The organism is Pseudomonas sp. RC2C2, from assembly GCF_018390435.1.
GTDB lineage: Bacteria > Pseudomonadota > Gammaproteobacteria > Pseudomonadales > Pseudomonadaceae > Aquipseudomonas > Aquipseudomonas donghuensis.
This window is the reverse complement of sequence record NZ_JAHBAX010000002.1, coordinates 470,541-692,081: the sequence shown is the minus strand read 5'-3', so window position 1 is coordinate 692,081 and position 221,541 is coordinate 470,541. Positions and strand designations below refer to the sequence as shown.

The 221,541-nt window shown below is 64.5% G+C and carries 222 protein-coding genes, 2 pseudogenes and 1 riboswitch (2 of these 225 running past the window's edge); of the genes and pseudogenes, 120 read left to right on the top strand and 104 right to left on the bottom strand.

From position 1 onward, the window contains the following. Positions 1-1,614, top strand: partial view of an inorganic phosphate transporter gene (locus tag KHO53_RS21795; protein WP_036995976.1) — the 3' portion only. 3 nt of this gene lie to the left of the window's left edge; only the last 1,614 of its 1,617 coding nucleotides appear in the window; its start codon lies off the left edge, out of view; its stop codon occupies positions 1,612-1,614. Positions 1,615-1,685: 71 nt separating this feature from the next. On the opposite strand, the gene KHO53_RS21790 is transcribed toward KHO53_RS21795, so the two are convergent. The 6 genes from KHO53_RS21790 to KHO53_RS21765 all read right to left on the bottom strand — a co-directional run bounded on the left by KHO53_RS21790 (position 1,686) and on the right by KHO53_RS21765 (position 8,444). Then, positions 1,686-2,381: a glutathione S-transferase N-terminal domain-containing protein gene (locus KHO53_RS21790; protein ID WP_213570820.1), complete on the bottom strand. Its 696-nt coding sequence runs from the start codon at positions 2,379-2,381 to the stop codon at positions 1,686-1,688. A 48-nt stretch (positions 2,382-2,429) separates the two neighbouring features. Further along, positions 2,430-2,936 carry a GNAT family N-acetyltransferase gene (locus KHO53_RS21785; RefSeq protein ID WP_010221859.1) on the bottom strand — a complete coding sequence of 169 codons (507 nt, stop codon included), beginning with the start codon at positions 2,934-2,936 and terminating at the stop codon, positions 2,430-2,432. A gap of 48 nt (positions 2,937-2,984) precedes the next feature. Then, the gene (locus tag KHO53_RS21780) at positions 2,985-4,823 is read right to left on the bottom strand and encodes an amidohydrolase (protein ID WP_213571246.1); all 1,839 of its coding nucleotides are present in this window, start codon (positions 4,821-4,823) and stop codon (positions 2,985-2,987) included. Between the two features lie 198 nt (positions 4,824-5,021). Further along, positions 5,022-5,516 carry a DUF934 domain-containing protein gene (locus KHO53_RS21775; RefSeq protein WP_010221857.1) on the bottom strand — a complete coding sequence of 165 codons (495 nt, stop codon included), beginning with the start codon at positions 5,514-5,516 and terminating at the stop codon, positions 5,022-5,024. After that, a complete protein-coding gene (gene nirA, locus KHO53_RS21770) occupies positions 5,504-7,186 on the bottom strand; it encodes a nitrite reductase NirA (protein WP_100782659.1) in 1,683 nt (560 codons plus the stop codon). The genes KHO53_RS21775 and nirA overlap by 13 nt, the downstream gene beginning before the upstream one ends. 184 nt (positions 7,187-7,370) lie before the next feature. Next, positions 7,371-8,444, bottom strand: coding sequence for a sigma-54 interaction domain-containing protein (locus KHO53_RS21765; protein ID WP_010221855.1), 1,074 nt, complete (start codon positions 8,442-8,444; stop codon positions 7,371-7,373). A gap of 273 nt (positions 8,445-8,717) precedes the next feature. Here KHO53_RS21765 and KHO53_RS21760 point away from each other — a divergent pair, with 273 nt between their 5' ends. From KHO53_RS21760 to KHO53_RS21750, 3 genes are read left to right on the top strand one after another with little or no spacing between them, the layout of a single operon-like run. Further along, positions 8,718-9,941 (top strand): lipase family protein, encoded by a 1,224-nt coding sequence (locus KHO53_RS21760; RefSeq protein ID WP_159388487.1) that lies wholly within the window; start codon positions 8,718-8,720, stop codon positions 9,939-9,941. Between the two features lie 11 nt (positions 9,942-9,952). Continuing rightward, positions 9,953-11,149, top strand: a complete 1,197-nt coding sequence (locus tag KHO53_RS21755) for an LLM class flavin-dependent oxidoreductase (protein WP_010221853.1) — start codon at positions 9,953-9,955, stop codon at positions 11,147-11,149. 4 nt (positions 11,150-11,153) lie between these two features. Continuing rightward, positions 11,154-12,713: an ABC transporter substrate-binding protein gene (locus KHO53_RS21750; RefSeq protein ID WP_213570819.1), complete on the top strand. Its 1,560-nt coding sequence runs from the start codon at positions 11,154-11,156 to the stop codon at positions 12,711-12,713. Here KHO53_RS21750 and hpaA read toward each other — a convergent pair. Then, complete coding sequence (gene hpaA / locus KHO53_RS21745) at positions 12,710-13,612, bottom strand: 4-hydroxyphenylacetate catabolism regulatory protein HpaA (protein WP_010221851.1); 903 nt, start codon at positions 13,610-13,612, stop codon at positions 12,710-12,712. The two genes, KHO53_RS21750 and hpaA, sit on opposite strands and share 4 nt — an antisense overlap. Positions 13,613-13,755: 143 nt before the next feature. Between hpaA and KHO53_RS21740 the strand changes: the two genes are divergently transcribed. From KHO53_RS21740 to hpaI, 8 genes are all read left to right on the top strand, one after another. Continuing rightward, entirely contained in the window at positions 13,756-14,427 is a 672-nt protein-coding gene (locus tag KHO53_RS21740; RefSeq protein WP_213570818.1) for a fumarylacetoacetate hydrolase family protein, read from the top strand. Further along, the gene (locus KHO53_RS21735) at positions 14,427-15,200 is read left to right on the top strand and encodes a fumarylacetoacetate hydrolase family protein (protein ID WP_036995985.1); all 774 of its coding nucleotides are present in this window, start codon (positions 14,427-14,429) and stop codon (positions 15,198-15,200) included. The genes KHO53_RS21740 and KHO53_RS21735 overlap by 1 nt, the downstream gene beginning before the upstream one ends. Before the next feature lie 5 nt (positions 15,201-15,205). Continuing rightward, complete coding sequence (gene hpaE, locus KHO53_RS21730) at positions 15,206-16,666, top strand: 5-carboxymethyl-2-hydroxymuconate semialdehyde dehydrogenase (RefSeq protein ID WP_213570817.1); 1,461 nt, start codon at positions 15,206-15,208, stop codon at positions 16,664-16,666. 103 nt (positions 16,667-16,769) lie between these two features. Continuing rightward, positions 16,770-17,627, top strand: coding sequence for a 3,4-dihydroxyphenylacetate 2,3-dioxygenase (gene hpaD, locus KHO53_RS21725; RefSeq protein WP_036995986.1), 858 nt, complete (start codon positions 16,770-16,772; stop codon positions 17,625-17,627). Between the two features lie 105 nt (positions 17,628-17,732). Beyond that, positions 17,733-18,125: a tautomerase family protein gene (locus tag KHO53_RS21720; RefSeq protein WP_010221846.1), complete on the top strand. Its 393-nt coding sequence runs from the start codon at positions 17,733-17,735 to the stop codon at positions 18,123-18,125. Positions 18,126-18,176: 51 nt separating this feature from the next. Beyond that, on the top strand, positions 18,177-19,481 hold the full coding sequence (locus KHO53_RS21715) for an MFS transporter (RefSeq protein ID WP_010221845.1): 1,305 nt from the start codon (positions 18,177-18,179) through the stop codon (positions 19,479-19,481). A gap of 11 nt (positions 19,482-19,492) precedes the next feature. Then, entirely contained in the window at positions 19,493-20,296 is an 804-nt protein-coding gene (gene hpaH / locus KHO53_RS21710; RefSeq protein ID WP_213570816.1) for a 2-oxo-hept-4-ene-1,7-dioate hydratase, read from the top strand. Between the two features lie 10 nt (positions 20,297-20,306). Continuing rightward, a complete protein-coding gene (gene hpaI / locus KHO53_RS21705; protein WP_010221841.1) occupies positions 20,307-21,110 on the top strand; it encodes a 4-hydroxy-2-oxoheptanedioate aldolase in 804 nt (267 codons plus the stop codon). An 86-nt stretch (positions 21,111-21,196) separates the two neighbouring features. Here the strand turns inward: hpaI and hpaR are convergent, their stop codons facing one another. Continuing rightward, positions 21,197-21,619, bottom strand: a complete 423-nt coding sequence (gene hpaR, locus KHO53_RS21700; RefSeq protein WP_213570815.1) for a homoprotocatechuate degradation operon regulator HpaR — start codon at positions 21,617-21,619, stop codon at positions 21,197-21,199. 164 nt (positions 21,620-21,783) lie between these two features. Here hpaR and KHO53_RS21695 point away from each other — a divergent pair, with 164 nt between their 5' ends. Continuing rightward, positions 21,784-23,082: an NAD(P)/FAD-dependent oxidoreductase gene (locus KHO53_RS21695; RefSeq protein WP_010221838.1), complete on the top strand. Its 1,299-nt coding sequence runs from the start codon at positions 21,784-21,786 to the stop codon at positions 23,080-23,082. 34 nt (positions 23,083-23,116) lie between these two features. Next, positions 23,117-23,482: a cupin domain-containing protein gene (locus KHO53_RS21690; protein ID WP_010221837.1), complete on the top strand. Its 366-nt coding sequence runs from the start codon at positions 23,117-23,119 to the stop codon at positions 23,480-23,482. An 82-nt stretch (positions 23,483-23,564) separates the two neighbouring features. Here KHO53_RS21690 and KHO53_RS21685 read toward each other — a convergent pair whose 3' ends face one another. The 6 genes from KHO53_RS21685 to KHO53_RS21660 form a co-directional block, all read right to left on the bottom strand. Next, positions 23,565-24,149 carry a TetR/AcrR family transcriptional regulator gene (locus tag KHO53_RS21685; RefSeq protein ID WP_159388480.1) on the bottom strand — a complete coding sequence of 195 codons (585 nt, stop codon included), beginning with the start codon at positions 24,147-24,149 and terminating at the stop codon, positions 23,565-23,567. A gap of 27 nt (positions 24,150-24,176) precedes the next feature. Continuing rightward, on the bottom strand, positions 24,177-25,400 hold the full coding sequence (locus tag KHO53_RS21680; protein WP_010221835.1) for a multidrug effflux MFS transporter: 1,224 nt from the start codon (positions 25,398-25,400) through the stop codon (positions 24,177-24,179). Between the two features lie 131 nt (positions 25,401-25,531). After that, positions 25,532-26,476, bottom strand: a complete 945-nt coding sequence (gene feaR, locus KHO53_RS21675) for a transcriptional regulator FeaR (RefSeq protein WP_010221834.1) — start codon at positions 26,474-26,476, stop codon at positions 25,532-25,534. Positions 26,477-26,593: 117 nt separating this feature from the next. Next, complete coding sequence (locus KHO53_RS21670; RefSeq protein WP_010221833.1) at positions 26,594-27,178, bottom strand: DUF3156 family protein; 585 nt, start codon at positions 27,176-27,178, stop codon at positions 26,594-26,596. Further along, complete coding sequence (locus KHO53_RS21665) at positions 27,138-28,640, bottom strand: APC family permease (RefSeq protein ID WP_213570814.1); 1,503 nt, start codon at positions 28,638-28,640, stop codon at positions 27,138-27,140. The genes KHO53_RS21670 and KHO53_RS21665 overlap by 41 nt, the downstream gene beginning before the upstream one ends. Positions 28,641-28,745: 105 nt before the next feature. Further along, complete coding sequence (locus KHO53_RS21660) at positions 28,746-29,195, bottom strand: winged helix-turn-helix transcriptional regulator (RefSeq protein WP_010221831.1); 450 nt, start codon at positions 29,193-29,195, stop codon at positions 28,746-28,748. A gap of 92 nt (positions 29,196-29,287) precedes the next feature. Between KHO53_RS21660 and KHO53_RS21655 the strand changes: the two genes are divergently transcribed. After that, positions 29,288-30,496, top strand: a complete 1,209-nt coding sequence (locus KHO53_RS21655; RefSeq protein ID WP_213570813.1) for an MFS transporter — start codon at positions 29,288-29,290, stop codon at positions 30,494-30,496. On the opposite strand, the gene KHO53_RS21650 is transcribed toward KHO53_RS21655, so the two are convergent. The 7 genes from KHO53_RS21650 to KHO53_RS21620 form a co-directional block, all read right to left on the bottom strand. Further along, on the bottom strand, positions 30,460-31,425 hold the full coding sequence (locus KHO53_RS21650) for a Csu type fimbrial protein (RefSeq protein WP_213570812.1): 966 nt from the start codon (positions 31,423-31,425) through the stop codon (positions 30,460-30,462). The genes KHO53_RS21655 and KHO53_RS21650 overlap by 37 nt on opposite strands. Continuing rightward, positions 31,422-33,737, bottom strand: a complete 2,316-nt coding sequence (locus KHO53_RS21645) for a fimbria/pilus outer membrane usher protein (protein ID WP_244993547.1) — start codon at positions 33,735-33,737, stop codon at positions 31,422-31,424. The genes KHO53_RS21650 and KHO53_RS21645 overlap by 4 nt, the downstream gene beginning before the upstream one ends. Before the next feature lie 73 nt (positions 33,738-33,810). Further along, complete coding sequence (locus KHO53_RS21640) at positions 33,811-34,602, bottom strand: fimbrial biogenesis chaperone (protein WP_036995992.1); 792 nt, start codon at positions 34,600-34,602, stop codon at positions 33,811-33,813. A 40-nt stretch (positions 34,603-34,642) separates the two neighbouring features. Continuing rightward, positions 34,643-35,146 carry a Csu type fimbrial protein gene (locus KHO53_RS21635; protein WP_051636784.1) on the bottom strand — a complete coding sequence of 168 codons (504 nt, stop codon included), beginning with the start codon at positions 35,144-35,146 and terminating at the stop codon, positions 34,643-34,645. 3 nt (positions 35,147-35,149) lie between these two features. Then, positions 35,150-35,683, bottom strand: a complete 534-nt coding sequence (locus KHO53_RS21630) for a Csu type fimbrial protein (protein WP_036995993.1) — start codon at positions 35,681-35,683, stop codon at positions 35,150-35,152. Between the two features lie 17 nt (positions 35,684-35,700). Beyond that, complete coding sequence (locus tag KHO53_RS21625) at positions 35,701-36,228, bottom strand: Csu type fimbrial protein (protein WP_213570811.1); 528 nt, start codon at positions 36,226-36,228, stop codon at positions 35,701-35,703. A gap of 32 nt (positions 36,229-36,260) precedes the next feature. Then, on the bottom strand, positions 36,261-36,788 hold the full coding sequence (locus KHO53_RS21620; RefSeq protein ID WP_036995995.1) for a Csu type fimbrial protein: 528 nt from the start codon (positions 36,786-36,788) through the stop codon (positions 36,261-36,263). 242 nt (positions 36,789-37,030) lie between these two features. Between KHO53_RS21620 and zapE the strand changes: the two genes are divergently transcribed. Continuing rightward, positions 37,031-38,128, top strand: a complete 1,098-nt coding sequence (gene zapE, locus KHO53_RS21615; protein ID WP_213570810.1) for a cell division protein ZapE — start codon at positions 37,031-37,033, stop codon at positions 38,126-38,128. A 118-nt stretch (positions 38,129-38,246) separates the two neighbouring features. Here zapE and KHO53_RS21610 read toward each other — a convergent pair whose 3' ends face one another. Then, positions 38,247-40,136, bottom strand: a complete 1,890-nt coding sequence (locus KHO53_RS21610) for a propionyl-CoA synthetase (protein WP_010221819.1) — start codon at positions 40,134-40,136, stop codon at positions 38,247-38,249. A 141-nt stretch (positions 40,137-40,277) separates the two neighbouring features. Here KHO53_RS21610 and KHO53_RS21605 point away from each other — a divergent pair, with 141 nt between their 5' ends. Further along, positions 40,278-41,567, top strand: a complete 1,290-nt coding sequence (locus KHO53_RS21605) for a leucine-rich repeat-containing protein kinase family protein (protein ID WP_213570809.1) — start codon at positions 40,278-40,280, stop codon at positions 41,565-41,567. Between the two features lie 87 nt (positions 41,568-41,654). Here KHO53_RS21605 and KHO53_RS21600 read toward each other — a convergent pair whose 3' ends face one another. The 3 genes from KHO53_RS21600 to KHO53_RS21590 form a co-directional block, all read right to left on the bottom strand. Next, positions 41,655-42,362, bottom strand: coding sequence for a YebC/PmpR family DNA-binding transcriptional regulator (locus KHO53_RS21600; protein ID WP_010221816.1), 708 nt, complete (start codon positions 42,360-42,362; stop codon positions 41,655-41,657). Between the two features lie 228 nt (positions 42,363-42,590). Continuing rightward, a complete protein-coding gene (locus tag KHO53_RS21595; RefSeq protein WP_213570808.1) occupies positions 42,591-43,874 on the bottom strand; it encodes a Zn-dependent hydrolase in 1,284 nt (427 codons plus the stop codon). A gap of 45 nt (positions 43,875-43,919) precedes the next feature. Then, positions 43,920-45,407: an NCS1 family nucleobase:cation symporter-1 gene (locus KHO53_RS21590; protein WP_213570807.1), complete on the bottom strand. Its 1,488-nt coding sequence runs from the start codon at positions 45,405-45,407 to the stop codon at positions 43,920-43,922. Between the two features lie 331 nt (positions 45,408-45,738). On the opposite strand from KHO53_RS21590, the gene hydA reads away from it, so the two are divergent. The 3 genes from hydA (at position 45,739) to preA (ending at position 49,939) form a co-directional block, all read left to right on the top strand. Beyond that, on the top strand, positions 45,739-47,184 hold the full coding sequence (hydA, locus tag KHO53_RS21585; protein ID WP_010221813.1) for a dihydropyrimidinase: 1,446 nt from the start codon (positions 45,739-45,741) through the stop codon (positions 47,182-47,184). Positions 47,185-47,296: 112 nt separating this feature from the next. Then, the gene (locus KHO53_RS21580) at positions 47,297-48,664 is read left to right on the top strand and encodes an NAD(P)-dependent oxidoreductase (protein WP_213570806.1); all 1,368 of its coding nucleotides are present in this window, start codon (positions 47,297-47,299) and stop codon (positions 48,662-48,664) included. Continuing rightward, a complete protein-coding gene (gene preA / locus KHO53_RS21575) occupies positions 48,665-49,939 on the top strand; it encodes an NAD-dependent dihydropyrimidine dehydrogenase subunit PreA (RefSeq protein ID WP_100782203.1) in 1,275 nt (424 codons plus the stop codon). 55 nt (positions 49,940-49,994) lie between these two features. On the opposite strand, the gene KHO53_RS21570 is transcribed toward preA, so the two are convergent. Next, positions 49,995-50,624 carry a LysE family translocator gene (locus KHO53_RS21570; protein WP_010221809.1) on the bottom strand — a complete coding sequence of 210 codons (630 nt, stop codon included), beginning with the start codon at positions 50,622-50,624 and terminating at the stop codon, positions 49,995-49,997. Between the two features lie 124 nt (positions 50,625-50,748). Between KHO53_RS21570 and KHO53_RS21565 the strand changes: the two genes are divergently transcribed. Continuing rightward, positions 50,749-51,132 carry a DUF2784 domain-containing protein gene (locus KHO53_RS21565; protein ID WP_010221808.1) on the top strand — a complete coding sequence of 128 codons (384 nt, stop codon included), beginning with the start codon at positions 50,749-50,751 and terminating at the stop codon, positions 51,130-51,132. Here KHO53_RS21565 and tam read toward each other — a convergent pair. Continuing rightward, positions 51,129-51,893: a trans-aconitate 2-methyltransferase gene (gene tam / locus KHO53_RS21560; RefSeq protein WP_036996000.1), complete on the bottom strand. Its 765-nt coding sequence runs from the start codon at positions 51,891-51,893 to the stop codon at positions 51,129-51,131. The two genes, KHO53_RS21565 and tam, sit on opposite strands and share 4 nt — an antisense overlap. 63 nt (positions 51,894-51,956) lie before the next feature. Continuing rightward, the gene (gene pdxR / locus KHO53_RS21555) at positions 51,957-53,411 is read right to left on the bottom strand and encodes a MocR-like pyridoxine biosynthesis transcription factor PdxR (protein ID WP_213570805.1); all 1,455 of its coding nucleotides are present in this window, start codon (positions 53,409-53,411) and stop codon (positions 51,957-51,959) included. A 90-nt stretch (positions 53,412-53,501) separates the two neighbouring features. On the opposite strand from pdxR (KHO53_RS21555), the gene KHO53_RS21550 reads away from it, so the two are divergent. The 5 genes from KHO53_RS21550 to KHO53_RS21530 all read left to right on the top strand — a co-directional run bounded on the left by KHO53_RS21550 (position 53,502) and on the right by KHO53_RS21530 (position 59,187). Then, on the top strand, positions 53,502-54,713 hold the full coding sequence (locus KHO53_RS21550; protein ID WP_213570804.1) for a multidrug effflux MFS transporter: 1,212 nt from the start codon (positions 53,502-53,504) through the stop codon (positions 54,711-54,713). Between the two features lie 34 nt (positions 54,714-54,747). Continuing rightward, on the top strand, positions 54,748-55,227 hold the full coding sequence (locus KHO53_RS21545; RefSeq protein WP_010221804.1) for a GNAT family N-acetyltransferase: 480 nt from the start codon (positions 54,748-54,750) through the stop codon (positions 55,225-55,227). A 77-nt stretch (positions 55,228-55,304) separates the two neighbouring features. Continuing rightward, on the top strand, positions 55,305-56,126 hold the full coding sequence (locus KHO53_RS21540) for a WG repeat-containing protein (protein ID WP_189638141.1): 822 nt from the start codon (positions 55,305-55,307) through the stop codon (positions 56,124-56,126). A 44-nt stretch (positions 56,127-56,170) separates the two neighbouring features. Further along, complete coding sequence (locus KHO53_RS21535; protein WP_036996008.1) at positions 56,171-57,904, top strand: gluzincin family metallopeptidase; 1,734 nt, start codon at positions 56,171-56,173, stop codon at positions 57,902-57,904. After that, positions 57,901-59,187: a ComEC/Rec2 family competence protein gene (locus KHO53_RS21530; protein ID WP_010221801.1), complete on the top strand. Its 1,287-nt coding sequence runs from the start codon at positions 57,901-57,903 to the stop codon at positions 59,185-59,187. The genes KHO53_RS21535 and KHO53_RS21530 overlap by 4 nt, the downstream gene beginning before the upstream one ends. Positions 59,188-59,276: 89 nt before the next feature. Here KHO53_RS21530 and KHO53_RS21525 read toward each other — a convergent pair whose 3' ends face one another. Then, positions 59,277-59,897 (bottom strand): TetR/AcrR family transcriptional regulator, encoded by a 621-nt coding sequence (locus tag KHO53_RS21525; RefSeq protein ID WP_010221800.1) that lies wholly within the window; start codon positions 59,895-59,897, stop codon positions 59,277-59,279. A gap of 159 nt (positions 59,898-60,056) precedes the next feature. Between KHO53_RS21525 and dkgB the strand changes: the two genes are divergently transcribed. From dkgB to KHO53_RS21510, 3 genes are all read left to right on the top strand, one after another. Continuing rightward, positions 60,057-60,860, top strand: coding sequence for a 2,5-didehydrogluconate reductase DkgB (dkgB, locus tag KHO53_RS21520; protein WP_213570803.1), 804 nt, complete (start codon positions 60,057-60,059; stop codon positions 60,858-60,860). A 143-nt stretch (positions 60,861-61,003) separates the two neighbouring features. After that, positions 61,004-62,434, top strand: a complete 1,431-nt coding sequence (gene pdxR, locus KHO53_RS21515; protein WP_213570802.1) for a MocR-like pyridoxine biosynthesis transcription factor PdxR — start codon at positions 61,004-61,006, stop codon at positions 62,432-62,434. Positions 62,435-62,536: 102 nt separating this feature from the next. Next, a complete protein-coding gene (locus tag KHO53_RS21510) occupies positions 62,537-62,974 on the top strand; it encodes a carboxymuconolactone decarboxylase family protein (RefSeq protein ID WP_213570801.1) in 438 nt (145 codons plus the stop codon). 36 nt (positions 62,975-63,010) lie between these two features. On the opposite strand, the gene KHO53_RS21505 is transcribed toward KHO53_RS21510, so the two are convergent. From KHO53_RS21505 to KHO53_RS21495, 3 genes are all read right to left on the bottom strand, one after another. Next, entirely contained in the window at positions 63,011-64,441 is a 1,431-nt protein-coding gene (locus tag KHO53_RS21505) for a short-chain fatty acid transporter (protein WP_036996016.1), read from the bottom strand. A gap of 143 nt (positions 64,442-64,584) precedes the next feature. After that, positions 64,585-65,241 (bottom strand): CoA transferase subunit B, encoded by a 657-nt coding sequence (locus KHO53_RS21500; protein ID WP_010221795.1) that lies wholly within the window; start codon positions 65,239-65,241, stop codon positions 64,585-64,587. Between the two features lie 29 nt (positions 65,242-65,270). Next, positions 65,271-65,969 carry a CoA transferase subunit A gene (locus tag KHO53_RS21495; protein WP_010221794.1) on the bottom strand — a complete coding sequence of 233 codons (699 nt, stop codon included), beginning with the start codon at positions 65,967-65,969 and terminating at the stop codon, positions 65,271-65,273. Between the two features lie 137 nt (positions 65,970-66,106). Here KHO53_RS21495 and KHO53_RS21490 point away from each other — a divergent pair, with 137 nt between their 5' ends. Together KHO53_RS21490 and KHO53_RS21485 are read left to right on the top strand one after the other, a co-directional pair. After that, positions 66,107-67,012 carry a LysR family transcriptional regulator gene (locus KHO53_RS21490; protein ID WP_010221793.1) on the top strand — a complete coding sequence of 302 codons (906 nt, stop codon included), beginning with the start codon at positions 66,107-66,109 and terminating at the stop codon, positions 67,010-67,012. After that, positions 67,000-67,827 (top strand): aldo/keto reductase, encoded by an 828-nt coding sequence (locus KHO53_RS21485; protein WP_036996018.1) that lies wholly within the window; start codon positions 67,000-67,002, stop codon positions 67,825-67,827. Before KHO53_RS21490 ends, KHO53_RS21485 begins: the two co-directional genes overlap by 13 nt. 90 nt (positions 67,828-67,917) lie before the next feature. Here KHO53_RS21485 and KHO53_RS21480 read toward each other — a convergent pair whose 3' ends face one another. Genes KHO53_RS21480 through lexA form a run of 4 tightly spaced genes read right to left on the bottom strand, consistent with a single transcriptional unit; the run spans position 67,918 to position 73,654 of the window. Then, positions 67,918-71,022, bottom strand: a complete 3,105-nt coding sequence (locus KHO53_RS21480) for an error-prone DNA polymerase (RefSeq protein WP_213570800.1) — start codon at positions 71,020-71,022, stop codon at positions 67,918-67,920. Beyond that, on the bottom strand, positions 70,998-72,413 hold the full coding sequence (locus KHO53_RS21475) for a Y-family DNA polymerase (protein WP_213570799.1): 1,416 nt from the start codon (positions 72,411-72,413) through the stop codon (positions 70,998-71,000). Before KHO53_RS21475 ends, KHO53_RS21480 begins: the two co-directional genes overlap by 25 nt. A 6-nt stretch (positions 72,414-72,419) precedes the next feature. Continuing rightward, positions 72,420-73,037 (bottom strand): translesion DNA synthesis-associated protein ImuA, encoded by a 618-nt coding sequence (imuA, locus tag KHO53_RS21470; RefSeq protein WP_010221789.1) that lies wholly within the window; start codon positions 73,035-73,037, stop codon positions 72,420-72,422. Next, a complete protein-coding gene (gene lexA / locus KHO53_RS21465; protein ID WP_026001228.1) occupies positions 73,037-73,654 on the bottom strand; it encodes a transcriptional repressor LexA in 618 nt (205 codons plus the stop codon). The genes imuA and lexA overlap by 1 nt, the downstream gene beginning before the upstream one ends. A 77-nt stretch (positions 73,655-73,731) precedes the next feature. Between lexA and KHO53_RS21460 the strand changes: the two genes are divergently transcribed. The 4 genes from KHO53_RS21460 (at position 73,732) to KHO53_RS21445 (ending at position 77,424) form a co-directional block, all read left to right on the top strand. Further along, a complete protein-coding gene (locus tag KHO53_RS21460; RefSeq protein WP_213570798.1) occupies positions 73,732-74,388 on the top strand; it encodes an HAD family hydrolase in 657 nt (218 codons plus the stop codon). A gap of 278 nt (positions 74,389-74,666) precedes the next feature. Next, positions 74,667-75,386, top strand: a complete 720-nt coding sequence (locus tag KHO53_RS21455; RefSeq protein WP_213570797.1) for a DUF899 domain-containing protein — start codon at positions 74,667-74,669, stop codon at positions 75,384-75,386. 101 nt (positions 75,387-75,487) lie between these two features. After that, positions 75,488-76,393 (top strand): hypothetical protein, encoded by a 906-nt coding sequence (locus tag KHO53_RS21450; RefSeq protein WP_159388462.1) that lies wholly within the window; start codon positions 75,488-75,490, stop codon positions 76,391-76,393. Positions 76,394-76,506: 113 nt separating this feature from the next. After that, positions 76,507-77,424, top strand: coding sequence for a bestrophin family protein (locus KHO53_RS21445; RefSeq protein ID WP_010221784.1), 918 nt, complete (start codon positions 76,507-76,509; stop codon positions 77,422-77,424). Here KHO53_RS21445 and KHO53_RS21440 read toward each other — a convergent pair. Further along, positions 77,405-78,397 carry a bile acid:sodium symporter family protein gene (locus KHO53_RS21440; protein ID WP_213570796.1) on the bottom strand — a complete coding sequence of 331 codons (993 nt, stop codon included), beginning with the start codon at positions 78,395-78,397 and terminating at the stop codon, positions 77,405-77,407. The two genes, KHO53_RS21445 and KHO53_RS21440, sit on opposite strands and share 20 nt — an antisense overlap. Positions 78,398-78,476: 79 nt before the next feature. Between KHO53_RS21440 and KHO53_RS21435 the strand changes: the two genes are divergently transcribed. The 6 genes from KHO53_RS21435 (at position 78,477) to KHO53_RS21410 (ending at position 84,380) form a co-directional block, all read left to right on the top strand. Next, entirely contained in the window at positions 78,477-79,292 is an 816-nt protein-coding gene (locus KHO53_RS21435) for an AraC family transcriptional regulator (RefSeq protein WP_100782217.1), read from the top strand. A gap of 81 nt (positions 79,293-79,373) precedes the next feature. Then, positions 79,374-79,769: a hypothetical protein gene (locus tag KHO53_RS21430; RefSeq protein WP_010221781.1), complete on the top strand. Its 396-nt coding sequence runs from the start codon at positions 79,374-79,376 to the stop codon at positions 79,767-79,769. Between the two features lie 3 nt (positions 79,770-79,772). Beyond that, positions 79,773-82,433 carry a DUF4132 domain-containing protein gene (locus tag KHO53_RS21425; protein ID WP_213570795.1) on the top strand — a complete coding sequence of 887 codons (2,661 nt, stop codon included), beginning with the start codon at positions 79,773-79,775 and terminating at the stop codon, positions 82,431-82,433. A gap of 59 nt (positions 82,434-82,492) precedes the next feature. Then, a complete protein-coding gene (locus tag KHO53_RS21420) occupies positions 82,493-82,912 on the top strand; it encodes an LIC_13387 family protein (RefSeq protein ID WP_159388459.1) in 420 nt (139 codons plus the stop codon). Further along, positions 82,909-83,334 carry a hypothetical protein gene (locus tag KHO53_RS21415; RefSeq protein ID WP_010221776.1) on the top strand — a complete coding sequence of 142 codons (426 nt, stop codon included), beginning with the start codon at positions 82,909-82,911 and terminating at the stop codon, positions 83,332-83,334. The genes KHO53_RS21420 and KHO53_RS21415 overlap by 4 nt, the downstream gene beginning before the upstream one ends. Then, positions 83,331-84,380, top strand: a complete 1,050-nt coding sequence (locus KHO53_RS21410) for an NAD(P)/FAD-dependent oxidoreductase (RefSeq protein ID WP_213570794.1) — start codon at positions 83,331-83,333, stop codon at positions 84,378-84,380. Before KHO53_RS21415 ends, KHO53_RS21410 begins: the two co-directional genes overlap by 4 nt. Here KHO53_RS21410 and KHO53_RS21405 read toward each other — a convergent pair. Beyond that, entirely contained in the window at positions 84,370-85,245 is an 876-nt protein-coding gene (locus KHO53_RS21405; protein ID WP_213570793.1) for a LysR family transcriptional regulator, read from the bottom strand. The two genes, KHO53_RS21410 and KHO53_RS21405, sit on opposite strands and share 11 nt — an antisense overlap. 131 nt (positions 85,246-85,376) lie before the next feature. On the opposite strand from KHO53_RS21405, the gene ampC reads away from it, so the two are divergent. Next, positions 85,377-86,531 carry a class C beta-lactamase gene (ampC, locus tag KHO53_RS21400; RefSeq protein ID WP_213570792.1) on the top strand — a complete coding sequence of 385 codons (1,155 nt, stop codon included), beginning with the start codon at positions 85,377-85,379 and terminating at the stop codon, positions 86,529-86,531. A gap of 196 nt (positions 86,532-86,727) precedes the next feature. On the opposite strand, the gene KHO53_RS21395 is transcribed toward ampC, so the two are convergent. Both KHO53_RS21395 and KHO53_RS21390 read right to left on the bottom strand, forming a co-directional pair. Next, a complete protein-coding gene (locus tag KHO53_RS21395) occupies positions 86,728-87,351 on the bottom strand; it encodes a glutathione S-transferase family protein (RefSeq protein ID WP_010221772.1) in 624 nt (207 codons plus the stop codon). A gap of 3 nt (positions 87,352-87,354) precedes the next feature. Further along, a complete protein-coding gene (locus tag KHO53_RS21390; RefSeq protein ID WP_213570791.1) occupies positions 87,355-88,146 on the bottom strand; it encodes a helix-turn-helix transcriptional regulator in 792 nt (263 codons plus the stop codon). Between the two features lie 166 nt (positions 88,147-88,312). Between KHO53_RS21390 and KHO53_RS21385 the strand changes: the two genes are divergently transcribed. From KHO53_RS21385 to KHO53_RS21375, 3 genes are all read left to right on the top strand, one after another. Further along, positions 88,313-89,431, top strand: a complete 1,119-nt coding sequence (locus KHO53_RS21385) for a DmpA family aminopeptidase (RefSeq protein ID WP_213570790.1) — start codon at positions 88,313-88,315, stop codon at positions 89,429-89,431. A gap of 86 nt (positions 89,432-89,517) precedes the next feature. Next, positions 89,518-90,891: a nucleotide 5'-monophosphate nucleosidase PpnN gene (gene ppnN / locus KHO53_RS21380; RefSeq protein WP_010221769.1), complete on the top strand. Its 1,374-nt coding sequence runs from the start codon at positions 89,518-89,520 to the stop codon at positions 90,889-90,891. Between the two features lie 182 nt (positions 90,892-91,073). Next, positions 91,074-91,760 carry a TIGR04211 family SH3 domain-containing protein gene (locus KHO53_RS21375; protein ID WP_213570789.1) on the top strand — a complete coding sequence of 229 codons (687 nt, stop codon included), beginning with the start codon at positions 91,074-91,076 and terminating at the stop codon, positions 91,758-91,760. 18 nt (positions 91,761-91,778) lie between these two features. On the opposite strand, the gene KHO53_RS21370 is transcribed toward KHO53_RS21375, so the two are convergent. Next, positions 91,779-92,702 (bottom strand): DMT family transporter, encoded by a 924-nt coding sequence (locus KHO53_RS21370; RefSeq protein WP_213570788.1) that lies wholly within the window; start codon positions 92,700-92,702, stop codon positions 91,779-91,781. Between the two features lie 96 nt (positions 92,703-92,798). Between KHO53_RS21370 and KHO53_RS21365 the strand changes: the two genes are divergently transcribed. After that, positions 92,799-93,356 carry a helix-turn-helix domain-containing protein gene (locus KHO53_RS21365; protein ID WP_010221765.1) on the top strand — a complete coding sequence of 186 codons (558 nt, stop codon included), beginning with the start codon at positions 92,799-92,801 and terminating at the stop codon, positions 93,354-93,356. Positions 93,357-93,369: 13 nt separating this feature from the next. Further along, positions 93,370-93,891: a methylated-DNA--[protein]-cysteine S-methyltransferase gene (locus tag KHO53_RS25805; RefSeq protein ID WP_010221764.1), complete on the top strand. Its 522-nt coding sequence runs from the start codon at positions 93,370-93,372 to the stop codon at positions 93,889-93,891. Between the two features lie 94 nt (positions 93,892-93,985). Here KHO53_RS25805 and KHO53_RS21355 read toward each other — a convergent pair whose 3' ends face one another. The 3 genes from KHO53_RS21355 to KHO53_RS21345 all read right to left on the bottom strand — a co-directional run bounded on the left by KHO53_RS21355 (position 93,986) and on the right by KHO53_RS21345 (position 97,981). Further along, on the bottom strand, positions 93,986-96,385 hold the full coding sequence (locus KHO53_RS21355) for a TonB-dependent siderophore receptor (RefSeq protein WP_213570787.1): 2,400 nt from the start codon (positions 96,383-96,385) through the stop codon (positions 93,986-93,988). A 100-nt stretch (positions 96,386-96,485) separates the two neighbouring features. After that, positions 96,486-97,448, bottom strand: a complete 963-nt coding sequence (locus tag KHO53_RS21350) for a FecR domain-containing protein (RefSeq protein WP_213570786.1) — start codon at positions 97,446-97,448, stop codon at positions 96,486-96,488. Continuing rightward, a complete protein-coding gene (locus KHO53_RS21345) occupies positions 97,448-97,981 on the bottom strand; it encodes a sigma-70 family RNA polymerase sigma factor (RefSeq protein ID WP_036996038.1) in 534 nt (177 codons plus the stop codon). The genes KHO53_RS21350 and KHO53_RS21345 overlap by 1 nt, the downstream gene beginning before the upstream one ends. Before the next feature lie 259 nt (positions 97,982-98,240). Here KHO53_RS21345 and KHO53_RS21340 point away from each other — a divergent pair, with 259 nt between their 5' ends. From KHO53_RS21340 to KHO53_RS21325, 4 genes are all read left to right on the top strand, one after another. Further along, entirely contained in the window at positions 98,241-98,828 is a 588-nt protein-coding gene (locus KHO53_RS21340) for an SMI1/KNR4 family protein (RefSeq protein ID WP_213570785.1), read from the top strand. 94 nt (positions 98,829-98,922) lie between these two features. Then, the gene (locus KHO53_RS21335) at positions 98,923-99,738 is read left to right on the top strand and encodes a carbon-nitrogen hydrolase family protein (RefSeq protein ID WP_100782225.1); all 816 of its coding nucleotides are present in this window, start codon (positions 98,923-98,925) and stop codon (positions 99,736-99,738) included. Positions 99,739-99,773: 35 nt separating this feature from the next. Further along, positions 99,774-100,877, top strand: coding sequence for a polyamine ABC transporter substrate-binding protein (locus KHO53_RS21330; RefSeq protein WP_213570784.1), 1,104 nt, complete (start codon positions 99,774-99,776; stop codon positions 100,875-100,877). 42 nt (positions 100,878-100,919) lie between these two features. Then, a complete protein-coding gene (locus KHO53_RS21325) occupies positions 100,920-102,128 on the top strand; it encodes a GNAT family N-acetyltransferase (RefSeq protein ID WP_213570783.1) in 1,209 nt (402 codons plus the stop codon). Between the two features lie 3 nt (positions 102,129-102,131). Here KHO53_RS21325 and KHO53_RS21320 read toward each other — a convergent pair whose 3' ends face one another. Next, the gene (locus KHO53_RS21320; protein ID WP_213570782.1) at positions 102,132-102,713 is read right to left on the bottom strand and encodes a DUF4174 domain-containing protein; all 582 of its coding nucleotides are present in this window, start codon (positions 102,711-102,713) and stop codon (positions 102,132-102,134) included. 223 nt (positions 102,714-102,936) lie between these two features. On the opposite strand from KHO53_RS21320, the gene KHO53_RS21315 reads away from it, so the two are divergent. Continuing rightward, positions 102,937-103,440, top strand: coding sequence for an anthrone oxygenase family protein (locus KHO53_RS21315; protein ID WP_213570781.1), 504 nt, complete (start codon positions 102,937-102,939; stop codon positions 103,438-103,440). A gap of 594 nt (positions 103,441-104,034) precedes the next feature. Here KHO53_RS21315 and KHO53_RS21310 read toward each other — a convergent pair. Beyond that, positions 104,035-106,395 (bottom strand): DNA polymerase II, encoded by a 2,361-nt coding sequence (locus tag KHO53_RS21310; RefSeq protein ID WP_213570780.1) that lies wholly within the window; start codon positions 106,393-106,395, stop codon positions 104,035-104,037. A gap of 66 nt (positions 106,396-106,461) precedes the next feature. Further along, complete coding sequence (locus KHO53_RS21305; protein WP_213571244.1) at positions 106,462-107,661, bottom strand: MFS transporter; 1,200 nt, start codon at positions 107,659-107,661, stop codon at positions 106,462-106,464. Between the two features lie 122 nt (positions 107,662-107,783). Between KHO53_RS21305 and KHO53_RS21300 the strand changes: the two genes are divergently transcribed. Beyond that, the gene (locus tag KHO53_RS21300; RefSeq protein WP_036996047.1) at positions 107,784-108,689 is read left to right on the top strand and encodes a LysR family transcriptional regulator; all 906 of its coding nucleotides are present in this window, start codon (positions 107,784-107,786) and stop codon (positions 108,687-108,689) included. Here KHO53_RS21300 and KHO53_RS21295 read toward each other — a convergent pair. Continuing rightward, positions 108,686-109,585 carry a LysR substrate-binding domain-containing protein gene (locus KHO53_RS21295; protein WP_159388446.1) on the bottom strand — a complete coding sequence of 300 codons (900 nt, stop codon included), beginning with the start codon at positions 109,583-109,585 and terminating at the stop codon, positions 108,686-108,688. The two genes, KHO53_RS21300 and KHO53_RS21295, sit on opposite strands and share 4 nt — an antisense overlap. Before the next feature lie 108 nt (positions 109,586-109,693). Here KHO53_RS21295 and KHO53_RS21290 point away from each other — a divergent pair, with 108 nt between their 5' ends. The 6 genes from KHO53_RS21290 (at position 109,694) to KHO53_RS21265 (ending at position 113,517) form a co-directional block, all read left to right on the top strand. Then, positions 109,694-110,311 (top strand): LysE family translocator, encoded by a 618-nt coding sequence (locus KHO53_RS21290; RefSeq protein ID WP_010225677.1) that lies wholly within the window; start codon positions 109,694-109,696, stop codon positions 110,309-110,311. A 125-nt stretch (positions 110,312-110,436) separates the two neighbouring features. Beyond that, positions 110,437-111,165 (top strand): hypothetical protein, encoded by a 729-nt coding sequence (locus KHO53_RS21285; RefSeq protein ID WP_050990032.1) that lies wholly within the window; start codon positions 110,437-110,439, stop codon positions 111,163-111,165. 98 nt (positions 111,166-111,263) lie between these two features. After that, positions 111,264-111,962, top strand: coding sequence for an AzlC family ABC transporter permease (locus tag KHO53_RS21280; protein WP_026001462.1), 699 nt, complete (start codon positions 111,264-111,266; stop codon positions 111,960-111,962). Beyond that, positions 111,959-112,282, top strand: a complete 324-nt coding sequence (locus KHO53_RS21275; RefSeq protein ID WP_010225671.1) for an AzlD domain-containing protein — start codon at positions 111,959-111,961, stop codon at positions 112,280-112,282. Before KHO53_RS21280 ends, KHO53_RS21275 begins: the two co-directional genes overlap by 4 nt. Beyond that, positions 112,279-113,109 (top strand): AraC family transcriptional regulator, encoded by an 831-nt coding sequence (locus tag KHO53_RS21270; protein ID WP_010225669.1) that lies wholly within the window; start codon positions 112,279-112,281, stop codon positions 113,107-113,109. The genes KHO53_RS21275 and KHO53_RS21270 overlap by 4 nt, the downstream gene beginning before the upstream one ends. 12 nt (positions 113,110-113,121) lie before the next feature. Further along, positions 113,122-113,517, top strand: coding sequence for a hypothetical protein (locus tag KHO53_RS21265; protein ID WP_010225667.1), 396 nt, complete (start codon positions 113,122-113,124; stop codon positions 113,515-113,517). A 38-nt stretch (positions 113,518-113,555) separates the two neighbouring features. On the opposite strand, the gene KHO53_RS21260 is transcribed toward KHO53_RS21265, so the two are convergent. Continuing rightward, positions 113,556-114,185: a LysE family translocator gene (locus tag KHO53_RS21260; RefSeq protein WP_213570779.1), complete on the bottom strand. Its 630-nt coding sequence runs from the start codon at positions 114,183-114,185 to the stop codon at positions 113,556-113,558. A 97-nt stretch (positions 114,186-114,282) separates the two neighbouring features. After that, positions 114,283-115,053, bottom strand: a complete 771-nt coding sequence (locus tag KHO53_RS21255) for an AraC family transcriptional regulator (protein WP_010225664.1) — start codon at positions 115,051-115,053, stop codon at positions 114,283-114,285. Between the two features lie 98 nt (positions 115,054-115,151). Here KHO53_RS21255 and KHO53_RS21250 point away from each other — a divergent pair, with 98 nt between their 5' ends. Next, entirely contained in the window at positions 115,152-116,282 is a 1,131-nt protein-coding gene (locus KHO53_RS21250) for a Bcr/CflA family efflux MFS transporter (RefSeq protein ID WP_010225663.1), read from the top strand. Positions 116,283-116,336: 54 nt separating this feature from the next. On the opposite strand, the gene KHO53_RS21245 is transcribed toward KHO53_RS21250, so the two are convergent. The 5 genes from KHO53_RS21245 to KHO53_RS21225 are packed head-to-tail and all read right to left on the bottom strand — an operon-like array spanning position 116,337 to position 120,772. Further along, positions 116,337-117,092, bottom strand: a complete 756-nt coding sequence (locus tag KHO53_RS21245; protein WP_036996051.1) for an ABC transporter permease — start codon at positions 117,090-117,092, stop codon at positions 116,337-116,339. After that, positions 117,092-118,291 (bottom strand): ABC transporter substrate-binding protein, encoded by a 1,200-nt coding sequence (locus tag KHO53_RS21240; protein ID WP_010225661.1) that lies wholly within the window; start codon positions 118,289-118,291, stop codon positions 117,092-117,094. Before KHO53_RS21240 ends, KHO53_RS21245 begins: the two co-directional genes overlap by 1 nt. Next, positions 118,257-119,105 (bottom strand): ABC transporter ATP-binding protein, encoded by an 849-nt coding sequence (locus KHO53_RS21235; RefSeq protein ID WP_213570778.1) that lies wholly within the window; start codon positions 119,103-119,105, stop codon positions 118,257-118,259. The genes KHO53_RS21240 and KHO53_RS21235 overlap by 35 nt, the downstream gene beginning before the upstream one ends. Then, positions 119,102-120,163: an acyl-CoA dehydrogenase family protein gene (locus KHO53_RS21230; protein ID WP_213570777.1), complete on the bottom strand. Its 1,062-nt coding sequence runs from the start codon at positions 120,161-120,163 to the stop codon at positions 119,102-119,104. The genes KHO53_RS21235 and KHO53_RS21230 overlap by 4 nt, the downstream gene beginning before the upstream one ends. 51 nt (positions 120,164-120,214) lie before the next feature. After that, on the bottom strand, positions 120,215-120,772 hold the full coding sequence (locus KHO53_RS21225; RefSeq protein WP_010225657.1) for a carboxymuconolactone decarboxylase family protein: 558 nt from the start codon (positions 120,770-120,772) through the stop codon (positions 120,215-120,217). Between the two features lie 106 nt (positions 120,773-120,878). On the opposite strand from KHO53_RS21225, the gene KHO53_RS21220 reads away from it, so the two are divergent. Continuing rightward, positions 120,879-121,790 (top strand): AraC family transcriptional regulator, encoded by a 912-nt coding sequence (locus KHO53_RS21220; protein WP_159388439.1) that lies wholly within the window; start codon positions 120,879-120,881, stop codon positions 121,788-121,790. A 140-nt stretch (positions 121,791-121,930) separates the two neighbouring features. Beyond that, positions 121,931-123,556, top strand: coding sequence for a methyl-accepting chemotaxis protein (locus tag KHO53_RS21215; RefSeq protein WP_213570776.1), 1,626 nt, complete (start codon positions 121,931-121,933; stop codon positions 123,554-123,556). Between the two features lie 87 nt (positions 123,557-123,643). Here KHO53_RS21215 and KHO53_RS21210 read toward each other — a convergent pair whose 3' ends face one another. Continuing rightward, a complete protein-coding gene (locus KHO53_RS21210; RefSeq protein ID WP_010225651.1) occupies positions 123,644-123,997 on the bottom strand; it encodes a DUF1428 domain-containing protein in 354 nt (117 codons plus the stop codon). A gap of 172 nt (positions 123,998-124,169) precedes the next feature. Between KHO53_RS21210 and KHO53_RS21205 the strand changes: the two genes are divergently transcribed. Then, positions 124,170-125,033, top strand: coding sequence for a LysR family transcriptional regulator (locus KHO53_RS21205; protein ID WP_010225649.1), 864 nt, complete (start codon positions 124,170-124,172; stop codon positions 125,031-125,033). On the opposite strand, the gene KHO53_RS21200 is transcribed toward KHO53_RS21205, so the two are convergent. The 5 genes from KHO53_RS21200 to KHO53_RS21180 form a co-directional block, all read right to left on the bottom strand. After that, positions 125,007-126,167, bottom strand: a complete 1,161-nt coding sequence (locus KHO53_RS21200; protein WP_036996058.1) for an HPP family protein — start codon at positions 126,165-126,167, stop codon at positions 125,007-125,009. The two genes, KHO53_RS21205 and KHO53_RS21200, sit on opposite strands and share 27 nt — an antisense overlap. Positions 126,168-126,383: 216 nt before the next feature. Continuing rightward, positions 126,384-127,643, bottom strand: coding sequence for an MFS transporter (locus KHO53_RS21195; RefSeq protein WP_036996059.1), 1,260 nt, complete (start codon positions 127,641-127,643; stop codon positions 126,384-126,386). Between the two features lie 10 nt (positions 127,644-127,653). Further along, complete coding sequence (locus tag KHO53_RS21190; protein ID WP_010225646.1) at positions 127,654-128,340, bottom strand: hypothetical protein; 687 nt, start codon at positions 128,338-128,340, stop codon at positions 127,654-127,656. A 169-nt stretch (positions 128,341-128,509) separates the two neighbouring features. Next, the gene (locus tag KHO53_RS21185; protein ID WP_100782233.1) at positions 128,510-129,859 is read right to left on the bottom strand and encodes a sigma-54-dependent transcriptional regulator; all 1,350 of its coding nucleotides are present in this window, start codon (positions 129,857-129,859) and stop codon (positions 128,510-128,512) included. Continuing rightward, a complete protein-coding gene (locus tag KHO53_RS21180) occupies positions 129,844-131,247 on the bottom strand; it encodes an ATP-binding protein (protein WP_223253833.1) in 1,404 nt (467 codons plus the stop codon). The genes KHO53_RS21185 and KHO53_RS21180 overlap by 16 nt, the downstream gene beginning before the upstream one ends. 278 nt (positions 131,248-131,525) lie before the next feature. Between KHO53_RS21180 and glsB the strand changes: the two genes are divergently transcribed. Continuing rightward, on the top strand, positions 131,526-132,446 hold the full coding sequence (glsB, locus tag KHO53_RS21175) for a glutaminase B (RefSeq protein WP_010225642.1): 921 nt from the start codon (positions 131,526-131,528) through the stop codon (positions 132,444-132,446). Between the two features lie 104 nt (positions 132,447-132,550). Beyond that, positions 132,551-133,105 (top strand): AAA family ATPase, encoded by a 555-nt coding sequence (locus KHO53_RS21170; RefSeq protein WP_010225640.1) that lies wholly within the window; start codon positions 132,551-132,553, stop codon positions 133,103-133,105. Between the two features lie 304 nt (positions 133,106-133,409). On the opposite strand, the gene KHO53_RS21165 is transcribed toward KHO53_RS21170, so the two are convergent. Beyond that, positions 133,410-133,817 (bottom strand): MerR family transcriptional regulator, encoded by a 408-nt coding sequence (locus KHO53_RS21165; protein WP_010225638.1) that lies wholly within the window; start codon positions 133,815-133,817, stop codon positions 133,410-133,412. 82 nt (positions 133,818-133,899) lie between these two features. Between KHO53_RS21165 and KHO53_RS21160 the strand changes: the two genes are divergently transcribed. Together KHO53_RS21160 and KHO53_RS21155 are read left to right on the top strand one after the other, a co-directional pair. After that, the gene (locus tag KHO53_RS21160; protein WP_036996069.1) at positions 133,900-134,730 is read left to right on the top strand and encodes an alpha/beta fold hydrolase; all 831 of its coding nucleotides are present in this window, start codon (positions 133,900-133,902) and stop codon (positions 134,728-134,730) included. Between the two features lie 114 nt (positions 134,731-134,844). Next, on the top strand, positions 134,845-136,077 hold the full coding sequence (locus KHO53_RS21155) for an NADH:flavin oxidoreductase/NADH oxidase family protein (RefSeq protein WP_036996070.1): 1,233 nt from the start codon (positions 134,845-134,847) through the stop codon (positions 136,075-136,077). Positions 136,078-136,122: 45 nt separating this feature from the next. On the opposite strand, the gene KHO53_RS21150 is transcribed toward KHO53_RS21155, so the two are convergent. Continuing rightward, the gene (locus KHO53_RS21150) at positions 136,123-136,653 is read right to left on the bottom strand and encodes a glyoxalase superfamily protein (protein ID WP_036996071.1); all 531 of its coding nucleotides are present in this window, start codon (positions 136,651-136,653) and stop codon (positions 136,123-136,125) included. 439 nt (positions 136,654-137,092) lie between these two features. On the opposite strand from KHO53_RS21150, the gene KHO53_RS21145 reads away from it, so the two are divergent. Together KHO53_RS21145 and KHO53_RS21140 are read left to right on the top strand one after the other, a co-directional pair. Further along, positions 137,093-137,764: a class I SAM-dependent methyltransferase gene (locus KHO53_RS21145; protein WP_010225631.1), complete on the top strand. Its 672-nt coding sequence runs from the start codon at positions 137,093-137,095 to the stop codon at positions 137,762-137,764. 45 nt (positions 137,765-137,809) lie between these two features. Continuing rightward, the gene (locus tag KHO53_RS21140; RefSeq protein ID WP_010225630.1) at positions 137,810-138,028 is read left to right on the top strand and encodes a DUF4287 domain-containing protein; all 219 of its coding nucleotides are present in this window, start codon (positions 137,810-137,812) and stop codon (positions 138,026-138,028) included. A 145-nt stretch (positions 138,029-138,173) separates the two neighbouring features. Here the strand turns inward: KHO53_RS21140 and KHO53_RS21135 are convergent, their stop codons facing one another. Then, a complete protein-coding gene (locus tag KHO53_RS21135) occupies positions 138,174-138,578 on the bottom strand; it encodes a DUF6896 domain-containing protein (protein WP_036996072.1) in 405 nt (134 codons plus the stop codon). Continuing rightward, positions 138,575-138,844: a hypothetical protein gene (locus KHO53_RS21130; protein WP_213570775.1), complete on the bottom strand. Its 270-nt coding sequence runs from the start codon at positions 138,842-138,844 to the stop codon at positions 138,575-138,577. Before KHO53_RS21130 ends, KHO53_RS21135 begins: the two co-directional genes overlap by 4 nt. Before the next feature lie 200 nt (positions 138,845-139,044). Here KHO53_RS21130 and KHO53_RS21125 point away from each other — a divergent pair, with 200 nt between their 5' ends. From KHO53_RS21125 to KHO53_RS21105, 5 genes are all read left to right on the top strand, one after another. Next, positions 139,045-139,710, top strand: coding sequence for an ABC transporter ATP-binding protein (locus tag KHO53_RS21125; RefSeq protein ID WP_010225627.1), 666 nt, complete (start codon positions 139,045-139,047; stop codon positions 139,708-139,710). Further along, positions 139,710-142,163, top strand: coding sequence for an ABC transporter permease (locus tag KHO53_RS21120; RefSeq protein ID WP_213570774.1), 2,454 nt, complete (start codon positions 139,710-139,712; stop codon positions 142,161-142,163). Before KHO53_RS21125 ends, KHO53_RS21120 begins: the two co-directional genes overlap by 1 nt. Beyond that, positions 142,153-143,217: a lipocalin-like domain-containing protein gene (locus KHO53_RS21115; RefSeq protein WP_213570773.1), complete on the top strand. Its 1,065-nt coding sequence runs from the start codon at positions 142,153-142,155 to the stop codon at positions 143,215-143,217. Before KHO53_RS21120 ends, KHO53_RS21115 begins: the two co-directional genes overlap by 11 nt. Before the next feature lie 177 nt (positions 143,218-143,394). Then, entirely contained in the window at positions 143,395-143,832 is a 438-nt protein-coding gene (locus KHO53_RS21110) for a hypothetical protein (protein WP_249684635.1), read from the top strand. A gap of 236 nt (positions 143,833-144,068) precedes the next feature. Then, positions 144,069-144,461, top strand: a complete 393-nt coding sequence (locus tag KHO53_RS21105) for a GFA family protein (RefSeq protein ID WP_213570771.1) — start codon at positions 144,069-144,071, stop codon at positions 144,459-144,461. Here KHO53_RS21105 and KHO53_RS25675 read toward each other — a convergent pair. Continuing rightward, a pseudogene (locus KHO53_RS25675) lies at positions 144,458-144,676 on the bottom strand (GNAT family N-acetyltransferase); the annotation flags it as partial. The gene KHO53_RS21105 and the pseudogene KHO53_RS25675 sit on opposite strands and share 4 nt — an antisense overlap. 12 nt (positions 144,677-144,688) lie before the next feature. Next, entirely contained in the window at positions 144,689-144,961 is a 273-nt protein-coding gene (locus KHO53_RS25670) for a hypothetical protein (protein ID WP_249684633.1), read from the bottom strand. 95 nt (positions 144,962-145,056) lie between these two features. Here KHO53_RS25670 and KHO53_RS21095 point away from each other — a divergent pair, with 95 nt between their 5' ends. Then, on the top strand, positions 145,057-146,085 hold the full coding sequence (locus KHO53_RS21095) for a DUF1176 domain-containing protein (protein WP_213570770.1): 1,029 nt from the start codon (positions 145,057-145,059) through the stop codon (positions 146,083-146,085). Between the two features lies 1 nt (position 146,086). On the opposite strand, the gene KHO53_RS21090 is transcribed toward KHO53_RS21095, so the two are convergent. After that, the gene (locus tag KHO53_RS21090) at positions 146,087-147,016 is read right to left on the bottom strand and encodes a LysR family transcriptional regulator (protein WP_036996082.1); all 930 of its coding nucleotides are present in this window, start codon (positions 147,014-147,016) and stop codon (positions 146,087-146,089) included. Between the two features lie 140 nt (positions 147,017-147,156). Here KHO53_RS21090 and KHO53_RS21085 point away from each other — a divergent pair, with 140 nt between their 5' ends. Together KHO53_RS21085 and KHO53_RS21080 are read left to right on the top strand one after the other, a co-directional pair. After that, the gene (locus KHO53_RS21085; protein ID WP_159388427.1) at positions 147,157-148,284 is read left to right on the top strand and encodes an alkene reductase; all 1,128 of its coding nucleotides are present in this window, start codon (positions 147,157-147,159) and stop codon (positions 148,282-148,284) included. Positions 148,285-148,396: 112 nt separating this feature from the next. After that, positions 148,397-150,814 carry a TonB-dependent receptor gene (locus KHO53_RS21080; protein WP_213570769.1) on the top strand — a complete coding sequence of 806 codons (2,418 nt, stop codon included), beginning with the start codon at positions 148,397-148,399 and terminating at the stop codon, positions 150,812-150,814. A gap of 137 nt (positions 150,815-150,951) precedes the next feature. Here KHO53_RS21080 and KHO53_RS21075 read toward each other — a convergent pair whose 3' ends face one another. After that, positions 150,952-151,431 carry a VOC family protein gene (locus KHO53_RS21075; protein WP_213570768.1) on the bottom strand — a complete coding sequence of 160 codons (480 nt, stop codon included), beginning with the start codon at positions 151,429-151,431 and terminating at the stop codon, positions 150,952-150,954. A 78-nt stretch (positions 151,432-151,509) separates the two neighbouring features. On the opposite strand from KHO53_RS21075, the gene KHO53_RS21070 reads away from it, so the two are divergent. Then, positions 151,510-151,851 carry a hypothetical protein gene (locus KHO53_RS21070; protein WP_036996086.1) on the top strand — a complete coding sequence of 114 codons (342 nt, stop codon included), beginning with the start codon at positions 151,510-151,512 and terminating at the stop codon, positions 151,849-151,851. Positions 151,852-151,872: 21 nt separating this feature from the next. Here KHO53_RS21070 and KHO53_RS21065 read toward each other — a convergent pair whose 3' ends face one another. Genes KHO53_RS21065 through KHO53_RS21055 form a run of 3 tightly spaced genes read right to left on the bottom strand, consistent with a single transcriptional unit; the run spans position 151,873 to position 156,667 of the window. Continuing rightward, positions 151,873-153,237, bottom strand: coding sequence for a TolC family protein (locus KHO53_RS21065; protein ID WP_213570767.1), 1,365 nt, complete (start codon positions 153,235-153,237; stop codon positions 151,873-151,875). Continuing rightward, positions 153,234-155,369, bottom strand: a complete 2,136-nt coding sequence (locus KHO53_RS21060) for a peptidase domain-containing ABC transporter (RefSeq protein ID WP_502937793.1) — start codon at positions 155,367-155,369, stop codon at positions 153,234-153,236. Before KHO53_RS21060 ends, KHO53_RS21065 begins: the two co-directional genes overlap by 4 nt. A 44-nt stretch (positions 155,370-155,413) precedes the next feature. After that, the gene (locus tag KHO53_RS21055) at positions 155,414-156,667 is read right to left on the bottom strand and encodes an HlyD family secretion protein (protein ID WP_213570765.1); all 1,254 of its coding nucleotides are present in this window, start codon (positions 156,665-156,667) and stop codon (positions 155,414-155,416) included. 284 nt (positions 156,668-156,951) lie between these two features. Here KHO53_RS21055 and KHO53_RS21050 point away from each other — a divergent pair, with 284 nt between their 5' ends. Next, positions 156,952-157,170: a hypothetical protein gene (locus KHO53_RS21050; protein ID WP_010225604.1), complete on the top strand. Its 219-nt coding sequence runs from the start codon at positions 156,952-156,954 to the stop codon at positions 157,168-157,170. A gap of 115 nt (positions 157,171-157,285) precedes the next feature. Here the strand turns inward: KHO53_RS21050 and KHO53_RS21045 are convergent, their stop codons facing one another. Then, complete coding sequence (locus tag KHO53_RS21045; protein WP_162835463.1) at positions 157,286-157,459, bottom strand: hypothetical protein; 174 nt, start codon at positions 157,457-157,459, stop codon at positions 157,286-157,288. Positions 157,460-157,599: 140 nt separating this feature from the next. On the opposite strand from KHO53_RS21045, the gene KHO53_RS21040 reads away from it, so the two are divergent. Both KHO53_RS21040 and KHO53_RS21035 read left to right on the top strand, forming a co-directional pair. Next, positions 157,600-158,631, top strand: a complete 1,032-nt coding sequence (locus KHO53_RS21040; RefSeq protein ID WP_213570764.1) for a DUF1176 domain-containing protein — start codon at positions 157,600-157,602, stop codon at positions 158,629-158,631. Between the two features lie 66 nt (positions 158,632-158,697). Further along, the gene (locus KHO53_RS21035) at positions 158,698-159,855 is read left to right on the top strand and encodes a hypothetical protein (RefSeq protein ID WP_159388423.1); all 1,158 of its coding nucleotides are present in this window, start codon (positions 158,698-158,700) and stop codon (positions 159,853-159,855) included. A 1-nt stretch (position 159,856) separates the two neighbouring features. On the opposite strand, the gene KHO53_RS21030 is transcribed toward KHO53_RS21035, so the two are convergent. Next, positions 159,857-160,486, bottom strand: a complete 630-nt coding sequence (locus tag KHO53_RS21030) for a DUF3885 domain-containing protein (protein ID WP_010225599.1) — start codon at positions 160,484-160,486, stop codon at positions 159,857-159,859. Between the two features lie 107 nt (positions 160,487-160,593). Here KHO53_RS21030 and KHO53_RS21025 point away from each other — a divergent pair, with 107 nt between their 5' ends. Beyond that, on the top strand, positions 160,594-160,899 hold the full coding sequence (locus KHO53_RS21025; protein ID WP_036996093.1) for a chorismate mutase: 306 nt from the start codon (positions 160,594-160,596) through the stop codon (positions 160,897-160,899). A gap of 45 nt (positions 160,900-160,944) precedes the next feature. On the opposite strand, the gene KHO53_RS21020 is transcribed toward KHO53_RS21025, so the two are convergent. The 3 genes from KHO53_RS21020 to KHO53_RS21010 form a co-directional block, all read right to left on the bottom strand. After that, complete coding sequence (locus KHO53_RS21020) at positions 160,945-162,942, bottom strand: peptidase U32 family protein (RefSeq protein ID WP_213570763.1); 1,998 nt, start codon at positions 162,940-162,942, stop codon at positions 160,945-160,947. Positions 162,943-163,146: 204 nt separating this feature from the next. Continuing rightward, positions 163,147-163,527 (bottom strand): RidA family protein, encoded by a 381-nt coding sequence (locus tag KHO53_RS21015; RefSeq protein WP_010225593.1) that lies wholly within the window; start codon positions 163,525-163,527, stop codon positions 163,147-163,149. Between the two features lie 52 nt (positions 163,528-163,579). Then, a complete protein-coding gene (locus KHO53_RS21010) occupies positions 163,580-165,292 on the bottom strand; it encodes an amidase (protein WP_100782248.1) in 1,713 nt (570 codons plus the stop codon). A 336-nt stretch (positions 165,293-165,628) separates the two neighbouring features. Here KHO53_RS21010 and KHO53_RS21005 point away from each other — a divergent pair, with 336 nt between their 5' ends. The 4 genes from KHO53_RS21005 (at position 165,629) to KHO53_RS20990 (ending at position 169,933) form a co-directional block, all read left to right on the top strand. Next, positions 165,629-166,858 carry a DUF1444 domain-containing protein gene (locus KHO53_RS21005; protein ID WP_213570762.1) on the top strand — a complete coding sequence of 410 codons (1,230 nt, stop codon included), beginning with the start codon at positions 165,629-165,631 and terminating at the stop codon, positions 166,856-166,858. A gap of 114 nt (positions 166,859-166,972) precedes the next feature. Beyond that, entirely contained in the window at positions 166,973-167,965 is a 993-nt protein-coding gene (locus KHO53_RS21000) for a GlxA family transcriptional regulator (RefSeq protein WP_213570761.1), read from the top strand. A 126-nt stretch (positions 167,966-168,091) separates the two neighbouring features. Further along, complete coding sequence (locus KHO53_RS20995; RefSeq protein ID WP_100782250.1) at positions 168,092-169,294, top strand: NAD(P)/FAD-dependent oxidoreductase; 1,203 nt, start codon at positions 168,092-168,094, stop codon at positions 169,292-169,294. Between the two features lie 84 nt (positions 169,295-169,378). Beyond that, positions 169,379-169,933 carry a UPF0149 family protein gene (locus tag KHO53_RS20990; protein ID WP_010225586.1) on the top strand — a complete coding sequence of 185 codons (555 nt, stop codon included), beginning with the start codon at positions 169,379-169,381 and terminating at the stop codon, positions 169,931-169,933. A gap of 131 nt (positions 169,934-170,064) precedes the next feature. On the opposite strand, the gene katG is transcribed toward KHO53_RS20990, so the two are convergent. Next, positions 170,065-172,335, bottom strand: a complete 2,271-nt coding sequence (katG, locus tag KHO53_RS20985; protein ID WP_100782251.1) for a catalase/peroxidase HPI — start codon at positions 172,333-172,335, stop codon at positions 170,065-170,067. A gap of 204 nt (positions 172,336-172,539) precedes the next feature. On the opposite strand from katG, the gene KHO53_RS20980 reads away from it, so the two are divergent. Beyond that, positions 172,540-173,181 (top strand): hypothetical protein, encoded by a 642-nt coding sequence (locus KHO53_RS20980; protein WP_249684632.1) that lies wholly within the window; start codon positions 172,540-172,542, stop codon positions 173,179-173,181. A gap of 5 nt (positions 173,182-173,186) precedes the next feature. On the opposite strand, the gene gabP is transcribed toward KHO53_RS20980, so the two are convergent. The 3 genes from gabP to KHO53_RS20965 form a co-directional block, all read right to left on the bottom strand. Then, positions 173,187-174,587: a GABA permease gene (gabP, locus tag KHO53_RS20975; RefSeq protein WP_010225583.1), complete on the bottom strand. Its 1,401-nt coding sequence runs from the start codon at positions 174,585-174,587 to the stop codon at positions 173,187-173,189. Positions 174,588-174,720: 133 nt separating this feature from the next. Further along, entirely contained in the window at positions 174,721-175,224 is a 504-nt protein-coding gene (locus KHO53_RS20970) for a GNAT family N-acetyltransferase (RefSeq protein ID WP_010225582.1), read from the bottom strand. 120 nt (positions 175,225-175,344) lie between these two features. Continuing rightward, positions 175,345-175,758, bottom strand: coding sequence for a RidA family protein (locus KHO53_RS20965; RefSeq protein WP_010225581.1), 414 nt, complete (start codon positions 175,756-175,758; stop codon positions 175,345-175,347). 267 nt (positions 175,759-176,025) lie between these two features. On the opposite strand from KHO53_RS20965, the gene KHO53_RS20960 reads away from it, so the two are divergent. Next, positions 176,026-176,457: an SUKH-3 domain-containing protein gene (locus KHO53_RS20960; protein WP_010225580.1), complete on the top strand. Its 432-nt coding sequence runs from the start codon at positions 176,026-176,028 to the stop codon at positions 176,455-176,457. 90 nt (positions 176,458-176,547) lie between these two features. Then, positions 176,548-176,877, top strand: a complete 330-nt coding sequence (locus KHO53_RS20955) for a hypothetical protein (RefSeq protein ID WP_010225579.1) — start codon at positions 176,548-176,550, stop codon at positions 176,875-176,877. Here KHO53_RS20955 and KHO53_RS20950 read toward each other — a convergent pair. After that, entirely contained in the window at positions 176,852-177,322 is a 471-nt protein-coding gene (locus KHO53_RS20950; protein WP_213570759.1) for an NUDIX hydrolase, read from the bottom strand. The genes KHO53_RS20955 and KHO53_RS20950 overlap by 26 nt on opposite strands. A 57-nt stretch (positions 177,323-177,379) precedes the next feature. Here KHO53_RS20950 and KHO53_RS20945 point away from each other — a divergent pair, with 57 nt between their 5' ends. Together KHO53_RS20945 and KHO53_RS20940 are read left to right on the top strand one after the other, a co-directional pair. Further along, positions 177,380-177,805, top strand: coding sequence for a GFA family protein (locus tag KHO53_RS20945; RefSeq protein WP_010225575.1), 426 nt, complete (start codon positions 177,380-177,382; stop codon positions 177,803-177,805). A 29-nt stretch (positions 177,806-177,834) separates the two neighbouring features. After that, a complete protein-coding gene (locus tag KHO53_RS20940) occupies positions 177,835-178,227 on the top strand; it encodes a lysozyme inhibitor LprI family protein (protein ID WP_010225573.1) in 393 nt (130 codons plus the stop codon). A 4-nt stretch (positions 178,228-178,231) separates the two neighbouring features. Here the strand turns inward: KHO53_RS20940 and gstA are convergent, their stop codons facing one another. Both gstA and KHO53_RS20930 read right to left on the bottom strand, forming a co-directional pair. After that, positions 178,232-178,843 carry a glutathione transferase GstA gene (gstA, locus tag KHO53_RS20935; protein ID WP_213570758.1) on the bottom strand — a complete coding sequence of 204 codons (612 nt, stop codon included), beginning with the start codon at positions 178,841-178,843 and terminating at the stop codon, positions 178,232-178,234. A gap of 97 nt (positions 178,844-178,940) precedes the next feature. Continuing rightward, positions 178,941-179,852: a LysR family transcriptional regulator gene (locus KHO53_RS20930; RefSeq protein ID WP_213570757.1), complete on the bottom strand. Its 912-nt coding sequence runs from the start codon at positions 179,850-179,852 to the stop codon at positions 178,941-178,943. Between the two features lie 144 nt (positions 179,853-179,996). Between KHO53_RS20930 and KHO53_RS20925 the strand changes: the two genes are divergently transcribed. Continuing rightward, positions 179,997-180,329 (top strand): YegP family protein, encoded by a 333-nt coding sequence (locus KHO53_RS20925; protein ID WP_010225568.1) that lies wholly within the window; start codon positions 179,997-179,999, stop codon positions 180,327-180,329. A 19-nt stretch (positions 180,330-180,348) separates the two neighbouring features. Here the strand turns inward: KHO53_RS20925 and KHO53_RS20920 are convergent, their stop codons facing one another. The 7 genes from KHO53_RS20920 to KHO53_RS20890 all read right to left on the bottom strand — a co-directional run bounded on the left by KHO53_RS20920 (position 180,349) and on the right by KHO53_RS20890 (position 187,622). Beyond that, positions 180,349-181,224, bottom strand: coding sequence for a hypothetical protein (locus KHO53_RS20920; protein WP_010225566.1), 876 nt, complete (start codon positions 181,222-181,224; stop codon positions 180,349-180,351). 88 nt (positions 181,225-181,312) lie between these two features. Then, positions 181,313-182,449 carry an AAA family ATPase gene (locus tag KHO53_RS20915; protein ID WP_010225563.1) on the bottom strand — a complete coding sequence of 379 codons (1,137 nt, stop codon included), beginning with the start codon at positions 182,447-182,449 and terminating at the stop codon, positions 181,313-181,315. Between the two features lie 2 nt (positions 182,450-182,451). Next, a complete protein-coding gene (locus KHO53_RS20910; protein WP_036996112.1) occupies positions 182,452-183,321 on the bottom strand; it encodes an RNA ligase family protein in 870 nt (289 codons plus the stop codon). Between the two features lie 386 nt (positions 183,322-183,707). Continuing rightward, complete coding sequence (locus KHO53_RS20905) at positions 183,708-185,054, bottom strand: MFS transporter (RefSeq protein ID WP_010225558.1); 1,347 nt, start codon at positions 185,052-185,054, stop codon at positions 183,708-183,710. 71 nt (positions 185,055-185,125) lie between these two features. After that, positions 185,126-186,058 carry a 3,5-dioxohexanoate:acetyl-CoA acetone transferase gene (kce, locus tag KHO53_RS20900; protein WP_010225556.1) on the bottom strand — a complete coding sequence of 311 codons (933 nt, stop codon included), beginning with the start codon at positions 186,056-186,058 and terminating at the stop codon, positions 185,126-185,128. 59 nt (positions 186,059-186,117) lie between these two features. Beyond that, on the bottom strand, positions 186,118-186,906 hold the full coding sequence (locus tag KHO53_RS20895; protein ID WP_010225554.1) for an SDR family oxidoreductase: 789 nt from the start codon (positions 186,904-186,906) through the stop codon (positions 186,118-186,120). After that, on the bottom strand, positions 186,903-187,622 hold the full coding sequence (locus KHO53_RS20890) for a GntR family transcriptional regulator (protein WP_213570756.1): 720 nt from the start codon (positions 187,620-187,622) through the stop codon (positions 186,903-186,905). The genes KHO53_RS20895 and KHO53_RS20890 overlap by 4 nt, the downstream gene beginning before the upstream one ends. Positions 187,623-187,975: 353 nt before the next feature. Between KHO53_RS20890 and KHO53_RS20885 the strand changes: the two genes are divergently transcribed. After that, positions 187,976-189,241, top strand: a complete 1,266-nt coding sequence (locus KHO53_RS20885; RefSeq protein ID WP_010225550.1) for a DUF1835 domain-containing protein — start codon at positions 187,976-187,978, stop codon at positions 189,239-189,241. A 38-nt stretch (positions 189,242-189,279) separates the two neighbouring features. Here KHO53_RS20885 and KHO53_RS20880 read toward each other — a convergent pair whose 3' ends face one another. Further along, complete coding sequence (locus KHO53_RS20880) at positions 189,280-190,035, bottom strand: SDR family oxidoreductase (protein WP_100782256.1); 756 nt, start codon at positions 190,033-190,035, stop codon at positions 189,280-189,282. A 151-nt stretch (positions 190,036-190,186) separates the two neighbouring features. Between KHO53_RS20880 and KHO53_RS20875 the strand changes: the two genes are divergently transcribed. Beyond that, on the top strand, positions 190,187-190,522 hold the full coding sequence (locus KHO53_RS20875) for a hypothetical protein (RefSeq protein WP_010225545.1): 336 nt from the start codon (positions 190,187-190,189) through the stop codon (positions 190,520-190,522). 200 nt (positions 190,523-190,722) lie between these two features. Here KHO53_RS20875 and KHO53_RS20870 read toward each other — a convergent pair. Next, positions 190,723-190,806: pseudogene (locus KHO53_RS20870) on the bottom strand (CocE/NonD family hydrolase); the annotation flags it as partial. A 105-nt stretch (positions 190,807-190,911) separates the two neighbouring features. Between KHO53_RS20870 and KHO53_RS20865 the strand changes: the two are divergent. Both KHO53_RS20865 and KHO53_RS20860 read left to right on the top strand, forming a co-directional pair. Next, the gene (locus KHO53_RS20865; protein WP_051636786.1) at positions 190,912-191,223 is read left to right on the top strand and encodes a hypothetical protein; all 312 of its coding nucleotides are present in this window, start codon (positions 190,912-190,914) and stop codon (positions 191,221-191,223) included. Positions 191,224-191,226: 3 nt separating this feature from the next. Further along, a complete protein-coding gene (locus KHO53_RS20860) occupies positions 191,227-191,409 on the top strand; it encodes a DUF1289 domain-containing protein (RefSeq protein ID WP_010225542.1) in 183 nt (60 codons plus the stop codon). A 4-nt stretch (positions 191,410-191,413) separates the two neighbouring features. Here the strand turns inward: KHO53_RS20860 and KHO53_RS20855 are convergent, their stop codons facing one another. Further along, complete coding sequence (locus tag KHO53_RS20855; RefSeq protein ID WP_010225539.1) at positions 191,414-192,325, bottom strand: LysR family transcriptional regulator; 912 nt, start codon at positions 192,323-192,325, stop codon at positions 191,414-191,416. A 126-nt stretch (positions 192,326-192,451) separates the two neighbouring features. On the opposite strand from KHO53_RS20855, the gene KHO53_RS20850 reads away from it, so the two are divergent. The 3 genes from KHO53_RS20850 (at position 192,452) to KHO53_RS20840 (ending at position 194,253) form a co-directional block, all read left to right on the top strand. Continuing rightward, a complete protein-coding gene (locus KHO53_RS20850) occupies positions 192,452-193,192 on the top strand; it encodes an SDR family NAD(P)-dependent oxidoreductase (protein WP_036996115.1) in 741 nt (246 codons plus the stop codon). A 20-nt stretch (positions 193,193-193,212) separates the two neighbouring features. Beyond that, on the top strand, positions 193,213-193,419 hold the full coding sequence (locus KHO53_RS20845; RefSeq protein WP_010225536.1) for a tautomerase family protein: 207 nt from the start codon (positions 193,213-193,215) through the stop codon (positions 193,417-193,419). A 111-nt stretch (positions 193,420-193,530) separates the two neighbouring features. Continuing rightward, positions 193,531-194,253: a GNAT family N-acetyltransferase gene (locus KHO53_RS20840; protein WP_213570755.1), complete on the top strand. Its 723-nt coding sequence runs from the start codon at positions 193,531-193,533 to the stop codon at positions 194,251-194,253. Here the strand turns inward: KHO53_RS20840 and KHO53_RS20835 are convergent. Then, complete coding sequence (locus KHO53_RS20835; RefSeq protein ID WP_010225534.1) at positions 194,250-195,140, bottom strand: LysR family transcriptional regulator; 891 nt, start codon at positions 195,138-195,140, stop codon at positions 194,250-194,252. The two genes, KHO53_RS20840 and KHO53_RS20835, sit on opposite strands and share 4 nt — an antisense overlap. A 111-nt stretch (positions 195,141-195,251) precedes the next feature. Here KHO53_RS20835 and argC point away from each other — a divergent pair, with 111 nt between their 5' ends. Then, positions 195,252-196,184, top strand: coding sequence for an N-acetyl-gamma-glutamyl-phosphate reductase (argC, locus tag KHO53_RS20830; protein ID WP_213570754.1), 933 nt, complete (start codon positions 195,252-195,254; stop codon positions 196,182-196,184). Positions 196,185-196,300: 116 nt separating this feature from the next. On the opposite strand, the gene KHO53_RS25665 is transcribed toward argC, so the two are convergent. Continuing rightward, positions 196,301-196,486 carry an SH3 domain-containing protein gene (locus tag KHO53_RS25665; RefSeq protein ID WP_258702541.1) on the bottom strand — a complete coding sequence of 62 codons (186 nt, stop codon included), beginning with the start codon at positions 196,484-196,486 and terminating at the stop codon, positions 196,301-196,303. Between the two features lie 210 nt (positions 196,487-196,696). Here KHO53_RS25665 and KHO53_RS20820 point away from each other — a divergent pair, with 210 nt between their 5' ends. Next, positions 196,697-198,139 carry a SulP family inorganic anion transporter gene (locus KHO53_RS20820; RefSeq protein WP_213570753.1) on the top strand — a complete coding sequence of 481 codons (1,443 nt, stop codon included), beginning with the start codon at positions 196,697-196,699 and terminating at the stop codon, positions 198,137-198,139. Positions 198,140-198,145: 6 nt separating this feature from the next. On the opposite strand, the gene KHO53_RS20815 is transcribed toward KHO53_RS20820, so the two are convergent. Beyond that, on the bottom strand, positions 198,146-198,997 hold the full coding sequence (locus KHO53_RS20815; RefSeq protein ID WP_010225530.1) for a CAP domain-containing protein: 852 nt from the start codon (positions 198,995-198,997) through the stop codon (positions 198,146-198,148). Positions 198,998-199,206: 209 nt separating this feature from the next. Between KHO53_RS20815 and KHO53_RS20810 the strand changes: the two genes are divergently transcribed. Then, positions 199,207-199,821: a cell wall hydrolase gene (locus tag KHO53_RS20810; RefSeq protein WP_213570752.1), complete on the top strand. Its 615-nt coding sequence runs from the start codon at positions 199,207-199,209 to the stop codon at positions 199,819-199,821. Between the two features lies 1 nt (position 199,822). On the opposite strand, the gene KHO53_RS20805 is transcribed toward KHO53_RS20810, so the two are convergent. Then, a complete protein-coding gene (locus KHO53_RS20805) occupies positions 199,823-200,518 on the bottom strand; it encodes a DUF1963 domain-containing protein (protein ID WP_213570751.1) in 696 nt (231 codons plus the stop codon). 97 nt (positions 200,519-200,615) lie between these two features. Beyond that, the gene (locus tag KHO53_RS20800; RefSeq protein ID WP_010225524.1) at positions 200,616-201,206 is read right to left on the bottom strand and encodes a TetR/AcrR family transcriptional regulator; all 591 of its coding nucleotides are present in this window, start codon (positions 201,204-201,206) and stop codon (positions 200,616-200,618) included. An 89-nt stretch (positions 201,207-201,295) separates the two neighbouring features. Between KHO53_RS20800 and KHO53_RS20795 the strand changes: the two genes are divergently transcribed. After that, positions 201,296-201,943, top strand: a complete 648-nt coding sequence (locus KHO53_RS20795; protein WP_036996120.1) for an NAD(P)H-dependent oxidoreductase — start codon at positions 201,296-201,298, stop codon at positions 201,941-201,943. Between the two features lie 5 nt (positions 201,944-201,948). Here KHO53_RS20795 and KHO53_RS20790 read toward each other — a convergent pair whose 3' ends face one another. After that, positions 201,949-202,842 (bottom strand): GNAT family N-acetyltransferase, encoded by an 894-nt coding sequence (locus tag KHO53_RS20790; protein ID WP_213570750.1) that lies wholly within the window; start codon positions 202,840-202,842, stop codon positions 201,949-201,951. 161 nt (positions 202,843-203,003) lie between these two features. On the opposite strand from KHO53_RS20790, the gene KHO53_RS20785 reads away from it, so the two are divergent. The 3 genes from KHO53_RS20785 (at position 203,004) to KHO53_RS20775 (ending at position 207,027) form a co-directional block, all read left to right on the top strand. Further along, on the top strand, positions 203,004-203,510 hold the full coding sequence (locus KHO53_RS20785; protein WP_010225519.1) for a sigma-70 family RNA polymerase sigma factor: 507 nt from the start codon (positions 203,004-203,006) through the stop codon (positions 203,508-203,510). Then, the gene (locus KHO53_RS20780) at positions 203,507-204,490 is read left to right on the top strand and encodes a FecR domain-containing protein (protein ID WP_159388411.1); all 984 of its coding nucleotides are present in this window, start codon (positions 203,507-203,509) and stop codon (positions 204,488-204,490) included. The genes KHO53_RS20785 and KHO53_RS20780 overlap by 4 nt, the downstream gene beginning before the upstream one ends. Before the next feature lie 86 nt (positions 204,491-204,576). After that, the gene (locus KHO53_RS20775) at positions 204,577-207,027 is read left to right on the top strand and encodes a TonB-dependent siderophore receptor (protein ID WP_213570749.1); all 2,451 of its coding nucleotides are present in this window, start codon (positions 204,577-204,579) and stop codon (positions 207,025-207,027) included. A 533-nt stretch (positions 207,028-207,560) separates the two neighbouring features. Here the strand turns inward: KHO53_RS20775 and thpR are convergent. Continuing rightward, positions 207,561-208,100 (bottom strand): RNA 2',3'-cyclic phosphodiesterase, encoded by a 540-nt coding sequence (thpR, locus tag KHO53_RS20770; RefSeq protein WP_213570748.1) that lies wholly within the window; start codon positions 208,098-208,100, stop codon positions 207,561-207,563. 148 nt (positions 208,101-208,248) lie between these two features. Here thpR and aotJ point away from each other — a divergent pair, with 148 nt between their 5' ends. The 12 genes from aotJ to KHO53_RS20710 all read left to right on the top strand — a co-directional run bounded on the left by aotJ (position 208,249) and on the right by KHO53_RS20710 (position 219,539). Continuing rightward, entirely contained in the window at positions 208,249-209,025 is a 777-nt protein-coding gene (aotJ, locus tag KHO53_RS20765; protein WP_100782258.1) for an L-arginine-binding protein AotJ, read from the top strand. A 24-nt stretch (positions 209,026-209,049) separates the two neighbouring features. Continuing rightward, the gene (locus tag KHO53_RS20760) at positions 209,050-209,739 is read left to right on the top strand and encodes an ABC transporter permease (protein WP_010225298.1); all 690 of its coding nucleotides are present in this window, start codon (positions 209,050-209,052) and stop codon (positions 209,737-209,739) included. Between the two features lie 13 nt (positions 209,740-209,752). Beyond that, positions 209,753-210,448, top strand: a complete 696-nt coding sequence (locus KHO53_RS20755) for an ABC transporter permease (RefSeq protein ID WP_374045246.1) — start codon at positions 209,753-209,755, stop codon at positions 210,446-210,448. A 9-nt stretch (positions 210,449-210,457) separates the two neighbouring features. Continuing rightward, on the top strand, positions 210,458-211,570 hold the full coding sequence (locus KHO53_RS20750; RefSeq protein ID WP_010225302.1) for a succinylglutamate desuccinylase/aspartoacylase family protein: 1,113 nt from the start codon (positions 210,458-210,460) through the stop codon (positions 211,568-211,570). Between the two features lie 19 nt (positions 211,571-211,589). Then, on the top strand, positions 211,590-212,354 hold the full coding sequence (locus KHO53_RS20745) for an ABC transporter ATP-binding protein (RefSeq protein WP_010225304.1): 765 nt from the start codon (positions 211,590-211,592) through the stop codon (positions 212,352-212,354). 82 nt (positions 212,355-212,436) lie between these two features. Then, the gene (locus tag KHO53_RS20740; protein ID WP_010225307.1) at positions 212,437-213,342 is read left to right on the top strand and encodes a MurR/RpiR family transcriptional regulator; all 906 of its coding nucleotides are present in this window, start codon (positions 212,437-212,439) and stop codon (positions 213,340-213,342) included. A 76-nt stretch (positions 213,343-213,418) separates the two neighbouring features. Then, the gene (locus KHO53_RS20735; RefSeq protein WP_010225309.1) at positions 213,419-213,931 is read left to right on the top strand and encodes a bifunctional diaminohydroxyphosphoribosylaminopyrimidine deaminase/5-amino-6-(5-phosphoribosylamino)uracil reductase RibD; all 513 of its coding nucleotides are present in this window, start codon (positions 213,419-213,421) and stop codon (positions 213,929-213,931) included. Between the two features lie 76 nt (positions 213,932-214,007). Beyond that, entirely contained in the window at positions 214,008-214,907 is a 900-nt protein-coding gene (gene lpxO / locus KHO53_RS20730; RefSeq protein WP_010225312.1) for a lipid A hydroxylase LpxO, read from the top strand. 166 nt (positions 214,908-215,073) lie between these two features. Further along, entirely contained in the window at positions 215,074-215,418 is a 345-nt protein-coding gene (locus KHO53_RS20725; RefSeq protein ID WP_026001434.1) for a carboxymuconolactone decarboxylase family protein, read from the top strand. A 95-nt stretch (positions 215,419-215,513) separates the two neighbouring features. Beyond that, entirely contained in the window at positions 215,514-216,071 is a 558-nt protein-coding gene (locus KHO53_RS20720) for a GNAT family N-acetyltransferase (protein ID WP_010225316.1), read from the top strand. Positions 216,072-216,186: 115 nt separating this feature from the next. Next, positions 216,187-216,392: riboswitch (cobalamin riboswitch) on the top strand. A gap of 107 nt (positions 216,393-216,499) precedes the next feature. Further along, complete coding sequence (locus KHO53_RS20715) at positions 216,500-218,641, top strand: TonB-dependent receptor (protein ID WP_213570747.1); 2,142 nt, start codon at positions 216,500-216,502, stop codon at positions 218,639-218,641. Between the two features lie 208 nt (positions 218,642-218,849). Further along, a complete protein-coding gene (locus KHO53_RS20710) occupies positions 218,850-219,539 on the top strand; it encodes a YoaK family protein (RefSeq protein WP_026001435.1) in 690 nt (229 codons plus the stop codon). Between the two features lie 6 nt (positions 219,540-219,545). On the opposite strand, the gene KHO53_RS20705 is transcribed toward KHO53_RS20710, so the two are convergent. Beyond that, positions 219,546-219,896, bottom strand: coding sequence for a hypothetical protein (locus tag KHO53_RS20705; RefSeq protein WP_026001436.1), 351 nt, complete (start codon positions 219,894-219,896; stop codon positions 219,546-219,548). 127 nt (positions 219,897-220,023) lie between these two features. Between KHO53_RS20705 and KHO53_RS20700 the strand changes: the two genes are divergently transcribed. Next, positions 220,024-220,443: an RDD family protein gene (locus KHO53_RS20700; RefSeq protein WP_010225322.1), complete on the top strand. Its 420-nt coding sequence runs from the start codon at positions 220,024-220,026 to the stop codon at positions 220,441-220,443. A gap of 1 nt (position 220,444) precedes the next feature. Here KHO53_RS20700 and KHO53_RS20695 read toward each other — a convergent pair whose 3' ends face one another. Both KHO53_RS20695 and KHO53_RS20690 read right to left on the bottom strand, forming a co-directional pair. Beyond that, entirely contained in the window at positions 220,445-220,840 is a 396-nt protein-coding gene (locus tag KHO53_RS20695) for a hypothetical protein (protein ID WP_010225323.1), read from the bottom strand. Then, a complete protein-coding gene (locus KHO53_RS20690) occupies positions 220,837-220,980 on the bottom strand; it encodes a hypothetical protein (RefSeq protein WP_158467534.1) in 144 nt (47 codons plus the stop codon). The genes KHO53_RS20695 and KHO53_RS20690 overlap by 4 nt, the downstream gene beginning before the upstream one ends. Between KHO53_RS20690 and KHO53_RS20685 the strand changes: the two genes are divergently transcribed. Further along, on the top strand, positions 220,979-221,541 hold the 5' end (the start) of the coding sequence (locus tag KHO53_RS20685) for an SLC13 family permease (RefSeq protein ID WP_010225324.1). 1,267 nt of this gene lie beyond the right edge of the window; the window shows 563 of its 1,830 coding nt (coding positions 1-563); the start codon lies at positions 220,979-220,981; its stop codon lies off the right edge, out of view. The genes KHO53_RS20690 and KHO53_RS20685 overlap by 2 nt on opposite strands.

Below are 221,541 nucleotides of genomic sequence, written 5' to 3'. Positions count from 1 at the left end.
ACCACCCCGACCCTGGCTGGCAGCCCATCGCTGGCCAACCACGATCCACGCCCGCGTCTGAATCACAAACCCGGCCGCACCACCCTGACCCTGTTCTTCGGCCTACTGGCGGCCGGCCTGGTGTATACCGCCTGGAGCCTGTTCCGCGACATTGACGCCACCGGCACCGTGGTCACCACCTGGACACCCTTTGTGCTGCTCGGCCTGGCGTTGCTGATTGCCCTGGGGTTCGAGTTCGTCAACGGCTTTCACGACACCGCCAACGCCGTGGCCACGGTGATCTACACCCATTCGCTACCCCCGTCGGTGGCGGTAGTCTGGTCCGGCTGTTTCAATTTTCTCGGCGTGCTGCTGTCCAGCGGTGCGGTGGCCTTCGGCATCATCGCCTTGCTGCCGGTAGAGCTGATCTTGCAAGTCGGCTCCTCGGCCGGTTTCTCCATGGTCTTTGCCCTGTTGCTGTCGGCGATCATCTGGAACCTGGGCACCTGGTGGCTGGGCCTGCCAGCGTCCTCATCGCATACCTTGATCGGCTCGATCATCGGCGTCGGCATCGCCAACGCCCTGATGCACGGGCGTGACGGCACCAGCGGCGTGGACTGGAGCCAGGCCAGCAAGGTCGGTTACTCACTGTTGCTGTCGCCGCTGGTGGGCTTTACCTGCGCGGCGCTGTTGCTGCTGGCCCTGCGCATGCTGGTCAAGCGTCGCGAGCTGTACCAGGCACCGGTCGGCAATACGCCGCCGCCCTGGTGGATTCGCGGGCTGTTGATCCTTACCTGCACCGGCGTGTCCTTCGCCCATGGCTCCAACGACGGGCAGAAAGGCATGGGCCTGATCATGCTGATCCTGGTCGGCACCCTGCCCATGGCCTATGCCTTGAACCGGACCATGCCGGCTGACCAGTCGCTGCAGTTCGTCGCGGTGGCCGAGGTCACCCAGCAGGCCTTGCAGCGCAGCGCCCCGCAGGCCGCACCGGCAGACCCGCGACAAACCCTCAGCAGCTTCATTCGCGAGCCGCAGGCCAGCGACGAACTGGTGCCTGCCCTGGCGGCGCTGGCCGGGATGATCGGCACCGAGGTCAAAGGCTACGGTTCGCTCAACCGGGTGCCGGCAGAAGCGATGGCCAACGTGCGCAACGACATGTACCTGACCTCCGAGGCCATCCGCCTGATCGACAAGCACCAACTGGGGCGGTTCGATGCCGATACCCAGGCCAAGGTGCAGGTATTCAAGCAACAGATCGACAACGCCACCCGCTACATTCCGCTGTGGGTGAAGATCGCCGTGGCTATCGCCCTGGGGCTGGGGACCATGGTCGGCTGGCGGCGGATCGTGGTGACCGTTGGCGAGAAGATCGGCAAGACCCACCTGACCTACGCCCAGGGCGCGTCGGCGGAGCTGGTGGCGATGTGCACCATTGGTGCCGCGGACATGTACGGGCTGCCGGTGTCGACCACCCACGTGCTGTCGTCCGGGGTGGCCGGGAGCATGGTCGCCAATGGCTCGGGCTTGCAGATGCGCACCCTCTTCAACCTGATGATGGCCTGGGTGCTGACCTTGCCGGCGGCGATGATGCTGGCGGGGGGGTTGTACTGGCTGTTGCGGCAGGTGTTCTGAATCGCGGGTCAAGCCCGCTCCTACAGTGATTGCGCCGATCCTGTAGGAGCGGGCTTGACCCGCGATGAGGCCTATGCAGGTATCTTCAACCCGCGCTCCACCGCCGGCCGCTGTACGAACGCCGCCAGTACCCGCTTGACGTTGGCAAAGTCATCAAAGCCCACCAGCTCGCCCGCCTCATAAAAGCCGACCAGGTTGCGCACCCAGGGCAGAATGGCGATATCGGCAATGCTGTAGGCGTCCATCACCCACTCACGCCCTTGCAGGCGCTGGTCCAGCACCCCGAGCAAGCGCCGCGACTCGGCCACGTAACGGTCGCGCGGACGCTTGTCTTCGTACGCCTTGCCAGCGAATTTGTGGAAAAAACCCACCTGGCCGAACATCGGCCCGATCCCGCCCATCTGGAACATCAGCCACTGCAGGGTCTCGTAGCGCTGGGCCGGGTCCGCCGACAGCAGTTGCCCGCTCTTCTCTGCCAGGTAAACCAGGATCGCCCCGGACTCGAACAACGCCAGCGGCTCGCCACCCGGGCCATTGGGGTCGAGGATCGCCGGGATCTTGTTGTTGGCGCTCAGGGAAATGAATTCCGGGGTCAACTGGTCATTGGTCTCGAAGCTGACCTTGTGCACCTCGTAGGCCAGGCCGATCTCCTCGAGCATGATCGACACCTTCACGCCGTTGGGCGTGGCCAGCGAGTACAGCTGCAGCAGCTCGGGCTGTTTGGCCGGCCATTTGCGGGTGATCGGGAATGCACTGAGATCAGTCATGAACAGAACCTTGAGCAGAAATTGAGGAAGACACTGTAACCAGTTTTGTCACCGCCGCGCGACCATCACCCAGTCGCGGTGACGCTCCGGGCCACATTCGAACAGCGCCTCGCCGACCTTGCTAAAACCATTGCGCTGATAAAAACGGATGGCCCGGGTGTTCTGTTCATTGACGGTCAGGCGAATCGCCCCGCGCACCGGCGCCAGGGTGTCGTCGAGCAACAGCTGGGCGCCGCCGTGGCCATGGTGCTCGGGCAGCACATAGCAGCGGCTCAGCTCCGGCAGGCCATCAGCCTCGGCAATCCCCAGGGCTTCAGGTGCACTGTCGATCATGCTGTAGCCGACCACGCTACCCAGGTACTCCAGCACCCGCAGGCGCTTGCGCGGATTGAGCAGGTGGAGGACGAAATGCTCGGACTGCAACTGCCTGTCGATGTAGGCCTGCAACGCCTGGGGCGCAGCATCCGGCGGGCTGGCCAGGGCGAAGGTCAGGCCGGCGACATGGCTGAGCGCCTCGGCATCACTGGGCCGGGCAACACGGGTACTGAAAGGCATTATGCAACATCCTGTCGATCGGGCGAACCGGCATGGTAGCCCGAACCCTCAGAAGGCAAAACAGGAACAACCGAATGCGCCCCAAAAGCCCTGAAAATCGCTGACCGGCACCGACGCTTGCCGCGCGCGCTGATGCGCGTGGGCATGCACCGCGCAGGCACCGACGCACTGATGCACCTGGGCGGTCAGCGGCGCGCCCTGGCGCCAGTGCCCGGGGACCTTGGCCACCGGCGACCAGTCGGGCAGCACCGGCAAGGTCGGTGGGTCGAGCCGGGCGAACTCGGCGGCGCCATACACCACCTTGCCATCGACCAGGGTCAGCACCGACTCCAGGTGCTTGATCGCCTCGGCGTCGATGCTGAAATAGTCGGCGCTCAAGGCCGTCAGGTCTGCCAGTTGGCCAACCTTGATCTGGCCCTTCTTGCCCTGCTCGCTGGAAAACCAGGCGCTGCCGTGGGTGAACAGCGACAACGCCGTGTCGCGGTCCAGCCCCTGTGGGTACAGCTCCAGCCCACCAACGGTACGCCCGCTGACCAGCCAGTACAGCGAGGTCCAGGGGTTGTAGCTGGACACCCGCGTGGCGTCGGTGCCGGCGCCGACCGGGATGCCTTCGCCAAGCATGCGCTTGATCGGTGGCGTGTGCTGCGCCGCCTTGGCGCCGTAGCGCTCGACGAAGTACTCGCCCTGAAACGCCATGCGGTCCTGAATGGCGATGCCGCCGCCCAGCGCCCGCACCCGCTCGATGTTCTTCGGGCTGATGGTCTCGGCATGGTCGAAGAACCACGGCAGGCCGTTGAAAGGGATGTCGCGGTTGACCTTCTCGAACACGTCGAGCATGCGCGAGATCGATTCGTCGTAGGTGGCGTGCAGGCGAAACGGCCAGCGCTGCTCGACCAGATGGCGTACCACCGGTTCCAGATCGCCCTCCATGGCGCCGGGCAGGTCCGGACGCGGTTCGAGGAAGTCTTCGAAGTCGGCGGCGGAGAACACCAGCATCTCGCCGGCGCCGTTGTGGCGCAGAAAATCGTCGCCCTGACCGTACTTGACGCTGCCGGTCCAGTGCTTGAAATCGGCCAGTTCTTCCTTGGGCTTCTGGGTAAACAGGTTGTAGGCGATGCGCACGGTCAACTGCCGGGCCTTGGCCAGTTGCTCGATTACCGCGTAATCGTCAGGGTAGTTCTGGTAGCCGCCACCGGCATCGATGGCGCTGGTCAGGCCCAGGCGGTTGAGCTCGCGCATGAACTGGCGGGTCGAGTTGACCTGGTATTCCAGCGGCAGCTTCGGCCCCTTGGCCAGGGTCGAGTAAAGGATCATCGCATTGGGCCGGGCGATCAGCATGCCGGTCGGGTTGCCGTTGGCGTCGCGCTGGATCTCGCCACCCGGCGGGTTGGGCGTGTTGCGGTCATAGCCGACCACACGCAGGGCTGCGCGGTTGAGCAAGGCGCGGTCGTACAGGTGCAGGACAAACACCGGGGTGTCCGGCGCCGCCTGGTTGAGCTCGTCGAGGGTCGGCAAGCGGCGCTCGGCGAACTGGAATTCGTTCCAGCCGCCGACCACCCTCACCCACTGCGGCGCAGGCGTGCGCAGGGCCTGGTCCTTGAGCATGCGCAAGGCGTCGGCCAGGGACGGCACGCCCTCCCAGCGCAGCTCCAGGTTGTAGTTCAGGCCACCGCGGATCAGGTGCAGGTGCGAATCATTGAGCCCGGGGATCACCGTGCGTTGCTTGAGGTCGATGACCTGGGTCGCCGGCCCGCGCAAGGCCATGACCTGGGCATCATCGCCGACTGCCACGAAGCGCCCGTCGCGAATGGCCACTGCGGTTGCTTGCGGCCGCTCGGGGTCCACCGTGTGCACGCGGCCATTGTGCAGGATCAGCTCGGCCGGCATAGCCTTTTCGGTCCCGCGCAGAAGGGCCCCGGCGGCCAGTGGCACCGCCGAGTACATGGCCCCGGCGGCGCCGAGCAGCGAACTTGCAGCGATAAAACGGCGACGGCTTTCCCGATCCTGGTTCATGGCGGCTCCTGAGGCACGGCGTTGCCGGGCAAACAAAAGCTAAACGATAGACCAGTGCCGGCGCCGTACCAGTCAGCGACGACGAAACAACGGCCGTGGCTCGATCACCGAACGCCCATACAGCACGCTCATGCCCGCCAGGCCCAGCAAGGCATCCTGCGCGCATTTGTCTTCACGCACCGCGTAGCTGTCAAAACCGCACTGGCGCATATGGCTGAGCTGGTCGCGCAACACGTCGCCGACCGCACGCAGTTCGCCGTGCCAGCCCAGCCGGCTGCGCAGCAAGTAGGCCTGGCTGTAGCCACGGCCGTCGCGAAAGCTGGGGAAGTCCACCGCAATCAACGGCACCTGTGCCAGCCACGGGCGCAACGGTTCGACATCATCGTCCGGGCCCAGCCACAAGCCGTCACGCCCCAGGGGCCGCTGGGCGCGGCGGGCAATCCAGGTGGCCAGCGGCAGAATCAGCAGGCCGTCGGGCAGCACCTCGCCGGGTTCGCGCAACAGTTGCCAGGGATCGTGCTCGATCAACTGCGCCTCACCATTGCGCAGGCCAATCACATTACGCATATCAGCTCCTCCGGGCGCTTGGCATAGACCCGTTCCTTGAAGGGTTCCAGGCCGACCCGGCGCACGGTGTCGACAAAGGCTTCGTCCTGCTCGCGGTAGGCGCAATAGGTGGCGATGATCTGCTCGATCACCTGCGGGATCTCGGCGGCGCTGAACGACGGGCCGATGACCTTGCCCAAGGTACTGTGCTTGCCCTGGGCGCCGCCGAGGGTCACCTGGTACCACTCGCTGCCGTTCTTGTCGACGCCGAGGATGCCGATGTTACCGATGTGGTGGTGGCCGCAGGCGTTGATGCAGCCGGAGATGTTCAGGCTCAGCTCACCCAGGTCGTGCAGGTAGTCCAGGTCATCGAAGCGGCGCTGGATCGACTGGGCGATGGGGATCGACGTGGCGTTGGCCAGGGCGCAGAAATCGCCGCCCGGGCAGGCGATGATGTCCGTCAGCAGACCAATGTTGGCCGTGCCCAGGCCGCGTTCGCAGGCCAGGCGCCAGAGCGCGTGCAGGTCACGCTTGCGCACGTCCGGGAGAATCAGGTTCTGCTCGTGGGCAATGCGGATTTCGCCGAAGCCGAACTGCTCCGACCAATCGGCCACCGCGTCCATCTGCGCATCGGTCAGATCGCCCGGTGGCGAGGCATCGCCCGGTTTGGTCGAGAGCACCACGCTGGCATAACCCGGAACCTTGTGCGCCTTGACGCAGCAAGCCACCCAGCGGGCGAAGGCGTGGTCCTGGGCCAGGTGGGTGTCGTAGGCCAGGTCATCGTCAATGACACTGTCGTAGGCTGGAGGCTCGAAGGCCGCAGCCACGCGCTGGAACTCGTCCTCGGTGAGTTGCGCCGGGCCGTCCTTGATGTGTTGCCACTCCTCCTCCACCTCGCGGGAAAACGCCTCGATGCCCAGCGCCTTGACCAGGATCTTGATCCGCGCCTTGTACTTGTTGTCGCGCCGGCCATGGCGGTTGTACACGCGCAAAATGGCTTCGACATACGACAACAGGTGCTGCCACGGCAGGCCCTCGCGAATCTGCAAACCGAGGATCGGCGTGCGCCCCAGGCCGCCGCCGACCATGACCCGCAGGCACATCTGGCCGTGGCCGTCGCGGTACAGGTAGAGGCCGATGTCATGCATCATGATCGCCGCGCGGTCTTCAATCGCCGAACAGATGGCGATCTTGAACTTGCGTGGCAAAAACAGGAACTCCGGGTTGATCGTCGACCACTGCCGGAGGATCTCGGCCAGCGGCCGCGGGTCGAGCAACTCGTCGGCGGCAACGCCGGCAAAGGCTTCGGTGGTGATGTTGCGCACGCAGTTGCCGGAGGTCTGGATCGCATGCATCTCGACCTCGGCCAGGCGCTGGAGGATGTCCGGCACCTGGGCCAGTTCGATCCAGTTGAACTGGATGTTCTGGCGCGTGGTGAAGTGGCCATAGCCGCGGTCGTACTCGCGGGCGATCTGCGCCAGGGTGCGCATCTGCCGGGCGCCGAGGGTGCCGTAGGGAATGGCCACGCGCAGCATGTAGGCATGCTTTTGCAGGTACAGGCCGTTTTGCAGGCGCAGGGGCAGGAACTCTTCTTCACTCAGTTCGCCAGCCATGAACCGGCGCACCTGATCGCGAAACTGCGCCACGCGCTCGAACACCAGCGCACGGTCATACTCGTCATAGTGATACATGGTTCGGACCTCATCAGGGAGGCCGTTACTATGGCTTTTGGGTGTACTGGGTTACAGATTCAGGTTGGGGGTATTTATACGGATCAGATGCTTAAATCGTGCTGTGCCCATCGCTGGCAAGCCAGCTCCCACAGGCACTGCATGCACCGGCCCCTGTGGGAGCTGGCTTGCCAGCGATGAGGCGCTAATGCACAGCACCCTCCGTACGCTTCAACTCACCAATCTTCTCCAACCGCGCCCGCACGATGTTGCGGCTGATGTTCAGCAAGCGCCCGGTCTGCAACTGGTTGCCATGGCAGAAGCGGTACGCGGTGCGAAACACCGTTTCCTCGATATGCTCGTACAAGTCTGGAATGTTCTGCTCGAACAGCGCCGTCAGCGCCGCCTCAAGGTTCGGCGGCTCGCTGGCCAGGCGTAGCGGCTGGCTGTGTTCTTCCTGGCGGATGCCCACCGAGCGCATGTCCACCAGGTGCAGGTCGGCCGGCTGCACCACCTGTTGCCGGCACACCAGCAGCGCGTGGTGAATGGCGTTTTCCAGCTCGCGGATGTTGCCTGGCCAACTGTGCGACAGCAGCTTGCGTTCGCTTTCCAGGCTCAGGCTGGCGCGGCTGTAGCCCAGGCGCTGGCAGTGCTCCTCAAGGAAGAACTCGGCCAGCGGCAGGATGTCCCCCGGACGTTCGCGCAGCGGCGGCAGGCGGATGGTCGCCACGTGCAGACGGTAGAACAGGTCTTCGCGAAAATGCCCGGCCACCACCGCATCGGCGAGGTTGACGTTGGTCGCCGCCACCAGGCGCACGTTGATCGGAATCGGCGTGCGCGAGCCCAGGCGTACCACTTCGCGCTCCTGCAGCACCCGCAGCAGTTTCACCTGCATGTTCAGCGGCAGGTCGCCGATCTCATCGAGGAACAGCGTGCCGCCGTTGGCCGCTTCGAACCAGCCGGCCTTGCTGTTGGTGGCGCCGGTAAAGGCGCCCTTCTCGTGGCCAAACAGCTCGCTCTCGACCAGGGTTTCGGCAAAGGCGCCGCAGTTGACCGCCACGAACGGCTCGCGCCCGCGACGGCTGAGCTGATGGATATGGCGGGCCACCAGCTCCTTGCCGGTGCCGGTCTCGCCGATGATCAGGGTGTTGGCTTCACTCGGCGCCAGGCGTTCGATGCGGCTGAGCAGTTCCTGGGAGCGCGGGTCCTTGAACACCAGGACGGTGGCGCGAACGGATTTGGTCAGTTCCCGGGCGTGGGGATGGGTTATCAGCGACATGGTGCATTCCTGGCAGTGAAAGCGCTGGGCCATAGTGCCCGAAACAAATTAGAACAAATAATTATTAATTAGTATTTATATATACCTATTAGAGATATGTGCTCTGCGTTGCTGCTCCAGCAACAGTCGGCCAGCAACGCGTGGTGGCTGGCCAGCATCGATGCCCTCAGGCAACCCCCATGCTGGCAACGCAGCCCTTGAAAACCAAGGCCTGCAGCGCCCTGGCACGCATTTCGCTCAAGCCTGGCACACGCACCGTGCAAGGACCTCTCGATGAAACTGCAGAACACATTCGCCTTCGGCCTGAGCCTGCTGGCCCTGTCGCTCAGCGCCATGGCCGCTGACACCTTCGCGCCCAAACCCGACCCGCTGCAAGGCGATGGCCGGGTCTCGGCGTTCTACAGCTGGAGCCAGGCCATCCCCGCCAGCCCCGGCAAACTGTTGCGCAGCGAGCCGCTGGAACAGACCCTGAGCCTGCCCGGCGCGGCGTCGCAACTGCGCATCCTCTATAGCTCCACCGACGGCATCGACGGCAAGACCCCGGTGGCAGTGTCTGGTGCACTGTTCATTCCTAAGGGCAAGGCACCGGCAGGCGGCTGGCCGCTGGTGACCTGGGGCCATGGCACGGTGGGTGTGGCGGATGTCTGCGCGCCGTCCTGGGCCGGGCGCTCGTACCGCGACGTGCAGTACCTGGCGCGCTGGCTCAACGAGGGCTACGCCATCGTCGCCACCGACTACCAGGGCCTGGGCGTGCCCGGCGGCCACCCGCTGCTGAACAACCGCATGGCCGCCTACGGCATCCTCGACGCCGCCCGCGCGGTGATTGCCGGGGTGCCGGGGCTGGCCAATAAGGTGCTGGTGGTCGGCCAATCCCAGGGCGGCGCCGGCGCCTTTGCCTCGGCCGCCTATGCGCCGACCTACGCCCCGGACCTGGGCCTGAAGGGCAGCGTCGGCACCGGGGTGATCTACACCGTGGGAACGAAGAACGTCGGCGAGCAGGACCCGGACAAGGTCGACGCCTCCCTGGCCTACGGCTTCTACACCTTGCTGGCGGCCCAGCAGTACGACCCACGCATCGACCCGCGCGACTTCTACACCGACAAGGCCCTGCCGCTGTTCGAACAGGCGCGCAGCACCTGCCTGTCATCACTGGTGGCCGATGTGCTCGGCACCGGCCTGACCCCGGCCAACACCCGCAAGACCAACAGCGGCGAACAGCTCAAGCCGTGGCTGGCGCAGGTGTCCTACCCGACCCTGAAACTCAAGCAGCCGATCTTCATCGGCACCGGCGCCGAAGACAAGACCCCGGCCGCCGCCACCCAGGTGGCCTTGATGCAGGACGCCTGCAAGACCGGCTCGATTGTCGAAGGCCACCTGTACAAGGGCCTGGGCCACAGCGAGACGGTCAACGCCTCGCTCAAGGACTCGCTGCCCTTCGCCCGCAAGGTGTTCAGCGACCAGCCCATCAGCGCAATCTGCAACCCCACCGTGCAATAAGGACAATCACCGTGAGCATTGAATTTTTTACCCGCCTGCCGTTGCACGGCGAAACCCAGTTCCTCCCTGGCGATCCGCGCAACCGCGGCGACTGGCATGCCGGCAGCGACAGCACCGGCGCGGTGTCGAACTTTGCCGTGGGCGATCACTTCACCTACATCGACTACCTCGGGCAGATCGCCCGCGCCGCCGAGATCAACGGCTTTGGCGGCGCGCTGATGGTCAACGCGCCGTCTGGCGAAGAGCCGTGGACGGTGTGCTCGCTGCTGGCCCGCGAGACCCGCACCTTAAGCTACGTCACCGCCTTCCAGCCCTACCACTACACGCCCTGGGTCGCCGTGCAGCAGGCCGCCACCTACCAGCGCGCCACCGGCAACCGCCTGGTATGGAACATCATCAATGGCGGCTCGGACGTGATCCAGCGCCAGGTCGGTGACTTCAGCGACCACGATGAACGCTACGAACGCGCCATCGAGTTCATGGACGTGGTCAAGGGCTACTGGCACTCGGAGAACTTCCACTACCAGGGGCGCTTCTACCAGGCCGAAGGCGGCGGCCTGCGCGGGCCGCAGAAAAAGGCCGAACTGCCGTTGATCTGCACTGCCGGCTCGTCGATCGCGGCGCGGGAGTTCGCCGCCCGTCACGCCGACTTCTACCTGATGCGCGCCGAGCATCCGGACGAGATCCGCGCACTGATCGCCGATATCCGTGAACGGGCGCTCAAGCATGGCCGCAGCAACATCCGCTTCGGCCTGTCGATCGATGTGATCACCCGCGAGACCGAAGCCCAGGCCCTGGCCGAGGCCAAGCGCTTCTTCGACGAAGGCGTGGCCAAGGGCGCGGTCAAGGCCGTGGCCGCCCATGCCGGGCTGCGCACTGCGCGCAAGCTCAGTTACGAAAATGAGTACTCGGCCAAGGATCAAAGCCGGCCGTTCGACGACTTTTTCATCTACCCCAATGTCTGGGCCGGCTTCGGCTACATCGGCATCCCGCCGGGCCTGGCGTTGGTCGGCAGCTACGAGAACGTGGTGGCACGGATTCGCGAGTACAACCAGTTAGGCATCGACCTGTTCTTCCTCGCCGGCTACCCGCACCTGGAAGAAGCCTACCGCCTGGGCGAGCACATCCTCCCGCACTTTCGCGGCGAGCGAGCGCCATTACGGCGGATCGACACCCAGGCGCCGGCCCTGCGTGCGGCAGGAGGCTGAGGCCATGGACCCTTTTGATTACCAGCGCCGGCGTTTTCTCGGCTATAGCCTGGCGCTAGGCGGCGGCATGCTGCTCAGCGGCTGCGGCCCCGATACACCTGCTGCCAGCAACCTGGCCAGCGACCAGCCGCGCCATGGCGGGCGCCTGCGCCTGGGCGTGCTGTCCGGCGGCCAGGTCGGCAACCTCGACGCCCACAAACCGATCGGCAGCGGCATCGTCCGCGGCTTTGCCCTGTACAGCAAGCTGTGGGAATGGGACGAGCAGATGCAACCGCGCCTGGCCCTGGCCGAAGAAGCCGAGGCCAGCGCCGACGCCAGCACCTGGACCGTACGCCTGCGCCAGGGCCTTGAGTTTCACAACGGCAAGACTATCGATGCCGACGACCTGATCTTCTCCATTCGCCGCCTGACCGACCCGCAACTGGCCTCGCCCTATGCTGCGCTGCTGCACTGGGTCGACCGCGACAACCTGGAAAAGCTCGACGCGCGCACCGTGCGCATCCGTTTCAAGGACGGGCGCAGCTACCTGCCGCTGGCAGAAACCTGGGTCAACTTCGGCGGCATCGTCCCGGTCGATTACCACCCGCTGACCAACCCGGTCGGCGCCGGCCCTTACAAGCTGAAAAGCTTCACCCCCGGCCAGCGCTCGGTGTTCAGCCGCTTCGAAAACTACTACAAGGACGCCAGACCCTACGCCGACGAACTGGAGATCATCGACTTCAAGGACCAGGTCTCGCGTCTGGCCGCCTTGCGCGCCGGGCAGATCGACATGGCCAACGGCCTGCCCAGCGAGCAGTTGCAGATCATCGAACGCGACCCGCGCCTGCAACTGGTGACTTCGGTCAGCGGCAACTGGCTGTCGTTCGAGATGAACACCAGCAAGCCGCCGTTCGACAACCCGAAAGTCCGCGAGGCGTTGCGCCTGCTCGCCGACCGCCCGGAGCTGGTGCGCCGCGCCTTGAATGGCCAGGGCCGGGTAGCCAACGACCTGTACGCACCGAACGACCCGACCTTCAACCACCGCCTCGGCCCACGCCCGCATGACCCGCAACGGGCGGCGCAACTGCTGCGCGAAGCCGGCTATGACAAGCTCGAAGTCGAGCTGGTAACCACCAGCGGCCCGGCCCTGGCTTCGGCCCTGGTGTTCGCCGAGCAGGCCAAGGCCATCGGCGTGACCCTCAAGGTGCGTCAGGTCGACCAGGCCACCTTCGACGGCCCGCAGCACGATCAGTGGCAACTGAGCACCGGCGGTACCATCGGCGCGCCGTTTCTGGCCAGCGCCATGCACATCGATGCGCCCTTTGCCGTGGCCAACAAGACCCACTTCAACGACCCGCAGTTCAGCCAACTGTTCCTCCAGGCCATGGCCCAGCCGGATCTGGCCAAGCGCAGCGCCCTGGTGCACCAGGCCCAGCAGATCCAGTACGAGCGCGGCGGCTTGCTGATCTGGGGCTATGTGAATCTGCTTGATGCCTTCTCGCGCCAGGTCGGTGGCGCCGCAGCCGAGCAGACGCTGTTCAGCACCTGGCGTTTCGACAATCTCTGGCTACGCGGCCAGGCCTAGCGCAACCCCGCCTGACGCTGGCGGTATTCCCCCGGCGTCAGTTGCGCGTAACGCAAAAAGAACCGGCTGAAATACGCCGGGTCCTTGAAACCCAGGCGGTAGCAGATCTCGTTGGCCGAGCTGCCGGTGTACAGCAGCAGGCGCCGCGCCTCCTGCATCAGCCGTTCGAGGATCAGCCGCTTGGACGGCAAGTCGGCGATGCGCCGGCACACTTCGTTGAGCCGCGCCTCGGTGACGCCGATGCCCTGGGCATAGCGCGCCAGCGGCCAGTGTTCGAGGTAGTGGGCCTCGATCAGTTCGTTGAAACGATGGAACACCTGCAGGTCTTCATGCCGGGTTGGCCGGGCCGGCAGCGAGCGGGCGCACAGGCGCAGCAGGCTGGTCATGATCAGCCGCGTCAGGCTTTCCAGGGCCGCCGCGCGCCCGGCTGCGCTGGCGTTGATCTCGCTGTGCAGCTCATCGAACAGCAGCGCCAGGCGCCGCGCCTCGGCGGCGTAGCTCGGCTCCAGGCCGCTCAAGGCCACGCAGGCCGGCGCCACCTGCGGCCCCGGCGCCAACCCAGGATCGGCTTCGAGCAACTGCCAGACCAGTTGCTGACGCACGGTCAGCACATGGCCGTCGGCATCGGGCTCGGTGACGAAGGAATGCGGGATGGTCGGCGGGGTGAGGAAGAACATCGGCCCCGATTCGACGTACTGCTGGTCGTCCAGGTACACCCGCACCGTGCCGCTCTCGACGTAATGCACCTGGAAAAACCGGTCATGGCGGTGCACCGGCATGTTGCGGCCGAAGAACCCGGCCAGGTTGCCGAGCTTGTCGTAGTGCACCTCGGCATCGCTGTAGCGCTGATCGTAGACCTGACCGATGTTGATGTTGGGGATTGGCTGGCGCTCGCTCATGGCCCTGCTCACTCTTATTGTTGTGCCGCCAGCTTACTCCTGCAGCAAGCCGCTTGCATTTCGTTAACATCTTAATTATAACGTTAACACATTAACAATTATTCGAGCAGGGACCCTGCCCCTGCCCCAGCCAGGAGAAGCCCATGAGCCGTGCCTTGCACGATGCTGCCAGCGGTACCCTGTTCGGCGTTGCGCTGAACTATCAGGGTTTGCTGAACCAGCGTCTCGCCGAATTCGAACAGCCGCCGTATCAAAAGCCGCCGGTCAAGCCGGTGCTGTTCATCAAGACCCCCAACACCCGTAATGGTCACGGCCAGCCGGTGGTCTACCCGCAGGGCATCGAGCAGCTGCAACCGGGCCCGGCCCTGGGTGTGGTGATCGGCAAGCGTGCCACCCGGGTCAGCGTCGACAACGCCTTGGCGCATGTTGCCGGCTACACCATCGTCAACGAATTCAGCCTGCCGGAAGACAGCTACTACCGCCCGGCGGTCAAGGCCAAGTGCCGCGACGGCTTCTGCGCCCTGGGCCCTGAGCTGGTACCCACCGCGCAGGTTGCCGACCCGCAGCAACTGAGCATCAAGCTGTTCATTAATGGCCAACTGCGCCAGCAAAACAGCACCGCCAACATGGTCCGCAGCGTTGCCCAACTGATTGCCGAGATCAGCGAGTTCATGACCCTGCACGAAGGTGATGTGCTGATCACCGGCACCCCCGAAGGCCGCGTCGATGTACTGCCCGGGGACCAGGTAGAAGTCGAGATCAGCGGCCTCGGGCGCCTGACCAACAGCATCGTTGCCGCGCAGGAGAAGCGCTGATGAAACACGCACGTATCCGCTACCAGGGTGAAGTCCACGCCGTCACCGTCGAGGCCGACAACGCCGTGCGCCTGGCTGATGGCCGGTTGTTGCCGGAGCAGCAGGTCGAGTGGCTGCCACCGGCCACCGGCAACATGTTCGCCCTGGGCCTGAACTACGCCGACCACGCCGCGGAACTGGCCTTCACGCCGCCCACCGAACCGCTGGCGTTCGTCAAATCGGTGGGCACCTACACCGGCCACAACCAGGTCAGCTGGCGCCCGGACAACGTCGCCTACATGCACTACGAGTGCGAGCTGGTGGCGGTGATCGGCAAGCCTGCGCGCAACGTCAAGCGCGAGGATGCACTCAAGTACCTGGCCGGCTACACGGTGTGCAACGACTACGCCATCCGCGATTACCTGGAGAACTACTACCGGCCCAACCTGCGAGTGAAAAACCGCGACGCCACCACCCCGGTCGGGCCGTGGATCGTCGACGTCGCCGATGTGCCGGATGCCGGCAACCTGACCTTGCGCACCTGGATCAACGGTGAACTCAAGCAGCAAGGCAGTACCAAGGACATGATTTTCGACATCCCCTACCTGATCGAATACCTGTCCAGCTTCATGACCCTGCAGCCGGGCGACATGATCGCCACCGGCACCCCCGAGGGCCTGGCCGACGTGGTGCCGGGCGACGAAGTGGTGGTCGAAGTCGAAGGCGTCGGGCGCCTGGTCAACCGAATTGTCAGCGAAGCCGAGTTCTTCGCCCTCAACCGCCAAGAGGCATGAGCAACATGATCAAACACTGGATCAACGGCCGCGAGGTCGAAAGCAAAGACGTGTTCGTCAACTACAACCCGGCCACCGGCGAGGCCATTGGCGAAGTCGCCAGCGGCGGCGCCGACGAGGTTGCCCAGGCTGTTGCGGCGGCAAAGGAAGCCTTCCCGAAATGGGCCAACACCCCGGCCAAGGAGCGCGCCCGGCTGATGCGCAAGCTCGGCGAACTGATCGAGCAGAACGTGCCACACCTGGCCGAGCTGGAAACCCTCGACACCGGCTTGCCGATCCACCAGACCAAAAACGTGCTGATCCCCCGCGCATCGCACAACTTCGACTTCTTCGCCGAAGTCTGCACGCGCATGGACGGCCACACCTACCCGGTCGACGACCAGATGCTCAACTACACCCTGTACCAGCCGGTGGGCGTGTGCGGGCTGGTATCGCCGTGGAACGTGCCGTTCATGACCGCGACCTGGAAGACTGCGCCGTGCCTGGCCCTGGGCAACACCGCCGTGCTGAAGATGAGCGAACTGTCGCCGCTGACCGCCAACGAACTGGGGCGCCTGGCCGTCGAAGCCGGTATCCCCAAGGGTGTGCTCAACGTCATCCAGGGCTACGGCGCCACCGCCGGCGATGCCCTGGTGCGTCACCCGGACGTGCGTGCGATCTCCTTTACCGGCGGCACCGCCACCGGCAAGAAGATCATGCAGACCGCAGGCCTGAAGAAGTACTCCATGGAGCTGGGCGGCAAGTCGCCGGTGCTGATCTTCGAAGACGCCGACCTGGAGCGCGCCCTGGATGCGGCGCTGTTCACCATCTTCTCGCTCAATGGCGAGCGCTGCACCGCCGGCAGCCGCATTTTCATCCAGGAGAGTGTCTACCCGCAGTTCGTCGCCGAGTTCGCCGCACGGGCCAAACGGCTGATCGTTGGTGACCCGCAAGACCCGAAAACCCAGGTAGGCTCGATGATTACTCAAGCCCACTATGACAAGGTCGCCGGTTACATCAGGATCGGCATCGAGGAAGGCGCGACCCTGCTCGCTGGCGGCCTGGAGCGCCCGGCCAACCTGCCGGCGCACCTGGCCCGCGGGCAGTTCATCCAGCCGACGGTGTTCGCCGACGTCAACAACCAGATGCGCATCGCCCAGGAAGAAATCTTCGGCCCGGTGGTGTGTTTGATCCCCTTCAAGGATGAAGCCCAGGCGCTGCAACTGGCCAACGACACCGAGTATGGCCTGGCCTCGTACATCTGGACGCAGGACATCGGCAAGGCGCATCGTCTGGCCCGCGGTATCGAGGCCGGCATGGTGTTCATCAACAGCCAGAACGTGCGCGACCTGCGCCAGCCGTTCGGCGGGGTCAAGGGCTCGGGCACTGGCCGTGAAGGCGGGCAGTACAGCTTCGAGGTGTTTGCCGAGATCAAGAACGTGTGTATCTCGATGGGCAGCCATCACATTCCGCGCTGGGGCGTCTAAAAGCAGATCCCTGTAGGAGCGGGCTTGCCCCGCGATCTTGCTTCGGTCCTACACCACATCGCGGGGCAAGCCCGCTCCAACAACAATTACCAGGAGTTCCATCATGGGCGAAGTCGTCCTGGCAGCCAAAGTCTGCCACGTACCCTCGATGTACCTGTCCGAACTGCCCGGCAAGCATCATGGCTGCCGCGAGGCGGCGATCGCCGGGCACAAGGAAATCGGCCGCCGCGCCCGCGAGCTGGGCGCCGATACCGCCGTGGTGTTCGACGTCCACTGGCTGGTCAACAGCGGCTACCACATCAACTGCGGCGAGCACTTCAAGGGCACCTACACCAGCAACGAACTGCCGCACTTCATCAAGAACATGGACTTCGAGTACCCCGGCTGCCCGGAGCTGGGCGAGCTGATCGGCCTTGAAGCCAACGCCGCCGGCGTGCGCACCCTGGCTCACAACATCCCAAGCCTTGAGCTTGAGTACGGCACCCTGGTACCGATGCGCTACATGCACATGGATGTACCGCAAGCGCAAAAGCTCAAGGTCGTGTCGATTGCCGCCTGGTGCGCCTGGCACCGCCTGGAAGACAGCTTCGCCTTTGGCGCCGCCGTGCGCCGGGCCATTGAAAAGAGCGACCGCAAGGTCCTGGTACTGGCCTCGGGTTCGCTCTCGCACCGCTTCTCGGACGACCGCGAGGCCGAAGCCAACATCCACAACTGGACCCGCGAATTCGACAAGCAGATGGACCTGCGCGTGGTCGAGCTGTGGAAGCAGGGCCGCTTCAAGGAGTTCTGCGCGATGCTCCCGGACTACGCCAATCACTGCTACGGCGAAGGCGGCATGCACGACACGGCGATGCTCCTGGGCCTGCTCGGCGGCGCCGACTACAACAAGCCGGTCGAGGTGCTGACCGAGCCGTTCGGCAGCTCCGGCACCGGCCAGATCAACGCTGTCTTCCCGCTGTAGCGCGAAGGCAGCAGCCACAAGCTTCAAGCCACAAGCTGCAAGTGAAGAGCACGCGCTCTTGCCGCTTGTAGCTTGCCGCTTGCCGCCGTTCAAACGGAGATCTTCATGCCGCATTTCATCATTGAGTACACCGACAACATCGAGCAACAGGCCGACCTGCCCGGCCTGTTCGAGAAGGTCCACGCCAGCCTGGGCGCCAGTGGCGTGTTCCCCCTGGGCGGCATCCGCAGCCGCGGCGTGCGCCTGGACAGCTGGCGCATGGCCGATGGCAAGCATGACTACGCCTTCGTCCACATGACCCTGAAAGTCGGCCATGGCCGCGACCTGGACACCCGCACCCAGGTCGCCCAGACGCTGTTCGAGGTGATCACCGCGCATTTTGCCGAGCTGCAAAGCCAGCGCCTGCTGGCCCTGTCGTTCGAGATGATCGAGCTGCACCCGCAACTGAACTTCAAGCAGAACAATGTTCACGCCTTTCTGCGCAACCAGGCGGGCTGAGCCACAGCCACCCGCCCTCCCCAACGGCCCTCTGACAAAAAGTACAAGATCATGAGCACAGCCAATACTGCCGAACACGCTGCCCTTGCCCAACATGACTCGACCCACAGCAAGATCACCTGGCGGCTGATGCCGCTGCTACTGATCTGTTACCTGTTCGCTCACCTTGACCGCATCAACATTGGTTTTGCCAAGATGCAGATGAGCAGCGACCTGCACTTCAGCGACACGGTCTACGGCTTTGGTGCCGGGTTGTTCTTCATCGCCTACGCGCTGTTCGGCGTCCCCAGCAACATGGCCCTGGACCGCGTCGGCCCACGGCGCTGGATCGCTACCCTGATGGTGGTCTGGGGCACGTTGTCGACCAGCATGCTCTGGGTCGAATCGGCCTCGGGCTTCTACGTCCTGCGCTTTTTGCTGGGCGTCGCCGAAGCCGGCTTCTTCCCCGGCATCCTGGTTTACCTCAACCGCTGGTACCCGGCCCGCCGCCGTGGGCAGATCACCGCGCTGTTCGCCATTGCCGTGCCCATGGCCGGCGTGGTCGGCGGGCCGCTGTCGGGCGGCATCCTCGAGCTGTTCCACGACGCCGCCGGCTTGCGTGGCTGGCAGTGGATGTTCCTGATCGAAGGCGCACCGGTGGTGTTGCTCGGCCTGGTGGTGCTCAAGTGCCTGCCCGACAGCTTCGAAAGCGTCAGCTGGCTGAACGGCAACCAGAAACAGCAACTGCGCGAGCAACTGAGCCAGGAAGAACAGCGCAAATCCATCACCTCGTTCGCCGGCATCCTGCGCGACAGCCAGGTCTGGCTGCTGGTGGCGGTGTACTTTGCGGTGATGCTGGCGGTCAACACCCTGGCGTTCTGGATGCCGACCCTGATCCACGGCGCCGGCATCGGCAGCGATGGCCGGGTCGGGTTGCTCAGCGCCGTGCCGTACCTGGCCGGGTGCTTCTTCATGATCGCCTGCGGCCGCTCCTCGGACCGTCAGCGTGAACGCCGCTGGCACCTGTGCGTACCGCTGCTGATGTCGGCCATCGGCATTGCCGTGGCGGGCCTGGCGCCAGGCAATGCCGTCATGGTCCTGGGCGGGCTGATCATCGCCGGCATGGGCGCCAGCGCCGCCTTGCCGATGTTCTGGCAACTGCCACCGGCGTTCCTTTCGAACACCACCCAGGCTGCCGGTATCGCCCTGATCAGCTCGTTCGGCAGCATCGCCTCGTTCCTTGCCCCCTACCTGATCGGCTGGATGCGCGACACCACCCAGAGCGCCAGCCTGGCCCTGTACGTATTGGCGCTGTTCATCACCCTCGGCGGCTTGCTGGTGCTGCGCACCAAGGCTGCCATCGTCAACCCTCAGTAAGAGATTCAGCCATGCTTGACCACAGCCAGATCCTACAAGCCGCCGCCCAGCTCGACCGCGCCGAACGCAGCCGCGAACAGGTGCGGCAGTTCTCCCTGGAGCACCCGGGCATCAGCATCGAAGACGCCTATGCCATCCAGCGTGCCTGGGTCGCGCAAAAGATCCAGGACGGGCGCAAGCTGGTCGGCCACAAGATCGGCCTGACCTCGCGGGCCATGCAGGTGTCGTCGAACATCAGCGAGCCGGACTACGGCGCGCTGCTCGATGACATGTTCTTCGACGAAGGCAGCGACATCCCCTTCCAGCGCTTTATCGTGCCGCGGGTCGAGGTCGAGCTGGCCTTTGTCCTCGGCAAGCCGCTCAAGGGGCCGAACGTGACCCTGTTCGATGTGCTCGACGCCACCGAATGGGTGATCCCGGCGCTGGAGATCATCGATGCGCGCATCCAGCAGATCGACCCGCAGACCCAGGCCACGCGCAAGGTCTTCGACACCATCTCCGACAACGCCGCCAACGCCGGCGTGGTCATGGGCGGGCGCGCGGTGCGCCCGGGCGATATCGACCTGCGCAAGGTGCCGGCGGTGCTCTACCGCAATGGCGTGATCGAAGAGTCCGGGGTCTCGGCGGCGGTGCTCAATCACCCGGCCAAGGGTGTCGCCTGGCTGGCCAACAAACTGACGCCGTACGACGTCACCCTCGAAGCCGGGCAGATCATCCTCGCTGGCTCCTTCACCCGCCCGGTGGCGGCCAACCCGGGCGATACCTTCCATGTCGACTACGACATGCTCGGTTCGATTGCCTGCCGTTTCGTTTGAGGACTTGCCCATGGACATGCCCATCAACCGTTTTAAACAACGCCTGCAACGCGGCGAGGCGCAAATCGGCCTGTGGCTCGGCCTCGCCGAGCCGTACTGCGCAGAACTTGCCGCCAACGCAGGCTTCGACTGGCTGCTGATCGACGGCGAGCACGCCCCCAACGACTTGCGCGGCATGCTCGGCCAGTTGCAGGCCATCGCCCCCTACCCGGCCCAGGCAATTATCCGCCCGGTGATCGGCGACACCGCGCTGATCAAGCAGGTGCTGGATATCGGCGCGCAAACCCTGTTGGTGCCTATGGTCGAAAGCGCCGAACAGGCACGCCAACTGGTACGCGCCATGCACTACCCGCCCAACGGCGTGCGCGGCGTCGGCAGTGCCCTGGCGCGGGCATCGCGCTGGAACAGCATCCCCGGTTATCTCGACCAGGCCGATGAGCAGATGTGCTTGCTGGTGCAGATCGAGAGCCTTGAAGGGCTGCAGAACCTGGATGCGATTGCCGCCGTCGAGGGGGTTGACGGGGTGTTCATCGGCCCGGCGGACCTGAGTGCGTCCATGGGGTATCGCGGCAATCCCGGGCACCCTGAGGTGCAGGCGGCGATTGAACAGGCGATCGGGCAGATTCAAAAGGCCGGCAAGGCAGCAGGGATTCTCAGTGCCGATGAGGCCTTGGCACGGCGCTACCTGGAGCTGGGCGCCGGGTTTGTCGCGGTGGGGGTGGATACCACGGTGCTGATGCGCGGCTTGCAGGGGTTGGCGGGCAGGTTCAAGGGGGGGGTGGCGCCGGCTTCATCCGGCCCTTCTGTGTATTGACTGTACTGGCCTCATCGCTGGCAAGCCAGCTCCCACAGGTTAGGTTTACAGAAGACCTTGTGGGAGCTGGCTTGCCAGCGATGCGGTCACCGCCCCACCTGCTTCAACTCCTCCAGCAAGCCCAGCAACGCCTGCAGCTTCTGCTCCCCGAACTGCTCCTGAATACGCCGATAGTTGCTCTCCATGCACTGGCTCATCGAGGCAAAAATCTCCTCGCCCTTGGCCGCCAGGTTGATCAGCACCCGGCGCTGATCCTGCTCGGCCTTGCGCCGGCTGACCAGCCCGGCCGCCTCCATGCGCACCAGCACCCCGGTCATGCTCGGCTTGAGGATGCAGGCCAGGTCCGCCAGGCGGTAGATCTCCATTTCGCCCTGCTGGTGCAGGATACGGATCACCCGCCACTGCTGCTCGGTGAGCCCGTGCTGGTTGAGCGAGGGTCGAAAGAAACGCATGGCCGCTTCGCGGGCTTGCAACAAGGTCAGGGTCAGGGACGGGCGCGGTTGGGGCATGGCTTGGCTAATCATCAGGCTATTTTGTTAACACTTTAACAAAATCAACGCCTTGCCACAGCCCTGGCACCGCCAGTCAAGCCCGGCGGCAGGCAGGATCAAGACGCCAGCGCGGCGCAGGGCCTTAATAGAGCCCATCAGTACTTCACTTTTCAGGCAGCGCCATGATCAACATCGAAACGCCGACCTACTACACCGCCACCAAAAAATACAACCTCAGCTTCCCGACCCTGGAAGAAGACGTGGACGCCGACGTGGTCATCATCGGCGGCGGTTTTTCCGGGATCAACACGGCCCTGGAGCTGGCGGAAAAAGGCATCACCAACATCGTCGTGCTCGAAGCCCGGTACCTGGGCTTTGGCGGCACCGGGCGCAATGGCGGGCAGATCATGGCCGGCATCGGCCACGACCTGGAGAAGATCAAGCAGCACGTCGGCGACGATGGCTTGCGGCAGATCTTCGAGATCAGCGACCTGGGCGCCGACATCATCAAGCAGCGCATTGCCAAGTACGCCATCGATGCCGACTTCTGCCATGGCTACGGCTACATGGGCTTCAATGCCCGCCAGGAAAAGACCCTGCGCGCCTGGGAAAAGGACTTCAAGTCGGTCAACTCCCAGCACGAGATCCGCTTTCTCGGTGGCAGCGAGGTCAAGCAGATCATCGGCTCCGACGCCTACAGCAGTGCCCTGCTGCACATGGGCGGTGGCCATGTGCACTCGCTGAACCTGTTGCTCGGTGAAGCCAAGGCCCTCAGCGAACACGGCGTGCGCATCTTCGAGAACAGCCCGGCGCTGCAGGTGCAGTACGGCGAGCGCATTCGCGTACGCACCGGGCGCGGTTCGGTGACCGCCAGCAAGCTGCTGTGGGCCTGCGACAGTTTCCTCAACAAACTGGAGCCGGAGCTGCACCGCTCGACCATCAACACCTACGCCTTCCAGATGATGACCGAGCCGCTGCCGGACGAACTGATCCAGCGCATCAGCCCGATTCGCGGCGCCTACAGCGACATCCGCCCGGTGATCGACTACTACCGCGTGACCAACGAAAACCGCCTGTTGTTCGGTGCCGCCACACCGCTGGTCGAGCACATCCCGCGCGACCTCAAGGCCTGGAACCGCAACCTGATGCTGAAGATCTTCCCCTACCTCAAGGACGTGAAGATCGACCTGGCCTGGGGCGGGCCGATGGCGTGCAGCCCCAACCTGTTCCCGCAGATCGGCACCCTGCCCGGTCGGCGCAACGCGTTTTACGTGCAAGGTTATTCCGGTTTTGGCGTCACCCCAAGCCACATCATCTGCAAGGTACTGGCCGAAGGCATGAGCGAAGGCTCTGCGCGCTATGACCTGATCAGTTCGGTGCCACGCCCGACCATCCCGGCCAAGGACTCACTGCGCGCGGTGCTGCTGACCGCCGGCAAGTCCTGGCACCAGTTGTCCGGCTACTGGAATGGCCGGCGCTGAAACCCATTGTTTTCAACCCTCAAGGAACACTGCCATGACCCTGACTGCTGTTAAACAGAACCTCCAGCTCAGCGAACTCGACGCCTGGGGCACCGTTGCCGACCTGGGCTCTGAGATACTCGAAGGCGAAGTGCGCGCCTTCGGAAAAATGACCTTCGGTGCCCCCACCGACCCGGTCAGCAGCGCCTATTTTGGCACCACCACGGGCAAATTCCGCATGGTCTACCCGTTCAATGAACAGGCCGTGGTGGTCACCGGCCAAGTGCGCTTGACCGACGAAGCGAGCGGCGTCAGCCGCACCTACAACCAGGGTGACAGCTGGTTCGTGACCAAGGGCACGCCGGTGTTGTGGGAGATTCTCAGCGAGAGCTTTGTGAAGCATTACTTTGCAGTAGCCTGACAAAAAGCATCGCTGGCAAGCCAGCTCCCACAAGGACTGCATGCACCGAACCTGTGGGAGCTGGCTTGCCAGCGATGAGGCCCTAAAGCCTGGCCAACGATTCCCCAAACAAGCGCCACAATGCCGCCAAGCGCCGCTCGAACGCCCCCGCCCCCGCATAGATCAATTCGACATTCAAACTGTCGACAATCCCCAGGTAGGCATCGCCATACAAGCGTTGCTGCTGCTCATCCAGCGCTGACGCATAGCGGCGCAATGCCTGGGTGAACAACTCGCCCAAACGCGCCAGGTACGCCTCGAACCCGGCGCAGATCACCGGCCGCAATTCACTCGGTGGAAAGAACGCCGTGCGCAGCATGAAGCGCAAGTGCGCCGACGCCTGGTAACGTTGGTTCAAACGCTCGGCAAAGCGCTGCCCCGGCAATTCCCCGGCCGTCACCTTCTCGGCAAAGCAGGCCTCCAGGTACTCATGCTCCGCGTGCAGGGCCCGTGCATAGACCACCTGGAACAGGTCATCCTTGCCGGCGAAATGCGCATACAACGACGGCTTGCGCATGCCTGCAGCGGCGGCGATATCGTTCAGCGACGAGGCGTCATAACCCAGTTCGGCAAACTGCTCGACGGCAATCGCGCAGATTTTTTCCGCCGACGGCGTCAGGCTTCTCATAGCGGTGTCTCCCACAACAAATACGGATCAATGCCCAGCCAGGCTGTGCAGGTGCGGCTCGGCATGGCGGGTGCTGATGTGCACCAGCAGCGCGACGCACACCGCCGAGACGCCAAGCAACAGCGCCCAGTGCGCCGCACCCAAAGGCGCCATGATGCCCGACAATGGCGTGGCGAACGACGAAATGATCAACTGGAAGGCGCCGAGCAAGGCGGCGGTCGAGCCCAGGGCCTTGCTCTGCGACGCCATCACCAGCGACATCAGGGTCGCCTCGGCCATGCCCAGGCCGAACATGGCCACGGCCATGCCGGCAACGATACCCACCAGCCCCGCCGCACTCAGTGCGCCAGCCAGCACCAGCACGGCACCGACCAACATGCACGCCGCGCCCCAGCGGGCCAGACGCACCAGGCCCTTGCGCGCCACCAGGCGGCCGGCGCTGACGGCACCGAGCAAAATGGCCACGCCGGTGGCCCCGAACAGTGTGCCGAAGGCTTCCACCGACAGCCCGAAATGCTCCTGGTAAACCAAGGCCGCACCGCCGATGTAGGCAAACAGAAAGAAGAACACCGCCGACAAGGCCAGGGCCGGGCGCAGGAACTGGCGGTCGCAGGCGATACGCCCATAGGTACGCAGGAATTCCCGGGGCTGCCAGGCCATGCGCTGGTCCTCGGGCAAGGTCTCCTTGAGCATCACGGCCGAGTTGATCAGTACCAGCACCGCCAATGCCGCCAGCACCAGCATGATCGCCCGCCAGCCAAAGTGCGCACCGACAAAGCCGCCCAGCGCCGGGGCGATCACCGGTGCCAGGCCCTCGATGGTCATCAGCAAGGCGAAGATCTGCGCCGCCCTTGCGCCTTCGGCGACATCGCGAACCATGCTCATGATCACCACCAGGGTCAGGGCACTGCCCAGGCCCTGGATGAAGCGCGCCAGCAGCAGGCTGTTGAGGTCTGGCGCGGCGGCAGCGGCCAGGGAACTGCAGACGAACACCAGCAAACCGGCGAGCAATGGCCGGCGCCGGCCGAGGGTATCGACCAGCGGGCCGAACAACAGCTGCCCGGCACCCATGGCCAGGAGGAACACGGTCAGGGTCAGCTGCACCCCGGCATAGGAGGTGGCGAACTCGCTGGCAATGCTCGGCATGCTTGCCAGGTACATGTCGACTGCCGAGGGCCCGAGGGCGCCGATCAGGGCCAGGGAAATGGCGAAGCCGACCTGGGCGGTCGGCGTGGGGGCTGTACTGTGCATAGGCTCGATTCCAGATAAAAACGGCAACTGGCTGGTGTTTACCATTAAACCTACCTATCGGTAGGTAGCCAGCCTGAGCGAGCCTATACAGACCGCATCCTGCGGTCAAGTCAACACAGTTGAAACAACGATCAGGCTAGGCTGCTGGCGCGGTAGTCCTTGGGCGACTGCTCGAACTGCTTCTTGAACGAACGGCTGAAGTGCGCCGAGTCGGTGAAGCCCCATTTGTAGGCGATGGTGGTGATCGACTCGCGCTTGAGCACCGGGTTAGCCAGGTCGGCGGCGCTACGCTTGAGGCGCGCGCGCTGGATGTAACGGCAGACGCTGTCGCCCTGCTCTTCGAACAGGCGGTAAAGGTGGCGCACGGAAATGTTCAGGCGGTTGGCGAGGTTGACCGGGGTCAGGTTGGCCTGACCCAGGGAGTCATCGATGATTTTTTGCACATAGCTGCGCAAGTTGGCGCCCTGCAACGAGGCCGGCAGGGCCGCCGGATCGTCGCTGCCCTCAAGGGCCGAACCGAGCAACGACAGGAAGGCACTGTGCAGCGCCTGGCCCTCGCCCTGCTCGTCTTCGCCGGCGCTTTGCTCCTTGCACAGCTGGTCCATCAACAGGTGCAGCATGCGCCCGCAGGCACGGGTCTGGGAGATCTTGCCGAAGGTGCGGCTGTCGCTGCCCAGTTGCTTGCACACCTCGGCCCGCGACAGTGACAGCGAGGCGTGTTCGATCAGGCCGAAGGGCATGATTTCGCAAGCGCCGGCAGCGTCCATCAGAAGCATTTCGCCCGGTGCCAGCTGGATGCTGAGGCCGTTCTGGGTGATCTGCGAAAAGCCGGTGCGCTGGCTGACCAGAAAGCAGTGCTGGTCGTTGTCGCGGTCGCTGTTCAGGCCCTTGCGGCGGATCAGCCCGGCATTGGTGCGCAGGTTGGCCAGGGCCAGGCCGCCGCGCGACCAGGTGGAAATCTCACCGATGAACAGCGAGGGGTTGAACGCCAGTTCCGTCTCGTACACCCCGCAGATGTTCTGCATCGTTGCGTTCCAGCGTTCCAGCGCAGGGCTGCTGGCGTGATGGATACTCATGGGTACCTCCACAGTGGCATCTTGTTTTTGTTGGTCAATAGTTAACATGTTATCTATGTGCGCGCAACTTGCGTCAAGCAGCCAGGGTGAAAGCAGGTTTGATGCCAGGTGGCCGGGTCAGAGCCCGGCCACTAGCGCCGGCAAGCCTTGCAGCGCGGCCAGCAGGTGCTGGCGTTGCTCGGGGCTCAGGCGAATGTAGCGACGAAAGGCCGGCAGGCGGTTGACCACCTCGCTGGCACCGATGTGTTCGAGGCTCAGGGTCCACTGGCCGTCGCACCGTTGCAGCAACAGGCGCTTGAAGTCCAGCGGCATCAACGCTTGCAGCAATGCGCTATCTGCCTGCAGGCGGCGTTGCAGTTCAGCCTGCAATGCCAGCTCGCCCTTGCGCAGGCGAACCTGCAGCCCGGTGCGCCGCAGTGACCCGCGGTGGTGCAGCACCAGGCGGGCATTGCCCTGGCCGGTGGCAGGCAGGGTCAGGCTGAACTCGGTCAGCACCAGGTGCATGAGCAATTGCGCTTCACAGCGCTCGCGCACCTGCACCGCCTGCCCGGCCCAGTCGAAGCGGCCCAGGCCGGGGGCGACGACCTCAAAGCGCTCCAGGCCCAGGTTGCGCCGCACCCGCTCAAGGGTCAGCCCCGGCCGATAGCCGGCCGGCGCCCGTTCAGACAGCCTTTGCCACAGATGACGCAGGGTAATGGCCATGTGCAGTCCCCGGTTGATGAGCGAATTCCCGCGCCAGCACCTCTTCCACCGAGGCTGGCTTGAACGGATTGACCTTCTGTACCACCAGCGTCCAGAACAGCGCGTACACCGCCGTACCGGCCAGCATCAGGCCGAAGGGCACGTAGATGTCGGCCGGGTCCATGCCTGGCGGGGTGATGAACCACATGCCCAGGACAATCCCCACGCTCGACAGGATCTGCGGCAGCGGGAACAGCGGTGAGCGGTAGGCCCGTGGCAGGTCCGGGCGGCGGATGCGCAGGATCACCACCGACAGGGTCACCAGCAAATACGCGGTACTCCAGGCACACACCGCCGCCAGCACCAGGTGCATGATGCGGTCGGTGTTGCCACCCAGCCACAGGGCATGCAGGCATGGAATCAAGGCGGCGACGAGGATGCACAGCAGCGGCGTTTTAAAGCGCGGGTGCAGGTAGGTGAAGACCTTGGGCAAGGCGCCATCGACGGCCATGCCGTAGAGAATCCGCGGTACCCCGGCCATCAGCGTGTTGATGGTCGCAGCACCGGCGAACAGAAAGCCGATACCCAGCCACAGCGGGCCGATATCGCCCATCACCTGTTCGGCAAACCGCGGGATGGCCATGGGCGTATCCAGCAGGTGCACGCCGCTGGCGGCATCGAGCAACAGGTTCTCGACCTGGCGCTTCATCGCCGCGCCGTAGATGAACATGCACGTCGCCACCCCGAGCAGGCCCAGGGCCATGGCTCGCGGCATGCTCCGCGCCGACTGGCGCAGGTCCGGGGCCAGCGGCGTGACGAACTCGCAGCCGACGAACATGAACATCGCCATGCCCACCAGCGAGAGGATGGTCACCAGGTCGGTGCCCACCAGCGACACCCCGAACCAGCCCTCCAGCTCCACGGCTGGCGCGGCCACCAGGCCGAGCACGCCAAAGACCATCAAGGTGGTCCACATGCCGAAGGTGAGGATGATCTCGGCCTTGCCGAACGCACTGACGCCGAAGGCATTGAGGATGGCGAAGATGATCACGAACCCCACACCCAACAGCCACGAACCACCGGCCGATTCAGCCAGGGTGTTGAGGTGCTCGAAGTTCACCAGGGCCATGACCCCGGCCAGCATGGTCTCGGCGGTGCCGGCAAAGACGTGGACGATCAGGTAGGCCGACAGCGTGCCGGTGATGGCGAAAAAGCGCCCCATGCCGCAGTTGATGTAGTCGTAGACCGCACCGGTGGTCGGCAGGATCGACGCCGCCTCGGCAAAGGTGGTCGCCTGCGCCAGCATCATCACCACGGCAATCAGCATGGCCACGGCGAAGGCACTGCCGCCAATGCCGAAGCCCATGGTCGCAGTGAGGATCACCGGGCTTGCCATGATCAGGCCGATGGTACTGGCAAGGGCGGTGGGAAAGCCGACCGTGCCGCGATTCAGGTGCGCACTGAGCGTGTCGTTGAGCGACATGGCAAAAGACCTCGAGCAGAAGGATGACAGTGGTCCTACTCTGCGCGTTGAGGCAATGGCCGTCTTGCCCGTGGCTGCCGTGACGGTTGTAGCTGGCTGCCAGGTTCAGCCCCTGGCCGGCAGCCGTACACAGTCGTGCGGGCCGAGCAGGCGGCCGTCGGCCGCACGCAGTTCCAGGGCCTTGACCGGTTGGCCGTGTTGCCGGTCGACCAGTTGCGAATGGGCTTCACCCGCAGCGAAGTAGAACGCCTCGCCCCACTGGCGCAAGCCGACGATCAAGGGGAACAGGCCCAGGCCCTTTTCGGTGAGCACGTATTCCTGATAGGCACTGCCCTCGGACACCGGCACCAGTTCGAAGATCTGGTGCTCGACCAACTGGCGCAGACGGGTGCTGAGGATGTTCTTGGCCAGGCCGAGGTTGCGCTGGAACTCACTGAAGCGCTTCAAGCCATCGAAGGCATCACGCACGATCAGCAGCGACCACCAGTCACCAATGGCGTCGAGGGAACGGGCCACCGGGCATTCGGCGTCTTGCAGGCGGGTGCGTTGGACCATGGGAAATCTCGCCAATGAAAGTGGTTGCAATATAAAACCAGTTTATCTAGCGTACAACTGGTTTCATTATGCAACCAGAAGGATTGAACCCCATGCAGCCCGCACATCGATTGTCGTCCGCCGTCGTCTTGCTGTTTTCCGTGGCCTGCGCTTTGGCGGTGGGCAATGTCTATTACGCGCAACCCTTGCTGGAAGCCATGGCCCGGGAATTTGCCATCGACCCGGGCCTGGTCGGCCTGGTGGTGACCCTGACCCAGGTCGGCTATGGCCTGGGCCTGTTGCTGCTGGTGCCGCTGGGCGATCGTCTCAACCGGCGGCGGCTGATTGTCGGCCAGTCACTGCTGTCGGCCCTGGCCTTGCTGCTGATTGCCTGGGCACCGAGTACCCCCTGGCTGCTGCTCGGCATGGGCTTGAGCGGCTTGCTGGCAGTGGTCACGCAAGTGTTGGTGGCCTATGCCGCCACGCTGTCGGCGGCCAGCGAACGCGGCCAGGTGGTGGGGGTGATCACCAGCGGTATCGTGATCGGCATCCTCCTCGCCCGCACCTTGTCCGGGGCCATGGCCGACCTGGCCGGCTGGCGCTCGATCTACTGGCTGTCGGCGGCCCTGACGCTGGTGATCGCCGCGTTGCTCTGGCGCGTGCTGCCGCGCCAGGAACCGGCGCAGGCGCCCACCCGCTACAGCGAACTGATCCGCTCATTGGCGCTGCTGTTGCGCGATGAGCCGCTGCTGCGCCGACGCTCGCTGCTGGCCCTGCTCAGCTTCGCCTCGGCGATGGTCTTGTGGACGCCACTGGTGCTGCCCTTGAGCGCCCCGCCACTGTCGTTATCGACCAGTGAAGTCGGCCTGTTCGGCCTGGCTGGAGCAGCCGGCGCACTGGCCGCGGCACGGGCCGGAGCGTTGGTGGATCGCGGCCTGGGCCAATGGGTCAGTGGCGGCTCGTTGCTGTTGATGCTGGCGTCCTGGGCGGCCATCGCCCTGACCGGCTACTCATTGTGGGCGCTGCTGCTCGGCGTGGTGCTGTTCGACCTGGGCCTGCAGGCCGTGCACGTCGCCAGCCAGAGCCTGATCTACCGCTTGCCCGAAGCCACCCACAGCCGCCTGACTGCCGCCTACATGCTGTTCTATTCAGTGGGCAGTGCCTTCGGCGCGCTGACCTCGACCCTGGTCTACGCCTGGGGCGGCTGGCTGTGGGTGTGTGCCTACGGCGCCCTGCTCAACGCCCTGGCCCTGGGTTACTGGTGGCTGACTGAAGGGGCGCCGGCTCAAAACTGCACGTCGAGTATCACGTTGTCCAGGTAGGTACCGGCTGGGGGGGTGCTCTGGTCGGTGTAGACCTTGGCGTTGTAGTTGAACACCTGGCTGCCGGTACCGGTGCCCGCGCCGGGATTGATGTCGGCATCGGTGCTGGCCCGACGGGCAGTGGTAACGCTGCCCCAGCGCACGCTGCCGGCGCTCTTGAAGATGTCATAGGCGAGGTAATTGTTGGCCGCCGATTTCATCCGCCGCCGCCCGGCGGAAACGTTCTGGCCGTCGTCCAGGCCCACGCTGTAGTTGCTGCCCTTGGTGCAGGAGACGTTGACGTTGCTGTTGACCGTGCTGAAGCCGCCGACCACCGGCGCACTGCCGAAGCTGATATTGGGGCTGGTGATCTGGCAGTCATTGGTCACGGTCAGGCTCACGGTCAGGTTGGTGGTGCCGGTGAGGTTTTGCCGGCCCAGGCAGATACTGCCCACGCCCAGGCCCCAGCAGTAACTGATGTCCCAGTACACCGAGAAGGTTTCCTGATAGAAACCGGCGGCGACGTTGCTGCCGGTCAGGCTCTTGAGGTAGATCGGCACCGCCTTGGGTGTGGTGCCGTTGAGCAGGCCGAGGGCATCGATGATGCCGTTGCGGGCAAAATCGTAGGGCAGGCTGCGGGCGATCGGGAAGTTGCTGGTGTTGTTGGCGTACAGGGTATAGGTGATCACATCGCCGGAGGGCCCGAGCAAGCCGGTACTACCTGCGGGCGGGGTGAAGGTGGCATAGAAATGATCGTCGCTGGCCAGCAGGCTCGCCAGGGAACCTGTGCATTGCAGCCCGGCATTGAGGGTCGAAGCCGACTGTACGGTGGTGCGCACCAGGGTCGAGCTGACGCTGCCAAAGCTTGCCGGCGCGGTATCGACCACCGAGCACAGCGCCTGCGCCTGCTGGCTGAGCAATAACGCCAGCAGCGCGAGCAGGCGCTTCATTGGCACACCAGCGGGCCGATCAGCGGCACCTGGTCCTGCTCGGGCGCCAGCGTGAACTGCACCCGGCAACTGCCGCCATTGGCAATCTGTACCTGCAGGCTGTTGTCCGCAGCCAGCCCCTCCAGATACACCAGCCCGTCCCAACCGACCACCGCCAGCGCCCCGCTCTGCTCGTGGCGCACCTGGCTGCCCAAGGGCAGTTCCTGGTGGTGGCCATCGACCAGGACGATGCTCGCCGCCACCACCCGTTGCAGGGGGAACTCCAGCAGGTAGCCGCTGCCACGACGCACGGCCACGCGCTGCTCGACCTCAGGGGTCTGGACATTGGCCGGCAGCTCCATGGGGTCGATCTCGTACTTGGCCCGGTAGTAGGCGCTGCTCCAGGGCACCAGCAGGTGGCCGTTGCGGTCGGTGCGACCGACCAGCTGGTTCTCGTAACGCACCGGTACGTCGGCAAAGCCTTCGGTACTGACCACCACAAAGGCATCGTCGATGCGGTTGGCGGCGAACACCCCAGCGTCCATCCACACCAGCGACCCGCTGGCATCGGCCCAGCGGGTCATGCTGGCGCTGCTGCCATAGGCGCCGGCCTGCAGTTGCACGGACTGCAGACGCCAGGTGACGTCGGCCTGGCGATAGGCTTCGCGGTCGCCATCGGCGTAACCGAGGTTGAAACCGACCCCGCCTTCGCTGGGCACCGCGCGGCTGTAGTTGACCCGTTGCTGGCGCTCGCCGTCCTTGTTGCGCTCGACGCTGAAGCTCAGGGTGCCACGCAGGTCGAACGGGACCACCAGTTGCGCCTGCAGCGCCCACTGGCTGTCACCGATTTCACGGTTGGCCGACAGGTACAGGCTGCTATTGCCCCACAGTGGCTTGCTCCAGCTGAGGTTGAGCAAGCGGGTCCGCGAGTTGTCGCCGGCACGTACATCAAAGTAGCCGGCACCGAGGCTACCGTACCGCTCCAGGTTAAGGCTCAAGGTCACCTGCTCGCTGCGCTGGCTCAGGCGCGTGTAGGGGCTGTCGACCAGCGACAGGTCGGCGTAGTCGCCCCGCCGTTGCAGGCGCTGGTAGTTAAAGCCCAGGCGCTGGCTGTTGTACTGGTAGCCGAAGCTCAGCTGCTCGCCGCTGCGGCTGTCGAAACGGCTTTGGCTCAGGGCCGTGTTGACCACGCCCCAGTTGCCCACCTGCCAGTTGCCGCCCAGCCCGCCGAGGGCCAGGGACTCGGCCGCCTCGGCGTGGCTTTCGAGGGTGAAGCTGTCGCTCAGGCCATAGCGCAGGCTGGCGGCGGCAACCCCCGGGCCGTAGGCAAAGTCGCGAATCGCGTAATCCCGGCGCAGGCTACCGGCAGCGACCGAGAAATCCGCCAGGCCCTTCTGCAACAAGCTGCTGGTGACATAGAACGGCAAGGTGGTCGATACCTGGCGGCCCAGGGCATCGGTGGTCACCACCACGGCCTCACCGGCGCCATTGATGAACGGCACATTGGTCAGGGTGTAAGGGCCCGGTTGCAGCTCGGCGCTGGAGCTCTTGTAGCCGTTGATGAACAGGTCCACCGAGGACGGCACCGCCGCTTCACCGGCAAAGGCCGGCAACGGGTAGGTGACCAGGTCCGGGCGTACGGCAAAATCACGCGACAGTTGCAGGCCGCCCAGGCGCACCGAGCCGGTCCAGGGCAAGGCGCCACTGATCACGTCGCCGAGCTCCAGGGTCAGCAGGCGCGCTTCGTCGGTATAGCGCCAAGTGGTGTCGTAGCGGCGAAAACCTTCCTGGCTGGCGGCGTAATCGTTGCCACCCAGGGACTGGCGCCACTGGCCGGTGGTCGACAGCGTGCCCCAGCTGTCGAACAGGCGCAGCTCGTTCCAGGCCGCGAGATAGCGACCACCGTCGTCGGTGTCGTTGAGGTACAGGTCATAGTTGAGCAATGCACCGAAGCTGCTGCGCGCTTCGCTGGCCGGGTACAACTGGCGGCTGCCGATGCGCTGGGTCGGCAGCCAGTTGGCCGGCACCTGCAAGAGCAGGCGCTGGCCCTGGCTGTCGTAGTCGGTATGCAGCCCGGGGATGCTGTCCAGGGCCACTTCGGCGCCGTACTCGCCAGGCAGTTCGATACCGGCCGCGTGCAAATCGGCCGTGGCCATGTACAGGCGCCCGGCGCGCTGCTGCACCGCTACCAGCTCAGGGCTGCTCATCTGGTTGACCAGCAGTTCCAGGAACAACGGCGCATCGGCAACCGCTTCGAGGCTGGCCGGGGGCGGCGGCAGGTCGCCGGCCAGCAGCGAGCCACAAACCAGCACGGTCAGGCCACAGGCCTGCAGCGCCGAAAAGAGCCTCACACACCGTATCCGACCATTACCGGGTCCTCCCTGGCCCCTTGCTGCTAGCAGTGGCTCATTGGCCCTGACTCAAGGTTTGCGCCGGCTCCTGGCCATTGACCCGGCCCTTGAGCACCGAGGCGGCGCTCATCGTCTGCGGCGCCGGCCAGCGCATGACCGCGCCGGGCAGCACATAGCCGAGCAGGCCCTCGACCAGCGGCCGGCTCTGGCCGCCCTGCTGCAGCACCACATCGGTCAGGCGTGCGTGCACCGGCCCGCTGTTGCGGATTTCCACATAGGGCTTGCCCTGCACCGACACCTGGCGCCAGCTCAGCGCCGGCTTGCCCACCCCGCTGTCGCCGCGCGGGCCGCTGGCGTCCGGCTTGCCCCACAGTCCCTCGCCATAGACAAACAGCGGCACCGAGTAACGCATCTGAAAGCGGATCGCGGCCTGGGCCTTGTCGGCGCTGGCCACCGCCGGCAAGGCCGGGGGAATTTCATCGATGATGATGCGGTAGGCCTGCTCCTGGCCGACCGGCGAGTTGCCGGTGCGGGTCAGGCGGATCAACTGCTTTTGCCCGGGGGCGATATTGGCCACCGGCGGGCTGCCGATGATCTCGCGCTGGGCCTGGTACTGATCGTCGAACTCGCCCTGGCGCCAGGCGAACACCCGGACCTGCAGGTTGGCCGGTGCGTCGCCGCGGTTTTCCAACCACAGCGCCCCGGCTTTCTGATTGGCCTCCAGCACTGGATCGATCGGCCAGATCAGTACCGAAGTGGCGGCCTGCAACGGTGCACTGCCCAACAGGGCAACCGCGCAAGCCAAGAGGTTGTAACCCAAGCGCGAACTGCCAGCGCCTACTCCCATGCACACACTCCTTATTATCCAAGTCATTCAGCGGCGCGGCTCAAAAGGTCAGCACCACCTGCACCACATCGGTATAGCTGCCGGCCGGCAGAGTGCCGGTCAACTGGGCCCGGGCGTAAACCGGCAAGCTGATGGCCGCAGGGTCGCTGTAGCTCACCGCCACGCTCTGGTTGATGCCCAGGCTCTGGCTGAAGCCGGCATCGCGAAACAGTTGATAGGCCACCAGCGAGGTACCGCTGCTGCGTTTGAGGTTGCGCGTACCACTGGCGCTGTTTAATCCGGCATCGACGCTCATGCTCAGGCTTACCCCCGGCGTGCATTGCAGGGTCACCGTCGTTCCGCCCAGGGCGGTGCTCACGCTGCTGGTCGACAGCGCCGAATAACTGCCGAAATCCAGGCTGCCGTAGTTGCTCACCGCGCCCACCACCAGGCAACCGGAGGCCACCGTGGCACTGACCTGAAAGGTGCTGGTGGTGACCGCCGCCAACGGCAACGGCAGGCTGCCGGCGACCAGGGCCAGCAGCGCCGGCAAGACGCGGTGCACGGCTCAGAAACTCAACTCGACCGCCACCGTGTCGGTGTACACCCCGGCCGGCAGGCCCGCCTTGCCTTTGGCCAGGCCATAAAGGTTGACCGTCTGCGCCGCACCGGTACTGGTCGGCAGCGTGATGGTGTCGTCGATAGCCAGCAGTTGGCTATGCCCTGAATCGGTGTAGAAGTCATAGGGCACGTAGTTGCCGACGCCGTCGTAAAGCGCCCGGCTACCGCCGGCTGACTGGCTGTCATGAGCACCGGCGCGCACCTTGATCACCGGCACCGTACCGCTGGAGCAGAGAATGCTCATGGCGCCACCGCCACCGCCGAGCACTTGCCCGGGGGCATTCGTGAACAGCGCTTCCTGGGTGCCGAAGTTCAGCGTACCGAAGTTCAGGCCGCTGGCACCGCCGCCACCGTTGACCTGGCAACTGGCGATCAGCGTCAGGGTGGCGGTGATATTGCCGGTTACTGTCGCCGCCTGGGCCTGAGCAGCGAGCGCCAGGCCTATGCCTGCGAAAATCAAGCGAGAGAGGTTCAGATGCATGAGTCACTCCTTGCATGCTACCAATCCAGGGTCACCATCAGGGTGTCACGGTAAATGCCGGCCGGCAGCGCCTTGGGATGGGCGACTACTGCACCATAGATCGGAATCGGAATCTGTGCGGCGCTGCTGACCGAAAAATTGCGGGTCTGGCCGATGGCGTAATGGGCCCGGCCTGAAGGGTCGGCGGACAGCTCATAGGGAATCAGCTCGCGGCCGTTGCTCAGCCTTCGCGTGGCACCATCGCCGTTGGTACCGCCGTTGATGCTCACGGTGAAAGCCCGTACCTGCGGGTTACAGCGCACGTGCAGGCTGCCGTCACCGGTGCTGTTTTCGATGCCGGAGTGCAACGGGCTGGTCCAGCTCGGGGCCTGGCGGCCAAAGTCCAGCACACCGCCACCCGGGGTTTGCAGGGCGCCGGGGCCAGCGCTGATCTGGCAGGCGCTGCTGATCACCAGCTGGGCCTGGATATGCCCGCTCATGGCCGCAAAGGCATCGTGGCTGATCAACAGCAGTGGGCCAACACTCAACAGCAATACCCGTTTCATCCTGCCAGTTCCTTTAGCAAGCGCCGCCCCGGCTACCAGGTGACGGTGACTTTGAGCAGATCCGAATAACGCCCCACCACCGGTACGTAGGCCAAGCGGTCGATACGCGCATACAACGGCAGCGCCACCGAGCCCGAGTCGGGCACCCGGGCGTGCTGGACGACATTGACCGGCAGCGGCATGCGCCAGGCCGGGTCCTGATACAAACGGTAGGGGATGGGTCGGGCTGTCGGCTGGTTGCTGGCCAGGTAACGCACCTCGCCGACGCCACCGTGCTGACCACCATCGACCTGTACCTGATAGGCGGTGTCGGGGTTGCATTCCAGGCGTGGTGCACGCACGGCAACCAGTTGGCTGCTGAGCGGGCCGGCCGGGTCGTCCAGCCGCGCGGTGCGGCCGAAGTCGAGCACGCCCAGGGCCTGGGCGCCGGCATCACGGGGCTGGTGAATGAGTACACAGCCGCGCTGCACCTGCACTTTGACTTCAACCATGAAATCGACGGCGCCTGCCGTGCTGGCTAAGAGCAACGCGAGCAGCGTTGTCAAAGAGCGTCCCTTCACCGTGTCATCCTTCAATGCAGGATTTATCTGACCTTGAGGGTAGCAGTGAAGGAAAAACCTGCCAGTTCGCAAGGAAATGTATAAGTCGCGTACAAGATTTCTCTGTAGGAGCGGGCTTGCCCCGCGATAAACATCGCCACCTATCCTCCGTCGAGATCACTGGCCGCCTTCAGTCATATTGGTTAAATTGGCCGCCCTCGCTCAAGCTGGCCCTTGAGTCCCATCGCCCCGAGGAGCCCGGTTTGCCTGCCCTGCCCCCTTCCTGGATACGTTCGCCCTTGCGCGCCTTGCGCCGCTTGAGCACGCCCGCGGCTGATGACCGCGCCCTGGCGGAGACCGTTCGTCAGCATTTTCGCACCCAGGCCACAGCCTGCGGCTACACCCTGAGCGCCGGCCAACTGCGCGTCATCGAACATATGGCCGCCCAGGCGGCACAACTTGAAACTGGCCAGGCGCGCAGCCTGTACCTGTATGGCGCGGTCGGGCGCGGCAAGAGCTGGCTGCTCGACGGTTTCTTCCAGGCCCTGCCCCAGGCCCACAAGCGCCGCCTGCACTTTCATGACTTCTTCGCCCGCCTGCATCAGGGCATGTTTGACCATCGCCATCAGGACGATGCCCTGGCCTGCACCCTGGATGAACTGCTCGAAGACTGCCAGGTGCTGTGTTTCGACGAGTTCCATGTGCACGAAATTGGCGATGCCATGCTCATCACCCGGCTGTTTCAGGCCTTGTTCGCGCGGCGGATATTTTTGCTGGTGACCTCCAACCACGCACCGCAAGGCCTGCTGCCCAACCCGCTCTATCACCAACGTTTCGAGCCGGTGATCGGCCTGATCAACCGCCGTATGCACGTGCTTGAAGTGGGCGGCGAGCAGGACTTTCGTCGCCTGCCCAGCGCTGCTGGCCAGCAGCGTTTTACCCAGGGTCATTACCTGTGGCCGGGCAGCCGCGAACAGCGCCAGGCCTTGCAGTTGCCTGAGCCGGGTGACGCGCCGGTTTTGCTGGAGGTAGGCAAGCGCACGCTGCGCGCACACCTGAGCGAGCAGCGCACGGTGGGGTTTGATTTTGTCGAACTCTGCGAACAGCCCACGGCGGTGATCGACTACCTGGAACTGGCCCGGCATTTTGATCACTGGATCATCGAGCGCTTGCCAAACCTTGAAGACTGCTCGATCGCCGCCCAGCAGCGCTTCGTCAACCTGGTGGATGTGCTGTACGACCAGGACAAGCACCTGGTGCTGATCGGTAGCCGACCGCTGGCCGACAGCCTCGGCGGCAGCGCCAGCGACCTGGCCCGCACCCGTAGTCGGTTGGGGCAGTTGCGCCAGGCTGGCTGCTGAGACCTGAACTACGAGCGCTTCGCGCTCGATCGCCGGCAATGCCGGCTCCCACAGGATTGGCAGTGTTCTCAAGGTTGGTGCAAGACCTGTGGGAGCTGGCTTGCCAGCGATGAGGCCACTACCCCACCCGCGCCAAGCTCGCCAACACCGCTTCGATCTCCACCAGCACCGCCGGATCATCCAGGGTCGAGGGCGGTGTATACGGCTGCTGATCGGCGATCTTGCGCAGCACCGCGCGCAAGATCTTGCCCGAGCGGGTCTTGGGCAGGCGCTTGACCACCCGTACCTGGTTGAAGCACGCCAGGGCGCCAATCTGCTCGCGCACGCTGGCCACCAGTTCGCTCTGCATCTGCGCCTGCGGGATGTCCTGGCCGTCCTTGAGCACCACCAGCGCCAGCGGCACCTGGCCCTTGATCTCGTCGTGCACGCCGATCACCGCACACTCGGCCACGGCCGGGTGGCGGGCGACCAGGTCTTCCATCTCGCCGGTGGACAGGCGATGGCCGGAGACGTTGATGACGTCGTCGGTGCGCCCCATGATGTAGACGAAACCGTCTTCATCCAGGTAACCGCCGTCGCCGGTGTGGTAATAGCCAGGGTAGGTCTTCAGGTAGGCATCCAGGTAACGCTGGTGATCGCCCCACAAGGTCTGGCTGCAACCGGGCGGCAACGGCAAGGCAATGACGATCGAGCCTTGCTGGTTGGCGCCCAGCAGGTGGCCATCCTCGTCGAGCACCCGCACGTGATAACCCGGCACCGCACGGTTGCTCGAACCCGGCCGCGCCGCACTGCCTTCAAGGCCCACGCAGGGCGCGGTCACCGGCCAGCCGGTCTCGGTCTGCCACCAGTGATCGTGCACGGTCTTGCCGCTGGTTGCCTCCAGCCATTGATGGGTACTGGAATCGAGCTTCTCACCGGCCAGGAACAACTGCCGCAGGGAGCTCAGGTCATAGCGGCGCAGCAGTTCGCCGTCAGGGTCTTCCTTGCGGATCGCGCGCATGGCGGTGGGCGCGCAGAACAGGCCGTTGACCCGGTACTGCTCGACCACCCGCCAATAGGCACCGGCGTCCGGGGTGCGGATCGGCTTGCCTTCGTAGAACACCGTGGTACAGCCGTTCATCAACGGCCCGTAGACGATCAGCGAATGGCCGACTACCCAGCCAACATCGGAAATCCCCCACCACACGTCCCCCGCCTGCATGCCATAGATGTGGCGCATGGCAAAGCTCAGGGCCACGGCGTTGCCGCCGTTTTCCCGGACAATCCCCTTGGGTTTGCCGGTGGTGCCGGAGGTGTACATGATGTACAGCGGGTCGGCGGCGGCCAGCTCCACCGGCGCCACCGGGCTGGCCGTGGCCACAGCTTCGAGCCAGTCCAGGTCGCGGCCCTCGACCAGTGCTGCCGTGGCTTGCGGACGTTGCAGCACCAGCACCTGACGCGGCTGGTGCTTGGCCAGTTGCAAGGCACGATCCACCAGCGGCTTGTACTCGATGACCCGGTCGAACTCCAGCCCGCAGGAGGCGGTCAGCAGCAGCTTGGGGCGGGCATCGTCGATGCGCAGGGCCAGCTCGTTGGCGGCAAAGCCGCCGAATACCACCGAATGCACCGCGCCGATACGCGCGCAGGCGAGCATGGCCATGGCCGCCTGCGGCACCATGGGCATGTAGATGATCACCCCATCGCCCTTCTCTACCCCAAGCGCACGCAACAGCCCGGCCAGGCGCGCCACCTCGTCGCGCAGCTGGTTGTAGCTGAACTGCTGCTGGCTGCCGGTCACCGGCGAGTCGTAGATCAGCGCAGTCTGCTCGCCACGTCCTTGCTCGATCTGATGATCAAGGGCCAGGTAGCAGCTGTTGAGCCGGCCGTCGGCAAACCACTGGTGGGTGCCGTCGGCGTTTTCAACAAGGGTGTGCAGGGGCTTGCGGTACCAGGCCAGGTGGTCAGCCTGTTCGGCCCAGAAGCTGGCTGGATCGGCGATGGAGCGGGCGTAGCTGTGCTGATAAGTCATCGAATGAAAACCCTGAACTTGTTGTTATTAATAAAGGGCGAGCTTCGAGTATGGACCGCAGCGGCCAGTCTGCCATGGGACTAAAGTCGCATCTTGCCGGTATGATGGGCGCCGTTTATTTTTGAGCCTGCCACGCCCCCCATGCATACCCTTGAAGACCTCAAAGCCGGCCGTCTGGCGGGCATTACCCGCCTCGACCTGGCCTGCGGGCTGGAACAGTTCCCGCGGGAAATTTTCGACCTGGCCGACAGCCTGCAGGTGCTCAACCTGACCGGTAACCGCCTCAGCGACTTGCCCGAGGATCTGGGCCGCCTGGGCAAGCTCAAGGTGCTGTTCTGCTCGCAAAACCGCTTTCGCCACCTGCCCGAAAGCATCGGCCAGTGCCAGACGCTGGAGATGGTCGGGTTCAAGAGCAACCAGATCGAGCAGGTCAGCGGCGCCGCTCTGCCCCCGCGTTTGCGGGCGCTGGTGCTTACCGATAACCGTATCGAACGCTTGCCCGAGGCACTGGGCGATTGCCCGGACCTGCAAAAGCTGATGCTGGCCGGTAACCGCCTGCGAGCGCTGCCAGCCAGCCTGGCGCGCTGCACCCAGCTGGAACTGCTGCGCCTGTCCGCCAACCAGTTGCCAGCCCTGCCCGAATGGCTGCTGCAGATGCCGCGCCTGGCCTGGCTGGCCTATGCCGGCAACCCCATGGCGGCGGGTTACTGCACGCCGCAAGACCCTGGCCATTGCAACATCATTGACTGGCAGCAGATCACCCTTGAACAGGTCGTGGGCCAGGGCGCTTCCGGTGTCATCCATCAAGCCCGCTGGCAACACCAAGAAGCGCCGGTGGCGGTCAAGGTGTACAAGGGCGAGATAACCAGCGACGGCTTGCCGCTCAACGAGATGAGCGCCTGCATAGCTGCTGGCGACCACCCGCAACTGGTACGCCTGGCCGGACGCATCGACAACCACCCCCAGCACCTGCCGGCGCTGGTGATGCAGCTGATCGAGCCGAGCTGGTTCAACCTCGCCGGGCCGCCAAGCCTGGATTCCTGCACACGGGATACATACCCGCCACGGCGCTTGAGCCTGGCTTGCGTGCGGCGCCTGGCCGGCGCCATTGCTGGCGTGGGCGCGCACCTGCATGGGCACGGGATTACCCATGGCGATCTGTATGCGCACAATGTGCTGTGCGATGAGGAAGGCGATTGCTTGCTGGGGGATTTCGGCGCGGCGTCGTTTCATCCGCTTGATAGCAGTGTGGCAGCCGCCGCGTTGCAGCGGATCGAGGTGTTGGCGTTTGGGGTTTTGCTAGGGGAGTTGCTGGCGTGTTGCGAGGGGGATTGCGAGGCGTTGAAGGCACTGCAGCGGGATTGTGTGCAGCCTGAGGTGATGCGCCGGCCAAGCTTCGACGAGGCCTGTCAGCAGCTTCGCGGCGTCTGAATCGCTGGCAAGCCAGCTCCCACAGGTCCGGTGCATGCTGTACCTGTGGGAGCTGGCTTGCCAGCGATAGGGCCCTGAAGGCTTACATCAACCCGCCAGACCTACATAAACGTTCTGCACGTCATCGTTATCGTCAATCGCCTGCAGGAAGGCTTCAACCTCGGCCATCTGTTCGTCGTTCAAACTGCTGACCGGGTTTTTCGGGGTGTAGCCGATTTTCGCCGAAACCACAGTGAAACCCTGACCCGGCAGGGCTTTTTGCACGGCATCCAGATCGGTGGTGTCGGTGATGAACAGGGTCGCGCCCTCTTCTTCGCCTTCGGCAAAATCCTGGGCACCGGCTTCGATGGCGGCCATTTCCGGGTCAGCGTCAGGGCTGTTCGGCGTGGCCTCGATCAGGCCGACGTGGTTGAAGTCCCAGGCCACCGAGCCAGAGGCGCCCAACTGGCCCTTGCGGAACAGCACGCGGATCTGCGCCACGGTGCGGTTGACGTTGTCGGTCAGGCACTCGACGATCAGCGGCACCTGATGCGGGGCAAAGCCTTCATAGGTCACAGCGGTGTACTGCACCGCATCGCCATCCAGGCCGGCACCCTTGCGGATCGCGCGCTCCAGGGTCTCGCGGGTCATCGAGGCCTTTTTGGCTTGCTCGATGGCCAGGCGCAGGCGCGGGTTCATGTCCGGGTCGGCGCCGGACTTAGCGGCGATCTGGATCTCTTTGGACAGCTTGCCCATGATCTTGCCTTTGGCGTTGGCTGCTTCTTCTCTATGCTTGGCTTTCCACTGTGCGCCCATCTCGACTCTCTTGATTCAGGTGCCGGTTCAGGTAGCGACCGGCCAAAGTGGGGAGCAGTTTATACGCTCTGCAAGCCATCGACAAAAAAACCCGTCAGCCCTTGTCTGCCTTGCATGCGGCGGATGGCTGGCTCTGAACCGCGGCGCGGCCATCGCTGGCAAGCCAGCTCCCACAGTGGCTCCTGCTTTCCCTGTGGGAGCTGGCTTGCCAGCGATGGGGCCTTGAGCTCAAGCCGCTTCCCTGCCCCGCGCCAGCGCCTGGGCCGCCGCCAGCATCGAGCGCAACAGTACCGCGCAACCATCGGCCAGGTCTTCAGGCGCGGCATTCTCGATCTCGTTATGGCTGATCCCGCCCTCGCACGGTACAAAGATCATCCCCGCCGGCCCCAGTTCAGCGACAAAGATCGCATCATGCCCGGCGCCACTGACGATATCCATGTGCGACAGCCCCAGGCCCTTGGCCGCGCTGCGCACCGCCTCCACGCAACCCTCGTCGAAATACAGCGGCGGGAAATCCGCCGTCGGCGTCAGGCTGTGGGTCAGCCCATGCTGCTGACAGGTGCTACTGATCACATCCTTGACCTGGGCAATCATCGAATCCAGCCGCGCCGGCTCCAGGTGACGGAAATCCAGGGTCATGCGCACCTCACCAGGGATCACGTTGCGCGAGCCCGGATAGGCCTGCAGGCAACCGACCGTGCCGCAGGCGTGGGGCTGGTGCTCCAGGGCCACGCGGTTGACCGCCGCCACCACCGCGCTGGCGCCAACCAGGGCATCCTTGCGCAGGTGCATCGGCGTGGGCCCGGCGTGGGCCTCGACGCCGCGCAGGGTCAGGTCGAACCACTTCTGCCCGAGGGCCCCCAGCACCACGCCGATGGTCTTGTGCTGGTCTTCCAGGATCGGCCCCTGCTCGATATGCGCCTCGAAGTAAGCGCCCACCGGATGCCCGCTGACCGGCCGTGGCCCGGCATAGCCAATGGCGTTGAGCGCCTCGCCAACGCTGATGCCTTCTGCATCGGTCTTGGCCAGGGTTTCGGCCAGGGTGAATTTCTCGGCAAACACCCCCGAACCCATCATGCACGGAGCAAAGCGCGAGCCCTCCTCGTTGGTCCACACCACCACCTCCAGCGGCGCTTCGGTTTCAACCTTGAGGTCATTGAGAGTGCGCAGCACTTCAAGCCCGGCCAGCACGCCAAAGCAGCCGTCGAACTTGCCACCCGTCGGCTGAGTGTCGATATGACTACCGGTCATCACGGGCGGCAGTTGCGGGTTGCGTCCCGGGCGGCGGGCGAAGATGTTGCCAACGCCGTCAATGGTGACGGTACAACCGGCCTCCTCGGTCCATTTGACGAACAGGTCGCGGGCCTGGCGATCAAGGTCGGTCAGGGCCAGGCGGCAAACCCCGCCCTTGACCGTGGCGCCAAGCCGGGCCAGGTCCATCAGCGACTGCCACAAACGTTCGCCGTTGATATGCCGTTGGGTCGATTGCAGAACATCCTGAGCGGTTTGCATGTGCTTCTCCTGCATCACGTGCCTGGCCTCTGCGGGCCATAGGCGCTACACGGTGGGTTTGAGGTTGGCCGCGCGGGCCGCCTTGAGGCTGCCGAGGGCGTAGTAGATCAGCCCGCCCAATGCGGAGCCGGTGAACCAGCCAAAGTCGTAGAACCAGCTGAAAGCGGTGCTGTGCAGCGACAGCAGGGTCAGCACCACCGGCACGCCAAAGGCGATGAAACCGGCAGCGTTCCAGGCCGGATAGACGTCGTCGCGGTACAGGCCGGCGAGGTCCAGGGTCTGTTTGCGGATGATGAAGTAATCCACCACCATGATCCCGGCAATCGGCCCGAGCAGGCTGGAATAGCCCAGCAACCAGTTGGAATAGAGGCTTTCCAGGCTCACCTCGCTGACGATCCAGCCAAGCTTTTTCAACAGTTCATGGCCCATCAGCAACAGCCCCACCAGCCCGGTGAGCAGCACCGCGGTGGTACGCCCGATCCATTTGGGCGCCAGGTTCTGGAAATCGTTGGTTGGCGAGACGATGTTCGCCGCCGTGTTGGTCGACAGTGTGGCGATGATGATCAGGGCCATGGCCAGTGCGACCCACAGCGGGCTCTGGATATGCCCGATCAGGCTGACCGGGTCGGACACGGTTTCGCCGACCAGCGAGGTCGAGGCAGCCGTCAGTACCACCCCCAGGGCGGCGAACAGGAACATGGTCAGCGGCAGGCCGAAGATCTGCCCGAGAATCTGGTCTTTCTGGCTTTTGGCATAGCGGCTGAAGTCAGGAATGTTCAACGACAGCGTGGCCCAGAAACCGACCATGGCGGTCAGCCCGGCAAAAAAGTAGCCATACACGCTGGCGCCCTCGGGGCGCTTGGGCGGCTGGGCCATCAGCTCGCTGATCGACACATTGGGCAAGGCCCACACCAGCAGCCCGGCGCCCACCAGCACCAGCAACGGCGCCGACAGGGTCTCCAGCCATTTGATCGACTCGGCGCCACGCAGCACCACCCACAGGTTAAGGCACCAGAACAGCATGAAGCCGATCACCTCGCCGGTGCCGCCCAGCGCCTTCCAGTCCGCCGACAGCGAACCAAGAAACAGGTGGATGGCCAGGCCGCCGAACATCGTCTGGATACCGAACCAGCCACAAGCCACCAGGGCGCGAATCAGGCACGGCACGTTGGAACCGAGGATGCCGAAGGACGAGCGCAGCAACACCGGAAAGGGAATGCCGTACTTGGTGCCGGGAAAGGCATTCAAGGTCAGCGGAATCAATACCACGGTGTTGGCCAGCAGGATCGCCAGCAGTGCCTCGCCCACGGTCAGCCCGAAATAGGCGGTGAGCACGCCGCCGAGGGTATAGGTCGGCACGCAGATCGACATGCCGACCCACAGCGCGGTGATGTGCCATTTGTTCCAGGTGCGCTCGTGCACCTTGGTCGGGGCGATGTCGTGGTTGTACCGGGGGCTGTCGAGGACGTCGCTGCCGGCGTCGAGTTCATACAAGCCGTCGCGTTCGCTCACCTGCGATCTGGTCTGCTGCATGGCCGCTCCACTGTTGTTGTGTTTTTGGGAGTTGGTTGCATTGCACTGGCATGTGGGCAATCACGGCTGCCCATGAGAAATCTTGACCATTTCCACAACCTGTCAAGAACGACAGGACCACTGGTCGTTTTTCTTGAGCCCGAAATAGTTAATATAACCCTTGTAAATCAGCCATTTAACCTAGTTATAGGCCTATAAACTAATTATTTGCCCTATCCAAAATCGCCGACTAGATTCAATTCCTGACAGCGATGACAGGTTTTCGCCTACGCTGAAAAAAGTACAAAACCTAGAACCGGTAACAACCGGTCAAGCCTGCGAGGAGCATCTGATGACGCTTATGATTCGTGGCGCCACCCTGATTACCCATGAAGAAAGCTACCGTGCCGATGTGTTGTGTGCCGACGGCGTGATCAAGGCCATCGGCAGTGACCTTGAGGTCCCGGCCGGCTGTGAAGTGCTCGACGGCAGCGGCCAGTACCTGATGCCCGGCGGCATCGACCCGCACACCCACATGCAACTGCCCTTCATGGGCACCGTGGCCAGCGAGGACTTCTACAGCGGCACCGCTGCGGGCCTGGCCGGCGGCACCACCTCGATCATCGACTTTGTCATCCCCAACCCGCAGCAATCGCTGCTCGAAGCCTTTCACCAGTGGCGTGGCTGGGCCGAGAAATCGGCCAGCGACTACGGCTTTCACGTCGCCGTGACCTGGTGGAGCGAGCAGGTGCGCGAGGAGATGGGCGAGCTGGTGAGCCTGCACGGGGTCAACAGCTTCAAGCACTTCATGGCCTACAAGAACGCGATCATGGCCGCCGACGACACCCTGGTCGCCAGCTTCGAGCGCTGCCTGGAGCTGGGCGCGGTACCCACCGTGCACGCCGAGAACGGCGAACTGGTCTATCACCTGCAGCGCAAGCTGCTGGCCCAGGGCATAACGGGCCCGGAAGCGCACCCGCTGTCACGTCCCTCGCAGGTTGAAGGTGAAGCCGCCAGCCGCGCCATTCGCATCGCCGAGACCCTGGGTACGCCGCTGTACCTGGTGCATGTCTCGACCCGTGAAGCCCTGGATGAGATCACCTACGCGCGCAACAAGGGCCTGCAGGTCTACGGCGAAGTACTGGCCGGCCACCTGCTGCTGGACGACAGCGTCTACCGCCACCCCGACTGGCAAACCGCTGCCGGCTACGTCATGAGCCCGCCGTTTCGCCCGCGCCAGGACGGCCATCAAGAAGCACTGTGGCACGGCCTGCAATCGGGCAACCTGCACACCACCGCCACCGACCACTGCTGCTTCTGCGCCGAACAGAAAGCCGCCGGGCGCGACGACTTCAGCCGCATCCCCAACGGTACCGCCGGCATTGAGGACCGCATGGCAGTGCTCTGGGACGAAGGGGTCAACAGCGGCAAGTTGTCGATGCAGGACTTCGTCGCCCTGACCTCGACCAACACCGCGAAGATCTTCAACCTGTTCCCGCGCAAGGGCGCCCTGCGCGTCGGCGCCGATGCCGACCTGGTGCTGTGGGACCCGCAAGGCACGCGGACCATCTCAGCCGCCACGCACCATCAACAGGTGGACTTCAACATCTTCGAAGGCAAGACCGTGCGTGGCATCCCCAGCCACACCATCAGCCAGGGCAAGCTGGTCTGGGCCAACGGCGACCTGCGCGCCGAGCGTGGTGCCGGGCGCTACATCGAACGGCCGGCGTACCCGGCGGTGTTCGATCTGCTCAGCAAGCGGGCCGAGCATTCAAGGCCGGTTGCCGTGAAGCGCTGAAGAGCATCGCTGGCAAGCCAGCTCCCACAGACACCGCCGAACCTGTGGGAGCTGGCTTGCCAGCAATGGAAGGCAAAGCCTTCCCCAAAAAATAAAAAAAGAGGAACCCACCGTGATCGATTCCCTCAACCACCTGCCCCGACCGACCCAGAACAACGCCACCCTCGCCGAGTACTTCAGCGACCTGGCACCGCCCCTGACCGCCCGCCAGGCCGCCCTCGAAGCTTCCCGTTGCCTGTACTGCTACGACGCCCCCTGCGTCAATGCCTGCCCCAGCGAGATCGACATCCCCTCGTTCATCCGCAACATCCACCAGGAGAACGTCCAGGGCGCGGCGCAGAAAATCCTCTCGGCCAATATCCTCGGCGGCAGCTGCGCGCGTGTCTGCCCCACCGAGATCCTCTGCCAGCAGGCCTGCGTGCGCAACAACCACCAGGAATGCGCGCCGGTGCTGATCGGCTTGCTACAGCGCTATGCCGTGGACCATGCCGACTTTGCCCAGCACCCGTTCCAGCGCGCCGCCAGCACCGGCAAGCGCATTGCCGTGGTCGGCGCCGGCCCGGCGGGGCTGTCCTGCGCCCACCGGCTGGCCTGGCACGGCCACGACGTGGTGATTTTCGAAGCCCGGGAAAAAGCCGGCGGCCTCAATGAATACGGGATCGCCAAGTACAAGCTGGTGGACGACTTCGCCCAGCGCGAGGTGGATTTCGTCCTGCAGATCGGCGGCATCGAGATCCGCCACGGCCAGGTACTGGGTGACAACCTCAGCCTGGCCGAGCTGCAACAGCAGTTCGACGCGGTGTTCCTCGGCCTTGGGCTGAGTGCCGTGCGCCAGCTGGGCCTGGCCAACGAGGCTGCGCCGGGCATGCTCGCCGCTACCGCGTACATCCGTGAACTGCGCCAGGCCGATGACCTCACCACCCTGCCCGTCGCCGACCGCTGCATCGTCCTCGGCGCCGGCAACACCGCCATCGACATGGCCGTGCAGATGGCCCGCCTCGGTGCCCGCGACGTCAACCTGGTGTACCGCCGCGGTGTCGAGGACATGGGCGCGACCGCGCACGAGCAACACATCGCCAAGGAAAACCAGGTACGCCTGCTGACCTGGGCCCAGCCTGAGGAGGTATTGCTCGACGATCAGGGCCGGGTGCGCGGCATGCGTTTTGCCCGCACGCACATGAGCGATGGCCGCCTGCAGCCAACCGGGGAAACCTTCGAACTGGCCGCCGATGCGATCTTCAAAGCCATCGGCCAAACCTTCGATGACAGCGCCCTGGGTGACAGCAGCGGGCAACAGCTTGCTCGCGACGGCGAGCGTATTCGCGTCGACCAACAGCTGCGCACCAGCCTGCCCGGCGTGTATGCCGGCGGCGACTGCACCCAGCTCGGCCAGGACCTCACCGTCCAGGCCGTGCAGCACGGCAAGCTGGCCGCCGAGGCCATGCATGCGCACCTGATGCTCAATGTGGAGGCTGCATAAATGGCTGACCTGTCGATCGAATTCGCCGGCATCAAGGCGCCCAACCCGTTCTGGCTGGCCTCCGCACCGCCTACCGACAAGGCCTACAACGTGGTCCGCGCCTACCAGGCCGGCTGGGGTGGCGTGGTCTGGAAAACCCTCGGCGAAGACCCGGCCGCGGTCAACGTCTCGTCGCGCTACTCGGCGCACTACGGGGTCAACCGCGAGGTCATGGGCATCAACAACATCGAGCTGATCACCGACCGCTCGCTGGAAATCAATCTGCGGGAAATCACCCAGGTGAAGAAGGACTGGCCCGACCGCGCGCTGATCGTGTCGTTGATGGTGCCCTGCGTCGAAGCCTCCTGGAAAGCCATCCTGCCGCTGGTCGAGGCCACCGGCGCCGACGGCATCGAGCTGAACTTCGGCTGCCCCCACGGCATGCCCGAACGCGGCATGGGCGCGGCGGTCGGCCAGGTGCCGGAGTACGTCGAACAGGTCACCCGCTGGTGCAAGACGCACGGTTCGCTGCCGGTGATCGTCAAGCTGACACCGAACATCACCGACATCCGCCAATCGGCCCGCGCCGCCCATCGCGGCGGTGCCGACGCGGTGTCGCTGATCAACACCATCAACTCGATCACCAGCGTCGACCTCGAACGCATGGTCGCCCATCCCATCGTCGGCGACATGAGCACCCACGGCGGCTACTGCGGCTCGGCGGTCAAGCCGATCGCCCTGAACATGGTCGCCGAAATTGCCCGCGACCCGGCCACTCATGGCCTGCCGATCTGTGGCATTGGCGGTATCGGCAGCTGGCGCGATGCCGCCGAATTCGTCGCCCTCGGCTGCGGCGCGGTGCAGGTGTGCACGGCGGCGATGCTGCATGGTTTTCGCATCGTCGACGAGATGAAGGACGGCCTCTCGCGCTGGATGGACAGCCAGGGCTACCGCAGCCTCCAGGAGTTCCAGGGGCGCGCCGTGGGCCACACCACCGACTGGAAGTACCTGGACATCAACTACCAGGTAGTGGCCAAGATCAACCAGCAGGCGTGCATCAACTGCGGCCGCTGCCACATCGCCTGCGAAGATACCTCGCACCAGGCCATCGCCAACCTCAAGCAGGCCGACGGCAGCCACCGTTACGAGGTGATCGACGCCGAATGCGTGGGCTGCAACCTGTGCCAGATCACCTGCCCGGTGCAGGACTGCATCGAGATGGTCCCGCAGGACACCGGCAAGCCGTTCCTCGACTGGCAGCATGACCCGCGCAACCCCTATCGCGAAGCGTCCTGAGGCCGAGGTAAAAACAACGAGGGAGGATCATTGATCCTCCCTCGTTGGCTTTCGCTCAGCGCAAATCACTGCGCCGGTACAGGCTCAAGCCCACCGCCAGCGCCGCCAGCATGCCGGCGCAACTGCGGTTGATCCACTGCATGGTGCGCGCCGAAAAGCGCCGCATGGCGTGCCGCCCGCCATAGGCGTAAACGGCCATCATCAGCCCGTCGATCGCCGCGCTGGTGATCGCCAGCACCAGGTACTGCTCGGCCACCGGTTGCTCGGGGCGAATGAACTGCGGCAGGAACGCCGAGAAGAACAGCAAGCCCTTGGGGTTGGACAAGCCGACCAACAATGCCCGCAAGAAGGCCGAACGCCCCGTGGCGCCAGCGCTCACCGCGCTACGTTGCAAGGCGCTGCTCGGCGCCCGCCAGAGCACCCAGGCCAGGTACAGCAGGTACACCGCGCCCACCCACTTGACCACACTGAACAGCTGCTCCGAAGCCTGCAGCAACGCCCCCAGGCCGCAGCCCACCGCCGCAATCAACAGCAGGTCGGAGAGCATCGCCCCGGCCATGCCGAAACCGGCCACGCGCATGCCGTGGGACGCGCCATTGTTCAGGGCCAGGAGCATCGCCGGGCCGGGGGTGATCATCACCGCGCTGGCGGCGATAACGTAGAGCAGCAGGGTCGAGGCTTGCATGGCAGGCTCCGTGGACAGAAAGGCCCAAGCATGCCTTGGCCAAGCGGATCATGGCAATCGTAGCGGCCCGCGAATGCCTATATCATGGTGGCTAGAGGAACATATCCACGAGGAAGGAATCGTCATGCTGTACCGCCTGGGCGCCGATGGTCTGGTGCTGTTTCACCTGTTGTTCATCCTGTTCGTGCTGTTTGGCGGTTTGCTGGTACTCAAATGGCGGGGTGCGATGTGGTGGCACTTACCGGCGGTGTGCTGGGGGACCGCCGTGGAGTTCTTTCACCTCACCTGCCCGCTCACCGAATGGGAAAACCGCCTGCGCCAGGCCTCGGGCCTGGCCGGTTACGAAGGCGGTTTCATCGAGCATTACATCTGGCCGATCATCTACCCGGCCGGGCTGACGCCGGGCATCCAGCTGGTGCTCGGCTCGGTGGTGGTACTGGTCAACGGCCTGGTCTACCTGCGCGTCCTGCGCCAATGGCAAGCGCGGCGCCAGCAGCGCATCGCCTAGCGTGTGGCGACGATAAACAGGCGCGGGAACGGTAACAACACCGTGCCATCCGCTGCAGGCGGATAAGCCTGCTCCATGGCCTGCAGGTAGTACTGTAGAAAGTCTGCCTGCTCCTGCGCATCCAGCGCCGCCAGATACGGCCGCAGCGCCGAGCCCTTGAACCACTCCACCACCGCCGGCGCACCACCCGCCAGCGGGTGGTAGTAGGTGGTGCGCCACACGTCCACCCGCCGGCAATGGGGGCTGAGCACATCGTAGTAGTAGGCGGCGGTGTGCCGTGGCGGCAACTTCAGGTCAGCGACCTTGCTGGCCCACGCGCCACGCCTTGCGATCTCGCGAATCTGCCGATGGGCCGGCTCGTCGAGGTTGTCCGGGGTCTGGATGGCCAGGCTGCCACCGGCCACCAGTTGGCGCACCAGGTGCGGGTACAGCTGGGCATGGTCGGGCAACCACTGCAGCGAGGCGTTGGCGAGGATCACATCGACGCCCTGTTCGGCGCTCCAGCTGCCGATATCACCCACGTCGAACGCCAGCTGCGGCAAGCGCTGGCGGGCGGCGGCGATCATGTCTGCAGAGCTGTCCAGGCCGGTGACCTGCGCCTCGGGGTAGCGCCTGGCAAGCACTTGCGTGGAGTTGCCCGGGCCGCAGCCCAGGTCCACGGCGCTGGCCACCGCCTGGTTGGGCAGCGCCGCCACCAGGTCGCGCACCGGGCGCGTGCGTTCGTTCTCGAAAGTGCTGTACTGCGCGGCGGACCAGGTCATCGCAGGTTCCTTGAGTGGCCTTGGGAATTCGAGCGTGGCCCTAGCATGCCGGTTACCCGCCGATTAGGAAACCTCATGCAGCAGCGCCGCGAGCTTGCGCCCGGCAAAACGCAGCTGCGCCGCTGTCAGGGCGGTGAAGCCAATCATCACCGCCGGTCTCAGTTGCACCTGCTGGCAGAAGCTGCCGATCGGCTGTAGCTGCAAGCCTTGACTGGCCGCGCGCTGGCAAAAGTCCTGCTCATCCGTCCCCTCTGGCAACCACAGGACAAAGTGCAAACCGGCTTGCTGCCCGCTGACCTCATAACCGCTCGGCGCCTGCTCGGCCAGGCACTCGAGCAACAGATCACGGCGTTGCTGATAAGCCTGGCGCGCCTGCCTCAGGTAGCGCACGAAGCTGCCATTGGCCATGTACTCGGCCAGGCCCAGTTGCTCGGTGACCCCAACCGCGCCACCGGTACCCTGCAGGGTGGCCAGCAACGGCTCGCGCAGGCTGGCCGGCACCAGCATGAACCCTACGCGCAGGCCGGCGAACAGGGTCTTGTTGAAGCTGCCGCAGTAGATCACCCGGTCGCTGTGATCCAGGGCCTTGAGCGCCGGCAGCGGCGCATTGTTGTAGTTGAACTCGCTGTCGTAGTCGTCTTCGACGATCCAGGCGTCGGCACGCTTGGCCCAGTCCAGCAACATCAACCGTCGCGACACCGACAGGGTCACGCCCAGCGGCGACTGGTGCGCGGGGGTCACGCAGGCCAGGCGGGCATCAAGGTGGCGCTCGAGCAGCTGGTCATCCATACCCTCGGCCGTCACCGGCACTGCGACCACCTGCGCCCCGGCCCGCTCGAACAGCGACCTGGCGGTGCGGTAGCCGGGGTCTTCGACGCAAGCCTTGTCGCCTGGGCAGATCACGCTGCGCGCCACGAGGTCGATGCACTGGCGAATGCCGCTGGTGACGATCAGGTCCTGGGCATTACAGCGTATGCCGCGATAGCTGCGCAGGTAGTTGGCAATCCGTTCGCGCAGGGCCGGCAGGCCGGCCGGGTCTGGCGAACTGAGCAAGGCTGTCGGCGCGCAGGCCAAGGCCCTGCCCAGGGCCCGGGACCAGGCCTTGACCGGGAACAGTGCCGGGTCGGCCAGGCGCGCGACAAACGGCACCCCCACCTGCACACCGGTAAGGCGCGAGGCTGTCGGCTCGCTGACCGGCTGCTGCGCCAACGCCAGTGGCGGGCCGCTGCCGGCAGCGATGAACAGGTCAGGAACGACCGCGCAGACCCGCGTACCGGAGCCGGCCACCCGGCTGACATAGCCTTCATCGCGCAAGCGCTCGAACACCAGCTCCAGGGTGCCGCGCGACAACTGCCAGCGCTCGGCCAGGGTTCGCGTCGAGGGCAAGCGGGTGCCGGCCGGCAGGCGCTTGTCGAGTATTGCATCGCGCAAGGCGGCATAAGCGCCTTGCTGCTTACCCTGGGCCAATGCCGGTGGCAGCGGTAGATCGAGGGCGATGGCGGCTTTGCCGGTGCGCATAGTGGTCCAATCAAATTCACTCTTAATGGCGCTGCCGATTAAACCACATTGACCGTTAAGGTCGACGCATCGACAACAAGGAAATGTTCCATGCGCACCACCCCCTCGCCCGGCCCACGAACCTCGTTGCTGTTGCTGCTGATGATTGTCTGCCTGCCGCGGGTGGCCCTGGATATCTACCTGCCCGCCCTGCCCGACATCGCCACGGCCCTGCACGCCAGCGACGCCCAGTTGCAATTGACGCTGACCCTGTACATGGTCGGCTACGCCCTGAGCATGCTGATCAGCGGCCCACTGTGCGACCGTTTTGGCCGCCGCCCGTTGTTGCTGCTCGGCGGCACTATTTACCTGCTGGCGAGCCTGGCCTGCAGCCTGGCCAGCAGCGTCGAGGTGATGATTGCCGCGCGCCTGTTGCAGGCCCTGGGCGGTTGTTGCGGGGCCGTCATCGGCCGGGTGATGGTGCGTGACCACTTCGACCGCCAGCAACAGGGCCACCTGCTCGGTTACCTGTCCATGGGCATGGCGCTGTCGCCAATGATCGCGCCACTGCTGGGCAGCCTCATCGAAACCACCCTTGGCTGGCGCTGGATTTTCCTGCTGCTGAGCCTCAGCGCCGCCCTGAGCCTGCTGCTGATCGCCCTGCGCCTGCCGGAAACCCGCCCGCCGCACGCCGCCGGACAGCGCCACGAGCCGGTGCTGAAGGTTTACCTGCGGCTGCTCGGCGACGGCTACTTCATGCGCTATTCACTGGCGATTGCCTGCGTCTATTGCACCTATTTCCCGTTCATCGCCGAGTCCTCGACCCTGCTGCAACGCAGCCTGGGCCTGAGTTCGCTGCAGTACGCCGCGGTCTTCGCCGTCACCGTCGGCGGCTATCTGGCCGGCTCGCAGCTGTTTCGCCGGCGCAGTGGGCGCTACAGCGCCGATGCCTTGCTCGGCCAGGCCATGTTCCTCAACCTGGGTGGCGCGCTGCTGCTGATGCTCACCACCCGCCTGTGGCCCGAGGCATTGCTGGCGATCGTCCTGCCGATGCTGCTGATCATGCTTTCGGTGGGCCTGGCCATTCCGGCCTGCCAATGGGCGGTGCTGCACCCCTATGCGGCCATCGCCGGCAGCGCCTCGGGGTTGTTCTTCTTCATCCAGATGGCCTTCACCGCCCTGTGCAGCCTAGTCATCGGCCAGTTGTCCGATGGCAGTGCCGGGCCCTTGGCGGGCATGACCGCGCTGGCCAGCCTGGCCTTTGCCCTGGTGCTCAAGCGGTTGCGCAGCGAAGCGATTACCCTCAAGGCCAGTTCCGGCTAACATGGGCGATTACCTCACTTGCCGGAAGCCTGCCATGAGCCTGACCATCCGCCCTGCCCGGCGCGACGACGCCGCCCAGATCCTCGCCTTCATCACTGAACTGGCCGACTACGAACGTGCCCGCCACGAGGTGATCGCTTCCGTGGCCGACATCGAGCGCACCCTGTTCGATGACGGCGCCAAGGCCCTGAGCCTGATCTGCGAGCGCGACGGCCAGGCCATCGGCTATGCGGTGTACTTCTACAGCTATTCGACCTGGCTGGGGCGCAACGGCATCTACCTCGAAGACCTGTACATCACCCCCGAGCAACGCGGTGGCGGCGCCGGCAAACAGCTGCTGCGCCATATTGCCATCGAAGCCTGCGAGAACGGCTGCGGGCGCCTGGAATGGAGCGTGCTGGACTGGAACGAGCCGGCCATCCAGTTCTACAAGTCCCTGGGTGCCCTGCCCCAGGATGAATGGGTCCGCTACCGCCTCGAAGGCGCCGGCCTTGAGGCCTTCGCCCGCGGTTGAGTGGCTGGGCAAGGCCGGCGCGATCGGCTAAGGTGCATGCCTTGCCCTACCCTCGCCTTGCCAAGGAATGCACTGAATTGAAGGCTTTATTTCGCGCCCTCCCGTCATTGTGCCTGGGCGCTGCCCTGGCAGCGTGCAGCACCACCCCCGCCGACCCGGTCAGTTTTAAGGAAAATGGCCTGTATGGCCTCAAAGACGCCAGCGGCAAGGTCATCGTTGCGCCGTCCATCGAGCTGCAACCGGTCTACCACGAAGGCATGGCAGCGGTTCGCATCAACAACCAATGGGGCTACATGGACCGCAAGGGGCAATTGGTCATCCCAGCCCTCTACAAGCGCCCCGGGCCATTCAGCGATGGCCTGGCAGGCGTCTGCCTGACGTCTTCCGCATGCGGCTACATCGATACCCGGGGCCGCACCGTGGTGCCCTTCGACTATGACTGGGTCGAGAGTTTCGATGAAGCCAAGGACGACCTGGCGGTGGTCGCCAAAGGCAACCTGTACGGCATGATCAACCGCAAGGGCAAGCAGGTGATCCCCCTGCGCTTCAGCTCGCGGCCCATTACCGAGAAGGGCTATGTGCTGCTGAACGACAGCGCCAGCAAAAAAAGCGGCCTGATGAACACATCCGGCAAAGTGGTGCTGCCTTTCGAATACGACGGCTTCGCCTACAATACCTGGGGCGGACGGCTGATCAACGACAACCTGCTGAGCGTGGCCAAGGAAGGTAAATGGGGGTTTGTCGACCTTAGCGGCAAGGTGGTGCTGCCCTATCTCTACGACAGACCCGGTTTTTTCCGTGACGGCCAGGCCATCGTCCAACGCGACGGCAAGCATTACCGGATCGACCGCCAGGGCAATGAAACGCCGTTGGAATACGAGCCGTTGAAGCTGCCCTGATAGCAGTTCCGCTGATTTGAGCCTGGTGCACAGGAGCGTTGCCCATGGTCGTGAAAGCCAATAGCCAGACCTTCACCATCCTCGCCCAGGATCCTGCAGTGCGTAATGCCCGCGGCGAGCTGCTGTTCGCCCGGGTCAGCGTGCCGCGGGAAAGCCTCGGCCTGGGGCCCACCGGCTACCGCCTGAAGGTGGTCGACTTCGATGCCTCGCGCAACCAGCTGTATCACGCCCACGCCTACCAGCAGGACGCGGCCAGCGGCTGCATGATCGACCCCTTCGACCCGCCCGGCGAAGCGCTGCTGGGCAATCCGGCGTTCCATTGCCAGCACGTTTATGCGGTGGTCATGCGCACCCTGGCGCGTTTCGAGATGGCCCTCGGGCGCCGGGTTGGCTGGGGCTTCGATGGTCATCAGTTGCATGTGGTGCCGCATGCCTTCGTCGAAGCCAACGCCTTTTACTCACGGGCTGACCGGGCGCTGATGTTCGGTTACTTCAAAGGCCTGGACGGCCAGCATGTGTTCACCTGCCTGTCCCACGACATCGTCGCCCACGAAGCCACTCACGCGATTCTCGACGGCTTGCGCGGCGGCTTCATGAACGCCTCGGGGCCGGACCAGGCGGCCTTCCACGAAGGCTTTGCCGATGTCGTGGCCCTGCTGTCGGTGTTCTCCCTGCGTGAAATCATCGAGTTCGCCCTGACCAATGGCGGGCGCATCGAACTGACCGTGCAGGGCGACCGGCGCCTGCTCAATGGCGATCAGCTGAGCCCGCAGAACCTCGCCGAATCGCTGCTGTTCGGTATCGGCGAAGAGTTCGGCCAGCAGCTCGAAGGCCTGCGTGCCAATGCCCTGCGCCGCTCGGTGATGCTGCCGCCGTCGACCGATTACCTTAGCGGCGAGCAGTTTGCCGAAGCCCACAACCGCGGCGAAATCTTCGCCGCCGCCATGCTGCGCAGCATGCTCGCCCTGTGGGTGGCGCGCCTGGGCGAACTGGGCAATTTTGGCGACAACCTGTACAACCTGCGCGAAGTGGTCGCGGAAGGCGCCAAGGCCGCCGACCAGTTGCTGACCATCGCCATCCGCGCCCTGGACTATTGCCCGCCGCTGGACCTGGAGTTCGGCGACTACCTGGCCGCCCTGCTCACCGTCGATGCCCAGGTGGCGCCGGATGATTCGCGCTACGACTACCGGCTGATCATCCGCACCACCTTCGAAGCCTTCGGTATTGTCCCGCCAGCGGCGCGCACCGACAGCGACGGCTGCTGGCATGGCTTTGCCGACAACGGCCAGGTGCAGTACCGCAACAGCCACTTCGACTCGATGCTGCGCGACGACGAAGAGGTGTTCCGCTTTCTCTGGGAGAACCGTGCGGTACTGGGCATCGACGAGCGGGCCTACACCCAGGTGGTGTCGGTGCGCCCGAGCATCCGCCTGGGCACCGACGGCCTGCTGCTGCGCGAGAGCGTTTGCGAATACATCATGAAGGCCAACATCTTTGGCGCCGAGCTCAAGAGCGTGTGCAACATCAGTCCGCGCCCGGCCTGGATCAAGACCACCGACGCCCTTACCGTCTACGGCGCCGGCACGCTGATTTTCGATCAATACGGGCGCATCAAGTACCACGTCCAGCGCCCCCTCAATGACGGCCAGTGGCAGTTGCGCCGCTTGAGCTACCTGGCGGGCCTGGACAACGGCGAGCTGGACCTGCGCAACCCGCTGGCCCAACTGCACCGCCAGCGTGCCTGGCAGGTGGGACCGCTGCGCGAGGAGCAAGCATGAGCCCGACCAGCCTGACCCTCTATGCCTACCAGGTTGGTTTTGGCGACTGCTTCCTGCTGCGCTTCAACTACCCCGGCGCAGTGCGCCGCCATGTGCTGATCGACTTCGGTTCCATGGGCATGCCCAAGGGTGTCGCCCAGGGCCAGCGCCTGCTGGCCATTGCCGAGGACATCAAAGCCAAGTGCGCGGGCAAGCTCGATGCGGTGGTCGCGACTCACCGGCATGCCGACCATATCAGCGGCTTTGCCACCAACCGCGCCGGCACCGCCAGCGGTGATGTGATCCGCAGCCTGGCGCCGGAGCTGGTGCTGCAACCCTGGACCGAACAGCTTGAGCTGGCTGAAGACGCCAGCGCCCCCGAACAACCCGGCCTGCTCGGCGCACGCAGCATGGCCCAGACCCTCAAGAGCATGAATGCCCTGGCCAGCGCCGTGGTCAAGCTGCTCGATCAGGGCAAGCACGGGCTGTCCGAGGAGCTGACCCGGCGCCTGGGGTTTATCGGCGAAGACAACATCTCCAACGCCAGCGCGGTCAACAACCTGGCGAGCATGGGCACCCGCAACGCTTATGCGTTTTTCGGCAGTGAGGACGTCCTGGCCGAGCTGCTGCCCGGCGTGCGCACGCACATTCTCGGCCCGCCCACGGTCGAGCAGAGCGCCTCGATCCGCAAGCAGCGCAGCCGTGACCCGGCCGAGTTCTGGCACCTGCACCGGCAACTGCTCGATGCCCAGGTCAACCCGCCGGACGACGATCCGGGGCCCTTTGCCGACTACCCGGCGATGCGTGGCAGCAAACTGCCCATGAGCAGCCGCTGGATCGCCCGACGGGTGCGCGAAGCCCGTGGCGAGCAACTGCTGCAGATCGTCACTGCGCTGGACAAGCAAATGAACAACACCAGCCTGATCCTGCTGTTCGAAGTGGCGGGCAAGAAGCTGCTGTTCCCGGGCGATGCGCAGATCGAGAACTGGAGTTATGCCTTGAGCCACCCGGACATTCGCCAGCTGCTGGCGGATGTCGACCTGTACAAGGTCGGCCACCATGGCAGCCTCAATGCCACGCCAAAAAGCCTCTGGGGCGGTTTCAACAAACGGGGCAAGGCCGGGACGGCGCAGCGTTTGACCAGTGTGTTGTCGACCATGCCCGGCAAGCATGGCAACCCCGAGGCTGGCACCGAGGTGCCGCGGCGGCCGTTGCTGGAGGCGCTGGGCAAGGAGAGTGAGTTGCACAGTACCGATGGGTTGGAACCGGGAGCCTTGTATGAGGAGCTGGAGTTCAGCTTCTGACGGTCAGGGCCCTATCGCTGGCAAGCCAGCTCCCACAAGATCAGCATCCACAGTACCTGTGGGAGCTGGCTTGCCAGCGATGCTTTTGATCAGGGCTCCAACCCGATACCCCTGAGGATCACACTGGTCACCGTCTGCACCGCCCGCTCGAACTGCAGCTCCGACAAGGGCTGGTGGTCATTGAGCAGCCCCACCTGGTGGCTGAAATCCGCATAGTGCTGGGTCGAGGCCCAGATCATGTACAGCAAGCCCGATGGCTCCACCGGCAGGATTCGCCCATCCTCGATCCACTGGCGGATCTTCGCCTCCTTCATCTTCGCCCAGTCGTACAGCGGGTCATCCAGTGCTGCGCCAAGGTTCGGCGCGCCATGGATGATCTCGTTGGCCCAGACCTTGGAGCCATGGGGCCGGGTGCGCGAATGGTTCATCTTGGCGCGGATGTAACTGCTCAGCACAATGCGTGGATCGTCGTACAGCTCGAAGCACAGGGCATCCTGCTTCCACACATCGAGCAGGCCGAACAGCACCGCCTGGTACAGTTCGGCCTTGGTGCTGAAGTAATAGTGCACGTTGCTGCGCGGCAGGTCGGCGGCCTCGGCGATGTCGGCCATGGCCGTGCCGGCGAAGCCTTTTTCAGCAAAGACCTTTTCGGCGGCAAGAAGAATGTTGTCAACGTTGCGTTGACGAATGCTGAGCTTGTGCTGGGCCATGGGCGAATCCGCTGCGACTGACCCTGCAAGGCTACCACTGCCGGGGCATTCGTGCGCTGCAGGCAAAAAGGTTGTGCCGCGATGGGCATTTTTCTGCGTGTGCACAGTCGCAATACTGCACGCCTTGTTTATCAACGCCCGCACTGGAGGAACCCGCTAATGACTATTCCCGCCCTCGGCCTCGGCACCTTTCGTCTCAAGGATCAGGTGGTAATCGATTCGGTGGCCACCGCCCTGGAGCTCGGTTACCGCGCCGTCGATACCGCGCAGATCTACGGCAACGAAGCCGAAGTCGGCCAGGCCGTGGCCGCCAGCGGCATCGGCCGTGACCAGCTGTTCATCACCAGCAAGATCTGGACCGAGAACCTGGCCGCCGACAAGCTGATCCCCAGCCTCAAGGACAGCCTGGGCAAGCTGCGCAGCGACTACCTGGACCTGACCCTGATCCACTGGCCATCGCCCAAGGGCGCAGTGCCCGTCAGCGAATTCATGGGCGCCCTGGCCGAAGCTCAAAAACAGGGCCTGACCCGGCAGATCGGGGTGTCCAACTTCACCATCGACCTGCTGCGCCAGGCCATCGAGGTGGTTGGCAAAGACGCCATCGCCACCAACCAGATCGAGCTGCATCCATACCTGCAGAACCGCACGCTGGTGGACTTCATGCACAGTCAGGGCATTGCCGTGACCTCGTACATGACCCTGGGCTACGGCAAGGTCCTGCAAGACCCGGTGATCCAGCAGATCGCCGCGCAACACCGTGCCACCCCGGCGCAGGTGACCCTGGCCTGGGCCATGCAGCTGGGCTATGCGGTGATCCCGTCCTCGACCCGGCGCGAGAACCTGGCCAGCAACCTCAAGGCCCGCGAGCTCAAGCTGAGCGATGAGGACATGAACAAAATCGCCGCCCTCGACAGCGGCCTGCGTCTGACCAGCCCCGAGGGCCTGGCGCCGGCCTGGGATTAACCGCGGTCGGTGCAGACCCGGGCCAGTTTCAGGTACTGCAGGTTGTGTTGCTGGCCGCGGGCATTGGCGTTGCGCCGGGGGATCAACGGCGCCGAATCAGGTAACCTGAGCAGCAGACAAACGCCTGCGGACGCCCCCCCACCATGGAACTCCATATCAGCCTGCAAGGCCGCAAGGGCCTGGCCGAGCAGCTTTACCAGCAGTTGCGCGACGGCATCGACAGCGGCCGCCTGGCCGCCGGCACACAACTGCCGCCCAGCCGCCTGCTGGCCGAACAACTGGGGGTGTCACGCAAGACCGTGGCCGAAGCCTATTCGCGCCTGACCTATGACAACCTGCTCTGCGGCCAGGTGGGCAAAGGCACCTTCATCACCCCGGCCACGACCCGCAGCCCCTCGCCTATCGCCAGCATCCCCCTGGCCAGCGCCACGACCCTGGCCAAATGGCGAGCCCGCGCCAACCCGCTGGCGGACCTCAAACTGCCCACCCTGCGCTACGACTTCATCGGCGGCGCCTCAAGCAAGGTGCAGTTCCCCTTCGATGACTGGCGCCGCTGCAGCCAGTACGCCCTGCGCCAGATCCGCCACAGCAGCGCCCGCTACAGCGCCCATCAGGGCCTGCCAGAGTTGCGCGAGGCGATTGCCCGGCATATCGCCTTTGCTCGCGGCGTGCGCTGCAGCAGCCAGGATGTGCTGGTGTGCAACGGTGCCCAGCAAGCCCTGGACCTGATCGCCCGGGTGCTGATCGAGCCCGGTTGCCAGGTGGCCATGGAGGACCCCGGCTACACCCCGGCACGCCAGTTGTTTCTGGCCCAGGGTGCCGAACTGCAGTGCGTGCCGGTCGACGCCGAGGGCATGTGCGTCGAGCAGATCGCCCAAGGCACGCGGCTGATCTATGTCACCCCGTCACACCAGTTCCCGCTGGGCATGCCGATGAGCCCGGCGCGGCGCCAGGCCCTGCTGGAGCGCGCGGCACAGCTTGGCGCGATCATCATCGAGGACGACTACGACAGCGAGTTTCGCTATGAAGGGCGGCCCACCGACTCGTTGCAGAGCCTCGACCATCATGGCCTGGTGGCCTATGTCGGGACCTTCTCCAAGACCCTGCTGCCAGAACTGCGCCTGGGTTACTGCATCGCCCCTCAAGCGCTGCGCGAAGCACTTTGCATTGCCAAGCAACTGACCGACTGGCACACCCCGACCCTCAACCAATGGGCCCTGGCGCAGTTCATCAGCGAAGGCTCGTTGCAAAAGCACATCCGCCGTGTGCACGAGGTCTATGCCGCGCGCCGCGAACGCATCCTGGAACGTCTGTACGGCGACCTGGCGCCGTGGTTCGAGGTGGTGCCGGCCACTGCCGGTTATCACCTGAGCGCCCTGGCCAAGGGGGATCTGGATGTGGAATTTCTCATCAGCATGGCACGCAAGGTCGAGGTCGGCCTGTATTCACTGGCGCCCTTCCATGCCCGGGTACCGGTGCGCCAGGGCTTGTTGCTGGGCTTTGGCGCCATTGATCGGCTGGACATCGACCCGGCCCTGGACCGGTTGCGCGACGTCCTCGAGGCCCTGGGCTGATTGGCCTCCTGACAAAGGGCAAAATTGGCTATTCGAGCTGGCCCGGCCAGGCGCTAAGGTAACGCCATCACCGCCTGTCGCGGACCTTACCGGAGAGCAACAATGAGCAACCGTATCGAATGGGCCAAACACGCCCCTGAGGCTTACAAGGCGATGGTCGGCCTGGAAATGGCCTTGGGCAAGTCGGGTCTTGAGAACTCGCTACTGGAGCTGGTGCGCCTGCGCGCCTCGCAGATCAACGGCTGCGCCTACTGCGTCAACCTGCACGCCAACGATGCCCGCAACAGCGGCGAAAGCGAAGCGCGCCTGCAGACCCTGAGCGTCTGGGACGAGACCGAATTCTTCACCCCGCGCGAACGGACAGCGCTGGCCTGGGTCGAAAGCCTGACCCGCCTGCCCGACCAGCGCGCCCCGGAGCACCAGTACCGCGCCCTGCTCGAGCACTTCAGCGAAGCCGAAGTGGTCAACCTGACCCTGGCCATCGCCACCATCAACGCCTGGAACCGCTTTGGCGTCGGCTTTGCAATGATCCCAAGCTGATCTGTGTTTGGACACAGACTGTGGGAGCGGGCTCAATCAACCCGCCGGGGTCGGCATCACCGGCGGCGTGTACTGCAAGGTAGTGCCGAGGATCCACAGCAGGAACAGCACCAGCGGCACGTGCACCAGCAACTGCACGAACGAGAAGCCGATCAGGTCGCGGGCCTTGAGCCCCAGCACGCCCAACAGCGGCAGCATGTAGAACGGGTTGATCAGGTTCGGCAGCGCCTCGGCGGCGTTGTAGATCTGCACCGCCCAGCCCAGGTGGTACTGCAGGTCATTGGCCACCAGCATCACGTAGGGCGCTTCGATGATCCACTTGCCGCCACCCGACGGGATGAAGAACCCCAGCACCGCCGAGTACACGCCCATCAACAAGGCGTAGGTATCGTGGGTGGCGATCTGTACGAAGAAGGTCGAGATGTGGTGCGCCAGGCTTTGTGCATCGGCGCCCTGGACCTGGGTCAGGATCGCCGCGATCGAGCCGTACAGCGGGAACTGGATCAGCACACCGGTGGTGGTCGGCACCGCCCGGGCCACTGCGTCGAGAAAGCTGCGCGGACGCCAGTGCAGCAAGGCGCCGGTCATGATGAACAGCAGGTTGTAAGTGTTCAGCCCGGAAATCGCAGTGATCGCAGGTTTGCTCGAGAATTCGTTGTACAGCCAGCCGGCTGCCAGCGCCACCAGCAACAGGATCAGGATCGGGCTGTATTCCAGCCACTCGCCCGGGCGGGTGCGCTGGGGCGGCGGCGGCGCCGAGAAGCTCGGGTCGACGCCACAGGCCTCGGCGCTGCGGGCGCTGCCCGGGCCGGGTGCGGTGGCATAGGCCACGACCAGCGAGACCACCACCAGGGCGGCGAGCATCACCCCCGATTGCCAGAGAAAGATGGTTTCGGTGAACGGGATCACCCCGGTGATCGCCAGGATCGATGGCGGCAGGCTGGCCGGGTTGGCCTGCAATTGCGCGGCCGAAGACGACAAGCCCAGGGCCCAAACCGCGCCCAGGCCCAGATAGGCGGCTGCACCGGCAGCACGGTAGTCCATGTTCAAATCGCTGCGGCGCGCCAGGGCACGGACCAGCAGGCCGCCGAACACCAGCGACAGGCCCCAGTTGAGCAAGGACGCGACCATCGAGATCAGCGCCACCCAGCACACCGCCGAGCGACCGTTCTTGGGAATTCGCGCCAGGCGGTCGATGAGCCTGACCGCAGGCGGCGAACTGGCCACCACATAACCACCGATGACCACGAAGGCCATTTGCATGGTGAACGGGATCAAGCTCCAGAAGCCGTCACCGAAGGCCTTGGCAGTGTCGGTGGGCTTGGCGCCCATGACGATGGCGGCGACCGCTACCAGCACCACGGCCAGCGCAGCGAACACCCAGGAGTCGGGGAACCAGCGTTCGGCCCAGTTCGAACAACGCAGGGCAAAGCGGGCGGAGCGGCTGTCTTGAATATCAGCGGCCACGGAAATTTCCTTTTATTGGCTTTATCGAAACGGCACAAGGCCCCATCGCTGGCAAGCCAGCTCCCACACGGTCGTCTCTACACCGAACCTGTGGGAGCTGGCTTGCCAGCGATGAGGCCAGCAAGGTCTACACGAAACTCAAATCAGAAGGTCATCTCTTTGACATCGTCCGCCACAATCAACTTGCCAGCGGTCTTCTCGATGATCTCTTCAACCGACACCCCCGGCGCGGTTTCGCGCAGGATGAAGGCGCCGTTTTCGATCTCAAGGTAAGCCAGGTCGGTCAGCACCTTGCGGATGCAACCGGCACCGGTCAGCGGCAGGCTGCAGCGCGGCAGCAGCTTGGACTCACCGTCCTTGGAGGCGTGGGTCATGGTGACGATGATGTTGTCGGCACCGGCCACCAGGTCCATCGCCCCGCCCATGCCCTTGACCAGCTTGCCGGGGATCATCCACGAGGCGATGTTGCCTTCCACGTCCACTTCAAAGGCGCCGAGCACGGTGAGGTCGACGTGACCGCCGCGGATCATGGCGAAGGACTCGGCCGAGTTGAAGATCGAGGCGCCCGTGCGGGCGGTCACGGTCTGTTTGCCGGCGTTGATCATGTCGGCGTCCAGTTGCCCTTCGGTTGGGAATTCACCCATGCCGAGCAAGCCGTTTTCCGATTGCAGCATCACGTCCATATCGGTCGGGACGTAGTTGGCCACCAGGGTCGGGATGCCAATGCCGAGGTTGACGTAGTAGCCGTCCTTGAGTTCGCGGGCTACGCGTTGTGCCATTTGTTCGCGGGTAAGTGCCATGGTCAGGATCTCTTTATTGTTCTATCGGGTCAGGCTTTGACGGTGCGTTTTTCGATACGCTTCTCGAACGTGCCGACGATGACCCGGTCGACATAGATGCCCGGGGTATGGATTTCGCTCGGCAACAGCACGCCCGGCTCGACGATCTCTTCGACCTCGACCACGGTGATCTTGCCGGCGGTGGCGGCCAGCGGATTGAAGTTCTGCGCGGTGTTGCGGTACACCACGTTGCCGTAGTGGTCGGCCTTCCAGCCCTTGACGATGGCGAAGTCACCGGTGATGGCTTCTTCGAGGATGTACTTGCGGCCGTTGAACTCGCGCACTTCCTTGCCGTCGGCCACCGGGGTGCCGTAGCCGGTGGCGGTGAAGAAGGCCGGGATCCCGGCGCCGCCGGCGCGCATCTTCTCGGCCAGGGTGCCTTGCGGGGTGAGTTCCACTTCCAGCTCGCCGCTGAGCAACTGGCGCTCGAACTCGGCGTTCTCGCCCACGTAGGAGGCGACCATCTTGCGGATCTGGTGGTCTTCGAGCAGCACGCCCAGGCCAAAGCCATCGACACCGCAGTTGTTGGAGACCACGGTCAGACCCTTGACGCCACGGCGCTTGATTTCGCCGATGAGGTTTTCCGGGATGCCGCACAGGCCGAAACCCCCAGCCAGTACCGTCATGTTGTCGGTCAGGCCTTCAAGAGCCTGTTCATAGGTTGCTACGCGCTTGTCCAGTCCGGCCATGCTGATCCGCCTTTTGTAGTTGTTGATCCGACAGGGGTGTCGGCGAGCGTTTGCGCCATCTTCACCCCTGGGCACTTATTTGTTAATTTTGTTTTTATGATCGTTTAATAAATTTTCCAAAACAATAGTCCAGTCCGATGAACGTCAAACAGTTGCGCGCTTTCGTTACCGTCGCCAAGTACCAGAGCTTTGCCCAGGCGGGCGAACGCCTGCACCTGTCGCAGCCGGCCTTGAGCCTGACCATCAAGGCCCTGGAGGACAACCTCGGCGGCGCCCTGCTCAGCCGCACGACCCGCAGCGTCAGCCTGACCCCGGAGGGCGAAGTGTTGCTACCCCTGGCCCGGCAACTGCTGGCCGACTGGGACAACACCGAAGAACTGCTGCGCCAGCGCTTTACCCTGCAGCTTGGACGGGTGGCGATTGCGGCCATGCCGGCCTTTGCCGGTAACCTGCTGCCAGCGGCGCTGAAGGTGTTTCGCCAGCGCTACCCACGGGTCAACGTCACCGTGCACGATGTGATCAACGAACAGGTGCTGGAGCTGGTCCGCCACCGACGCGTCGAACTGGGCATCGGTTTCGAGCCTGAAGCCAGCGAGCCACTGCGCTTCAAGCCGCTGTACCTGGACCGCTTCGTCGCCGTGGTACCGGCCGACTCGCCGCTGGCGCAACAGGCCCAGGTGAGCTGGCGCGAACTGCTGGCCGAAGACTTCATCGCCCTGCAACGCCCCTCGGCAGTGCGCTTGCTGCTCGAACAGCACCTGGCCGCCGAACACGGCAAGCTGGCGGTGGCGTTCGAAAGCCACCAACTGTCGACCATTGGCCGTATGGTTGCCAACGGCTTGGGCGTGAGTGCCGTGCCGGCGCTGTGCATCGGCCAGATGCAGGAGCTGGGCGCGCGTTGCGTGCCGCTGGTGGAGCCGAGTATCGAACGGCGCATTGGCGTCACGATGTTGGCCGACCATAAACTCTCGGCAGCGGCCCAGGCGCTGCTGGACGTATTGCTTGAACATATCCGCCCACAGGAGGTGACATGCGTACCGTGAAACTTGCCGAACACAACGTCCCGGCCATCGGCCAGGGCACCTGGTACATGGGCGAGGACCCGGGCCGGCAGCCCGCCGAAGTCGCCGCCTTGCAGCACGGCATCGAGCTGGGCCTGAGCCTGATCGACACGGCCGAGATGTACGCCGAAGGGGGTGCGGAAAAGGTTGTCGGCAAGGCCATTGCCGGGCGCCGCGACAACGTGTTTCTGGTCAGCAAGGTGTACCCGCACAACGCCAGCCTCAAGGGTATTCCGGCAGCTTGCGAACGTAGCTTGCAACGCCTTGGCACCGATCATATCGACCTGTACCTGCTGCACTGGCGCGGCCAGTACCCGCTGGCGGAAACCGTCGAAGCCTTCGAGCGCTTGCGCGTCGAGGGCAAGATCGGCCGTTGGGGGGTGTCCAACTTCGATGTCGATGACCTGCGCGAGCTGTATCAGGTGAGCCGCGATTGCGCCGTCAACCAGGTGCTGTACAACCCGGCCCAGCGCGGCATCGAATACGACCTGCTGCCCTGGAGCCACAAGCGCCAGCTGCCGACCATGGCCTACTGCCCGCTGGCCCAGGCCGGTCGCTTGCTCAAGCACCCGACCCTGGCCGAGATTGCCGAGCGCCATGGCGCAACGCCGGCGCAGGTGAGCCTGGCCTGGGTGATTCGCCAGGACGGCGTGATCGCCATTCCCAAGGCGGTGAACCTTGAGCATGTGCGCCTGAACGCGGCGGCGGCTAACCTGGTACTCAGCCATGAAGACTTGCGGGCGATAGACCGGGCCTTTGCTCCGCCGACGCGCAAGCAGCATCTGTCGATGGTTTGAGGCGTTTCTGAGGGCCTCATCGCTGGCAAGCCAGCTCCCCACCGATCCCCTGTGGGGCGTTGCCGGCGATGGGCTGCGTAGCAGCCCCAATCAATGGAAATCCCGGCTCCGCACATCCAGCCCCTGCAACAGCGGACTCAGATCCTCCAGGCGCTGGGCAATCAGATGCCGCACCCCGCTCTCGCACTCCAGCCGCCCAGTCACCCGCATCAGTTGCGAGCCCACCAGCACCCGGCGCTGACGCTCGGCCAGGTCGCGCCAGACCACTACGTTGACGTTGCCGAACTCGTCTTCAAGGGTGACGAAAGTCACCCCGCTGGCCGTCCCCGGCCGCTGACGCCCGGTCACCAGCCCCGCCACGCTGACCCGGTCGCCGTGTTCGGCCTGCTCCAGCGCCTGCGCACTGCGACAGCCCAGGGCCGTGAGGCGGCGGCGCAACAAGGTCAGCGGGTGCGGGCCGAGGGTGGTGCCGACACTGGCGTAGTCGGCGAACATGTCCTCGCTCAGCGACGGCTGCGGTAAATCCACCGGGGCTTCCAGCGGTGCCTCGATGCCGGCGAACAACGGCAGTTGCGCCTGCACCGCCGCCACGCTCCAGCGCGCCCGGTAGCGGTCGCTGGCCAGGCCACGCAAGGCCCCGGCATCGGCCAGCAGCTCACGGGCGCGGGCATCCAGGCGTGCCCGTTGGCACAGGTCACTGACATCGCGCCAGCCGCGCTCGGCCCGGGCCTGCTCGATACGCTGGGCATCCTGCTGACGAAAGCCGCGCACCTGGCGCAGGCCCAGGCGAATGGCCAGGGCCTGCCCTGCCCCCGGCTCCAGGCTGCAGTCCCAGTCGCTGTGGCAGACATCCACCGGGCGGATCTCGATGCGGTGACGGCGGGCGTCCTGCAAGATCTGGTCGGGGCTGTAGAAGCCCATGGGCCAGCTGTTGATCAGCGCGCAGGCAAAGATCGCCGGCTCGTGGCACTTGAGCCAGCAGCTGGCGTAGGTCAGCAAGGCGAAGCTGGCGGCGTGGGATTCAGGAAAGCCATAACTGCCAAAGCCCTTGATCTGCTCGAAGATACGCTCGGCAAACTCTGCGCTGTAGCCGTTGTCGAGCATGCCCCGGGTCAACCGCTCGCGGTGCGGCTCAAGGCCACCGTGGCGCTTCCAGGCGGCCATGGCCCGGCGCAACTGGTCGGCCTCGCCCGCCGAGTAACCACCGGCGACCATCGCCAGCTCCATCACCTGCTCCTGGAACAACGGCACGCCGAGGGTGCGCTCGAAGACCTTCTGCAAGGCTTCGGACGGATAGTTCACCGGCTCAAGGCCCTGGCGCCTGCGCAGGTACGGGTGAACCATGTCGCCCTGGATCGGCCCGGGGCGAACGATCGCCACCTCGATCACCAGGTCGTAGAAGTTCTTCGGCTTGAGCCGCGGCAGCATGGCCATCTGCGCCCGCGACTCGATCTGGAACACGCCGACGGTGTCGGCGCGGCCGATCATTTCGTAGGTTGCCGTGCAGTCGGCCGGAATGCTGGCCAGGGTCAGCTGGCGGCCACGGTGGCGATACAGCAGGTCGAAACAGCGGCGCAAGGCGCTGAGCATGCCCAGGGCGAGGATATCGACCTTGAGCAGGCCGACCAGGTCGAGGTCGTCCTTGTCCCACTGGATCACCGTGCGATCTTCCATGGCGGCGTTTTCCACCGGCACCAGGCTGTCCAGTGGCTGCTCGGAAATCACGAAACCGCCCGGGTGCTGGGACAGGTGGCGGGGAAAGCCGATCAGCTCGCCGGTCAATGCCAATACCCGGCGCAGCAGCGGGCTGTCGGGGTCGAAACCGGCTTCGCGCAGTTGCTCGGGCGGCGGCAAGCGGTCGCTCCAGCGCCCGCAGCAATCGGCCAGGGCGTTGATCTGCTGCGCCGGCAAGCCCAGCACCCGGGCAATATCGCGCACCGCACCAGCGGCATGGTAGGTGCTGGCCACCGCGGTGAGCGCCGCGCGGTGGCGGCCATAACGGCGGAACACATACTGCAGCACCTCTTCGCGGCGCTCGTGCTCGAAGTCGACGTCGATGTCCGGCGGCTCGTCGCGCTCGCGGGACAAGAAGCGCTCGAACAGCAGGTGGCTTTTCAACGGGTCCAGTTCGGTAATGCCGAGCACGTAACACACCACCGAGTTGGCCGCCGAGCCGCGCCCCTGGCAGAGAATGCCCTGGCCCCGGGCGAAGTTGACGATGTCATGGACGGTGAGGAAGTAGCTTTCGTAGTTGAGCTCGGCAATCAGTTCCAGCTCATGTTCAAGGGACTGGCGAGCCTTGTCGCCGATACCTTCGGGCCAGCGCCAGCGCTGGCCCTGCTCGCACAGATGACGCAGCCAGGCGCTGGCCGTCTGGCCTTCGGGGACCAGCTCGCGGGGGTACTGGTAGCGCAACTGGCCAAGGTCGAAACGGCACCGCGCGGCAATGCGCAGGCTTTCTTCAAGCAGGGCTTGCGGATACAGCTCGGCCAGTTGCGCCAGCGGGCGCAGGTGCCGCTCGCCATTGGCGAACAGGCGCTGCCCGGCCTCGGCAACGCTGCAGTGGTGGCGGATGGCAGTCATGCTGTCCTGCAGGGCGCGGCGGCCACGGGCATGCATGTGCACATCGCCGCTGGCCACCGCGGCGATGCCGAGGCTGGCGGCCAGGCCCAGCAGCTGTTGCAGGCGCCGCGGATCATCCGGGCCACGGTGCAGCTCGACCGCCAGCCACAGCCGCTGGGCGAACACTTCGCGCAACCAGCGGCCGGTGGCCAGGTCATCCTCGGCGGCATCCGGCAGCCACAGCGCCAGCAGGCCCTCCAGGGGCTTGTCGAAATCTTCGCGCAGCAACTGGTACTCGCCCTTCTTCGCCCGTCGCCGGCCCAAGGTGATGAGCTTGCACAGGTGCTGGTAACCGCTGAGGTTCTCCGCCAGCAGCACCAGCTTGGGGCCGTTGTGCAGGCGCACTTCGCTGCCGACGATCAGCGCCAGGCCCGTCGCCCTGGCCGCCTGCCAGGCGCGGACGATACCGGCCAGGGTGCACTCGTCGGTGATCGCCAGCGCCTGGTAGCCATACTGGCGGGCGCGCTGGAACAGCTCCTGGGCACTGGAGGCGCCACGCTGGAAGCTGAAGTTGGACAGGCAGTGCAGCTCGGCATAACCCGGCGTGCTCATGCGAACCAGCCCTGCAGCCACAACGGGCCGTCTTCACCGAGGGTGCGGTAGGCCCAGCCCTGCAAGCCGCTGGCGGTACGCACCCGGTAGTAGTCGCGGCGCACATCGCCGCCGTCCCACCAGCCGGACTCGATGCGCTCGGCGCCGGTCAGCAACTGCACGCCGATGCCGGGCAAGGCCTGGGGCTCGACCAGCAGCCAGCCCGGGCGCGGCGCACTCGACACTGGCGGCGCCTGACGCGGCCCGTTGCCGCTGTGCCAGGCGCATTCCGGGCGGTGATCGGCCTGGGCCGTGAGGCCGCGCACCGCCTCGTCGCCAAGCCGTGCACGCAGGCGTTCGCGCAGTTGCTCCCAGGGCTGGTTCTGCTGCGGGCGCGGGTCGAACAATTCGCTACGTTGCGGCACGAAAGCCGGCAGGTCTTCGGCCAGCAGGCGCAGGTTGCGCACCGGCGCGGCAATTTGCAGTTGCTCAAGGCGGCCACGGGCCAGTTCGAACAGCAGCGAAGGGTCGCGCTCGGCCGCCAGCAGGCCGACCGGCACACACGTATCGGGCCCTTCGGCATGTTCCAGGTGCAGGGCAAAACGCTGCACGCCACTGTCACGCCCGGCGAGGAAGGCGGCAAGGTCGTTGATCAAGCGGCGCAGGGGGAACAGCAAGGCCTGATGGGATTCGACATCGAAGTTCAGCTCCAGGCGCGCATCGAAACGGTCCGGCGGCACATAGAATCCCAGGGCCATGGGCCGCCGCCCGAGCAGGCGGTCCAGGTGCAGTTGCACCGGCGCGGCAAAGCGCCGGGCCAGGGCATCACGGGGCAAGGCCAGGACCTGGCCGAGCTGGCGCAGGCCCATGCGGGCAAAGGCGCTGGCGGCCTCGGCGGGCAGGCCGACACGGTCGATGGGCATCTGCTCCAGCGCCGCGCGGGTTTGCTGCGGGCAGTCCAGGGCCAGGCCATCGTGAACATTGGCGAGCATGCGCGCCGCCACCGGGTTGCTGGCCAGGACAATACGGTGACGAAAGCCCAACGCCCGCAGCTCGGCGCGCAGCCGTGCCTCAAAGGCCGGCCAGGGCCCGAACAGGCCAAGGCTGGATTCGACTTCGAGCAACAGCACCCGCGGGTAATGCAGGCTGACCTGGGAGCTGAAGCGGTAGGCCCAGGCGGCCAGAAACTGCTGCCACTGCTCGATGGCCGCCGGGTCGTGCTCGACACAGGTAAAACTGCCGGCCAGGGCCTGGGCGGTGGTCAGCGACTGCCCGGCGCGCAGGCCCAAAGCGGCCGCCGGTGGATTGACCGCCTGCAAGACCCGGCGCTGGGCCGGGCCGCTGAGCAGCACCAGCGGCGTATCGGCGTCGTCGCGGGCGCGCAGTGCCGCGTCGAGTGCCAACTGCGGCAGCAGGATACAGGCCCAGAGCATGATCCATCAGCCTCGCCCGGGGCAGGCAATCGGCGTGGCCGGGGCCAGGCCGCCGCGGCACTTGAGCACTCGCCACTGGGCCGGCAGGGCATCGACGGCAATGCGCAGTGCCGCCGGTGACGGGTTGAGCGCAGCCTGTTGCGGGCGACAGGCAAAGGCCAGGGTCTGGCCGCTTTCGGCAGCGACCTGCAAGCGGCGCAAGGCGCGGTCATCCGCTTTATGCGGCCAGCACAGCACGGCGCCGCAACTGCCCGAGCGCAAACACTGCTCGGCGGCCCAGAGCACCTCGCTTGGCCCCGCCTGGACCACCGCCAACCACTGCAGATCGACCCCTGCCGCCTGCCAGGCCGGTGGGTAGGGAATGAACGGCGGGGTAATCAGTACCACCCGCTCGCCGGCCTGGGTCAGGCGCGCCAGGCTCGGCCACAGCAGTTGCAGCTCGCCACAGCCTTCTGCCGCCAGCAGCAGTTCGGTCAGTGCCCCGGCCGGCCAGCCGCCACCGGGCAGCGCCGCGTCCAGGGCGGCATGACCGGTGGGCTGCAGGCCCTGGGGCAAGGCCTGCGGCCGGCCCTTCCAGACCCGTTGCTGGTCGAGCAGGCCGTCGAGGCTGACCACCGCGCCCATCAGCCGCGCCTCACCAGGCCGCAGAACACCCCTTCGATGACGAAGTCGTGCTCCGGGCCAACCTCGATGGGGGCATACGCCGGGTTGCGCGGCAGCAGACGGTAATGCCCGCCGGCGCGTTCAAAGCGCTTGATGGTCACCTCGCCGTCCAGGCGCGCGACGATGATCTGCCCGTCACGGGCGTCGGCCTGCTGCTTGATGCCGACCAGGTCGCCATCGAGGATGCCGTCGTCGATCATCGAGTCGCCCCGCACCTTGAGCAGGTAGTCGGGGGAGCGGCTGAACAGGTGTGAATCGAGCATCAGTTGCTCGTGGATATCCACGTCCGGGCCGATCGGCCGGCCAGCGGCGACCTGACCGAGCACCGGGATCTCCAGCACCTCGGGGCGGCGCAAGACGCCGGCCAGGCGAATGCCACGGGCCTGGTTGGGCGTGACCGCGATGAAGCCGGCCTCGGTCAGCGCCTGAATATGCTTGCGCGCGACACTGCGCGAGGCAAAACCGAAGGCCGTGGCGATGTCGGCCAGGCTCGGCGGCTGAGCCTGATCGGCGATGCGCTGACGAATGAAGTCGAGGATAGCGCGGCGTTTGGGCGATAGTGTATTCATGGAGTACATTTGTACTCTTTTTCTACGTATCTGACCAGCCCCGCTGATCCGGTTATCATGGCCGGCCACCGCAGCGGAAGCCGACCATGCTTGATGCCCTGTTGTTCGACCTCGACGGTACCCTGACCGATACCGACAAACTCCACCTGCTGGCCATGCAACAGCTGTTGCTCGAAGAAGGCCGGGTGTTCACCGAAGCGGAGTTCGATGCCCACGTCAGCGGCCGGGCCAATGCCGACCTGTGCCGTTACCTGTTCCCGGACCGGCCGGTGAGCGAGCACCAGCTATTTGCCGAGCGCAAGGAGGCGCGTTTTCGCGCCCTGTCACCGACCTTGCAGCCCACCGCCGGCCTGCTGCGCCTGCTCGAACATGCCGAGCACCGGCGCATCGGCGTTGCCGTGGTCACCAACGCGCCGCGGGCCAACGCCGTGCACATGCTCGACGCCATGGGCCTGAATGAACGCTTTGCACATGTACTGGTGGCCGAAGAGCTGGCCCGGGCCAAGCCCGACCCGCTGCCCTACCTCACCGGCCTTGAGCGCCTGCAGGCACGGGCGGCGCATTCGCTGGCGTTCGAGGATTCGCTGCCGGGGGTGAAGGCGGCCAGTGGCGCGGGGATCTTCACCGTCGGATTGTCGACCAGCCAGCGGCCCGAGGTCTTGCTGGAGGCTGGTGCACAGTTGGTGGTGGAGGATTTCGACGATGAGCGCTTGTGGGCGTTGATCGGGCGGATGTCCGGCTGAAAGTGGGAGCGGGCCTTGCCCCGCGATCGAGCGCGAAGCGGTCGTAATCCGGGCACCACTTGATGAGTTGGCTGTACTGGCCTCATCGCGGGTCAAGCCCGCTCCCACAGTGGGTCTGTGGGGGCTTAAAGCCAGCCACAAAGGGTTGATGCAAAACCTGTGGGAGCGGGCTTGACCCGCGATGAATTCACCACCGTTCATCAGCCCTGCACTCACCCCTGTCGAATCCCCCACCCGACAATCGACCATGAGTACATTCCCCCAGCGGAGCCGTACCCATGGACAACCATCAAAACCCCCAGGTGGTCTCGCGCAGCGAATGGCTCAGCGCCCGCCGCCAGCTGTTGCTGCATGAAAAGGCCCTGACCCACCAACGCGATGAACTGAGCAAAGCCCGCCGCGCCCTGCCCTGGGTACGGGTCGAACAGGACTACCGCTTCGAAGGCCCCGAGGGCCGCCTGAACCTCGCCGAGCTGTTCGCCGGCCGCAGCCAGCTGCTGGTCTACCACTTCATGTTCGGCGAAGGCTGGGAGGAAGGCTGCCCCGGCTGTTCGTTCCTGGCCGACCACTTCGACGGCGCCAACCTGCACCTGGCCCATCACGATGTGTCGCTGGTGGCAGTATCCCGTGCACCGTACGCCCAGTTCCAGGCGTTCAGGCAACGCATGGGCTGGAAGTTTCCCTGGGTCTCGTCGCATGCCAGCAGCTTCAACCAGGACTTCGGCGTCGGCGGCAAGGGCAGCGATCAGTACAACTACGCGCCGTATTCGGGCGAGGAAACCGAGCTGCCGGGCCTCAGCGTGTTCTACCGCGATGCCGACGGCATGCTGTTTCATACCTACTCAAGCTTTGCCCGCGGCCTGGACATTCTGGTCGGCACCTATAACTTCCTCGACCTGATGCCCAAGGGCCGCAACGAGGAAGGCACCATGGACTGGGTGCGCCACCATGACCGTTACGAAGACGTCGCCCAACCACCCCACTGCTGCCATGAATAGCCGCGGCACCTAGCATTTTTGCCAGTAGCCAGCACGCCCTGGCGGTGCTCGAATGCACCGAGGCCTGTCGACCGACAGGCACCACCCCGGAGGCAGGGCGTATGGAACTGTTTATCGATCACACCGATTTCGAATCCAGCAATGACCCATGGAATGGCTGGCGGAAAGGCCCCAACGGCCAGACCCTGGCGGTGACCTCCGACGGCGCCAACCACTGGGCGCACTTCGAAGACTTTGCCGGTAACCTGTTAGGCAGGGTGATCAGTAAGGAACTGACAGGCCTTGTGCCCGACACTGACTATCATCTGTCGATGCGGGTAAAACGCAACGGCAACAGCTCCAAGACCCCTCACCTGTCATTTGAGCTGGATGGCATCCCCCTCGAGGGCGAGTTTGCTGTCACCGCACCTGAATGGCAGATCCTTCGCTGGCAGTTCCGCGCCCGCGAACATTCCCACGCTATCGAACTGATCGGTCGTGACGATACCGGCAACGGCAGTGACCATGGCGGGGATTTCAGCTTCGACGATATCCGGATATACCCAGTTACCATCACCGAAAACCTCGATGGCCAGCCTGCACAAACGATTTCCCAGGGTGAGGAAATTCAACTGCTACGCAAGACCATGACCATCAAGCTCCTCGAAGATCCTCTGGGCATCAAAGCCTTCATCGAACCGACAGCCGCAGAACCCGGAATGCGAGAAGGTCCAGCCATCACACTTCAACGCCAACAGCACCATCAGCCGAACAATCCGCAAAAACTGCAGATCACTCCTGTGCTCCCTTGCTCCGAGCTGAAGTTCTTCTGGACCTGGAAGCAATTTCCTGGTGAGGTCGAGTTCTATGGGCTGCATGGCAACCTGCTGGCCACTTTGTCATACACCGGAGAGCCCAGGGATCATGAGGTGAAATACAACGCTCCAGACGGCGAACAGATTGCCTGGATCGTGGTCATCTGCCGAGACTACGCCTACCTCGACAACTTCACCTTAACAACGGCCTAGCCTGCCCAGGTGAGTTGCTAGGCTCCTCACCTTCTGCAGCGCCTAGCTACCGCAGGCGCCTTTGCCTTACAGTGGCGCGGATATTTTCGCGCCACTGCCAAGGCTTGCCTCGCATGATCATCCAGCCGCAAAAACCCTCCATCCGCGTCCTGCTGTTCTCGCTCAAGGGCTCGATCATCCCGGCCATCTGGCGCAAGGTGCTGTACACCGTACTGATCAGCTCGGCGGTGGTGGCCACCCACGGTACCCTGTTCGAGTACAAGGTAATCCTCACTGCCACGCCCTTCACCCTCTGGGGCCTGACCCTGGCGATCTTCCTCGGTTTTCGCAACACCGTGGCCTACCAGCGCTTCTGGGAAGCGCGCACGCTGTGGGGCGAGCTGCTGATCGTCAGCCGCAACCTGACCCGCCAGACCCTCAGCCTGCTGCCCGACCTCGACGCCAGCCAACGCCGTGCCCTGCTCGACCCGCTGATCGCCTTCGCCTACGTGCTGCGCGACCAGTTGCGCGGCAGCCCGGCCAGTGCCGATCGCCAGCGCCTGCTCGACACGTCGACACGCACTGCCCTGGCCAGCAGCGATGCGCCCGCCAGCCGCCTGCTTGGCGTGCTCGGTCAGCGCTTCATGGCCCAGGCCCGCGACGCCGGTGCCGGCGAGGTGATCCAGGCCAACCTCGATCAGCAGCTCAACCGGCTGTCGTACGTGCTGGGCGGCTGCGAGCGGATCAAGAACACGCCCATCCCCTACCCCTACATCCTCATGTTGCACCGCATCGTCCACGTCTACTGCTTTTTGCTGCCGTTCTGCCTGGTCGACAGCATCGGCTGGTTCACGCCCTTTGCCGTGTGCGTGCTGGCCTACACCTTCTTCGGCCTGGATGCCCTGGGCGACCAGATTGCCGACCCGTTCGACACCCAGCCCAACGACCTGGCCCTGGATGCCATGTGCCGCAACCTGGAAATCGCCGTGCGCGAGCTCGAAGGCGCAGCGGCGCCGGCGCAATTGCAACCGGTCAAAGGGGTTCTGTTGTAAGCGCAGGCTCGTCGCTGCGCGCGGCATAGCGCTGGGCCAACACTGCACAGACCATCAACTGGAGCTGGTGAAACAGCATCAAGGGCAAGATCATCGCGCCAATGCCACCGCCCACGAACAGCACCTGGGCCATCGGCACGCCGGTGGCCATGCTCTTTTTCGAGCCGGCAAACAGGATGGTGATGCGGTCTTCGAGGTTGAAACCCAGCCAGCGCCCCAGCGCGCTGGTCAGCCACAGCACCACGGCCAGCAGCAGGCAGCAGACCAGCGCCAGGCCCAGCAACCGCGACGGCGGTACCGCATGCCACAGGCCGCTGACCAGCGCATCGCTGAAGGCGGTGTAGACCACCAGCAGAATCGAGCCCTGGTCGACGCGCTTCAACCAGCGTGCATTGCGCGCTACCCAGCTGCCGATCCAGCGCCGCGCCAGTTGCCCGGCCACGAACGGCACCAGCAGTTGCGCAACGATCTTCAGCACTCCATCCAGGCTCGAGCCGCTGTCACCTTCGACGTCCATCAGCAGCACCACCAGCAACGGCGTCAGTACGATGCCCAGCAGGCTCGAGGCGGCCGCGCTGCAGATCGCCGCCGGCACGTTGCCGCGGGCCAGCGAGGTAAAGGCGATGGCCGACTGCACCGTGGCCGGCAAGGCGCACAGGTACAGCACGCCCAGGTACAGCTCATCGCCCACCAGCGGCAGGAACAAGGGCTTGAACAGCATGCCCAGCAACGGGAACATCACGAAGGTGCAGGCAAATACCAGCAGGTGCAGGCGCCAATGCCCGGCACCGGCGGCGACCGCCTCGCGCGACAACTTGGCGCCATGCAAAAAGAACAGCAGGCCGATGGCGAGGTTGGTCAGCCAGCCGAACACCACGGCGCCACGGCCTTCGCAGGGCAACAGGGTGGCAATGAGGATGACCCCGAGCAACGCCAGGGTGAAATTGTCGAACAGCATCCGCAGGTACTTCATGGCCGCTCCCGGCTTGTTATTGTGGCGCTGCAGACGTTAAGGTCTTTGCCCGATTTTCACTAACGCCAGCGCCCCGCCAGTGTCGCCAAAAGGACAACCGCCCGCCTTCACCCCACAGTCGCTGGAACAGCTGACGGCACTGCCGCGCCCGGTGTATGGCCACGTGCAGGCGCTGCCCAACGTGGTGCTCGGCTACCGCCATGCCCATCCATGGGGGCAGTTGTCCTATGCCATTCGCGGGGTGCTGGAGGTGCACAGCGACCAGGGTTTCTACCTGGTGCCGCCACAGCGGGCGGTGTGGGTGCCGGCGCAGGTCCAGCACCGGGTCAGCTGCGCCGAGGACACCTGCCTGCGCAGCCTTTACCTGGAGCAGGCGCCGGCAGGCTGGAGCGATCCGCAGTGCCGGGTGATCGCGGTCAATCCGCTGTTGCGCGAGCTGATCCGGACCTTCAGCGAACTGCCGGTGGAATACGACACTGCGGGCCCGGACGGGCGCCTGGCGCAGGTGCTGCTCGATCAACTGGAGCACGCCGAACAACAACAATTGATGCTGCCGCTGCCGCTTGACCATGACCTGCGCGCACTGTGCCGCCACCTGCAGGCACATCCCGATTCGCCTACCGGGCTGACCGCCTGGGCGCAGCAGGCCGGCGTGTCGGAGAAAACCCTGAGCCGGCGCTTTCAACGTGAAACCGGCTTGAGCTTTCGCCTCTGGCGCCAGCGCATGCGCCTGCTCAGCGCCCTGCCCGCCCTTGAGCGCGGCGAGCGGGTCACCGACGTGGCCCTGGCCTGCGGCTATGAGTCGCTATCGGCGTTTATCGCCGCCTTCGGCAAGCAGTTCGGCCTGCCGCCGGGTGAGTTCTTTCGCGCGCGAATCAGCAGCAGCGAACACTAAGCGCCTGCGCATCGAAATCCCCGAGCCAGCCTGATACCCTTGCGCCCATCCGTTTTGCCTCTTGCCAGAAAAGGAGTTCCCATGGCAACGCTCACCGTCCGCGACGAGTCGGTTTCGGGCGAAGTCTTCGACGATTTCGCCCTGCACTTTGCCACCGACACCATCACCGTGCGCCAGTTGATCCGCGAGCGGGTTCACCAGGAAGTCCAGCTGCGCAACAACGACACCGGCCACAGCCGGCGCCAGCGCCTGGTCAGCCCTGAGCCGCTGGAAGCCGCGCTCAATGGTGAGCCTCCCATCGAGCGTGCGAACATCGACTGGCGCAAGCAGGTCGACATCGCCTGCGACGCCTTCGCGCGCAATGGCTTTTTCATCCTCCTCGACGAACGTCAGGCCGAAAGCCTCGACGAAGTCCTGACCATCCGTCACGACAGCGTGGTCAATTTCATCAAACTGACCCCACTGGTAGGAGGCTGAACCATGGCCCTGGAACAACTTCAGGCGTTTCGCCACGACCGCCCACAAACCGAGCTGGGCCCGGTCGAACACATCGGCCCGGACGGCTACCCGCTGCTGGCCGGCTCCGAACTGCGCCACGTGCATGAGCTGATCGGCGAGTTGCTGCCGCTGCTGCAGAAGATCCACGGTCGCCCCGATGCCATGGTCTTTGCCTTGAGCAAACTGCCGGCAGTCATGGCCCTGAGCCCCGACCCGGCGTTTCGCACGCGCCTGGTGCTGGCGCTGATCGAACGGGTGGTGGCCTACAACGGTGAACTGAGCACGGCCAGTGCAGGCCATGCCTTTTCCCATGTCTTCGACTACGGCGTACTGCCAGCGTTGATGACCTGGCTGATGGAGAACGGCGCCGATGTCGGGCAACTGGCCGAGCCGGTGCTGCAATGGTTTACCAGCTACCGCTTTGCCTATTACGGCACCCTGCCGACCCTGACGGTTACTGACTGGGTCATCGAGCAGCACTTCAAGCACATACCCGACAACCTGCGCGATATGCTGATCATGCTGCGCAGCCAGTGCGCTGACCTCGGTCACTACGGCAACTTTGGCGAACAGCTGATGGCCAAGCTCGACCCGCTGCTGGGCAACGGCGCCTGGCAGGTACTGGCGCCCTGCGAACACTGGACTCAATTGGCCCTGGAAGACCTCGAGCAATTCAGCCCCGAGGTGCGCGAAGACTGGTTGGCGCTGTTGCGTCAGGCCGCTGCGGCGACCTCGGCGCGACCGTCGGCGAAGTGGCTGAAGAACGCCCAGGCGCTGCTGCACAAGGTCGGTGAAGGCGCACTGCGCGAGGCCCTGCTGCGCTGGTTTGCGCGGGTCGATGCCGGGCGCTGCGGCGCACTGCTCAACGTTGGCTGGGAAAGCAGCGATGACCGCGCGCGCATGCACGATGGCAACGCCACGGTGCTGCGCGGTCTGCTGTGGATGAGCGCGCCGCTGGCCGACAGCGAACTGACCCGGGCCATCGCCCGCCTGGCCCTGAGCGCCTACCGCAAGGTGCGCGGCATCGGCCCGCGGGCACCGAAGGTCGGCAACGCGGCGGTGTTCGCCCTGTCCTCGATCCCCAGCAGCGAAGCGGTCGGGCAACTGGCCCTGCTCAAGGTACGGGTCAAGTTCGGCACGGCGCAAAAGGAAATCGAAAAAGCCTTCACCAGCGCCGCCCAGGCCCTGCAGTTGCCGCGTGACCAGATCGAAGAACTCGGCGTGCCGACCTACGGCCTGGAACAGGTCGGCCTGCGCCGCGAAAGTTTCGATGATGGCGCGCTTGTCGCCGAGCTTAAAGTCGATGGCAAGAGCGCCACCCTGAGCTGGTTGCGCGCCGACGGCACACCGCAGAAATCGGTGCCGGCCAAGGTCAAGGCTCAATACAAGGAAGAGCTTAAGGAGCTGCAAGGTGCGCTCAAGGACATCGGCGCCATGTTGCCGGCCCAGGCCGAACGCCTGGACAGCCTGTTCCTGCTGGAAAAGCACTGGCCGTTCGGCCAATGGCAGGAGCGCTACCTCGACCACCCGTTGATCGGCACCCTGGCGCGGCGGCTGATCTGGGTGATCAGCGAAGCCGGCCAGCAGCACGCCGTGGTGTTCACCGAGGGCGAACTGCAAAGCCTCGATGGCAACACCGTTACCCCGTCCAGCGAGGCCGAAGTACGCCTCTGGCATCCGATCGGCCGCCCGCTGGATGAGGTCCTCGCCTGGCGCGAGCGTATCGAAGCGCTGCAGATCACCCAGCCGTTCAAGCAGGCCCACCGCGAGGTCTACCTGCTGACCGAAGCCGAGCGCAACACCGCCACCTACTCCAACCGCTTCGCCGCGCACATTCTGCGTCAGCACCAGTTCCACGCCCTGGCCGCCGCCCGCGGCTGGCGCAACAAGCTGCGGCTGATGGTCGACGACAGCTATCCGCCGGCCACCCGCGAGCTGCCGGCCTGGGGCTTGCGTGCCGAGTTCTGGATCGAGGGCGTGGGTGACGACTATGGCGTCGACACCAACGAAGCCGGCGCCTTCCTGCGCCTGAGCACCGACCAGGTACGCTTCTACGCCATCGATGCCGCGCAACGCAGCGCCCATGCCGGTGGCGGCGGCTATGCCGTGAACCGCTGGGACAACGCCGACGATGCCGCGCCCTTGCCACTGGAGCAGGTCCCGGCGCTGGTGCTCAGCGAAGTGATGCGCGATGTCGACCTGTTCGTCGGCGTCGCCTCGCTGGCCAACGACCCGCTGTGGGCCGACGGCGGGCCGGACGGCCGCTACCGCGATTACTGGCACAACCATTCGTTCGGCGAACTGGGCGCCACCGCGCAAACGCGCAAGCAGCTGCTGGAAAAACTGCTGCCGCGCATGACCCGGCTCAAAGACAAATGGGCCCTGCACGGGCGCTTCCTCGAAGTCACCGGCAAGCTGCGCAGCTACAAGATCCACCTGGGCTCGGGCAACATCCTCATGCTGCCAAACGATCAGTACCTGTGCATCGTCCCCGACGCCAAGGCGCGTCAGCAGACCACGCCGCAGTACCTGCCGTTCGAGGGCGACGCCCTGCTGTCGATCATCCTCTCCAAGGCCCTGCTGTTGATTGACGACGACAAGATCAGCGACCCGACCATCACCCGCCAGCTGGCCTTGAAGTAGATTGTCTGTTCGCCGCTGGCCCACCGGCGGCGCCTTATTCACCTGCCAAAGGATTGCCCGTGATCGCTCAACTACTGATCTGTGCCAGCGCCGCCATCGCCCTGCTACTGGGCACTGTGCACCTGGTCTATACCTTCGCCAGCAACAAGTTCCAGCCGCGTGACCCGGCGCTGTGCGAACAGATGCAAAAAATCTCCCCGGTGATTTCCCGGCAGACGACGGTGTGGCGTGCCTGGGTGGGTTTCAATGCCAGCCATAGCCTGGGCGCCATGCTGTTCGGCCTGGTGTATGGCTACCTGGCCCTGGCAGCACCGCAGGCGCTGCTGCGTGACGGCTTTCTGCTGGGCCTGGGGGTTGTGTTCCTGGCGAGCATGGCGCTGCTGGCGCGGCGCTACTGGTTCAACATTCCCCTGATCGGCATCAGCCTTGCGCTGTTGCTGTTTGTTGGTGCCGTCATGCTTCAGGCCCTGCCGCTATGAGGCTGTTGCTGCTGGGTTTGATGCTGGTCGGCACGGCTTGCGTGGCCGATGATGAAGACTATCCGGACCCGCTCTACGGCTTTGTGGTCGGGCCTTATGCACTGGTCGGCAAACAACCGGACAACGGCGCCACGTATTCGGGCCGGGCCACCCTGCGCTATCTGGACGGTCAACTGGTGCTGGCGAAGACCATCGACGGCAAGACCCGGACGGCCATCGGCAAGGTCGAGGTCGCGGCCATCGCCCGCGCGAAAGTGCTGCGCTTCACCTGGCCCGGACACTACTCGACCTGCCTGGCCCACAGCGACCTGGATAACAACGCGCGCCTGACCTGTTACTGGCAGCGCAACGGCGTCGAGCACAAGGAGCCCGGTATGGAAAGCTACTTCCCGACCGCCACCTGGCCGGAGAATCGCCAATGACCACCGACCGGCAACGCCCGAACGTCGTAGTGATCGGCGCCGGTATCGTCGGCGCCTCGATTGCCTATCACCTGAGCAAGCATGCCCAGGTGACGGTGATCGACAAGGGCCAAGCAGGCCTGGGCGTCACCTCACAGGCCTTTGGCTGGCTCAACACAACGTCGCCACAGCCCGGCGAATTTGCCCAACTGCGCGGCCTGGCGATTGCCGAGTATCACCGGCTGCAAAACGAGTTGGGCACGGCGCCGATCAACTGGACCGGCGCGCTGTCGTTCAACCAGGCGCTGTCGCCTGCTGACGGCGTCGAGCCGATCGACCCCGCTCGTGTGCAACAGCTTGAGCCGCATTTCAAAGCGCCCCGGCAGCAGGCGCTGTTTGCGCCGCAGGAATGCTCCATCGACCCGCCAGCGATGACCCGTTTGCTGCTGGAGCGCGCCCAGGCCAACGGCGCCAACGTGCTGACCGACACCCAGGTGCTGGCCATCGAATGCCTTGACGGCGCCGTCGCGGCACTCGTTACGACTGGCGGGCTGATTGCCTGCGAGCGCCTGGTACTGGCGGCCGGCACCGAGTGCAAGGCCTTGCTGCAGCCCTTGGGCGTGACATTACCGCTGCACCCGTCGCCGTCGATCCTGATCCGCCTGCGGGCACACGAGCGACTGGTGCACACCCTGATCGCCAGCAACGATCTGGAAATCCGCCAACCGACGCCCGAGCAGGTCCTGGCCGCCGAAGACTACCTTGATGCCGACGGCGAAAACGGCCCCGAGGCTATTGCCCAGCGGGCGCTGAATACCATTCGGGACAGTTTGCATCGGGGCCAGGAGCTTGAACTGATCAGCACCGAGGTTGGCTGGCGGCCCATGCCGGATGATCGCATTCCGATCATCGGGGCCTTGCCCGCTGTCAGCGGGCTGTACCTGGCGGTGATGCATTCGGGCGTGACCCTGGCAGCGGTGGTCGGTCGCCTGGTTGCGCAAGAGCTGATCGATGGCCAGCTTGCGCCCGAGCTGCGAGGCTGCCGGCCTTCACGCTTCAGCCTGTAGCCGCCTTCGACAACCAGCTTTTGAACGCTGCCATCGCCGTGCTCTCGGCCTTCGACTGCAGGCGCGTCAGCCAGTAGCTACCGGTGCTGATACTCAAGGCAAACGGCTGGCGAATGGCATCGCTGGCCAGCAGCCGTTCGAACATCAGCGGCGGTGCCAGGGCCACGCCGGCGCCTTGCAGGGCCGCTTCCATCATCCCCAGCGACGAATCGAAGACCATGGTCCGCGAAGGCTGCACCACGCCCGACAGCCCGGCGGCCTGGAACCATTCGGTCCATTCATCGCTGCGGTAGGAGCGCAGCAGGGTTTGTTGCAACAGATCGGCAGGCGTGTGCAGCTGCAGCGCAATCGACGGCACACACAGCACCGACAGCGGCGCCTCCAGCAGCGGCTGCGCATCGATGCCATGCCAGGCGCCGGAGCCAAAGCGAATGGCATAGTCCAGGCCTTCGGCGGCGACATCGACGCGGTTGTTGTTGGTCGACAGGCGCAAATCGATAAACGGGTGCAGGGCCTGGAACTCGGGCAGGCGCGGCAGCAGCCAGCCGACGGCAAAGGTGCCCACCGCGCCCACGGTCAGCACCTCGCGATAATGGCCGCCGTCGAAGCAGTCGAGCGTCTGGGCGATGCGGTCGAAGCATTCACGCAGCACCGGCAGCAAGGTCTCGCCTTCGCTGGTGAGCATAAGCCCGCGCGGCAGGCGCTTGAACAGGGTGACCTTGAGCTGGGCTTCGAGGCTCTTGACCTGATGGCTGACCGCCGCCTGGGTCACGCACAGCTCGATAGCCGCGCGGGTGAAGCTCAAGTGCCGGGCCGAGGCCTCGAACGCACGCAGGGCGTTCAGGGGCAAGTGTGGTCGGATCATGCAGACTCCCAAATTTTTCTAATGGCTGCTGCGAAATATCATCGTTTGTGGAGCCTGCGCCGAACGCCTAGATTGGCGCTCCCTGCTGCAGCCAGGCTCACAACAGTCCACTTATGGAAAGGTTGCCGATCATGCACCAAAAAACCAACCTCAGGCCAGGGATTCTGGCCGCCCTGACCCTTAGCCTGGTCACCGGGCAAAGCCTTGCCGATACGTCGCTGGCATCCACGGTAAACGCCGCCGTGCGCCCGCTGATGCAGCAACAGGCCATCCCCGGCATGGCCGTGGCCATCAGCGTCGATGGCCAGCAGCACTACTTTAACTACGGAGTAGCGTCGACGCAGAGCGGCCAGGCGGTGAACGCCGACACCCTGTTCGAGATCGGTTCGGTGAGCAAGACCTTCACCGCCACCCTCGCAGGCTTTGCCGAGGCCAGCGCCAAGCTGAGCCTGGGTGACCCGGCCAGCAAGCACTGGCCTGCGCTCAAAGGCACGGCGTTCGATGGCATCACCCTGCTCAACCTCGGCACCTACAGTGCTGGCGGCCTGCCCTTGCAGTTCCCTGATGAAGTCAAGGGCGAGGCCGACCTGCCCGGCTACTATGGCCACTGGAAGGCCGACTACGCGCCTGGCACCCACCGGCTGTACTCCAACCCCAGCCTTGGCCTGTTTGGCTACCTGACGGCAAAAAGCCTGGGTACGCCGTTTGCCGAGCTGATGGAGAAACAGCTGCTGCCGCAACTGGGCCTGCAGCACAGCTACCTGCAGGTGCCTGCCGCACAGATGGGCAACTACGCCCAGGGGTACAACAAGCAGGACCAGCCGGTGCGTGTCGGCCCCGGGCCACTGGATGGCGAAGCCTACGGTTTGAAAGTGACGGCGGTGGACCTCTTGCACTACCTGGACCTGAACATGCAGCCGCACAGCCTGAGCAAGCCGTTGCAACGGGCCATCGCCACGACGCAGACCGGCTACTACCAGGTCGGTGAAATGACCCAGGGCCTGGGTTGGGAGCAGTATGCCTACCCGGTAAGCCTGGAACAGCTGCAAGCCGGCAATGCGCCGTCCATGGTGCTGCAAGCGCAGCCGGTGACCTGGCTTAAACCGGCGCGGCCACTGCCGGCCAACACCTTGTTGAACAAGACCGGCTCGACCGATGGTTTTGGTGCCTACGTAGCGTTCGTGCCGTCAAAACGCATCGCCATTGTGCTGCTGGCGAACAAGAACTACCCGATTGCCGAGCGGGTGAAGGTGGCGCATCGGATCCTCACGGCTCTGGCCAAGTAGAATCGCGGGGCAAGTCGAGGCGTCGCCCCGCCGCTCCCACAGTGGATTTGTGTACGCCGGACCTGTGGGAGCTGGCTTGCCAGCGATGAAGCCGGTGCAGCCAGCACACCCAGTGTTGCCTGAATTGCGACCGCTGCGCGCTCGATCACCGGCAAGTCCGGCTCCCACAGGTCCTACGCAGTGCTTAAAGTTGACCTCACGGCAACCCGTTGCGCCCGTGCAAGCGATAGCCTTCACGTTCGCTCAGGCGATCGTAGTAAGCCTCGACCGCCGGCAGCGCCGGGCGCTCCAGCGGCGTCTGCAGCCAGCGGTTGACCGACAGGCCGATGGGAATGTCAGCCAGGGAGAAATCCGCGCCACTGACATAGGCTCCGGTACGCTCCAGCTGACGCTCAAGGAGGGTCATGTTGCGCGCCCAGTTGCGGCAACCCGCCGCCAGCGCTTGCGGGTCCTGGTGGGTCGCGGCCTTGCGCACCAGCGAGACAAAGGCATAGCTCCATGAACCGTTGAGGTCGGTGGCCTGCCAGTCCATCCATTGATCGACCCGCGCCCGCGCCCTGGGCGCGGTCGGGTACAGCTGCTGACCGCCATACTGGCCGGCCAGGTAGCGGATGATGGTGTTGGACTCCCACAAAACGAAATCACCGTCGACGATCACCGGCACCATGGCGTTGGGGTTCAGCGCCAGGAACGCTTCATCCTCGGTCGAGCGAAAGCCCGAGCCCCAGTCTTCGCGCTCGAACGGCAGCTGCAATTCGGCGCAGGTCCACAGCACCTTGCGCACGTTGATCGATGAAGCCTTGCCGAGTATCCGTAGCATCACTCACTCCTGATGGTCGTGTTGTCCCAGGTGTTGCAAAAACAGGCTGAACAGCTCCGATTGGGACGATACCCCAAGCTTGCTGTACAGGTTGCGGCGGTGCACCTTGACCGTCTCCTGGGAGATGTCCAGGCGCTTGGCGATGGCCTTGCTGGAGTTGCCGCGCAGCACCAGGCGGGCCGTTTCCAGTTCGCGGGCCGACAGGGTGTCGCTGCCAAAATGCTCCAGGGCGCGCTCCACCGGCGTCGAATGCTCTGTGACCTGCTGAGGATGCTGCTGGTGCCAGTGCTGGCGCATCAGCGCCAGCAGCCACGGCGTCAGCAGGGTCAACTGGCCGATGGCGGCAGTGTCGTAGCGCTGATTGGCGCCCAACGAAATGGCCAGGACCTTGCCCGCGTCGAGGTTGAGGATCAGCTGCAGCTCGTCCTCGCCGACCAGGGCGCGAAAGTAGTTGTTGAAGTAGTCGCTCTTGCGAAACTCGTCCGGCGCCACCTCTTCCATGCGGTATATGCCATCGGCCAGGCCGTCGCGCATGGCCTGGATGAACGGGTCGAGCAGGTACAGGCCGCCCAGGTACAGCGGTGCCGCCGCAGGCGCATTGCGAAAACCACGGTCGAACTCCTCCAGCACCACAGGCGCCCCCTCACGCTCCACCAGCAGGGCCAGCGCTGTGTCGCAAGGCAGCAGTTGATCGAGCAGCACGATCAACTGGTGCCAGAACCCCGGCCTGCCCAGCTGGTCAATGACCCGGGCCAGGCCATGGTGATGGGCGGCGGCTTCGAATAGCAGGTTCACCGGTAACTCCTAGGGGGTAACGATTGGGGGGAATCGCCAGCGGCAGGTCGAGTTCCTAGACTCTGCACACCGGCACGCAGTATTGCCGTTGCTCGAGCACTTGTCATGCTGTGCGAGCAACGGCCATTGCGGGCCCTTCAAACCTTTCAACAGGAGCTGTGAATCAATGCGTGTACGTGATCTGGGCATTCGAATCGGCGTGGGCAACCCTGGCGCATTCAACGCCATCACCGATGTACCGGGCGTGCGTGTCGGCCATCACACCGTGCAGCGCGGCAGCGGCGACAACGCGGTCAACACCGGGGTCACGGTGATCGAGCCACGGGCCCGGGCCGCCAGCCTGCAGCCGTGCTTTGCCGGCGTGCACGTGCTCAATGGCAATGGTGATGCCACTGGCCTTGAGTGGATTCGCGAGGCTGGCCTGCTGACCACCCCGATTGCCTACACCAACACCCACAGCGTCGGCGTGGTCCGCGATGCGCTGGTGGCGGCCGAGCGCGAGATGGGCAAGGCCCGTACCTACTGGTGCATGCCCACGGTGCTGGAAACCTACGACGGCGTGCTCAACGACATCTGGGGTCAGCATGTGACTGCCGAGCATGTCCACGCAGCGCTTGGCGCGGCGCAGTCGGGGCCGGTGGCCGAAGGTTGCGTCGGTGGCGGCACCGGGATGATCTGCCACGAATTCAAGGGCGGTATCGGTACCTCTTCGCGGGTACTGGACAGCGCGGCCGGCGGCTGGACCGTCGGCGTGCTGGTGCAGGCCAACTACGGTGTGCGCGGCGCCTTGCGGGTAGCCGGCTACCCGGTCGGCCAGGTGCTGGGGGAGGTGCATTCACCCTTTAGCGCACCGCGCACTGTCGGCGAACCGGGCATGGGCTCTATCGTCATCACCCTGGCCACCGACGCGCCGCTGCTGCCGCACCAGTGCACGCGCCTGGCGCAACGGGCCAGTGTCGGCCTGGCGCGGGTCGGCGGCGGCACCGAAGACTCCAGCGGCGACATCTTCATCGCCTTCTCCACCAGCAACAGCCTGCCGGCGGCCAACTTCGGCCACCCGGGGGCGCCGACCAGCACGGTGCAGATGGTCAACAACGACCATATCTCGGCGTTGTTCAGCGCGGCGGCCGATGCCGTGGAGGAAGCCATCGTCAATGCCCTGCTGGCGGCCACCGACCTTGAGGCCCATGGCAGCAAGGTGCTGGCCCTCAAGCCCGAGCAATTGCTCAAGGCCCTGCACGCCGTGGGTTGGCGGGCCGCGCCAGATACTGCTGACAAGGCCTGACAGCGAAAGGCACTCGTTGCTGCGACAATTTGTCGGTATGGTGGTGTTCTGAAGATGGACGTTTACCCGCTCACAGGAAACCCAGAATGCCCCAACGCGAAGTCATCAATGCATCTGTCAGCCCAAAAGGCAGCCTGGAAACACTGTCTCAACGAGAAGTACAGCAACTGAGTGAAGCCGGTTCCGGCAGCCTGTACACCCTGTTCCGCCAGTGCGCGCTGGCAATCCTCAACACCGGCGCGCATGTCGACAACGCCAAGACCATCCTCGAGGCCTACAAGGACTTCGAGGTACGCATTCACCAGCAGGACCGCGGCGTGCGCCTGGAGCTGCTGAACGCGCCGGCTGATGCCTTCGTCGATGGCGAAATGATCGCCAGCACCCGCGAAATGCTCTTCAGCGCCCTGCGCGATATCGTCTACACCGAAAGCGAACTGGCCAGCCAGCGCATCGACCTGGAAAGCTCCCAAGGTATCACCGACTACGTTTTCCACCTGTTGCGCAACGCCCGTACCCTGCGCCCGGGCGTGGAGCCGAAAATGGTCGTGTGCTGGGGCGGTCACTCGATCAGCACCGAGGAATACCAGTACACCAAGAAGGTCGGCCACGAGCTGGGCCTGCGCAAGCTGGACGTCTGCACCGGCTGCGGCCCGGGCGTGATGAAAGGCCCGATGAAGGGCGCGACCATCGCCCACGCCAAGCAGCGCATGAGCGGCAGCCGCTACCTGGGCCTGACCGAGCCGGGCATCATCGCCGCCGAAGCGCCCAACCCGATCGTCAACGAGCTGGTAATCCTGCCGGATATCGAAAAACGCCTGGAAGCCTTCGTGCGTGTCGGCCACGGCATCATCATCTTCCCCGGTGGCGCCGGTACTGCCGAAGAGTTCCTCTACCTGCTCGGCATCCTCATGCACCCGGACAACCGTGGCCTGCCGTTCCCGGTGATCCTCACCGGGCCGAAAAGCGCGGCGCCGTACCTGCAGCAGCTGCATGCCTTCGTACGTGCCACCCTCGGCGAATCGGCGCAGGCGCATTACCAGATCATCATCGACGACCCGGCCGAAGTGGCCCGGCAGATGGTCGACGGGCTCAAGGAGGTCAAGCAGTTCCGCCGCGAGCGCAATGACGCCTTCCACTTCAACTGGCTGCTGAAGATCGAAGAGGGCTTCCAGCGTCCCTTCGACCCGACCCACGAAAACATGACCGGGCTCGCGCTCAGCCGCGAACTGCCGCCGCACGAACTGGCCGCCAACCTGCGCCGGGCGTTTTCCGGGATTGTCGCCGGCAACGTCAAGGACAAGGGCATCCGCCTCATCGAAGAAAAAGGCCCGTACGAAATCAAGGGTGACAGCGCTGTGCTCGAACCTCTTGGCCACCTGCTGCAAGCGTTCGTCGACCAGCACCGGATGAAGCTGCCGGGCGGTGCCGAATACGTGCCCTGCTACCGCGTCGTGAGCTGATTCAAGCCCCTCCCCCGTTTGCGGGCACAGCCTGTGCCCGCAACATTTGCTGCTATTTTCCTACCCCGCTCAGTGAACCTGCCTGCAGAAATATGGTCTTTCAGCTGGCGGCCTGCGCGCACGCCGCCTCTTCACCGGCCCAGTCATCGGGCTTTTATTGTTTATTTCACGCGAAGACCATCATGCCTATCTCTCGTCCTGTTGCTGCGGCGCCCACGCTGTTTTCCTCCTCCAACCCGGGCGCGCGCCGCCTGCTGACGGCCAGCCTGATAGGCGCCCTATTGGTCCTCGCCACCCCGCTACAGGCCGAAGAAGCTGCCAGCAGCAACGAGCGCTGGGTCAGCGACAGCCTGGCCACCTACGTGCGCAGCGGCCCCACCGATGGCCACCGCATCGTCGGCAACCTCAAGTCCGGGCAGAAGGTCACCCTGCTGGCCACCCAGGGCAACTACAGCCAGGTGCGCGGCGAGTCCGGCGACACCGTGTGGATCACCAGCAGCGACCTGCAGACCGTGCCCGGCCAGGCCGAGCGCCTGCCGCAACTGACCGGGCAGGTGACCCAGCTCAGCGAGCAGTTGAAAACCATCGACGACAGCTGGAAGACCCGGGTGCAAGGCATGCAGGAGACGCTTGATTCGCGCAAGACGCTGATCGACGAGCTGGAAGCGCGCAACAAGGCGCTGAATGCCGAGCTCGGCGATACCCAGTCGGAACTGCGCAGCACCCAGGCGCGCCTGGGTGACGAGAACAAGCAGGTGCTGATGCGCTATATGGTCTACGGCGGCGGCATCGCCGGTGCCGGCCTGCTCGCCGGCTTGATCCTGCCGGCCTTGAGCCGTGGGCGTAAGCGTAATGATCGGTGGTTCTGAGGAATAGTCCTGGGACGCTCAGCGCCCCCTGTGGGAGCTGGCCTTGCCAGCGATCGGCCGCGCAGCGGTCGTGATCCGCAGCGTCCAGCCAAACGTCATCCCCGCCGCTGCCAGCAGAATCAACCCTGAACCCGCCAGTTGCAGCACGCCCAACGGGTGCCCCAGGGCCAGCCAGTCGACCAGGATCGCCACCACCGGGTAGATGAACGACAAGGCGCCGACCAGGCTGGTGGGGATCTTCTGGATAGCGCTGTACAGCAGGGTCGACATCAGCCCGGTGTGGACGATGCCGATGGTGGCCAACCAGGCCCAGGTAGCGGGCGCACGCGTCAACCCCGGCACCTGCGCAAAGGGTGCCAGCAGCCCTACACCGACCAGCATCTGGATCAGCACGATCAATTGCGGCGCCACACCGTGCAATCGCTTGGTGATAACGGCGGCAATCGCATAGAAAAACGCCGCGCCCAGCGCCATTAACACGCCCAGACAGTAGTCACCGGCGACAGCATCAGCGCTCGATCCGGCCATGACGATCAGCAGCATCCCCGCGAACGCCGCCAGCAACCAGCTGGCTTTGTTAGCGGTCATCTTCTCGGCGAACAACAGCATCCCCAAGCCCACCAGCATAAACGGCTGGGTGTGGTAGACCACGGTGCTCACAGCGATCGAGGCATGCCCATAGGCGCTGAACAGCAACACCCAGTTCAACACCAGCGCCACCCCGCCGACTGCCGCCGCCAGTGCCTGGCGCCAGCTAATCCTCCCGCGCCGCAGCAAACCCAGCCCGGCACAGGCCAGCAGTAATGCCAACGCACCGAACAGGCAGCGCCAGAACACCACGGCGGCCGCAGGCTGGTCTGCGGCCAGGACGAACCAGCCAACCGTGCCGGAGATCAGCATGGCGGCGGTCATCTCCAGGGTGCCGCGTGTTTTCAGGTGCATGGCGAGCTGACTCCTGTCATATCGAACAAAGGTCCGTTATGCTGAACAGATGAAAACCGTTCGTCAAGACGAACAATTGACCGGTATAGCGAACACATGATCGAAGCACACTCCCCCATCCTCCTGCTGGCCAGCGCCATCCGCCGCGAGCGTGAGCGCCTGGGCCTGTCAGTGACCGAACTGGGCAAGCGCGCAGGCCTGGCCAAGTCCACCCTGTCGCAGCTGGAGTCCGGGGTCGGCAACCCCAGCCTGGAAACCCTCTGGGCCCTGGCCGGCGCGCTGCAGGTGCCGGTCAGCCGGCTGATGGGCCAGCCGCGCCAGCATGTGCAGGTGATTCGCGCCAATGAAGGCGCCGCCAGCCACGCCGAGCAGGCCAATTACGCCGCCACCTTGCTCGCCGCCTGCCCGGCGGGGGCTCAGCGCGATATTTACCGGGTGCGGGTGCAGCCCGGTGAGCCACGGCTGTCAAAACCGCATCCACCGGGTACCCTTGAGCATGTGATCCTGTGCCACGGCCGCGCCCGAGTGGGCCCGGTCGAGCAGGCGGTGACGCTGGCGGCCGGCGACTACATGAGCTATTCGGCCGATACCCCGCATCTGTTCGACGCGCTGGACGCCGACACCCTGGCCGTGATGCTGATCGAACACGCCTGAACGAGGACTGCCCATGAGCGAATTGCTGCTGCGCCGCCTGCACTTGCCGGCGCCGATGGGCCAGGTGCTGATCGTCAGTGACGGCCAGCAACTGTTGGCACTGGAATTCGATGCGCCCGAAAAACGCCTGCTGCGGCTGCTGCGTACCCGCTTCGGCACAGGCGTGCAGTTGCGTGAAACCGCGGGGCTGGCGGCGCTCGCCGATGCCGTGCAGGCCTACTGCACGGGCCAATTGCAGGCGTTTGATGCAGTGCCCATTGACGCTGGCGGCACCCCGTTCCAGCAGCGCGTCTGGGCGGCGTTACGAGCCATCCCGGTGGGCAGCACCCGCACCTACGGGCAGATCGCCGCACAGCTCGGCAACCCCGCAGCCGCGCGGGCGGTGGGCCTGGCCAATGCGCTGAATCCGGTGAGCCTGGCCATCCCCTGCCATCGGCTGGTCGGCAGCAACGGCGCGCTGACCGGCTATGGTGGCGGTATTGAACGCAAGCGCTGGTTGCTGGAGCACGAACGTCGCAATTCAGACGACGGCTGATGTTGGCTGAACCGGCCTCATCGCTGGCAAGCCAGCTCCCACAGGTACGGCGTACACAGATTTGCTGCGGGAGTGGCAGGCACCCTACTAACAGTCAAAAATCCCAGCGTGTGGTCAACATCAAGTTGCGCGGGTCACCATAAGACATCGAATTATAGAAACCGATATTGGTGTAATAACGTTTATCGAACAGGTTATTGGCATTGACTGTTGCCGACAGGCTGTCGGTGATCTGGTAGCGGGCCATCAGGTCCACCAGCCAGAACGGGTCCTGGGCGAACTCCTGGTCGATGTCCTTGGGCTGATTGTGCAGCACCTGCCAGCCCTTGCCCTGCCAACGCGCACCACCGCCGACGGTCAGCCGCTCCAGTGCGCCCTTGAGCTTGTAGCTGGTGTAGAAGCTGACCTGGTCTTGCGGCTCCCAGGTCGAAACCTTCTGGCCATCGTCATCGCGAATCACTTTATGGGTGTAACCCGCCTGCAATTGCCAGCCCGGCGCCAGCTCACCCGAGACTTCGGCCTCGAAGCCCTTGGTCTTGGCTTTCACGCCCATCCAGGCGAAGGCCACGTCGGGGTTGGTCGGGTTGCCGTTGTACGGGTTGTCCTCGACCGTACGATTGCTCTCATGGATCTCGAAATAGGCAAGGCTGGCGTTGACCCGGCCGTCAAGGAATTCCCCCTTCAGACCCAGTTCGTAGTTCTGCCCTTCGTCCGGGTCCAGCAGGCGGTTGGTACGGTCACGGAACCAGGCGTCCTGGGGCATGAAGATATCGGTGTAGCTGGCGTACAGCGAGTAGGTGTCGTTGAGGTCATAGACCGCGCCAAGGTACGGCACCAGGCGGTCGTTTTCCTTGTTGTTGTCCTCGATCCCGTCGTAGCTGTAGTTGACCAGGCGCCCGCCGAGCAGCAGGGTCAGGTCGTCGGTCGGGTGCAGGCGGGCTGTGAGGTAGGTGCCGTTCTGGCGCACCTTGTCGTCGGTGCGCGCCGCCACCGGGCCCCAGTCGGGTTCGGCAATGTCGCCGTCCCAGTTGGGGAAGTCCGCGATGTTGTTGTTGGCATGGGTGACATTGCGGTAGTCGTTGCCCTTCCAGCGCGAGGCGGTGAAGGAGTTGCCGATCACCAGCTCATGCTCGCGGCCGAACAACTGGAACGGCCCGCTCAGGTACAGGTCGAGGGAGTTGCTGACGGTTTCGCCGGTGTACTTCTGTGCATAGATACCGGCGGTGCCGTCCTTGCGCGGCTGGTAGCCCTGGATCGAGCCAAGCGGCGCGTGGTAGCCGTTGATCTTGTGATCGAGCTGGGCCTTGGCCACCCAACCGCTGTCCAGATGATGTTCGAGGCTGGCGAACACCGTGCGGGTGTACTGCTCCCAGCTGCTCCATTTCGCCGCGTTGTTGAAATGGTGCGAGACATTGTTGGTGTCACCATTGCCATCGAACAGCGGCACGGTGCCCGACCAGCTGGAGCCTTTGGGGTTATTGTCCTGGTAGTCGGCGCCGACGGTCAGCAAGGTGTCGGGGTCGAGGTCGAATTCGAGAATGCCGTAATAGACGCTGGTCTTACGCTGGTAGTGATCAAGGAACGAATGCTTGTCCTGATAGGCCGCCACCGCCCGGCCACGCACATTGGCGCTGTCGGTCAACGGGCCGCTGACGTCCAGCTCGCTGCGGTAGTTGTCCCAACTGCCGGCACCGAGGGTGAAGTGGCCCTTGAACTCGGCGGTGGGCTTTTTGCGCACCAGGTTGATGGTCGCGCCGAGCGAGCCTGCACCGGTCAGCAATCCGGTAGCGCCCTTGAGCACTTCGACGCGGTCGTAGATGGCCATGTCGCTGAGGCTGTTGCCGGCCGAGTAACCGACGTTGCGCGAGGTCGAGGGAATGCCGTCGTACTGGAAGTTGTTGATGGCAAAGCCGCGTGCGTAGTAGCTGTTGCGCTCGGTGTCATAGGCCGAGACGGTGATGCCCGGCGTATGGCGCATCACGTCGTCGATGTTGTTCAGGCCAAAATCATCCATGTGCTGGCGAGTCACCACGGTGATCGATTGCGGCGTTTCACGGGGCGTCAGTACCAAACGCGTGGCCGTGGCGATGGTGCCGGGGGTGTAGGAATGGCTCTCCTCGGTAATGGTACCCAACTGGTTGCTGGTAACCTCTGTGGCGCTGAGGTTGATCGCGCCCGCCTCGCTCACTTCCCGTACCAGGCTGTAGCGCCCGTCCGCTTCCTTGATCACCGCCAGGCCCTTGCTGGCGAGCAAGGCACGCAGGCCCTCCTCGACCCCGTACTGGCCATGCAGGCCTTCGCTGCGCTGGCCCTGGGTCAGCGCCGGGTCAAACGACAGCACCACTCCAGCCTCGGCGGCAAAGCGGGTCAGCACCTGACCCAGATCATCCTGCGCCAGGTCGTAGGTACGCGTGGCCGCTTCGGCCTGGGTCATGCTCAAAGGCAACAACAACGCGCAACAGCGCAGGGCGTGGTGAATCCGGCGGGTTCTCATTCGATGCGTTCTCTTCTGGTTGGCATTCAGGCAGTGGGCCTGCCTCCCATAAGTCGAACGACAAGACGAATTAATATCATTTGCATGAAAAATACTTTAGCTAACGGGCCTGCACCGTCACCCAGTACGGCGTGCGCAGGCTGACCCGCACCGGCAGCGTGCTTTCCAGGGCGCGGAAAATCTGCGCCTGGTCGTCGAGCCTGAAGGTGCCGCTGATGCGCAGCCCCACCACCTCCGGCGCACAGCGCAACCAGCCGCGGCGGTAGCGCGCCAGCTCGGCGACAAACGCCCCAAGGTACTGCTCGTTGGCGATCAGCAGGCCTTCGCTCCAGGCGTCCAGGTTGGTTTCCAGTGGCGAACTGAGCACCAACGCCGGGTTGGCGAAACGGCATTGCTCACCGGCCTCCAGCAGCGCTCCGCCACCCTGCTCGCCCGGCAGCACCCGCACGCGGCTTTCGAACACGGCCAGGCGCGTGGTGTTTTCGCTGGCCAGCACCGAGAAGCGCGTGCCCAGCGCCTGCAGCGTGCCGTGGCGGGTTCGTACCAGGAAGGGTCGATTGGCCGGGTCCTTGGCGGTAGTGATCAGCACCTCGCCGTCGCGCAGCACCAGCAAACGCTGCTGAGGGTCGAAACGTACATCCAGGGCGCTGGCGGTGTTGAGCTGGACCTGGCTGCCATCGTCCAGGGTCAGGCTTAGGCGTTCGCCGGTGCGGGTGTGGTAGTCGGCGAACCAGGGGCCTTGGCGCCCCTGCTGGTAACCGGCCCAGCCCAGCCCGCCGGCACCGGCGACCAGGACCAGCCCCTTGAGTACACCGCGCCGGCCCATCGCCGGCTGCTGGCCGGCCAGCTCCAGCGTGCGTCCGGCCAGGCGCGTGGGCATTTGCTGCAGGCGTTGCTGCACCCGTTCGACCTGCTGCCAGGCCCAGCGGTGCTGCTCGTCGGCCTGCATCCAGGCGTGCCAGGCGGCTTGCTCGGCATTGCCGGCGCTTTCGTCACCGAGGCGCGCACGCCAGGCGGCGGCCTGCTCGAGGGCGGCGAGTTGACGCGAGTCCAGGGCGGCCATCAGTCGGCCTCGTGCTGCAGGCTGTACAGCGTGCAATGGTGCAGGGCCTTGGCGATGTCGCGGTTGACCGTGACCACCGAGATGCCGAGGGTTTGGGCGATGGCCTTGTAGGTCATGCCATCGAGTTGCGACAGCAGAAAGGCCTTGCGCACCCGGGCGCCGAGGCCCGCGAGCATGGCGTCCAGCTCGCAGAGGGTTTCCAGCAAGATGGCCCGGCCTTCGGCAGAGATATCCAGGGCTTCGGGCTGCTCGGCCAGCGCTTGCAGCCAGGCGCGTTCCAGCCGCGCGCGGCGAAAGTGGTCGATCATCAGCCGCCGGGCGATGGTCGCCAAGTAGCCACGAGGTTCACGCACGGCGCGCAGGCGGTCACTGGCATCGTCGGCGCTGAGCACGCGGACGAACACGTCCTGCATCAGGTCGGCGGCCAGGTCCTGGCATTCCACCCGCGGCCGCAGCCAGCCGGTCAGCCAGCGGTGATGAGCCTGGTAGAGGTGGCTGACCTGCTGGCGCAGGGCGGGGTTGGAATCGGTCATGGCGACTCGAAGAGCAAATGAGAATTTATATCATTCTATGCGAATGATAGAAGGCGTTGGAAGAGCGCCGCACTCAAGCTGGCCCACCGGCCTCATCGCTGGCAAGCCAGCTCCCACAGTTTTTTCACAAACCCTGAGAGCGGCGCCGACCCTGTCGGAGCGGGCCTTGCCCGCGATCGAGCGCGCAGCGCTCGCAATCCCGGTGAATTTACGTCAGCCTGGCTATCATCTGTGCTCTTTCAGGAAGGAACCGCCCCTCATGTCCCTCGTCACCACCTACCTCACCGGCCTGCGTCAGGCGCTGCCAAGCGAGTCACTTGAGCAGTTGAACCTTGCCCATGGCGCTTCGGCCGAAGGCCTGCAGACGCTCACTGAGCGTTACCCGCTATGCCCCGCCAGCCTGCTGGAACTGCTCGACCATATCGACGGGACCCATTTCCGAGCCTACCCAGGCGGCACGGTCATCGTCCTGATCCTCGGCTCGGACGTGTTCGAGTACCCCTACTTCCTCAGCGCCGCCGCACAGATCCTCGAAGACGCCAGGGGTTACACCGACAGCATTCGCGGCATCTACGGCGATTACCTGGACGAATACCCGGAAACCGTCGGCCCGGGCATCGACATCGACCTGGGCATGAACCAGCGCCTGTGCTTCTCCCACTGCATGAACAATGGCGGCACCTCGAAGCTGTACATCGACTTCAACCCCGCCGCCGGCGGCACCGTCGGCCAGGTGCTGCGCTACCTGCACGACCCCGACAGCTATGAAGTGATTGCCGACAGCTTCGATCAGTATCTGCAGCAGTTGATCGACGACGACTTCGCCTTTGTTGAACGGGAGATCTGAGCGCCATTACCCATTCAGGGTTACTCCATCAACGTGATTACCGCCCACGCCGTCGCGCCGCATACTCGGTTCCAGCCCTACGCAAGGAACCCCGATGAAGATCGAACTGATACAACTCGCCGGCCGCGACGGCGATACCGCCTATAACCTGCAACGTACCCTTGAGGCCATCGCCGGTTGCGCGGCCGACAGCGACTTGCTGGTGTTCCCGGAAACCCAGCTGATGGGCTTTGCCAGCGCCGCGCAATTGCCCGAGGTCGCTGAAGCCGTGGATGGCCCCAGCGTCCGGGCCGTGCTGCAGGCAGTGCGTGAACGCGATGTCGCGGTGGTGATCGGTCTGGCCGAAAAGGCCGACGGCCGCTACTACAACACCTCGCTGCTGCTGACCCCCGAGGGCATTGCCCTGCGCTACCGCAAGACCCACCTGTGGCCCTCGGAGCGCGGCCTGTTCATGCCCGGCGATCGCTACGCCACAACCACCTGGAAAGGCCTGCGCATCGGCCTGCTGATCTGCTACGACATCGAGCTGCCGGAAAGCAGCCGCGCCCTGGCGCAACTGGGCGTCGACCTGATCGTGGTCAGCAACGGCAACATGGACCCCTACGGCCCTGTGCACCGCACTGCGATCATGGCCCGCGCCCAGGAAAACCAGGCCTTTGCGTTGATGGTCAACCGCGTCGGCCCAGGCGATGACGGCCTGGTATTCGCCGGCGCCAGCGCGGTGGTCGACCCGCACGGACGCCTGCTGTTCGAAGCCGGGCGCGAGGCCTGCCGGCAGGTCATCGAGCTGGACCTGCAACAACTCGAACACGCCCGCCGCGCCTACGACTACCTGGCCGACCGGCGCCTGCAACTGCCCGGCCAACGCATCGAACACCCTGACGGGCGCCGCGAACTGCTGATCCCCTGAGCGCTATCCCTTACAACAAGAGCCCGGAGAGCCCCATGAAGTCGACCCGCCCTATCCCCCTGGTACTCGCCGCGCTGCTCAACGTCGCCGTCGCCCAGGCCGCCGAAAGCAGCGCACCCAGCGTGCACATCTACAACTGGTACGACTACATCGCCCCCAACACCACCAAGGAATTTCAGCAGGCCTCGGGCATAGCCCCGGTGTATGACGTGTTCGACAACAGCGATGTGATGCAGAGCAAGCTGATGGCCGGGCGCAGTGGCTATGACGTGGTATTTGCCAGCGGCGACCTGCTGCCCAACCTGATCAAGGCCGGGGTGCTGGCCGAGCTCGACCGCAGCCAGTTGCCCAACTTGCCGCACCTGGACCCACAGATCCTCGCCAAACTGCAGAACAACGACCCCGGCAACCGCTTCGCTGCTCCGTATTTATGGGGCACCACAGGCCTGGGGTATGACGTCGACAAGGTCAAGGCGCGCCTGGGCGATGCCGCACCGCTCAACTCCTGGGACCTGATCTTCAAGGAAGAAAACATCGCCAAGCTGGCCGACTGCGGCGTGGCCATGCTCGATGCGCCCAACGAGATCATCCCCATCGCCCTGCATTACCTGGGCTTGCCCTACAACAGCAAGAACCCCGAGGACTACCGCAAGGCCGAAGCGCTGCTGCTCAAGGTGCGCCCGCATATCGCCTACTTCGACTCCTCGCGCTTTATCTCGGACTTGGCCAACGGCAATGTCTGCGTGGTGCTGGGCTGGTCCGGCGGGGTGTTTGACGCAAGACTTGCCGCCGACAACGCCAGGAATGGCCGCGACATCCGCTACAGCATTCCCCGCGAAGGTGCGCCGTTCTGGCTCGAAAGCATGGTGCTGCTCAAAGACGCGCCCAACCCGCAGCAAGGCCTGGCCTTTATCAACTACATGTTGCGCCCCGAGGTGATCGCTGCCTCGACCAACTACCTTGGCTACCCCAACGCCAACAAGGACGCCGCACCGCTGGTAGAAGCGAAGATCCGCGACAACCCGTCGGTGTACCCGCCCCAGGCGGTGCTCGATACCCTGTTCGCCCTGGAGCCGCTGCCACTCAAATACGAGCGCATCCGCACCCGGGTGTGGAGCAAGGTCAAGACCGGGAGTTAGTGTTAGCGTAGTGAACCGCACGCTCGCCCAAGGACTCGCTGCATGATCCGCCTGGCCTCCACTGAAGACCTGCCCGCCATCGATGCCCTGATCGAGGCGGCCTACAGCCCCTACATCGCCCGCATCGGCGCCAAGCCCGGCCCGATGCTGGAAGACTACGCGCAGTTGGTCACCCGCCGGCAGCTTCAGGTGCTGGAAGACCAGGGACAGGTAGTGGGTCTGCTGGTGTTGATCGTCGAAGCGCAGACAATGCTCCTCGACAATATCGCGGTGCATCCCGAAGCCCAGGGCCGCGGTCATGGCCGCCAGCTGATCGAGCATGCCGAAGCCCGCGCCCGCCAGCTGGGATTGCCGCGGATTCGCCTGTACACCAACCAGGCGATGGCGGAGAACCTGGGGCTGTATCAAGCGCTTGGGTATCGCGAAACCCATCGCGCCGTCGATCAGGGTTTCCAGCGGGTGTTCATGGAGAAGTACATCGGTGGGGTGGATGCCAACGGCGCTATCCTCACGCTTGCGCCGATAGCGCTACAACCCGCCTACCGGCCTGTGCTCGACGATCTCTGCCGCACCCTCGAAAACCGATGCCATACGCTGCTCGGTGGCATTTACCTCTACGGCAGCGTTGCCCGTGGCGATGCCCGCGAAGGTGAATCGGACCTGGACGTGACCCTGATACTCAACCATTGCCCCAACGCCAATGACCTGCAGCAGCTTGAACGGGTCAGAGGTGAGCTGCAGAACCGGCACCCACTGGTGAGCAAGATCGATTTCGACATCGGCACCCGTGACCAGGTACTGGCCGAGGAACACCGCAACAGTTGGGGTTACTGGCTAAAGCATCACTGCCGCTGTATCTGGGGCGAAGACCTCGCCCAGTGCTTCGCGCCATTCAAGCCTTCACCAGCCATCGCGCGGGCAGTCAATGCCGACCTGCAGGCTGCATTTAAGCGATATGCCGAGGGTATCGCCGATGCGGGCGACGCAGACACGCTGCGCCGGCTGCAACGGGAAGCCTCACGCAAGGCATTGCGGGCCGGCAACATGCTGCGAAGTGACAAGGACCCTTCGTGGCCGCTGACCCTGGAGGATCATGCTGACCAGTTACGTATTGCTTGTCCGCAACTGGCCGCTGAGGTCGAATTCTTTTTGCGTCACGCCTATCAACCCGAAGCCAGCGCCGAACAGTTCCTCGAACAGCTCGGCGCATTCAACACAGCATTCTTTGTACGTCTGAACGCTTCTGGTTGAACCTCAATCCTCCAGCGGCTTCGGCGGTTTGGGTGGTGGTGCCGGCTTGGCCGGCTTGGCGGGTTTGCCGTCCTTGCCGGGCTTGACCTCTTTGCCCTTGGTGGCGTCCTCCTTCAAATCGGCAACGGTCGGCGGCACGATGGCTTTTTCCGCTGCCGGCAACTGGTCGACCGCATCGTAAATCGCCTTGGGCTCGAGGATGCCGGTGTGTTCGATCCGGTGCAGCTCGCCGTCCTTGCCCACCAGTACTACCTGGGTGACCATCGTATCCCGGGCGCTGAACTTGAACTTGCGGATCAGGGCCATGGTCGCCTGTTGATCCAGAAACTTGTCATCACGCTTGCCGATCATGCCGGCGACGCTGTACAGCACCAGCTTGCGCTCCTCGAAGGCAGCCTTGGTGGCCGGGTCTTCAAGGGCTTTGTTCAACGCGCGAAGGGTCGGGTCAGCGGTACTGGGGGCAAGCACAACCAAGGCGCGGGTCTTGTACAGCTCCTGGCCCAAGGGGTCATCGCTATCGGCAGCGAGGGCGGGACCGGCGACAATGGCCAGCAAGGCGGCGAGGGTCAGTGACCGAACAAGCATGCGCATCTCCTTTCTATTTCCATGCAACAAAGACTACAAATCGCGACGAAAGATCCGGGTTGCGAGCCTAAACTACAGGGCCAGATGAGTGGGCAAGGCAAAGGTAACTTCCGATTACCAAGTGCGACCTTGGATGCACACCGAAAGGTCTGTCATCCGATTCTGAGGATAGCTGAAGGCCGCCTGCCATGCCCGACGACCACCCTGGAAAAAGGCCTGAACCATGAGTATTACCGACACCCTGCTGTTGTTGCTGATCCTTGTTACCGCCCTGGGCTGCGGGTTGATGGGCGGATTGTTCTTCGCCTTCTCCAACTTCGTCATGCAGGCCCTGGAGCGCATTCCGGCACAGAGTGCGGTGACGGCCATGCAATCGATCAACCAGGTGGTGCTCAACCGCCTGTTCCTCTCGCTGTTTCTCGGCACCGCCATTACCTGTGCGATTCTGCTGACCTGGGCCTGGTTGCGCTGGCCATTGCCGGGCAGCCTGTGCATCGGCATTGGCAGCGGCCTGTATCTGCTCGGTAACGTGCTGGTGACCATGCTCTTCAACGTGCCGCGAAACCAGAGCCTGGCGCGCCTGGACCCGGCCAGTAGCGAGGCGGCCAGTGCCTGGCCGACCTATGCGCGGATATGGAACCGCTGGAACCATGTGCGCACCATTACCGCCCTGGCGGCCACGGCCTGGTTGATGGTGGCGTTGCTGCGGGTAGTGTGGACTCAATAGCGGCTGTTCAGCTCCCACAGTAGATCTGTGCACGCCGGGCCTGGACTTGCTGCCTGCACCGGCCTCATCGCCGGCAAGCCAGCTCCCACAGTAGATCTGTGCACGCCGGACCTGTGGGAGCTGGCTTTGCCTGCGATCGAGCGCGCAGCGGTCGTAATCCAGTCAACCCCTGATGTGCTGGCTGCACCGGCCTCATCGCCGGCAAGCCAGCTCCCACAGTAGATCTGTGCACGCCGGACCTGTGGGAGCAGGCCTTGCCTGCGATCGAGCGCGCAGCGGTCGCAACCCAGTCAACCCCTGATGTGCTGGCTGCACCGGCCTCATCGCCGGCAAGCCAGCTCCCACAGTAGATCTGTGCACGCCGGACCTGTGGGAGCTGGCTTTGCCTGCGATCGAGCGCGCAGCGGTCGCAACCCAGTCAACCCCTGATGTGCTGGCTGCACCGGCCTCATCACCGGCAAGCGCCGGACCTGTGGGAGCAGGCCTTGCCGGCGATCAAGCGCGCAGCGGTCGCAATCCAGTCAACCCCTGATGTGCTGCCTGCACCGGCCTCATCGCCGGCAAGCCACACAGGGTCAGTGCATGCAGGTCCGGCTAGAACAAGCCCATCTGCCGATCGATCAACGCCGTGAAGTCGTCCTCCACGAACGGCAGGATCGCATCCGCCACCGGCTGCAACTGACGGGTCAGGTAGTGGTCGTAATCGATCGCCGAATGCCGCGTCTCCAAAGGTTCCGGCCCCGCCACGGTAATCACGTAGCTGATCCAGCCGCCATTCTGATACTGCCGCGGCCTGCCCTGACGGTCATTGAAGTCATCAGCCATGCGCGCTGCGCGCACATGCGGCGGCACATTGCGCTGGTAGTCGGCCAGCGGCCGGCGCAGGCGCTTGCGGTAGATCAACAGCTCATCCTGCTCACCCGCCAAGGTCTTGCGCACGTATTCACGCAAATACTGTTGATACGGCTGACGCTTGAAGATCCGCTCGTACAGTTCCTGCTGAAACTGCCGGGCCAGCGGCGACCAGTCGGTGCGCACGCTTTCCAGGCCCTTGAAAATCATCTCCTCGACGCCCTCGCCACGTTGCACCAAGCCGGCATAACGCTTCTTGCTGCCCTCCTCGGCGCCGCGAATGGTCGGCATCAGAAAGCGCTTGTAGTGGGTCTCGTACTGCAGCTCCAGGGCGCTGTCCAGGCCATAACTGTCGCGCAGGTGCTCGCGCCACCACTGGTTGACCTGCTGCACCAGCTCGCGGCCGATGCGCGCCGCATCCGCCTCGTCATGGGCACGCTTGAGCCAGACGAACGTGGAGTCCGTGTCGCCATAGATCACCGCATACCCCTGGGCCTCGATCAGCTCACGGGTACGGCGCATGATCTCGTGGCCGCGCATTGTGATCGATGAGGCCAGGCGCGGGTCGAAGAAGCGGCAGCCACTGGAACCGAGCACACCGTAAAAGGCGTTCATGATGATCTTCAGCGCCTGGGAAAGCGGCGCATTGTGCTCGCGCTTGGCCATCTCGCGGCCCTGCCAGACCCGCTCGACAATCGCCGGCAGGCAATGCCGGGTACGGGAAAAGCGCGCACCGCGAAAGCCCGGCACCGAGGTCGCGTCGCCCGGCTCGCGCAGGCCTTCGATCAGCCCTAGCGGGTCGATCAGGAAGGTGCGGATGATCGACGGATACAGGCTCTTGTAGTCGAGCACCAGCACCGACTCGTACAGCCCCGGCCGCGAGTCCATGACGAAGCCGCCGGGGCTGGCCTCCTCCGGGCGCTCGCCCTGGTTGGGCGCGACGAAGCCCTGGCGGTGCATCAGGGGCATGTACAAATGACAGAACGCCGCCACCGAGCCGCCGCTGCGGTCAGCCGGCAAGCCGGTAACCGTGGCCCGTTCGAGCAGGAAGGTCAGCAGTTCGGTCTTGGCGAAAATCCGTGTGACCAGTTCGCAGTCCTTGAGGTTGTAACGGGCCAGGGCCGGCTTGTCCTCGGCGAACATGCGGTTGATTTCGTCCATGCGCTGGTACGGGGTGTCGATGGCCTTGCCTTCGCCGAGCAGGGTCTGGGCGACGTTCTCCAGGCTGAACGAGGGGAAACTCCAGGTCGCCGAACGCAGCCCTTCGATACCGTCGATGATCAGGCGCCCGGCGGCCCCGGCAAAAAAATGCGCGCGGCTGCCGTGCTCGCGCCAGTCCATTGCTTCACCGCCACGGCCCAGGCGCAACGGCACCTTGAGCTCGGTGGCGTGGTGTTGCAGCACGCGCAGGTCGAACTGCACCAGGTTCCAGCCGATGATCGCGTCGGGGTCGTGCACAGCCAGCCAGTCGTTCAGGCGTTCGAGCAAGCAGGCGCGGCTGTCGCAGTATTCGAGGTCGAAATCCACGCCTTCGGCGTTGCCGTTGGCCGGGCCGAGCATGTACACCTGGCGCTGGCCGCAACCTTCCAGGGCGATGGAGTACAGCTCGCCGCGCTCGGTGGTCTCGATGTCCAGCGACACCAGCTTGAGCGTCGGCCGGTAGTCGGGGGCGGGTTTGAGCTGGGCGTCGAGCAGCACACCGCTGGCATCCGGCGTGCCGCTGAAACTGACCGGCGCGGTGATGAAGCGCTCCATCAGGTAACGCTCCGGCGGGCGCACATCGGCCTCGTAGATTTGCACGCCGGCGGCGCGCAGGCGTTTTTCCAGCTGGATCAACTGGCGGTGCTGGCGGCAGTACAAGCCCAGCACCGGCCGTTGTTCGAAATCGCGCAGGGCCAGCGCGCGCAACTCGACGTCGCGCTCGCCGCGCAGCAGCGCTTGGGCTTGCCCACGCTGCTCGGCGGGGACGAACGCCACCGAGGTCTGCACCGGCAGACGCAAGCGCCGGGGGCCCTGATCGGTGGCCAGCCAGAACTCGACAAGCGTACCCGCCGGGGTATCGCGCCAATGCCGGGTCAGGACAAAGCCCTGCTGTAACTCCACCGCTGCAACCTCGAAAACACCTGTGTATGCAGCGATTCTACCCGTCTGGGCCGGCGCCTGCCGAACTTAGCTCGGCACCCGTGCGCCCGGTGCGAAACCATGACCATGGGCGCGACCGGCAATCAGCAAGGCCACGGCGATCAGTGCCAGCAACACCCAGGGGAAACTGCCCACGCCCCACTGGCTGAGCAGCACGCCGCCGAGCAGGCCGCCTGCGGCAATCGCCGAGTTCCACACCGTGACTATCATCGACTGGGCGACATCGGCGCCCTCCCCGGCAGCGTCGGCGCTGGCGGTTTGCAGCAGGGTCGGCGCGCCGCCGTAGGTCAGGCCCCAGAGCGCAACACTGAGATACACCAGCGGGGCCGACTGGCTGACAAAACCGAGTACCAGGGCCACCACGGCAAAGCCGAACAAACTCAGCAGGACCATGTTGCGCAGGTGCTTGTCGATCAACGCACCCACCACGCCGATACCGGCCAATGCGGCAATACCGAAGGTCAGCAGGACCATGCCGGTACTCGCCGCCAACCCCACCGACGCCAGGTACGGCACGATATAGGTGTACAGCACGTTGTGCGCCAGCACCCACGTGAGGATCACCAGCAACACCGCCAGAACGCCGGGTGTGCGCAGTACCTGAGCGATGCCCGGGCGTTGGCCGGGAGCGTGGCCGTCAAAGTCCGGCACCTTGCACAGCACCCAGGCCACCAGCACCAGGGTCGCAGCCGAGACCAGGGCAAAGGTCATGCGCCAGCCCAGCAACTCGCCCAGCCAGGTACCGGCCGGCACGCCCAGCGACAAGGCCACCGGCGCGCCGATCATCGCCACCGCCATCGCCCGGCCCTGTTGCTCGGGGCTGACCATGCGCCGCGCATGCCCGGCGATCACGCCCCAGGCCAGGCCAGCGGCGACGCCGGTCATGAAGCGGGCGACCAGCGTCAGCCAGTAGGAACCGGACAAGGCCGTCACCGTGTTGAACAACAGGAAGCCGATAATCGCCAGCAGCAACACCGGCCGCCGGCGCCAGCCCTGGGTCAGGGTCACCAGCGGGATGGCGGTCAGCAGCGAGCCCAGGGCATAGACGCTGACCATCTGCCCGGCCATGGCCTCGCTGATGTGCATGCCGCTGGAGATCTGCCCGAGCAGGCCAGCCGGCAGGGTTTCGCTGAGGATGGCGATAAAACCGGTCATTGCCAATGCCAGCAGGCCGCTGACCGGCAAGGGCTGCTCCAGTGCGGCGGGCCCATCCGCCGTGCAACTCATCTGAGTCATGGTGACACTCCTGTAGGAAAGATGGGCGAACCTTAAGCCTGCGGTAACTGCGGAAAAAGACGGGTACAATTCCGCTCATAACGGACACTGATGTCCGCAATCAGGAAATGCAGATGGATAGCCTCAGCGGTTTCGTGGTGTTCGTGCGGGTGGCAGAAACCGGCAGCTTCGTCGGCGCCGCGCAGTCGTTGGGCGTCAGCGCTTCGGCCATTGGCAAGCGCGTGGCGCGCCTGGAGAGCCGCCTGGGGGTGCGCCTGTTTCACCGCAGCACGCGCAGCATCACCCTGACCGCCGAGGGCAGCCTGTTCCTGGAGCGCAGCCGGCGCATCCTCGCCGAGATCGAAGCCACCGAACTTGAACTGTCCCAGGCCAGCGAGGTGCCACGCGGACGCCTGCGTATCAGCCTGCCGCAGGTGACCGCGCTGGTGATGCCGGCCTTGAGCGAGTTCATGGCGCAGTACCCGGCCATCGAACTGGACCTGGATTTCGACGACCGCCTGGTGGATATCATCGGCGAAGGTTTCGATGTGGTCATGCGTGGCGGCACACCCAGCGACTCGCGTTTGAGCGCGCGCTTTCTTGGCCACTTTCATCACGTGCTGGTGGCCTCGCCGGCGTACCTGGCGCGCAATGGCACGCCCGTGCACCCCGATGAACTGGCCCGGCATACCTGCCTGCACTACCGCTTTCCCAGCACTGGCAAGCTCGAGCAATGGCCGTTGCGCCAGGAGCCCGCCGGGCACGAATACGACATCCCGGTGTCGATGGTGTGCAATCACGTCGACACGCGCATCTGCTTTGCCATCCGCGATCGCGGCATTACCTGCATTCCGGATTTCACCGTACGCCAGCAGCTGCAACGCGGTGACCTGGTGACCGTGCTGGATGACTACATGGAGCGGCGCGGCAGCTTCTACCTGCTGTGGCCCTCGGGGCGGCAAGTACCGCCACGGCTGCGGGTGTTCATCGACTTCATGAGCACGCGGCTGCTGCCGGGTGCTGGCGCGCCGCAGTATTAGTCATACAAATAGTCCAGCCCCTGGCCAGGCAGTTGCGGTGCCTGCTGCCGCAGGAATTGGCCGAGTTTCTGCACCTGGTACGCCTTGGGGCTGGCCTGCAGCCAGGTCAGGTAATAGCCCTCGCCGGTGGCCACCGCCTGGGGAAATGGCGTGACCAGGCGGCCGGCGTCAAGCTCGCCACTGGCCAGCAGCAGGTCGACCACGGCCACACCCAGGCCTTGCTGGGCAGCAGAGATGCCCTGATCCAGGGTGTCGAATACCTGGCCACGTTCCAGGCTGAGCGCGCTGCCCCCTGTCCGATTCAACCAGCGCCGCCAGTCACGCCGGTCCGGCGACGGGTGCAGCAGTTCGCAGCGGGCCAGGTCTGCCGGGTATCCGGGCTGGCACACCGGCACCAGCCACTCGTCAAACAACTTGAGGCTGGCGATGTCAGCGGCGAAGTGACCGTCGCCGAGCAGGATCGCGCAGTCGTAGGGCTCGCTGTAAAAGTCCACCGTGTCGATGTCCATCCAGACGCTGCTCAGTTGCACATTACTGTGCTCATCGCGTTGCTTGAACGCTGCCAGGTGCCTGAGCAACCAGCGCACGGTCAGGGTCGAGGGCGCCTTCAGGCGCAGATGCTGGCGGCCCTGCCTGAGCAGCCCGCAGGCGTTCTCGATGATTTTGAAACCGACCTTGAGCTCCTGGGCCAGCAACCGGCCCGGCTCGGTCAGTGCCACTTTCGGCCCGCGGCGCTCGAACAGCGCGCAGTCGAACAGGCCTTCGAGAGTCTTGATGTGATGGCTGATGGCGCCCTGGGTCAGGGCCAGTTCTTCAGCGGCGCGGGTGAACGAGCCGTAGCGTGCGGCCACCTCGAATGCCCTGAGCGCCTGCAATGCGGGAATACGTTCGTTCATGTCCAGCCAAAGCATGAGTAAAACTAATAGGAAGCCACAGTAACAGGCGTTTTACAACCTTCCCTGGCCTGCCGAGAATTCTGCTCCCCCTGACCGAGAGATCCGCCTGTGAACAGTGCCCTGCTTGCCACCTACGTTCTGACCGTCTTGCTGCTGATCGCCAGCCCCGGCCCGGTGGTGGCGCTGGTGGTCAACACCACCGCCCGCGCCGGGCGCAAGCAGGCGCTGCTGACCGCCCTGGGCACCAACGGCGCTTCGTTGGTGCTGATTGCCCTGGCGGCAGCCCTGATCTTCAGCAGCGCCGCACTCAACCCACTGGTGTTGAGCGCCCTGAGCCTGTTCGGCTGCCTGTTCATCGGTTATCTGGGCCTGAGCGCCCTGGCCGAACTGCGCCAGCCCGCCCTCGCCACGGAGCAGGCCCCGCCCCACCAGGGCGGGTTGTGGCAAGGCTTTGCCATTGGCCTGGCGAACCCCAAGGACATCCTGTTCTTTGTTGCCTTCTTCCCGCAGTTCATCCAGGTCACCGAGCGCTTCAGCCACAGCCTGATGCTGCTGGGGTTGGTCTGGCTGGTGCTCGACCTGGGTATTCTGGGCCTGTACATCCTGGCCATCGGCCGCCTGGCCGAGCGCCTCGACCGGCGCCTGATCAGCGCCATCAGCGCCGTGGTACTGCTGGTCATCGCCGTTGCCGGGCTGGCCTACAACATCCGGCAACTGTTGCCCTGACGGGCTACGCTTTCGGCTGTGGGCCCAGAGCGGTTAGAATGGCGCGCTATAACCCAGGCCAGCCTCAAGCCACACTATGGACAGTCGGATTGAATCCTGAACAGCGCAGTTGTCTCCAAGCCCACATGCATGCCCGTCCGACCCCGAACCTCAGAGGCTCTTCCTTGATCCGCTCGCCCCTTTTGCACGGCCTGCTCGCCGTCGTGCTGCCGACTTCGGCACTGGCCGCCGGCGTTCAGATCGACCCACATGCCGACCTGCTGTACCGCCAGGCCCTGACCTTCCTGGAACAGGCCGAGTCCCAGACCAGCAGCTACACCCTCAAGACCAGCACCACCGACCAGGACCTCGCCCAGCAAGGCCAGGCCCTGGGCCGCACCCTGGCACCGGCGGTGACCCTGCTGAAGAAGGCCGTGGCACTTAACCACCCGGCAGCACAATACCGCCTGGCGCTCTACTACATCACCTATTTGCCGGCAGCCCAGATCCCTGACGCCGCCTGCCCGCTGCTCGAAGGTAGCATGACCCAGGGGTTTGCCCCGGCAGCGCTGGGCATCGAGAACTGGTGCCCGACCTTCAGCCGCAGTGAATACCGCACGGCGCTGGAAAGCGTGCAGAGCACCGCGACCCTCTACGCACCTTACTACCCGCAACCGGCCGTACGCCTGCCGTGCCATCGCGAGCAACCGCAAGGCCTGGCCATGCAGTGGGGCCGCCAGCGCGATTACCAGGCCGAGGTCTACCGCCTGCTGGCCAGCACCGACCCGGCGCAAAGCAGGAGCTACTGGCAAAAAGCGGTGGACATCAACGGCTGCATCCCGGCGCAGCGCAGGCTGGCCAGCAACCTCTACTGAGGGCACTGGCGTCGCCGCCGACAGCAAGATCGTTCAAGTCAGCGGCGCATCGCTCTGGCATGCTGTGCAACCGTGTTCATTGGTTGTTGCTGCCGTCCATGTCCAGTCCGCCGTTCGCCCGCCAGGCCTTTATTCGAGGCGCCATCGCCATCCTGCCGTTGTCCCTTGCCGTGGCCCCCTGGGGGCTGCTGGCAGGCTCCATGGCCATCGAAGCCAACCTCAGCCCCTGGGAAGGCCAGGGCCTGTCGGCCATTGTCTTTGCCGGCGCGGCGCAACTGGTGGCGATCGGCATGCTCAAGGGCGGCGCCAACCTGTTCTCGATCCTGCTCACCACCCTGTTGCTGACCTCCCAGCACTTGCTCTACGGGCTGTCGATGCGCCCGGTGCTGTCGGGCCTGCCGACCCGCTGGCGGCTGGGCCTGGGCTTTCTGCTCACTGACGAGTTTTTCGCCCTCACCAGCCAGTACGACAAACAACAGTTCAACCGCTGGTACGCCCTGGGGGTGGGCCTGACCTTCTACATCGCCTGGAACCTGTTCACCCTGGCCGGGATCATCCTCGGCCAGAACATCCCGCACCTGGACCAACTGGGCCTGGACTTCTCCATCGTCGCCACCTTCGTCGCCCTGATCGCGCCGCTGGTGCGCAACCTGCCCACCGTGGTGTGCGTGGCGGTGTCGTTGTTCTGCTCGGTGTTGTTCAGCTTCTGGCACTGGGACATCGGCCTGGTGGCCGCCGGCCTGCTGGGCATGAGCGCAGGTTTTGTCTGCCAGAAATTCAGTGGAGCACGCGCATGATCTTCGCCCTGATTATCGGCATGGGCCTGTTGGTGTTTCTCAACCGCTATGCCTTTCTGGAACCGCGCCTGCCGTTGCGCCTGAGCTCCAACGCCCGGCAATTTCTCGGCTTTGCCGTGCCGGGCATGCTCACCGCGATCTGCGGGCCGATCGTCTTTCTGCCCGGGCACCAGCTTGACCTGAGCCTGAGCAACCCTTACCTGATCGGTTCGCTGGTGGCGATAGTGCTGGTGCTGTTGACCCGCAGCACCTTGATCAGCATGCTGCTGAGCATGGCCTTCTTTTTTGTCTTTCGCTGGTGGTTGAACGGCAGCCCATGAACCCTGCACCCAAGGAACAGACCCGCTTCTGGCAAGCCTCGGCGCTCGGTGACACCGAGATGCTGCATGCGCGTTATTTTCAGCAGCGCTTCGCCCCCCATGTGCATGAAGGCTACGTGATCACCATCATCGAGTCCGGCGCCCAGCGCTTCTGGCACCGCGGCAGCGAACACCTGGCACCGGTGGGCAGCATGGTGCTGATCAACCCCGACGAGCTGCACACCGGCGCCAAGGCCAGCGAAGAGGGCTGGCGCTATCGCGGTTTTTACCCCGACAGCGAACGCATCACCGGCGTGCTCGACGAGCTGGAACTCAAGCGCGACGGCCTGCCGCGCTTTGACGCCAGCGTGCTGCATGACCCGCAACTGGCCAAAGCCTTCAGCTGGCTGCACTGCTCGGCCGAACGGGGCGCCAGCGCCCTGGAACAACAAACCGCCTGGCGCGAAGCCGTGCTGTTGCTGGTGCAGCGTCATGCCCGCGCCGGTGCGGCGCGCACGCCCGGCAACGAGCCCTGCGCCGTGGCCCGGGCCAAGGAGTTGATGGACAGCCGCCTGGCCTACCCGCCCTCGCTGGAAGAGCTGGCCACGGCGGTGAATCTCTCGCCCTTTCACTTCGCCCGGGTGTTTCGCCAAGCCACGGGCCTGCCGCCCCATGCCTGGCTCAAGCAACGGCGCCTGAGCCGCGCCCGTGAACTGCTGAAAAGCGATTGCCTGCCGTTCAACGTCGCCTTTGCCCTGGGGTTTTCGGACCAGAGCCATCTGAACCGGCAGTTCAAGCAAGCCTATGGCGTAACCCCGGGCGAGTACCGGCGCGCCTGCACTCATTAACGGACTAAGCCAATGCCCTACCCGCTTGCCTACCGCTGGTTCATTCACAAAGGCCTGACCGACTGGGAACCGTGGTATTTCTGCGATACCCAGGCGTCGCTGCAACAAGCACCTGACCTGACCAGGAACGCCTTCGCCGCCAGGGCCTTTGCCAAGGAAACCGGGGCGGACTTCGAGGTTTACCTGTTCGCCCGCCGCCAGGATCGGGAAGACTTTGCCTTCTTCGTGGTGCGCGACGGGGTGATTGAAGACAAGGTCATCACCGTGCATTTGTCGTTTGCCGACACACTCGAGCTACGCTCGCGGTTGAGCTATGAACACGTGACCCGCAGCTTCAGTGAATGGGTCGCCGAGGTGGCGCTGGCGGACGCGCTTGAGTGGATGAGCGAGGACGACCTGCAGGATTGAATCTGGGGCTGCTCTGCAGCCCATCGCTGGCAAGGCACTCACGCCGGGCGCTGCATCAACACCAAACGCAGCGCCAGCAGTGCCAACACACTGGCCAACAACCGTGGCTGCAATTTGGCCAGGCGCCCCTTGCCACTGAACCAGCGGCTTATCACCCCGCCACACGCCCCCAACAGCACATGAAAGACCAGGGCAATCACGCTCAGCACCAGCCCCAGCAGCAGCAACTGCTGGGCCACCGCGCCTTTGGCCGGCACCACGAACTGCGGCAAGAACACGATAAAAAACAGCAGTGCCTTGGGGTTGAGCAGGCTGTTCAACGTGGCCGCAACCAACACCGCCGCCAGGGATGTCTCGCGCGGCCTATCGGCGTTGTCCGCCTTGCGCGGCTGCAACAGCTTGAAGGCCATCCACAACAGATAGACCGCGCCGCTGACGCGGATGATGTCGAAGGATGGCGGCCAGGCGGCGACCAGCGCGGTAACACCGGTGGCGGTCAGTACGGTGAGCACCAGGTCCGCCAGGCTGATGCCCAGCGCCGCCGCCAGCCCGCCGCGCCAGCCCATGGACAGCCCATGGCTGATGACAAAGGCCATGTTCGGCCCCGGCGACAGCAGCAACAGGGTCACCGCCCCGGAAAAAATCACCAGCGTTTGCATATCGAGCATCGCACACCCTCCTGGCTGAGCTACTGGAATTGACAGTAACGGATCTCGAGCCCGGGAAAGCGCTACAGCGTCGCGAATTTATTGCGTAACAGTTGCCTCAGCAGCAATACGCCCGCGGCGTGCTGCCGGTCATGCTTTTAAAGAAGGCAATGAACGCACTGTCGCTGGCAAAGCCCAGTTCCAGCGCCACCTGGCTCAGCGGCTGATGGATCGCCAACTGCTCCACCGCGCGCACCAGCCGCCACTGCTGGCGCCATTGCTGATAGGACATGCCGGTGTCACGGCGGATCAGGCGGCCGATGGTTTTCTCGCTGGCGCCCACCGTGCGGGCCAGTTCCTGCAGCAGCGGTGGCAACTGCTCAAGGTTCTCGACCAGGCTGGCCAGGCGTCGATCCCTGGGCAGCGGCAAGCGCATCGGCTGCTGATCGGCGGCCTGCAGTTCGGCGATGCACAGGCCGGCCAGGTGCGCGGCGGCGCCTTGGCTCCAGTCGGTCTCGAACGGCGCCTGGGCAATGCGTTCGAGCAATTCGCGCAGCAGCGGATTGACGTCGAGGATCACCACTTCAGCGGGCAAATGCGGCCAGTGCCGGGGGTCCAGGTACACCGAGCGATAATCGACGGTCGCCCGCATCCGCGCCCGATGGGCTATGCCGGCGGGAATCCATGCCGCGCGGGTCGGTGGCAGCAGACAGAGCAGATCCGGCGCCAGGGCGTCGATGCGCACGCAGCCCTGGCGGGTGAACAGCACCTGCCCCATGCGATGCTGATGGATGCCGGAGTCGTGATCGCCCAAGGCTGAGCAAATGCCGACGATGGGCGTGCCAAAGCTCTGCGGGTCGAATGTGGCGGTGGGTTCTAGCCAGGCCATGCAGGTTGTCCGATTTTCACTATTTTTAGACCAGACCGCGACAATACACCCCTCGCCCGCCACCTACCATGAGCGCCCTTACCGACGGGACGCTGCTGATGACCCAACCTACCTGGCTGACCCTGGCCACGGCCCTGCTGATGTTCCCGCAGATCGCCGAAACCCTTTACAGCCCCGCCCTGGTGGATATCGGCCAGGGCTTTGGGGTGACGCCTGCGCAGGCGGGGCAAACCCTGTCGCTGTATTTCGCCGCCTTTGCCGTCGGCGTGTTGGTGTGGGGCCGCCTGTGCGACCTCTGGGGCCGGCGCCCGGCATTGCTCGCCGGCTTGCTGCTGTACAGCCTGGCGTCGCTGGCGGCCTTGCTGGTCACAAACTTCACCGGCCTGCTTGGCGCGCGCGTCGTCGCCGCCTTCGCCGCAGCGGTCGGTTCGGTGGTGACGCAAACCGCGCTGCGGGACGTGCATGGCGGTGCGCAACTGGCCCGGGTGTTTTCCCTGATCGGCATCTTCCTGGCCATCAGCCCGGCGATTGGTGTGCTCAGTGGATCGCTGCTGACCGAGGCCTTTGGCTACCGTGGCGTGCTGACCGCGCAGTTGCTGATGGCCCTGGCGTTATTGCTGTGGAGTTGGCAACTGATGCCGGAAACCCGCCCGCAATCGCCCAACCACGCCAGCCTGATCAGCACCTTGCGGCGCATGCTCGGTGATCGGCGGGTGCTACTGGCGACGCTGCTGGTGGCATTGTTCAATATCGGCGTATTCAGTTGGTACAGCCTGGCGCCGTTCATTTTCCAGCGTTTGCAGTTGCAAAGCCTGTTTGGCTACAGCGGCGTGTTGCTGGCGCTGGGCTCGCTGCTCGGCGCGCGCCTCAATGCACGATTGCTGGCGCGGGGTGTCAGCCAGGCAACCCTGCTCAACCTGGCCTGCGCGGTGAACCTGCTGGCGGCTCTGGCGATACTGTTGCTCGGCGAGCACTGGCTGATCGCCGTGGCCATGGCCTTCATGCTCGGCGCCTTTGCCATGGCGATCCCATTGCTGCTGGGCTCGGCACTGGTCGAGTATGGCGATTGCCGGGGGACGGCGGGGGCGTTGTTCGGGTTGATGTATTACGGGTTGATTGGCGCGGGCTTGAATCTGGCGGGTGAGTGGCAGGCGTTGGGGGTTACCCTGGTGTGGTGTGCAGCGCTTATCAGTATTACGGCGTGGGGTTATGGGCGGCGGAGTCTATGAGAGCAGCGCGGGGCGAGCCCGCTCCTACAGGGTGGGAGCGAGCTTGCCCCGCGATCAGGCATGTACCCAGCGCCGATGCAGCCCGCGGGCCAGGGCATCGAGCATAAAGCCCAGCACGCCGATCAGCAGCACCATCGCCATCAGCTCCGAATAGGCCAGCCGATCGCGGGTATCGAGGATGAAGTAGCCAAGCCCGGCACTCACCCCAAGCATCTCGCACGGCACCAGCACGATCCACAAGATACCAATGGCCAGGCGCACGCCGGTGAGCACATGGCCAAGCACGCCGGGGATGATCACCTTGCACAGGGTCTCCCAGCGCGTCGCGCTCAGGCTGCGGCTCAACTGCAGCCAGCGCGGATCGAGTTGACGCACACCCGCAGCGGTGTTGAGCAGAATCGGCCACAGTGCGGCGAAGGCCAGCAGGAAGTAGATCGGCTGATCGCCCACCCCCATCAGCATCACCACCACCGGCATCCACGACAGCGGCGAGATCATCCGCAAGAACTGAAACGCCGGGGTGGTCGCCGCCTCCAGGTGACGATAGCTACCCACCAGCAAGCCCAGCGGCACGCCGATCAGCAAGGCCAGCAGCAAGCCGATAAGGATGCGCTTGAGGCTGACCCAGATATGCTCGTACACCTCGCCCTGGCCCAGCAGCTCGATCAGGCTGCCGAGGGTGGCCTGGGGCGAAAAACGCGCCGACAGGCCATCGGCCTCGCCAAACGCATGCACGCCCAGCCACCACAGCAACAACAAGCCGAGCAGGCCGGCAACGCCCAGGGCGCCATGGATTGCATGCCTGCCCATCAGATCGAAAACTCCTCGCTACGCTCGAAGCTCTCCGGCAAGCCGAAAGCCTTGAGCCCGCCGACCGCAGCGATGCTGTTGCGCACGAAGCGGTCGTCGACCAGGTCACGGGCGGTCTGTTGCGGGTCGAGTCCGGCAAGAAAACCCTTGTCGCCTTCGATCAAAGTGTTCTGCAGGCGGCGCACCAGCTCTTCGGTGTAGCTGGGGAACGGATAGGGCTGAAAATCGATGCGCTTCTCGTCCCACTGCGCATGCTGGATCGCACCGCTGGCGATGTAGGCGTCGCGGGCCGCGGCCGCCGGCGCCAGCACCTGGCTGAGCACCTGCGGGGTGTGCGGGGTGTATTTGTTCGGCCCGCTCTTGGACAGCAGCGCGGCGGCTTCGGCGCGGTGGTCGCGGGTCCACAGCTGGGCCTTGACGATGGCATTGACCACCTTCTGCGACCACTCTGGGCGGTTGTTCAGGTCATGCTCGTGCATGAACACCACGCAGCAGGCATGGTTGCGCCAGATGTCGCCGGTAAAGCGCTGCACGCGGCCAACCTTGAGGTCTTCGGCCAGGGCGTTGAACGGCTCGGCGACGATGTAGCCGGCAATGCGCTTGCTGGCCAGGGCCGGCGGCATGTCCGACGGTGGCAGCACCACCAGGTTGACCTCATTGGCCGCCAACTGGGCAGTCGCGGCCTTGGACACCGGGGTCAGGCCATGGTCGCGGAACAACTGCTGCACCACCACGTTGTGGATCGAGTACCAGAACGGAATCGCCACGGTTTGCCCGCCCAGTTGCTTGACCTCGGTAATCCCCGGGGCCACGGTCAGGCCCGAGCCGCCAACGTGGTTCCAGGCCACCACCTTGGCCGGCACCTTGCTGCCGTAGCGCGCCCATACCGTCATCGGCGAGAGCAGGTGAATGACGTTGACCTGCCCGGAAATGAACGCCTCGATCACCTGCGCCCAACTGCGCAGCAGCACCGGCCGCTCGGCCTTGATGCCCTCGGCTTCGAACAGGCCATTGTTGTGCGCCACCAGCAACGGCGTGGCGTCGGTGATCGGCAGGTAGCCGATGCGCACCGGTGCATCCGGGTCGCTGGCCGCACGCGCCTGCAGGCTATTGAGCAGTGGCATGGCGCCACCGGCGGTCAGCAGGGCGCTGAGTTTGATGAAGTCACGACGAGTGTGGGTGAAGTCGTCCAGGCACATGGGCAGTCTCCGACGGCAGCGGCATAGGTTGAGAATCAGGTTCGGGTGTGCGGCTGGCCCGCCGAAGGGTTTTGAGTATGTCGATGCGCAGCGCGCCCAGTTCCTCGACCCGCTGCTCGCGGGGCTGCGGCAGGTCGATGAGCCATTGGCCGAGGGTGCGCGCTGGGTGGTTGCCCAGTAGCAGCACGCGATCGGACAACAGCAGGGCTTCGTCGATATCGTGGGTAATGAGGATGGCCGCAGTGTTGTGCCGGGCAATCAGTTGCAGCAGCAGTTGCTGCATGTCGGCGCGGGTCACTTCATCCAGCGCGCCGAAGGGTTCGTCGAGCAACAGCACTTGCGGCTGGCGTGCCAGGCAGCGGGCCAGCGCGGTACGCTGGGCCATGCCGCCGGAGAGCTGCGCCGGGTACTGCTCGCGAGCGTGCTGCAGGCCGACCGCCTCGATGGCATGGTCGATACGCGCACGCCGTTCGCTGGCGGCAAGCTTGGGCTGGCGGACGAAATCCAGGCCGAAGGCGACGTTGCTTTCCAGGCTCAGCCAGGGCAGCAGGCTGGGGTCCTGGAAGGCCACCGCCAGGCGCGGGTGCGGGCCCTGCAACGGCTCGCCGAGCAGGCTGACGCTGCCGGCGCGGGCCTGCTGCAAACCGGCCAGCACCCGCAACAGGCTGGATTTTCCGACACCACTGGGGCCGAGGATGGTGATCACCTCGCCCGGCGCCAGTTGCAGGTCGAAATTTTCCAGCACGCTTTGCCAGCCGTGCTCACGCGGGTAGCCAAGGCTGATACCGCGGGCTTCGAGCAACACCTCGGTCATGCTGCCGACGCCTGGCGTTGCAGCTCGGCGCGCAGTTGCACCAGGCTTGGAGTAACGATTGGCACGAACGCCGACTCGCGCCAGCGGCGGGCGAACCCAGCGCCGTAAGCGGTGAGATAAGCCTTGCCGCCGCTGGCCTGCAACTCAAGCTGCACGGCATCGGCTGCGGTTTCGGCGAGGCTGATGCGCAGCTTGAACAAGGCCGCCGGCTGGGTCAGAAAACGCCCGTCGAGCAGGCCCTTTTTCAGTTCGGTCACGGTGTTTTCCAGACGCTCGCGCAGTACCTGCAGCGCCTCGCCAAGGAACGAGCGCATGCCTTGCAGATGCGCCTCCACCTCACTCAATGAACGGCGCGCCAGGCCGATGGCCATGCCGCATTGCAGGCCCAGGAACGACGGACGCACCGCAGGCAGAAACTGCTTGGCGTTTTCGTGCAGCAGCCAGTCGCGGCTGACCGGCACCTGCTCGAAACTCAAGGCGGCGGTGTTGCTCGACTGCAGGCCCAGCAGTTGCAGGTCGTCGGAGCGGGTCAGCCCGACAGCAGTGTCGGGAATGGCCAGGACGAATGGCGAGGCGCCCTCCTCTTCAATGGCCGCCGCCACCACGAAGCCCCCCTTGCGCAGGTTGGTCACCCAATGCAGGCGCCCGGCCAGGGTCCAGCCCTGGTCGTCACGCAGGCCCTTGACCTGCAGCGCTTCGATACCCGAGAGGTACTTCATGGCGTTGGAGAGCCCGGTGGCGCCGGCCAGTTTGCCACTGAGCAGGTCGGCCAACAGGCGCTCGCGCAGCCCGGCGTTGGGGCTGTGCAGCAGGTATTCGACAAAGGCGCGCTGGCCCCAGAAGACGAAGGCCGCCGCCAGGGAATGGCTGGCGACATTGGCAAGCGTCTCTACCGCGTCGGCGACCGTGCCGCCGCTACCGCCCAGAGCCTGGTCAATGCCGACGCGCAGCACCTGCGCCGCCGCCAGTTGCCCCAGTACCGCCTGCGGGTCGCCATGGCCCTGGTCGAGGGCTTCGGCCTGGGCATCCAGCCACGTGACCAATGCGGGATCGAGCATAGCGTTTACTCCTTTAAAAATGCGCCAGCCTGCGCCGGCGCCGAGGGTTCGTTATGCCGAAGGCTGCCAGCGGTACTTGCTCAGCTCGTCATTGAGCGGGGTTTGGGCGAACACATTAGCAAAGTTGCACAGGGTTGCCAGGCTTACACCGAGGATCACCTCCAGGGCATTGCCTTCGCTATAACCCGCTTCGCGCAACGCTCCGTAGCCGGCCTCGCTGACATTGCCGCGGGTGGCGATGACTTCGCGGGTGAACGCCGCCAGGGCTTCGAGCTTCTCTTGCGGCAGCTCGCTCTTGGCGCGCAGGGCATCGACCACCTCTTGAGGCAGCTTGGCCTTGTTCAGCGCCACGGCGGTGTGGCCGGCCACGCAGAAATCGCAGCCGTGGTGGGTGGCGGCCACCAGTTGCACCACTTCACGCTCGGCCAGGCTCAGCTCGGCCTTGCCGTTAAGTGCAGACACAGTGACGTAGGTTTCCAGCGCCGCCGGGGCATTGGCCAGCACGCCGAGCAGGTTGGGGATGAAGCCCGAGGCCTTCTGGGCGTTCTCCAGGTAAGGACGGGCAGCCTCTGGGGCGCTTTGCAGTGTATGGACAGTGACGCGCGACATGGAGTGGACTCCTGCATACTAGGGGTGTGCCACAAGTCTGTTGGTTATAAGAATTACCTGCCATATTCTGCAGTCGCTATTACTTGCTCCTGAGTCTTTTCATTAGATGATTTCGTCCAGCCCGGTAGTCGATTGGTTATTAGAAAGCCTTGAGCTAGACGCCAGCCTGTTCCATGTCGGGCGTTATTGCGGCGCTTGGCACGCCAGCACCCACGGCCTGGCGCGGGCCAGTTTCCACCTGGTCGTCCAGGGCCATTGCTGGCTGCATATCGACGGCCAGGCCGAGGCCATGCGCCTGCAAGCCGGCGATGCAGTGTTCCTGCTGCGCGACTTCAACTATCGGCTGTCCAATGCCCAGGACTGCGAGCTGGCCCAGCAGCAACCGCGCCAGGTCATGCAAGCGCTGGACAGCACAGCCACTGACGGCGTGGGCCTGGTGTGCGGGTTCTTTCATTTTCAGCCGGGCCTGTCGTCGCTGGTCATCGACAGCCTGGACGACTGGATCATCCTGCGTGCCGGCGACCCGGCATCCACGGCCGCACGTGCACTGTTCGAACTGATCCTGGCCGAGTGCCAACGGCTGCCCGCGCCCTCCTCGGCGCTGCTCGAACGCCTGAGCCATCTGCTGTTTTTGTATGTGCTGCGCCAACGCGTCAGCGACGACCAGGGCATCAGCGGCCTGGTGGCCCTGGCACGTCACGCCAACTTTGCCAGCCTGCTCGAGCAACTGATCGAACACCCCGACCAGCCCTGGTCGCTGGAAAGCATGGCAGCCTGCACGGGGCTGTCGCGCTCGGCGTTCTTCAAGCGCTTCAGCGAACTGGCCGGGCAATCGCCGGGGCAAGTGTTGCTGGCCCTGCGCATGCGCCATGCCTGCCAGTTGCTCAAGGCCAGCAACACCGTCGAGCAGGTGTGCGCGGCGGTGGGGTATCAGTCGATTGCCGCCTTTACCCGTGCCTTCAGCAAGGCCGTCGGCTTGCAGCCGGGGGCGTATCGGCGCCAGCATGAAGGCCGCTGAGGCAAACAGCGTGCGGTAATCGAACACAAGCAGGCCTTACCCCCTCAAGTCCACCAGCAACCACTCCGATAGCAGACCCACCCACCGCCGTTACAGCGGCAACGCGTGGGGCTGATAACAACTAAAGGAGTACTGCCCGCATGTTCGCCGACCTGAAAATCCGCACCGGTATGTTCTGGGTGCTGTCGCTGTTCAGCCTGACCTTGCTGTTTTCCACCGTCAGCGCCTGGCGCGCGGCGGTGGGTAGCGACCAGCAGATCAGCGAACTGGACCAGACCGCGCACCAGTCGGACCGCCTGAACAACGCCCTGCTGATGGCGATCCGCGCCAGCGCCAACGTGTCCTCGGGCTTTATCGAACAGACCGGCGGCCACAGCGAGAGTGCCAACAAACGCCTGAAGCTCTCGGAAGAACTGCTGGGCAACAGCGCGCAGTTGATCATTGAGTTGGTCAGCAACGCCCAAGAACCGACGCTCAAATCCCTGACCGTGGCGCTGCAAAGCACCTTTGGCGAATACGCCAAGGCGGTGGCCGGGCAGCGTGAAGCCACCCGCCAGAACGACCTGCAGCAGTACTTCAACGTCAACACCGACGCTGGCAACGCCATGGGCCGCCTGCAGGCGCTGCGCCAACAACTGGTGGCGGCGCTGAACGAGCGCAGCCAGCAGATCATGCTCGAATCCGACCGGCGCCTGAGCAGCGCCCAGGTGCTGAGCGTGGCGCTGGGGCTGCTGACCTTGCTGCTCGCCGCCCTGTGCTGGAGCTTTATCGCCCAGCGTGTACTGCGTCCGCTACGAGAGGCCGGCCAGCACTTCCAGCGTATTGCCAATGGCGATTTGAGCGTGCCGGTGACGGTGCACAGCAGCAACGAGATCGGCCAGCTGTTCAGCGAACTGCAGCGTATGCAGCACAGCCAGCGCGACACCCTGGGGCAGATCACCGGCTGTGCCAGGCAACTGGCCGAGGCTGCCGGTGCACTCAATGGCATTACCGAACAGAGCTCGCACAGCCTGCGCCAGCAAGACCAGGAGCTGGAACAGGCCGCCACCGCCGTCACCGAAATGACCACGGCCGTGGAGGAAGTCGCGCGCAACGCCGTGTCCACCTCGCAAGCGGCCAGCGCCTCCAACGAACTGGCCGAACAAAGCCGCCGCCAGGTCAGCGACAACCTCGACGGCACTCAGGCCATGGCCCGAGAGGTGCAGACCAGCAGCGCGCACCTGGAGCAACTGGCCGGGCAGATTCGCGACATCGGCCAGGTGCTGGAAGTGATTCGCTCGGTGTCCGAACAAACCAACCTGCTGGCGCTCAATGCCGCCATCGAAGCGGCCCGTGCCGGGGAAGCCGGGCGCGGCTTTGCCGTGGTCGCCGACGAAGTGCGCACCCTCGCCTACCGCACGCAGCAATCGACCCAGGAAATCGAGCAGATGATTGGCCGCGTGCAGCACGGTACCGAAGCGGCAGTGACGTCGATGCAGGCCAGCACCCAGCGGGCGCAGTCGACCTTGGGTATTACCCAGGCCTCAGGGCAGGTACTGGAAGGGATCTACAGCGCCATTGGCGAGATCAACGAGCGCAACCTGGTGATTGCCAGCGCCGCCGAGGAACAGGCGCAAGTGGCGCGCGAGGTGGATCGCAATTTGCTGAACATCCGCGAACTGTCGACCCGCTCGGCGACCGGGGCGCAACAGACCAGCGAAGCCAGCCAGGCGTTGGCGGGGCTGGCCGGGCAACTGACGGCACTGGTGGCACGCTTCAAGGTTTAAGCAATAAGCGCCCACAGGGTCGGCATACACAGATCCCTGTGGGAGCCGGCCTTACCGGCGATGGGCTGCAACGCAGCCCCAACGCTCTCAGACATCCACAAGAATCCTGAATCCACCAAAAATCACCCGCTTACCATCAAACGGCATCGGGTTCTGCTCAGGCTGCAAGCGCGGGTCCTGCATCATCTTCTGCATCCCCGCATCGCGCACTTCGCGTGACGGCCAGAGGACCCAGGAAAACACCACCGTCTCGTCGTCCTTGAGTTTCACGGCCATGGGGAACGAGGTGAGCTTGCCCTCGGGAACATCATCGCCCCAGCACTCGATCACCTTCAGCGCACCGCATTCCTTGAACACCACGGCGGCCTCTTCGGCGTGTTTTTTGAAGGCTTCGCGGTTGGCGGTGGGCACTGCGAGGACAAAACCGTCGACATAGGACATGGGCTGAACTCCTGCATGAGTGGGGTACAGGGTGGTCGATCAGGCAGGCGCGCAATCGACAGGCCTATCGCCTGAGGCGACCAAAGGTCATCGATCTGCACCACCTCTTCCCCTGCCCCATTGCGGTGCAAAGCCACTACAATAGCCCACCGCAAAAACAGGCTGCCCCCCAATGGATATCGAGCTGGCCCGCACCTTCCTTGAAATCGTTCGCAGCGGCAGCCTGGTGTCCGCCGCCGAACGCCTGCACGTCACCCAGACGGCTATCACCGCCCGGGTACAAAAGCTCGAACAGCAACTGGCCTGCCAGCTGTTCATCCGCAGCCGCAGCGGCGCCAGCCTCACCGCCGACGGCGAAGCCTTCGTGGTTTACGCCAATCAGCTGGTGCAAACCTGGGAGGCCGCACGCCGCGACCTGCCCTTGCCCGAGGGCTGCCACCAGGTGCTGCACATCGGCGGCGAAGTCAGCCTGGGCAACCCGCTGGTGCTCGGCTGGGTCAGCGCCCTGCACCGGGAAATGCCCGGCCACGCCATTCGCAGCGAAGTCAGCGACGGCGAGTCCTTGCTGCACAAAGTGGAAATGGGCGTGCTCGACGCCGTGCTGGTCTACCAGCCCACCTACGGTCCGGGCCTGCAGGTGGAACAACTGATGGAAGAAAAACTGATCCGCATCCGCCGCAAAGACCAGCCCGAACCTTACGTATACATCGACTGGGGCCAGGCCTTCCGCCGCCGCCACGACGCCGCCCTGCCCGAATGCGCGCGCCCGGCGCTGAGCTTCAACCTCGGGCCGCTGGCGCTGCAGTACATCCTCGAACACGGTGGCAGCGGCTACTTCCGTACCCGCGTGGTGCAGGCGTACCTGGACAGCGGCGTATTCGAACGTGTGCCGCAAGCGCCGGAGTTCACCTACCCCACCTACCTGGTGTATGCCCGCGAGCGCGACAGCGAGGCGTTGCAGCAGGCGTTCAGGGTGCTGCGCGAAGTGGTGGCCGGTGAGAGTGACTGGTCACAGCGCTGGGATCCTGTGATCTGAGCGCGTCGCTTCACTGAGCAACTGGCGCTTGAGCCCGGCAATCAAATCGGTCTGGGTGATCACCCCCACCAGCGCCTCCCCTTGCATCACCGGCAAGCAATGCAGCCCCTGCTCACTGAGCAACGGAATCAGCGCCACCGCGGGCTCGTCACTGCGCACGGTAATCACCGGCCGGCTCATGATCTGCTCCAGCAGCACCTGAGGCCTGTGCCCAAACAACCCGCGCCAGCTGAAACGCCCCTCGGCCATGGCCGGCCCGACTAGGTCGCTCAAGCTGACAATCCCCACCAAACGCCGCGCCTCATCCAGTACCGGCAAGGTGTGCAAGTGGTGGCTCGACAACAACTGCCAGGCCTGCTGCAGGGTGGTCTGCGGGGTCGCCAACTGCACATCCCGCGACATCACCGAGGCGGCGGTAATGCCACCGAGGCTGCGCTTGAGCGCGTGTTGCTCGGTGGCCATGATGATGCGTTCGAGCTCATCGCGGGTGACGTCGACAAACTCGCCGAGCTCTTCCAGCGCCTGGTCGAGGTCCTCGCCACTGACCCCGACCCGCTCACCCGGCAACACATCGGCGGTGTGGTGCAGGTCTTTGCGCGGCGTGGCGGTTTTCGGGTAGCGCACGCCGGTCAGGCGGTTGTAGATCACCGCCACGGCCACCAGTACCAGGGCATTGAGCATGATCGGCTCGAACACCTGGTCGCCCATTGCCGCCAGTGATGAGTCCGCCAGCACCACGCTCACCGCCACCCCGCCCCCCGGCGGGTGCAGGCAGCGCAGCAGGCACATCAGCAAAATCGCCACGCCAAGGGCCAGTGCCGCGACCCACAAGGCCGAGCCAAAACAGTGATGCAACACCAGCCCCACCGCCGTCGCGCTGGCATAACTGCCAACAAAGGGCCAGGGCTGCGCCAGCGCGCCGGAGTGCACAGCAAACAGCAGCACCGCCGAGGCCGCCAACGGCCCGAGCAAGTGCAGCGCCACCGTCGGGCCAAAGGCCAGGCTACAGACGAAACCAGCAAGAAACAGACCGAGCAGCGCGCCGACGCCTGCGCGTAGCCATTCTTTCGGGGGGATGTTCAGAGGGGCCGGCAGCAGCCGGCTGAACCAGTTGTTCAGACCGCGGGTAGACATGGGTAAATCGGGCACCTGGGCAGTAAAAAAAGCCCGGCCAACATGGCTGGGCTGAGTATTGCGAGGGGCAATACCAATGGGCTCCGTCCGTGGAGATGGAATTTTTTGAGTGTTGCGTCGGGGAGATTTTGCCGGGGTTGCGGTGGCGGGTGGTAATTCAAAAAAGTGAGGGGTGGGTGCAGTTTTTTTGAGGGATGGGCAGCGACAGGCCGGTGTCTACCGATCCGCGCCGGTACCTTGGCCAAGTCGGCGAGCAGGTTGGGTGACGATGCCAACGTGATAGGTGAGTAGTCCGCTTGCGGCCACGATGCCCAGCGCGACGAAGGCTGCGCTATAGCCGAAACCATGCGCGATCCAACCGGCGAGTGCGTGACTCATGGCCGCGCCTACCCCTTGGATTGCCATCACGGCACCAAGCCCTGCATTGACGTGTCCAGTGCCGCGCAGGATGCAAGCGACAAGCCCGGGCAAGGCGACACCCAGCAGGCCCGCCCCGATTCCGTCAAGGGCCTGTACCGGAAGCAGCGCCCATGGGGACGCCCAGAAACCGGCGATCAGCCCTCGCAAGGGTAAAGCCAACAGGGCGGTAATGATCAGTAGCCGATACCCGTGCCGAGAGGCATACCATCCAGCCCAAAGCGCCACAGGAACCATCACCAGCTGCGCGACGATGACGGTCGATGCCGTGAATACGCTGGGGTCCGCCAGCCCGCGCGTGACGTTCGACTGCGCAAACAAGGGCAGCATCGCGGCATTGCCCAGGTGGAACAGCAGCATCGTGATCGCGAGCAGGCCCAGCTCGCGCGAGTCCGTCAAAATCCGCAGCATGGAAGGCGCAGGACCGCCACCTTGCGCAGGCTGGTTGCAAGTGAGGTCTGCACCACGGGCCCGCTCATGATTGATGTCCTGCGGATGGATCTTGCACAAGCAAGCAAGCGCCGCGCACGCCATCAGGGCCATCAACACGAATACGGCTGACAGCCCCCAGCGGTAGCCTGCCAGCCCGGCCAATGCAGCCGCGACCACGTTGCCGGCATGGTTCCAGGCCTCGTTGATGCCAAGCTGCCGAGACAGGTCCCTCTGATCCACGATGCCCAAGGTAATACCCATGATGCCGGCGCCCATCAACGCCCCCACGGCACCGGTCACCAGCTGAGAGGCGACCACGACGCCGAACGACGCTGCCGTCCATAGCGCCGCCGTGGCGAGCATGAGCATGACGGTGGCACTTGCCAGTAGAAGTCGCTTGTAGCGCGAAGCGTCGATCCAGGCTCCCATCGGCGTGGTCGCCAGCATGCCTGCGACGCCGCCGATGGCCATTACGTAGCCGATGTCATCGGCTCGCCAGCCTTGACTGGCCAGAAGCACACCGAGGAAGGGCCCCAGGCCGTCACGGACGTCGGCCAGGAAGAAGTTCAGGCCGGACAGCCAGCTCCGCGAGCCGGCGTGCGTCGGGGTTATGGAAGGCGTTGCCATCGTCACATCCTTACTGCGCACGGTCGTAAAGCGGCTCCAGGGTGGACAGCGAGGTGCCCATGCTGACGGCTTCCAACGCGGTGCCAAACACATTGCGCGTGCCCAGCCCGGATGCCGCGAACGGCGCCCCCGTCTGCACCGACAGGCGCAGGCTTTCTGGCGGGAAACGAACGATGCTGCCATCGCTGAGGATGACGCCGTTGGCCTCGCCCCGCGGACCAGTGAGCACAGCCTCCACCTGGCCTTCCACCTGCTGGGGCTGCAGGCGCTGGGCGCGCAGGTGGGGTGGCAGGACTCGGCCTTCGCCGACCGGCGGCGGCTGGTCGTACACGGTGCGCCCGCTGGCGGTGTGGACGATGGCGTCGGCCTTGACCGTGCCCCGCGCTTGCGCCCGTCCGATGATGCGCACGGCGTCCCCCACCTGGACCGCCGCAGTGAGCGCATCGGCCATGTGCGGCGCGAACTTGACAATGGTTCCGTCGCTCAGGCGCAGGCCGTCGACCTCACCGTAGGGATTGATGAGCATCCGCTGGACCTGACCTTCCACCACGTACTGGCCCATCAGGCCAGGGGCGGCCATGCCTTGATGCGATGTCGCAGGCAGATGAGCGGCTGGGTCGGGCGCCATGGCCTGTGCGCTGAGGCTGCACAGGCCGAATACCAGCGCAGCAGACGTGGCGATGAAATACCTAGACATTGGAGAAGCTCCTTGGCTTGGGAAACAACACCCAACCTGTAGTGCAAGCACCATGCCTAACAATATTTACAACAAATTCAACTGCTTACATAAATAACGAGCCATGCGCCGTCCGATCCCGTGACGCCCGGGTGTCACAGAATCGGACACCGGCTGGCCTGCGCAGGGGTCAGTCCAGCCCAAACTCGGCCAGCTTGCGGTAGAGCTGTTGGCGAGACAGACCGAGACGCCGCGCCGCCTCCGCGCGGTTACCGGCCGTCGCAGCCAGGGCTCGCACAATCATCTCGCGCTCCAGGTGGGCAACGGCTTGTGCCATAGGTCCCTCCCAGTCGATGTCCAGGCCCGGGGTGGGCGCCGCCGCTGCCTGCAAGCCGATGTGTTCGACATCGATGACCGCGCCGTGGCTGAGGATGGCCGCGCGTTCCATGGCGTTGCGCAGTTCGCGCACGTTGCCGGGCCAGGGGTGGGCCAGCAGCAGCCGGGCGGCCGCTGCACTCAAGCGCTTGGGCGAGTCGCCGCCCAACAGGCGTAGAAAGTGCTCGGCCAGCAGCAGCACGTCGCCCAGCCGCTCGCGCAGCGGCGGCAGCCACAGCGGCACCACCTGCAGGCGGTACCACAGGTCTTCCCGGAAGCGCCCCTCCTTGACCGCGGCGGGCAGGTCCCGGTGCGTGGCCACGACGATGCGCACGTCCACCGGCTGGACGCGGTTGGCGCCCACGGGGGTGATCTCGCGCTCCTGCAGCACCCGCAGAATCTTCGCCTGTGTGGGCAGCGGCATGTCGCCGATCTCGTCAAGGAACAGGGTGCCGCCATCGGCCTCGCGAAAGCGTCCGGTGCGTTCGTGGACGGCACCGGTGAACGCGCCTTTGACATGACCGAACAGCTCGCTTTCCATCAGTTCAGCCGGGATCGCAGCGCAGTTCACTGCGACGAAGGGGCCGCTGGCTCTAGCGCTGTTGCGATGCAAAGCGCGCGCCACCAGTTCCTTGCCCGTGCCCGTCTCGCCGAGGATCAAGGCGGTGGCATCGGAGTTCGCAGCCAGCCCGATGTGCTTGAAGACCTGGCGCATGGCCTCGCTGGCGCTGACCAGTTCACGGCCATCCACAGGTTCTCTTGCGCCGGGCGATGCCCCGGCCGCCTGAGGCCGGTCTGGGCTGGGGGCTGCTTGACGCAAGGCCCGCTCGAGCGTTTCGACCAGGGCGACCCTGGTCACGGGCTTGGTCAGATGGTCGAACGCGCCCAGGCTCATCGCCTCGATGGTGTTGCCACCGCTCGCATAGGCGGTGAGCATGATGCAAGGGACCTGCGAGAGGCGCGCCGCACGGCGCAGGAACACCAGACCATCCTCTCCCGGCAGCCGCAGGTCGACGATGGCCGCATCCACGGCCTCGGTGCGCAGCCTGTGCAGGCCCGCATCGGTGCTTTGGGCCTGCAGCACCGTATGGCCCAGGTCCTGCAGCACTTCTGCAAGGCTGTCACGGAACGCGGCGTCATCGTCGACAATCAGGATTCGGGCCACGGTAGCTCCATCTCTATGCGCGTGCCCTTGGCCGACTCGGCGAGACCGACCCGCCCGCCGTGTCCCTGCACGATCTCGCGCACCAGCGCCAGCCCCAGGCCGGTACCGCCTGCGCGGGTAGTGGCGAAAGGCTCGAACAACGTATCGCGCATGTCGGCCGGAATACCGCAACCATCGTCCGCCACCCACAACAGCAATGCGCCACGGCGCGTGCGCTGCGCACCGAGTTCGATCTCACCGCATTCTCCCGTGTGCGCCATCGCGTTGAGCAGCAGGTTGTCAAAGACCCGTGCCATTTGTGTCGGGTCGAACAGCGCCAGCCCCTTCGCGCTTTCGGACAGCTGCGGTTCAACCGCCAGTGTGATTCGTACGCCATGCTTTTGCGCCGCCTCGGCATGGGCATTGCGCTGCGCCTCCAGCCATCCCCGCAGGTCAACCGCCTGGCGCTCGGCGCGCAACGGTTGCGTCAATGCCAGCAGGCTCGACACCAGTGCCTCCAGGCGTGCCGTTTGCGACAGCACCGCCTCCAGGGCACCAACCACACGGGCTTCGCGCCGGTCGGCCGGCGCAGCCATCGCGTTTTCCGCCTTCATGCGCATCGTGCCCAATGGGTTGCGAATCTCATGCGCGAGCCCGGCGCAAACGCGCCCCAAGGTCGCCAGACGTTCGGACTGGGCCAGTTGCTCTCGCAGGTGGGCCGACTGGCGCTGCCAACGCGCAAGCATCCAGCCCAGCCATGCGCCGGAGACCACCACCAGCGCCAGCAGCAGGCTCACCGCGAGGATCAGGGTGTTGACCGTGCCTGCGGCCAACAGCGGCACGCGCAGCAGGGTCCAGGCGATCAGGCGGCGGTCATCGGTGGGCACAGGGCAGGCAGCGAACGCCACGGCTTCGCGTAAACCCGGTCGCACGTCCGCCACAAGGCCTGCAGAATCCTGCGCACGCTGGGCCGTGGAGGCAATGCGCTCCAGCTCGGCACTTGGCGGATCACGCTTGATTCCCGTGCCATCGTAGGTCGGGAAAGCGTAGGCCACCACGCCCGCATCCGCTCGCCAGAAGCCGCCCTCCATGCCCGGCTGATCGCGCAGTGCCAAATCAAGCACCGCCTGTGCCGCAGCCGGGGTCATGGGATAGGGCTGATCGTCTGCAGGCGGGAGCTGCTGGCGAACGCGTGCCGCCCCCGCTTGCAGCGCCTGGCAACTGGTCGCGGTGAGTTGGCGCGCATGCGCAATCTGGGGACCGGCGCCTTGGCGGCTGAGTATCAACAGCAACCACCCCAGCACAAGCGCAACGGCGGCAATGGATAGCCACAGGATCAACAGATCACGTCGAACGGATGATTGCAGCGACAGGTCAAATTCCCTTTGATGTGAGGCACCGCGGGTCAATCGGTGGGCGTTTTGCCGGCAACCTTGCCAGATGGGCCATTGCCGCGCAAGAAAACGCTCGGTTGGCCGGCCGTTTCATAACCAGGCGTGACGTGGTTGAGCAAGGTTACGAGGTTGCAAGGGTGTGTGCAGGGGCAAGTTGTTTTCGAGCAAACGTGCCCCGCTGCCGGGGAAGATCGTCTGTCAGAACTTCCCCAAATATGGCATTCAGCCTGATGGGCAGTGACACCTCTCTAGCCAGGGGGGATCCGACACCAACGCACCATAGGCAACACCTGATGCAAGCATTACTGCTAGAGATCCTCGACCAAGTTCGTCCCCTGCTCAGCCAGGGCCAGGTGGCGCAATACATCCCCGCCCTGGCCCAGGTAGAGCCCAACCAACTGGGCATTGCCGTGCATGGTTTGGACGGTCAATTGCACTGCGCGGGGGATGCGCACACGCCATTCTCGATCCAGAGCATTTCCAAGGTGTTCAGCCTGGTGCAGGCGATCAACCACAGCGGCGAAGATATCTGGTCGCGGCTGGGTTACGAGCCTTCCGGGCAGGCGTTCAATTCGCTGGTGCAGCTTGAGGTGGAAAAAGGCAAGCCGCGTAACCCGTTTATCAATGCCGGCGCACTGGTGATCTGCGATATCAACCAGTCCCGTTACGCCACCCCAGCGCTCTCGATGCGTGATTTTGTCCGCCGCCTGGCAGGCAACCCGCGCGTTACCAGCGACCTTGTGGTCGCGGACTCCGAATACCAGCACCGCGCACGCAATGCCGCCATGGCCTACCTGATGCAGGCGTTCGGTAACTTCCACAACGATGTTGATGCGGTGCTACGCAGCTACTTCCACCATTGCGCCTTGTCCATGAACTGCATAGACGTTGCCCGGGGCTTCGCGTTCCTGGCCAACAGCGGTTACTGCCCACATAGCGGCGAACAAGTGCTCAACCCACGCCAAGCACAACAAGTGAATGCGATCATGGCCACCAGCGGGCTGTATGACGAGGCAGGCAACTTTGCCTACCGTGTGGGCCTGCCAGGCAAGAGCGGTGTCGGTGGCGGTATTGTCGCGATTGTGCCGGGACGCTACAGCATCTGTGTGTGGTCACCAGCACTGAACGCCTCGGGTAACTCACTGGCGGGGCTGCGCGCGCTGGAGCTGTTGAGCGAACGCATCACGGGTTCGGTGTTTTCGGCGGTACCTTGAACTGGCCGGGCCTCAACCGTTGTCCCGATTCCCCGCCAGTCCTTCTTTAACTGCCCCGGCAAAACCCGCACAATCGCCGGCTTTTTTCGACAAGGTAGTCCCTCATGCAACGGATCGTCATTTTGGGCAACGCCGGTAGCGGTAAGTCCACCCTCGCCCGCGTTCTCGGTAAACGCCTGGGCTTGCCGGTGGTGCACCTGGACAGGCTGTTCTGGGAGCCTGGCTGGGTCGAGCCCGACGCCGAGCAGTACCGCGCGCGGGTGCGCGAGGCGGTGGCACAGGACACCTGGGTGTGTGAAGGCAACTATGCACGGCGTACCTTTGACCTGCGCCTGCCGCGCGCTGACCTGGTCATCTGGCTGGATACACCGCGCTTGACCTGCTTTTGGCGGGTGATCAAGCGCAGCGTGTTGAACCGCCCTCGCCCCGACCTGCCCGAAGGTTGTAGCGAAAAGCTTGATCGGGCGTTTCTGACTTTTTTGAAATTCGTCTGGACCTTTGATCGCGGTTATCGCCCGGGAATCGAGGCAGTGCGCGAGGCCATCGGGCCGCAGGTGCCGGTGGTGCATTTGCGCGGCAGTCGGCAGATTGCGGCGTTTGTCGAAGGCTTGCCCGGCAATGCAGGCTTCAGCCCAAAGGCACAGCAATCAGTGCAATGATGCTGCCGTGTATGGACCGGAGACATCGCTGACGAGCCAGCGCCCTTGAGAACGGCGCAAGTCCTGTGGGAGCGGGCCTTGCCCGCGATCGAGCGCGCAGCGGTCGCAATCCAGGCAACACCTGATGTGCTGGCTGTACCGGCCTCATCGCTGGCAAGCCAGCTCCCACAGGGAATGCATCAACCCTGAGAACGCGAAGCGGTCGTCGGCCTAGCTCCTGCGTCAACGGCACCGGCAGTTGGTTGAGCGGGCCGCTGTGGCGGGTCCAAGGTTAACGTCAACGTCAAGATCAAGCCTGCTCCGCTCACCCCTGCTCCAACAGCCGTTCCATCAGCATCCGCGCGTTTTCGGTGCAGGTGCGGTCTTCGGGGCGGTTTTCGATGCTGTCGATGGCCACCAGCAATTGCGCGCGATTCTGCGCCAGTTGCTGTTGCAGCACTTCGATCTCGGCGACCTTGCGCTTGAGCCCGGCCAGCAGCGCATCATGCTGCCAGCCGTCGGCGTTGGCCGGCAGCAGTTGGCGGATCTCCTCGAGGCTGAACCCGGCACCCTGGGCGCTGGTGATGATTTGCAGGGTCCACAGCGCTTGCGGGGCGTAGTCGCGGTAGCCGTTGGCCTTGCGCGCCACCGATCTGATCAGGCCGCTGGCCTCGTAAAAGCGAATGCGCGAGGCACTCAGGCCGCTGCGTTTCGCCAGTTCTCCTATTCTCATAGCTCGCCTTCAACAGGGCATTGACCTTAAACCTCACTTTAACCCTAGGACGCAGCAAACACATCACAGAGGAGCAACGAACATGGCATTCGTCACAACCAAAGACGGCGTTGAAATCTTCTACAAGGACTGGGGCCCGCGCGATGCCCAGGTGATTTTCTTCCACCACGGCTGGCCCCTCAGCGGCGACGACTGGGATGCGCAGATGCTGTTCTTCCTGGCCCAGGGTTATCGGGTGATCGCCCACGACCGCCGCGGCCATGGGCGCTCCAGCCAGGTCTGGGATGGCCACGACATGGACCACTACGCCGACGACGTGGCGGCAGTGGTCGACCACCTGGGCGTACGCAGCGCGGTGCATGTCGGGCACTCCACCGGTGGCGGCGAGGTGGTCCATTACCTGGCCCGCCACGGCCAGGACCGCGCCAGCAAGGCGGCGATCCTCGCGGCGGTGCCGCCGCTGATGGTGCAAACCGCCAGTAACCCCGGCGGCCTGCCCAAGTCGGTGTTCGACGACCTGCAGGCGCAGCTGGCGGCCAACCGCGCGCAGTTCTACCACGACATTCCCGCCGGGCCGTTCTACGGCTACAACCGCCCCGGTGCGACACCGTCGCAAGGGGTGATCCTCAACTGGTGGCGCCAGGGCATGATGGGCAGCGCCAAGGCCCACTACGATGGCATCGTCGCCTTCTCGCAGACCGACTTCACCGAGGACTTGAAGCGCCTCACCCTGCCGGTGCTGGTAATGCACGGTGACGACGACCAGATCGTGCCCTACGAAAACTCAGGCCTGCTGTCGGCCAGGCTGCTGAGCAACAGCACCCTGAAAACCTACAAAGGCTACCCCCACGGCATGCCCACCACCCATGCCGACATCATCAACGCCGACCTGCTGGCCTTCATACGCAGCTGATGCGATGGTGCCAGGGCCCTCCCCTGGCACCTCGCCCGCCCCGCTGAAAAAGCCTGTTGACATTAAAGTTAACTTTAAAGTTATGGTTTGAGCACGATCAACCGAGGTGCTGCCATGAACGTGTTCGACAAGCTGACATTGCCCAACGCAAGCGAAATCCCCAACCGCCTGGCCAAGGCCGCGATGGAAGAGAACATGGCCGACGCCGACCAGGCGCCGTCCGTAGAATTGCTGCGCTTGTACCAGGCCTGGGCCGAAGGTGGCGCCGGCCTGTTGATCAGCGGCAACGTGATGGTCGACAGCCGCGCCATGACCGGCCCGGGCGGCGTGGTGCTGGAGGATGACCGGCAACTGGCCAAGTTCAAGCGCTGGGCCAGTGTCGGCCGTGCCCAGGGTGCGCAGTTCTGGCTGCAGATCAACCACCCCGGGCGGCAAATGCCGGCCAACCTCGGCCAGCCCACCTGGGCGCCGTCGGCGGTGGCGCTGGAGATGGGCAAACTGTCGAAGCACTTCAACCCACCCCAGGCGATGACCGAGGCGGTGATCGACGATGTCATCCAACGCTTTGCCCGTACCGCGCAACTGGCCGAACAGGCCGGTTTCACCGGGGTGGAGATTCATGCCGCGCATGGCTATCTGCTGAGCCAGTTCCTCTCGCCGCTGAGCAACAAGCGCAACGACGCCTGGGGCGGCTCGCTTGAGAACCGTGCGCGGCTGTTGCTGGAAATCGTCAAGGCAGTGCGCGCGGTGGTGGCGCCGCAGTTTGCCGTGGCAGTCAAGCTCAACTCCGCCGACTTTCAGCGCGGCGGCTTCAGTGCCGATGATGCCCGTCAGGTGGTGCAACTGCTCAACGGCCTGGGCGTCGACCTGGTGGAATTGTCCGGTGGCAGCTACGAAGCCCCGGCCATGCAGGGTGAAGCCCGTGACGGGCGGACCCTGGCCCGGGAAGCCTACTTCCTGGAGTTCGCCCGCGACGTGCAGAAGGTGGCGAGCATGCCGCTGATGGTCACTGGCGGCATCCGCCGCCTGCCGGTGGCCCAGCAGGTGGTCGACAGTGGCGTGGCCATGGTCGGCATCGGCACGGCGCTAGCCATCGACCCCAACCTGCCCCGCGCCTGGCAGCAAGGCAAAGGCACGGCGCCGGCGCTGGCGCCGATCACCTGGAAGAACAAGCCGCTGGCATCGCTGGCCAACATGGCCCTGGTCAAGTTCCAGCTGCGCAAGCTCAGCCAGGGCAAGGCGCCCCGCCCGCAGGTGTCGCCGCTGTGGGCGCTGATCGGCCAGCAACTGGGCAATGCGCTGCGCGCCCGCCAGTACCGGCAGTGGGTCGCCCAGCGCGTGCGTTGAGCCACTTCACCCGCGATGAGGCCAGCACAGCTCTAACAGGGTTCATCAGCTCTGGCAGAAGCGGATCCGGTTGCCAAACGGGTCATAGACTTCCAGCACCTTGCCCCAGCCCTGCTCGACAATATCCGGCCGGCCATAGCCGTAGCGCTTGGCCTGCAGCTCGTCGCGCAGTGGCTCGATATTGTGCATGGGCACGAAGATCGTTGCGCCTGGGCTGGCATCACCGTGATGCTCGGACAGGTGCAACTGCAGGCCATCGCGGCTGATGCCCAGGTACAGCGGCAGGTCAGCCTCGAAACGGTGCTCGAACTCGACGCTGAAACCCAGGAAACCCAAATAGAATTCGCGGGCCTTGGTTTCATCGAAACTGCGCAAAATGGGGATGGGCTTGTCGAAGCGGATCGCCGCTGCCGGGCTGTCCGGGGGCAACAACGCAGCGGCGGTGTTCCAGTCTTTATAACCCAGCTGCTGCGCCACCAGCTCCAGCGCGCCTGAATGTGAAAGCTGCGGGCTCTGCGCTTGCAGCGACACGCGCAGACGCTTGGCCATCTGTTTGGCCTGTTCGAGTGAAATCATCGTTCCTCCTGGAGTCGAGGCCACAAGGTGCTCGCGTTGCCAAACCTCGACTGCAAGAAAAGCGACAGGGTTCGGGAGTTGTTCACATGCTTTCACCATGCCCTGAGGGCGCGAGCGGCAGGCAGCATTGGCCTGGCGGCGATAGTACACAGATGATCAGCGCACTGTCGATTTCGCCGCGCCTGGTTCGACTATGGTCAGGCATGCCCTCAACCCACCCCATCAGGAGCAGACCATGCGCAAACTCGTTGATCCACCCGATCATCCTCGGGTGTGGCAAGCGCTGGTTCGATGACCAGGCACACGCGTCGGCATTTAACCTGGCGCAATCGAGCAGCACGCCAAGCGGAGTGCTGGTTGCACGTTATGTGCTTAACGGGGAGGTGCGCACCGGGTCGTTTGCCTAGACTGGGCAGGTACCGCCGCACTGGAGAGCGCAATGCCCGCCCCTGAAACCGAACTTTTGCAAAGCTGGCAACACAACGCCCGAGCCTGGATCAAAGCCATCCGCAGCGGCGCCATCGAAAGCCGCCTGAAGGTTACCGATCAGGCCATTCTGCTGGCCGTGCTCGGCCGCCAGCCCGAACGCGTGCTGGACCTCGGCTGTGGTGAAGGCTGGTTGTTGCGGGCGCTGGCCAAGCGTGGCATCGATGCCGTGGGCGTCGATGGCGACCCGACCCTGGTGGAAGCGGCGCGGGCGGCGGGCGCTGCACAGGTACACCTGGCAAGCTACCAGGCACTGGCACAAGCGCAGGTAGATATTGGCCGCGACTACAACCTGATCTGCGCCAACTTCGCCCTGCTGCACCAGGACATCATCCCCCTGCTCGGCGCCATGAACGCCCTGCTCGCCCCCGGCGGCGCCCTGGTGATCCAGACCCTGCACCCGTGGACGGCCGCTGCAGGCGACTATCAGGACGGTTGGCGGCAAGAGACCTTTGCCGGTTTTCAGGGCCAATGGCACCCCATGCCCTGGTACTTGCGCACCTTGTCCAGCTGGATCAATGCCCTGGACATGGCGGGGTTCAGGCTGATCGCCCTGCAGGAGCCGCAGCATCCGCAAAACCCGCTGCCGCAATCCTTGTTGCTGGTGGCCGAGTCGAGAGGATGAGCTCGGTCACATCCCATTCCATCCACGTAAAAGGAAGCACGCGTCATGAGCGAAGAAACAAAAGTAAAAGGGCCCGCTTCGTACTTCCCCTCCATCGAGAAAAAGTACGGCCAGCCCATCAGCCACTGGCTGAACCAACTTGGCACGGTCAACGACAAGAAGCACATGGAAATGGTCAACTGGCTCAAAGCCGAACATGGTATGGGCCATGGCCATGCCAATGCGCTGGTGGCGTACTTTTTAGCGAGCGCTAAAAACACCTGACGATACAGGCCCAATACCACAAGGCACAGGCATCACCGCCGAGCGGGGCGTGCTGTCGGTGCCGCACTTCATGTTCCTCGCCTCGGTGCTGGCTGCGCGAGCTGATCAGCCGTTGCCTGGCAACGTCCTGACCGGCGAACCTGGCTCAGCGGTCTTTCGCCAGGTAAAACAGGATATAGCCCGAACTCACTAGGCTACCGGCCGCTATTTCGGCGTTGAAGCAGGCCTTGAGTGCATCCTCATCGGCAAAGCCGTACGAAGGCAGTCTGCCCTCAGCAAAGCCGGCGAGCCGCCACAGGTCGAAGCCATCGAGCTCACCCTGCTCGCCAAAGTCGAAATCGACGGGGCCGGTGGGCAAGTGAACCGCACAGCCGTAACCGTGCTTGAAGTAACCAACGCCGCCATCAAGCTCGCCGCGATGGGGGATATCCATCGTCACCCACGCCATAGCGCTCGAGGGTCTCGGGATGCCTGAGCGTTGCATGAGTTCGACAGCGGCGCTGACACTTGCCTGGTAATCGCGGATCAGTCTGGCGAGGAGATTGTTCATGCCGGCTCGCGTTGACAGGGCTGGTCCTGGTCGCACCAGCCAAGCGCTTTGTAGGAGGTTTTATCCTGCTCGGGATAGTCGCTTCGGTACTCTCCCCAGTCCATGTAGGCATAGTATTGGCTCATTGCATCGAAATAACTGTCAGCTTCGACTTCCCACACAAGCCTTGAGCCGGCGCCCATCAGCGCCCGCGCGTTGTCACCGCGGGGCCCGGCCAGGCAGAAGGTTTGACAGTCATCCGGCTCCATCCAGAGTTCATGTTTCATGTACAACGCTCGCGATTGAGTCCGCGCTATCGTGCCCGAAAACATCGGTGCATGACCACTCCAAATCCTGTGGGAGCAGCTTGCCAGCGATCGAACGCGAAGCGGTCGCAACCCAACTGGTGCCTACCGTGATTCGTGCAAAGCCCGGCAACACTGCTATTCCTGTACCCAGGTCCGCGTTTGCAAGGAACAACCGTCCAATGCTGGTCATCGAACACCTGCACAAGTCCTTCAGCACCGCCCAAGGCCCGCTACCGGTGCTGCAAGGCGTCGACTTGCACCTGGCCCAAGGCAGCAGCCTGGCGTTGATGGGCGAGTCCGGCAGCGGCAAGAGCACCCTGCTGCACCTGGTCGCCGGCCTCGATCGTGCCGACAGCGGGCGCATCCTGATCGACGGCCAGCCCCTGGACGGACGTTCAGAAGCCGCCCTGGCACGCTGGCGGCGGGAAGGCATCGGCCTGGTGTTCCAACAGTACAACCTGATCAGCAGCCTCGATGTGGCGGCCAATCTTGCCTTTCAGGCCAGGCTGGCGGCGCGCTGTGAGCAGCACTGGCTGGACTACCTGACCACCCGCCTTGACCTCGCCAGCCTGCTGCAGCGCTACCCGGAGCAACTCTCCGGCGGCCAGCAGCAGCGGGTTGCCATTGGCCGCGCACTGGCTGCCCGCCCGCCACTGGTGCTGGCCGATGAACCCACCGGCAGCCTCGACGAAGCCAGCAGCGATGAGGTACTGACGCTGATGCTGCAACTGGTCGGCGAGGCCGGCAGCAGCCTGCTGATGGTCACCCACAGCCCGCGCCAGGCTGCGCGCCTGGAGCAGCGCTGCGTCCTGCATGCCGGGCGTATACAGCGCGAGGCGCTGTGATGAGCCCGCTGCTGATTACCCTACAGGCACTGCTGAGCCATTGGCGGCGCCATCGCTTGCAGTTTTTCAGCATCTTTACCGGCCTGTGGCTGGCCACCGCCCTGTGGACCGGGGTGCAGGCGCTCAACAGTCAGGCCCGGGCCGACTACGCCCGCGCCAGTGCGGTGCTGGCCGGCCCTGCGCAAGCGCAGATGGTGGCCCGTAGCGGTGAGCGCTTCGATCAATCGTTGTATCTGCAACTGCGCAAGCTCGGCTGGCAGCTGTCGCCGGTGCTGGAGGGTCGCCTGCGCTTTGCCGGCGAGCAGCCGCTGACGGTGCGCCTGATCGGCATCGAGCCGCTGAGCCTGCCAGCGGCAATGACCGTTGCCGGCACCTCGCTGCAAGGGTTCGACCTGCAGGCATTCATTGGCATGCCGGGGCAAGCCTGGGTAGGCCCCGATACGTTGCGACAACTGGGTGTGGATGCCACCGGGCGAGTTACCAGCAGTGACGGTCAGGTGTTGCCGCCCCTGGTGGTGCAGCCGCAGTTGGCACCGGGCGTGATCGTGGTGGATATCGGCCATGCACAAGCGTTGTTGCACGCGCCAGGGCAATTGTCGCGATTGCTGGTGGGCGATGAGGCCAGGCCCTTGCCGGCAGCATTCGCCGAGCGCCTGACCCTGCACGCGCCCAGCGACGACGGCGACCTGCAGCGTCTGACCGACAGCTTTCACCTCAACCTCACCGCCCTCGGCCTGCTGGCTTTCGTCGTCGGGCTGTTCATCGCCCACGCCGCCATCGGCCTGGCCCTCGAACAGCGTCGCGGCCTGATTCGCAACCTGCGCGCCTGCGGCATCAGCTTGAACACCCTGTTGATCGCCCTGGTACTGGAGCTGGGTGTTTTCGCCGTACTCGGCGGCCTGGCCGGGGTCGCCAGCGGTTATGGCCTGGCCGCCCTGTTGCTACCTGATGTCGCCGCCAGCTTGCGCGGCCTGTACGGCGCCCAGGTGGCCGGGCAACTGAACCTGCCGGCCTGGTGGTGGCTGGCGGGGGTCGTGGTGAGTGTCTTCGGTGCCTTGCTCGCGGGTGTGAGCAGCGTGCTGCGCGCCGCCCGTTTGCCGTTGCTGGCCCTGGCGCAGCCGCAAGCCTGGCGCCTGGCCCAAGGGCCCTGGTTGCGCCGCCAGGCGCTGGCGGCCGGGCTGTTGCTGGCGGTTGCGCTGGGCTGCTGGCAATGGGGCAACAGCTTGGCCAGTGCCTTGCTCCTGCTCGCCACATTGCTTCTGGCGGCAGCGTTGCTGTTGCCCGCCCTGCTCGATAGCGCGCTGGCCTGGCTGGCACGCCTGTGTCGCGGGCCGTTGGCGCAGTGGTTTGTCGCCGACAGCCGCCAGCAGCTCCCTGCCCTGAGCCTGGCGCTGATGGCGCTACTGTTGGCATTGGCCGCCAGCGTCGGCGTAGGCAGCATGACCGAGGGTTTTCGCAAGACCTTCAGCGCTTGGCTCGACCAGCGCCTCTCTGCCGATCTTTACCTCACTCCCCAGGACACGACACAGGCCCTGCAGATCGCTGAGTGGCTAAGCCGGCAACCGGCAGTCACCGTGCTGCTGCCCAGCTGGCGTGCAGAAATACGCTTGCAGCAGTGGCCGGTTCAAGTCCAGGGCATCATCGATCACCCCGCCTACCCTGCGCGTTGGCCATTGCTGGAACAACGCCCGCAGGCCTGGGCGCAATTGGCCAGCGGTCGGGCAGTGATGCTCAGTGAACAACTGGCCCGGCGCCTGGGCGTGCAGGTGGGCGCCCCCCTGCAGCTACCGAACCAGGCCATGACCGTGGTCGGCATCTATGCCGACTATGGCAACCCCAAGGGGCATCTGCTGGTCAATGCCGACTGGCTGCGCGGGCACCTGCCAGAGGCAAAGCTGAGCACTATCAGCCTGAACCTGGCGCCTGAAGGTATTGCGCCGCTCAAAGCCGACCTGCAACAACGCTTCGCCCTGGACGACAGCCGCGTGGTCGAGCAAGCCAGCTTGAAACGCTGGTCTACCGAGATCTTCAGCCGTACCTTCGCCGCCACCACGGCGCTCAACAGCCTGACCCTGGGGGTGGCGGGCATCGCTCTGTTCATCAGCCTGCTGACCCTGAGCCAGAGCCGCCTGGGCCAGTTGGCACCCCTCTGGGCCCTGGGCGTGCGGCGCACCCAGCTGGTGTGGTTGTCACTGGGCCAAACCCTGATGCTGAGCAGCCTGACCGTGCTCCTGGCCATCCCCTTGGGGCTGTTGCTGGCCTGGTGCCTGGTGGCGGTGGTCAATGTCCAGGCCTTCGGCTGGCGCCTGCCCCTGCATGTATTTGCCGCGCAACTGCTGCAACTGGCGCTGCTCGGCCTGTTGACCAGCCTGCTGGCCAGCGCCTGGCCGTTGTGGCAACTGGCGCGGCGCCAGCCGAGCGCGCTGCTGAGGCAATTCGCCGATGAAGCGTAACCGCTGCCTGTTGATCGGCCTGTTGCTGCTGGCCGGTTGCGACCAGCCTGCGCCAACGCCCAAAAGCTTTGCCGGATTGGGCCAGGACGCCACTGCCTTCAGCCAGGTGACGCGCGCCCATTCGCTGGTGTTCCCCCTCGACCACGCGGCCCACAATGGCTTTCGCATCGAGTGGTGGTACGTCACCGCCAACCTCAAGGACAACCAGGGACGTGACTGGGGCGCACAGTGGACGTTGTTCCGCTCGGCCCTGCGTCCCGGCCCGGAAACAACCGGCTGGAACAGCCCCAACCTGTGGATGGGCCATGCCGCACTCACCGGCCCTGGCGGCCATCAGTCCTGCGAAACCCTGGCACGCGGTGGCATTGGCCAGGCGGGCGTCGAAGCCACGCCGTTTCGGGCCTGGATCAACGATTGGTCATTGCAGGGCAGCAACGACCTCGCACGCCTGCAAATGACCGCCAACGGCAAGGGCTTCAACTACACCCTGAACCTGGTCAGCACCGGCCCGCTGGTGCTGCATGGCACCCAGGGCTACAGCGAAAAATCCGGCAAGGGCCAGGCGTCGTACTATTACAGCCAGCCGTTCTACCGGGTCAGCGGCGAGGTCGAACGCGACGGCCAACGCCTTGCGGTGACCGGCAGTGCCTGGCTCGACCGCGAATGGAGCAGCCAGCCCCTGGCGTCCGGGCAGTCGGGCTGGGACTGGTTTTCCCTGCACCTGGACAGCGGCGCCAAACTGATGCTGTTTCGCGTGCGCGAGACACAAGGCACACCCTACCGCGCAGGTACCTGGATCAGTGCCGAGGGTCGCGCCCAGGCACTGCAGGGTGAACAGATCCAGTTGCAGGAGCTGGCCTGGAGCAAGCAGGAAAACGGCCGCGAGGTGCCTACCCGCTGGCGCGTGCAGGTGCCGGCGCATGACGTGGATGTGCAGGTCGATGCGCTGGAGCCGAACGCTTGGATGTCTACGCGTTTTCCGTACTGGGAAGGGCCCGTGCACTTTAGTGGAAGTGTGAGCGGCAAGGGCTATCTGGAAATGACCGGGTACTGACCTGGGCCGGGCAGCTCGGTCAGGATGGGTAGGTGAACAGTTCCCAGGTGAGTGGTGGCATAGCCTTCCCTGCGTTCAATCCTGCCTTTTGGGCCGAACATGATCGGATGAAAAACGTCGGGTATGATTTGGCCTACGCAAGCGCAGGCTCCGTCGCTTGCGACCACGGAGTTGATAATGGAATTTCCCACCACCCTATGGCACTGGTACGGGCAGGCTGAGTACAAGCGCGTACTGGCGGTATGCGAGGCGATTGAATTGCTGACCTTTCTGGCCATGAGCGCCAGTGCGCAAGAAGATGCCATCCACCCCTGCCGGGCGTGTGAAACCTGGTCGGTAAAGATGCTGCCGTTGCATGACGCGCTGACTGTCTGCGGCAGCGCAATGCCTGCTCAGGTGCGCACCCCGTTGCAGCGGGTCTGGGAAATGTGCAACGAACTACCCGAGACAGCATTCGATTGCGGGGTCCGGCTGATGTTCGAGCACGAGGAGTGGCAGCCTCTGCGAGACGCCGCTGAGCTGACACTCGCCTTACTTGAGGTGGACCAGCTGGCGGCTTTTCTTGAGGAACTGGAGGTGGACTGTAGAAATGAAATATGGGGACTGAAGAGATAAAAAAGCGCCAGCGCTACCGTTTCGCAACGTATTCAGTCTGCTGGCAACAGCAACTCATGCCGCACTTGCAGGGCGATTGCGGCATGGCCGTTGAAAAGTGCTGATAGTTTGCGCCTGAACATTCAATTGCCGCTTTTTCAGTAAGCGTCCAATATCCATTACGATCCCTCGCAGGTTTCTTGATAACAGCATGGCGTTGCGCTAGCGCGCTCGCAATACGCGACAGGAGACGCACCATGGACCACTTCACCGGCGGTTGCCTGTGCGGCAACGTGCGCTTTGCAGCCTCGGGACGCCCCTACCGGGTCGGCCTTTGTCACTGCCTGGACTGCCGCAAGCACCACGGCGCGCTGTTTCACGCTTCGGCGATCTTCCCCGAGGATGCGCTCAGCATCGAAGGCGAAACCCGTGACTACGCCGGGCGCCATTTTTGCCCCCGTTGCGGCTCGTCGGTGTTCGCCCGCTCAGGCGATGAAGTCGAAGTGAACCTCGGCTCGCTGGATGCCCCGGACCTGCTCACGCCCACCTACGAAAGCTGGACCATCCGCCGCGAGTCCTGGCTGCCGGCGTTCCCGATCAGCCGGCACTACGAACGGGATCGCGACGCGTCGGGGCGCTTTGAGGACTAAGCGCCCAGCCGGCGCTCCATGGCCTGCGACATCAGGCTGGAACCCTCGCGCAGTGGCTCCGGCGCGCCAATCGGCTGAAAGCCATGGGCCTGGTACAAACACATCGCCGGGCTATCGGCGAGGGTCACGCCCAGGCCAACCCGGCGCACCGCAACGCTGGTAGCCCAGTCCAATGCCGCCTTGAGCAAGGCACCGCCGGCGCCCAGGCCGCGCGCCGCCGGGTCGACCTACATCTGATAGATGTTAGCCACACCCGGCTCGGCGGCGGACAATTTGCACCAGACCAGCCCGCATACCACGTCGCCATTAACCGCGAAAAACGCCCGGTCGTTGCCACTGGCATGGGCCGCCGCAATCCGCGCCGCCCAGTTTTCATCGGTTCGTTGCGACTCTGCTGCGAAGGTGCTGCCAAACGCATCCGGCGAATCCTGCAATGCCTGCAGGCGCAGGTCGCGGTAGGTTGGCCATTCATGGGGTAAAACGGGACGGATGGCGATCACAAGGCTTCCTGCTCTGGTTGACCCTAAACAGCTGCCAGACTACCACCAAGGTGCGATCATGCCGCTCTTCACCGACACCGCAGGATCAATGCACGATGCTTTCAGCAAGATGGAACTGGCTGGCCCTTACCCTGTTACCCGCTTTGACCCTGGCCGCAACGCCGGAACAGGTGCCCTTGACCCGGGTATTCCAGGACTGGCGGGTAGCCTGCGACAACACCCGCCGCTGCACCGCGGTGTCGGGCAGCACCGACAACCCGGGGATGGGCCTGTACATCGTTCGCGAAGCCGGCGCCAAGGGCAGCACCCGGGTCAGTGCGATCAGCTACGACGACGTCGCCCTGCGTTACGAATTTCACCTCGATGGCCACCCCACCGAACCCTGGAAATACGGCTCGAAGGGCCGTGAGTACTATTATCTGGAAAACGACGCCGCCGTCGAGAAGCTGCGCGAGCTGCGCAACAGCGACATCCTGAGTTCCAACAGCAACTTTGGCGAACGCCGGGTATCGCTGCAGGGCTTGAGCGCCGCCCTATTGCTCATGGATTCGGTGCAAGGGCGCATCGGCCACCCCAGCGCCTTCGTGCGCCCCGGCTACCAGCCGGACAGCCGCGTGCCGCCGGCCCCGGCCACTCCCAAACTGCCGCGTTTCACCCTGGCACCGGCCTTGAACGAGGCCGAGCAACAGGCCATCGGCGACTACATGATCGCCTTGAGCAAAGACGAACTGAGCGCTGCGCCCCATCAAAACTGGCAGGCCCAGGCCGAGGTCTACCCCCTGGACCCGGCTCACGCCCTGGTGCGCCTGCGCTACGGCTGTGCCGAGGACGGCTGCAACCACAGCCTCTACCGCGTCTCGCGCACGGCGCCTTACCAGGCGACGCCGCTTGAGCTCAAAGCGGCCCCCGAGGCTGATTTTGCCCCTGACCTGTACGGGTTGATCAGCTTCAACCCGGTCAGCGGCCAGTTGAAGATTTTCCGCGAGATGGGCAAGGACTGCGGCGATAGCTCGATCTGGCAATACGACGGTACGGCCATGCAGCTCAAGGACCGCCGGACCATGTGGCGCTGCGACAGCATCAACGAGGACTATTGGCCAGTGACCTGGCGCGCCAAGGGTTGACTCAAGCGCCCAGGTCATCCCAATACGGCGGCGTGCCGATGGCGTCGAGAAAGTAGTCCCACACTCGCCGCACCTTCTGCGAGCGCAGGCGGTTTTCCGGTGACAGCAGGTGGATCTGGCTCGGCGTCGCCTCCACGGCGCCTTCCCAGTCGGGCAGCAGTTGCACCAGAGCCTTGCTGGTAAAGCTGTGCTTGCTGAACAGCCAGGACGGAAAGAACACGATGCCCCGTCCGGCCAGGGCCGCCTCGACCAGCACCTGGGCATTGTTGCTGCGCAGCGGCCCGTGCACGTCGACCACTTCAACGGTATCGCTGCCCGGGCGGCGCAAGTGCCAGCGCTGCGCCCCGCCGGTGCCTTTGTAGACCAGGCAGCAATGCTGGCGAAGGTCCTGCGCGGACGTCGGCTGGCCATATCTGTGCAGGTAATCGGGGCTTGCGCACAGCACATACCGCTGGGTGCAGATCTGCCGCCCGATCAATCCAGAATCCTCCAGGTGGCCGACGCGGAAGGTGATGTCGGCGCCCTCCTGCACCGGGTCGATATAGGCATCGGTGGCCGTCAGTTCAACGGTCAGCTCCGGGTACTGCTCATGCAAGCCATTGAGCAGCCGGACGATGTGCAAATGGGCGAAGGCCACCGGCGCGTTGATCCGCACCAGGCCGCGAATGTCGCCGGCCTTGCCGCTGATCGATTCGTCGGCGGCATCCAGCAGCTCCAGCACTTCGCGAATCTGCAGGTAATAGCGCTCGCCGGCGTCAGTCAACTTGACCGCGCGGGTGTTGCGGTACAGCAACTGCTGCCCGACCTCGCGCTCGAGCGCGGCGATGAAGCGTGACACCGATGAGGCCGGCACCTGAAAGTGCCGGGCGGTGGCGGAGAAGCTGCCGGTTACCGCCACCATGGCGAAAAAGCGATGGGCCTTGAGGTGCATGGGCAGCTCCTGCAACGGGAAATCCGCCCAGTATAGGCGCACAGATTGCTGTTACAGCAATAGTGTTTTGCCATTTGCCTTGATTGTAGCTGTTTTCGCAAGACCCTAGGATGGCGCCATTCCACCGAGAGGCCCCACTCATGAATGACCTGTTTGCCCCTTATGACCTCGGCTCGCTGCAACTGAGCAACCGTTTCGTCATGGCGCCCATGACTCGCTCACGCGCCCCCGAAGACATCGCCACCGAACAGATCGCCCTGCATTACACCCAACGCGGCACCGCCGGTTTGATCGTCTCCGAAGGCACGCCAATTTCCCGCGAAGGCCAGGGTTACCTGTTCAACCCGGGCATTTTCACCGAGCAGCAAGTCCAGGGCTGGAAGCTGGTGACCGACTCGGTGCACAGCGTCGGCGGCAAGATCTTTGCCCAGCTGTGGCATGTCGGCCGGGTATCGCACACCTCGATCCAGCGCGATGGCCAGGCCCCGGTCAGCGCCACCAGCAAGGTCGCCCAGGGTGCGATTGCCTTCGGCTATACCGACAGCGGCGAGCCCGGTTTTGTCCCGACCTCGACACCGCGCCCGCTGAACACTGAAGAAGTCGGCCGGGTAGTCGAAGACTTCGCCCAGGCCGCCGCCAACGCCGTTGCCGCAGGCTTTGACGGCGTGGAAATCCACGGCGCCAACGGTTACTTGATCGAGCAGTTCCTCAACCCGCTGGTCAACGATCGCAGCGACCGTTACGCCGCAGACACCCTGGAAAACCGCCTGCGCTTCGTTTTTGAGGTGGTCGATGCCGTCGTCAGGCGCATCGGCGCCGACAAAGTCGGCATCCGCATCTCGCCATACGGCCAGCTGTTCGACATGCCGATCTACGCGCAAATCGACGAGACCTACTCGGCCCTCTGCGCCGGCATGGGTCAACGCGGCATCGCCTATGTGCATGTGATGGACCAGACCCACTTCTTCCTCGCCAGCGAAGGCGCGGTGGCCCAGGAGCAGGCACTGCGTGAGCTGCTGGCGCAGTGCAAGGCGCAACTGGGCCAGACCGCGCTGATCCTGGCCGGGGACATGACCCTAGAGCGTGCCCAGGACCTGGTGGACGCAGGCTTGATCGACCTGGCGGGCTTTGGCCAGCCGTTCATCGCCAACCCCGACCTGGTTGCCCGCCTGAAAAACGGCTGGCCGTTGACCGCGCCGGATCGCGACACCTACTACGGTGGCGGCGCCAAGGGTTACCTGGACTACGCCCCGTACGCCCCGGCCTGATCAGCGAGCAGACCCGCCGTCGTCATGCGTGGCATGATTTGCGAAAAGCCCTGTCCCCTTTTGTTCGCTCGCTTGTCATCAAGGGCATGTGAACCCAAAAGAGAGCGCAACAATGCCCGCACTGACACGCCACCGACCGCGCCTGGCGTCTTCGTTTTCGTCCCCGACCCTGTGCCTGATGCTGGGCCTGGCGTCGCTGGCCCCGCTGTGCGCGCTGGCCGACAGCGCCACCCGCAGCTACCAGGTGCCGGCTGGTGACCTGGGCGCGGCGCTGACCCGTTTTGCCGCCCAGGCCGGGGTCAGCCTGTCGGTGGACCCGGCCCTGGTCAATGGCCAGCGCAGTGCCGGCTTGAGCGGCAGTTTCAGCGTCGATGAAGGGTTTGCCCGGCTGCTGCAGGGCTCGGGCCTGCAATTGCAACCGGTGGCGGCAGGCGCCTATACCCTGGTGCCGGCACCGCAAAGCGGCGACGCCGTGGAAATCGCCCCGACCAGCATCCTCGGTGCCCACAGCGGCGCTGACGACGATGGCCAACGCTATGCCGGTGGCCAGGTCGCCCGCCGTGGCTCGCAAGGCTTGCTCGGCTCGCGCGACTTCATGGAAACCCCCTTCAGCATGACCACCTACACCCGCGAGGCGATCAAGGGCCAGCAGGCGCGGACCCTCGGCGACCTGATCGCCAGCGATCCGTCGGTGCGCGCCACCAACCCGGCTGGCGGGCGCTTCGAGCAGTTCACCATTCGCGGCTTCAGCCTGTTCAACAGCGATGTCGCCTACAACGGCCTGTATGGCATCCTGCCGACCTACTCCATCGACATGGAAATGGCCGACCGCGTCGACATCATCAAAGGCCCCAGCCAGCTGATCAACGGCATCTCGCCACGCGGCAGCGTCGGCGGCGGCATCAACGTGGTGCCCAAGCGCGCCAGCGACAAACCGATCACCGAGTTTACCGGCAGCTACGCTTCCGACAGCCAGGTCGGCGGCGCCGTGGACATCGGCCGGCGTTTTGGTGAGGACGGCAAGTTCGGCCTGCGCTTCAACGGCGTCAAGCAATCGGGCGACACCGAATGGGACCAGCAGAGCGTCGACCGCGAGATGGCCGTGCTCGGCCTGGACTTTCGCGGCGAGCGGCTGCGCCTGTCCACCGATATCGGCCATACCGAGCGCAACACCGATGCGCCCCAGGAGCGGGTGATCGTCGGCGCCAATGCCAAGGTTCCGGATGCCGAGGAGGTGCGACGCAACTACGCCCAGGCCTGGAGCAAGGCGCGCACCAACGATACCTTCGGCGCGGTGAACGCCGAATTCGATATCAACGACTCGCTGATGGCCTACGGCGCCGTCGGCGCGCGCAAGAGCAACCATGACTTCCTCCGCCACAACGTGCCGGTCTCCAACGATGCCGGTGACTTCAGCGTCCAGCCGCGCGACTTCACCCGCGACGAGAACGTGCGCACCGCCACCGCCGGCCTGCGCAACTGGTTCGAAACCGGCCCGGTGAGCCACGAGGTCAACCTCGCCGCCAACGACTTCTACATGGATTTCGAGAACGGCGGCGGGCGTTATGCGGCACGCCCGAGCAACCTCTACAACCCGCGCCCTACCCCTACTCCCGGCCCCCTGCTGCGCTCGGACCCCAAGGTCCATACCGAGAACCGCTTCAGCGGCGTGGCGCTGTCCGACACCCTGGGCTTTTTCGACCAGCGCCTGCTGCTGACCCTCGGCGCGCGCTGGCAGCGGGTCCAGGTCGATGACTGGAGCGATGGCATCAAGGGCGACACCGCCTATGACGAAGAGAAGGTCTCGCCCTCGGGCGGCATCCTGTTCAAGCTCACCGACCAACTCTCGCTGTATGCCAACTACATGGAAGGCCTGAGCCAGGGCAAGATCGCCCCGTCGACCTCGATCAACGAAGACCAGATCTTTGCACCGTTCATCAGCCGCCAGGTGGAGGTGGGTGCCAAGTATGACCTGGGCAGCTTCGCCCTGACCGCCAGCGCCTTTCGCATCAAGCAGCCGGCTTACGAGACCAATGCCAGCACCCGGGTGTTCGGGCCCAACGGCAAGCGCGAAAACAAAGGCGTCGAGCTCAATGTGTTTGGCGAACCGCTCAAGGGCTTTCGCCTGCTGGGTGGGGTGATGTACATCGACAGCGAACTGACCGACACCGTCGGCGGCAGCTTCGACGGCAACCGCGCCCCGGCAACGCCGGAGTACAACGTCAGCCTGGGCGCCGAGTATGACGTGCCTGCCCTCGCCGGCCTGACCCTGACGGCCCGCGGCCTGCATTCCAGCTCGCAATACCTGGACCAGGCCAACAGCAAGCAGATCGACGGCTGGGAGCGCTACGACCTCGGTGCACGCTATGCCTTCAAGGTCGATGACAAGGACATCACCCTGCGCGCCAGTGTCGAGAACGTGCTGGATGACCGCTACTGGGCCTCGGCGGGCGCCTCCGATGACAGCGAAGCGGGGTTGACCTTGTCGACGCCGCGGACCTACCTGGTGTCAGCGACCTTGGGTTTCTGAGGGCACAGCGGTTAGCTGCAATAGGATCCCTGTGGGAGCTGGCTTGCCAGCGATGAGGCCAGTCCAGTCAATACATCAAGTGCTGACCGGACTACGACCGCTGCGCGCTCGATCGCTGGCAAGCCAGCTCCCACAGTTCAACCCCTGACCGCCGCCTCAATCGCCGCAATATCAATCTTGCGCATCCCCATCATCGCCTCGAAGGCGCGCTTGGCCGCAGCACGGTCTGGGCTGGTCACCGCCTCGACCAGCACCCGTGGCGAGATCTGCCACGACAACCCCCACTTGTCCTTGCACCAGCCGCAGGCGCTTTCCTGGCCGCCATTGCCGACAATGGCATTCCACAAGCGATCGGTTTCGGCCTGGTCTTCTGTCGCGACCTGGAACGAGAACGCCTCGTTATGCTGGAACATCGGCCCGCCGTTCAACCCCACGCAGGGGATGCCCAACACGGTAAACTCCACGGTCAGCACATCCCCCTCCTTGCCTGAGGGAAAGTCGCCCGGCGCCCGATGCACTGCATCGACCTTGCTGTCGGGGAAGGTTTGCGCGTAAAAGGTCGCAGCCTCCAGCGCGGTGCCGTCGTACCAGAGGCAGATGGTTGTTTTATTGCTCATCCTGGTTCTCCACGGTTGGTGAATGGCAGGTTGATTCTAGTCATGAAGACAGCGCACATACGTGAGGATTTATACAGCATGACCAGAATCAGCATTGCCTGCGCCTCACCCACCCGTGACCTGGAAATCGCCGTGTTTTTGCATCAACGGCTGAACATGTCGATCAGCGGCGCCCGCAAGCTGTTGGCCCTCGGCGCGCAGGGCTTTTTCTATAGTGCTGACCTTTACGGCAATGACCATCTGCAGCGCGACAGCGACATTCGCGACATCCTGGCCTTCTTCCAGCAAAAACAGCTGGCGCTGCTGTTGGTGGAAACCGACGAAGGCCAGGCGCTGCCTGTAGAGGATCTTGAGCAATACTCAATACCCGAAGAGTACCTGCTGAACGCGCTGGATGCCTGCCGAGGGCGTTACCACTAGCGGCTTCATGCACCGGCAAACTCACAACGCGCCATTCAACTGCCCCAGATCCGCTGCCAGTTGCAACCGGGCGGTGTACCAGTTGACCAGCGACTCCACGCGCCGCTGCTCGGCGATGGCCAGATCGTTCTGTGCCCTGAGCAGCTCGATGATGCTGCCCACTCCGGCCTTGTAACGCCCCAATGCCACCTGATGGGATTGCCCGGCGCTGGCGACAAAACTACGGCTGATCGCCAGCGCCCGGGTGCGCGCATCCAGAGCCTGGCGGCTCTTCCAGACGTTGAGGGCGACCGTGCGCTCGGCCTGCTCCACCGCCTGCTCGCGGGCACCGGCTTCGTAGTCGGCGGCACGGGCACGACGACGGCTAAGAAAGCCATCGAAGAGCGGCACGGTGATCTGCACCCCGACACTCCAGGTCTCGATCTGCTGGCGCGTCGACACCTGGTCGATCGGTGTGTCCTCCTGCTGGTAGCTGCTGAACAGCGACACCTTCGGGCGCCCCTCGGCACGCGCTTGATCTGCCTTGGCGCGGGTGGCGGACCACTCGGCGCGAGCCTTTTCGATGGCCGGGTGCAGGGCCCTGGCTTGCGCCATCAAGGCATCGACGCTGGCCATGAACTCGCCCTCCTGCCCCGCTGGCTCGTTCAAGGCCGTAAGCTTCAGCGGCGCCGAGGGTGACAGCCCGAGCGCGCTGGCCAGGGCACCCTGGGCCGCCGCGTATTCACCCTCGGCCAGCACCCGTTCGAGTTGCGCCTGCTCATGGGTGGTCTGGGCCTGCAAGCGGTCGGTCTGCTCGCCGGCCCCGGCCTGGTATTTGGCCGTGGCCGCCTTGAGGCTGTTGGCCGCCAGCGATTCGGCGCTGCGCTTGGCCTCGAGCAACGCGGCGTTGGCCTGGACCTGGTAGAAGGCTTTGCTGGTGTCAAGCACCGTTGCCTGGATTTTTTCCACGCGACTGCTGGCGGCGGCATTCAACAACTGGCGGGCCCCCTCCACTTTCGCCGCCCGCAGGCCAAAGTCATACAGCACCCAGCTCAGGTTCACGCCATAGCTGTTGGTGCGGGTGTTCAAGGTTGAGTCCGCTTCGGGAAAGTTGTCATAGCGTGTCTTGCGGCTCGCCCGCCCGCTGCTGAGCTGGGCTTGTGCGGTCGGCCAGTACGCCGAGTGCTCGGCATCGAGGTTGGCCTGGCTGCTCAGCTGCGACAGCCAGGCTTCGCGCACCTCAGGATCGGCGCACAGGGCAATGGCGACTGCCGTGGACAACCCCAGCGGCTCGTCCAATTGCACGCGACCGGGGCAGGCATCAAGCGGTTCGGCGGCCCTGCCCGGCGCAGCCAGGCTGGCTGCCAGCAACCCTGCCAGACACAGGCTGAGCAGGTGCCGGTTCATGACGACGACGCCGCACCGCGGATAATCTCGCCCGACTCGGCTGGCGCGTGCTCATCCGTCTCGATCAGCGGTCCGTCATAGACCACCCGGCCGTTGTCGAGCGCCAGCACCCGGCGCGCCGAGCGGATGGTATCGGGGCGATGAGCGACGATGATGCGGGTGATGTTCAGCGCTTGCAGCGCCTGGTTGACCGCCGCCTCCCTGGCGATGTCGAGGTGGCTGGTGGCTTCATCGAGAAACAGCAGCTTGGGCCGCCGGTACAGGGCCCGCGCCAGCAAGATTCGTTGCTTCTGCCCACCCGACAGTACCGTGCCCATGTCGCCCACCAGGGTGTTGTAGGCCATGGGCATCTGCGCGATGTCATCATGCACCGCAGCCATGCGCGCACACTGCTCGACCCAGCGCGGGTTGGCTTCGGCACTGAAAAAACTGATGTTGTCGGCAATCGAGCCGGCGAACAGCACATCGTCCTGCAACACCGTGGCGCTGATCCGCCGCAGGCGGTCCAGGTTATGGCTATCGATGGCAACGCCGTCGAGCAACACGCTGCCGCTGCTGGGCGCGAGGATGCCGAGCATGACGTTGAGCAAGGTGGTCTTGCCGCCGCCCGAGGGGCCGACAATCGCCAGTGAATCCCCGGCCTCGATGCGCACCGACACCTCATCCAGCACATAGGGTTCATGCTCGCCGTAGCGGAACTTGAGCTGGCGTACTTCAAGGCTCGGTACACACTCATCGGCGTCGCTGTCGCCGGCGGCCGGGAACTGCCTGTGTTCGGGTACCTGCAGCAGGATATCGGCCAGGCGCTCGCCATGCAGGCGCAGCATCAGCACATCGACCAGCTTGTCGATCAGCCCGGCCACACGGCTGTTGAACTGCTCCTTGTAAGCGTTGAAAGCGATAAGCATCCCGGCACTGAACTGGCCCTCGAGCACCAGCCTTGCGCCGAGCCAGATCACCAGCAACGTCACCAGGCCAAACAACAGGCCGTTGAAGGCGCGATAGGCCAACTCCAGTTTCTGCGGGCGCAGGCCGGCGTTGATTTCCTCGACCAGCAAGCTGCCCCAGGTGCTGGCGCGCTGCTCCTGATGGCCGAACAACTTGATGGTGCGCACCCCGCGCATGCTTTCCAGAAAGTAGCTCTGCTGCCGGGCGGCGTGTACCAGTTGCTCTTCGCTGGCGCGGCGCAACGGGCCGAACCAGGCCCAGCGCGCCAGTGCATAGATGACCATGGCCAGCAGTGCGATCAGCGCCAGCAGCGGGCTGTAGGCGAACATCAGGCCCAGGGTCACCAGGGTCATCAGGCCATCGAGCAAGGCCTCGACAAACGAGGTGGTCAGGGTGTGCTGGATCGATTTCAGCGAGCCGAAGCGCGACACGATATCGCCCAGGTGGCGACGCTCGAAAAAAGCCACGGGCAAGCGCACCAGGTGACTGAATACATTGATCTGCCATTGGCTGCTGAGCAGGGTGCCCAGGTACATCAAGGCCCAGGAGCGGGCCAGTGCCAGGGTTTGCTGCATCAGCAGCAGCAAGCCAAAACCGATCGCCAGGACCGCCAGCAGGTCGAGGTCGGCGCTGACCAGCACCTTGTCGATCACCGTTTGCAAAAAAAACGGGCTGAGGACAATACACAGCTCCAGCGCCGCCGCCAGCAACAGCACATGGCTCAGCACCCCGGCAAAACCTTGCACCCGGCCCAGCAACTGGCGCAAACGCAGCGGTGGGTTGGCCGGCCCCGGCTGGAAGTCGCCCTGAGGCCACAGCTCCAGGGCCACGCCGGTGAACGCCGCCGAGACTTCATCGAACGACAGTTTGCACACCCCGCGTCCCGGGTCGTGCAGGATTACCCCGCGCGGCCCGACCTCCTTGAGCACCACGAAGTGGTTGAAGTTCCAGTACAGCACACAGGGCAATCGCAACTGCCCCAGCGCTTGCAGCTCCAGGCGCAACGGCCGGCTGGCCAGGCCCAACTGAGCGGCCATGGCCATCAGTTGCTTGAGGGTTGCGCCCTTCATTGACGGCGACAGCTTCTGGCGCAGCGAAAACAGGTCGTGGTGCTGGCCATGGTAACCGGCGATCATCGCCAGGCAGGCCTGGCCGCACTCGGCGGCTTCGGCCTGGAGCACCATGGGCAGCTTGCGACCGATGCCGAAGGCCAGCGATTGGCGAATGTTCAAAGGCGTTTCCCTATGCCGCGCAGGGGTTCAAGCAGCCACTCATAGAGAGGCATGTTCTCCTGCAGGATGTCTGCGTCCAGTTGCATGCCCGAGCGCAAGCGCTCGTTCAATCCGCGCCCGAGCATGCTTTGTTGTTCGAGGGTGACCCTGACCCGGTACAACGGGCCCTGCTCGCGCTGCTGCTCGGAGACGCCGCCCACGGACATGATTTCATCGGCCGGCAGCGCGCTGCGCGACACCGACGCCACGGTGCCGCGGGCCAGGCCAAAATGCTGATAGGGATAAGCCTGATAACGCAGCAGTACCGCATCCCCAGGGCGCACGAAGCCCACCGAGCGGCTGGGCACATAGAGTTCGGCATACAGCTGGGCATCCTTGGGCACGAGGCTCAGCAACGGCCTGTTACTGTCGGCGCGGGTGCCGTTGACCACGCCAATGGCCGTCACTTCGCCACTGGCCGGCGCGGTAATCACCACCTGGCGTTTGACTTCGCTTTCCAGCAGGCTGCCCTGGCTCTGCGACAAGCGCCGCTCAAGCTCAGCCAATTGCTTGCCCTGGTTGAACGGCAACTCGGCGAGCTCGGCGCGCAACGTCGCAATATCGTTGCGCAACGACAGCAATGAACGGCTCAGTTCCTCGCTGCGCAGGCGCACCTCCAGCACCGCATCCTGCTTTTCCTGAAGCTGGTCGCGGGACACGTAGTCCTGGCGCTGCAGGTCGGCGTAGCGTGCGGCGATGCCCTGAGCCAGGCCCAGGCGCTGGCGGCTGATGTCCATCTGGGTGACGACTTTGTGCTGCTCGCTTTCCAGCACGGCCAGGCGCCGTCGCTTGCCCTCCAGTTCTTGCAGGTGCAGCGCCCGGGTAGTGGCGATCTCCTCGGCAAGGCTATCGTTACGGCGCTTGATCAAACGGCTGATGGCGACCTGCGCGCCACCGGCCTCGGCATACAGGTCACTGCCTAGTGCCATCAATGTCGCGCCCGCCTCGACGGTCTGCCCCTCGACTGCGGCCAGGCCTTGCACCACCCCCGCCTGCGGCGCAAACACCTTGATCAGGCCCCCCTGGGGTACCAGCACACCGGTCACGGTGGCGCGGCGGGTGTAGCTGGCGCAGGTCAGAAACACGATCAACAGCACGCTGAACAGCAGCGCAGCAAGTGCCGCCCAGCGCAGGGGCACGGGCGCCACCAGCAGCACACTGCCCAACTCCTTGTCACGCCGTGCGTGCACGGCTTCGCTCCTGAATAACATGCCAATCCATGACCCGGCGGATAACGTTAATCACACTGAACAGACTGTTCACCTGAGTCCGTAGCAGCATAACGGCGGGTTAATCCGCAGGCACTAGCACACTTGTACTATTGCACGTGAGCCCGTGGCATTACTAACTTGGCCGGGGATCGAAACAGCGAACAACTGTAATTAAAACTGTGATCGGTCTCTCATTTTTAAAATGAGTAATACGCTGCGCCCAGGCCCTCTCCTGGGGGGATCAACCTAGGACGAACCCACCGTATCAACGAGGTAACTATCTCATGACCCATGCACAAAACATCGACATGACCACCGCCACGCCAGCCGCCCTGCGGGTGCTGGACGATCAGGAAGTAGACCAGGTAAGCGGCGGATTTTCCGTCAGCGCAGGCTCCTGGACACTGACCGGTGGTTCCTACAACTTCGGCGCTGGCGCCGGTTACCGCTTTGACTTGTACAGGGGCGGTGCGCACCAGGGCAGCTATACCCTGTGCAAATAAACGCGGCACTTAGATGAGTTGGTTGTAAGTAAAGGGCCATTGCGGCCCTTTACTTAATATAAAACTCAACCGTGGGAGCAGGCTTGCCCCGCGATCTTTTAAACCTGCCACAACATCAATTACCGTCCGCCACCTTGCGCTCGATTTCAGCGATCTTGCGGCTGAGCTCTTCGGCGGCGTCTGCCTGGGTACGATGGGTGGTCGGGGTGATCGGCCGGTTGGCAGGGTCGTTGTCTTCAGCAGGCTTGTCCGTCTCGTTGGCGGGCTTGTCGCGGTCATTGCTGTTCATTGCAGTTACCTCCCGTGTCATACCCGTTGGATAGCACAGCAGCCTCGGAGTTCTCATCGGCAACGGCTTGAAGTTGGCCTGGCTTCTGCGATGATGCCCGGCCAAAACCACGTTCGCTTACCCCGCAGGATTGAACCACAATGGTTGACGCAAGATGGAACTGGCTGCCCTTGATGCTCCTGCCGGCCCTGGCCCTGGCCGCGCCGGAACCGGAACAGGAGCCGGTGCTCAAGCAGTTCAAGGAATGGGTTGTGGGCTGCGACAACACCCGGCGCTGTACCGCCGTGTCGCGTAGCGTCGACCAGGGCGTGGGCCTTGAGCTTGTGCGCGAAGCCGGGGCCGAAGGTTCCACTGCCTTGACCCTGTTCACCGACGCCAGTGTCGACCTGGGCGCCAGGCTGCTGATCGACGGCGGCCCGGCGCCAGCGGGATTTCGGCCAGGCTCGCAGGGGCAGATGGGTTATCACGCAAAAGGTGACGTCGCCGTGAGGTTGCTGCGCCAACTGCGCAACGGCCAGACCCTGTCATTGGACACTACCAACGACCAGCACCCGGTATCGCTGCAGGGCCTGAGTGCCTCCTTGCTGTTTATCGACTCAGTGCAGGGACGCATCGGTCACCCCAGCGCTTTCGTAAACCCCGGCACGCGACCCGACAGCCAGTTGCCGCCAGCACCGCCGACACCCACCCTCGCCCCCTTCACACCGGCGCCAGGGGTGAGCGATGGTGAGCAGAAGGCCATCGCCGACGCAGTCATTGCCATCACCCGGCATGAATGGAGTGAACCCGAGTATGACAACTGGCAAGCCGAAGCCGAGGTCTCGGCCCTGGACGCGACCCATGTGCTGGTAGGCCTGCGCTACGGCTGTGCGGCCCAGGGCTGCATGTACAGCTACTACCGCGCCTTGCGAACAGCGCCCTATCAACCCACCTCGCTGCACATCTCGGTTCCCAAGCATGATGTGCTGGGCGGCGAGATGTATGGCTTTTTCAAGTTCGACCCGGCCCGCGGCGAGCTGACCCAGCTGCAGCCGGGAGGGCGCTACTGCGGCGCGAATGCAACCTGGCGCTATGACGGAGCCGTGATGCAGCTCAAGTCATTTAGCCGGATGAGCTGGTGCGACAGTGTGGATACCGCCCACTGGCCGCAGATCTGGCGTACCAAGGGATAGCGCCAGGCATACAGCTTGGCGCAGGCATTCGGTACACTCCGCGCTTTGACCCTAGAGCTCATGCGCATGGATGCCCTCGCCCGCTTCGCCCTCAAGCCGCTTGCTGCGGGTCTCGGTGTGTTCACCCTGGCCGCTTGCAGTCTCATCCCAGCAGGTGGCGAGACCGACCCGCCAGGCGACGGCCACCTGCCTATGCACCAGCGTCAGGCCCCCGACTGGCGAGCCCTGAACCTGGACGCGGATCAGGACTGGCTGCTGATCGACCTAAACAGCCTGCAGCATGAGGGCGGCATTACCTACGCCTGGACCGGCATCCAGCGCCACCGCTATCCAATGCAATACGGCCACGCGGTGATGGCCCTGCACAGCCGCGAGCACCTGGCGTTTTATTGCGAGCGCCAGCTCATCAGCCGGCAAAGCCAGTTCTTCCTCGACAACGACAACCGCGTAGACAGCACCCGACTCAAGTCGCAGCCCTTCAGCGCGTTCTACCGGCAGGCCCCGCTGTACTATCAGCAGTTGTTCAACGCCGCCTGCCAACCGCCGGCCGAGCTTGCCAAGCTTGCGCCGCTCAAAACCCGTACGCCGTTGCCGCCGCCGTTCCTGCCGCCCAGGGCCAGGCCTGAAGTGCTTGCGGCCATCGCCGCCCTGGAGCTGCCGGCGCCACGCCTGACCCTGCACAGGCTGGACTATCGCTACGAGGCGAAGCTGACCGACGGGAACGCTACCGTCGACAGGCCGCGTCAGGTGTTCCTCAGCAACGACAGCCGCTCCGGCCAGCTGTTACTACAGGCCGTGGACCCGACGATAGCGCAACAGCTGCAACTGAGTTTTCGCGGCCTGTTCGATCTGGCCGCACGCGGTATCGACATCATGACCGGGCAGGAACAGGACGCCAGCGACAGCTTGACCGCGCTGTCATTCACCGGCGCCTGGCAAACCCTGCCCGCCCATGCGCAACTGAGCTACACCATCAGCTATGCCGGGCAAACCGCGAGCATTACCCGCACCACCCACTGCCAGGTCGGCAAGGCGCGACCGGCCAGCACCTTGCACTCGGCCCTGCAGGGCAGCGCCAAGCCGTTGACCTGCACCTGGCAGAGCCCACGCGGCAACCGTTGGGTCGAAGGCTACAGCTACCTGAGCGACTATGGCGTGTTCGTCCGTACCCGAGAAGACAACCCGCTGGGCACCTGGCGCTGGAAAATCGAGTCGCTGCAGTGAGTCAATGCAGGACGGTGGCGAAAGTCGCGTCCATGCGCTCGCGGTCGTAGTCCAGCAGCCACGGCTGATGCTGACGGTACAGCAGCGAGAGCACGTCATGGTTGGGGCCCACCACATCCATGCCCCGATCGTCATAGGGCAAGGCCATCAACCGCTGGTTGAGGTTGAACAGGTAGACAGCGCAGCAAGGGTTCGGGCGAATGGTCCCCGGGTTATCGGCCAATGCGCACCAGAGCACCGGTTGCAGCAGCGACAGTGGCGCCTCGAAGGCGAGGTGCAGCCAGTACTCGGGCTGGTGCTCTTCGAACCAGTCGTCCGGGTCCAGCCGCTGGCTCCACAGTGAGCGCTGGGCGGGGATGCGAATACCGGCGGCACGCAGATCGCGCAGCACGTCGCGATGGGCAAAACCGTTACCGTTGGAGTGCACGCGCAGGCACACCACCATCGATTGCTCGCCGGCAAACAGGTCGCGGCACACCGTGGTTGCCTTGCTGACCGCCAGCAGAAAGCGCTCGAGGGTCCCGGCGCCTTCGGCCAGCTCGAAGCGCAGGCCTTGCGGGTAGCTATAGAACAACGGCCTGGCAAAGGCCAGGCCGCTGAAGATCTGTTGGATTTGCAGTTGTAGAGTCACATTACCTTCCTGGCTGTCGGCCCCACACTTCAGGGGCCAGAGTCCGTTCAGGCATACTACTGGAAATCAACTGGCTACCGCCACGCTGTCTACTGAAAGGAGTTCACATGGACGTACACTGCACCTCGATCGAAGAAGTTCGCCACCACATCGACGGCATCGACCGCGAACTGGTCGCCCTGCTCGCCCGGCGCGGCAACCTGGTCAACCAGGCGGCGGCGTTCAAGAAAACCCACGACGATGTCCGCGCCCCGGCACGGGTCGAGCAGGTGATCGCCAAAGTGCGCGCCCTGGCCGCGGAGTCCGGCGCATCTGAAGAGGTGGTCGAGCGGGTTTACCGGGCAATGATCGCAGCCTTCATCGATGCAGAACTCAAGGCGCATGCGGCGCTGTCAGTGCAGCCTGCACCTTAGTTACGATCGCGGGGCGACGCTTCGACTTGCCCCGCGATGCCTCACTCAGTGCGGTGCGCGGGGGATGGTCTTGAGCAGGTCTTCAGGGCTGATGTGGCCCACCACCTGCTGCACGCTACCCGGTTGCGGCAGGCCGAGGATGTGGCCTTTCATCTTGCCGATCACGTGCATTTCGCACGGTTTGCAGTCGAACTTCAGGGTCAGCACTTCATCGCCGTGAATCAACTGCATCGGCGCGACCTTGGTGCGCACGCCGGTAACGCCCTTGGCCTGCTTGGGGCACAGGTTGAAGGAGAAACGCAGGCAGTGCTTGGTGATCATCACCGGCACTTCGCCCGCCTCTTCGTGGGCCTCGTAGGCGGCGTCGATCAGCTTGACCCCGTGACGGTGATAGAAGTCGCGGGCCTTCTGGTTGTAGACATTGGCCAGAAACGACAGGTGCGACTCCGGATACACCGGCGGCGGGTTGGTCTCGGCCTTGCGGCCACCGCGCGGGTGCGCCTGGATGCGCGCGGCGGTCAGCGCTTCGATGACCTCGCGGCGCAGCGCCTTGAGCTGCGAGTTGGGGATGAAATACGCCTGCGGCGCATCAAGCTGAACGTCGGTGGCATGGTACTCGGTGGTACCCAGCTGGCCGAGCAGGTCGCGCAGTTGCTCCAGCGCCTGCTCCGGCTTGTTGGCCAAACCAAACGGACCGTCCAGGGCGACGCTGGCGCTGATGCCCTCCTCGCTGGTGGCGGTCAGCGCCAGGCGCTGCTCGCTCAACTGCGCAACCCAGGCCAGGCCGATACGGCGCTCGGCTGAGGTCTTCTGCAGGGCCTGCTGCCAGTTGTGGTCGAGGTTGCGGCTCAGCGGGTGGTTCGGCCGCAACTGGTGCAGGCCCTTGGGCATCTCGTTGGGCTCGACACGGTAGCGGTAGCGCTTCTCGCCTTCTTCATCGAACTCGCCCTTGGGCTCGGCGATGTTGGCGCGAAAACCCACCACTTCGCGCTTGACCAGCACATTGAGGCCGTCGCCGTTGGACAGTGGCTCATGGGTGACCACCTGCAGGTCACGCTTGCCGACTTTTTCAACCACGCCCACCGGCAGGCCGGTGAAGGTCGGCGAGTCGAAGGCGCCGATGTCGATCTTGCGCTCGCTGACAAAGTAATCGGTGCTGCCGCGGTGGAAGGTCTTGTCCGGGTCGGGCAGGAAGAAGTGCGCGGTACGCCCGCTGGAGGCGCGGGCGAGGTCCGGGCGGTCTTCGAGCACGGCGTCCAGACGCTGGCGGTAGTAGGCGGTGATGTTCTTCACATAGCCCATGTCCTTGTAGCGCCCTTCGATCTTGAACGAGCGCACACCGGCCTCGACCAGGGCACGGATGTTGGCGCTCTGGTTGTTGTCCTTCATCGACAGCAGGTGCTTCTCGTAGGCGATCACCCCGCCCTTCTCGTCTTTAAGGGTGTACGGCAGGCGGCAGGCCTGGGAGCAGTCGCCACGGTTGGCACTGCGGCCGGTCTGGGCGTGGGAGATGTTGCACTGGCCGGAGAAGGCCACGCACAACGCGCCGTGAATGAAGAACTCGATCGCCGCGTCGGTTTCGTCGGCGATGGCACGGATTTCCTGCAGGTTCAGCTCACGGGCCAACACCAGCTGGGAAAAGCCGGCCTGGTCGAGGAACTTGGCCCGGGCCAGGGTGCGGATGTCGGTCTGGGTGCTGGCGTGCAGCTCGATCGGCGGGATGTCCAGTTCCATCACCCCCAGGTCCTGGACGATCAGCGCGTCGACGCCGGCATCGTACAGTTCGTGAATCAGCTTGCGCGCCGGCTCCAGCTCGTTGTCGTGGAGGATGGTGTTGATGGTGGTGAACACCCGGGCGTGGTAGCGATGGGCGAACTCCACCAACTGGGCGATATCGCTGACGTCGTTGCAGGCGTTGTGGCGAGCGCCGAAGCTCGGGCCGCCGAGGTACACGGCGTCGGCGCCATGCAAAATGGCCTCGCGGGCGATGGCGACATCGCGGGCGGGGCTGAGCAATTCCAGGTGATGCTTGGGCAGGGACATGTTTTTTTAGTCAGGCTGTCACGGTCGAGGCGCGCATTGTAGCGGCGAAACGCCCGATCGGCACCCGTAGCCTGCCCGGTGGCCTGTGTAGGTCTATCGCTGGCAAGCCAGCTCCCACAGGTTCGGCGCTGTTCCCAGGATTAGCGCAAGACCTGTAGGAGCGGGCTTGACCCGCGATGAGGCCAGCCCAGCCACCGCAACAACTCAGGCCTTGGCCGCCATCGCCGTTACTTCCACACGCATGCCTTCCACTGCCAGCGAGGCCACGCCGACGGCGGCGCGTACCGGCCAGGGCTTGGCGAAGAAGCGCTGGTACACCTCGTTGAAAGCAGCACGCTCGGCCATGTCGGTAAGGTAGATAGTCAGGTGCAGGACCCGGTCCATGGAGCTGCCGGCACGCTCCAGGGCGACCTTGAGCGCTTGCAGGGTGCACTCGCTCTGGGCAGTGATATCGCCCAGTTCCAGGCTGCCGTCGGCACGGGTAGGGATCTGGGTCGAGACCAGGATGCCAGCGAAACCGGCAACGTCGGAAGAGATCGACTCGGCGTCCGGATCGGGGATGAAACTGATGTCTTGGTTAGCCATGGATATCTCGTGTCTGGGGAACTAAAAAAGGGCGGTCACCCGCCCCTTTTGCTTACTTGCCGCTGGCCAGCGCTGGCGTGCGCGGAGGCACCAGGCGCTTGGACCCGGTCGACTCAAACGCCGCCGCCAGGCGCAGCAACGACGAATCGTCGTAGGCGCGGCCGGCAAAGGTCAAGCCCACCGGCATGCCGATATCGGCCATCACGCCCATCGGCACGGTCACCGTCGGCACGCCCAGGTGACGGATCGCCAGGTTGCCGTTGGCCACCCACACGCCGTTGCTCCAGGCAATGTCGGCGGACGCCGGGTCGACATCGGCGTTGGCCGGGCCAACGTCGGCGACGGTCGGGAAGATCACCACGTCGAGCTTGAGTGCATCCATCCAGTCTTCAAGGTCAATGCGCCGGGTCTGTTCCAGGCCGCGCAAGCCATCCGGCACGGTGCTGATCTGGTCCCACGGGGTGATGCCGCGCTCGGCCATGCGCACATATTCGTCCATGCCGGCCGCCAGGTCGCCTTCGCGGTTGGGCAGCGTGCCCGGATCATGCGGGAAAATCTTCGGCCCGTCGACGTCGACCAGGCGGTTGAGTTTGGGGTCGCCGTTGGCCTGGAGGAAATCATCGAAGGCCCAGGCGGTCAGGTCCCATAATTCATGGTGGAGGAACTCCTTGGACACCAGACCGCGGTTGAACACGGTCGGCGCGCCCGGGCGGTCGCCCTCGCAGTTGGACACCAGCGGGAAGTCGACTTCGATCACTTCGGCACCGGCCGCTTCCAGCGCCTTGCGCGCCTGCTCCCACAGGGCGATCACCGACGGCCGGGTGTTGATCCGCTGCCCGGTCGGGCCACCGATGCCGGGGGCTTCGCTGGTGCCGGCTTCAGGGTCGGCGTTGATGTACATGCGCGGCACGCCGAAACGCTTGCCCTTGAGCGCGCTGGCATCGGCCGCAAGCTCGTGGTAGGACGCCGGGCGCACCGAGTCGACGCTCGGGATCGGTACCCAAGGCTGCAGGCGCCACAGGTCGCCGCGTTTGTCCGGGTCCTCGGCGACGACGATGTCGAGCACTTCCAGCAGGTCGGCCATGGTCCGGGCAAAGGGCACCACCACGTCCATGGTCGGCGTCAGCGGCCAGTTGCCGCGCACCGAGATCACCCCGCGCGACGGCGTGTAGGCACACAGGCCGTTGTTCGAGGCCGGGCCGCGGCCGCTCGACCAGGTTTCTTCCGCCAGGCCGAAAGCCGCGAAGCTTGCGGCGGTGGCGGTACCGGCACCGTTGGATGAGCCCGAGGCAAAGGGTGCCGTCAGGTAGTCGGCGTTGTACGGGCTTTCGGCGCGGCCGTAGACCCCGCGCTGCATGCCGCCGTTAGCCATCGGCGGCATGTTGGTCTTGCCCAGGCAGATGGCGCCGGCAGCGCGCAGGCGTTCAATGGTGAAGGCGTCGCGATAGGCCACCAGGTCAGCGAAGGCCGGGCTGCCGGAGGCGGCGGTCAGGCCCTTGACCAGGTAGCTGTCCTTGGCGGTGTAAGGGATGCCGTCGAGCGGGCCGAGGGCCTGGCCCTTGGCGCGGCGCGCGTCGGAAGCCTGCGCTTCGCTCAAGGCTTCGGGGTTACGCACCACCACGGCGTTGAGCTTGGTGGCAGTGTTCGGGCCGTCGTACGCGTCGATGCGCGCCTGGTAGGCTTTAACCAGTTCAACCGCGGTGGTCTGGCCGGACTCGAGCGCAGCGCGCAGCTGGGCAATGGAAACCTCTGTGACTTCGATCATGCTGCTACCGCCGACTGTTGATGGCTGACTGGGTGAAGGCTTCCATCACAAGGGGTCTGGAGCACAGGGACTTCACGGGTTTCAAGATGGGTTCTCATAGCTGTTCTCATTGCACGGCATGACGCTGCAGGGTCTGGACGAATTACCTGAGCGGCCTATTTAGCACCAAAAATGCCCACAGAGGAACGGGTGGCCAGCGGGCAGCGGTGCATTCAGCCGCGTGCGGGGTTGCAAAATCGGGCGGAGCCCCAGCTCCGGCGCCAGCCTCGATTCAGCTTTACCCTTCCCGACGCCACGAGCATCATGCGCAGTTCGCGTTCACGGAGGACTTCACACATGTTCAGGGCACTTTTCGACACGCTGTTCAGACGCACACCTACAGAGGAAGGGTTTGCCCGGACCTTCATCAAGGCCGCCCGTGCCGGCGGCTATGCCGAGCCCCTGGACTACCTGGCCGACGAATTTCGCCTGCGCTACGGCGACAGCGGCTATTTCAACCTGCACAACGCCTACCGCGACTACCTGAACGCCGACAAGTCGCGCAAAGCCGATGTGCTCGCCAGTTACCTGCGCGCCTTGATCGACACCCGCAACAGCACAGCGCCACAACCGCTGGCGCAGGTGCGCCCGCTACTGAGGCCGGTGATCCGCAACCTGGCGATGCTCGAAGAGATCCGCCTGCACCATGTGCGCAGCGAGGGCTGGGACTCGCCCTGCCCGCTGGCCTGGCAGCCGTTCTCGGAGGATTGCGTCACCTTGCTGGCGGTGGACTACCCCGACACCACCTCGACCCAGGCCATGGGCCCGCAACAGGACTGGGGCATCACCCTTGAGCAGGCACTGGCAATCGCCCTCGACAACCTGCGCGACGCCAGCCCCGATGCCTTCGAACAGATCCTCCCGGGGTTGTACCAGGGCGCCTGGCAGGACGGCTACGACACCAGCCGGGTGCTGCTGCCCGACGTGCTGCAGCGCGTGCCGGTATTGGGGCAGCCAGTGTTCATGATGCCCGGCCGCGATGTGCTGATGGTCACCGGTGACAAGGACGCCGAAGGCCTGCGGCAGATGGTCGAGCTGAGCTTCCATGCCCTGGAAAACGGCCGCGCGCAGTCCAGCCGGATCTACACCTACCAGGACCGCCGGATCGTTCCCTTCCAGGTGCAGGACGGGCACCTGCAAGCGCGCCTGGGCGACCTGCAGCGCTTGTTGCACCACGGCCTCTATAGCACGCAAAAAGAGTTTCTCGACAAGATCCACGAAGCCCACCCCGAGGACATCTTCGTCGCCACCCACAGGCTCTACAGCGATGCCGACAACCCCGGCAGCAGCTTCTCGATAGCGGCCTGGACCGAGGGCGTGTTCACTTCACTGCCGAAAACCGACCGGGTGATCCTGGTCCAGCCTCAGGCCGATGGTTCGGCACAGACCCGGATGGTTGCCTGGCACGAGGTCGAGTCGCTGCTGGGCGAGCTGCTGAGCAAAGACGGCGAGCTCTACCCGCCACGCTTTCGCACCCTCGGTTTTCCCAGCGCCGAGCGGTTGAGCCAGTTGACGCCCATGGACTGACCCCGCGGCCTGCTCGCGCCCTTGACGCTGCACATCAGCCGCTCAGGCTGACGTGCGCCGCCCGGCGTTCTGGTAAAATTTGTCAACCGCTATCCACCACCAAGAACCACAGCGATGAAGCCCCTGAACCCGCCCCGCCACATTGCGTTCGTCGCCTACCCACAGATGGGCCTGCTCGACCTGACCGGTGCGCAAACGGTGTTCTGGGCGGCGTCCAGGGTCATGCAGGCGCGCGGTCTGCCCGGTTACCAACTGCATACCGCAAGCCTGGAAGGCGGCCTGGTACCCAGTGCCGAGGGCCTGGCCGTGGATACCTCGCGCCTGGAGCAACTGGCCGCCGTGGCCATCGACACCTTTATCGTCCCCGGCGCCCCGGCAATCTGCCAGACCCTGGACGACTACAGCACCCTCACCGACTGGCTGCACGCCAATGCCGCGCGGGGCCGGCGTATCGCCTCGGTGTGCAGCGGGGCCTTTCTGCTGGCCAAGGCCGGCCTGCTCGACGGACGCCGCGCCGCCACCCACTGGGCCATGTGCGACACCCTCAAGCAGGCATTCCCGGCCATCGAGGTGGATGCCGATGCGATCTTCATCCAGCAGGGTACGGTATGGACGTCGGCCGGGGTCAGTGCCGGCATCGACCTGGCCCTGGCCCTGGTAGAGGCCGACTGCGGTCGCGAGGTCAGCATGGCCGTAGCCCGCGAACTGGTGGTGTACCTCAAGCGCCCGGGCGGCCAGGCCCAGTACAGCACTCTGCTGCAGTCACAAAGCCAGGACGCCGCAGCGTTTGAGCACCTGCACCTGTGGCTGAGCGAAAACCTCGGCGACCCGCGCCTGAACGTCGAGCGCCTGGCCCAACAGGCGTGCATGAGCCCGCGTAACTTCACCCGCATGTACAAGCTCAAGACCGGCCGTACGCCGTCCAAGGCCATCGAACTGTTCCGCCTGGAAGCTGCCCGGCGGCTGCTGGAAAGCTCGACCGGCAACATCGAGCAGGTCGCCCGCCAGTGTGGTTTTGCCGACGAGGAGCGGATGCGCAGCACCTTCCAGCGCCACCTGTCGATCTCGCCGCGCGACTACCGCAGCCGCTTCAGCGGCACCGCCTGACCCGCCTGGCCGAAACTCAGGGGTATTTGGCCTGGGGCCGCCGCCGCCCTGCCCTTACGATTGCGCCATCGGCAGTCAGCCGTAGCGGTTGATGCCCCGTGGTCATTCGTCGTCAGGAGCTCTCCCATGCAACAGCACATTCTGGTTATCGGCGCAGGTTTTGCCGGCGTCTGGAGCGCCTTGAGCGCGGCGCGGCAGTTGGACCTGCATGACCGTCAGGACGTCACCATCTCGGTACTCGCCCCGCAGGCCGAGTTGCGCATGCGTCCTCGCTTCTACGAGGCCGACGCGCATACGCTGTTTGCCCCCTTGGGCGCGTTGTTCGAGGCGGTGGGCGTGCGCTTTGTCAAAGGCTCGGCAATGGCTATCGATGCCCAGGCGAAAACCGTCGGCTACCGCAACGAAACCGGCACCTTGCAGCAACTGCGCTACGACCGCCTGGTCCTGGCGGCGGGCAGCCAACTGATGCGCCCGAACCTGGCCGGCATGCACCAGTACGCCTTCGATGTCGATGAACTCGAATCGGCAGTGCGCCTTGAGCAGCACCTCAATAGCCTCAAGTCCCGGCCCTCGAGCCTTGCGCGCAATACCGTGGTGGTCGCCGGCGGCGGCTTTACCGGCATCGAAACCGCCACCGAAATGCCTGCGCGTTTGCGAGCGGTCCTGGGGGATGACAGCGAAGTGCGGGTGATCATTGTCGACCGCGCCAGCAAGGTGGCCGCAGCCATGGGCGAGGCCATCGCCCCGGCGATTGTCGAGGCCAGCGAGCAGCTGGGCGTCGAGTGGCTGCTCGGTGCTACGGTGGAGTCGGTCGACGCCCAGGGCGTGACCCTCGCCGATGGCCGGCGGATCGACGCCAGCACGGTGATCTGGACCGTCGGTTTTCGCGCCAACCCGCTGACCGAACAGGTGCCCGGCGAGCGTAACGGCCAGGGGCGCCTGCAGGTCGATGCCAACCTCAAGGTCATCGGCCAGGAGCATATCTATGCCGCAGGCGATGTCGCCTACGCCGCCACCGATGAGCTGGGCAACTACTCGCTGATGTCCTGCCAGCACGCCATCGCCCTCGGCCGCCACGCCGGCAACAATGTCGCCGCCGACCTGCTCGGGGTTGCACCGCTGGCCTACCGCCAGCCCAAGTACGTGACTTGCCTGGACCTCGGGGCCTGGGGCGCGGTGTTCACCGAGGGTTGGGACCGTCAGCTAAAGTTGCTGAAGGCAGAAGCCAAGGCTCTCAAGGCCCAGATCAACACCGTGTGGATCTACCCACCGGCTGCGGATCGCAGCGCCGCCCTGGCCGCCGCCGACCCGCTGATTCCGGTGGCCTGACGTGCGGGGGGCTGGATAAAAACGGCACAAAGCGCCATCCTCCCCGCCTTTTGCCCGCGCGCCTGACCGGCCAAGGAGTTACCCATGCACGACCAGCCACTCGCTGCCGCCGATTTCGAGTTCCTCGAAGCCACCTTGCAGAGGTACGGCGATGACCATTCGGTGCTCAACGCCTCGGAGCTCGACGGTTATTTCACCGCGCTGGTTTCGAGCCCGGTGCAGGTGGACATCAGCGAGTGGTTCCCGGCCATCTGGGGTGGGCAGAACCCGGAATGGCAAAGCGCGCAGGAGTGCCAGCGCTTTGTCGAGCTGTGTGCCCGTCATTTGAACAGCCTGGCGACCCAGCTGGTTGAGGCGCCACAGGCGTTTGCGCCTCGTCTGGAGCAGACTGAACACCTGGGCCAGCCACTGCCGCTGGCGGAGGAATGGTGCTTTGGTTACCTGCGCGGCATGGCCATCGCCAACTGGCCTGCGCTACCGGCGCCACAAGCGCAGGCGTTGCAGGTGATTACCGGATGGGCCGAGCAGGATGAATTCGAGCTGCCGGCGGATCTGGACGTGACCTTGCACCGTCAGCGGGTAGTGGCGATTGCCCCGGCGGCGCGGGCGTTGCATGACTACTGGTTGGCGCAGCGCTAGAACGCTTGTGCCTGTGTCGCCTGGATTGCGACCTCTGTGGGAGCTGGCTTGCCGGCGATGAGGCCGGCGGGCAAGTCCCGCTCCTACAGGTTTGGCGCTATACCTGTGGGAGCGGTGCCCCCCGCCTCAACTCACTTGAGGTCAAACCGATCCAGGTTCATCACTTTCGTCCACGCAGCAACGAAATCCGTGACGAACTGCTCCTTGGCGTCGGCACTGGCATAGAACTCCGACAGCGCCCGCAGTTGCGAGTTGGAACCAAACACCAGGTCAACCCGGGTGCCGGTCCACTTCAACGCGCCGGTCTTGCGATCGCGCCCTTCGAACGCGTCGTTGGCCGCCGACACCGGCTTCCATTCCACGCCCATGTCCAGCAGGTTGACGAAGAAGTCATTGCTCAGCGTGCCCGGCTGCTGGGTGAAGACGCCGTGTTTGCTCTGCCCATCGTTGACCCCCAACACCCGCAGGCCGCCCACCAGCACCGTCATTTCCGGCGCGCTCAGGGTCAGCAGTTGCGCCTTGTCGATCAGCAAGGCCTCGGCCGGTACCCGGTAGCTGTTCTTCAGGTAGTTGCGAAAACCATCGGCATTGGGCTCAAGAAAGCCGAACGATTCGACGTCGGTCTGCTCCTGCGAGGCGTCCATGCGTCCCGGGGTAAACGGCACGCTGATGTTGACCCCGGCGTTTTTCGCCGCCTGCTCGACCGCCGCACTGCCCGCCAGCACGATCAGGTCGGCCAGGGAGACTTTTTTGCCGCCGCCCTGGGCACTGTTGAAGTCGCTCTGGATGGCTTCCAGGGTGCTCAGTACCTTGGCCAGTTGCTCGGGCTGGTTGGCCTGCCAGAACTTCTGCGGCGCCAGGCGCAGGCGCCCGCCGTTGGCACCACCACGCTTGTCGGAGCCACGGAAGGTCGACGCTGCCGCCCAGGCCGTGGACACCAACTCGGCCACCGAAAGCCCCGAGGCCAGCAGCTTGGCCTTCAGTGCGCTGACATCGCTGTCATCGACCAGGGCATGGTCGACCTCGGGGATCGGGTCTTGCCACAGCAGCTCCTCGTTAGGCATTTCCGGGCCCAGGTAACGCGACAGTGGGCCCATGTCGCGGTGGATCAACTTGTACCAGGCACGTGCGAAGGCATCGCTCAACTGCTCGGGGTTTGCCAGGAAGCGCCGGGCGATTTTCTCGTAGATCGGGTCGAAGCGCAGCGACAGGTCGGTGGTCAGCATGGTCGGGTTGCGCCGCTTGGACGGGTCATGGGCATCGGGAATGATCCCGGCCCCCGCGCCGTTCTTGGGCGTCCACTGGTTGGCCCCGGCCGGGCTCTTGGTCAGTTCCCATTCGAAGCCGAAGAGGTTCTCCAGGTAGTTGTTGCTCCAGCGCGTTGGCGTGGTGGTCCAGGTCACTTCCAGGCCGCTGGTGATGGTGTCGGCGCCCTTGCCGGAGCCAAAGCTGTTGCGCCAGCCCAGGCCCTGCTCTTCAAGGCCGGCGGCTTCCGGTTCCGGGCCGACGTTATCGGCAGGGCCGGCGCCGTGGGTTTTGCCGAAGGCATGGCCGCCGGCAATCAGGGCCACGGTTTCTTCATCGTTCATGGCCATGCGCGCGAAGGTTTCGCGGATGTCCTTGGCGGCGGCGACCGGGTCGGGGTTGCCTTCCGGACCTTCCGGGTTGACATAGATCAGGCCCATCTGCACCGCGGCCAGCGGGTTTTCCAGATTGCGGCCCTGGTCGGTGCGGCTTTCTTCGTTGCCGTGCTGCTCGGGCTCGGCTACCAGGGTGCCTTCGCCGGGCTCCTGCATTGGCTGCGGGCCCTTGCCGTAGCGGGTATCGCCGCCCAGCCACTTGTTTTCCGAGCCCCAGTAGACGTCTTCATCCGGCTCCCAGACATCCGGGCGGCCACCGGAAAAACCGAAGGTTTTGAAGCCCATGGACTCCAGCGCCACATTGCCGGTAAGTACGATCAGGTCGGCCCAGGAGATGCTCCGCCCATATTTCTGCTTGATCGGCCACAGCAGCCGCCGGGCCTTGTCCAGGCTGACGTTGTCAGGCCAGCTGTTGAGCGGGGCGAAGCGTTGCTGGCCGGAGCCCGCGCCGCCACGGCCGTCACCGGTGCGGTAGGTACCGGCGCTGTGCCAGGCCATGCGGATGAACAGCGGCCCGTAATGGCCAAAATCCGCTGGCCACCAGTCCTGGGAGTCGGTCATCAGCGCATGCAGGTCTTGTTTGAGGGCTTGAAAGTCCAGGCTTTTGAAGGCTTCGGCATAGTTGAAGGCATCGCCTTGGGGATCGGACTGCGGCGAGTGCTGGTGGAGGATCTTCAGGTTCAGTTGGTTCGGCCACCAGTCACGGTTCGTCGGACCACCGCCAGCGGCTTGACTGAACGGGCATTTCGATTCAGTAGACATGGGTGAGCTACCTTTGTATCCAGCGTTTTAGTTATCTCCACATCAGGTCCGGCCGGCACATGCCAGCACATCTTCAAGGCTAGTCCCGCCCCCGGTAGTCAGCAAATAGACGCAGTGTTACCCGTCGATAGCCATAATCTCTTATACCAACCCCAGGGACGGAGCAGATCGTAGGTGTAGCCGCCTCCCCCTGAGGTCATGATCATGAACAGCCGTGCGCGTCGCACCGCCTTCCACGAAGCAGGCCATGCCCTGGCCTTCTGGTGGAACGGCCTGGCGATCAAGCGGGTGACAGTGCGCACCCGCGCCGAAGCGCTGATCGGACCGATGGTTGATTTGCGTGGCAACCTGCAAGCGGTCAAGGGCCTGGTCGAGGCCGACTACCTGGTGCCATTGCCTGCCTTCGAGCCCCCGGGGATCGCCGAGTATCTGCCATCGATGATCGAGCTGATCGAACGCGATCTGCTCAACTGCTTTGCCGGGCCGGTGGCCGAAGCGGTCTATCGGCATTGCGCCGTTGATCGTTTCCTCACCACCAGCGGTGCCGGCGACCTGCGCCGGGCCCATGAACTGATCGCCCTGCTGCCCGCGCGCAAGTTGCTGGATGCCGAGCCGGTGGCGCTGGTGCGTTGTCACTGCCTGGTGCGACGTTACTGGCCGGCATTGCGCGCGCTGGCCGAGCAGCTGCGCGAGCGCGGAGCGCTGGATGGCGACACGCTGATCGCGCTGCTTTGCCAGTTGACCGGCGAGACGCCACAACGGCTCAGCAATCCGCTGACACCCCTGGATCAGCCATCACGCAGCGGTAGGAACAGCGGCGCGACGCCTCGACTTGCCCGGCAATAAGCGCTTCAGCCCACCGACGGCACCTTTACCGGCTGGCCATGCTGACGGGTGGTGATAATGCCGATGAAGGAAATCACCAGCGCAAGGCCGATGGTGGTGGTCACCTCGGCACGGTGCTCAGGGGTCACCAGCATGACCCCGAGCGCTGCGCTGATGAACACGATGACCAGGTAGGTGAGCCAGGGGAACAGCCACATGCGAAACGTCAGCTCGACCTTCTGCTTGAGTAGCATCCGGCGCATGCGCAACTGCGACACGGCAATCACCAGGTACACCAGCAAGGCAATGGCACCGGAGCTGGCCAGCAGGAACTGGAACAAGCCGGCCGGGGCAAAATGACTGACCACGGTGATCACTGCACCCAGCACGGTGCTGGCGATGACCGCAGCGCGTGGTACGCCAACGGCCGAGGTCAGCTTGACCTGCCGGGGCGCTTCACCGCGCTTGCCCAGGGAGAACAGCATGCGCGAGGCAATGTAGATCGAGGAGTTCATGCAACTGGCCACTGCCACCAGCACCACCACATCCATCATCAGCTTGGCGTGGGGGATGTTCATCAGTTCCAGGGCGCGCTGGTAAGAGCCCACCGACGCCAGTTGCGGGTCGTTCCAGGGCACGATGGAAATGATCACGGCAATCGACAGCAGATAGAACACACCGATGCGCCAGATCACCGAGCGGGTGGCCTTGGCGATGTTCCTCGCCGGGCTCTGGGATTCGGCGGCGGCAATGGTCACCGCCTCCGTGCCGATAAAGCTGAACATCACCGTGATGAACGCACCGACCACCGCCGACACGCCGTTGGGCGCAAACCCGCCCTGGGTTTCAAGCAAACGGCCCAGGCCGCTGACCTCGCGCTCCGGCACCCAGCCCATCAGCACGGCTGCGCCGAGGGAGATGAAGGCGATGATCGCCACGACCTTGAACAGCGCGAACCAGAACTCGAACTCACCGTACTTGGCCACGCTGAACAGGTTGGTCGCGGCCAGGACGATGATCGACAACAGGGCAAACAGCCAGGTATCGACCATGGGCAGCCAGTTGTTCAGCACATGCCCGGCGGCCAGGGCCTCGATGGGGATCACCAGCACCCAGAACCACCAGTACATCCAGCCGATGGTAAAGCCTGCCCAGGGCCCGATGGCCTGGTCGGCATAGGTCGAGAACGAGCCGGTATCGGGGTTGGCCACGGCCATCTCGCCGAGCATGCGCATCACCAGGATCACCAGCAGGCCGGACAGCACATAGGCCAGGATTGCCGCGGGCCCGGCGGCGGCAATCGCATGCCCGGAGCCGACGAACAAGCCGGCGCCGATGATGCCGGCGATGGAAAGCATGGTGACATGGCGCGGCTTGAACCCCTGCGCCAACTGACCGCTCGAATCCTTGGAGCCCAGGCTGATCATTATATTTATTCTCTTGTGATCGGAACGCATGGCATTGACTGCTGGCGTCACCTTACCTGTGCTGCTTGACGGCGGATTTGCCTGAGCGCGCCGTTCGCTGTGTCTGATCTCGCCATGAAACGTTCGTGCCAGCTCAGTGCAACGCCCGCGTCACCAGGAAGTTAACCAACTCTGGCTCGTCGTCCAGTTCGATCGAACGTACCGGGCGCGGCAGGTTGTCGAGCACTGTGCGCCAGAAGGCGTGGGCGGTTTCGTCCTGGTCGTAGTAACGCACCAGCCACTGGTTCTGCCCGCTCGCCAGCACCTGGCTGGCCAGGGCGCTGGCGATGCCTTTGCGCCGATAGCGCTTGAGGATGAACAGGTCGGCCAGTTCCAGGGCATCGAGGCCGGGCAGCTCGCTGCGTTCGATCAGCAAAAAGCCTGCGATGTAGCCGTCGACCAGGATCAGGTTGGCGCTCCACTGCGGCTCTTGCCAGTAGCGTTGCAAGTGTTCGTCGTGGACATAGAAACGGCCGTCGACCTCGACGTCTTCCTGCTCCCAGTCCGAAGACTCGTAGGCGTAGAACTGGTAAAGGTTGCGGATCAGCTCGGCCTGCTCGGGGCCGGTTTGCAACAGTTCGACAGTGAGGTCGCTCATGACTGGACCTCATACAGCGGAAGAATCGACGGCATTGGTATCTCGATAATTGAACGAACAGCGCGTATTGCGGGCGCTATTGTTTACAAAAGCCGGGGCCAATGCCATCGCTAAAACGTCTTACCTGCCGGGCAGCGCGGCGACCGCGTCGATTTCGATCTGCATGCCGTCCAGGGCCAGGCGCGGCACCGGGATCAGCGTGCAGGTCGGGGTCATGTTGGCGCCCCAGGCGCGCTGGGCTTCGGCGCCCCACAGGCGCAAGCGGGTTTCGTCGTGATCGACGATCAGCAGGGTCAGTTTGAACACATCGGCCAGGGTCGCGCCTTTGGATTGCAGGGCGATCTGCAGGTTGGCCAGGGCCTGGCGTGCCTGCTCGGCAAAATCGCTGGACAGCCGGCCCTCGAGGTCTTCCCCGCCCTGCCCGGCGATGTACAGCAACCGGGCATTGGCGGCGACTTCAGCCACATGGGAGTAGGCATTGCTAGAGGGGTCGTAGAGGCCTTCGGGGTTGGACAGGTGGAAAGCTGCGGTCATGGTGCTGCTCCGAGTGGTTGGAGCGGCGAGTATCAAACCTCGACCTAAGTAGAGGTCAAGCCTGATGTTGCCAGCGCTGCGCGCTGGATCGCTGGCAAGCCAGCTCCCACAGGGTCGATGTACACAGGTTCATTGTGGGAGCTGGCTTGCCAGCGATGAGGGCTGCAGCGGGTAAAGTCTCATTGCTCATGGCTCGCCCTCCTCAAGGATCAATGATGTCTGCCGTGTTAATGTAGCCTCTCGCACGGATTCGACCAGAGAGCAGACATGCCCATAGACCTACCTGAAACCATCCGCCCGCTGTTCGTGGCTGCCGGCTGGCCTGCCCAAGTGACTGCCCCAGAGGCGGACATCGGGCCCAACGGCCACCCCGCCAACGACTTGCTCAGGGCGTTCAATGGCCTGTGCGTCGGCCACTGCGGCGCCGGTGAAGAATGCGCCGCCGGCGACATCGAGTTCAGGGCCAAGCCCGGCCTGCACGACGAAAAAGTCATCGTGGCGATGCAACGCAAGCTGAACACAACCCTGGTGTGCATCGGCGATGTGCACCACGGCCATGGCGCGCTGTTTGTCGACAGCCGGGGCGCCTGCTACCTCATGAGCCAGGTGCACGACGCCTTCTGGCTGCAGGGAAACACCTTCGCCGTTGCCGCAGAAGGCCTGTTGCTGGGCCGCAAGTCACAAACACAACTGCTGTGAAATTCAGGCGCAAATAAGGCAAATTGCTGGCCCCCTGCTACCCGCTTCGTAGGCAAACTCGCTTTCTTTTCAGCAAGTTAGGTAGGTGCTATGCGGGCTTATGGATTGACCCTGGCAGCGTTTTTTCTGGTCGCACTCCCGCTCGGCGCCCAGGCCAAAACCCTGGGCAACAATGACCGCTACATGTGCAGTTGGGGCTCGGACATCGCCGCCGGTGCCCAGCAATCGAAGCTGTCCGGGGTGACCCTGTACGCTGCGCGCAAGCGCCTGCAAGTGCGTAAATTCACCAAGCCGTGGATGCGCATGACCGCCATGGGCATCACCGAACAGACCTACAACAGCCAGTCACGCCTCAAGCCTGCGGCCATCAAGCAGACCTACTATGAGCAATGCGTCAGCCATGCACTGGCGCGGCGCTGAACACGCCGGCTGATTCGAGCGTTTCAATCAGCCGCTCCGGCCACACCGTGTCGGTGGTTTGCCGCAGTTCCTCGGCCGACCACCAACGATGGTCGGCCATCACTTCGACTTCCGAAGGCGTCCATCCCTGGCGGCACAGCTGCTGGTTCTGCGCCTGAATCAGGTAATACTGCTCGACCGAGGTAACCCACTCGCCGCTGGGCAACTGCATGGCGAAACGACGCTCGTTCAAGGGTGCGCCCACGGCGTCGACCTGGATGCCGGTTTCTTCGCGTAGCTCACGAATCGCAGCTTGCTCGAAGGTCTCCCCCTCCTCCACGCCGCCCCCCGGTGTTGCCCAGTAATCGTCGCCGGCCAGCGCGCCGTTGCGATGGACGAAGCGAAACAGCAATACGCTTCGGGAGGGGCTGATGACCAAAAGCCGGGCTGATTTTCGCTCACGCATCGTGGTGTTCCTGTCCTTGGTTTATGATCGCGGGCGAGATTCTACCGGGCCCCAAGGATGAACAACGACAAATCTGCGCTGACGACCATTGATTATCACGGCAGCTGCCTGTGCGGCGCCGTCAGCTATCACATCGACACCCAGATCAAGGCCGTCACCCATTGCCATTGCAGCCAGTGCCGCAAGGCCCATGGCGCAGCCTTTGCCACCTATGGCAGCGTGCCTGCTTCGGCCTTGAGCTGCAGCGATCCGCAAAGTCTATTGCGGGTGTTCAAGTCATCGCCAATGGTCAGCCGCAGCTTTTGCTCAGCCTGCGGCGCGAGTTTGTTCTGGGCCAATGCCAGTGGCGATTATCCAGACTGGATCAGCGTTGCGCTGGGCACCCTGGACACACCTTTCGAACCTGCCCGACAAAAACATGTGCATGTGCAGTCCAAGGCCTGCTGGCTGGTGATTGGCGATTCATGGCCGCAACACCAGTGACCCGTAAAACATCAAAGCAAGGACGCCCCATGTATCGTTTGATCTACCCCTGCATCGGCGCATTCATGGCGCTGACTAGCACGGCTCAGGCAAGCAGCCTGTGCCCTGGCGCCAACACCGAAGCGCAGATGCTTGAATGCATGCAGCAGTCGTTGAAAAAATCCGATCGGCAATTGAATGAGCTCTACCAGGCCTTGGTCGCACGCTTCAAGGCGCAGGGTTCGGCGCCCGGACAACCCACCCAGGACCTGGCGCTGAAAAAAGCCCAGCGCGCCTGGATTGCCTTTCGTGATGCCAGTTGTGAGTTCGAAACGTACGAATCCGTTGGCGGCAGTGGCTTCGCTACAATCCATACCCATTGCCTGCTGAAGCAGACGCAAGCCAGAGTCCAGTACCTGAAGCGGGTTACCGGCATGCCCTGAAGGTTCAGACCGGCACGCTGGCAGCCTCGCTTTGCAGGGCTGCCTGCACCGCCGGCCTGGCCGCTACACGCTCGACATAGCCAGCCAGCTCTGGCCATTGCGCGATATCGATAGCGAACACCGGCAACCAGCCCAGCACGGTGAACAGGTAGGCGTCGGCGATGCTGAAGTCGCCCCGCAGGTAGTCATTGCAGCCCAGCACCTCGCTCAAGTAGTCCAGGCGCTTGAACAGCTTGTCGCGAAAGATCGCCTTGGCCGCCTCCGGCAGCTCGGCGTTGAACAACGGCGCGCTGCCGGCATGGATTTCCGAACTGATGAAGTTGAGCAGTTCCTGCAGCCGCGAGCGTTCCCAGCTGCCATTGGCCGGCGCCAACCTGGTCTCGGGCTTGAGGTCGGCCAGGTACTGGAGAATGGCCGGGCCCTCGGTCAATACCTCGCCATTGCCCAGCACCAGCGCGGCCACGTAACCCTTGGGGTTGATGGTGCGAAAGTCGCGGCCGTCGGCGCTGCGTTTGCTCTGGTTGTTGACCCGCACCAGCTCGAACGGCAGGCCGAGTTCGCGCAGGATGATATGCGGCGCCAGCGAGCAGGCATTGGGGGCGAAGTAGAGTTTCATCGGGCGTCTCCTGACAGTGTCGAGCGACACAGGATCAGCCAGCGCATGCCCAAGGTAAACTTAGGGTTTTACAAACTGATCATTAGCAACGCTTATGTCAGGTGACCCGTTCCCCTACCGGAACTTCAACGCCAAGCATGGCCTTGTGCACATGCTTGAGCAACGCCTGGGCGGCAGGCGATAGCGCCTGTGCTGACGAACCGAGCAGCCCGAAACGTCGGTAGATTGGCGGATCCAGGTCATACACCCGTAGCCAGCGCGGAACCTCGGGCAGCGTCGAGGCCGGCATGATCGACACGCCTAGGCCCTCGCCCACCAGCGCCAACGCCGTGTTCCAGTCGCGCACCGTCAGGCGCACATTGCTCAGGTTCAGCCCCGCCTGTTGCACCAGGCTCCGGCCATGCAAGTGACAGCCGCCCGTGGCGACAATGAACGGCTCATCGACCAGCTCGGCAAGCCCGAGCGGGCTCAGGCTCCCGCGCCGGGCCAAGGGGTGGCCAAGGGGAATGGTGGCCACCCAGCGATCATGCCCGAGCATCACCGGCGAACGTTCTGCCTGCGGGTTCATCACCACGCCCAGGTCGATATCACCCGAAGCCAGCCAGCTTTCGACCTCCTCGTCGGTGCCCTCCAGGCAGATCACCTCGATGCCCGGGTGCAGGCGCTTGAAAGCCTGCAACAGCGGCGGCAGCACCGAGGCGAACACGGACGGGAACGTCGCCAGGCGGATGCGCCCCAGGTGGCAACCACGGCTGGCATCGACCAGGTTCTGGATCGACTCAAGCTCGGCAATCATCCGCCGCGCGCGGACCAGCACCTGCTCGCCCAGCGCGGTAACGCTGGTGTGCTTGCGCTCGCGCACGAACACCTTCACCCCCAGTGCCTGTTCCATCTGGCTGATCGCCTGGCTGGCACCGGACTGGGTAATGCCGAAGGCCTCGGCGGCACGGGAGACATTGCCGGCATCGGCCACGGCCACCAGCAGCTTCCAGTGCATCAGGTTCATCATGATCGTGGTCTTCCTGGCAGCCAACACGCTGCCGCCGATCTTAGCGCCGTTGGACAAGCGCACAAAGCCCACCATACTAAGTCGTCACTGCGAGCACGTACGCCCGCAGTCTAACCAGACTTATCTGCGAAACAAGGAGTTCCCATGCCAGGTTGGTTCGAGTTGAACACCAGCAGTGACGGTCAGTACCGCTTTGTTCTCAAGGCGGGTAATGGCGAAATTATTCTTACCAGCGAGTTGTACAAGGCCAAGGGCTCTGCTGAAAGCGGCATTGCCTCGGTCCAGGCCAACAGTGGCGTGGACGATCGCTACGAGAAGAAGGAGGCCAGCAACGGCAAGTTCCACTTCAACCTCAAGGCCGCCAATCACCAGGTCATCGGCACCAGCCAGATGTATGCATCAACGCAGTCGCGCGATGCCGGCATCGCCTCGGTGAAGAGCAACGGCAGCAGTAAGACCATCAAGGACAATACCTGAGCCGATGCCCCCGCAAGTGCTACTCGTCTGCACTCGCGGGGGCTGCGGCTTGCCCCTCGGACGAGCCCCTGAGCTGCCCCTTGACGCGCATTGACACGTCGCCATCGACATAGATGAATACTCGCTCTCGACCGCTATCTTCGATAGCCAAGTAAGCACCTGCAGAATTGAAAATCACATGCACATCGCCGGTATAACCGTGCCCCGACAGGTGAATCTGGTCTTCACCCAGTACTTTTTGGAACCTGACCATGCCAGCGTAGAAGGATAGGCACAGAAGCATCCCGACAACCAGGTACAGGTACTCCTTCAACAACCGCCGCCGCAACGCCACCCGGCGCTTGTCACGAATTCGAGCGATCTGCGCCTTGCCGCGAATGAGAATGCCCGACTTGAGTATCGCCGCCGCGATGATCCCTAACGTCAGGCTGATAACCATGCCCCCGGCATCACTGAAGTCGAATTTCAAATAGGAAAAATTCAGCAGCAGCGGGAAAGCGATGACCATGACAAGGCCATAGGCAATTTTTTCCGCCAGCGGCGTTTCCTTGTGCAAGCGCACGGCTGCCTTGCGCAACCGCCCTGGCTTGATGCGCCCGGCGGCGTACACACAGGCTGCAAACGGCGCGATGAACGAATAGTAGAATTGCGAAATGGCGAAAGAAAAAACCTTCGCCACCAGATAACACAGCGTCACGTAGAAGGTGAAAACCCCGACAAAGCCAACCAGAAACGTGATGGAGATTATCGACAGCACTTCAAAAGGCACTGCCATGATAAAGCCCATGTAATGGGCGGTACCCAGCGAGGCCAAGGTTAACGCTACCTTGCCGGCCATGATCAGCCCTGGCTTGAGCTGCGACTGCCGAGATTGCGACAACAACTGCTTCCACATCTATCCAAGTCCCTTTGAGTTGTATTGTGAAGATTCAATTTCTAAAGCTGTAGCCTGCTGCGATCCGCCGCTTGGTCTCCAGCGTTAGTCAGAGCCGATACTCAACCCGGTCCGCCTCCACCGGGGTCGGCACTTCCCAGCGAAAGTACATGCGCTCGATGTCCTTGTTGCGCAGTGTGGTATCACGGCGGGCGTTACGGCGCATCAGCTCGCGCTCGCTCTGCTCCAGGTACACCAGTTGCACATCGGCGTCATAGCTGTAGAGCAGGTCGAGCGTCTTCTTGCGCATCTGCTGCGACAGGTGCGTGCTGTTCCACACGAAGGGTTCGCGGCGGCGCAGCAAGGTCTTGGCCTTGTCGATGGCGTACTGCGCCACCGGCCCCTTGTCGCCGTGGCTCAGGCCCAGTTCCTGGCGGGCATCGTCGAACGACACCACGGCCAGGTCCGCCGCATGCTGGCTGACCCAGGTGTCCTTGCCGCTGGCCGGCAGCCCCGCCAGCATGATCACCTGCGAGCCCTGCACCTCACGGTACAGGCTGTACTGCGGCAGCACCGAGGCACCGCGAAAATAGCTGCGCCGGGTGTAGGCATCGGCAAAGGCCTTGGGCTGGTGCAGGCAGCCTTCGTCTTCGGCCAGCAGGCGGAACACCTCGATATCGTCGAGCACCCCCTGCTTGCCGGCAAAGCCACGGCCCTGCATGTCGGCGCTGGCCACTGCGCAGAGCATCCACAGCGGCAACTCCCACGACAGGCGATGGAGGATCTGCTCGGCCGAACGCCCGCTTTTGTCCCCGGCCAGGGCAAAGAACGGCAACTGGTGCACGCTGATGATCCGGCAGATGGTTTCACGCAGCTCAAACGGCACGCCGGCCTGCCACAGCAGGATTCGCGCATCCACCGCGCCCCGGCGTGAGTGCCCGGGCTGGCCGATCTTGCCGGTGATTTCATCGATCACCGTGCACGACGGCTTGGCGATGTCATGCAGCAACGCGGCGTAGAACAGCACGAACTGCTGGTCCGGGCTGGCGCGTTGGTACGCAGGGTCGGCGAGCAAGGCATCGACCACCATCATGGTGTGGGTCCAGACGTCGCCCTCCTGGTGGTAGACCGGGTCCTGGGGGGTTGCCGCCAAGGCGCGCAGAGACGGGATCGCCTCCAGCAGCGCCAAGTAGTCGACCGCGCGGCCGGGGCCGGGCATCAGCCCTTGCAATGTGTTCATGTCCATAATCATTCAACTCCTTGTGCGGCCGCCGCAAGGCTGGCCCAGGTGACCTGGGGCTCGGGCGCATACAGGTCGACACCGGCTGCCAGCAGATTGGGGATGTACGGCTGGCGCAGGTGGTGTTCATCGGCTTCGAGGATGGCCTGGACGAAGTCGTGGCGCACCCATTTGATCCGCCCGGTGGTGTGTTCGGCGGTCTCGATTTTCAGGTACAGGCCTTCCATCAGGTCAGAGCGGTCGCCCTGGTTCCAGGCCTTGGCAAAGTCCAGTTGCTGGCGGGCGATGACCTCGGCGAAGGCGTCCTTCCAGCGCCGCGACTTGGCTTGGGAATGACCGACCAGGGCGAGCAAGTCTTTCAGCCGTGGCGGCGCAATGCCTTCGAACAGCACCGGCACCGACAGCACCGGGCCGCCCGCGAGCAACTGCTGGCGCCGCGCCGTGGAGAGGAACACCTGCTCCTCGCGGTCCCAGATATCGAACTCGAAGAACAGGTGCGGCAACTGGTCGTAGAACACGCTGTGGCGCTTGCTCATCACCTCGCCAAACAGCACGTAGCGGTCTTCCAGGTGCTCGAGCAGCCAATCTTCATGACAGGCCGCCCATTGCTTGAACTGGCTGAACTGGCGCTCGCGGCTGCCGCCAGCCAGGTAATGGCCACGGGACTGCAACAGCAGCTCGCCGGCGGCGGAAAAACTGATCGCGGCATTGGCGCCGTCGAGTTTTTCCTCGACCACCAGGTACTGGCCGTTCAAGCGGCTATAGGACAACTGGTCATGATCGCTATCGCCGGCTTGCAGGCGAGAACTTTGCAGGTGCGGAGTGCGCGGGTATTTGTACAGGTCGAGCTGCGCGAGCTCGCGGATATCGAGTGTCATAGGTCTTCTCCAAAAGGGGGAAAACCGACGACAGCGGGCAGGTGAAAGTGCGTGCGCAGGCAGGCACCAACAGGCTTAAACGTCCGTCGTCGGCATCAGGCGTGTTGGTTGGCGTGGGGCACTGGCTTCACCTAAATAATGAGGGGTGGTGGATCTGAGGGTGCGGATTGGAAACGAGATGGGGGTTGGCTGTCAAGCGGTGTGTTGTCTGGGATGGCCTCATCGCGGGTCAAGCCCGCGCCTACAGGTACTGCGCCCATCCTGTGGGAGCGGGTCTTGCCCGCGATCGAGCGCGCAGCGGTCGTAATCCAGTCAACACTTCATGTGCTGACTGCACTGGCCTCATCGCTGGCAAGCCAGCTCCCACAAATGTATCTGTGAAAACCTCAGGCAGATTGGCGCTGCGCGTCGTTGAGCGCTCCCCCCTTCGCGCTTTTACGCTCATGCCCCTGGCGCAAACGCAGCGCCGCCAACGCCGCCACCACCAGCACCACGGCGATGAACTTCAGGCCGTTCACGGCATTGCCGGTGCTCTGCTCGATCATGCCCATCAGCGACGGCCCGAAGAACCCGCCCAGCAGCCCGCAGGAGTTGACGAACCCCAAGCCGCCCGCCAGCGCCGCGCCTTTCAGGCGCGAGGCCGGGTACAGGAAGATGATCGACTGCACGACAAAGAACATCACTGCCGAGAGGCAAAAGCCCAGCAGGCTGATCACCGGCCCCGCCTGGGAGGCGATGGCCAGGCCCAGGGCCATGGTCAGCAAACCGCTGACCAGAATCCGCCGCGCCCGCTGCGCGCTGCTGGCAAAACGCGGCAAGACGATCGCCCCTGCCGCCGCCGCAAGCCAGGGCAAGGAGGTGAGAAAGCCGATCTGCACCACGCTCAGGTCACCGTACTTGCCGATGATGCCCGGCAGGAAAAAGATCACCGTGTAGATGGTGATCTGGTGGCAGAAGTAGACAAAGATCGCCAACAGGACCTGCGGCGTCAGGCATTGCTTGAATGAATGCCCACTGTGGCCCGCGCCCTCCTCGGCCTCGCTGGCCAACTGGCGCTCGATCTGCTCGGCTTCTGCCGGGCTCAGCCATGGCGCCTTGCTCGGTCGGTCGGGCAGTTTCTTCCATACCACGTAGGCGAAGAACACCGCCGGCAGGCCTTCGAGCATGAACATCCACTGCCAGCCGTGCCAGCCCATCAGGCCGTCCAACTGCATCAGCGCGGCGCCCAGCGGCCCGCCGATGATGTTGGCAAAACACACGCCGAGCAGGAAGTAACCGGTGGCGCGGGCGCGTTGCTCGCGGCCGAACCAGTAGGTCAGGTAGAGCATCACCCCGGGGAACAGGCCGGCCTCGGCGATACCCAGCAACAGGCGCAGCACGTAGAACGAGGTCTCGCCCTGGACGAAGGCCATGGCTGCGGAGATCAGGCCCCAGGTCACCATGATCCGGGCAATCCAGAAGCGCGCGCCGACCTTGTGCATGATCAGGTTGCTGGGCACCTCCGACAGCGCATAGGTGAGGAAAAACAACCCGGCGCCCAACCCGTAGGCAGCCGCGGAAATCCCCAGGTCGACATCCAGTTGATGCTTGGCCAGGGCGATGTTGGTGCGGTCGAGAAAGCTCAGTACGTAGGCGGCAATCAGCAGTGGCATGAGTTTGACGAACAGCAACCGGTTGAGGGTTGCAGGATCACGGGGCACAGTCAGTTCTTCGGGCGATCGGGTAATGGTCATGGCACCAATCTCTAGTGTGACGGCAGCGGTGGGAAGGCCCCGGCCAACGCCGGCCGGGGCAGGCAGGCAAGCTAGAAGTCGACTGCGTAGCGGCCCTTGAGGTTGAGCATTTCCCGCGCCTCGTCGGGGCTGGCGACCCGCCCGCCGAGCGCTTCGATCACTGTGCGGATGCGCTTGACCTGGTCGGCGTTGGACGCCGCCAGTTTGCCCGGGCCATCCCACAGCGAGTCCTCAAGGCCCACGCGCACGTTGCTGCCCATCGCCAGGCCCATGGTGCCCAGCGGGATCTGGTTGCGCCCGGCGCCGAGGACCGACCACTCGTAGTTGTCGCCAAACAGGCGGTCAGCGGTACGACGCATGTGCGCCAGGTCCTCGGGGTGGCCGCCGATGCCGCCACGCAAGCCGAATACCGACTGGATGAACAGCGGCGCCTTGAGCAAGCCGCGCTGGAGGAAATGCGCGGCGGTGTAGAGGTGGCCGATGTCGTAGCACTCGATCTCGAAGCGCGTGCGGTTCTCGGCGCAGGCATTGAGGATGTAGGTGATGTCGCGAAAGGTGTTGCGGAAGATGCGGTCGTCGCTCTCTTCCAGGTACGGCCGCTCCCAGTCGTGCTTGAACTCGGTGAAGCGTTCGAGCATTTCGTACAGGCCGAAGTTCATCGAGCCCATGTTCAGCGAAGCCAGCTCCGGCTTGAGCTGGGCCACCGGTTGCAGGCGCTCTTCAACGCCCATGGTGGGCGCACCGCCGGTGGTGATGTTGATCACCACATCGCTTTGCGCCTTGATCTGCGGCAGGAACTGGCGAAACAGCTCGACATCCTGACTGGGTTTGCCGTCGAACGGGTCACGGGCGTGCAGGTGGACGATCGAGGCGCCTGCCTCGGCGGCGCCAATGGCCGCGTCGGCGATTTCCTGCGGGGTGACCGGCAGGTGTGGCGACATCGACGGCGTGTGGATAGCACCGGTGACGGCGCAGGTGATGACGACCGGGCGTTTCTTGGACATGCGTATTCTCCGTTTTTATTCTTGGTGAGAAAGCAATGCGGTAAAAGCGCGGGTGTTGCTCAGAGGTATTCGACGTTGCCATCGACGCTGATGGCTTGCCCGGTGATGTTGCGGGCGGCCGGTGAACAGAGAAACAAGGCCATGGCGGCGACGTCTTGCGCGCTGACCATGCGCTTGAGGGAAATCTTGTTCAGGTACTCCTTGCGCATCACCGCTTCGGGCACGCCCACTTGCGCGGCACGATCACGAATCACCCCGTCCATGCGCGGGCCTTCGACGATGCCGGGCAGCAAGGCGTTGACGCGGATATCGCTCTCGCCCAGCTCCGCAGCCAGGGACTTCATCAGGCCGACGATGGCCCATTTGCTCGCCGCGTAAGGCGTGCGCCAGGCGTAGCCGAGGCGCCCGGCCACCGAGGCGATGTGCAGCAGGTGGGCGTTGGGCGAGTCCTTGAGCAGTGGCACCGCGTGGTGGGCAAAGCGGTATTGCCCAGTGAGGTTGATGTCGAGGGTGCGCTGCCAATCGTCGTCGCTGATGGCGTCGATACCGGCGGTGGGCCCGGCAATGCCGGCGTTGTTGACCAGCACATCGAGTCCGCCGAACTGCTCGCGCTGGACCTTGAACACTGCCGCAACCTGCGCCGCATCGCCGACATCGGCGCGGGTGGCGACGCTGCCCGGGTAGCGATCACGAAACGCCGCCAGGGCCGCTTCGCTGACATCGCAGACATGCACCCGGGCGCCAGCTTCGAGATAGGCCGCCGCCAGCACTTCACCGATACCGGCAGCGCCGCCGGAGATCAACACGCGCAGGCCCGGATACGGCAGCAGACGCTTGAGAACGCTCATGCTTTTTTCACTCCTGAAACAGACCGCGCACGGTCGTTGTTGAGCAGCAAACGCGCCAGGGAATCGGCGGCCTGCATGATGTCGTCGGTCACCGCTGCCCGCGCAGCCGCCGCATCGCGGCCGGCCAGGGCGGCGACAATGCGGTCGTGGGCTTGCATCGAGCGTTGCAGGTGGGCTTTGTCCGGGGCGACCAGGGCAAAGCACGGGCCCATGTGCAGCCAGAAATTCTCCACTGCGGCGACGGTCAGCTCGGCCTGGGCCACGGCATAGATGCGCCGGTGAAAGGCGAAGTTGCCCCACAGGTAAGCCGGCACATCGACCTTGTCGGCGGCGGCCTGCATCTGCCTGCACAGCTCGGTGATTTCGGCCAGATCAGCATCCGTGAGATGGGCCACGGCCTTCTCGGCCAACAAACCTTCGAGGGCGACCCGGGCGTCGCGGATTTCGCGCAGGCGTTCGGTGTTCATCACCCGCACCCGCAAGCGCGAGGTTTCGGTGACTTCAAAAGCGTTTTCGGCGCTCAGGCGCTGCAGGGCTTCGCGTACCGGCATGGGGCTGGAACCCAGCGCTTCGGCCAGGCCACGGATGGTCAGTTTCTGCCCGGGCTGAAAGCGCCCGCTCATCAGCGCTTCGCGGATTTGCCGGTAGACCTGGTCTTGCAAGGTATCGCGGGACACCTGACGCAGGGCCGGCAACAGGACGGGACGATCGGTCATGGGAAAAGCCTGTGTTGTCGTTCTTGTGATCCGAATATGTGATCACAAATCAAATATGTCAAATAATATTCGATGCGCACGACGTAGTGCCTCTGCCTGGTTACGGACAAGGCAATGTGCAGGGTAATCGGTTCGTTCCGTGCGGCGGCAGGGGTTGGTCATTGTGCAGCGAATCGCCGCCAGCACCCGGGACCCGGCTCACGTTGCCTTTTGCCTTGCAACGGGCCTATAGTCGCAGCCGGCGTCATCCACGCCACCCGTCCGCGGAAAGGGCTGCGCCCAGGTTGTACACCCCACATTCTTGTCTACGACTCCCGGCCTGACAGCGGACAAGGCTCGCACAAGGAGTTCGTATGTCCGCTCGACTGTCGTCGCCGTCCCACGACGGGCGCATCAACCTCGAACAACAACGCAAACGCGCCAAAGAGCTGCTCCAGCGCCTACGCTCGGGTGCCGCACCCGCACAGCTGGCACTGCTCAGCCCTGCTCCGGCCTCCCCCCGCCTGGCCGATGCCCAGTGGCTGATCGCCCGCGACCTGGGCTTTGCCAGTTGGCCCACGCTCAAGGCGCATATCGACGCCATCGATTTTGCCGCCCGCCACCGGCAATTCGCTGCCGATGACGAAGCCGCTACCCAGCATTGGCGCTGCGGCAACGACATCAGCCACAGCTTGCGCCTGGCCGGGTTCACCGGCGCCTTCCACATGCTCAGCGACCCTCTGGTCATGGGCCCGGTGCGTGATTTGCCGACAGCGCCGTACCGCACCCTGCGCTGCGACTACATCAGCCAGGCCTATGGCCTGGAGCAGGTGCAGGTGCAGCGCAAGATGGAGGATGAATACGCGGCCCTGGCCCGGCTCGACGGCTGCCCTGGCGCGGTGCTCTGGTGCGAGGCGGATGCCTATGACCAGTTGTTTTTGATCCGCGTGCTGGCCGGGCTGCACAACCCGCCGCAGCGCCTGGAGCTGATCGAGATCGACCGCATGCCCGGGGTCGAACGCTTTATCGGCATCGGCCAATTGGCCCCGGACGTGCTGGCCTGGTTGTGGCCGCAGCGCCGGGCAGTGGACGCGCCAATGCTGCAACTGGCGCGCGAGGCCTGGGCCGCGTATTGCGCACCGTCGCCGCAGGCCTGGGCACAGTTGGCCCATCGGCACGACCTGGCCCTGCCCTTGCTCGCCCCTGCGCTGTTGCGCCAGCTGCAGGAGCTGCCCGGGGTGGACGATGGCTTGTCGCTCAGCGAACGCCTGGCGCTGCAGATCATCAGCGAATTCGGCCAGGTGCCGTTCGGCCGGGTGTTTGCCGAATTGATGGGCAAGCGCGAGCCGCTGCCCTATCTGGGCGACATGATGTTCCACGCCTTGCTGCGCCCGCTGATCGATTCGCCCACGCCGCTGCTCAACGAAGCCCAGGCTGAGCTGGAATGGCCGCGTCGGCCTTTGAGCCTCACCCCTTTGGGCGAGCAGGTGCTGGCGGGCCAGGCCTACTGGCTTGACCAGCAGGCCTCCGAACGCTGGGTCGGTGGTGTGCGCGTGCTGGCCGGGCAAGGTCACTGGGCGCTGGGCCGTGACCTGTGGCCGGTGTGGCGCGCAAAGACGGATTTTGTCGGGCAGAGGTAGCGCCGTGCCCATAGAGGCAGGTCGATACAGCGCCTGGCTCAGCGTTGCACGGCGGTGGTTTTCAGCCAGGTCTGAAAGTGCAGCGAGCCAACGATGGCACCGGCATCCGGGGTCAACGAACAGTCGTTGATCGGTGCGCCAAAATAGGTGGCCGCAGGGTCGGTAATGACTTCCCGGGCATCTTGATTGTGCTGCAGGTAGCTGCGCACGAAATCGGCCAGTGGCAGGCGATCGGGGCCGGCGACTTCCAGGGTGCGGTTGGCCGGCGCTTGCTCGACGAGGTTGGCCAGGGTCAGGGCCACGTCCGATGAGGCCACCGGCTGCAAGGTGGCGTTGGCCAGGCGCACGCAGTTGCCTTCGGCGCCGGAATAGGCAATGGCGCCCATGAACTCGAAAAACTGCGTGGCACGCAGGATGGTGTAGGGCCTGTCCGAGGCCTTGATCAGTTGCTCCTGGGCCAGCTTGGCGCGAAAGTAACCGCTGTCCTGCATGCGTTCGGTGCCGACCACCGACAGGGCGATGTGGTGACCAACCGCGGCCTTCTGTTCCGCGGCCAGCAGGTTGCGCCCCGAGGTCTGGAAAAATGCCAGCACGGCGGCGTCTTCGAAAGACGGTGAATTGGCGACATCGACCACCACGTCGGTGCCCTGCAGCGCCTGTTCCAGGCCTTCGCCGGTGAGGGTGTCGACGCCGGTCCGGGGCGAGGCGGCGAGCACCTTGTGGCCGTTGGCGCGCAGGTTGTTGCACAACTGGGTGCCGATCAGGCCGGTACCACCGATCACGACGATTTTCATGGCTGCTTCTCCCGAGGAGTGTCGCAACCCGTTATTTTACGCCGCGCAGCGCTGGCCCGCGCGTCAGCAGACGAGCGTCATCCTGGCTGATCCGGTACAGTACGCGCCGCTCGAGAGATGGATCCCGGGCCAATTGTCATGGAGTTATGCAGTGAAAAACCTGAGCAAAGTTGTCGCCTGCGGCCTGTTCGTCCTGGCCCTGGCAGGTTGCACCGGCACCCCGATGAAAACCCAGCAGTACAACGCCGACCAGTACACCGTGATCGGCCACAGCGAAGCGAGCGCCACCGGCTTGCTGGTGCTGGGCATCATCCCGGTGCGCCAGAACAGCCGCTTTGTCCGTGCGCAAAATGCCGCGATCAAGGCCAAGGGCGGCGATGCGATGATCAACACCCAGGTCCAGGAAAACTGGTTCTGGGCCTGGGTTCTGACCGGTTACACCACCAAGGTATCGGGTGATGTGGTCAAGCTGAACAACGTTCAGTAACGCCCGAACTGCGAGCGCTTCGCGCTCGATCGCGGGCAAGCCCGCTCCCACAATGGAACTGTACACACCACCCCTGTGGGAGCTGGCTTGCCAGCGATGAGGCCGGTACAGCCAGCACACCAGGTTTGCCTGAATTACGAGCGCTTCGCGCTCGATCGCGGGCAAGCCCGCTCCCACAGGGTTGGTGCTGGACCCGCGATCAGACCATCACCATAGCAAAAGCCGGTGATGCCAACCTTGCCGGTGGTTGCCGGATGCTTCATCAGCCATTCGATCACGGCGAAAGGGCCAAGGCGGTGCTCACTGGCTGAGGGCGATGGCCCACAAGCATAGTAGGCGTGGGCAAATAGCGTATGATCTGCCCGCCCCTCCACGAGGCTCCTCATCCCATGCCAATGAGCAAACGCGAACAGGCGCAGCTTGACCGCCGTCTGGTCGCTACCCTGACCAATGCCTGCGAGACCGCCAAGGCCGAAATCGTCGGTTTTGCCTGGCTCACTCACCTGGTCGACTACACCCGCTTCCCTTCCAGTTTGCAGGTGATCTGGGTATTCGAAAGCCGGGCCGCCAAAGACCACGCCCTGGCCAGCGGGCAAGGTGAGCGGATGATCGAGCTGACTGCTTTAGCGTTGCAGGACGCCGACGTCGAATTGCGCCCGCTTGCACCCCACGTGCAGTTCGACGTCGAAAAACGAGGCTGACACATGGCCAAGGACATCGAGAACCCCTGCATCGCCGTGTGCCAACTAAGCGGCGACCTGTGCCTGAGTTGCGGCCGCAGCAAGGACGACATCCGCAAATGGAAGCGCATGAAGCGCCCGGAAAAAATGGCTGCTGTGCAACGCGCCACCCAACGGATGAAAAGCCTGAAAAAAGCCAAAGGCTAACGCTTCAGGCACCTGCACCCTGAGTCAAGAAATCGATGAAGGCCCGAACCCGTAGCGGCACATGGCGGGCATGAGGGTACAGCAGGATGAACGGCCGTGAAGTGCCGCCATAGGGCGTCAGCACTTCCAGCAGCTGGCCGCTGTCGAGCTCCTGCTGCACAGTAAAGCGATACGCCTGCATCAACCCCGCGCCGCTTTTGACCAGAGTGGCGGTGGCGAGAAAGTCTTCCAGGCAGGTGATGCCACCGGCCACCTCCAGCTCCACGCGCTTGCCGTCGACCATGAACGACCAGGGCACCTTGCGCCCACTGCTGGGCAGTTCGAACTGAATGCACTGGTGAGTGGCCAGGTCATGCGGCGTCTGCGGCGTGCCCGCTTCACGCAGGTACTGCGGCGTCGCCACGATCACCAGCTCGGCGTCTTCCAGGCGCCGGGCGATCAGACGCGAGTCGGCCGGCTCGCGGCCGCGAATGGCCAGGTCGTAGCCTTCATCGGCAAAGTCGATGTTGCGGTTGCTGACGTGAATGTCGATCTGCACCTGCGGATACAACTGGCGGAACCCGGCCAGCCTGGGCAGCAAGCGAAAGTGGGCATAGGGCGTCGGCACGCTGATGCGCAGCAGCCCGGACGGCACGGCCTGGCCACCGCTGAGCGCACGCTCGGCATCCACCAGCTGGCTCAGGGCCTGGCGGCACTGCTCGTAGTAGCGGCGCCCGCCGTCGGTCAGGCGCATCTGCCGGGTGGTGCGCACGAACAGGCGCACGCCGAGGCGTTCTTCCAGGCGCGCCACCGAACGGCTGACCGCCGCCGGCGTCACCCCGGCCAGGGTCGCCGCGCCGGTAAAGCTGCTGGTTTCGGCAGCCAGGCAGAACAGCTCGATACTGCCCAGTTGAAGGTCGTCGAAATGGCGGGTCATGACGGCTCAATTGATTACATGGAGTATCAATTCAAATTCCATGCACACCATTTTTCAATACCTGCTTGCAAATTAAAGTCTGCCTCACCTGCCCGGCAACCCTGCCTGGCCCACTGGAGACTGACCATGCACACCGCCAAGACTGTCATCGTAACCGGCGCCTCGAGCGGCCTGGGTTTTGCCATCGCCAAGGCTTACCTTGAGCGCGGCGACAATGTGGTCGGCAACGCCCGCACCCTCGCCCGCCTGCAAGAGGCTGCCGCCAAGCTCGGCAACCCGGCCAACCTGTTGCTGGTCGAAGGTGATATTGCCCTGCCGCAAACGGCGCGCAAGCTGTTCGAGCAAGCCATCGAAGCCTTCGGCAAGGTCGATATCCTGGTCAACAACGCCGGGATCTTCATTGCCAAACCGGTCGCCGACTACACCGAAGCCGAGGTTGAAGCCATCGTCGACACCAACCTCAAGGGTTTCTTCTACCCGGCCCAGGCCGCAGCCCGGCACATGGCCAACAACGGCGCCGGGCATATCGTCAACATCACCGCCTCCATCGCCCTGCAGCCGAACATCAAGGTGCCGGCGCTGCTGCCGGTGCTGATCAAGGGCGGCATCAACCAGGCGGTGCGTGCCCTGGCCCTGGAACTGGCGCCGTCGCAGGTGCAGGTCAATGCCGTGGCCCCGGGGATCATCGATACCCCACTGCATGGCGATGACCCGCAGACCCGCGAGGCCCTCAAAGCCCTGGCGCCCACCGGGCAGGTCGGCTCGCCAGAGGATGTGGTCGACGCAGTGCTCTACCTGACGGACTCGACTTTTGTCACCGGCACGGTGATTGCCGTGGACGGTGGTTCGGCGACGGGTACCTGGTAAATCACACAGAGGAAACAAGCATGCCGTATGTCCATATTCGCGTGACCGATGAAGGCGTCACCCGCGAGCAGAAGCAGCAGTTGATCGAACAGACCACCGAGATGCTCGAGCGGGTGTTGAACAAACCACCGGCGTCGACCTTCGTGGTGATCGAGGAAGTCAATACCGATAACTGGGGCGTGGGAGGCGAGACGGTGACGACGCTGCGCAAGCGAGAAAAAGGCTAACCCCATCGCCGGCCAGCCAGCTACCCCCCAATCGCACGGCGAAGGGACGGATGGCTGGCCCGCACGGTAGAATCGCGCCATTGCCGTTTCTGCCTGGAGTCCCCCCTACCGATGCCCGTCCTCCACCACTTCGTCGCCCCGCCCGCGGAGCCGATCAAAAGCCAGATCCTGCAGATGGTGGTCGACTACCTGACCGACATCAGCAGCATCGCCCTGCCACCGAGCAACCCGCTGTACAGCCTGTACCAATACGGCATCGGTTTCGAAGTGCATCTGTACCTGGAGGCCATGGACGGCTCGCGTGGCATTCCGGTCGAGCTGATCGTGGCCATGGACCTCGACGATCCCGAGCAGGTGGTGGGCTTCCTGTTGTACCTGCCACTCACGGATGATCCCCTGGCGTGCTCGGTCGCCTACCTTGCCGTGCAGGCCAGCCACCGGCACCAGGGCATCGCCCGCGCCATGCTGGCGCAGATGACCGCACGCTACCCGCATGCCGAGCTTGGCTGCGTGGCAAGCAAGGTGCCGGTCTTCGAGGCCCTGGGCTTTCAGGTGATTGGCGCACGTGGCCCGCAGGTGTTGATGAACACCCGCGCCCAGGCCAGCGCCGGCATGGCGGCGGTGCTGGACATCGCACCGATCTACCGCACCCTGGAAGTGCAGCAGATTCACAGCTACTTGCTCAAGCAACACGGCAAGCGGGCCATGGTCGATGCCGAGAAACAGCGCGACCGCCACCTCGACCAGCTCAGCCGCAAGGCGCGGGCCCTGGCCCTCGAGCGCCTGGGTGAAGGGCCATGGCTGGACGGTGGTCGCGGGCTGCGGCTGGTCTAGCCGGCCTTCGCCACCTGGCTCATCAGCACCTGCAGCACGTACTGGGTGCCCTGCTCCACCTCGCCCTGGCGGCAGGCGATGCCCAGGTGCCGCCACAGACCCGGGCGCAGCGGGCGCATGCTGATTCGCCCGTCCGGTTCCGGCGCTGCCGACTCATGGGGCAGCAAGGTCGCGCCGTAACCCGCCGCTACCAGGCTTTTCACCGCATCGTTGTAGTTGAGCTGGATGCGCGCTTGCGGTTGCAGGCCGGCGCTGGCGAACCAGTCGTTGGTGACCCGCGACAGTTGGGTAGTGCTGTCGTTGAGGATCAAGGCGCGGCTGGCCAGCCAGGCCGGGCTGATGCGCGCCGGCGGCGACCAGCTTGCGGGGACGAAGGCCATGATCGGGTCGCGCCGCCACGGGCGAATCGCCAGGCCCTTGATCGCCGCTTGCGGCAGTGCCACCAGGCCGATGTCGAGGCTGCCGTCCTGCAGGCGGGCCAGCGATTCACTGGAAGTCAGCACCTGTACCTGGACGTCGATGCCCGGGTGCTGCACGCCGAGGAGGTCCAGTGCCTGCGGCAGCAAATGGGCGATGGCGCCGGTCGAGGCGCCCAGGCGCACCCGCCCGGCCAGGCCCTGGACCTGACGCTGGACATCATCCAGCGCCTGTTCGGCATCGGCCAGCAGGCGCCGGGCGCGTTCGAGCAGGGTTTCACCGATGGCCGTGGGGCGGACCTGCCCGCGTTTGCGCGACAGCAACGGCGCGCCGATGCGCGCCTCGAGGTCGGCAATGTGCAGGCTGACCGTGGGCGGCGCCAAGTTGAGCGCCCGCGCCGCCTGGGCGAAGGAGCCAAGGTCGGCGATCACCACCAGGGTACGCAGCCGGTCGAGGCTGATTTCACGCATGGGCTTGGCATTCAGAAAAAGTGAAGCTGAGCATCATGATATTCAAATTTTCTTTCGTCCAGCCGCAGGTGAAGATGGCCGCTCATTTGTAGCCTTTGCACGAGAGCATCCATGCACCAGCCCCTAGTCTTTATCGACGGCGACCAAGGCACCACCGGCCTGCAAATCCACGCTCGCCTGAACGGCCGCAACGACCTGCGCCTGCTGACCCTGCCGGCGGCCGAGCGCAAGAACCCGCAGCGGCGCGCCGAAGCGATCAACAGCGCCGACGTGGCGATCCTCTGCCTGCCGGACGATGCCGCCCGTGAAGCCGTGGCGGCCATCGTCAACCCGCACGTGCGCGTGATCGACGCCAGCTCCGCGCACCGCACCAGCGCGGGTTGGGTCTATGGTTTGCCGGAGCTGGATGAACTACAGGCCGAGCGCATCGCCCGGGCCAAGCGGGTCAGCAACCCCGGTTGCTACCCCACTGGCGCCATCGCCTTGTTGCGGCCGTTGGTCAGCGCAGGGCTGGTGCCGGCGGACTATCCGCTGACCGTGAACGCGGTGTCGGGTTACTCCGGTGGTGGCCGTGCGGCGGTCGAGCAGCATGAAGGGCCGGATGCGCAGGCGGCCCAGGGTGTGCGGGTGTATGGCTTGCACCTGGATCACAAGCATGTGCCGGAGATTGCGCAGCATGCCGGGTTGTCGCAACGGCCGGTGTTCGTACCCAGCTATGGCAGCTACCGTCAGGGCATTGTGCTGACCATTGCCCTGCAGACCCGGCTGCTGCCGGCGGGCGTGACTGCCGCGCATGTGCAGGCGTGCCTGGCTGAACAGTACCACGGTGCCCGGTATGTGCAGGTGGCGCCGCTGCAGCTAGGTGCGTCGGCGGTGCAACTGGACCCGCAAGCGGTCAACGACAGCAACGACCTGCGCCTGGCCGTGTTTGCCAATGAGCAGCATGGCCAGGTGCTGCTGACGGCGGTGTTCGACAACCTCGGCAAAGGCGCTTCGGGCGCGGCGGTGCAGAACCTGGAGCTGATGCTGGCGGCGATGGGCTGAGTGTGCATCGGGGCTGCTGCGCAGCCCATCGCCGGCAAGCCAGCTCCCACTGGGATTGTGCATGCAGGTCCACTGTGGGAGCCGGTCTTGCTGGCGATGGGGCGCGAAGCGGCCCCTCATATCACCTGCAACACTTGCAACGGCACCCAGCCAGCCGATTGCCCGGCGGTGCTGCACCAGTACCAATTGTCCCACCCCTCCTCACCGTCATAGCGCTCGCCGATGCTCAGTGGCGCCCCCTTGGCAAAGGTAATGGGCTCGGGGTATTCACTTCGGCGCGCTTCGATCACCCGGAACTTCACTGGGTTTCACCTCCATTTGAAAATCGCCGGCACTGCCGCCATCCTCAGCGGCCTGCCTCTTATGCGGATAGCTCAGCAGGGAAGAATATTGTCATGTGTGCAAGCTGCAGGATATCGGCCAGGGCGCTGGCTTGCGATCAGGAAATTACGTAGCATCCCTCGCTTTTTTCCCGACGGCACCCCGCTGCCGGGCCGCTCTTCAGGTAGGTCATGAGAACAACCCCGCTACGCACCGATGTCCTGGCAGGACTCACCACAGCCTTCGCCCTGGTGCCCGAGTGCATCGCCTTCGCCCTGGTGGCCCACCTCAACCCGTTGATGGGCCTGTATGGCGCCTTCATTATCTGCACCCTGACCGCCCTGCTCGGTGGCCGCCCAGGGATGATTTCCGGCGCGGCCGGCTCCATGGCCGTGGTTATCGTCGCCCTGGTGGTCACCCACGGCGTGCAATACTTGCTGGCCACCGTGCTGCTCGGCGGGCTGATCATGATCGCCTTCGGCCTGCTGCGCCTGGGCAAGCTGGTGCGCATGGTGCCGTATTCGGTGATGCTCGGCTTCGTCAACGGCCTGGCGATCATCATTGCCCTGGCCCAGCTTGAGCACTTCAAGGCCGATGGCGCCTGGCTCAGCGGTGCGCCGCTGTACCTGATGCTGGGGCTGGTGGCACTGACCATGGCCATCGTCTACCTGTTGCCACGCCTGACCCGCAGCGTGCCGCCGGCGTTGATCGCGATCCTTGCCATGGGCGTCGGGGTCTACCTGCTCGACCTGCCGACCCGCACCCTCGGCGACCTGGCGCACATCGCCGGGGGCCTGCCGGCCTTGAACTGGCCGCAGGTGCCGTGGAACCTCGAGACCCTGCAGGTCATCGCCCCCTACGCGCTGCTCATGGCCCTGGTCGGCCTGCTGGAAACCCTGCTGACCCTCAACCTCACCGACGAGATCAGCGAAACCCGCGGCCACCCCAACCGCGAGTGCGTAGCGCTGGGCGTAGCCAACATGACCTCCGGGCTGTTCGGCGGCATGGGCGGTTGCGCGATGATCGGCCAGACCGCGATCAATTTGAGCTCCGGCGGCCGCGGGCGGCTGTCGGGCGTGGTCGCCGGGGTGATGATCCTGATGTTCGTGCTGTTTCTGTCGCCGCTGATCGAGCGTATTCCGCTGGCGGCGCTGGTGGGAGTGATGTTCGTGGTCGCCCAGCAAACCTTCTCGTGGGCGTCATTGCGGGTGCTGCACAAGGTGCCGGTCAACGATGTCCTGGCGATCATCGCCGTGACCCTGGTGACGGTGTTCACCGACCTTGCTGCGGCGGTGCTGTGCGGCATCGTCATCGCTGCGCTCAATTTTGCCTGGCAACAGGCCCGCGAACTGTATGCCGACAGCCATGACGAAAGCGACGGCAGCAAGCTCTACAAGGTCCATGGCACGCTGTTCTTCGCCTCGACCGCGCCGTTCCTCAACCAGTTCGACCCGGCCAACGACCCGGCCCAGGTGACCCTCGACTGCCGCCACCTGAACGTCGTTGACTACTCGGCGATTACCGCGCTCAAGACCCTGCGCGAGCGCTACAGCAACAACGGCAAGCACCTGCGCGTGGTGCACCTGTCCGAGCGCTGCAAGCAGCTGCTCAAGCGTGCCGGGCTTGAGCACTAAGGCGCCTTACGGCGCGCCGAACATCGCCGTCCAGTAGATCCCGGCATCGCTTTTGGGGTCGACCGCGTAGGCCGCGCCCAGCTCGCTGAACAGCGGGTTCATCAGGTTGGCGCAGTGGCCGGGGCTGGCCAGCCAGCCATCGACCACCTTGCGCGGGGTGTCTTGCCCGGCGGCGATGTTCTCGCCGACCTGCTGGCCGGCATACCCGGCAAGCTCGGCACGATCGCCCGGGGTACGGCCGTCGCGGTCCTTGTGGTCAAAGACATTGTTGTTGGCCATTCCCCGCGTGTGGCTCTCGGCAGCGCCGGCCAGGGTGGCGTTCCAGGCCAACGGCGTGGTGGCGTTGAATGGCTGGCCGCCGCACTGGCGCGCCTGGCCGCGTGCGCTGTTGATCATCTCCAGGACCTTCTGCCCTTCGGCCTGCCAGTCGCCCAGACGCCCGGCCAGCAACGGCCGCGCCAGGACGATGCGCCAATCGCGGCCCTCGCGGCTGACCCCGACATCGACGAATTGCGGGTCGAGCACTACCTGGCAGAAACTCTCCTGCACCGCCTTCATGGCCGACTGCGCATCCCGCGGCCCAGACAGGCTGATGGCCTGGACGTTGACCATCGGGTAGCTCTTTTGCGCCAGGACCGCGCGCAGGTCGCCCATGCTGTTGGCCGGCAACACCAGGCGCGGATCGCTGGCCAGCGGCGGCAATTCCATCGAAGCCTGGCCGGCGCAGCGCTGGGCCTGGCTGCGGTAGGCGTTGATCGACTCGACCAGCTGCGACTCGTCACTGGCCTGGGCCGTCACGGTAAACGCCAGCCCCAGCGACACAGCCGCCAGGTGCACAACGGATGAGATGACGCGCATGTAAATCTCCCTTGAACGGACTGTGCCCATGATGCGCGATTTGTCCGTCAGCGGGCAGTGCCTGGGCAGCAAAACCTGCTGGTGGTCGGTTGGAATGATTGGTCGGCCGTGTTGTCGATTCAATAGAGGGCGCTCAACTGCAGGGCGCCGCTGGCGATAGCTACAGGCCGGCATTCAATTCGACGGGTTAGCAGTGAAAGGGGCTGACCATGCGCCTTGCCATTCTCATCACTTGCCTTGCTCTCGCCCTGCTCCTGGCGGATAGTGCCGCTGCGCAAAACCAGGCCCGGGAGGCCGAAGAAAAAGCCCAGGTGCTGGAGCAAAAAGCCGCCAGCAACCCCGATGCGCCACCCGCGCCCAGGTCCCAAGCCATCACCAGGACCGAAGTCCAGGCCGTCGACCCGGCCGGTGCAGCAGCGCTGGATGACGCCATCACCTGCCTTGCGCGCAGCATCTACTGGGAATCCAAGGGCGGTAAAGCCGAGGATATGGAAGCGGTGGCCAATGTGGTGATGAACCGGGTCGGCCACGCGGGCTTTCCCGATTCGGTCTGTGGTGTGGTCAAGCAAGGCTCGGAGCAAGGCGCCTGCCAGTTTTCCTGGTGGTGCGATGGCCGCTCGGACGATGTCCAGGAAGAGGTGCGCTACACCCTGGCCAAGGAGATCGCCCGCAAGGCCCTGAACAGGCAATTGCCTGATCGCACCGGCGGCGCCCTGTACTTCCACGACCGGCACGTGCGGCCGGACTGGTCGAAAAACTATGCCCGAACGGCCGAGACCCGTGAGTTTCTGTTCTACAAGCCGCGTAAGGGCAAGTCACACTAGCTCAATAGAAGTCGTAATAGAGCGCCCACTCGCCGCTGTCGCGATGCTTCCAGAACATCAGGCTACCGCTGTCGACCACGTTGAGGTTGATCTTGGCCTCGGATGAAATCTGGAAGACGAACTCGAAACCTTCGCCAGGGTCGACGCCCGATTGGCAGAACGACGGATAGCCGCCGATCTTGTGCTCGTAGGCGTGCGTGGTCACTTCGTAGTAGCTCTCGATGTCCCCTGCCCGTTCCAACCTGAGGATTTCCTCAACCAGGTCGTCCGGCACGCCCGCGCCATCCCACAGCGGATAGTCCTCGTCGAGTTTTTCAGCCCGCAAGGGGAAGGCCTTGAGGAAGGAATTGGCGACCGGCAGGTCCTTGCGCACCAGCTCATCGTCAGCGCGGTATTCACGGATCAGCCAGTTGTCGCCCATGGCCTCGAACTCATCCGGGAACGGGTAGCCGACGAACAGGGTGAGGACGCGGATGTCCTTGAGCGCCGGGCTGCTGAACGGCAGGCTGGGCAGGTGGAACTGGGCCACCGGCAACAGTTGTTCGCCGGCAGCGTTGGTCGGTACGCCTTCGTCGGGGCGGTAGAGGAACACCCGGCCGAGCCAGCTTTCTTCATCGCTGTTACTGGGGCGAAAACCACCGGCGAAAAAGCGCGTGGCGGGTTTGGCCAGGCGTTGTTTGATTGCTTGAATGTCCATATTACTCATCTATTTGACAGGCCCTATCGCGGGGCAAGCCCGCTCCTACAGGTGTGCTCTGCAGCCTGTGGGAGCGGCGCTTGCCCCGCGATGCATTTTAACTGCGCACCACCATCGCCTTGATGGTCTCGAACAACTCCTGCTGCGCCTGCTCCGCCGTAATCTCACCGTTCGCCGCAGAATGAGACAACGCCTCGGCCGCGCCGATCATCGCCCGCAATCCCGCGACGCCAATCTCGCCACGGCCACTGAACGGCTCCAGCAGCGCCCGGCATTTGCCCATGAACACCGCCTCGTACTCGCGCTTGAGCTGCTCAAGCTCCGGCGAGCTGGCCAGCGCGGCGATCACCCCGGGAATCTCCCGGCCCTGGGTCAAGACGCAGTCGACGTAGGAGCTGGCAATCACCGCAGCGGTACTTTCAAGCGTCGGCTCACTGGCGGCCAGGGCGGCATCCATCACCGCCGTCTGGCGCACATCAAAGGACTGATACAGCGCCGCAAGCAGCCCCGAACGGGTACCAAAATGGTCATAGACCACCGGTTTGGTAACCCCGGCCAACTCAGCCAGGCGCCCCAGGGTCAGGGCTTCGGTACCCTCCTCACGGATCAGGTGCCAGGCCACGTCCAGGAGCTGCTGCTGACGGTCTTCCCGGGACAGGCGCCGACGCGGTTGCGGATCGCTTGACATGCTTGCCTACCAAAAGTAACTTACCAAAAGTAACTTATGCCCAGCATACAACTTACGCCCCTTCCCCGCAATTCGCAGGAGTCCTTGCCATGCACGCACTTGTGGTTGTCGCTCATCATGATCCGCGCTCGCTGACCCACAGCCTGGCGGCCACGTTCGCTGAAGGCCTGGCGCACAACGGCGATCGCGCCGAAGTCGTCGACCTGTACGGCGAAGGCTTCAACCCGCTGTTCGGCCCTGCCGACCACGCGGTCCACCATCGCGCAACAGCGCCCGCCGATGTGCTCGCCGAGCAGGCGCGCATCGACCGCAGCGATGCCCTGGTGCTGATCTATCCGGTGTACTGGTGGTCGATGCCGGCGCTGCTCAAGGGCTGGATCGATCGGGTCTTCGTCAATGGCTGGGCCTTCGACTTCAGCCCCCAGGCCCCCCTGGTGAAAAGGCTGCGGCACCTCAATGTGCACCTGGTCGGCGTCGGCGGCGCCGATGCCGCAACCTATGCCAGGCATGGCTATGAGCAGGCAATGAAGACCCAGATCGATCACGGCATCTTCGATTACTGCGGCGCCCGGGTGCTGAGCTCGACCTTGCTGCTGGACTCGGAAAGCGCAGACCCCGGCGCCCACCTTCAAAGCATGTTCGAGCGCGGCCGCACCTTGTTCGCCGAAGTGCCCGAGCCCCCTGAAGCGGCGGCCTGCTCGAGACCAAGCGATCCATTGATGCCGCTGGTGAGCTGAGCGGCTCAGGCATGTGACAGCAACGCAAACATCAGCCTGGCATCCTCGATGAACCGGCCGGCCTGGCCCAGCACGAACAGGCTGTCATCGGACTCCAGCGGCTGCGCCTCGAAGCCGCTGACATCCAGCGGCGCAAACCCCAGCACCACCCGCGTGGTCTGGGGCGTGCAGAGCTGTGCAATCAGCGTCTGCAGGTCGAGCGCTTGCCTGGCGAATACGTCATAGAGCGTCATCACGCCGTCGGCAACTTCCATCACCACATAGGCCTGCAACGCTGCCGAGTAATGAACGCACTCTTTGAAAAACGACGTGCAATAGAACATCGTCTGGTCATGATTGCTGCACATCGCCAAGCGCGCAGCGGGCACGGCGCAGTCGACCGCGTGGATGAAGCGCTGGCGTTCGAGCAGGTCGTCCATGTCCACCTTGTGGAAGCTGCAAGGCTGCGCTGATGGCGTTAGCGCTACGCTGTACTGATGCTCCAGCACCCGCTCAAAACCGAACTTGGGGTAGTAATCCAGCACCGTGTCGTTGGCAAACAGGTAGAGCAGGTCGCACTGGCCCCGCCACCTGTCCAGCACTCGCTCCAGCAGCACGCGGCTCAAGCCCTTGCCTTGGTACTCCGGGGCAACCATGACAGTCCCCAGCTGGATGCAGCGCTTGCGCTCGCCACGCACGTCGAAGTGCATCAGGTTGACCGAGATATTGGCAACGATGCGCCCATCATGGGCCAATGCACAGGGCTGGTAGCCCTCGCCCCAATAGCCATCCTGGTACCACTGCTCGAAATCGAACTCGAACGTCTGGTGGGTCAAGGCGTTGAAGCTGGCGCGCAGCCGCGTATCGTCCTTGAAGTGTTCCAGCAGACTGAACTGCTGGCCCGCGAGTGACAGGTCCATTCTCTTTCCCTTGATTCGTCTGGGCGCCACCCTATAACTGCCCCCACGGACAGTCTGTAGGTAAATTGTAAAGCGGCGCCCCTGCAGGTGATTGCACCTTGCCTTACTGCACAGGTAATATTGAGAACGATTCACACTAACACCTTCGGAAACGCCAACCGGTGCCAACCTCCTCCACCCGCAAGCTGGGCTTTTTTTTCAGCGACCACCACCGTTGGCTCCTGCAGCATATCCACAAGCGCCTGCGCAACCGCGCCGATGCCGAAGACACCGCCGCCGAGACCTTCTGCCAGATGCTCGCGGCCCAGGTCGACCCTGCGAGTATCCAGCAGCCGCGCGCCTACCTGTCGACCATCGCCCGCCGGTTGATTTTCGACCGCCATCGCCGTCGCCAGCTGGAGCTGGCCTACCTGGAACGTTTGTCGGCCCTGCCCGAGCCGCTGGCGCCCTCCCCCGAGGAGCAACTGCTGCTGATCGAGGCACTGGTGAGCATCGACCGGGTGCTCGACGGCCTGCCGATGATCGTCAAGGCCACCTTCCTCTACAGCCAGCTCGATGGCATGAGCTACGTCGATATCGCGCGCAAGCTCGACCTCTCCGAGCGCACCGTCAGCCGCTACATGAAGCAAGCCCTGAGCCAGTGCTACCTCAGTGAGCTGGCGCCATGAACCCGCGCCGCCTCGACCCAAGCGCAGAAGCCGCCATCGACTGGATGGTGCGCTTGAGTTCGGGCAACACCGACGCCCAGTTGCACAGCGACTTCAGCCAGTGGCTGGGCAGCGACCCGGCTCACGCCCAGGCCTGGGCACACTTGCAAGAGCGCCTTGGCGGTGCCTGCCAGACCGTGCGCAACTTCGAGCGCCGCGCCCCCGGCCAGGCCGGTGAGGCTCGCCAGCTGTTGCTGCAAGCCAATGGCTCTCGGCGCGAACTGCTGCGTGCCTTTGTCGGTATCGGCGTGCTCGGCGGTGGCCTGTGGCTGGGTGCGCGCAGTGAGATGGGCGAAGCGCTGCTGGCCGATTTGCGCACAGCCAGGGGCGAGCGCCGGGACTTCACCCTGGCCGACGGCAGCCGGCTCAGCCTGAATGCCGGCAGCGCTGCCGACCTGCAGTTCGATGCCGGTCAACGGCTGGTTATCCTGCGCCGTGGCGAACTGATCATCCAGGTCGCCGCCGACCCGCAGCGGCCGTTGCGGGTGCGTAGCGCCCAAGGTGAAATGCGCGCCCTCGGCACGCGCTTTCTGGTCAGCCAGGAGGCCGAGGCCACGCGCCTGGTAGTGCTTGAGCATTCGGTACGGGCGCGGCTGTTCAACGGCAGCGAGCTGGAGGTGCAGGAAGGCCAGGCCGCGTTGCTGCGCGGCGAACGCATCGAGGCCCTGGGCAATGGCGAGCGCCAGCGTGCCGACTGGCTCAGCGGGCGCCTGAATGTGCTGGATGATTCCCTCGCCTCCGTGGTCGAGGCGCTACGCCCCTACTACCGAGGGTTTGTCCGGGTCGAACCCGAGGTTCGCGGGCTGCGCGTGCAAGGTGTATTCCCGTTGGACGAACCGCAGCGGGCCTTCGCCGCACTGGCCGAAACCCTGCCGGTCAAGGTCGATCAATACAGCCCCTGGCTGACGCTGATTCGGGCCAAGAATCAGCGTCAAGAATAATTTATGAAAATCACTCGTATTTGTGTCCGGTTTTCATTTCTCATCACACCTATCTCCTGACACGCCAACATAATCAGGAGAATTCCGTGCTCAACCCTTGGTCCCACGCCCTTCCTGTCGCCGTGGCCCTGGCTACGCTGGCCAGCACCGCCCAGGCCCAGGAACAGGCCCTGAGCTTCAACCTGCCCGCCACCTCACTGGCCAGCACCCTCAATGCCATCGCCAGCCAGAGCGGCCGTATCGTTTCCCTCGATCCGGCGTTGGTCCAGGGCAAGCAGGCACCGGCAATCGTCGGCAGGATGAGCGCCGTGCAGGCCATGCAAAAAGCCCTGGCCGGCAGCGGCCTGCAGTTGCTGGTCACCGAACAGGGCAACTTCAGCGTGCTGCCGAGCATCGACACCGGCAACGCCCTGGAGCTGGGCGCCACCAGCATCAGCGGCATCAGCAGCGGTGTCGATGCGGCCACTACCGAGGGCACGGGCTCCTATGCGGCGCGGGCGACCACCATTGGCAAGGGCAGCCATACGCTCAAGGAAATCCCCCAGTCGGTCACGGTGATGACCCGCCAGCAGATGGACGATCAGAACATTGTCGACCTCAAGGACGCGGTCAACCAGACCACCGGCCTGGTCGGCTTGCAAGGCGTAGGCCCGGGCCTGATCATTTCATCGCGCGGCTTTCAGATCGACGACTGGCAGTACGACGGCGTGGCGATCCCGCGCAACACCTACTCGCTGGGCAACTGGGCGACCCAGGACCTGATCTTCTTCGACCGCATGGAAGTGCTGCGCGGTGCCTTGGGCCTGTTGCAAGGCACCGGCAGCCCGGGCGGCACCGTCAACCTGGTGCGCAAGCGCGGCCAGAACACACCCACCGTGACCGTCACCGGCAAGGCCGGCAGCTGGGACCACTACGGCCTGCAACTGGACGCCGGCGGCCCGTTGAACGATGCCGGCACCGTGCGCGGGCGCTTCGTCGCCGACGAGGACCAGAGCGATTCGTTCGTCGACTACGAATGGAGCAAGACCCATTCGCTGTACGGCGCGCTGGACTTCGACTTGAACGAGGCCACCACCCTGGGCTTCGCGGTCAGCCAGTCCAACGCCGAGTCGCGGCCGATGCTGCGCGGGTTGCCGCGCTATGCCGACGGCAGCGGCCTGGATGTGCCGCGTTCGACCTTTACCGGCTCGCGCTGGAACCATTCGGAAATCGACGTCACCACCCTGTACGCCGACCTTGAGCACCGCTTCAACGACGACTGGAAATTCCACGTTGGTGCGATCCGCATGAGTGAAACCAACGAGTCGACCCACCAGCGCGTACAGACCGTTGATGATGCCATCAACTTCGATGGCAGCGGTGTCAGCTATGCCGACTGGGTAACCGATTTCGACTCTACCAAGATCGGTGCCGACATGTACGTGGAGGGCAAATTCAACGCCTTCAACCTCGAGCAGGAAATCACCCTGGGTGGCAACTACTCGAAGCTGACCACCGATGACCTGTTCGCGCGCACCTTCAACGACAGCACTGACAACATCTTCGCTATCGACCATCACCGCCCGGACATCAGCTACGACAGCTTGCTCGCCAAGCCCAACGGCCGTGGTTTCAGCAGTGGCTATGACGTGCGCCAGAAAGGCCTGTACGGCGTCTGGCGGGTCAAGCTGGCCGAGCCGTTGACCCTGGTGCTGGGTTCGCGGGTCAGCTGGTTCGACTACCGCTATGACTCCACCACGTATGCCGCCATCACCCGCGCCCCTTCGGTCAGCCCGACCAGCACCATGACCGAAAGCGGCGAAGTTACCCCGTACGTCGGCATCATCTACGACCTGAGCCATGAATGGTCGCTGTACGCCAGTTACGCCGACGTCTTCGTGCCGCAGACCGAACGCGCCGTCGGCGGCGCGGCGCTCAAGCCGATCATTGGCAGCAACTACGAAATGGGCATCAAGGGCGAACTGCTCGATGGCCGCGTCAATACCTCCCTGGCGGTGTTCCGCTACGACCAGGAAAACCGCGCGATCACCGACAAGGCCTCAGGCTTTGCCTGCGATGACTGGTACTGCTCCACCGCCGCCGGCAAGGTACGCAGCCAGGGTATCGAAGCCGAAGTCAGCGGCGAAGTGCTCAGCGGCCTGCAGCTGTTCGCCGGCTACACCTACAACACCACGACCTTCCTCGAAGACCCGGACAACAAGGGCAAGGTGTTCAGCACCTGGACGCCCAAGCACATGCTGCGCATGTGGGGTAACTACCAACTGCCGGGTGACTGGAGCAAGGTCAGCACCGGCCTGGGCTTCACCGCGCAGTCCCATACCCTGGGTTACGAGCATACCTACGACGTACCCGGCTACGCCGTGTGGAACGCGCGCCTGGCGTACCAGCTGACCCCGGAAGTGGGCCTGGCGCTCAATGCCAACAACCTGTTCGACAAGCACTACTACATCGCTGCCTACAACCAGCTCAACGGCAACAACAACTTTGGTGACCCACGCAACTTCACCTTTACCGTGAAGTACACGCCGCAGTTCTAGGTTGCTAGTGCCGGCCTCATCGCTGGCAAGCCAGCTCCCACAGTGGATCTGTGTACGCCGGACTTGTGGGAGCTGGCCTTGCCAGCGATCGGGCGCGAAGCGGTCGTAATCCAGACGCCACCTGATGTGCTGGCTGTACCGGCCTCATCGCTGGTAAGCCAGCTCCGTATGCCGGACTTGTGGGAGCTGGCCTTGCCAGCGATCGAGCGCGTAGCGGTCGTAATCCAGACACCACCTGATGAGCTGGCTGTACTGGCCTCATCGCTGGCAAGCCAGCTCCCACAGTGGATCTGTGTACGCCGAACCTGTGGGAGCTGGCCTTGCCAGCGATCGGGCGCGAAGCGGTCGTAATCCAGGCACCACCTGATGTGCTGGCTGTACCGGCCTCATCGCTGGCAAGCCAGCTCCGTACGCCGGACTTGTGGGAGCTGGCCTTGCCCGCGATCGAGCGCGCAGCGGTCGTAATCCAGGCACCACCTGATGTGCTGGCTGTACTGGCCTCATCACGGGCCAAGCGCGAAGCGCGTCGTAGACTATAACGGCCACTGCGCCAACGGCCAGTACTGGCCCTTGCGCGACTCGAACAAGGTGAAGTGCCGCGCGCGCAGCACAAAGGCTGCCGGCTCCAGGGCTTCAGGCTCACTGCCACGGTAGTCGCGGGCCAGGGTCAGGTGCGGACGGTAGTCCCGCGGGTCCTGGACAATGCCCAACGGCAGCATCGCCTGCTGCAACGCGTACGCCAACTGGCGCAAGGCCGCAGGCGTCTGGCTGGGCACCAGCACCAACGCCTTGGCCGGGCGCCACACCTCAAGCCGGTCGAGCACCAGCGTCAGCAACTCGCCGGGCACCTTGACACCCGCGGCAGCGGCCAGGATCGCCGGCAACTGAGCAGTGCCGGCGGCACCGACGAACATCAGGGTCAGGTGAAAGTTCGCCGACGGCACCGGCCGGGCGGCGCCGATATCCAGTTCGCCGCGCCATCGGGCAATGGCCCGGCGCTGTTCTGGCCCGCAATCAAGGGCAAAGAACAGCCGCTTGAACGGCTCACCGGTTTCGCCAATGCCTGGGGCCATGCCGTGCTCTCCTTGGGTCGAATGCTGAGTCTAACCCCTGCGCGGATGTGCCGTCAGTCGCCGAACTGATATTTTTATTTTCATAAAATTGATTTATGAAATTATTCATGTCATTTCTATGCGCACCCCACCCACCGGAGTCAAGAATATGAACAAGACCGGACTTCTAGGCGCACTGGCCCTCTGTGCCTGCAGCGCATTCGCCCAGGCCGACCAAGGCAGCCTGCGTATCGGCATCGAGGCCGCCTACCCGCCCTTCTCCTACCGCACGCCACAAGGCGAACTGGCAGGCTTTGACTACGACATCGGCAACGCCCTGTGCGCGCAGATGCAGGTCAAGTGTCAGTGGGTGATCCAGGAATTCGACGGCATGATTCCGTCATTGAAAGTACGCAAGATCGACGCGGTGCTGTCGTCGATGTCGATTACCGAGGACCGGCTGAAATCGGTCGATTTCACCGACAAGTACTACCACACGCCCGGCAAGTTCGCGATGAAGGCCGGCAGCCAGATCAACGATCCGACCACCGATCTCAAGGGCAAGCGGGTCGGCGTGCAGCGTGCCTCGACCTACGACCGCTTCGCCACCGAGCAGCTGGAAAGCGCCGGCGTCGAAGTGGTGCGCTACGCCTCGCAGAACGAAGCCTTTCTCGACCTTGCCGCCGGACGCCTGGACGCCACCCTCGCCGATATCGTCAACACCACAGAGAGCTTCATCAAGACCCCGGCCGGGCAAGGCTTTGCCCTGGTCGGCCCGGATATCAGCGATCCGCAGTACTTCGGCCGCGGCGCCGGGATTGCCGTGCGCAAGGGCGACAGCGCCAATCTGGCCAGGCTCAACGCCGCCATCGCGGCGATCCGCGCCAACGGCACCTACCAGCAGGTGCAAAGCAAGTACTTCCCGTTCGATATCTACGGCCACTAAGCCCGGCTGGCGAGGACTTTCATCATGCTTCATGGCTACGGATCGAGCATTCTCGATGGCGCCTGGCTGACCATCAACCTGGCCTTGCTGGCCATGGCCATGGCCATCTGCCTCGGCCTGTTCGGCGCGGCCTGCCGCTTGTCGCCACTCAAATGGCTGGCCCGCCTGGGTGAGCTGTACACCACGGTAGTGCGCGGCATCCCCGACCTGGTGCTGATCCTGCTGGTGTTTTATGGCGGCCAGGACCTGGTCAACCGCCTGGCATTGGCCCTGGGTTACCAGCAGTACATCGACATCAACCCGTTCATTGCCGGGGTCTGCACCATGGGCTTCATCTTCGGCGCCTACCTCTCGGAAACCTTCCGTGGCGCCTTCCTGGCCATCCCCAAAGGCCAGGCCGAAGCCGGTGCAGCCTACGGCATGAGCGCCCTGCAGGTGTTCTGGCGGATCAGCGTGCCGCAGATGGTGCGCCTGGCGCTGCCAGGCTTTACCAACAACTGGCTGGTGCTGACCAAGTCCACCGCGCTGATTTCGGTGATCGGCCTGCAGGACATGATGTTCAAGGCCAAGAACGCGGCCGATGCCACCCATCAGCCGTTCACCTTCTTTGTTGCCGTGGCCGGCCTGTACCTGCTGCTGACCAGCCTGTCGCTGCTGCTGTTGCGCGGCGTCGAGAAACGCTACTCGGTCGGCTGCAAAGCCGCCGAACTGTGAGGGGAGTTGTTTGATGCTCGACTATCAGCTGATCTGGCAAAACCTGCCGCTGTACTGCAACGGCATCCTGCTGACTTTGAAGGTACTGCTGATCTCCCTGGCCTGCGGCCTGGCGCTGGCGATCCCGCTGGCCCTGATGCGGGTCTCGCGCAACTGCCTGCTGCGCTATCCGGCCTGGCTCTACACCTATGTGATCCGCGGCACGCCGATGCTGGTACAGCTGTTTCTGATCTATTACGGCCTGGCCCAGTTCGAAGCCGTACGCCACAGCGCGCTGTGGCCGTACCTGTCCAGCGCGACCTTCTGCACCTGCCTGGCGTTTGCCATCAACACCAGCGCCTACAGCGCCGAGTTGCTGGCCGGCAGCCTGCGGTCCACGGCCCGTGGCGAGGTCGAGGCGGCCCGGGCCATGGGCATGTCGCGCCTGACGATGTACCGGCGCATCCTGCTGCCTTCGGCCCTGCGCCGGGCCCTGCCGCAATACAGCAATGAAGTGCTGATGATGCTGCAGACCACCAGCCTGGCCTCGATCGTCACCCTGGTCGATATCACCGGCGCGGCTAAAACCTTCAATGCCCGTTACTACCTGCCCTTCGAGGCGTTCATTACCGCCGGGCTGATCTACCTGGCCCTGACATTCATGCTGGTGCGCCTGTTCAAGCTGGCCGAGCGCCGCTGGCTGGCCTACCTCGCCCCGCGCAAGCACTAAGGAGCTTTCATGCAGCAAATTGACCATGTTCTGCCCTGGAGCGCCTGCGGCACCCAGCGCACCCTACGCCTGTTTCGCTTCGGCAGCGGCCCGCGCAAGGCCTATATCCAGGCGTCGCTGCACGCCGATGAACTGCCCGGCATGCGGGTGGCGGTCGAACTCAAACGGCGCTTGGGCGAACTTGAGGCCCAGGGCCGGCTCAGTGGCGTGATCGAGCTGGTGCCACTGGCCAACCCGATCGGCATTGGCCAGATGTTCCAGGCCACGCACCAGGGCCGTTTCGAGTTCAACAGCGGCAAGAACTTCAACCGCGATTTCCCGCCCTTGACCGAAGCCCTGGTGGCGCGCCTTGAGGGCCAACTGGGCAGTGACGGCGCGGCCAACGTGGCAACGATTCGCCGGGCCATGGCCGCAGCCCTCGCCGAGTTGCCCGCGGCGCGCAGCGAGCTCGATGGCCTGCGCCGCGTGTTGCTGCAAAGCGCCTGCGATGCTGACCTGGTACTGGACCTGCACTGCGACTTCGAATCGGTGATGCTGCTCTACGCCCTGCCGCAGAACTGGCCAAGCCTGCGCTCGCTGGCGGCCCGCCTGGGTGCCGAAGCGGTGCTGTTGGCCGAGGACGCCGGTGGCGACGCCTTCGATGAAGCCTGTGCGGTGCCCTGGCTGCGCCTGCGCGAGTACTTCCCCGAGGCCGAGATTCCCCTGGCCTGCGTGGCCACCACCGTCGAACTGCGCGGCATGGCTGATACCGGGCGTGAACAATGCCAGGCCAGCGCCGAGCAGATTCTCGGCTACCTCGCCGACCAGGGGCTGATCAGCGGAGACTGGCCCGAGGCGCCCAGCCAGTGCTGCGTCGCCACGCCCTTTGCCGGGGCCCAGTACGCCTATGCCGAACACCCTGGGGTAGTTAGCTATCTGCAACCCTTGGGGGCATGGGTGTCGGCGGGTGACCCGCTGTTCGAGGTGATCGATCCGCTCAGCGATCGCCACAGCGTGGTCAGGGCCAGCATCGACGGCATCCTCTATGCCCGTGAACGCCTGCGTTTCGCCCAACCCGGCCTGTGGCTGGCCAAGGTCGCCGGCACTACGCCGATACGCCACGGCCGCCTGCTCACCGACTGACACCAGCGAGTACTGACTGATGAACAAACTGCAAATCAACGACCTGCATAAAAGCTACGGCACCCACCAGGTGCTCAAGGGCGTCTCGCTGCAGGCCAGCGCCGGTGACGTGATCAGCATCATCGGCTCCAGCGGCTCGGGCAAAAGCACCTTCCTGCGCTGCATCAACCTGCTTGAGCAACCCAACGCCGGCGAGATCCTGGTCAACGGCGAGCAGCTGAAGCTGCGCAGCTGCCCCCGCGGCGGGCTCCGGGCCGCCGACCCGCGTCAGCTGCAACGCCTGCGTGCGCGGCTGAGCATGGTCTTTCAGCACTTCAACCTGTGGTCGCACATGAGCGCGCTGGACAACGTCATGGAAGCCCCGGTGCAGGTGCTGGGCATCAACCGCAAGGAAGCCCGCGACAAGGCCGAACACTACCTGCACAAGGTCGGCGTCAGCCATCGCCGCGACGCCTACCCTGCGCACATGTCCGGCGGCGAACAGCAACGGGTGGCAATTGCCCGCGCGCTGGCCATGGAGCCGGAAGTGATGCTGTTCGACGAGCCGACGTCGGCGCTCGACCCGGAACTGGTCGGCGAAGTGCTCAAAGTCATGCAGGACCTGGCCAGCGAAGGCCGGACCATGGTGGTGGTCACCCATGAAATGGGCTTTGCCCGCGAGGTGTCCAACCAGTTGCTGTTCCTCCACCAGGGCATTGCCGAAGAACGTGGCCACCCTCGTGAAGTGCTGGCCAGGCCGCAGTCCGAGCGGCTGCGCCAGTTTCTCGCCGGCAGCCTCAAGTAAGCCCCCAGGCCTCGCCCCGACTGCACGCCGGGGCGAGGCTTGGGATACACTGCGGCGCATCTTTCAGGGAGCCTTGCAACGGATGTCGAGCACGCCGAAGAACACCACCGTCTACGCCTCGCCGGTCATGCGCAAGCTGTCGGAAAGCCTCGCCGAGTTGCAACCGTCGTTGCGCAAGGTGGCCGACTACATCCTGCGTCACCCGCTCAAGGCGGCCACCCTGACCATCGAAGAGATGGCCCAGGCCACCGCCACCTCGCCCGCCGCCGTCAACCGCCTGGCCAAGGCCCTGGACCTGGGTGGCTACAGCGGCATGAAGGCCGAGCTGGTGAGCACCCTGCAACAAATGGTCTCGCCCGTGGACAAGCTGCGCAATGAACTGGCCCAGCGCCCCGGTGGCGAGTTCGGCCTGCACGAGCAGATCCACAGCGCCAGCAGCAACCTGGCGACCACCCGCAGCATCAACCCGGCGGACACCTTCGAGGCCTTCATCACCTGCCTGACCCAGGCCCGCAAGGTCTATGTGCTGGGTTTTGGCAACAGCGTCTACCTGGCGGGCCTGGCGGCCTCGACCCTGGTACCGTTCTGCGCCGATGCCTGCGCCATCAGCATGGAGGGCGGCAACGAAAACGCCGCCTACCGTCTGGCGGCGATCACTGACCAGGACGTGCTGTTGGCGATTTCCCTGCCGCGTTACTCCCAGGACACCCTGCAGCTCTCACGCTTTGCCCATGAGCGCGGCGCCACGGTGCTGGCGATTACCGACTCGCCGGCCTCGCCGCTGGCGCCCATCGCCCGTCATACGCTGTTCGCCGCCGCCGATCACCCGGTGCTGACCAGCTCCAGCATTGCCGTGCTGGCACTGATCGAAGGCCTGGTGGCCGGGGTCATGGCGCGTAACAAGGAAGCGGTGCAACTGGCCACCGAACTGACCGAGAGCGTGATGTCCTACCTGCATGTACCCGGCAACAAAATCACCCGCAAGTGAGGCGGCAAAGACGCGCAAGCTGAATTACGCTGTGTACGTGCCTCTGCGCACTCACTACCCCAGGAGCTGAACGACAATGGATTGTTTTTCACCCAGCGATAAGCTGTTCATGCATCAGGCCCTGAGCGAAGGCCGCCGCGCCTTGCCCGCCTGCCTGCCCAACCCGCCAGTGGGCTGCGTGCTGGTGCGCAACGGCCAGATCATCGCCCGCGGCTTCACTCAAGCGCCCGGCCAGCACCATGCCGAAGCCATGGCCATGGCCCAGCTGGACGGCGATGCCGACGACGTCACCGCCTACGTGACCCTTGAGCCCTGCTCGTTTCATGGCCGCACACCTTCCTGCGCCACCGCCTTGGTCAAGCGCGGCATCCAGCGTGTGTGCGTGGCCATGCTCGACCCCGATCCACGCAATGCCGGGGCCGGTATCGCACTGCTCGAGGCCGCGGGCATCGAGGTGCTGGTGGGCGTGCTGCAAGCCCAGGCCGCTGGGGACCTCGGTCGCTACCTCAAGCATCCGCCTGGCGCTGAACCGTTAACGCAAACGCTTGCGCCTAGCACTATGGTCGGGCACACAACCGGTAACATTTAGTACAAACCAGGGAGATGATTGTTTATGCTGGCGGGCTTATGCCATGGCGCATCGCCACATCGACAAGTATCCGCCCATGAAAATCTTCCTCGTTTTACTGTTCGTGTTCTCCATTGCCTACGTCCATTTCCGTGGCCGGGTGCGGCACAAAGTCACCCGCCAGCTGGGTGATCACTCAAGCTTCCTGGCCCCGGTCAACGTGTTCCTGTACCTGTTCTCCAAGCTGCCGGCCAAGCCTTACCTGCCGGTTGAATCCTTCCCCGAGCTCAAGCCGTTGCAGGACAACTGGCAGGAAATCCGCGCCGAGGCCCAGCAACTGCTGCATGTCGGCGAGATCAAGAGCTCGCAGAATTACGACGACGTCGGCTTCAACTCGTTCTTCAAGAGCGGCTGGAAGCGCTTCTACCTGAAGTGGTACGGCGAAAGCCACCCTTCGGCAATGAAGCTGTGCCCGCGCACCACCGAGCTGCTGCAAGGCATCGGCACGGTCAAGGCGGCGATGTTCGCCACCCTGCCTCCGGGCTCCAAGCTGGTGCGCCACCGCGACCCTTACGCAGGCTCGTACCGTTACCACCTGGGCCTGGACACGCCCAACGATGACGGCTGCTACATCTGCGTTGACGGCGAGAACTACGCCTGGCGCGACGGCGAGGCGGTGGTGTTCGATGAAACCTACATCCACTACGCCTCGAACCAGACCGAACACAACCGCATCATTCTGTTCTGCGACGTCGAGCGTCCGCTCAAGTACCGCTGGGCCACGGCGTTCAACCGCTGGTTCAGCCGCAGCGTGATGGCCGCGGCGGCCGCGCCCAACGATGCCGGCGACAAGACCGGTGGCATCAACCGGCTGTTCACCCGCATCTACAAGATCCGCGAGCGCGGCAAGGCGCTGAAGAAGCGCAACCGCACCCGTTACTACCTGGAGAAATGGGCGGTGGTGGCGGCGTTGGTGCTGGTGTTCATCTATATCTGATTCAGACCGCTATCGCAGGCAAGCCAGCTCCTTGTAGGAGCGGGCTTGCCCCGCGATGGGTCCCCTCCTAAAGTCCTGCTTTTCCCCGACCATCGACCAACGGCGCCCTGCCGCAAAAAAAACTAGCTTCACTGTTCTAGTTGCCAACCACACCAAGGTGAAGACAATGAGCATGATGGACTGGGATGCCTACCGTAATCAGTTGATGGCCGGCATTGGCGATCTCAAGCAACTCTCTCCCGACACGGTCAACGGTTACATGACCGCCAGCGGCGCCGGAGCCAAGACCAACCACCTGGACGCCAAGACCCGCGAGCTGATCTCCCTGGCCGTGGCGGTGACTACCCGCTGCGACGGCTGCATCGCCGTGCATTCGGCCCAGGCGGTCAAGCAAGGCGCCAGCCGCGAGGAAATCGCCGAAGCCCTGGGCGTGGCCGTGGCGATGAATGCCGGGGCGGCGCTGGTGTACTCGGCGCGGGCCCTGGATGCGGTGGGCAAGGCAGAGCAGTAAATTCCCCACAAGTGAGTGCGCGGCCAACGCCGCGCCTCACCCACTTCCTGGCATTTTCGCATAAGCTAGCAGGCGAACCGTTTTCAGGAACCCCCATGATCCACATCCGCCCCATGACCGCCGCTGACTTCGAGCGCTTCTGGCCGACCTTCCAGGCCATTGTCAGCGCCTGCGAAACCTATGCCTTCGACCCGGCCATGAACCAGGAGCAAGCCCGCCAGCTGTGGCTGGACGCGCCGCTGCAGACCCTGGTGGCCGAAGAAGATGGCGTGCTGCTCGGCTCCTACTTCCTCAAGGCCAATGCCGCCGGCCCCAGCAACCATGTCAGCAATTGCGGCTACATGGTTTGCGATGCCGCCCGCGGGCGCGGTGTGGCCCGGTTGATGTGCGAGCATTCGCAGCAGTTGGCGCGGGAGCTGGGTTTTCTGGCCATGCAGTTCAACTCGGTGGTGTCGAGCAACGAGGTGGCGGTGGCCTTGTGGCAGAAGCTTGGCTTTGCAATCGTCGGGCGCTTGCCCAAGGCCTACCGGCATGCGCGCCTGGGGCTGGTGGACAGCCTGGTGATGTACAAGTGGCTGGAGGAGCCGAAGCAGCCGGTGCTGATCGGGCGCAAGAATATCGAGGCGGTGGTGTCGCGCAAGCGCGGGCGTTGAATCTGTATTGACTGTGCTGGCATCATCGCGGGTCAAGCCCGCTCCTACAGGAGCCGGCTTGCCGGCTGATCTGCTCAGATTCCCAAGCCGTTGACTGCAAAGGCTTTCAGTGTTCAGATGCGCGCCAGTTTCAGGTGTCCTGCGCCGCCGTGCGCAGGGTGAAACGGGAAGCCGGTGCGTCATGCCAATGACTAGTCCGGCGCTGCCCCCGCAACGGTAAGCGAGCGAAGCCTTCGAAACACCACTGTGCTCCGGCATGGGAAGGTGAAGGCCTTCATGACCCTCGCAAGCCCGGAGACCGGCCTGAGGCTTTTGTTTGGCAACCCCGCGGTGGGCGGGCGCAGGCCGGTTGGCGTTCGCCTGCGCGCGCCATTCCTCCGTGCGTTGTTCCCTCCGGGATTCATTCTTCCTGTTGACTGTGGAACGACATGTCCCGTAACTCCAAGCTTCACACCCTGGCGGCCAATGCCCTGGCTCCCTGCCTGGCCTTCTGCGTGCCGGCTTTCGCCGATGACACCCGCCCTTCTACCTTGGCCCTGCCCTCGACGGCCATCACCAGCAGCAGCGACAACGAAACCATCAGCCTGGCCACCCCGCTGCCGACCGGCTCGCGCCTGAACCTCAGCGCCATGGACACCCCGGCCAGCACCAGCAGCCTCGCAGGCGAGGTCATCGAGGGACGCAACAACCTCACCGTGCAAGACGCCGTGACCCGTTCGCCGGGCATCACCTCGGTGGCCACCCCGGGCAACGGCAACACGGCGCTGTCGGCCCGCGGCTTCAGCGGTCACGGCTCGGTGATGACCCTGTTCGACGGTTCGCGGATGTACACCGGCGCCGGCACCCAGAGCTTCCCGGTCGACCCGTGGATGGTCGAGCGCATCAACGTGATCCGCGGCCCGGCCTCGGTGCTGTACGGCGAAGGCGCCACGGGTGCGGTGATCAACGTGATCGCGAAAAAGCCGTTTGCCGGCGAGATCCGCAACCAGCTGCGCCTGGGCTACGGGTCTTACGATCGCCAGCAACTGGGCCTGGACAGCGGCGGTTCGCTGAGCGAGCGGCTGAGCTACCGGATGACCCTCAACCGCCAGGCAAGCAACGGCTGGATCGACCGTGGCGACTCGAAGAACCTGGCCATGAGCGCCGCCCTGCGCTTCGACGCCAGCGACGACCTGAGCTTCACCCTCGCCCACGAGCGCGGCGACGCCGAGCCGATGAACTACTTCGGCACGCCGCTGATCGACGGCCATTACCGCGACAGCCTGGGCAAGAAAAACTACAACCTCAAGGATTCGGCCCAGCACTACCACGACGAATGGACCCGCTTTAACACTGATTGGGCCATCAGCGATTCGATCAGCGCCAGCAACCAGCTGTACTACCTCAAGAGCCGCCGGCACTGGCGCAACGCCGAGGACTACAGCTGGAACAACAGCGTCGGCCAACTGCAGCGTGGCAGTTACCTTGAAATCAAGCACGATCAGGAGCAGATCGGCGACCGTCAGAGTTTTACCTTTGACCATTCGCTGTTTGGCCTGGCCAGCAAGACCGTGGTCGGCGCCGAATACAACCGCATCCGTTTCGGCATCGACAGCAACTCGCCGTACAACGACATCGGCGGCGACTTCATCGACCCATGGCAGCCGGCGCCAGGGTACTTCCACAGTAAAGATCCGACCCGCCCGCAGACCGACAGCACCACCCGCACCTTTGCCCTGTTCGCCGAGAACCGCACGCAGCTGTCGGAGCGCTGGTCGCTGGTGACCGGCATTCGCCGCGACCAGAACCACATCGACCGCAACAACCTGGTCAACGACACCCGCACGGACCGCAGCCTCAACGGCGGCAACTGGCGCGCCGGGCTGGTGTTCGCGGTCAACGACGAGCTGAGTCTGTACGGCCAGTACTCCACCAGCGAAGATGGCGTCAGCGACCTGGTCACCTTGAGCCCGACCCAGCAGCAGTTCGACCTGACCGAAGCCAAGCAGACCGAATTCGGCCTCAAGCAACTGTTCTGGGACGGCCGCGGCGAGTGGACCCTGGCGGCCTATCACATCGTCAAGAAGAAGCTGCTGGTCGATAACCCCGACACCCATCAAAAGGAACAGGCCGGGCAGCAGACCTCCGATGGCCTGGAAGCGACCCTGGAACTGGCCCTGGCCAACCAGTGGCACGTCTCGGCCAACGCCTCGTTGGTGCGCGCCAAGTACGACGATTTCGACCAGACAGTGGGCGGGCAAACCGTCTCCCGTGCCGGCAACCGCCCAAGCAATGTGCCACGGCGTACCGCCAACCTGTGGGTCAGCAAAGGCTTGAGCCACAACGTGGATGCTGGCATGGGCCTGCGTTATGTCGATGAGCGTTATGCCGACACCGCCAACTCCCGGAGCGTGCCGGGCTTTACCGTGGTCGATGCCAACCTGGGCTGGCAGGTGCTGCCGGATGTGCGCCTGGGCTTGCAGTTGAACAACCTGCTGGACCGGCGTTATGCGGCCACCGCACACAGTGGCGAGCAGTGGCTGATGGGTGAGCCGCGGTCGTACTTTGCGACGGTGGATTACACCTTCTGAGGTGAACCCGGGCTGCTTTGCAGCCCATCGCCGGCAACGCCGGCTCCCATAGGGAGTTGCGATCACCGCTGGGCAAACCCGAAGTTGACAGCTTATGTATACTGGCAGGCGCTTGGCTCCCGGTCCGAACACCCTGCCATTGCCGGACTCGAAGCACGGCTGAGGCAACAACGCTAACCCCACTCATCGCCTATCGGGAGCGCCAAGGATGCTGCCAGGTTCTACCTCCTCGTCTGCCAGAGCCGCCCGGTTGCGCGGCAAGGTCGGTCTGTACTTTGTCGCCGCGCTGTCGGTGCTGGCCGGCATGACCGACGCCATTGGCTTCATGGCCACCGGCGATTTCGTTTCGTTCATGAGCGGCAACACCACACGCCTGGCGGTATCGCTGGGCGACGGCGAGCTGGGGCCGACCCTGCGCATCGCTGCCGTGCTGCTGGCCTTTGTCGTGGGCAACGCCCTGGGGGTGGTGATTGCGGGCCTGAGCGGTCGCCGCCCATGCCCATTGTTGCTGGTCATCGCCGCGCTGCTGGCACTGGCGGCGTTGCTGCCGAGCACGCTGCAACTGCCGGCCCTGGTGTCGGCAGTCGCCGCCATGGGCATGATCAACGCCGTGGTCGAGGAAGTGAACGGCCTGCCGATCGGCCTCACCTACGTCACCGGCGCCCTCTCGCGCTTCGGCCGTGGCCTGGGCCGGGCGCTGCTGGGCGAGCGCCGGCAAGGCTGGCGGGTGCAGTTGATTCCCTGGACCGGGATGTTCGTCGGCGCCGTGCTCGGGGTGCTGCTGGAGCAGGCTTTCGACCTGGCGGCGCTGCTGTTCAGCGCCGTGCTGGCGACGACGCTGGGTTTGCTCTCGCTGAAAATCCCGCGACGCTGGCAGCTCAGGTACATGCCCCGCTAGGCAGGCTTACAGGCAGGTGGCCAGGGCAGCCATGCGGCGCAGGGCGACACTGTCGTTGTGCTTGGCGTAGTAGCTGACTGCGGTGCTGCCGCCCTGGGCGCGGATGTCGGCAAAGGATTCGGCCTCGCGGGTGTACACGGTGAAGCCGCCTTGTTTGCCAGGCTCCAGGTAACCGCTGGCGTCGACGCCAAAGACCTCCTCGTCCTGCCAGCCGAACTGGATGCACTGGGCAACCACATCCGCCGCCTTGCTCGAACTGAAGGCCTTGGTGGGCGCCTGGCTGCGCGCCGCCTCCATGGCCGAAGACGCACAACCGGCCAACAACGCTGCAGCGACCATCGCCATTACTACCCGCATGACTCATCCTCGTCGAAAAAAACGTGACTGTAGCATTGCCCTGGCGTCAAAGAGACAACCCGGATGCATAAAGCACCGGCCGCCCTGCAGTCGTGTGCCTTACAACCAGGAATGCGAGCCTCCGACCATGCACGTCTCCCGCACCACCCTGATCATTCGCCGCATCGGCGCCTGGTTGCTCGATACCCTGCTCGCCTTCGGCGCCTGGTTCGCCCTGGCCCTGTTGGGCCTTGGCCGTGGCGAAGACGGCATGCTGCTGATGCAACTGCTGTACTTTCCGCTGTTCGAGTACCTGATGCGCGGGCAAACACCGGGCAAGCTGCTGCTGGGGCTGAGCGTGATCAACCGTGCCGGCCAGCCCCCCAGTTTGCTCCAGGCGCTGCTGCGCGGCATCACCCGGCCGATCGAGGCAGCCTTCGGCCTGATCGTGGTCTGGCTGTGCGCCGAGTCGCGCTATTGCCAGCGGCCCGGCGACTGGCTGGCGCGCACCTATGTAATGGACACCCGCGACCTCAGGGCGCTGCGCCAGCAATTGAGCGAAGGTTGACCTACAGCGGCTCGTCGGCCTCTGCGGCTTCGATCGCGCGCTTGTTGCCAAAACCGATGGCCAGGCCGATAGCACCGGCCACATACAGCCCGGCCAGGCACAGAAAAACGGACGCCTCGAAACCGAAAATCAGCTGCGAAATACCCGCCATCGCCAACACCAGCAGGCTGCCGAATACATTGGTATCGGCGTTCTTGTGATTGAGCAGAAAGGTACCCAGCACAGACAGGGCCACCAGGCTCAAGCAGATGGCAATGTAGGAGAAGGCCTTGTTATCCCAGATCAGGAACACATTGACCTTGGTGGTGTAGTCGATGATGTAGCCGATCAGCGTGATGCAGCCGATCAAACCGAAAGCCAGGGCGGTGCCCTTCCAGTTGCTGGTGTTCTGGCTCAAACCTTTCTTCCTTGAATGATGAAAAACGCCGGCAACTCTACCACCAATACCCGGTGATGCCCCTCGCGCTGCAGCACATCAACAAACACGCGGGGATTTTCTGCCAGACTTGCAGCCTTCAGGTACCAGGAAGATTGCATGAATCCCCAACTGCTCTGGGTGCTCGGCTTGCTGTTCGCCGCCGTGGCCCTGTTCATCGCCAATCGGCCGCGCATGGACGTGGTCGCCCTGCTGGTGATCGTCGCCCTGCCGCTGCTGGGCATCCTCAGTGTGCAGGAAGCCCTGGCCGGGTTCAGCGACCCCAACGTGGTGCTGATCGCCGCCCTGTTCGTGATCGGCGAAGGCCTGGTGCGCACCGGCATCGCCTACCGCATCGGCGAGTGGATGGCCGACCGCGCCGGTAACAGCGAAGCGCGGCTGATCGTGTTGCTGATGGTCTGCGTAGCCGGGCTGGGTTCGGTGATGAGTTCCACCGGGGTGGTGGCGATCTTCATTCCGGTGGTGCTGAGCATCGCTGCGCGGATGAAGGTCTCGCCCAGCCGCTTGATGATGCCGCTGGCTTTCGCCGGGCTGATCAGTGGCATGCTCAGCCTGGTGGCAACCCCGCCCAACGTGGTGGTGCACAGCGAACTGGTGCGTCATGGCGAAAGCGGTTTCAGCTTCTTCAGCTTTACCCCGTTCGGCCTGGTGGTGCTGTTGCT

Coding starts and splice junctions, on each gene's coding strand:
- KHO53_RS21790 (WP_213570820.1), bottom strand. CDS start 2,381: ATGACTGATCTCAGTGCATTCCCGATCACCCGCAAATGGCCGGCCAAA.
- KHO53_RS21785 (WP_010221859.1), bottom strand. CDS start 2,936: ATGCCTTTCAGTACCCGTGTTGCCCGGCCCAGTGATGCCGAGGCGCTC.
- KHO53_RS21780 (WP_213571246.1), bottom strand. CDS start 4,823: ATGCCGGCCGAGCTGATCCTGCACAATGGCCGCGTGCACACGGTGGAC.
- KHO53_RS21775 (WP_010221857.1), bottom strand. CDS start 5,516: ATGCGTAATGTGATTGGCCTGCGCAATGGTGAGGCGCAGTTGATCGAG.
- nirA (WP_100782659.1), bottom strand. CDS start 7,186: ATGTATCACTATGACGAGTATGACCGTGCGCTGGTGTTCGAGCGCGTG.
- KHO53_RS21765 (WP_010221855.1), bottom strand. CDS start 8,444: ATGTCGCTGATAACCCATCCCCACGCCCGGGAACTGACCAAATCCGTT.
- KHO53_RS21760 (WP_159388487.1), top strand. CDS start 8,718: ATGAAACTGCAGAACACATTCGCCTTCGGCCTGAGCCTGCTGGCCCTG.
- KHO53_RS21750 (WP_213570819.1), top strand. CDS start 11,154: ATGGACCCTTTTGATTACCAGCGCCGGCGTTTTCTCGGCTATAGCCTG.
- hpaA (WP_010221851.1), bottom strand. CDS start 13,612: ATGAGCGAGCGCCAGCCAATCCCCAACATCAACATCGGTCAGGTCTAC.
- KHO53_RS21740 (WP_213570818.1), top strand. CDS start 13,756: ATGAGCCGTGCCTTGCACGATGCTGCCAGCGGTACCCTGTTCGGCGTT.
- KHO53_RS21735 (WP_036995985.1), top strand. CDS start 14,427: ATGAAACACGCACGTATCCGCTACCAGGGTGAAGTCCACGCCGTCACC.
- hpaE (WP_213570817.1), top strand. CDS start 15,206: ATGATCAAACACTGGATCAACGGCCGCGAGGTCGAAAGCAAAGACGTG.
- hpaD (WP_036995986.1), top strand. CDS start 16,770: ATGGGCGAAGTCGTCCTGGCAGCCAAAGTCTGCCACGTACCCTCGATG.
- KHO53_RS21720 (WP_010221846.1), top strand. CDS start 17,733: ATGCCGCATTTCATCATTGAGTACACCGACAACATCGAGCAACAGGCC.
- KHO53_RS21715 (WP_010221845.1), top strand. CDS start 18,177: ATGAGCACAGCCAATACTGCCGAACACGCTGCCCTTGCCCAACATGAC.
- hpaH (WP_213570816.1), top strand. CDS start 19,493: ATGCTTGACCACAGCCAGATCCTACAAGCCGCCGCCCAGCTCGACCGC.
- hpaI (WP_010221841.1), top strand. CDS start 20,307: ATGGACATGCCCATCAACCGTTTTAAACAACGCCTGCAACGCGGCGAG.
- hpaR (WP_213570815.1), bottom strand. CDS start 21,619: ATGCCCCAACCGCGCCCGTCCCTGACCCTGACCTTGTTGCAAGCCCGC.
- KHO53_RS21695 (WP_010221838.1), top strand. CDS start 21,784: ATGATCAACATCGAAACGCCGACCTACTACACCGCCACCAAAAAATAC.
- KHO53_RS21690 (WP_010221837.1), top strand. CDS start 23,117: ATGACCCTGACTGCTGTTAAACAGAACCTCCAGCTCAGCGAACTCGAC.
- KHO53_RS21685 (WP_159388480.1), bottom strand. CDS start 24,149: ATGAGAAGCCTGACGCCGTCGGCGGAAAAAATCTGCGCGATTGCCGTC.
- KHO53_RS21680 (WP_010221835.1), bottom strand. CDS start 25,400: ATGCACAGTACAGCCCCCACGCCGACCGCCCAGGTCGGCTTCGCCATT.
- feaR (WP_010221834.1), bottom strand. CDS start 26,476: ATGAGTATCCATCACGCCAGCAGCCCTGCGCTGGAACGCTGGAACGCA.
- KHO53_RS21670 (WP_010221833.1), bottom strand. CDS start 27,178: ATGGCCATTACCCTGCGTCATCTGTGGCAAAGGCTGTCTGAACGGGCG.
- KHO53_RS21665 (WP_213570814.1), bottom strand. CDS start 28,640: ATGTCGCTCAACGACACGCTCAGTGCGCACCTGAATCGCGGCACGGTC.
- KHO53_RS21660 (WP_010221831.1), bottom strand. CDS start 29,195: ATGGTCCAACGCACCCGCCTGCAAGACGCCGAATGCCCGGTGGCCCGT.
- KHO53_RS21655 (WP_213570813.1), top strand. CDS start 29,288: ATGCAGCCCGCACATCGATTGTCGTCCGCCGTCGTCTTGCTGTTTTCC.
- KHO53_RS21650 (WP_213570812.1), bottom strand. CDS start 31,425: ATGAAGCGCCTGCTCGCGCTGCTGGCGTTATTGCTCAGCCAGCAGGCG.
- KHO53_RS21640 (WP_036995992.1), bottom strand. CDS start 34,602: ATGGGAGTAGGCGCTGGCAGTTCGCGCTTGGGTTACAACCTCTTGGCT.
- KHO53_RS21630 (WP_036995993.1), bottom strand. CDS start 35,683: ATGCATCTGAACCTCTCTCGCTTGATTTTCGCAGGCATAGGCCTGGCG.
- KHO53_RS21625 (WP_213570811.1), bottom strand. CDS start 36,228: ATGAAACGGGTATTGCTGTTGAGTGTTGGCCCACTGCTGTTGATCAGC.
- KHO53_RS21610 (WP_010221819.1), bottom strand. CDS start 40,136: ATGACTTATCAGCACAGCTACGCCCGCTCCATCGCCGATCCAGCCAGC.
- KHO53_RS21605 (WP_213570809.1), top strand. CDS start 40,278: ATGCATACCCTTGAAGACCTCAAAGCCGGCCGTCTGGCGGGCATTACC.
- KHO53_RS21600 (WP_010221816.1), bottom strand. CDS start 42,362: ATGGGCGCACAGTGGAAAGCCAAGCATAGAGAAGAAGCAGCCAACGCC.
- KHO53_RS21595 (WP_213570808.1), bottom strand. CDS start 43,874: ATGCAAACCGCTCAGGATGTTCTGCAATCGACCCAACGGCATATCAAC.
- KHO53_RS21590 (WP_213570807.1), bottom strand. CDS start 45,407: ATGCAGCAGACCAGATCGCAGGTGAGCGAACGCGACGGCTTGTATGAA.
- hydA (WP_010221813.1), top strand. CDS start 45,739: ATGACGCTTATGATTCGTGGCGCCACCCTGATTACCCATGAAGAAAGC.
- preA (WP_100782203.1), top strand. CDS start 48,665: ATGGCTGACCTGTCGATCGAATTCGCCGGCATCAAGGCGCCCAACCCG.
- KHO53_RS21570 (WP_010221809.1), bottom strand. CDS start 50,624: ATGCAAGCCTCGACCCTGCTGCTCTACGTTATCGCCGCCAGCGCGGTG.
- KHO53_RS21565 (WP_010221808.1), top strand. CDS start 50,749: ATGCTGTACCGCCTGGGCGCCGATGGTCTGGTGCTGTTTCACCTGTTG.
- tam (WP_036996000.1), bottom strand. CDS start 51,893: ATGACCTGGTCCGCCGCGCAGTACAGCACTTTCGAGAACGAACGCACG.
- pdxR (WP_213570805.1), bottom strand. CDS start 53,411: ATGCGCACCGGCAAAGCCGCCATCGCCCTCGATCTACCGCTGCCACCG.
- KHO53_RS21550 (WP_213570804.1), top strand. CDS start 53,502: ATGCGCACCACCCCCTCGCCCGGCCCACGAACCTCGTTGCTGTTGCTG.
- KHO53_RS21545 (WP_010221804.1), top strand. CDS start 54,748: ATGAGCCTGACCATCCGCCCTGCCCGGCGCGACGACGCCGCCCAGATC.
- KHO53_RS21535 (WP_036996008.1), top strand. CDS start 56,171: ATGGTCGTGAAAGCCAATAGCCAGACCTTCACCATCCTCGCCCAGGAT.
- KHO53_RS21530 (WP_010221801.1), top strand. CDS start 57,901: ATGAGCCCGACCAGCCTGACCCTCTATGCCTACCAGGTTGGTTTTGGC.
- KHO53_RS21525 (WP_010221800.1), bottom strand. CDS start 59,897: ATGGCCCAGCACAAGCTCAGCATTCGTCAACGCAACGTTGACAACATT.
- dkgB (WP_213570803.1), top strand. CDS start 60,057: ATGACTATTCCCGCCCTCGGCCTCGGCACCTTTCGTCTCAAGGATCAG.
- pdxR (WP_213570802.1), top strand. CDS start 61,004: ATGGAACTCCATATCAGCCTGCAAGGCCGCAAGGGCCTGGCCGAGCAG.
- KHO53_RS21510 (WP_213570801.1), top strand. CDS start 62,537: ATGAGCAACCGTATCGAATGGGCCAAACACGCCCCTGAGGCTTACAAG.
- KHO53_RS21500 (WP_010221795.1), bottom strand. CDS start 65,241: ATGGCACTTACCCGCGAACAAATGGCACAACGCGTAGCCCGCGAACTC.
- KHO53_RS21495 (WP_010221794.1), bottom strand. CDS start 65,969: ATGGCCGGACTGGACAAGCGCGTAGCAACCTATGAACAGGCTCTTGAA.
- KHO53_RS21490 (WP_010221793.1), top strand. CDS start 66,107: ATGAACGTCAAACAGTTGCGCGCTTTCGTTACCGTCGCCAAGTACCAG.
- KHO53_RS21485 (WP_036996018.1), top strand. CDS start 67,000: ATGCGTACCGTGAAACTTGCCGAACACAACGTCCCGGCCATCGGCCAG.
- KHO53_RS21475 (WP_213570799.1), bottom strand. CDS start 72,413: ATGCTCTGGGCCTGTATCCTGCTGCCGCAGTTGGCACTCGACGCGGCA.
- imuA (WP_010221789.1), bottom strand. CDS start 73,037: ATGGGCGCGGTGGTCAGCCTCGACGGCCTGCTCGACCAGCAACGGGTC.
- lexA (WP_026001228.1), bottom strand. CDS start 73,654: ATGTACTCCATGAATACACTATCGCCCAAACGCCGCGCTATCCTCGAC.
- KHO53_RS21460 (WP_213570798.1), top strand. CDS start 73,732: ATGCTTGATGCCCTGTTGTTCGACCTCGACGGTACCCTGACCGATACC.
- KHO53_RS21455 (WP_213570797.1), top strand. CDS start 74,667: ATGGACAACCATCAAAACCCCCAGGTGGTCTCGCGCAGCGAATGGCTC.
- KHO53_RS21450 (WP_159388462.1), top strand. CDS start 75,488: ATGGAACTGTTTATCGATCACACCGATTTCGAATCCAGCAATGACCCA.
- KHO53_RS21445 (WP_010221784.1), top strand. CDS start 76,507: ATGATCATCCAGCCGCAAAAACCCTCCATCCGCGTCCTGCTGTTCTCG.
- KHO53_RS21440 (WP_213570796.1), bottom strand. CDS start 78,397: ATGAAGTACCTGCGGATGCTGTTCGACAATTTCACCCTGGCGTTGCTC.
- KHO53_RS21430 (WP_010221781.1), top strand. CDS start 79,374: ATGGCAACGCTCACCGTCCGCGACGAGTCGGTTTCGGGCGAAGTCTTC.
- KHO53_RS21425 (WP_213570795.1), top strand. CDS start 79,773: ATGGCCCTGGAACAACTTCAGGCGTTTCGCCACGACCGCCCACAAACC.
- KHO53_RS21415 (WP_010221776.1), top strand. CDS start 82,909: ATGAGGCTGTTGCTGCTGGGTTTGATGCTGGTCGGCACGGCTTGCGTG.
- KHO53_RS21410 (WP_213570794.1), top strand. CDS start 83,331: ATGACCACCGACCGGCAACGCCCGAACGTCGTAGTGATCGGCGCCGGT.
- KHO53_RS21405 (WP_213570793.1), bottom strand. CDS start 85,245: ATGATCCGACCACACTTGCCCCTGAACGCCCTGCGTGCGTTCGAGGCC.
- ampC (WP_213570792.1), top strand. CDS start 85,377: ATGCACCAAAAAACCAACCTCAGGCCAGGGATTCTGGCCGCCCTGACC.
- KHO53_RS21395 (WP_010221772.1), bottom strand. CDS start 87,351: ATGCTACGGATACTCGGCAAGGCTTCATCGATCAACGTGCGCAAGGTG.
- KHO53_RS21385 (WP_213570790.1), top strand. CDS start 88,313: ATGCGTGTACGTGATCTGGGCATTCGAATCGGCGTGGGCAACCCTGGC.
- ppnN (WP_010221769.1), top strand. CDS start 89,518: ATGCCCCAACGCGAAGTCATCAATGCATCTGTCAGCCCAAAAGGCAGC.
- KHO53_RS21375 (WP_213570789.1), top strand. CDS start 91,074: ATGCCTATCTCTCGTCCTGTTGCTGCGGCGCCCACGCTGTTTTCCTCC.
- KHO53_RS21370 (WP_213570788.1), bottom strand. CDS start 92,702: ATGCACCTGAAAACACGCGGCACCCTGGAGATGACCGCCGCCATGCTG.
- KHO53_RS21365 (WP_010221765.1), top strand. CDS start 92,799: ATGATCGAAGCACACTCCCCCATCCTCCTGCTGGCCAGCGCCATCCGC.
- KHO53_RS25805 (WP_010221764.1), top strand. CDS start 93,370: ATGAGCGAATTGCTGCTGCGCCGCCTGCACTTGCCGGCGCCGATGGGC.
- KHO53_RS21355 (WP_213570787.1), bottom strand. CDS start 96,385: ATGAGAACCCGCCGGATTCACCACGCCCTGCGCTGTTGCGCGTTGTTG.
- KHO53_RS21350 (WP_213570786.1), bottom strand. CDS start 97,448: ATGGCCGCCCTGGACTCGCGTCAACTCGCCGCCCTCGAGCAGGCCGCC.
- KHO53_RS21345 (WP_036996038.1), bottom strand. CDS start 97,981: ATGACCGATTCCAACCCCGCCCTGCGCCAGCAGGTCAGCCACCTCTAC.
- KHO53_RS21340 (WP_213570785.1), top strand. CDS start 98,241: ATGTCCCTCGTCACCACCTACCTCACCGGCCTGCGTCAGGCGCTGCCA.
- KHO53_RS21335 (WP_100782225.1), top strand. CDS start 98,923: ATGAAGATCGAACTGATACAACTCGCCGGCCGCGACGGCGATACCGCC.
- KHO53_RS21330 (WP_213570784.1), top strand. CDS start 99,774: ATGAAGTCGACCCGCCCTATCCCCCTGGTACTCGCCGCGCTGCTCAAC.
- KHO53_RS21325 (WP_213570783.1), top strand. CDS start 100,920: ATGATCCGCCTGGCCTCCACTGAAGACCTGCCCGCCATCGATGCCCTG.
- KHO53_RS21320 (WP_213570782.1), bottom strand. CDS start 102,713: ATGCTTGTTCGGTCACTGACCCTCGCCGCCTTGCTGGCCATTGTCGCC.
- KHO53_RS21315 (WP_213570781.1), top strand. CDS start 102,937: ATGAGTATTACCGACACCCTGCTGTTGTTGCTGATCCTTGTTACCGCC.
- KHO53_RS21305 (WP_213571244.1), bottom strand. CDS start 107,661: ATGAGTTGCACGGCGGATGGGCCCGCCGCACTGGAGCAGCCCTTGCCG.
- KHO53_RS21300 (WP_036996047.1), top strand. CDS start 107,784: ATGGATAGCCTCAGCGGTTTCGTGGTGTTCGTGCGGGTGGCAGAAACC.
- KHO53_RS21295 (WP_159388446.1), bottom strand. CDS start 109,585: ATGAACGAACGTATTCCCGCATTGCAGGCGCTCAGGGCATTCGAGGTG.
- KHO53_RS21285 (WP_050990032.1), top strand. CDS start 110,437: ATGCATGCCCGTCCGACCCCGAACCTCAGAGGCTCTTCCTTGATCCGC.
- KHO53_RS21280 (WP_026001462.1), top strand. CDS start 111,264: ATGTCCAGTCCGCCGTTCGCCCGCCAGGCCTTTATTCGAGGCGCCATC.
- KHO53_RS21275 (WP_010225671.1), top strand. CDS start 111,959: ATGATCTTCGCCCTGATTATCGGCATGGGCCTGTTGGTGTTTCTCAAC.
- KHO53_RS21270 (WP_010225669.1), top strand. CDS start 112,279: ATGAACCCTGCACCCAAGGAACAGACCCGCTTCTGGCAAGCCTCGGCG.
- KHO53_RS21265 (WP_010225667.1), top strand. CDS start 113,122: ATGCCCTACCCGCTTGCCTACCGCTGGTTCATTCACAAAGGCCTGACC.
- KHO53_RS21260 (WP_213570779.1), bottom strand. CDS start 114,185: ATGCTCGATATGCAAACGCTGGTGATTTTTTCCGGGGCGGTGACCCTG.
- KHO53_RS21255 (WP_010225664.1), bottom strand. CDS start 115,053: ATGGCCTGGCTAGAACCCACCGCCACATTCGACCCGCAGAGCTTTGGC.
- KHO53_RS21250 (WP_010225663.1), top strand. CDS start 115,152: ATGACCCAACCTACCTGGCTGACCCTGGCCACGGCCCTGCTGATGTTC.
- KHO53_RS21245 (WP_036996051.1), bottom strand. CDS start 117,092: ATGGGCAGGCATGCAATCCATGGCGCCCTGGGCGTTGCCGGCCTGCTC.
- KHO53_RS21240 (WP_010225661.1), bottom strand. CDS start 118,291: ATGTGCCTGGACGACTTCACCCACACTCGTCGTGACTTCATCAAACTC.
- KHO53_RS21235 (WP_213570778.1), bottom strand. CDS start 119,105: ATGACCGAGGTGTTGCTCGAAGCCCGCGGTATCAGCCTTGGCTACCCG.
- KHO53_RS21230 (WP_213570777.1), bottom strand. CDS start 120,163: ATGCTCGATCCCGCATTGGTCACGTGGCTGGATGCCCAGGCCGAAGCC.
- KHO53_RS21225 (WP_010225657.1), bottom strand. CDS start 120,772: ATGTCGCGCGTCACTGTCCATACACTGCAAAGCGCCCCAGAGGCTGCC.
- KHO53_RS21220 (WP_159388439.1), top strand. CDS start 120,879: ATGATTTCGTCCAGCCCGGTAGTCGATTGGTTATTAGAAAGCCTTGAG.
- KHO53_RS21215 (WP_213570776.1), top strand. CDS start 121,931: ATGTTCGCCGACCTGAAAATCCGCACCGGTATGTTCTGGGTGCTGTCG.
- KHO53_RS21210 (WP_010225651.1), bottom strand. CDS start 123,997: ATGTCCTATGTCGACGGTTTTGTCCTCGCAGTGCCCACCGCCAACCGC.
- KHO53_RS21205 (WP_010225649.1), top strand. CDS start 124,170: ATGGATATCGAGCTGGCCCGCACCTTCCTTGAAATCGTTCGCAGCGGC.
- KHO53_RS21200 (WP_036996058.1), bottom strand. CDS start 126,167: ATGTCTACCCGCGGTCTGAACAACTGGTTCAGCCGGCTGCTGCCGGCC.
- KHO53_RS21195 (WP_036996059.1), bottom strand. CDS start 127,643: ATGGCAACGCCTTCCATAACCCCGACGCACGCCGGCTCGCGGAGCTGG.
- KHO53_RS21190 (WP_010225646.1), bottom strand. CDS start 128,340: ATGTCTAGGTATTTCATCGCCACGTCTGCTGCGCTGGTATTCGGCCTG.
- glsB (WP_010225642.1), top strand. CDS start 131,526: ATGCAAGCATTACTGCTAGAGATCCTCGACCAAGTTCGTCCCCTGCTC.
- KHO53_RS21170 (WP_010225640.1), top strand. CDS start 132,551: ATGCAACGGATCGTCATTTTGGGCAACGCCGGTAGCGGTAAGTCCACC.
- KHO53_RS21165 (WP_010225638.1), bottom strand. CDS start 133,817: ATGAGAATAGGAGAACTGGCGAAACGCAGCGGCCTGAGTGCCTCGCGC.
- KHO53_RS21160 (WP_036996069.1), top strand. CDS start 133,900: ATGGCATTCGTCACAACCAAAGACGGCGTTGAAATCTTCTACAAGGAC.
- KHO53_RS21155 (WP_036996070.1), top strand. CDS start 134,845: ATGAACGTGTTCGACAAGCTGACATTGCCCAACGCAAGCGAAATCCCC.
- KHO53_RS21150 (WP_036996071.1), bottom strand. CDS start 136,653: ATGATTTCACTCGAACAGGCCAAACAGATGGCCAAGCGTCTGCGCGTG.
- KHO53_RS21145 (WP_010225631.1), top strand. CDS start 137,093: ATGCCCGCCCCTGAAACCGAACTTTTGCAAAGCTGGCAACACAACGCC.
- KHO53_RS21140 (WP_010225630.1), top strand. CDS start 137,810: ATGAGCGAAGAAACAAAAGTAAAAGGGCCCGCTTCGTACTTCCCCTCC.
- KHO53_RS21135 (WP_036996072.1), bottom strand. CDS start 138,578: ATGAACAATCTCCTCGCCAGACTGATCCGCGATTACCAGGCAAGTGTC.
- KHO53_RS21130 (WP_213570775.1), bottom strand. CDS start 138,844: ATGAAACATGAACTCTGGATGGAGCCGGATGACTGTCAAACCTTCTGC.
- KHO53_RS21125 (WP_010225627.1), top strand. CDS start 139,045: ATGCTGGTCATCGAACACCTGCACAAGTCCTTCAGCACCGCCCAAGGC.
- KHO53_RS21120 (WP_213570774.1), top strand. CDS start 139,710: ATGAGCCCGCTGCTGATTACCCTACAGGCACTGCTGAGCCATTGGCGG.
- KHO53_RS21115 (WP_213570773.1), top strand. CDS start 142,153: ATGAAGCGTAACCGCTGCCTGTTGATCGGCCTGTTGCTGCTGGCCGGT.
- KHO53_RS21110 (WP_249684635.1), top strand. CDS start 143,395: ATGGAATTTCCCACCACCCTATGGCACTGGTACGGGCAGGCTGAGTAC.
- KHO53_RS21105 (WP_213570771.1), top strand. CDS start 144,069: ATGGACCACTTCACCGGCGGTTGCCTGTGCGGCAACGTGCGCTTTGCA.
- KHO53_RS21095 (WP_213570770.1), top strand. CDS start 145,057: ATGCTTTCAGCAAGATGGAACTGGCTGGCCCTTACCCTGTTACCCGCT.
- KHO53_RS21090 (WP_036996082.1), bottom strand. CDS start 147,016: ATGCACCTCAAGGCCCATCGCTTTTTCGCCATGGTGGCGGTAACCGGC.
- KHO53_RS21085 (WP_159388427.1), top strand. CDS start 147,157: ATGAATGACCTGTTTGCCCCTTATGACCTCGGCTCGCTGCAACTGAGC.
- KHO53_RS21080 (WP_213570769.1), top strand. CDS start 148,397: ATGCCCGCACTGACACGCCACCGACCGCGCCTGGCGTCTTCGTTTTCG.
- KHO53_RS21075 (WP_213570768.1), bottom strand. CDS start 151,431: ATGAGCAATAAAACAACCATCTGCCTCTGGTACGACGGCACCGCGCTG.
- KHO53_RS21070 (WP_036996086.1), top strand. CDS start 151,510: ATGACCAGAATCAGCATTGCCTGCGCCTCACCCACCCGTGACCTGGAA.
- KHO53_RS21065 (WP_213570767.1), bottom strand. CDS start 153,237: ATGAACCGGCACCTGCTCAGCCTGTGTCTGGCAGGGTTGCTGGCAGCC.
- KHO53_RS21060 (WP_502937793.1), bottom strand. CDS start 155,369: ATGGTGCTCCAGGCCGAAGCCGCCGAGTGCGGCCAGGCCTGCCTGGCG.
- KHO53_RS21055 (WP_213570765.1), bottom strand. CDS start 156,667: ATGTTATTCAGGAGCGAAGCCGTGCACGCACGGCGTGACAAGGAGTTG.
- KHO53_RS21050 (WP_010225604.1), top strand. CDS start 156,952: ATGACCCATGCACAAAACATCGACATGACCACCGCCACGCCAGCCGCC.
- KHO53_RS21045 (WP_162835463.1), bottom strand. CDS start 157,459: ATGAACAGCAATGACCGCGACAAGCCCGCCAACGAGACGGACAAGCCT.
- KHO53_RS21040 (WP_213570764.1), top strand. CDS start 157,600: ATGGTTGACGCAAGATGGAACTGGCTGCCCTTGATGCTCCTGCCGGCC.
- KHO53_RS21035 (WP_159388423.1), top strand. CDS start 158,698: ATGGATGCCCTCGCCCGCTTCGCCCTCAAGCCGCTTGCTGCGGGTCTC.
- KHO53_RS21025 (WP_036996093.1), top strand. CDS start 160,594: ATGGACGTACACTGCACCTCGATCGAAGAAGTTCGCCACCACATCGAC.
- KHO53_RS21020 (WP_213570763.1), bottom strand. CDS start 162,942: ATGTCCCTGCCCAAGCATCACCTGGAATTGCTCAGCCCCGCCCGCGAT.
- KHO53_RS21015 (WP_010225593.1), bottom strand. CDS start 163,527: ATGGCTAACCAAGACATCAGTTTCATCCCCGATCCGGACGCCGAGTCG.
- KHO53_RS21010 (WP_100782248.1), bottom strand. CDS start 165,292: ATGATCGAAGTCACAGAGGTTTCCATTGCCCAGCTGCGCGCTGCGCTC.
- KHO53_RS21005 (WP_213570762.1), top strand. CDS start 165,629: ATGTTCAGGGCACTTTTCGACACGCTGTTCAGACGCACACCTACAGAG.
- KHO53_RS21000 (WP_213570761.1), top strand. CDS start 166,973: ATGAAGCCCCTGAACCCGCCCCGCCACATTGCGTTCGTCGCCTACCCA.
- KHO53_RS20995 (WP_100782250.1), top strand. CDS start 168,092: ATGCAACAGCACATTCTGGTTATCGGCGCAGGTTTTGCCGGCGTCTGG.
- KHO53_RS20990 (WP_010225586.1), top strand. CDS start 169,379: ATGCACGACCAGCCACTCGCTGCCGCCGATTTCGAGTTCCTCGAAGCC.
- katG (WP_100782251.1), bottom strand. CDS start 172,335: ATGTCTACTGAATCGAAATGCCCGTTCAGTCAAGCCGCTGGCGGTGGT.
- KHO53_RS20980 (WP_249684632.1), top strand. CDS start 172,540: ATGAACAGCCGTGCGCGTCGCACCGCCTTCCACGAAGCAGGCCATGCC.
- gabP (WP_010225583.1), bottom strand. CDS start 174,587: ATGATCAGCCTGGGCTCCAAGGATTCGAGCGGTCAGTTGGCGCAGGGG.
- KHO53_RS20970 (WP_010225582.1), bottom strand. CDS start 175,224: ATGAGCGACCTCACTGTCGAACTGTTGCAAACCGGCCCCGAGCAGGCC.
- KHO53_RS20965 (WP_010225581.1), bottom strand. CDS start 175,758: ATGACCGCAGCTTTCCACCTGTCCAACCCCGAAGGCCTCTACGACCCC.
- KHO53_RS20960 (WP_010225580.1), top strand. CDS start 176,026: ATGCCCATAGACCTACCTGAAACCATCCGCCCGCTGTTCGTGGCTGCC.
- KHO53_RS20955 (WP_010225579.1), top strand. CDS start 176,548: ATGCGGGCTTATGGATTGACCCTGGCAGCGTTTTTTCTGGTCGCACTC.
- KHO53_RS20950 (WP_213570759.1), bottom strand. CDS start 177,322: ATGCGTGAGCGAAAATCAGCCCGGCTTTTGGTCATCAGCCCCTCCCGA.
- KHO53_RS20945 (WP_010225575.1), top strand. CDS start 177,380: ATGAACAACGACAAATCTGCGCTGACGACCATTGATTATCACGGCAGC.
- KHO53_RS20940 (WP_010225573.1), top strand. CDS start 177,835: ATGTATCGTTTGATCTACCCCTGCATCGGCGCATTCATGGCGCTGACT.
- gstA (WP_213570758.1), bottom strand. CDS start 178,843: ATGAAACTCTACTTCGCCCCCAATGCCTGCTCGCTGGCGCCGCATATC.
- KHO53_RS20930 (WP_213570757.1), bottom strand. CDS start 179,852: ATGATGAACCTGATGCACTGGAAGCTGCTGGTGGCCGTGGCCGATGCC.
- KHO53_RS20925 (WP_010225568.1), top strand. CDS start 179,997: ATGCCAGGTTGGTTCGAGTTGAACACCAGCAGTGACGGTCAGTACCGC.
- KHO53_RS20920 (WP_010225566.1), bottom strand. CDS start 181,224: ATGTGGAAGCAGTTGTTGTCGCAATCTCGGCAGTCGCAGCTCAAGCCA.
- KHO53_RS20915 (WP_010225563.1), bottom strand. CDS start 182,449: ATGGACATGAACACATTGCAAGGGCTGATGCCCGGCCCCGGCCGCGCG.
- KHO53_RS20910 (WP_036996112.1), bottom strand. CDS start 183,321: ATGACACTCGATATCCGCGAGCTCGCGCAGCTCGACCTGTACAAATAC.
- KHO53_RS20905 (WP_010225558.1), bottom strand. CDS start 185,054: ATGACCATTACCCGATCGCCCGAAGAACTGACTGTGCCCCGTGATCCT.
- kce (WP_010225556.1), bottom strand. CDS start 186,058: ATGTCCAAGAAACGCCCGGTCGTCATCACCTGCGCCGTCACCGGTGCT.
- KHO53_RS20895 (WP_010225554.1), bottom strand. CDS start 186,906: ATGAGCGTTCTCAAGCGTCTGCTGCCGTATCCGGGCCTGCGCGTGTTG.
- KHO53_RS20890 (WP_213570756.1), bottom strand. CDS start 187,622: ATGACCGATCGTCCCGTCCTGTTGCCGGCCCTGCGTCAGGTGTCCCGC.
- KHO53_RS20885 (WP_010225550.1), top strand. CDS start 187,976: ATGTCCGCTCGACTGTCGTCGCCGTCCCACGACGGGCGCATCAACCTC.
- KHO53_RS20880 (WP_100782256.1), bottom strand. CDS start 190,035: ATGAAAATCGTCGTGATCGGTGGTACCGGCCTGATCGGCACCCAGTTG.
- KHO53_RS20865 (WP_051636786.1), top strand. CDS start 190,912: ATGCCAATGAGCAAACGCGAACAGGCGCAGCTTGACCGCCGTCTGGTC.
- KHO53_RS20860 (WP_010225542.1), top strand. CDS start 191,227: ATGGCCAAGGACATCGAGAACCCCTGCATCGCCGTGTGCCAACTAAGC.
- KHO53_RS20855 (WP_010225539.1), bottom strand. CDS start 192,325: ATGACCCGCCATTTCGACGACCTTCAACTGGGCAGTATCGAGCTGTTC.
- KHO53_RS20850 (WP_036996115.1), top strand. CDS start 192,452: ATGCACACCGCCAAGACTGTCATCGTAACCGGCGCCTCGAGCGGCCTG.
- KHO53_RS20845 (WP_010225536.1), top strand. CDS start 193,213: ATGCCGTATGTCCATATTCGCGTGACCGATGAAGGCGTCACCCGCGAG.
- KHO53_RS20840 (WP_213570755.1), top strand. CDS start 193,531: ATGCCCGTCCTCCACCACTTCGTCGCCCCGCCCGCGGAGCCGATCAAA.
- KHO53_RS20835 (WP_010225534.1), bottom strand. CDS start 195,140: ATGCGTGAAATCAGCCTCGACCGGCTGCGTACCCTGGTGGTGATCGCC.
- argC (WP_213570754.1), top strand. CDS start 195,252: ATGCACCAGCCCCTAGTCTTTATCGACGGCGACCAAGGCACCACCGGC.
- KHO53_RS20820 (WP_213570753.1), top strand. CDS start 196,697: ATGAGAACAACCCCGCTACGCACCGATGTCCTGGCAGGACTCACCACA.
- KHO53_RS20815 (WP_010225530.1), bottom strand. CDS start 198,997: ATGCGCGTCATCTCATCCGTTGTGCACCTGGCGGCTGTGTCGCTGGGG.
- KHO53_RS20810 (WP_213570752.1), top strand. CDS start 199,207: ATGCGCCTTGCCATTCTCATCACTTGCCTTGCTCTCGCCCTGCTCCTG.
- KHO53_RS20805 (WP_213570751.1), bottom strand. CDS start 200,518: ATGGACATTCAAGCAATCAAACAACGCCTGGCCAAACCCGCCACGCGC.
- KHO53_RS20800 (WP_010225524.1), bottom strand. CDS start 201,206: ATGTCAAGCGATCCGCAACCGCGTCGGCGCCTGTCCCGGGAAGACCGT.
- KHO53_RS20795 (WP_036996120.1), top strand. CDS start 201,296: ATGCACGCACTTGTGGTTGTCGCTCATCATGATCCGCGCTCGCTGACC.
- KHO53_RS20790 (WP_213570750.1), bottom strand. CDS start 202,842: ATGGACCTGTCACTCGCGGGCCAGCAGTTCAGTCTGCTGGAACACTTC.
- KHO53_RS20780 (WP_159388411.1), top strand. CDS start 203,507: ATGAACCCGCGCCGCCTCGACCCAAGCGCAGAAGCCGCCATCGACTGG.
- thpR (WP_213570748.1), bottom strand. CDS start 208,100: ATGGCCCCAGGCATTGGCGAAACCGGTGAGCCGTTCAAGCGGCTGTTC.
- aotJ (WP_100782258.1), top strand. CDS start 208,249: ATGAACAAGACCGGACTTCTAGGCGCACTGGCCCTCTGTGCCTGCAGC.
- KHO53_RS20760 (WP_010225298.1), top strand. CDS start 209,050: ATGCTTCATGGCTACGGATCGAGCATTCTCGATGGCGCCTGGCTGACC.
- KHO53_RS20755 (WP_374045246.1), top strand. CDS start 209,753: ATGCTCGACTATCAGCTGATCTGGCAAAACCTGCCGCTGTACTGCAAC.
- KHO53_RS20750 (WP_010225302.1), top strand. CDS start 210,458: ATGCAGCAAATTGACCATGTTCTGCCCTGGAGCGCCTGCGGCACCCAG.
- KHO53_RS20745 (WP_010225304.1), top strand. CDS start 211,590: ATGAACAAACTGCAAATCAACGACCTGCATAAAAGCTACGGCACCCAC.
- KHO53_RS20740 (WP_010225307.1), top strand. CDS start 212,437: ATGTCGAGCACGCCGAAGAACACCACCGTCTACGCCTCGCCGGTCATG.
- KHO53_RS20735 (WP_010225309.1), top strand. CDS start 213,419: ATGGATTGTTTTTCACCCAGCGATAAGCTGTTCATGCATCAGGCCCTG.
- lpxO (WP_010225312.1), top strand. CDS start 214,008: ATGAAAATCTTCCTCGTTTTACTGTTCGTGTTCTCCATTGCCTACGTC.
- KHO53_RS20725 (WP_026001434.1), top strand. CDS start 215,074: ATGAGCATGATGGACTGGGATGCCTACCGTAATCAGTTGATGGCCGGC.
- KHO53_RS20720 (WP_010225316.1), top strand. CDS start 215,514: ATGATCCACATCCGCCCCATGACCGCCGCTGACTTCGAGCGCTTCTGG.
- KHO53_RS20715 (WP_213570747.1), top strand. CDS start 216,500: ATGTCCCGTAACTCCAAGCTTCACACCCTGGCGGCCAATGCCCTGGCT.
- KHO53_RS20710 (WP_026001435.1), top strand. CDS start 218,850: ATGCTGCCAGGTTCTACCTCCTCGTCTGCCAGAGCCGCCCGGTTGCGC.
- KHO53_RS20705 (WP_026001436.1), bottom strand. CDS start 219,896: ATGCGGGTAGTAATGGCGATGGTCGCTGCAGCGTTGTTGGCCGGTTGT.
- KHO53_RS20700 (WP_010225322.1), top strand. CDS start 220,024: ATGCACGTCTCCCGCACCACCCTGATCATTCGCCGCATCGGCGCCTGG.
- KHO53_RS20690 (WP_158467534.1), bottom strand. CDS start 220,980: ATGCAATCTTCCTGGTACCTGAAGGCTGCAAGTCTGGCAGAAAATCCC.